Here is a 172,708-nt window from a genome sequence, read left to right on the forward strand (position 1 = left end):
ATGAAGACCACGCGCACGCCCTTCATGGTGTCGGGTTCGACGCCCTGGAACGAAGCGACCACCAGATCCGCCATGCGGGTGGAAGCGGAGGAACCGAACGCCAGCAGGTTGCCGCCGACGATGCCGCGCGCGATCGCGTTCTTGGCCTGTTCCAGCGAACGGTCGTACTTGGCCTGGAATTCCGGATCCGATTCCGGCGGCAGGTAGTACAGGAAGGGGGTGTTGGTGATGGTGCCCATGTTGCGGGTCACCACCTCGGACAGATAGGTGCGCCAGCCGGCGTCATCGTCCTTGGCGGGAACGACCAGCGGTGCCTCGGCGGCCTCGACCGGCTTGGCCTCTTCCTTCTTGCACGCGGCGAACGGCACGACCAGGCAGGCGATCAGCAGCAGTCGTGTGGCGATGTTGGTCATGGTTCTGTCCCCTCAATGAGTCGATGTAGGAAGGATCGTGCCACAAAAGCACGCGGTTCAGGTGCGCCGCCACTGGGCCTTCATGGCGGCGGCCACGTCGGCGGTGACGAAGCCGGACACATCCCCGCCCAGACGCGAGATTTCGCGCACCAGCGAGGACGAGATGAAGCCGTACTGCTCTGCGGGGGTGAGGAACAGGGTTTCCACTTCGGGAATCAGGTGGCGGTTCATGCTGGCCAGCTGGAATTCGTACTCGAAGTCCGAGACCGCGCGCAGGCCGCGCAGGAGCACGCCGCCGCCAATTTCCTTGACGAAATGGGCAAGCAATCCATCGAATCCGCGCACTTCCACATGCCGGTGGTGGGCCACCGCCTTGCGGGCCAGTTCCACCCTCAGATCCAGCGGCAGCGCCGGTCCCTTGCCCGGACTTTCGGCCACGCCGATGATCAGGCGCTCGAACAGCGGCGCGGCGCGATCGATCAGATCGATGTGCCCGTTGGTGATCGGGTCGAACGTGCCGGGATAAACCGCGGTACGGGTACGGGACACGCTCATTCGGAATCGGGTCGATGGGAGTCGCCGCGCAGTGTAGCAGCGCCCTGCCCGCCGGGAACCCGGTAGAGCGCGCAGCGGACGTCGCGGGTCTGGTCTTCGCGATGCGACCGCCAGTCGGGCGGTACCGCGAGTGCCTGCTCCCGCGGGGATTCCACGTATACCCAGGCGTCGTCGGAAAGATGCCGTGGCAGCGCCCGCAACGCAGCGTCCCAAAGGCCGTCGGCGAAGGGCGGATCCAGGAACACGATATCGAACGTCTCCCCGGGCGCATTCGCCAGCCACGCGAGGGCATCGGCGCCCTCCACCCGCACCTGCGACGCCGCCCCCAGCCGCTCCACCGCCTGCCGCAACGCGTCGGCCAGGCCGGCGTCACGCTCGATCAGCACCGCCTGCGCCGCGCCGCGCGAAATCGCTTCCAGCCCAAGCGCGCCACTGCCGGCGAAGGCATCCAGCACGCGCGCGCCGGCCAGTTTCGGCATCAGCCAGTTGAACAGGGTCTCGCGGACGCGATCCGAGGACGGACGCAGCCCGGGCCGATCCGGCACCGCCAATCGGGTATTGCGCCAGCGTCCGCCGATGATGCGGACGCTGCCGGCCGGGGGCGCTGCGCGTGGACCGCGCGCGGGTGGCGTGCGGCCGGGTTTCATCGGGGGGCAAAGGGGGCGGGTGATACCATGGCGCCCATTCTCCGCGATTGTCCGTGTCATGGTCAGCTGGTTCCGACGCAAGAAGCCTGACGCGCCCGCGAGCCTGCCCGAGACGCAGCGCCCGGCGCCCCCAAATCCCGTTTCCGACGCTTCTCCCCCCGTTTCGCCGGACGATACCGCCGCAGCGCCCGCACCGGCCGTGTTCGAGCCGGCCGCGCCGGCTTCCGCCCCGACGGTCGTCGCCCCCGCCGCTACCGTCGCATCCGGAACCGAGCCGCCCGCCGCCCCCGCCGGCAAGCCGGGCTGGCGCGAGCGCCTGCGCAACACCAGCTTCGCCCGTGGCCTGGGCGGCCTGTTCTCGCGCAACCCGCGCCTGGATGACGACCTGCTGGATGAAATCGAGACCGCGCTGCTGACCGCCGACGTCGGCGTGCCCGCCACCACCGCGCTGGTCGAGGGCCTGCGCAAGCGCATGAAGGCGCGCGAGTTCGCCGACGCCCGCGCACTGCTGGCCGCGCTGCGGACGGACCTGATCGCGATGCTGGCGCCGGTGGCCAAACCGCTGGAGATCCCGCGGAACATTCGCCCCTTCGTGCTGCTCACGGTCGGCGTCAACGGCGTCGGCAAGACCACCACCATCGGCAAGCTGGCGCGCCGCTTCAAGGACGAAGGCCGCAACCTGATGCTGGCCGCCGGCGATACCTTCCGCGCCGCGGCGGTGGCGCAGTTGCAGACCTGGGGCGAACGCAACGGCGTGCCGGTGGTGGCGCAGGGACAGAACGCGGACGCGGCCTCGGTCGCGTTCGACGCCCTGCAGGCCGCGCAAGCGCGCGGTACCGAAGTGCTGATCGCCGATACCGCCGGACGCCTGCACACCCAGCAGGGCCTGATGGCGGAACTGGGCAAGATCAAGCGCGTGCTGCAGAAACTGGATCCGGCCGCGCCGCACGAAGTGCTGCTGGTCATCGACGGTACCACCGGCCAGAACGCGCTGTCGCAGCTGCGCCAGTTCCACGCCGCGGTGAACATCACCGGGCTGGTGGTGACCAAGCTGGACGGCACCGCCAAGGGAGGCGTGGTGTTCGCGCTCGCACGCGAGTTCGGCATCCCGATCCGGTTCGCCGGCATCGGCGAGCGTTCCGAGGATCTGCGGGTGTTCGACGCCGAAGCCTTCGTCGACGCACTGCTGCCGGAAACGCTGGGCGCGTGAGCCGGCGCCGCAGGCTGGCGCTGCTGTCGCTGGTGGTCCTGCTGCTCGCGGGCATCGGCCTGCTGCACTGGCTGTTGCAACCGCAGCGGCTGGCGCCGGCGCTGCTGGGCATGGCCGGCAACGCGCTGGGCCTGGAAATCACCGCGACCGGCGTTGGCGAATACCGGCTGCGTGGCACGCCACAGTTGATCGTCCGTGGCGTGACCGCGCGGGAACCGGGCGCCGCCACGCCCCTGCTGACCGCGGACCGCGTCTTCATCTCGGTGCCCTGGTCAACGCTGCGCGCGCGTGGCCGCGAGCTGACCGCGGTGCGGCTGGAGCTGGACGCGCCGGTCCTCGATCTGGCCGCGCTGCAGTCATGGCTGTCGCGACGCCCTGCGGGCGAGACGCGCATCCCCACCCTCACCGATGGCGTGCGCGTCGACGGCGGCCGGATCCGCGGCCAGGACTGGTCGCTCGAACGCATCAACCTGCGCATTCCCCGCCTGGAAGCCGGACAGCCCCTGCGTGGCCAGGTACAGGCGCATTATCGGGGCGGCGAACTGCAGGCGCCGCTGGATCTGGCTTTCCACCTGCGCCGGCTGGGCCAGGACGGCGGGCTGGGCGTCGCCGGCCAGGCCACCGCGGTGGGCAAGGATTGGCGACTGCCTGCAAGGCTGCGGCTGTCCGCGTACCTGCGCCAGGCCGAGTCGCGGCTGGAACGGGCCGTGCTCGGCGCCAGCGCGCACTACCTCGCGGGTGCGACCCGGCAGTCGTTCGCGCTTGGCGTGGCCGGACCCGTGGAGTTCACCGATGGCCTGCGCCTGCGCTCGGCCGCATTCGCCCTGCGGGGGCAGGAGGCCATGCCCTCGCTGGACGCCACCGGTGAACTCGGGCTGGAAGACGGCCTTCTGCTCGACTGGCGCGGACGATTGGCCGGCTGGCCGGACGCCTGGCCGGCGTTGCCACCGCCGCTGGGGCGTTCGACCTCCACGCTTCCGTTCGCGCTGGCCTATCGCGGCACCATCGACCTGGCGGACATCGCGCATCTGCGCCTGCAACGCGACGATGCCCGCTTCGATGCACGCTTCCGGCTGTTCGAAGTCATGGATTGGCTGCATGCGCTGCAAGCCGGCGGTGGCTCGCCGCTGCCGCCACTGAGCGGCCGCTTCACCGCACCTCGCCTGGACGTATCCGGTGCCACCCTGGAGGGCGTGGATCTGCAGCTAGACGATCCGGCCCTGCCCGCCCCCGAATCCGCGCCATGACCAGCACCACCGAAGACCGTTTCGCCGACCACCTGCTGGCCTGGTTCGACCAGTCCGGTCGCCACGACCTGCCCTGGTTGCATCCACGCACGCCCTACCGCGTGTGGCTGTCGGAGATCATGCTCCAGCAGACCCAAGTGAAGACGGTGATTCCCTACTTTGCCCGCTTCCTGGAGGCCTTTCCGACCTTGAAGGATCTGGGCACGGCCACGCTCGACGAAGTGCTGGCGCAGTGGTCCGGCCTGGGTTACTACGCCCGCGCCCGCAACCTGCACGCGGCCGCGCGCATCTGCGTGGAGCAGCACGACGGCGACCTGCCGCGCGATTTCGACGCGCTGCTCGCGCTGCCCGGCATCGGCCGCAGCACCGCGGGCGCGATCCTTTCGCAGGCCTGGGGCGATCGCTTCCCGATCCTGGATGGCAACGTCAAGCGCGTGTTGTCGCGCTACCACGGCGTCACCGGCTGGCCGGGTACTCCGGCCGTGGAAAAGCAGTTGTGGCAATTCGCCGCCGCCCATCTGCCGCCCGACCGCATGGCCGACTACACCCAGGCGCAGATGGATCTGGGCGCCACCCTGTGCACGCGCCACGATCCCGCCTGCATGCTCTGCCCGGTGCAGGGGGGCTGCGTGGCGCTGCGCGATGGACAGGTCGACGAACTGCCGACCTCCAAGCCCGGCAAGCCGCTGCCCGAGCGCATCGCGATCATGCTGCTGGCCGAAAACGACGACGGCCAGGTATTGCTGCAACGGCGCCCGCCGACGGGGATCTGGGCTTCGCTGTGGTCGCTGCCTGAGGCCGACGATCACGACGCGGCGCGGCACTGGTTCGATGCCCATCTGCAGGGCGACTACGACCGCGCCGAGGCGCTGCCGGAACTGCCGCATGTGTTCAGCCACTATCGCCTGCGCATGCATCCGCTGCGCTGGCGCGGACTCGCGCCGCGCGCAGCGCTGCGCGACGACGCCGACCTGCGCTGGGTGGCACGCGACGAACTGGCCCGGATCGGCCTGCCGGCACCAATCCGCAAGCTACTGATCACGACCTGATTCCCGGCTTGTCCCGCCCTTCGCCTGGAACCGGCTATCCTGTCGCCCACGACGACGAAGACACATCCACACACCTGCATGGCACGCACCGTTTACTGCGAATACGAAAAGCGCGAAACCGAGGGCCTGGATTTCGTGCCCTACCCCGGCGAACTCGGCAAGCGCGTGTTCGCCCACATCGGCAAGGCGGCGTGGGCGGCCTGGCTGGCGCACCAGACCATGCTGATCAACGAGAACCGGCTGTCCCCGCGCGACCCGAAGCACCGCGCCTTCCTGGAAACGGAACTGGAGAAGTTCCTGTTCGGCGGCGGCGCCGACAAACCGGCCGGCTACGTGCCGGAGGCATGAAAAAAGGCGGGGATGTCCCCGCCTTTTTCTTGAACCTGGCAATGGCCAACTAGTTGGCCGGCTCGCCTTCCTGGCGCGCCTCGATCTTGGCCTCGCGCATTTCCTTCTCGGCCGCCTTCAGTGACTTCAGGTCCAACGGGCTGATGGTCTTGATCCGGCAGGACATCCGCATCACCCCGCTGCCGCCACCCAGCGGACGCACGCGATCGAAGTTGGTCACCCGCCCCATCATGCTGCTGATGCTGATGGCCGGCGCGAACTCCAGATCCGGGCAGGGACCGGCCAGATCCAGCAGGTAGGCTTCGTTGGGCTTGGTCCAGACGGCCAGCGCGGAATCACCCAGCGGCTGCCAGCCGTTGAGGCTGCCGAAATAGCTGAAATCCTTGACCGGCGCGGCGGCGTGCTCGCGATACAGGGCAAGGCGTTCGGTGGAACTCATCTTGGTGGTGGCGCACGCACTCAGCGCGGCCAGCAGGGCGCATAGCAGGAACAGACGTTTCATGGCGTAACTCCCGGTCGGGTCGACGTTTTTTCTCTTCCCGGCAGCATCATGCACCAGCCGCCGACCGCCGGCGCGGGTGCGTCCCCGGCACGTTCAGCCCTCGTCCGGCTTGCCAGCCCGCCCGCCCTTCCCGTATCATGCGCGGCTCGCACCGGCCACGTAGCCGCAAAGCGATAAAACCTGGCCGGGTAGCTCAGTTGGTAGAGCAAGGGATTGAAAATCCCTGTGTCGGGGGTTCGATTCCCTCCCCGGCCACCATTTCAGGGGCCTGCAGAAATGCAGGCCCTTTTTCTTTGGGCGCGGCATGGCTTTGGTTGCCGTTTGGTTGCCACAGGAAAATCCCTTGCCTTTGCCCAAACAGACAGCCTGTTTCGGTGCCCCACCTTGGACATTCGGTCATCGCGGCGCGTTTGACCGCGCTTGAGCCGCGGCGCGTGGCCATATGATGTTGCCGAAGTGGCCTCTGGCGCCAAGCCTATGCTTCGCCCCACCTATCTAGTTTATGTGGTACTGGACCCATTCCCATTAAAGGAAGTCCACGATGAGAGGCGGATGGATTCGATTGCAGACCTTGCCCCACTCCTCGTGTGGCGAGAGCCCCAGTCCCACACTATCCGTGGGACTTGGGGGCCACCAGGGGGTCGTCGGATTTCGGCCCGGAGAGGGGCCTGGAGAGGGCAGCGCCCGCGGTCTCTTCTTCGGGCTGATCCCACCTCCGGTCCAGCTTCACCGCGTACCGCGCCGTCTTGTCCACGTACTTCACGAATCGGAACTACATCTTGGCGATAAGGTGCTTCCGGCGCTCCAGATTGGAGAAGTCGAACGGCTCCTCCATGCCATCGCCGATTTCGATTGCCCCCCCATGCCTCTTGGATGAGCTCATCCACCTCCATTTCGCTCTGGGTTGCATAATCAATCCTACGAAGGTCGCCGCGCCTTAACTTCTACGAAAGCACCGAACTGATGCATCCACCGCTTGCTCTTCGACAGGAAGGAGTGCGGAGCATATTCGCCATCTCGTTAGGAGTGATCTAGCAAGCTGCTAGATTGATCAGAAAATCATGCTGGAAACGGATCTGCATCACTTTGCTACCAGCGAGCAGCACTCTAGAGAACGGCTGGATTCCACGCGCAACACGACTGCTGACTAGAACCGTCGCTGGCCTTTCCCGAAGTTCCCGATATCGCACTGACCGGAGAACTTCGTCCCGCCTTCGATGGTGATTTGCCCCGAATTCCGGTTTACGGCAACCCGCGGCTTGTTCATGCCGTTCAAACGGTAGCCCGCCGTAATCCGATCTTCACCAACTTGCAGGTTATCCAGTTCCCACCAGCCATGGTCGCCACCTGAATTGATCGGAGGCACAAGTCCTTGTCCCAGGTGGATTCGACCATGGTCACCATACAACTCGATTTGAACGTCGCTATTGAAGCCTTGCGCGCTGCTGACCACCGAATTCCCTTCCTTCCACTTGTTGTCCTTGTGGTCCCAGCTATAGGTCTGCTCTGTCTTGGCGACGGGCCGGGTTCCCGCCCCGTAGCAGACCAGAACCAGGGATTTGGGGTCCTGTTGGGCGGATACATCTGCCGGCTCTGCCGACCCTGTACCTCCGCAGTTCGCACCCGGAACCGCTTGAATGGAGGCATAGCGTCCTTCGGAGGTGGATACGGAGATGCACTGGTTGCGCTTCGCGCTCCACCAGAAGGTAAACCGCTGGTCACGTACTGTGCTCGAATCACGCAGCTCATAGCCGCGGGACAGCAGTTGGGTCTCACCGCCGGCAGCACGAGCTCCGACCAGGTCTGCCACGTCCGGGGGAGCGGTCTGCGCGAGTGCCGAGAAAGGCATGGTGGCAACAAGACAAACTGCAAGCAGGCTGGCGCGCATGATTAATCCCTCCGGTTGGATAGTGGGCCTTACAGCGTAAGGCAGGATGATATCGAGTTCGCCCAGACACAACACTTCGCGAGGTGGTGCTGATGTCACAGATTGGTGCTGGAGGCAGTCGTGCCTTTCTGGCGGCCATCGGCCGACGAGTGCATTGGCCAAACGTGGCACTGATCCTAGGGACTAGTGGGGCGTCCTGCTCGCCTTCCGTGACCTCCAGCTATGGCCAGTCAGGTCTGATGGGACACAGGGTGCCTGGGAGCACCGGATCGCTCTACTTCAGAAGCCGTCGGAAGGCCTGATTTCCTTTGATTGTTATCAGCCATCCGGGCACTCCCCCGCGCGTCCACGCGGGGTGAAGGACTCAATTCAGGACCAGCACCGCGCCGATAGCCAGGTTGATGATACCGCCCAGCACCAACACACCAAGCGCCGACAGCCCACTGCTCCACCAGTTCGCCCGCAGAGTGTCGCGCAGCCAGCGCGCCTGCACGCACAGGTACCAGACCGCGGCGATGGCGGCGATCGTCCAGCCGATCCGGGTGGACGTCACGCCCGGCTTGATTACCAATTGCATCGCCATCGACACGGTTATGGCGAAGGGCGCCGCCAGGTAGCACTGCGCGTAGAACGGACGCCGCAGGCTTTCGCGGTCCAGTCGCTGCCCACGCCGCCGCTGGCAGTGGATGGCCATCAGCAAGGGCCACAGTGCGAAAGTCAGTGTGCGGAACAGCAACAGGCCCTGTTCATTGCCCACTACCTGGCGGGACAGTTCGCTGGTCGCCCGCACTTGCTGATGCAGAATGAGCTCGAGCACATGCGCGGCCAGGATGGCCAGCATCAGGAACAGCGGCGGGCTCAGTGCGTCGTCGAACTGCTTCTCCAGCTTGTCCCTCAGCTCGGTCTCCGCGTAGCGCGCCATCCGTTGCGGGTGGCGCGCCACCCTCCACAGCGTGAGCGGGAAGAACACCAGCCAGGTGATTACCTCGTAGAGGAACTCTTCCAGCGATTTGAGCAGCTTGAGGAAATCCATCCGCGTCTCTTCCTTGCAGCGAACGCCTGCCGGTCGTCCGCCTCGCCGTGGTGCGTGCCGGGATGGTCCGCGGGTACCGCCGACGATGCGGGGAGCGTAGCCGGTCGCCACGCGGATGCCCAGCGGATTCCCGGACCTGGCCCGTGTCCTTCATCCCGGTTCGCCACACGCGAGTACCGGTCGGGTATCGGCTGTGCGACCTTCGCCCTGGCGGGTCAGTTCGCCTCGTCGTAGGAGATGTCAGCTCCCATGATGTCAACCATGAGCCGCGACGTGCATTCGGTCTCCTGCATGAAACTGCGGCCCAAACCCCGGCGACGGAGGGGCGGCACGCGCCCTCCGTACTGACCCGCTCCAGCAATGCAACTCACGCCAGTTGGAGAAGTTGTAGCCACAATCGCCGGAGTACCCGGTATTTGACTTTCCCATCGGGTAGCCGAAGCCGCCGTCGCCGCTCTACCATCGCCGACTACGGAACCGACAGCTCACAGCCGATGCAGAACGACCCGACACGACGCCGCTTGTGTAGCGCGCTGCTCGCCGCAGGCGCCGGACTTATCGTGCCTGGTGCCCGTGGAGGCGGCCGACAACCGGAGAACTGCAAATCCCTGCCTGTCCTTCTTGAGGCCGAGCACCAGCCGGGAATGGCCGCGGTCGTGGTGGACCGGGGGCGGATAACCGAAATGGCCACGGCAGGACGGCGCAACGATGCCAGCGGTGCGCGGGTCGAGCGCAACACGGCGTTCGAAATAGGTTCCATCACCAAGGTATTTACTGCCCTGCTGGTATTCCGGCTTCGGCGGCGTGGGCTGCTTGATATAGATGCTCCCATCGGCCGCTACGTGGATGCCCTGCCGACGGCATGGGAGCCGATTTCCCTGTCACGGCTGCTCAGCCATACGTCCGGTGTCCCGAACTACCTCAATGAGGGAAACTTTCTCGAATTGATGCCGACGGATCCCACGCCCTGGGAACTATTGGCGATGGTCGCGCAGGCGCCTCTGGACTTTGCACCGGGAACCCGACACGCCTATTCCAACACCAACTACATCCTGCTCGGACTCGCCATTGAGCAGGTGACCGGCGCGGACTACTGGCAGTTCCTGCGGGACGAAATCCTGGACCCGTTGGATATGCGCGATGCCGGACCGCGTCGCGCCGACGACCGCCGCATCATTGCCAAAGGACACCTCTACCAGGATGGCCGCTGGCTCGACCCACCCATCACCGCCCCCGGCTCTGCCTGGGCCGCCGGAGGGCTGCTCGCCAGCATCGACGACATGACTCGATTCGCCGTCGCACTGGACCAAGGCGAACTGTTGCCCGATGACCTTCTCCGCGAGATGTGGCGCAACACGCCGCTTGCCGACGGTACTACGGCCGGCTGGGGCGCTGGCTGGGAATTGGCTGACGGCGGCCAGGTGGTGGGGCATGGCGGGGGAACGGCTGGCTTCACGGGATACCTGCGTCACGTCCCCGCCCTGCGGCGAACTGTCGTGGTCCTCATCAATCGTGCCGGAGATATCGGCCCGCAGGGCATCGCCGAGCGGCTGGATCTGGGTTCGCGCCCATGCAAAGGCAGGATCGACGGGCCGACTACAGGCAACATGTGATTTCGGTGTGCATAGAACTGGCGTAGCACCTGTCGTACCTTTGCTCCGGCGACAGGTATTTCTTCCATCAATCCTTGGTCTTCCGGCAATGCCTGCGGGGTGCTTTCCGACGAGACGAGGCTCGCATTGTCCATCAGCAACTTCCACCATCCGCGGGTCAACCACGGAAAAGCGCGCACTCCGCTTCCCTTGGAAGCCCCGCCCCTCGGCGCGTACTATCCGCATCTACTCGGCATGGAGTGACGGGATGATTCGGCGTGGTCTTTTGGCGGTGGTGTTCCTGGCGACGGCGTTGCTGGCCGCGTGCAGCGGCGGTCCGGTTCGGCGCGTGTCGGAACCGGCGGCCAGCATCCAGCAGTTGACGGTCAAGGCCAACGGCAGTTGGTCGGTGGACCTGCGCCTGCAGAACTACAGCAGCATCCCGATGCGTTTTGATCGGGTCAGCCTGGCGGTGGAAGTGGACGGTCATACCGCCGGCACCCTGGAAGCCAGCCCCGCGTTGTCGGTCGGGCCGGAGTCCGCGGACGTGGTCACGGTGCCGTTCACGCCCAGCGCGGAAGCCAAGATGGTGCTGGCCGACGCGCTGGCTGGCCGGCGTTCGCTGCCCTACAGCCTGAAGGGAACGGCCAATGCCACGCCGGAGGAGGCCAAGCCGCGCGATTTCCAGATCACCGGCCGCAGCACCCTCAATCCGGTACCCGGGCTGGACGGCGTGATGCGTTGACCCCAGCCTTCCGGCCTGCAACGACGGCCCCGCAAGGGGCCGTTGTCGTTTCAGGGCCAGTGCCCCTGCCACGGCATGCTGCGGCGCGCCATCCGCGACCGCCATACGCCGTAGTATGCTGGATACTTCCGGCCTCGGCCGCCGCCTGAAATTCCCCCATGAGTGCCTATCGCGCCCCCCTGAACGACATCCGCTTCGCCCTTTACGACGTGCTGGGCGCCGAAGCCCTGTTCGCCCGGCTCGGCTACGCCGACGCCACCCGCGACATCCTGGACGCGGTGCTGGAGGAAGCCGCCCGCTTTTCGGAAACCGTGCTGGCGCCGCTGAACAGCGTCGGCGACGAGATCGGTTCGACCTACGACCAGGCCACCCAGGCGGTGACCACGCCGCCCGGCTTCAAGGCCGCGTACGAGCAGTTCATCGAGGGCGGCTGGACCGGCCTGACCGCGTCGCCGGACTTCGGCGGCCAGGGCCTTCCGCACGTGATGGGCGTGCCGCTCAACGAAATGGTCAACGCCGCCAACCTGGCCTGGGGCAATTTCCCGCTGTTGTCGCACGGCGCGGTCGAGGCGCTCAAACAGCACGGCGAACCCTGGCAGCAGGAGGTCTTCCTCAAGCCGCTGGTGGAAGGCCGCTGGACCGGCACCATGTGCCTGACCGAACCCCATTGCGGCACGGATCTGGGTCTGCTGAAGACCCGCGCCGAACCCAACGCCGACGGAAGTTACGCGATCACCGGCACCAAGATCTTCATCACCGCCGGCGAACACGATCTGACCGACAACATCGTCCACCTCGTGCTGGCCAAACTGCCCGACGCACCGGCGGGCGCGAAGGGCATCTCGCTGTTCGTGACGCCGAAGTTCAAGGTCGATCGCGACGGCAAGGTGGGCGAGCGCAATGCGCTGCATTGCGGCTCCATCGAACACAAGATGGGCATCAAGGGTTCGGTCACCTGCGTGATGAACTTCGATGGTGCGCAGGGTTACCTGGTCGGCCAGCCACACAAGGGCCTGCAGGCGATGTTCACCATGATGAACACCGCGCGCCTGGGCGTCGGCCTGCAGGGCATCGCGCTGAGCGAGCGCGCCTACCAGAACGCGCTGCGGTACGCGCGCGAGCGGTTGCAGACGCGCGCACTGAGCGGCCCGAAGTTTCCCGACAAGCCGGCCGATCCAATCATCGTCCATCCCGACGTGCGCCGCATGCTGCTGACGGTGAAGTCGCTGGTGGAGGGCAGCCGGCTGCTCGCGCTGCACGCCGGCACGCTGATCGACGTGGCCAGCCATTCGCCGGATCCGGCCGAGCGCGAACGCGCCGACACGCTGGTGAGTTTCCTGACCCCGATTTCCAAGGCATGCCAGACCGAATGGGGCATCGAGAACACCTACCACGCGCTGCAATGCTTCGGCGGCCATGGCTACATCCACGAACACGGCATGGAACAACTGGCGCGCGATGCGCGCATCACCACGCTGTATGAAGGCACCACCGGCATCCAGGCGCTGGATCTGATGGGACGCAAGACCGCCTCCACCCAGGCGGCCGGACTGAAGATTTTCCTGGCCGAGATCGAGGCTTTCCTGCGTGCGCACGAAGGCAACGCGGCCATCGCCGAATTCATCGCGCCGCTTCGCGAAAAAACCAGCGAATGGGCCACGCTGACCCGAGACATCCTGCAGCGCGCCAGCCAGGATCCGGAAGAGATCGGCGCCGCCAGCCATGACTACCTGTTCTATTCCGGCTACGTCACCCTGGCTTACTGGTGGGCGCGCAGCGTGGCGACCGCGGAATCCTCATCCCACTCCGAGGCGTTCAAGCAATCCAAGCGGGAAACGGCGCGGTTCTACTTCGCCCGCATCCTGCCGCGTACCCTCGCCCATGCCGCCGTGATCGGATCCGGCGCTTCGCCGCTGATGGCGATGGCCGCGGAACGGTTCGGCGAATGAGACTCGACAACGGCATTCCCACCCGGACCAAGGGTGGGAATGCCGTGCGTTCGCAGTGCCGGCGGCGGTTGCCGGTCGATAGCCACCGGCATTGCCAAAGCGGCGCTATCCAAATTGTCATCAATCAGGTATAACCTGATTCCCCATGGAAGCAGACACAGCTCAGCTTCACCTGGTCGACACCGGCAGCGCATCCGGCCCGGCGGTCATTGCTCCGCAATCCCCCTCCCGCTTCACTCCGCGCCTGCTGTCGCTCGACGCGCATGGCCGCGTGCTGGACTGGATCAACTGGCAGGACGCGACCTGCCTGTACGCGCGCGGCGCGGTGGCCTGGACGCTCGGCGAGCCCTGCCTGCGGGTGCATGGCGGCACCAGCCGCATGACCGGCGAACAGAGCGTCATCGAGCTGCACCCCATCGTCGCTTCCCGCGGGCATGCCCGTGCACACGCGCTCTCGCCCACGCCGACGCTGACCAATACCGCGTTGTTCGCGCGCGATGCCTATCTGTGCCTGTACTGCGGCCAGGATTTCAGCCGCCAGCATTTGACCCGCGATCACGTGCTGCCGCTGTCCAAGGGCGGGCGCGACACCTGGGAGAACGTGGTCACCGCGTGCTTCCACTGCAACTCGCGCAAGAGCAACCGCACCCCGCAGCAGGCGCACATGCCGTTGCTGGCGGTGCCCTACCGGCCCAGCTGGATCGAGCATCTGATCCTGTCCAACCGCAATATCCTGGCCGACCAGATGGCCTTCCTGAAGGCCCACCTGCCCAAGAAGTCCAAGCTGTCGGCCTGAGCCCGGCCGTTCCGGCCTGCCCGGCCCCCTATGTCCGAAAGCACCCGAACGCCGCGGCCGGCAAATGAACAGGTCGTGAGTTTCGCCCGCCCGGGCCGCGTCGCTTCGCCCCGGCTTCACCCGTTCGCTTGCCCCGCCTCACACAAGGGGGGGAAAATAGCGGGCCAGATGAAATCAAGCCCATGATCGATCCCGCCCGCTACCCCCGCCTTTCCCGCATCGAGACCCCCGCCGACCTGCGTCGGTTCGAGGAGTCCGAACTGCCGGCCATCGCCGAGGAGCTGCGCGGCTACCTGATTGAATCGGTCGGCAAGAGCGGCGGCCATTTCGGCGCCGGTCTGGGCGTGATCGAACTCACCGTCGCCCTGCACTATCTGTACGAGACGCCGGTCGACCGCCTGGTCTGGGACGTCGGCCACCAGTGCTATCCGCACAAGATCCTCACCGGCCGTCGCGACCAGATCCACACGGTCAAGCAGAAGGACGGCGTCGCGCCGTTCCCCAAGCGTGAGGAAAGCGAATACGACACGTTCGGGGTCGGCCATTCTTCCACTTCGATCTCCGCCGCCCTGGGCATGGCCGTCGCACTCGCGCAGAAGGGCGACGACCGCAAGGTGGTCGCCGTGATCGGCGACGGCGCGATGACCGCGGGCATGGCCTTCGAAGCGCTCAACCATGCCGGCGGCATGGAACCCGAACCGAACCTGCTGGTGATCCTCAACGACAACCAGATGTCGATTTCGGAGAACGTCGGCGGGCTGACCAAGATGCTGGGACGGCTGAGCAGCAGCCGCACCCTCAACGCGCTGCGCGAGGGTGGCAAGAAACTGCTGGGCGACAAGAAGAAGCCGCCGGCGCGCTTCATGCGCCGCTGGGAGGAGCACTGGAAGGGCATGTTCGTGCCCTCCACGCTGTTCGAGCAGATGGGTTTCCACTACACCGGCCCGATCGATGGCCACGATGTGGAAGCGCTGGTCGGCGCGCTGAAGACGCTCAAGACACTGAAGGGTCCGCAGCTGCTGCACATCCTGACCACCAAGGGCAAGGGTTACGAACTCGCCGAGGGCGATCAGATCGGCTACCACGCGGTGGGTCCGTTCGATCCGGAAAAGGGCCTGGTCAGCAAGGCCGGCGCAAAGAAGCCGACCTATACCGACATCTTCGGTGAGTGGCTATGCGACATGGCGGCCGTCGAACCCAAACTGCTCGGCATCACGCCGGCCATGCGCGAAGGATCCGGCCTGGTGCGCTTCAGCAAGGAGTATCCGGATCGCTACTTCGACGTCGCCATTGCCGAACAGCACGCGGTGACCCTGGCCGCCGGCATGGCCTGCGAGGGCGGCAAGCCGGTGGTGGCGATCTACTCCACCTTCCTGCAGCGCGGCTACGACCAGCTCGTGCACGACGTGGCGATCCAGGATCTCGACGTCCTCTTCGCGATCGATCGCGGCGGCGTCGTGGGGCCGGATGGCGCCACCCATGCGGGCAATCTTGACCTGAGCTACCTGCGCTGCGTACCCAACATGGTGGTGATGGCGCCAGCCGACGAGAACGAATGCCGGCGCATGCTCAGCACCGGCTACCACCACACCGGTCCGGCCGCGGTGCGCTATCCGCGCGGTACCGGTCCCGGGGTGGCCGTGCAGGCCGATCTGGACACCCTGCCCATCGGCAAGGCCGAACTGCGCACGCGCGGAAACCACGTGGCCCTGCTCGCGTTCGGGTCCACCGCCGCCGCGGCCGAACAGGTCGGCCGCGAACTGGGCCTGACCGTGGTCAACATGCGCTTCGTCAAGCCGCTGGATCGTGCACTGGTGCTGGAACTGGCCTCCAGCCACCAGGGCTTCGTCACCATCGAGGACAACGTGGTGATGGGCGGTGCCGGTTCCGGCGTGGCCGAACTGCTCAATGCCGAAGGCATCGCGGTGCCGGTGCTGCACCTCGGCCTGCCCGACGAATTCCAGCACCACGCCAGCCGCGAGGATCTGCTGGCCGAAGCCGGCATCGATGCGGCGGGCATACGCGCCTCGGTGCTGCGCCGTTGGCCCCAGCTGGCGGCCAGTGCGCCGCTCAGCGCGGCAGGCTGATTCCGGGCAGGAATCGAGGCACCCGCGCGTCGGGACGCGGTTCATGGAACCCGGCCATCAACCCGGGTTCGTGATGTCCCGATAAGGCACGCTTGCCGGGTTCCCCGGACTAGTGATCGTCCCATCCCCAGTAAAGCGGGTAGTGCTCGATACGGCCCAGTCGGGCAACCGCGGCCTGTACATCGGCTCGCGCAACCAGCGCTTCCCACTGCGCATGTGACTCGACGTCACCGGGCATGGAGGCGTGCTCTTTCAGTTCCTGTATCGACAGCAGGGTTTCGGCGCGAGTATCGAGCGCCTCCAGCTGCGCGATGAGTTCGACAGCCGCCTCATCCAGCCGCCCCGTGCTCACGAGGCCATCCAGCAGGACGTCTTCTCCGTCCGCGCGATGCTTGCGCAGGTAGCCGAGTGTCCGCTCGATTCCACGCGTATCCTGCTTGAGCGTCGCGGCACACAGTTGCACGGACGCCTGCACCATCTTTCCGTAGCCACTCATCTCCCCCACCAGGGCAATCGCGGCAAGCGCGTCATCCGGCCTGCCCAGCGAGCAGTACAGTCCCCCCAGGTTGAGGACCTGGTTGACGTTGGTCTGCCCACGGTCCGGCGTACGCGCGGCCTCGGCCAGTTCGGCGACGGCCTCGTCCCAGCGTCCGAGCGCGCGCAACGCGGTACTGCGTCGGTTCTGCACCCACAGGTACTGGTCAACATCGTCGAATGGCGGCGCATCGGCGGGTGCCTCCTTCAGGCGTGCCTTGACCTCGCTGCTGAGCCGGACCACTTCGTCCCATTGGCCGACGACCAGCAACGCCCCCATCAACTCGCTGAGCGGCTCCAGCCGGCGAGGCTGTTCGGTTACCAGGCGCCGGAGCCGTTCAACGCGCCGTTGCGCAGCCTGCTCCGGAGACGGCAGACCTTCCAGTTTCGACATCACGCCATCGAAGCGGCGATCAATGCGCAGCTTGATCAGCGCCATCGCGCCATCGATGCGTTCAATCGGCCCGCGCGCCTGGATCGGCTCGCCGCGTCGCAGGTATTCCTCCGCCAGCTTGAACCAGGTGTCACTGGCCCCCAGTCCGCGCTGATTCCAGCCCGCCTCGTAAAGCGCCTTCAACAGTCCGAACTTCGCATCGGAGCCCGCCGTCGAGGCACGGAGGACTTCTGGCACCAGTTCCTCGGGATAATCGACCAGTTCATCGGGACTCTCCGCCAATGCCCGGCCCAGATAGAGTGCGGCCTGATCATTCTGTCCATTCTCCATTTCCAGCATCGACAGCATGTACCACGCGTAGCCGGAGGGCTTGATCTGGATGCTGCGCAGGAACAATGAGCGCGAGCGTTCGCCTTCGTTCTCGAATGCGGCGGCGGCCGCGGCCATGATCAGCAGGCCGTGCCGCTGCACATCAGGCAACGCTTCGAAACGCCTGTCAGCGAGAATGGTCTTAAGTTCCCGGTTCAGGCGGCGGGATTCTGAAAGCTGGAACCGCCCTGCGATGTCCTGGATGCGTTGTTGATAGGGATCCTGCAGATTGCCCGGCGCTTGGGCCGGCGAAGTCTTTCGCGTGCTTTCCCAAGCACAGGCGGTGCCTGCCATCGACAGACACAGGATCGCGGTGAGTGCCATTCCGGCAAGGCGCATGCGGTCATCCCCAGGACCGTGGACGGACGTCCATTAAACGGGAACCCGATGCAGGGAGCCAGTGCCAAAGCACTGGCGGTTATTCCGGTGCCTCGACCTGGTATCCCTTCGCCTGCAGCTTCGCCAGTGGACCATCGCTCCTGAGCAACTCGGCGATCGGCAAGGTCGCGAAAGTGGAGGCGTTGGTCCGCAGCGCATTTTCCGCGGCCTCCAGCCATTGGTCCTGCAGTGCCGCGGCGACATTGGCGATGCCGCGCTTGCGGGCGAATTCGGTTTCGGTCAGCACCTGCGCGCAGGTGCGGTTCTGATCCCCGTACGGCAAGGCGCGAAGCGCGGGAATGTCGCCGACCGCCCAAGCGTTGGCGCGGGCAGTCATCAGGGGCAGATCGTTTTCCACGCGATCCAGGGTCGCCCTGAAACATGCGCTGTCGTCCAGTTGGGTACCCGCGAATTCCCTCAGTGCCTGCCTGGGCTGTTCGACCTTGAAACTCAGCAATGGCGTGGTGACTTTCAGGCCATGCCGCTTGATGGCCTTGTCCACCACCGGACTGACAATGCCGGACTCGGCCAGTCCCGCCCGCTTGAGCGCGGCTTCGTAGAGCTCCCGCGCCGCGAAGATCGGGCGCCATTTCTCCACGCCCTTGTCCCGCCCCAGGTAGCGCGCCTTCTGGATCAACCAGCGCGCGTAGAGATCCGGGGGCAAGACTTCCCGCAGCGTCCGGTCGTCAGGATTGCGCCGGGCCTTGAGCATGGAGGGGATGAGCAGCGCGCCGCGGATGATGCCGATGTCGGCATCCACCTTGACCCGCGGCGGCTTGATGGCTTCCTGCGACGAGGCGATGACCTGTTCCACGTCACGCGACAGCCAGATCATCTGCTTGGGCAACGGCGACTGCGTACCCAGGATGTACAGCACGCGTCCGTCACGGCTGACCCGCCAGAGGCCCGGGCCCGGCTGCGCGCCGCTGACCACGACGGTGTCCATGTCGATGACCGCCCCCGAGGCCGGGGTTTCGGTGTCCTTGATGACCGGCCGTTGCGGTTGCTGGGCCAAGGCATCCCACGACCAGCAGGAAACCAGGATCAGGCCTGTGCAAATCAACAATCGCATTCCCTGCACTCACGGAAAGGCGCCAGATGCGCCGGGCGGCGATTCAGACCACGCGACCAACCGCCGGTTCCCGTGACTCAGGCGACTTTGCCGCCCGCTTCGCGCAGGTGCCGGGCGGTCTCGCTGTCGTGTTCGAGCAACTGGAAGCCCTTCCAGACGAAGCCTGGCGACACCGAGCAATCCATCAGGCTGTAGTCACCCAGGCTGCGCGCGCTCTGCCAGATGCCGGCCTTCACCACCTGGACCTGCTGTCCGCCGCGCGCGGACGTGTCGAGCTGGGCACGGCTGAGGGTGCGGTTTTCCGGATCGAACATCGACAGTTCCAGCGGACTGCCTTCGGACCAGTCCCAGATCTCGGTGGCGTCCACCCGGTGCCAGCGGCTGGTGACGCCGGCGACCAGCAGGTACTTGATGGCGGTGAGCGTCGGCCGCTCGATGCCATTGACCTCGGTGCGCTTGGTCGATTCGAAGATGCGACGGTAATACCCGCCCTCCGGGTGGGGAGCCAGGTCCAGCGACTGGATCAACTCTTCGGCGCGCGGGTGCATGAAGGAATACTAAACATGAGCATGGGGGGCACCGCAAGGTGGCCCGCAACAGGCCGGCACGAAAAAGCCCGCGCGCGGCGGGCTTTTTCGTCTCTTGCGAGTTGGTCGGGGTAGCCGGATTCGAACCGACGACCACCAGTCCCCCAGACTGGTGCGCTACCAGGCTGCGCTATACCCCGAATCCTGGAAAACGTCCGCCTTGCGGGCGGTCGCTGATTATAGCGGCAACGCGCCCGGCTTTCCTAGGCGCGTCCGCGGAAGGGCTCAGCGGCGAAGCAGCTGCAGGATTTCTTCCAGCTCCATCCGCACCTGGCGGACGATCTGGTTGCTCAGCGCCGATTCCTGCTTGGCACCCTCGCCTTCCAGCCGCAGACGCGCGCCGCCGATGGTGTAGCCCTGTTCGTACAGCAGGCTGCGGATCTGCCGCACCATCAGCACGTCGTGGCGCTGGTAGTAGCGACGGTTGCCTCGGCGCTTGGCCGGTTCGAGACTGGGGAATTCCGTTTCCCAGTAGCGCAGCACGTGCGGTTTGACGTCGCACAGCTCACTGACCTCACCGATGGTGAAGTAGCGCTTCGCCGGAATCGGCGGTAGCTCGCGATTACTGCCCGGATCCAGCATAGGCTTCCACACGCTCCTTGAGTTTCTGCCCCGGCCGGAACGTCACCACGGTCCGCGCCGAAATGGGGATCTCCTCCCCGGTCTTGGGATTGCGGCCCGGCCGCTGGTTCTTGCGGCGCAGATCGAAGTTGCCGAAGCCGGACAGCTTGACCTGCCGCCCCTGCTCCAGGGCATCGCGCAGCACGTCGAAATACGCGTCCACGAACTCCTTGGCCTCGCGCTTGTTGAGGCCCACTTCGTCGAACAGCCGTTCGGCCATCTCGGCCTTGGTCAGCGCCATTTCTGCCTGTCCCCTATTTCCGTTCCAGTCCTGCGATTGCCTTCGCGCCGTTCATCCGCGGATCTTCGCCCCGTGGGCCGCCTCGATGGCGGCCACGACGCCTGCGACCACGGTTTCCACGTCGCGGTCGGTCAGAGTGCGTGAGTTGTCCTGCAAAATCAAGCCCATAGCGAGACTCTTTTGACCGGATTCGACGCCCTGGCCGACGTAGCGATCGAACAGCTGGACATCCCGCAACAGCGGGCCCGCGGCCTGCCGCGCGGTCTGGCGCAGGGCATCCCACGGGACCTGGTCCGCGACGACGAACGCGAGATCCCGGCGGACGGACGGAAACCGGGACAGCTCCGATGCGCGCGCGACCGCGCGTTCAGCAAGCGGCGCGAGATCCACTTCGAAGGCCACCACGTCCACGTCAAGGTCCAGCAATCGCTGGAGGCGCGGATGCAACTGGCCGATCCAGCCGATGCGCCGACCCTCCCGATGGATATCCGCCGAGCGCCCCGGATGGCCGTACGGCGCGGTGGACGGCCGATACTCGAGCACCGCCCCGGCCGCAGCCGCGAGGCTCTCCAGATCACCCTTCAGGTCATGGAAATCGACCTTGCGCGCGGGCTTTTCACCCCACTGCTCGGCATGGGCGTCACCACAGGCCGCGGCGGCGATGCGCAGGGTTTCCAGAGGAGGCTCGCCCGCCCTGGCGGCATGGAACACGTTGCCCAGCTCGAACAGGCGCACGCGCCCGGCCTGGCGTGCGACGTTGCGGCCCAGCGTGGACACCAGACCGGGCAGCAACTGCGTGCGCATCACGCCCAACTCCGCGCTCAGCGGATTGGCCAGCGGCACGGCACCCTCGGCCACCTGCCAATGCGCCAGCCACGATGCGTCGACGAAGGCATAGTTGACCGTTTCCAGATACTCGCGCGCGGCCAGCTGGCGGCGCACGGTCGATGGTTCGACGCGCGTCTCGGTCTGCACCGCGACGCGGGTGGCGCCGCCGGGCAACGTGGTCGGAATGCGCTCGTAGCCATGGATGCGCGCCAACTCCTCGATCAGATCCTCTTCGATCGCGATGTCGAAGCGACGGCTCGGCGGAACCACCCGCCAGCCTTCGCCATCACGCGACACCTGCATGCCCAGCGCCTGCAGGATGCGTTCGATTTCGGTATCGGCGATATCGATGCCCAGCACGCGCGCGACGCGGGCGCGGCGCAGGCCGATGGCTTTCGGCGCCGACAGGTGTTGCGGCAGCACGGCCTCGGTCACGGGGCCTGGCACGCCGCCACCGACGGCCAGGATCAGCCGGGTCGCATACTCCACGGCGATGCGCGGCAATTCGGGATCGACGCCCCGCTCGAAACGGTGACCGGCATCGGTGTGCATGCCCAGTCGGCGGCTGCGGCCGATGATGGCCGACGGAATCCAGTGCGCCGCTTCCAGGAACACGTTGCGGGTAGTGTCGGTGACGCGGGTGTCGTATCCGCCCATGATGCCGCCAAGCGCCACGGCACGCGCGGCCTTGCCGCCCTGGCTGTCGGAAACAACCAGGAATTCCTCATCGACGGTCACGGTGCGGCCATCGAGCAACTTGATCTGCTCTCCCGCACGTGCCGGCCGCACGACAACCGTGCCGTCCAGCAGATCCTGATCGAAGGCGTGCATGGGCTGGCCCAGCTCCAGCATCACGTACTGGGTGACATCCACCAGCAGGCTGATCGGGCGCACACCGGCGCGGCGCAGGCGTTCGGCCATCCAGACCGGCGTGGGCGCGGTGGCGTCGACACCAGATATCACCCGGCCAGCGAAACGCGGCACCCGCTCGCCGGCTTCCAGTTCGACCACCCGCGCCGCATCGTCCCGGGCGGGAACGGGATCGGTATCCAGCGGCTTGACCTGGCTGCCGACCGCGGCGGCCACGTCATAGGCGATGCCGCGAACGCTGAAGCAATCCGCGCGATTGGGCGTCAACTTGATTTCGATACTGGCGTCCGGCAGGCCCAGGTAATCGCCAATGGCCGCACCGACGGGCGCGTCATCCGGCAGTTCCAGGAGACCGGAAGCATCGGCGTCGATGCCCAGTTCCTTGGCCGAGCAGAGCATGCCGTTGGATTCAACGCCACGCAGCTTGGCGGCCTTGATGGCGATGCCGCCGACGTTGGCGCCGATCATGGCCAGCGGAGCGACCAGTCCCGGGCGCGCATTCGGCGCACCGCACACGATCTGCAGGAGCGCGCCCTGCCCGGCGTCTACCTGGCAGATCTGCAGGCGATCCGCTTCCGGATGCCGTGCGCATTCGACGATGCGTGCCACCACGACGCCGGCCAGACCGTCGCCCAGCGCGGTCACTTCCTCGACTTCCAGGCCGATCGCGGTCAGTACCGCCGACAGTTCGTCGCGGGTGGCCTGGGTGGGAACGTGGCTGCGCAGCCAGTTTTCGCTGAATTTCATCGTGTCACCGTAGGGTGGGCCTCGGCCCACCATTGCCATCTGTCCATTGTCGGCGGCGGGCCGGAGCATCGCCGCATCATTGCTTCCACAGCGGCGGGCCGAGGCCCGCCTTACGCAAACTGTCGCAGGAACCTGACGTCATTGTCGAAGAACGCGCGCAGGTCGTTGACGCCGTAGCGCAGCATCGCGAAACGCTCCACGCCCATGCCGAACGCAAAGCCGGTGTAGCGCTCGGGATCGATGCCGCAGTTGCGCAGCACGTTCGGATGGACCATGCCGCAGCCGAGTACCTCCAGCCAGCGCGTGCTGCCATCGGGCTGCTGCCAGGCGATGTCGACTTCCGCGCCCGGCTCCACGAACGGGAAGTAGCTCGGCCGGAAACGCATCTCGAAATCGCGCTCGAAGAACGCGCGCACGAATTCGGCCAGGGTGCCCTTCAGGTCGGCGAAGGTGGAATGCTCGTCGACCAGCAGGCCTTCCACCTGGTGGAACATCGGCGAATGGGTCTGGTCGCTGTCGCTGCGATAGACCTTGCCTGCGGCAATCATGCGCAGCGGCGGCTGGTGGCCGGCCTTCAGCAGGTTGTCCATGTAGCGGACCTGCACGCCCGAGGTATGGGTGCGCAACAGGCGACCGTCACCGAAATAGAAGGTGTCGTGCATGGCGCGCGCCGGATGGTGCAGCGGGAAGTTCAGCGCCTCGAAGTTGTGCCAGTCGTCCTCGATCTCCGGACCGTCCGCCAGTTCATAGCCCAAGCGCCCGAAGATGTCGGCGATGCGTTCCAGCGTGCGGCTGATCGGATGCAGGCCGCCACGGAAACCGTTGCGCCCCGGCAAGGTGACGTCGATGGTTTCGCTGGACAGGCGCGCATCCAATACCGCGTCTTCCAGCAGCGTCCTGCGCGCCGCGAGGGCCTCGCCGATGGCGTCGCGGACGCGGTTGATGGCTTCGCCGGCGCTCTTGCGCTGGTCGGGCGGCAGGGTACCCAGCTGCTTCAGTTGCGCGGTGACGCTGCCGCTCTTGCCCAGCAGCGTGACGCGCAGGTGCTCCAGCGTGTCCGGCGTCTGCGCCGCGGCGATATCGGCCAGGGCCTGAGTGGACAGGGATTCGATGTCGCTCATGGATCGTCCAGATGAGGTTCGGCTTGTCCGGGTCCCGGAATCGAATCCGGGGCCACAAAAAACAATGGGGAAGGACTCGCGCCCTTCCCCACGTGTTCGGCGATGCACTGCCGGTACTGCGTTTACGGTGGAGATCGCAGCTTAGGCTGCGAGTGCGCCCTTTGCCTTTTCAGCCAGGGCCGCAAAACCCGTCGCATCGTGCACGGCGATGTCCGCCAGCACCTTGCGGTCCAGGGTGATGCCGGCCTTCTGCAGGCCGTTCATGAAGCGGCTGTAGCTCAGGCCGTTGATGCGGGCCGCCGCGTTGATGCGGGTGATCCACAGCGAACGGAAGTTGCGCTTCTTCTGCTTGCGGCCGATGTAGGCGTACTGCTGCGCCTTGATGACCGCCTGCTTGGCGACGCGGAACACCTTGCGACGGGCGTTGTAGTAGCCCTTGGCCAGGTGGAGGACTTTCTTGTGACGGCGACGCGCCATCACGCCACGCTTAACTCGTGCCATGGTTCAGTCCTCAGAGGTAGGGAAGCATGCGGTCCAGACGGCTGCTGTCCTCGGCGCGAACGATGTTCGTCGCACGCAGGCCACGCTTACGCTTGGTCGCTTTCTTGGTGAGGATGTGGCTACGGTTGGCGTGGCCAGCCTTGTACTTGCCGGAGGCGGTCTTGCGGAAACGCTTGGCCGCCGCCCGGTGGGTCTTGATCTTGGGCATTGCGATGTCCTTGATGGGTTTATGTCACTGACCTGGGCGGCGGCACCTCGTGCCACGCTTTCCATCCATGCCCCAGTCGGCTTGTAAGCCATTGATTCCAAATGGAATAAACGGCGGGTCCTGGGCTGCGAGCAGCCAATCCCGGAGAACCGGGCCGCACATTATGCCGGGACTTGGTTTCCCTTGCAAATCAGCGGGTTCGGCCGCGCCTTCGGCCCGCGCCACCTGCCGGTTCCGCACCCGCGCGTGCAGGAACTCGCCGCCCGGCGGCCGGTCCAAGCCGGCCTCATCCCTGGAGCGGCCATCTTGCAGACCGTCCCCCGAACGCCGGGCCCTCGCGCCCTGGCCTGGCTGAAGAAGGAAGCCCTGCCTGTGCTGGCCATGCTCGGCCTGCTCCTTGCCGCCCGCGACACCCTGGCCAACCACTACAGCGTACCCAGCGGGTCGATGCAGCCGACCCTGCAACCGGGCGACCGGGTGGTGGTGGACATGCGCGCCTATGGCCTGCGCCTGCCGTTCACCTCGCACACGCTGCTGGCCGCGGCGGGTACTCCGCAGCGCGGCGACGTGGCCGTGTTCGACTCCCCGGCGGACGGCACGCGCCTGATCAAGCGCGTGGCGGCGGTGGCCGGTGACCGCGTGGACCTGCGGGACGGCCATCTGAGCATCAACGGCCGCCCGCTGCGGCTCGACGGCGCCATGCCCCGTGAGGATTTCGGCACCCGCGCCGCCCGCCTCGATCTCGATCTTGGCGGCGGCCCCGACATCCACGGCATGGTGGTGCCGGCTGGCAAGCTGCTGGTACTTGGCGATCACCGCGGCAACAGTCTCGATGGCCGCTTCTTCGGCTTCGTCGACGCCGACAAGGTCTATGGCCGCGCGGTGGCGGTGTATTACCGCCGTGGCGACGGATTCGGCTGGCGGCAGCTGTAGCAACGCGCCTCCGCCGCACTTCCGCCACGGAAACGAGAAGAGCGCCTTGCGGCGCTCTTTTCTCCTTCTCCACGTATGGGAGAAGGAAACGACGGCATGTCCTTCGCGCCCACGGCGCGGAAGGTCACTTCTTCTTGGGAGCGATCATCATCACCATCTGCCGGCCTTCCAGGCGCGGACGCGATTCGATGACGATCTCGTCGCCCAGTTCGGCCTCGATGCGCGCGGCCATTTCACGTCCCAGTTCCTGGTGGCTCATCTCGCGGCCACGGAAGCGGATGTTGACCTTGACCTTGTCGCCCTCTTCCAGGAAGCGGCGGATGTTGCGCATCTTGATCTGGTAGTCGCCTTCGTCGGTGACCGGCCGGAACTTGAGTTCCTTGATCTCGACCTGCTTCTGCTTCTTCTTGGCCTCGTTCGCCTTCTTCTGCTGCTCGAACTTGAACTTGCCGAAGTCCATGATCTTGCAGACGGGCGGTTCGGCATTGGGCTGGATCTCGACCAGATCCAGGCCTTCTTCCTCGGCCATCGACAATGCCTCGTCGCGCGTGAGCACGCCGATCATTTCGCCATCGGAACCGATCACGCGTACGCGCGGCACGCGGATTTCGTGGTTCTTGCGGTTTTGCTTGTTGTCAGGGGTGCTGATGTTGCGGTCTCCAGAGAGAATCATGCCGGCCCCAACCGGGGCCGGACCCTTTACGCGCCCTCGCTGCGCAGGCGCTCGGCGAAGTCGGCCACGGACATTGTGCCCAAATCCTCACCTGAACGCGTGCGCACGGCAACGGCGCCATTTTCCTTCTCGCGGTCTCCGACCACGAGCAGGTACGGGACCCGCTGCAGGGTGTGCTCGCGGATCTTAAAGCCGATTTTTTCGTTCCGCAAATCGGCCGTCACCCGGAAGCCTTGATTTGCAAGGGTTTTCCGGACCTCGTCCACATAATCGGCCTGGGCGTCGGTAATGTTCATCACGACGGCCTGCTGGGGGGACAGCCAGGCTGGGAAGGCCCCGGCGTGGTGCTCGATCAGGATGCCGATGAAGCGCTCCATGGACCCCACGATGGCGCGGTGCAGCATGACCGGATGGCGGCGCTGGCTGTTCTCGTCCACGTACTCGGCGCCCAGCCGTCCCGGCATCATGAAATCCACCTGCATCGTGCCCAGCTGCCAGGTCCGGCCGATCGCGTCCTTGAGGTGGTACTCGATCTTGGGGCCATAGAAGGCGCCCTCGCCCGGCAGTTCCTTCCACTCCACCCCGCAGTTGCGCAGGGCCGCCCGCAGGGCGTCCTCGGCCTTGTCCCAGGTGGCGTCGTCGCCCAGACGCTTCTCCGGCCGCAGGGCGATCTTGATCTGGATCTCGTCGAAGCCGAAATGCCGGTAGACCGCCAGCGCCTGCTGGTGGAAGGCGGTCACTTCGGACTCGATCTGCTCTTCCGTGCAGAAGACGTGGCCGTCGTCCTGGGTGAAGCCGCGCACGCGCAGGATGCCGTGCAGGGCGCCGGACGGCTCGTTGCGGTGGCAGGAGCCGAACTCGCCATAGCGGATTGGCAGGTCGCGGTAGCTGTGCAGGCCCTGGTTGAACACCTGGACATGGCCCGGGCAATTCATCGGCTTGACCGCGTACGTGCGCTTCTCCGACTCGGTGAAGAACATGTTCTCCTGGTAGTTGTCCCAGTGACCCGACTTCTGCCACAGCGACACGTCCAGGATCTGCGGGCAGCGCACTTCGCCGTAGCCGCTGTCGCGATAGACCTTGCGCATGTACTGCTCGACCACCTGCCAGATGGCCCAACCCTTCGGGTGCCAGAACACCAGGCCAGGCGCCTCTTCCTGCAGGTGGAACAGGTTCTGCTGCTTGCCGATGCGGCGGTGGTCGCGCTTCTCGGCTTCCTCCATCCGGGTGATGTAGGCGTCGAGCTGCTTCTTGTCGGCCCAGGCCGTGCCATAGATACGCTGCAGCTGCTCGTTCTTGGCGTCGCCGCGCCAGTAGGCGCCGGAGATGCGGGTGAGCTTGAACGCCTTCAGGAAGCGCGTGTTGGGCACGTGCGGGCCGCGGCACATGTCCACGTACTCCTGGTGGTAGTACAGGCCCATCGCCTTTTCTTCCGGCATGTCGTCGATCAGGCGCAGCTTGTAGTCCTCGCCGCGCGACTTGAAGACCTGGATGACCTCCTCGCGCGGCGTCATTTTCTTGATGACGTCGTAGTCCTGCGCGATCAGGTCCTGCATGCGCTGCTCGATCGCGGCCATGTCTTCCGGCGTGAACGGGCGTTCGCTGTAGATGTCGTAGTAGAAGCCTTCGGCGATGACCGGGCCGATGACCATCTTCACTTCCGGATACAGCTGCTTGACTGCGTGGCCGACCAGGTGCGCGCAGGAGTGACGGATGATCTCCAGGCCTTCCTCGTCCTTGGGGGTGATGATGCGCAGGCTGGCGTCGTGATCGATGACGTCGCCGGCGTCGACCAGACGGCCGTCGACCGCGCCGGCCAGGGTCGCCTTGGCCAGGCCGGCGCCGATGGACTGGGCCACCTGCATGACGGAAACAGGTTGTTCGAACTGGCGGCTGCTGCCGTCGGGAAGCGTGATCGTGATCATGGGTTGAAAGCCGGGATTCGGGATTCTGGGATTCGGGATTTGGCGGAAGCGGGAGGATTCGGCTATCGAATCCCCAATCCCGACTCCCCAATCCCGTTGCGCAAGCAACAAAAAAGCGCCACGAGGGCGCCTACAGGATGCAGTGCCTCGGGCAGTACCGGATTCAGGCGGTGGTAGTGCTCATGTCGCACGCTCGGCCAGCGTTTCCGCGGGCCACCTCGTGATGTCGGAGTGGCGCGCAAAGGGAAACTTGAATTCCACGCTCTGGAAGCGTGGTGGGCGGTACAGGGTTCGAACCTGTGACCCCTACCATGTCAAGGTAGTGCTCTACCGCTGAGCTAACCGCCCGGTCTGCCCTTTGCAGGGGCGCGAATTCTAGCCCGGAAACCGGTGCGCCGACAACCATGTCTTCACCGGATCGCGCGAAACGCCCGCGCCGCTTCGGCGCGGCCCGGCAGTGCCGGGGGCCGGGGTCGGCCGCAATGCGCGGCTGGCGGGTACAAAACCCCGCTCACCCGGCCAGGCTGGCCTCCTTGAGCTTGCGGATCTCGTCGCGCAGGCGGGCGGCGTCCTCGAACTCCAGATCACGGGCGTGCTGGTACATCTGCTGCTCCAGCGCCTTGATCCGGGCCGCTGCCTGGGCCGGATCCAGGACGGCGTACTCGCTCCTTTCCTCGGCCACCCTGCGCTTGCCGCGCCCCGATTTGGCCTCGGACACCTCGGTACGGGCGCCCTCGAGGATGTCGACGATGGGCTTGGCCACCGATTTTGGGGTGATGCCGTGCTCGACGTTGTACTCCAGCTGCTTTTCCCGGCGGCGACTGGTCTCGTCGATCGCCGCCTGCATGGAGCGGGTCATCTTGTCGGCATACAGGATGGCCTTGCCGCGCAGGTTGCGGGCTGCGCGGCCGATGGTCTGGATCAGCGAGCCGGTCGAGCGCAGGAAGCCCTCCTTGTCGGCATCCAGGATCGCCACCAGCGACACCTCGGGCATGTCCAGGCCCTCGCGCAGCAGGTTGATGCCGACCAGCACGTCGAACTTGCCCAGGCGCAGGTCGCGGATGATTTCCACCCGCTCCACCGTGTCCACGTCCGAGTGCAGGTAGCGCACCTTCACGCCATGCTCGCCGAGATATTCGGTGAGGTTCTCGGCCATGCGCTTGGTCAGGGTGGTGACCAGCACCCGGTCACCCCAGGAGACGCGCAGGTTGATCTCCGACAGCAGGTCGTCGACCTGGGTGCCGACCGGGCGGATTTCCACCTCCGGGTCGACCAGGCCGGTCGGGCGCACGACCAGTTCGACGATTTCGCCATTGGATTCGCGCAGTTCGTAGGGGCCCGGGGTGGCCGACACGTAGATGCTGCGCGGCGAGCGCTCTTCCCACTCCTCGAACCGCAGCGGTCGGTTGTCCAGTGCCGACGGCAGGCGGAAACCGAACTCGACCAGGGTTTCCTTGCGCGAGCGATCGCCCTTGTACATCGCGCCGATCTGCGGAATGGTCACATGCGACTCGTCGATGACCAGCAGTGCATCCGCCGGCAGGTAGTCGAACAGGGTCGGCGGCGGCTCACCGGGCGCCTTTCCGGTCAGGTGGCGGGAATAGTTCTCGATGCCCGAGCAATAGCCGACCTCGGCCATCATCTCCAGGTCGAACTGGGTGCGCTGGGCCAGACGCTGGGCCTCGACCAGCTTGTTCTGCGCGTACAGCAGCTCCAACCGCTCCTTCAGCTCGATCTTGATGGTGTCGATGGCGGTCAGGACGCGGTCGCGGGTGGTCGCGTAGTGGGTCTTCGGATAAACCGTATAGCGCTGCAGCTTGCGCAGGGTCTCGCCGGTCAGCGGGTCGAACAGGGTCAGGTTCTCCACGTCGCCGTCGAACAGTTCGATGCGCAGCGCCTCGCTGTCGCTTTCGGCCGGATGCACGTCGATGACCTCGCCCCGCACCCGGAAGGTGCCGCGCTGCAGTTCGTACTCGTTGCGGGTGTATTGCAGCTCGGTCAGGTGCTTGATCAGCTGACGCTGGTCCATGTGCTCGCCCAGCGACAGGATCAGGCGCAGCGACAGGTAGTCCTCGGGCGCGCCCAGGCCGTAGATCGCCGAGACCGTGGCCACCACCAGCGCGTCCGGACGCGACAGCAGCGCCTTGGTCGCCGACAACCGCATCTGCTCGATGTGCTCGTTGATCGAGCTGTCCTTCTCGATGAAGGTATCCGACGACGGTACGTAGGCCTCGGGCTGGTAATAGTCGTAGTAGCTGACGAAATATTCCACCGCGTTGTGCGGGAAGAACGACTTGAACTCGCCATACAGCTGCGCCGCCAGGGTCTTGTTCGGCGCCATCACTAAGGTCGGTTTCTGCACTTCCTGGACCACGTTGGCGACGGTGTAGGTCTTGCCGGAACCGGTCACGCCCAGCAGGGTCTGCTTGGCGAGGCCGGATTCGAAGTTCTCCACGAGCTTGCGGATGGCCAGGGGCTGATCGCCGGCCGGGGAATAAGGCGAAACGAGTTGGAAGCGGTCGGTCATGGGGGTGTCCCGAAAGCGATCGCTGAGTATAGCCATCCGGCGATGACCGACGCCGGGGAGATTTCCTACTCGCCCTCACGGCACCGTCCGATGGCACGCGATCCGCGCCTGGACAAACCTGAACAACCCTTGCACGGATGTCAGGAGACCCCATGCGCCGGACGCGCACCGATATCGCCTTCCCGCCCGATACGGGCCGTTCGCAGCGAGGGGTGACCTTGCTGGAGCTCGCAACCACCATGGCCATCGCCTGTCTGCTCCTTGGCGTGGGCCTGCCCTCGTACCTGCAGATGACCCAGCAATGGCGCGCCGACGCGGCGCGCAACCTGCTGCTGTCGCACTTCGCCAGCGCCCGCCTGACCGCCATCAGTCACCGCAGGATCACCGCCGTCTGTCCTTCGAATGGTCCCGACAGTGGCTGCCGCCAGGACGGCGACTGGAGCCACGGCTGGCTGATGTTTTTCGACCCGGATGGCGACCGCCAGCCCAACCTGCCGGAAGACCTGCTGCGTCACGAGGCGGTGTCGCTTCCGGATGCTTTCAGGATCCGCTCCTCTTCCGGACGGCCACAGCTGCGCTACCTGGCGAACGGCATGAGCACGGGCAGCAACCTGACCGTCCGGATCTGCCTGCAGGAACGCCTGATGACGGAAGTCATCGTCAACAACGCGGGCCGCGCGCGCAGCCGCCGCAGCGGCAGTGGCGAGAATTGCCGGCCCTGAGCCCGCCAGGCCGGGAGACTTGCCCCGCTCCCGGGTGCCTGATTACAATAGCGGACCCCGCCCGAATAGCTCAGCCGGTTAGAGCACTTGACTGTTAATCAGGGGGTCGTTGGTTCGAGTCCAACTTCGGGCGCCAGATTCCAAAAAGCCCATGCAGCGATGCATGGGCTTTTTGCATTCTGGCCGCAAACAGGTGTTTCTCTTTATTACCTACCAACATTCAGACGCAGGGGTATCCTCATTGCTGGTACCGCGGCTACCCTGCTGATCCAGCGTGAGAGTACCGCATTGTGTATCGCGCTCAGCTTGTGCACCTTGTGGCACAGCTTGCAACGTGAATGCCGTAGCAGTCGGGTCCGCAACGAAACTGACTTGGTAGAACGGAGATACCTCCGCGTCGCACGCAGGTGGATTGGGGGCACCCGCATAGCTCAGGTTCGTCGTGTAATACCGCTCCATGAACTGTGCACGCTCCTGGAGACAGGCCGCACCTGCCGCGCGCCGTGAACGCACCACCTGATCGGTGTAACTGGAATAGGCAATCGCCGACAGGATGGCGATGACTGCGACCACCACCATGAGTTCCAGTAGCGAGAAACCCTGTTGGGAAGAAACATCCAAGCGACGATTCATTCTGGCTAGTTCCTTATCACTTCGCGCCACGAGACGCGACCCACGTTTCTGAATTCATCCTTGTCCACGCACCCCATCGAGCCGGATGAGCCTGCCGCGCACACCTTGCCTGGCGTGCCGCTGAACATGGTTGCCTGGGTCACCATGCCCACGCCCAGGTCCACCGAACCAATGGAACGTGCGGGGGGTTCACCATCGCCGCCACCGCCGCCCAGCGTGTCATCGCTGAACTGGCCGTCGCCGTCCGCATCGAAGTATGGTGTCCGGGTGCTGGTGCCGGTGAACGCATCCAGCGCATTCACATAGCCACGACCATCAGGTTGGCAAGCATCGGCGGTGGGAATGATGCTGCTGAACTCGAGCACGCTGCCATCCATCTGCGGACTGGTGACGATACGCTCGCCGATGGCGCCGGTTGGTGCCGGCTCGGTCAGATTGACGTACCAGCCGCTCGACGTGTTTGGCAGGTTGCCATGCTGCTCGAACGCCCGGAACCGCTGTCCATCCTGCTCGACCAGTTCGATGGCCCGCGCGGTCAGCGCACTCTTGGCAACGGTGGTACCGCTGTCGATGACGCCGTATATGGCTTGCACCGCCTCGCTGCTGACGTCGCCCGAGGTAAGGAAACGGCCGGTACCGAAGAACACCCAGGTCTTGTACGTGGTGGGGTGCATCGCCACGGTCATGCCACCGGTGATCGGCTGCCGTACCGTTCCGTTGGTTGCCGTGAACAGCGGGCTGCCGCTGTTGGCGACCCCCCAGCTCGAAGGGCTGTCGGACGTCAAATCGAACTTCCAGACATTACCCAGCATGTCGCCGGCATACACATAGTCATAAGTGTCGTTGCCGTCGCGATTCCAACCCACCGGCGCGGACAGACCATTGGAATCCGCGTGGTCGGTGACCGCGGAACCGACACCGGTGTCCAATTCGCGGATCAGCTCGCCCGTGTCCAGGTTGTAGATCTGCAGGACCGCGCGTCCGTTGGTGCTGTTGATGCCGTTGCCGACGATGACCGCGGTGACGTCGTTGTTGAGCTTGGCGATGAACGGCTTGCCCTGTACCAGGCCCACATTGTTGTCCGTCGTGGTGGCCGCGTCATCATCACCGGTCACCTCCCATTTGAAGTGATCGGAATCGAAGCTCTCCGGGTTGGACACATCAAGCGCGAACAGGCCCTTTCCACCCTTGCCCAAGGCACCTACCAGGATGTTCGCATCCGGGGTCTGCTGGCGGTTGGATACGACGATGGGGCCGTCCACGAAGTACCGATGACCGTAGTCCGGCCGGCTGAGGCTGCCCAGATTTGTCCAGTTGATGCCATTGGGAATGAAACCAAACAGTTCAGCGCCATTGCTGGCATCGATCGCGTGCAGCATGCCGTCGTTGGCGCCGACATACAGCGTGTTGGTGTCTTTCACGTAGGCGGGAGAAGACGTGACGATGTCGCCGAGCAGATGATTGCGGATGCGCAGCGTGCCACCGGTATGATTCATCTCCAGGTTTCGGGTGCCCGCGAGGTAGGCCGCATTGTCCGCGCCCGATACGGGGAAGTTGTTGGTGCCCGTACGCGTCAGCGCCGCCAGTTGCGTGGAGGTGGCTTCGGAAGGGAACACCAGTCCTTCGGTTCCGTTTGAACTGAACACCCTGCGATTGGACGCGGGAATGCCCTGCGACGCATTCCAGGTGGCTTCAGCGGCGAACTCGCCTCCGTCCTGGCGGGCATAGGCGGACAATTCGCCGGTCCAAACGCCCGATACGTAGCTTGCCTTGAACAGCAGGGTATCGGTTTCCAGCGAGGACGAGTTCGCTGCCACGTTGGAGAACGAGCCGGTGCGTTCGGTAACCGTGGCCAGCGCGGCCCGCAGGCCGGTCGCGAACTCGCTCGGGTTGCTGGCGGCGAGGAACCGCCCATGCCCGTTGACCGACGCATGGTAAAGATCGTCGATGGTACGCAGGTTGTTGGACGAGGGCGTCGGCCAACTGACGGTGCCCGCCGTGATGCCCGGCAGCGACGTATTGGGATCGAGCGTACCCTTCAGGCCGATCGAAATGCCGAAGGTCACCATGTGCTGCCAGAACGCCGGGTTGGCATTGGTGCTGGGGACGATGTTGTCCAGGCCGCCGTCGCCACCGCGCAGATCGGTCTTCCAATACTTCATCGCGACGTCGGCCAGCGTGTTGCTCGCGCTGTCCGTATACGGGCGGCCATGCTCGTACGTGTAGCTCCTGCCGCCCGGGCCCTGGATCTCCTCGCCATCGGCACCGTCCTGGTTACCGACCGAGTTGAAGCTGTCATTCCAGTAGCCGTCGGTCGTGAGGATGGTGAAGTTCTGACGGCATGCAAGCTGGTCGCTCCCGGCTTCCGGACCATAGGGTCCCGCCGAATCCGCGTTGGAGAAATACAGGCCGGCCGCGTTGAGCGCGGTGCGTAGCGGCGTACCCGAATTGGCCGTCGCCGAAAACAGGCGGTTGTACCAGCGCGCGCGGTTGTTGTTGGTACCACCGATGCCGTTCGGGTTGTCAAACAGGCCCTGGTTGAAATAAACGGGAATCGGAACCGTCTGGGTCGGGCTGTTGTCGGTAGTGTCACTGCCATTGCGCCCATGGATCGTACGGAAACCGACACGCACGTCATTGCCCAGATCGTTGAAAGCCGTCGCGGCTCCCCCTTTCGCGGCCTTGGTCCGAGTGCGGTAGTAGGAGTACCAGGTGGCGAAGTTGATCTTCTCGTTGTCCTCTGTGCGACGTGCGCCTGCGCCATTCAGCGGCGTGAGGTACACGCAGTTGCGCCAGCCCCAGCCGCTGGTGCTGGTATCGCAACCGACGTCTTCCGTGCCGTTGTTGTTGGTGGTCAGCTGGTAGCTGTACCGGATTCTAACGCCGCTGAAAGCAGTCCGAGCGTAGAGGCGGACGTAGTAGGTGCTCCCGGCGGATGTGCTGCTTGGCGAGCAGCTCTCCACGTTGCCATTGCTGGCGGAACTGCAGCCGTTATTGGTGTTGCTGGTCGTGGGGTGGTTTTCACGACGGACGTACAGGTTTGCGCATTGGCCACTGTTGCAGGTCCCGCCATCCGTGAAGATGGTGAGGTTGGAGGCATTGGCTGGCAGGGTGAAGGTATAGCTCGTGGTGCCGCTCGGCGCGTAATTGTTCGTCGAGGCACCTACATTGTTGGCTAGAGTCTCCGTCACCGTCGTCGTTTCCGACGAGTACTGCAGCCGTTCGCTCTGGACGATACGGCCGGTGGTCCCGCTTCGGATCTGGTAGCGATAGTACTGGGTGGCGTCACTCAGGCTGGTGGCGTTGGCCTTGGGCACATAGAACGTCTGCGTATTGTTGCTCAGGTTCGTCACCCCGCTGATCGTGCCCGCCGCCGTGTTGGTCACGTAGACGTCGTCGCTTTCCGCCCGGTCGTACGAAGTGCCGACTGTCAGCGGCGTTCCAGTGGAATCGAGCCAGGGCTGGTAATCGATCTTGGGGTTGTAGTACAGCGTGTTGGTGACGTAGTTCTGGTCGTAGATGGCGCTGTTGCTGGTCGAGGTCGTTCCGTAGGAACTGTTACTGCTGGTGTTGTCGCCGGTGGCCTGGCTGGAGATACCGCCGCCACTGATCGAGGTGATGTCCGGGTTGTACATGTAACGCCATTCCATCGATCCCGAGTCATCGAGGATGAACAGGATGTTCGGCGGTACCCGGCTGGCGGTGGTCAGCGGGTCGGTGGGCAGGGTGATGCCCGCGTTGACCGGCAATGCCAGCAAGGTCGCCAGGAAAGCGCAGGTCGCCGGCGCCAGCTGGTTCGCCACGCGCTTGTGAAGGAGTCTGATCGGGGAAGTCTTCATGATGTCCGCCCCACTCACTGGGCAATGAAATTGGTCTGCAACAGCACGGTGGCGCGATCGGCCGCCTCGCTGCGTGCGGTGATTCGATAGCGTGGACGCAGGCACAACGGCGACCGGTTGCTCTCGTCCACCAGGTCGCAACCTGGCCAGGTTGGTGCATCACCCATGTATTCGATGAAGAATTCCGGCGTGACCCCCAGCTCGCCCACGTCGGTGGCGCCATCGCGCCAGCCATTGAATCCTTCGGTCAGCCAGCGATCCGTCTGGCTCGCATCCGGCAGCGAACAGATGCCGTTGCTGCAGCCGGCCGACGGCACCGCCGCGCGGGTAGCTGCGGCCCCCGCGATGGTCTCACCCTCGCGCAAGGCCGCTTCGGCTGCCTGGAATGCCAAGCTGCGATCCAGCATGTTGGCGGTCATGCGTTCTTCCAGCAGGGTGCCGCGCATCGCCGCCAGGCCGAGCAGGGTCATGATCAGCAGCAGGATCAATACGATGAGCAGCGACACGCCACGCTGCCCATGGGCGGAACGGCAGGGATGGAGAGGTTTCATGGATTGCGATTCCTCAAGCTGGCAACCTGCACCAACGTGCGCTCCAGCGGCTGATTGTCGGTGCCGGCATTGTCTTCGCCGGTCAGCGTCAGTTCGATGCGCGCGGCGATCACGTTGGCCCAGGCGCCGCCGACATCGTTGGCGGTCTGGTACTCACTGGTGTCACGGACCAGATAACGGATTTCCATGTTGCTGACGCCGCTGGCGACTTCCGAGGTCGCCACGCCGGTGGGTGTCAATCTGCTCTGGTACAACGACGGCTCACCGCTGGCATTGTTGGCGATGAACCAACGCGTGGCATGCAGTTTCACCATGACAGAGTTCGGTGCGGCGTACTGGAACGGCTGGCGCGAACTGCACGCGTCGCCTACGGCGATCAGGCCCAGATTGGCGCTGCAGTTGCCCGGCGCGCCACCAGCGGCATGGCCAATGGTCGCACCGGAAGCCGAACTGGCCTGGAAAATCGAGGCCTGACGCGAATTGCAGGCAACCAGCAGATCGCCCGCGGCAAAACCGCTGGCGGCGGTATTGAGGGTGAATTGCGACGCGGAGGTACTGTGCGCGCTGATGGTGGCGACGGTGTCATCACCCGAAAACAATTGCAGCGCGGCGGTGCCATTCAGCCGTTGGCCCGTACCGGTGCCGAAGCCCGCGTCCGGAAATGCTTCGTCGGACGCGAATCCGCGGATGGCGTCGCCCCATGCGTTCAGATTGGTCCACCAGCGGGTCGCGGCATTGGTGATGACGTTGGCAACCGGCGCGTTGTTGACGCAGGGATTGCCCGCGGCCTCGCGAACATCGCGGGACATCAGCTCGAAAGCCGTGCGCGCGTTCTCCTGCATCGCGCCCAGATTCTGGGTCGCCTGGTAGGTCTGCTTGTTGGAGAAGAAGATGGTGCCCGCGACAGCGATGATCATCAGGCCCAGGACCATGGCAATCAGCAATTCGACCAGGGTCAGGCCGAGCTGGCGCGTATGCTGAAGGAATGCGGGATTTGGCTTCATAGCAGGGTCGTCGTGGTTACGCTGCGGGTAGTCGCACCGCTAATGGCGGTGCCGCGACTGTCGTCCCAGTCGACCGTGATCGTGCAGGTGCCACCCGCAGGGCAATTGATCGTTCCGCAGGCTGCATCGCCCATGGCAGCTTCCATGGAGTTGATCCATTCGCGGCGGTCGTAGTCGACCAGGCTGGCTCCCGTGGGGGCGTCGCAGGTCCGTTCCATGTCGTAGGCACCAGCAATGGCGGCGGCGCGATTGGCGCGCATCGCATCGAGAATGGCGTAGGTCTGGATGACCGCCTGGCTGCGCTCCAGCGAACTCTGGCTATTGCGCAATGCGGTGGACTGCATGGCGGCAATGCCGAGCAGGCCGACACCCATGATCAGGACGGCCACCAGTACCTCAATCAGGCTGGCGCCGTATTGCAGGCGTGGGGAAAGTGGCTGGGAGGTCTTTTTCATACGGGACTCGTCATCAGGGACATTCGCCGCCGCCGTTCACGCGGGCGGTCGAGACGCGGCTACCGCCCGCCAGTTGCACCTGGCGCTGGTTGTCCTCAGGATGCTCGCTGGCGATGCAGACGGTGAAAGTATTGTTGGCCAGGCTACCGTCCGCGGCGTGGGCCAGGCCGTCGGCGCGGAAGGTCACGCCGGTGGCGTCACCGGTAATCTCCAGTGGTCCCTTGACTGCACCGGTACGCAACACGGCGCCATCGCTGTCGACGACGGTCAGCCAACTGCTCCATTGCGCGGCCGCTGCCAGGCAGGTCTGGCCATCGGCACTGCCGCAGACCGTCACCCGCGCGTTTCGGCGAATCGCCTCGGCCCGCGCCAATTGCAGGGCGGTGACCAGTTCGTTCGCCTGGGTCGTCAGGCGATTGCCATTGACCACCCCGATCAGGCTGGGATAGGCCATGGCCGCCAGGATGGCCAGTACCGCCATGGTGACCAGGAGCTCGATCAGACTAAATCCCCGCGCGGCACGGAACCCGCGCAGCGCTAGGATGACTGGACGACGGCTGCTGCTTGCACGCATTACGCTTGCTTCCCCAAGTGAGCGCAGGCGCCATATAGGCACCCGCCGCGTGGACCGTCCAGTCGGGAACTGATGGGCGGGCCCGCAGGGGGAGTGAGCGGCAGGACTGCCATCGGTTCCGGGCACGAGGCATCATGGCCAGGTCGTCATGCGGAACCCGCCTGTGAAACCTTCCCCCCTGGACTCCCTCTGGCAGGCCCCCGTGATCATCTGGGTGGTCCTTGCGGGTGAAGGCCTCGCCGCCGTGCTGGCACTGGCCCCGAACGTGATAGACGGGGGACGCTGGGTGTTCTTCGGCCTGGCGTCGTTGATCGTGCAATGGGTCCTGCTGACCACGCTCGGCTGCCTGTATCTGCTGCGCCATCGACTGGCGGGCGTTCGTCCTCCCTATATCGCCTGGTGCTCGCTGCTGCTGCTGGTGCTCGCGACCTGGTTGATTGGCGGATTGCTCTGGCTGCTCCAGCGCAGCCTTGTGCCGACCGCACCCGATCACTGGATGATGATGTTCCTGCGGCTGACCGGCATCGCAGTGGTGGTCGGATTGCTGGGTCTGGCGGCGTTCCAGAACCACTGGCGCACCCGGCAGCTGGCGGTCAAGGCCAAGCAATCCGAACTGGAAGCGCTGCAGGCACGCATCCGGCCGCACTTCCTGTTCAACACGCTCAATACAGGCGCTGCGTTGATCCACCAGCGTCCGGAGGATGCCGAACGCGTCCTGCTCGATCTGGCCGATCTGTTCCGCGCGGCACTAGCGGGCCCGCGTGAAATTCCGCTTGCCGAAGAGTTCGCGCTAACAAGACGCTATCTGGAGATTGAAAGCCTGCGCTTTCGCGAACGCCTGACCATCCATTGGCGATTGCCAGACACCATTCCCGACGTATTGATTCCCACACTTTCCGTCCAGCCGCTGGCGGAAAACGCCATCCGCCACGGCATCGAGCCTGACCCCGCCGGCGGCACGATCTGGGTGGGCCTGGACGTCTCCGAGCGGTGGATAGACATCGAGGTCCGCAATACCCTGCCCCCCCGCCCAGCCGCAAGCATCGGTCATCAGGTCGGACAGACTTCGGTCCATGCGCGCCTGCAGGCCCTGACCGAGGGCCAGGGACAGTTGCAGACTCACCAGGAAAACGGGACCTACATCGCCGTCATCCGCCTGCCGGCTCCCAGACGAGCCGACGACGATCCATTATCCAGGCATGCCGAACGGGCAGAATCTCAGGTCAGCACCCGGTAGCAGGGCTTGTACTCGCCGGCGATCTTCATCCGGCGCTGCTCGACGAAGGCCCGCAGCAAACCATCCAGCGCCTGCATCATGTCGGCGTCGCCATGGATTTCGAACGGACCGAACTCCTCGATCCGGCGCATGCCGTCTTCCTTGACGTTGCCGGCGACGATGCCGGAGAACGCGCGGCGCAGGTCCGCCGCCAGCGCGTGCGCCGGACGGCCGTGGTGCAGGTCCAGCGCGGCCATGGCTTCATGGCTGGGCACGAACGGCTGCTGGAAATCGCCCGGGATGTCCACCGCCCAGTTGAAGAAGAACGAGTCCTTCTGCTGGATGCGGTACTCGCGCACCTTGCGGATGCCGGCGCCCATCTTCTTCGCCACCGCAACCGGATCGCCGATGATGATCTCATAGCGCTTGGTCGCTTCCTCGCCCAGGGTCAGGCGGATGAATTGGTCGATCTGCTCGAAGTACGGCGCGGCGATGGTGGGACCGGTCAGGATCAGCGGGAACGGCAGTTCGGCGTTCTCTTCCCGCAGCAGGATACCCAGCAGATAGAGGATTTCCTCGGCGGTGCCGACGCCGCCGGGGAACACGATGATGCCGTGGCCGATGCGGACGAACGCCTCCAGGCGCTTCTCGATGTCCGGCATGATCACCAGGTGGTTGACGATTGGATTCGGCGATTCCGCGGCGATGATGCCCGGCTCGGTGATGCCGATGTAGCGCGTGGTGCGGCGGCGCTGCTTGGCATGGGCGATGGTGGCGCCCTTCATCGGTCCCTTCATCGCGCCCGGGCCGCAGCCGGTGCAGATGTCCAGCCCGCGCAGGCCCAACTCGTAGCCGACCTGCTTGGTGTACAGGTACTCGTCACGCGAGATCGAGTGGCCGCCCCAGCACACCACCAGGTTCGGGTCGGCCGGGCGCAGGATGCGCGCGTTGCGCAGCAGCCCGAACACCGCGTTGGTGATGCCCGAGGAGGTGTCCAGGTCGTCCTTGCAATCCGGCCCCAACTCGATGGCGGTGTAGGCCAGGTCGCGAACCACCGCGAACAGCAGTTCGGCCACGCCCCGGATGATTTCGCCGTCGACGAAAGCCATCGCCGGCGCATTGAACAGATCGATGCGGACGCCACGGTCCTGCTGCAGCACCTGGATGTCGAAATCCGGGTACAGGTCGCGGGCGGCGCGCGGGTCGTCCGACGCGCTGCCGCTGGTCAGGACGGCCAGCGCGCAGCGGCGCAGCAGGTCGTGCATGCCGCCCGCCGAAGCGTCGCGCAGGCGGGCCACTTCGGCCCGGGACAGCACATCCAGCGCCCCGCGGGGGTGGATCTGCGCGTTCTGTACCGGCAACGCCCGTGATGGCGCTTCACTCATATGCTTGTTTCCCGTCGTTTTTTCGTGTCATGACCCGATGACTTTAGCGCAGTCCCGCGCTCAAGGCATTCCCATAAAAAACGGCCGGGTTGCCCCGGCCGTTTCTGGTGTTCCCTGGCCTTGCGGCTTAGAACTTGTACTTCAGGCCCAACATGACCGACCAGCGCGACACACCGGTGTTGCCCTTGTCGTTGTTGTTTTCCTGGATCTGCGAGCTGTCGGTGCTGCCGCTGAAGTGGTAGACGTACTTGCCGGTGGCCGGGTCGATACCGGCATAGCTGGCCACGCGACGGGTCGAGTTGAAGCCGTAGTCGTCGATCAGGCCCCACTTCTTGTTCAGCAGGTTGCCGATGTTCATGATGTCCAGCGACAGCTCGGTCTTGTGGCCCTTCATGAAGCCCGGCAGTTCCTGGCTGAAGCGCACGTCGAAGCTGTTGACCCACTTGGCGCGGAACGCATTGGCCGGCGCGATCTGGCCGCGGTACTTCTGCAGTTCCGGGTTCTGGCTCAACCAGTCGAAGAACGCCTGCTCCATCTGGGCGCCACCGGTGAACAGCACGTCGCCCGGGGCCGCCGGCACGTAGAACAGGTCGTTGAACAGACCGGCGTTGCTGGTGCTGGTGGTCGGATTGCTGTCGCCGTTCAGATCGTTGTAGTAGATGTAGCTGTACGGACGACCGGTGCGGCCTTCGTAGAACAGGCCGATGCGGGTGTCATAGTCACCGAAGAACTGGTGCTTCCACTCCACGGTACCGGTGATGCGATCGCGGATGGCATAGCGCGAGTCCCACGCGGTATCGCCGTTGACCGCACCGATCAGGGTGCTGCCCCAGTTCGAGGTGTTTTGCGAGCTGGTCAACGGGCTGACTTCGGTCGCCTTGGTGTAGGTGTACGCCAGCGACCAGGACCAGTCGTTGAGCATCGGCTTGTTCAGGCCGAAGGTGTACTGGCGGCTCTTGCCCTCGTCGGTGTTGCGCAGGAGCATCACATCGCCGATGCCGGCCGGGCGGTTGGCCTTGGGATTGACGTTGTTGGTGCCGTACACGATGCCACGGGTGGCATGGGCATTGGCAGGGTTCAGACCGTTGGCGTCCCAGAAGATCGGACGACCATCCTGACCGTAGGCGGTCGGGCCTTGGCCGGCGGCGTTGTACATGTCCAGGCGGTCCACCACGATGCCGTCGTTGACCTTGGTGAACAGCAACTCGGCCGACGCGACAATGCCGTACCACGGCAGTTCGTGATCCAGGGCGATGTTCGCCTTCCACACCGACGGCAGCTTCAGGCCGGGCTCGACGATGTCGACGTTGGCGCGCGCGTTGCCGGCCAGGCAGTTATCCGGGATGTTCGGCGCCGGGCTCGGCGAGAACACCGGAGCCTGATCACCGGAGCAGCTGTACTCGACGTAGTTCAGGCCGGTGTTCTGGTAGGTGCCGGCCAGCCACACGTTCGGGGCGGCGCCACCGAACAGGCCCACGCCACCGCGCAGCTGGGTCGGACGGTCGCTGTCGAAGGTGTAGTTGAAGCCGAAGCGCGGCTGCACCAGCTTGTCGTCGACCGTCTGGGTGTTGTCGTAGCCGTAGGTCTGCTCGATCAGCGGGTTGTACAGGCGCTGGTCGCTGAAGTCCGGGATATCGACGCGCAGGCCGAAGGTCAGGGTCAGGTTGTAGTTGACCGCCCAGGTGTCCTGCGCGAACAGGCCGACGTTCTTCAGGGTGTACTCGGCCGGGATGTCGTTGATGCTGCCACCCGGACGCGGAGCGCGGATCTGGTAGTTGTTCGGCGTGCCGGCGCGGAAGGCGTCGATATCGGCAAAGGTGTAGACGCCGTTCACTGCGCGGCCGTAGAAGTTCAGGATGTCGTTCTTCGAGTAGTCGAAGCCGAACTTCACGGTGTGGTCACCGATGTACCAGTTGGCCGCACCGAAAGCGGTTGTTTCCTTGGTCTCGATGATGTTGACGTGGCTGTTGATCTCGGTGCCCAGGAACACCGACGACTGGCCGTTGGATCCAAAACCGCGGACTTCGATCTGCGGCAGGTTCGAGAAGGTGCTGCGCACCGCCGAGTAGTCCTTGTAGCCGACCTTGAACTCGGTGGAGAAATTCTCGTTCCAGTCGCTGAACAATTCACCGACGTAGCTTTCGAAGGTCTTCGGCAGCGCGTACCAGAAGCTGCTCAGCGAGACGCTGTTGTTGTCGATTTCCGGGAAGCGCAGGACGCTCTGCTCCAGCTTGCTGTAACGCAGGGCGGCGCGATGGTTTTCGTTGATGTTCCAGTCCAGCTTCAGCGCGTACTCTTCGATCTCGGTCTTGTTGGTGCCCGGCAGCGAGAAGCCGCCCGCGCTGATGCCATGGCCATTGGCCGCCGAGACGAGGTCGGCGATGTCGGCATCGGTGATGTTGCCGGTGCCGTACGGGGTGTTGGTCAGGCTGGTGCCCGGCGCGCTGCGCTCGTACTTCTCGTAGTTGGCGAAGAAGAACAGCTTGTCCTTGACGATCGGGCCGCCGAAGGTGGCGCCGTAGGTCATTTCGTCGTCGAAGCCGTTGAACTTGACGCCTTCCAGTTCCTCGCGCACCCAGCTCTTGTCGCGGTAGGTGCCGTAGACGGTGCCGTGGAATTCATTGGTACCCGACTTGGTGACCGCGTTGATCACCGCGCCGGTGCCGCCGACGATGGTCACGTCGTAGTTGGCCAGATCGATGTTGATTTCCTCGATGGCGTCCATCGAGACCGGCTGGCGCTCGGTCGGCAGGTTGTTGGATTCCAGGCCGAACGGGTCGGCGACGCTGACGCCGTCGATGCGGATGGCGTTGTAGCGGGTGTTCTGGCCGCCGGCGGAGATCGCGCCGTCCGCCTTGCTGACCTGCGAAATGCGCGGATCCAGGCGGATGTAGTCCTGGATGTTGCGGTTGGCCGACGGCAGCGCTTCGATGCTGTCGCGGTTGATGTTGGAACCGGTGCCCATCTTGGTGGCGCTGAACACTTCCGAGCCGCCGGCCACGCCGACCGCGGTGACGGTCTCGAGGGTGGTGGTGGCATCGCCGGTCAGCGCGGCGTTGACCGTGTTGACCTGGTTGAGGTTCAGGTAGACGTTGTCTTCGGTCTTGGTACCGGAACCGGACTTGGTCACGGTGATCTGGTACGGGCCGCCCACGCGCAGGCCGCGGGCGCTGTAGCGGCCGCTGGCGTCGGTGGTGACGCGGCTGGTCGTGCCGGATTCGACGTGGGTGATGACCACTTCGGCACCGGTGACGGGCTGGCCATCGGCGCCGGTAACCACACCGCCGACACCGGCGGAGGTGCTCTGGGCGAAGACCGGCGCGGCCGCGAGCGCGGCGACGAGGCCAAGGGTGAGCTTGGACATCCGGAAACAACGGGATTGATTCATGAGTGTGAGCCTCGGTACGGGAATTGGCGTTGCGAAACTGGCTGGCTAAATGCGGACGCGCAGGCGGCCCGCCTCTCGGCGGGTCGTGGGGGGCATTTCTGGGGTTCCCTGAGCCTACGCGGAATGGCCGCGTTGGTTAATAACAGGTTAACACGATAGGACCATTTTGTGACCGCCGCGTGACAAAAATTCCGCGCTGCAGCACTTTTTACCCGACCCGTCTCAGATATTGACCGGCAGCTTCAGGTAGGTGCCGATCCCGTCCAGGAACATCTGCACGGAAATGGCCACCAGCAGCATGCCCATCAGGCGTTCGACGGCGGTCAGGACGCTTCGGCCCAGCCATTTGTAGAGCAGCGTTGCCGAGAACAGGATGGCGGCGGTAGCGCCCCACGCCAGGATCAGGGCCAGGCTCCAGTCGGCCAGGCGGGCGGGCTCGTTGCTGCCCATCAGCATGACCGCGGCCATGCCCGAGGGGCCGGCTACCAACGGAATGGCCAGGGGCACGATGAAGGGCTCGCCGCCGGGAATTTCCCCCATCAGGCCTTCCGGGCGGGGAAAGATCATGCGGATGCCGATCAGGAACAGGACGATGCCGCCGGCGATGGCCACGGATTCCTGCCGCAGATGCATCAGCTCCAGGGCGTACTTGCCGCCCCAGAGGAACAGCATCAGCACGACCAGCGCGATCAGCAGCTCGCGCGCCAGCACGATCCGCTGGCGCTTCGGCGTCAGCGGCTTGAGCACGCTCAGGAACACCGGGATGTTGCCCAGCGGATCCAGAATCAGGAACAGCAGCAGCGCGGCCGAAAGAATGGTCATGCCCGGACGGTCCAGACGCGGCCCCGGTGTTCGGCGCCCGCGGATGACAGCAATGTGACACATGCGGCCCCGTAGCGGGCCGGGTCACAGGCCTGGCCGTCGCTGTCGTCGGCATAGGCGCGCGAGCGCAGGCCGGTGCTCATCGGCCCGGGCTGCAGGCCGGAGACCCTGACCGGTCCGCCCGCCAGTTCGGCCGACAGCATGCCCACCAGACCGGCCAGGCCGTGCTGGGCCACGCCGTAGCCGCCCCAGTAGGGTTGCCCCACCCGCGACAGGTCATCCATGGCGAACACCAGCGCAGCGTCATCGGACCGCTTGAGCAGCGGCAGGCAGGCCTGCGACAGCCACCACGGGGCGGTCAGGTTGACATGGAGGGCGCGCGCGAACGCCGCCGGATCCGTGTGTTCCAGCGGGGTCAGGCCGCGGAACTCGGCAGCGCAGTGCAGGACGCCATCCAGCCGCCCCAGTTCCGCGTACAGGCGGTCGACCAGTTCGGCGTAATCGTCGGGCGAGGCGCCTTCCAGATCCAGCGGATACAACAGGGGCTCCTGCCCCGCCTGCGCCACCACGTCATAGACGCGGTTCAACTTGGGCACCTTGCGTCCCAGCAGCACCAGGGTCGCGCCCGCTTCGGCGCAGGCCAGCGCCGCGGCGGCGCCCAGGCCACCGTGTGCGCCGCTGATCAGCACCACGCGGTTGTCCAGCGCGCGCACGGCGCGGGTCGGCAGATCGATGAGGCTCACGGACCTGGCCTCACTGCGACAGGGCTTCGGCGACGATGCGCCGCAACTCGCCGGACTCGTGCAGTTCCAGCGTGATGTCGCAGCCACCGATCAGTTCGCCCTGGATGAACAGCTGCGGGAACGTCGGCCAGTTGGAGAAGCGCGGGAGGTTGGCGCGGATTTCCGGCTCCTCCAGCACGTTGATGGTGTAAAGCTGCTCGGCGCCGGCATCGCGCAACGCCTGCACGGCGCGGCTGGAAAAGCCGCACATGGGAAATTCCGGCGTGCCCTTCATGAAGAGGACGATCGGATGGCTTTCGACTTCGGCCTGGATGCGTTCCATCACCGGCATGCTGTTTTCTCCTGCTTTTACGGTAACCCAACCGGTGTCGGGTACACTTCCGCCCGTCCCGACGGACGCGTCCATCGGGAACGCCATTGTAAGCCCCCGTGCGCCGCCCTGCCGACGCCCCCCTTCCACCGCCTAGCGCAAGGATCCCAGCCATGGCCATCGAACTGCCCCCCCTGCCCTACGACCGTACGGCGCTCGAGCCGCACATTTCCGGCGAAACCATCGACTACCACTACGGCAAGCATCACAAGACCTATGTGGACAACCTCAACAAGCTGATCGAAGGCACCGAGTTCGCCGATCTTTCGCTGGAAGAGATCGTGCGCAAGTCCCAGGGCGGCATGTTCAACAACGCGGCCCAGATCTGGAACCACACCTTCTACTGGAACTGCCTGAAGCCCAATGGCGGCGGCGAGCCGACCGGCAAGCTGGCCGAGCTGATCAACAAGGCCTTCGGCGATTTCGCCAAGTTCAAGGAAGAGTTCACCAAGACCGCCATCGGCACCTTCGGCTCCGGCTGGGGTTGGCTGGTGCAGCGTCCGGACGGCTCGCTGGCCCTGGCCAGCACCTCCAACGCCGCCACCCCGCTGACCGGCGAGGACAAGCCGCTGCTGACCATCGACGTGTGGGAACACGCCTACTACATCGACTACCGCAACGCGCGTCCGAAGTACGTGGAATCGTTCTGGGCGCTGGTGAACTGGGACTTCGTGGCCGGCAACCTGCGCTGAGTCCGGGTTTCGCCCGTTGCGTACACGGAAGGCCGGGGCATGCCCCGGCCTTCTGCGTTTAGGGCACCGAGCCCGCGCTCAGCCGCGCAGGCGTTCGATGACCGGCGCCACCTGCGCCTCGCGGCCCAGCGCGCGGCCTGCGCGTTCCAGCGCCTGCGCCAGTTCCACCACGTCATCGGCGCGCACGGTGGCGTGCCCGACCTTGCGGCCGGCACGCGGCAGCTTGCCGTAGTCGTGCCAATGACCGCCCGGTTCGCCCAGCAGCGCCAGCGCATCCGGCATCTGCCCGATCCAGTTGAGCATGCACGCATGCCCGAGCATGCGCGTCTCGCCCAGCGGCAGCCCGAGCACCGCGCGCAGGTGGTTCTGGAACTGCGAGGTTTCCGCGCCCTCGATGGTCCAGTGGCCGGAATTGTGCACGCGCGGCGCCATCTCGTTGGCGAGCAACTGGCCGTCGCGATAGAACAGTTCCAGTGCGAACACACCCACGTAGTCGGTGCGTTCGGCCAGGCGGCGCGCGTAATCGACCGCGGTCCTGGCGATCGCGTCATCGGCCCGCGCCGGCGCCAGGCTCGCCGACAGCACGCCGTCGACGTGCCAGTTCTCGGTCAGCGGCCAAGTGCGGAATTCACCGTCGCGGCCGCGCACCGCGACCACCGACAGTTCACGTTCGAACGGCACGAACGCTTCCACGATCAGGCCAACCTTGGCCGCCTGTGCACCCAATGCTTCCCATGCCGCGTCGGCATCGGCCAGCGCACGGATGCGGAACTGGCCCTTGCCGTCATAACCCAGCCTGCGGGTCTTGAGGATGCATGGCACGCCGACGCTGGCAAGCGCGGCGTCCAGTTCCGCGCGATTGGAGACCGGCGCGAAATCAGGTACCGGGATATCCAGTTCGCGGAACAGCGTCTTCTCCGCCAGGCGATCCTGCGCGGTCGCCAGCGCGCGCGGGTTGGGGAACACCGGCACCCGCGCGGACAGCCATTCGGCGCTTTCGGCCGGCACGTTCTCGAAATCGAAGGTGGCGACATCGACCTTGCCGGCGAACTCCGCCAGTGCGGCCTCGTCGCGGTAGTCGCCCACCAGCAGCGGCGCGAACTGGCCGGCGCAGGCGTCGGCCTCGGTGTCCATCACCAGGAAACGCAGGCCCAGGGGAGCGCCGGAAAGGGCGAGCATGCGGGCCAGTTGCCCGCCGCCGAGGATACCGACCGTGGTCATGCCGGCAGGCGCGGATCGTCGTGCGCCATCACGTCGTCGGTCTGGCGTGCGCGGAACGTCGCCAGCGCGGCGCTGATCGCGGGGTATTCGGGAGACAGCAAGGCCGCGGCGAACAACGCCGCGTTGGACGCGCCGGCACTGCCGATCGCGAACGTGGCGACCGGGATGCCCGCCGGCATCTGCACGATCGACAGCAATGAGTCCATGCCGTTCAGCGCCTTGGACTGCACCGGCACGCCCAGCACCGGCACGGCCGTCTTGGAGGCCAGCATGCCCGGCAGATGGGCGGCGCCGCCGGCGCCGGCGATGATCGCGCGCAGGCCGCGCGGCCCGGCGGTTTCGGCGTAGGAGAACAGCACGTCCGGGGTCCGGTGCGCGGACACCACCTTCACCTCGTAGGGCACGCCCAGCGCGTCGAGCTTCTGGGCGGCATTCTGCATGGTTTCCCAATCCGAACGGGAACCCATCACGATGCCCACGACGGGGCTGTCAACGGTGGCGGTCATGGCCGTCCTCTGTCGCAAAGACGTATTCTACCCTCCTTGCCGAACGACGTTGGACCCATGGACCGCAAACTGCTGGACATCCTCTGCTGCCCCACCACCCGCCAGTCCCTGTCGCTGCTCGACGGCCGTGGGCTGGACGCGGCCAACCGCGCGATCGCCGCGGGCGGGGTGACCCGCGTGGACGGTTCGCCCCAGGCCGAGGCGCTGCGCGAAGCGCTGGTCACCCAGGATCGACGGACGCTCTACCGGGTCGACGACGGCATTCCGGTATTGCTGGCCGAGGAGGCCATCGCCACCTCGCAGTTGGCGGATTTCCCCGCACGATGAGCGACCTGCAGCCGCCTCCCGCCGAGGTCGTCGAAGGCGACGTGCGCCGCGCGCTGGCCGAGGATGTCGGCGACGGCGACGTCACCGCCGCGCTGCTGCCGGACCGTCCCGACGGCGCCTACCTGCTGTGCAAGGAGGATGGCGTCATCGCCGGACGCCCGTGGTTCGACGCCACCCACCGCATGCTCGACCCGCTGGTGCGGATCGACTGGCGCGTGGCCGAGGGCGATCGCATCACCGCCGGCACCGTGCTCGCCACCCTGCAAGGCCATTCGCGCGCGCTCGTCACCGCGGAGCGGACCTCGCTGAATTTCCTGCAGACCCTGTCCGGCACCGCCACCGCGACCGCGCGCCATGTCGAGGCGGTGGCGGGGACCCGCGCCAGGATCCTCGATACCCGCAAGACCCTGCCCGGCCTGCGGCTGGCGCAGAAGTACGCGGTGCGCTGTGGCGGCGGGCACAATCACCGGATCGGCCTGTACGACGCGGTGATGCTGAAGGAGAACCACATCCGTGCCTACGGCTCGCTCGGCGGCGCCATCCGCGCGGCGCGGGAAGCGCGGCCCGGCCTGCCTTTGATCGTGGAAGTGGAAACGCTGGTGCAACTGCAAGAAGCACTGCGCGAAGGTTGCGACCGCATCCTCATCGACGATTTCGACGCGCCAACACGACGGGAAGCGGTACGCATCGCCGCCGGCCGCATTCCGCTGGAGGTTTCCGGCGGCGTGGACATGGGCACGCTGCGCGCCATCGCCGAGGACGGCGTCGACTGCATCTCCATCGGCGGGCTGACCAAGCACGTCCGCGCCATCGACCTGTCGCTCAAGCTCGGTCCGCCGCCGGGCGACCGCGACTAGTTCCCGCCGGTTCCGTCTCCCCATGCCCAGCCTGATCCTGTTGATGATCGCCGGCGCCGCCGCCTTCGCGTACTGGAACGCGGCGCGCGCCGCCGCCGAACGGGCCGAAGCGCTTGGCCGCAACGCGTGTTCCGCCGCGGGTGTCATCTGGCTGGACCAGACCGTGCACGCCGCGGGCCTGCGCCTGCGGCGCAATGAGGACGGTCGGCTGGGCTGGGAGCGCACGTTCCGCTTCGAGTATTCCTACGATGGCTTGGACCGGCATACGGGCCGGCTGGTGTTGCGCGGCGCAACGCTGGTCTCGTTCGTGGGCCCGGTGCGCCCGAGCGTGGTGCCGTTCGAGCACTGATTCCGGCCGGGCTCCCTTCCTGTAGGAGCGACGTGAGTCGCGACGCTTGATGTTGCCGACATCCAGTCGCGACTGACGTCGCTCCCACAGTCCCACTGTGAGGTGGCCTTGGCCTACTTCACCACCCGCAGGTGCGGCCGCTTCGGTGGCGCGGGGGTGTCGTCGTCGCCCGGGCTGTCGGGGCCGGCGCCGTCATCGCCGCCGTCGTCGTCCGGTCCGGGCGAATGGCCATCATCGGGCAGGGCCATGCCCTGCCCGGTCTCGCGCGCGTAGATCGCCAGCACGGCGGAAATCGGCACCATCACCGGGAAGCTCACGCCGCCGAAGCGCGCGGTGAAGCTGACCGAATGATTGTCGATGTTCAACTGCACGACCGCGCGCTCGGCGATGTTGAGCACCACCTTGCCTTCCTTCACCGCGCTGGCCGGCACCTGCACGCCCGCCTGGGTCGCGTCGACCAGCAGGTGCGGGGTCATGCCGTTGTCGGCGATCCATTCCACAAGTGCCCGCAACAGGTACGGACGGTGGCTGGTCATGCGGGGAGTTTCATCGTTCATCGGTACTGCCTGGTGAAGTCGTCCGCGGAACGGACGTCGGAGCCGGCGGCATGCGCCGCCGACCTAGGATAAGTCACGACCGTCCCGCGGTTCCATGCCAGCGCCGCGGCAGCGACTTCACTCGCGTCGTCCCGGATTCAGTTCGGGATGTCGCGCAGCTTCTTCTCCGCATCGGTGAGACTGCGGATGAAGCCGGGGTTGCGGAAGATGCGGTTGCCGTAATCCTCGATGGCCTTGCCATCCTTGGGCAACGGGATGTCCAGCGACGGCAGCCGCCAGATGATCGGCGCCATGGCGCAATCGGCCAGGCTCATTTCGGGGTTGAGGAAGAACTTGCTCGCCTTGAACAGCGGCACCGACGCGGTCAGCAACTCCTTCAGGCGCTTGCGGCCGGCCTCGGCCTGCTGCTTGTTGCCCAGCTGGATGGCCTGCACCTGCGGCACCCAGTCGTGCTCGATGCGCAGCATCGCCAGGCGCAGGCGCGCGCGCGACAGCGGATCCACCGGCATCAGCGGCGGATGCGGATAGCGTTCGTCCAGGTATTCGCTGACCACCGAGGCGGCGTACAGCACCAGGTCCCGTTCCACCAGCGTGGGCACGGAATGGTAGGGATTCAGATCGATGAGATCTTCAGGTGGGTTCTGCGGATCCACCGGCACGAAGTCGTAGCTGACGCCCTTGGCGGCCAGCACCAGCCGTACCCGATGGCACAGCACGTCATCGATGGAGGAAAACAAAGTCAGTGTATTGCGCATACGTGGACTCGCAGCCATCAGGCTCTCCGACGATCGGAATCCGCCGATCGCACCGACGCCGCCAGCCCCTTGCCGGCGGTCGCCACGGTCCCCGAGTGTGCAATCCCTTCAGGAAAATGCCAAGCGGCCGCCATGCCACCGGGCATCGCCCCGCCGCCCGGCGTATGCGGCCGGACGGCACCAGGGAGCGCCGGACGTGTCAGTGCACGTCCTTCCAGTACTCCTGCTTGAGCAGATAGGCCAGGAACGACAGCGCCGCCAGGAACAGCACGACCCAGACGCCCAGGCTCTGGCGCTTGAGGGCCGCCGGCTCGCCGGCGTACTCGAGGAAGTTGGTCACGTCGCGCGCGACCTGATCGAACTCCTGCGTGCTCAGGCGACCCGGCTGGGTCAGCTTCAGCGATTCGACATGGCGGTCACCGGTTGCCGCGTCGGGCTTGCCGTACTCGGCATGCTGCAGGCCCTGCAGTTCCCAGAACGGATTCGGCATCGAGGCATTCGGGAACAGCTTGTTGTTCCAGCCCAGCGGACGCGATTCATCCAGGTAGAACGACTTGAGGTAGGTGTAGATCCAGTCGCTGCCGCGGACGCGCGAGATGGTGCTCAGATCCGGCGGCATCTTGCCGAACCACTTGCCGGCCGGGTCGTGCGGCATCGACACCTGGATCTGCTCGCCGAACTTGGCGCCGGTGAAGTTGAGGTTGTTCATCACCTCGTCTTCGGTCAGGCCCAGGTCCTCGGCCATGCGCGAGTAGCGCAGGTACTTGAGCGAATGGCAGCCCGAGCAGTAGTTCATGTACAGCTGGGCGCCGCGCTGCAGCGAGGCGCGGTCGCTCAGGTCGTTGCCGGCCTGCAGCTTGTCGCCGCCCTCGGCGGCCAGCGCGGAGAACGCGATCAGCAACCCGCTGGCGAAGACAGCTAGGCGGGAAGTCAAGGTCTTAGTCATGCGTCGTCACCCGTTCCGGCACCGGCTTGGTCTTGTCCCACTTGGTCCACAGCGGCATGGTCAGGAAGAAAAGGAAGTAGTAAACGGTCAGCACGCGGCCGATGTAGGTCTCGACGATGTCGGTACCCGGACCGGCGCCGATCTTGCCCAGCCACAGGAAGCTCACCGCGAAGGTCAGCAGCAGCGCCCACGACAGCTTGCCGCGGTAGCGGTAGGACTTGACCTTGGCGCGATCCAGCCACGGCACCAGGAACAGGATCGCGATGGCGCCGAACATCACCAGCACGCCGCTCAGCTTGTGCGGCACCACGCGCAGCATCGCGTAGTACGGGGTGTAGTACCACACTGGCTTGATGTGTTCCGGCGTCACCAGGCGGTTGGCCTCGGTGAAGTTGTCATGCTCCAGGAACCAGCCACCGAAGGCCGGCGCGAAGAAGATGATGAACGCGGCGACCATCACCAGCATGCACACGTAGAACAGGTCCTTGCCGACCGTGTAGTAGGGGTGGAACGGGATGCCGTCGGCCGGCGCGGTCGGCGACCAGCGGTTGCCCTTCGGGCCCTTCTTGATTTCCACGCCGTCGGGGTTGTTGGAGCCGACTTCGTGCAGGGCGAAGATGTGCAGCACCACCAGCAGCAGCAGCACCAGCGGCAGCGCGATCACGTGCAGGGCGAAGAAGCGGTTGAGGGTGGCGTCACCGGGCAGGTAGTCGCCCATGATCCACTCGGTCAGGCCGTTACCGATCACCGGGATGGCACCGAACAGCGAGATGATCACCTTGGCGCCCCAGAACGACATCTGGCCCCACGGCAGCACGTAGCCCATGAAGGCTTCGGCCATCAGCACCAGGTAGATCAGCATGCCCAGGATCCACACCAGCTCGCGCGGCTTCTGGTAGCTGCCGTACATCAACCCGCGGAACATGTGCAGGTAGACGACGATGAAGAACAGCGAGGCGCCGGTGCTGTGCATGTACCGGATCAGCCAGCCCCACTCGACGTCGCGCATGATGTACTCGACCGAGGCGAATGCTTCCGCGGCGCTCGGCTTGAAGTGCATCGTCAGGAAGATGCCGGTCAGGATCTGGTTGACCAGCACGATCGAGGACAGGACGCCGAAGATGTACCAGATGTTGAAGTTCTTCGGAGCGTAGTACTCCGACATGTGCTTCCGGTAGAACGGCATGAAGCTCGGCGCACGCGCAGTGAACCAATCCATCACGCCATCGGCGGTACGGGTAATGATGTTCGACATGGCTTACGCGGCTCCCTTCGGATCGACGCCGATCACGATCGTCGTGTCGTTCTCGTAGTAGTGCGGCGGCACCACCAGGTTGGTCGGGGCGGGCACGCCCTGGAACACGCGGCCGGCCATGTCGAAGCGCGACTTGTGGCAGGGGCAGAAGTAGCCGCCCTTCCAGTCCGGGTCGTACGGCTCGGGACGGATTTCCGCGACCATTTCCGGCGAGCAGCCCAGGTGGGTGCACAGGCCGACCAGCACGGAGATTTCCGGCTTCAGGGAGCGCGTCTCGCCCTTGATGTAGGCCGGCTGCTGGTCCGTGTTCTTGGACTCCGGATCCCGCAGGCGGCTGTCCAGGGTCGGCAGCGCGTCCAGGATCGCCTTGGAACGCTTGACGATCCAGATTGGCTGGCCGCGCCATTCCAGGATCAGGCGTTGCCCTTCCTGCAGGCCGGTGAGGTCGGCGGTCACCGGGGCGCCGGCCAGCTTGGCCCTCGCACTCGGATTCCACGACTTGATAAACGGTACTGCTGCGAAACCGGCTCCAACCGCACCAACCACAGCCGTGGTCGCAGTCAGAAACCGGCGTCGGCCTGTATTCACAGGCCCATTGACCCCATCGTTGGCCATTCCGGCACTCCGCAAAACAATCAGGTAGCTAAAAGGCTGCCAGCACCCGCGCCCGAAGCTCGGGGCGGGCCGCAAAGACAGCAAAGTGTAGCGGAAGCCTTAACCGACCGACAACGTTTTGCCGTGGATCAAGGGTTTGCGGCGGTCCGAACCCGCCGCGCGGCGGGATTTCGCGTCAACGCGCGGCGGCGATGTTGCCGCGGTAGCGATCCGCCAGGACCGCCACCCGCTCGACGTAGCGCTGGGTTTCCCGGTACGGCGGTACCCCGCCGTGGCGGTCCACCGCGCCTTCGCCGGCGTTGTACCCGGCCGCGGCCAGGCGCAGATCGCCGTTGAAACGCTTCAGCAGCCAGGACAGGTACTGCACGCCGCCGCGGATGTTCTGGCCGGCGTTGAAGGCGTCGCTGACGCCGAACCGGCGCGCGGTGGCCGGCATCAGCTGCATCAGGCCCTGGGCGCCGGCGTGGGAAAGGGCCATCGGGTTGTATGAGGATTCGGCGTGCATGATCGCGCGGATCACCGCCTCGTCGACCCCGAACTCTCGGGACGCCGCGGCGATCTCCGCTTGGTAAGCCGCGGTGTTCAGGCGCAGAGTCCCGAAGTTGAGTCCCGGATTGCCGCAGGCGAAGCAGGTCTCGATGAAGCTGTACTTGATGGTGCGCAGGCTGGCGACCGCACCGGCGCCGCCGCGCGGGCGGGCGCTGGTGTAGTGGCGCACGCCGTCCTTGATGTAGGAGTAGACCTGCCCGCTGACCACTCGGCGGGTTCCGCCCGTGGGCTGGGCCGCAGGCAACGGCGCCGGGGCGATGGTGGTAGGCGCCACCGAAGCTGCGGTCGTGACTGGCGCGGCCACGCTCGTCGCGCCGCCCATCGCGGCCCCGGGCCGGGTCGGCGGGGCCGCCGGCGCGGACAGGGCGGAAGCATCGGCCGGGCGGGACACGGCGGAGACCCGCCGGCTGCCGCGCTCCGGCGTGTACTGGCTGATCACCTCGCAGCGGGCACCGCTGACGCGCTTGCTGACATAGGCGGGAACGCCATCGGCACCCGTGCACTTGTACAGCGTGCCGGCACTCGCGGCCGGCATCACGCAGGCAAGCGCGGCCAGCATCCCCAATGGCAGTAGCGTCCCCCTCATGCGGGGCAGTGTCCCGGATCCGGGAGTGATTGCCAAGTCCTTGTCCAAGAAAGGAATCCTCGAATCTGTGCGGTGGGTCCGGGATCCGGATATCCGCCCCAAGTCCCGCCCGCGCGTCCGCCCCGACGAGGCGTGTTCCTCACCTTCAACGCCGAATCGGCGCGGAACCGGACCGCCCCGCGTAAACTATGCGGTTTCCGCCCGCCCACCCGACTGGAATAAGCGCCATGACCGGGACGCAAGCCCCCGATACCGCCCTGACGGGCGATCTGCCCGTCGCCTCCCCCGCACGCCCGGCCGCCACGCCGGCCCGCGGCAAGCTGTTCATCAAGACCCACGGCTGCCAGATGAACGAGTACGACTCGGCCAAGATGGCCGACGTGCTGGCCGCCACCGAAGGCCTGGAACTGACCGACAACCCCGAAGAAGCCGACGTGGTGCTGGTCAACACCTGCTCGATCCGCGAGAAGGCGCAGGAGAAGGTGTTCAGCCAGCTCGGCCGCTGGAAGTCACTGAAGAAGGATGGCAAGCCGGTCCTGATCGGGGTCGGCGGCTGCGTGGCCTCGCAGGAGGGCGAAGCCATCGTCAAGCGCGCGCCCTATGTCGACCTGGTGTTCGGTCCGCAGACCCTGCACCGGCTGCCGGAACTGATCCGCGAGCGCCGCCAGTCCGGCCAGCCGCAGGTGGACATCAGCTTCCCGGAAATCGAGAAATTCGATCGCCTTCCCGAGCCGCGCGCCGAAGGCCCGAGCGCGTTCGTCTCGATCATGGAAGGCTGCTCCAAGTACTGCTCGTTCTGCGTGGTGCCCTACACCCGCGGCGAGGAGGTCAGCCGGCCGTTCGAGGACGTGCTGGTGGAGGTGGCGCAGTTGGCCGCCCAGGGCGTGCGCGAGATCAACCTGCTGGGCCAGAACGTCAACGCCTACCGCGGTCCCTATGGCGACGGCGAACTGGCCGACCTGGGCCTGCTGATCCGCGCCATCGCCGAGATCGAGGGCGTCGGCCGCATCCGCTTCACCACGTCCCACCCGCTGGAGTTCAGCGATTCACTGGTGGAGGCTTACCGCGACGTGCCGCAGTTGGCCAACTACCTGCACCTGCCGGTGCAGGCCGGCAGCGATCGCATCCTGGCAGCGATGAAGCGCGGTTACACCACGCTGGAGTTCAAGCAGAAGATCCGCAAGCTGCGCGCGGTGCGGCCGGACATCTCGATTTCCTCGGACTTCATCGTCGGCTTCCCCGGCGAAACCGACGCGGACTTCGAAAAGACCATGAAGCTGATCGAGGACGTCGGCTTCGACCAGTCGTTCTCCTTCATCTATTCGCGCCGACCCGGTACACCCGCGGCGGACCTGGAAGACGACACCGCCGAATCGACCAAGCACGCCCGTCTGGAGCGGCTGCAGGCGCATATCAATGCGCATGCCGCCGGCATCTCGCAACGGATGGTCGGCAGCGTGCAGTCGGTGCTGGTGGAAGGCCCCTCGCGCAAGAACCCGAACGAACTGACCGGCAAGACCGAGAACATGCGCTCGGTGAACTTCCCCGGCCACGCGCGGATGATCGGCCAGTTCGTCGACGTGGTGATCACCGAGGCGCTGACCAACTCGCTGCGCGGGCGGGTGGCCACGGTCGACGAGAACGCGGCTTGAAAACTCCCCTTGTGGGAGCGACGTAAGTCGCGAATCCTCGCTCGCGGGCGAAGAGCATCGCGACTTACGTCGCTCCCACAAGAGTCGCTCCTGCGATGGGCCGCCGCCTCAATCCAGCCGCTTGCGGAAGCGCAGGATGGCGGCGGACATCATCACCGTGATGAAGGCCAGTAGCGCCAGCACGTCCGGCCACAGTTCCCACAGGCTGGCGCCGCGCAGCATGATGCCGCGGATCAGGCGCAGGAAATGGGTCAGCGGCAGCACCTCCGCCAGCCACTGAACCGGCCGCGGCATGCCCGAGAACGGGAACATGAAACCCGACAGCAGGATCGAGGGCAGGAATACGAAGAAGGTCATCTGCATCGCCTGGAACTGCGATTGCGCGCGCGTGGAAATCAGCAGGCCCAGGGTCAGGTTGGCGGCGATCAGCAGGATCGCCGCCACGTAGACGTGCCAGACACTGCCGTTGAGCGGAACGTCGAACAGCCACATGCCCAGCGCCAGCACCACCGTGGTCTGGACCAGGCCGATCGCGATGTAGGGCAGCACCTTGCCGATCATCAGCTCGGCGCTGCTCACTGGCGTGGCGATCAGCAGTTCCATGTTGCCGCGCTCGCGCTCGCGCACGATGGCCACGCCGGTGAACAGCACCATCGTCATGGTCAGGATCACGCCGATCAGGCCCGGCACGATGTTCACCGCGGAGCGTCGTTCCGGGTTGTAGAACGCCACCACGCTGATCGGCCGCTCGACCGGAACCACCGCACGGACCGCCGTATCGGCGGGCATCTGGGCCAATTGGGCGGCCGCGCTCTGCACCGCGTTGTCGCTGCCGTCGACCAGGATCTGCACCTGTTCGCGGCCCTCGGCGCGACGGCGCTCGAAATCCGGCGGCACCACGATGCCCAGGCTGATCTCGCCGCGCCGGATGGCTTCCATCAGTTCCTGCGGCGTGCGTGCGGCCAGGGTCGGCTTGATCACCGTGGTCGCGACGATGTCCATGACCATCGCGCGCGAGGCCGTGGTGTTCGCCTGGTCGGCCACGCCCGCCTTCAGATCCCGCAGGTTGGTGTTGATGGCGTAGCCGAACAGCAGCAACTGCATCACCGGGATGGCGACGATCATCGCCAGGGTGATGCGATCGCGGCGCATCTGGCGTACTTCCTTCAGCATCACCGCCGACAGCCTGCGCCAGATCATGCCGCCCGCTCCTGCCCGTCCGGATCGGGGCGGCCACGGGTGGCGGCGACGAACACGTCCTCTAGGTTGGCCTGCGAAGGCGTGACCTCCGCCTGCATGCCCGCTTGGCGCAGTCCCGCGGCGACCCGGCCTGCGGCATCGCCATTGCCCGCCATCAGCACGCGCAGGGTATTGCCGATCTGGGCCACGCTGATCACGCCGGGCAGGTCCAGCAGGACCTTCTGCGCCTGGCGCGGCTGTTCCGCGTCCACCGCCAGGGTACGTCCGGCCAGTTCGCCGGTCAGATCCGCCGGCGTGCCATCGGCCACCAGCACGCCGCGGTCAAGGATGGCGATGCGATGGCAACGCTCGGCCTCGTCCATGTAGTGGGTGGAAACGAGGATCGTGGTGCCGGCATCGGCCAGTTCGAACAGCTTCTCCCAGAAGTCGCGGCGCGATTCCGGATCCACCGCGCTGGTGGGCTCGTCCAGGAACAGCAGTTCCGGCTCGTGGATCACCGCGCCGGCCAGCGCCAGCCGCTGCTTCTGGCCGCCACTCATGGTGCCGGCCAGTTGCTTCTGCCGATCCTGGAAGTGGTACTGCTCGACCAGCTCGTCGATGCGCTTGCGGGCCCCGGCTTTGGAGAGGTTCTGCACCGCCGCGAGGAATTCCAGGTTCTCGCGCACGCTCAGGTCCTCGAACAGCGAGAACTTCTGGGTCATGTAGCCGATGCGCGTGCGCAACTGCTCGGCCTGTTCCGGAATCCGCAGGCCGAGAACCTCGATGTCACCTGCGCTGGGCGTCAGCAACCCGCACAGCATCCGGATCGTGGTGGATTTTCCGGAGCCGTTCGGCCCGAGGAATCCATACACGTTGCGCCGTGGCACCCGCAGGTCCACCGCGTTGACCGCAACCAGTCCGCCAAAGCGCTTGGTCAGTCCACGCGCCTGGATGGCAAGGCCGTCGTGGCCGGAATCAGTCGCCGCGGCCATCGCCGAACTCCACCCGCACCGGGAAACCCGCCGGCAGTTCCGCCGCGTCCTTGCCCAGGCTGACTTCCGCCAGGTAGCTCAGGCGCGCGGCGTCCTTGCCGGTCAACGCGTAGTACGGAGTGAACACCGGTTCGCTGCGGATCATGCGGACCTTGCCGGCATAGGTCTGCTCGCGGCCGTCCACGTGCACGCGCACCGCGTCGCCGACCTTGACCCGCGTGCGCAACGGTTCCGGCACGTAGATGCGCGCATACGGCGCGTCGCCGACCAGGAGCACCGCCAGCGGCCCGCCGATCGGCGCCTGGTCGCCCAGGCGATACGGCAGGCTGTCGACGCGCCCGGCGCGTGGGGCCACCACGTTGAGCTTGTCGAGGGTGACCGCCTGCACGGAGGCCTGCGCCTCGGCGGCGGCGACCGCGGCTTCTCCCTGCGCGATCTGCTCGCTGCGGGTGCCGCGCTCCAGTTCCAGCAGCGCCGCCTGCGCCGAACGCACCTGCGCGGCGGCATTATCGGCGGCGGCCCGCGCGCGGTCGACTTCCGAAGCCGCGACGAGTTGCTGCCTGCCCAGCGGTTGCAGCCGGTTGAAATAGGCGCGGGTGTCGCTCGCCTGCGCCTGCGCGGCGGCCAGCGCGGCGCGCGCCTGCGCGATGGCTTCCACCCGCGGTCCGGCCAGCAGTTCCGAGAGTACGTCGCGGCTCTGCCGGGCCTGCGCGCGCGCCGCTTCCAGTTGCGACTGCGTGCGGGTCAATTCGAGTTGCAGCAGCGGCGTGCCGGCCGCGACGCGCTGGCCCTCGCGCACGTCGATGCGCACGATTTTCTCGGCCACGGGCGCGGGCAGGGTCACCCGATCCCATTCCAGCGTTCCCAGCGCCTGCGGCGTGGCCGGCTTGCAGGCCGCCAGCGCCAGCAGCGCGCAGGCGGCGATCAGGTTGCGCTCACTTCGCATCATCCAGCTCCAGTCCGCGATCCAGCAGCACCAGCGTGTGCCGACGCAGATCATCGAAATCAACATCGCCGGCACCGAACAGCGCGCGCCAGATCGGCGCGCTGGCCAGCGGGAAGAAGGTCAGCCCGACCAGCGAGACCATCAGCAGGCGGGGGTCGAGATCAGCGTTCAACCGCCCCTGCCGCTGCGCTTCGGCGAAGCGCCCGGACATCATCCGCGGCAGCATCGGCCCCACCTGTTCGATCAGCAGGTCGCGCAGCGCGCCGCCCTCGCACAGCACTTCGCGCACCCACAGGGTGGGCAGCCAGGGATGGCGCGCGACCAGCCCGCCGACGCCCTGCACGAACGCGGCGATCAGGGCGGCCACGTCGTCACCCGCCTGGCTGACCGGTTCACGCAGTTGCGCCACCACCGGCAACAAGCGCTCGGCCACCACCGCCTGCTGCAACTGCGGCTTGTCGCCGAAGTAGTAATGCACCAGCGCCGGGGTCACCCCCGCCTCGCCGGCAATGTCGCGCAGCGAGGTCGCCGCGATGCCCTGGCGGACGAAGCAGGCCAGCGCGGCGTCGAGCAGGCGTTCGCGTTGATCGGCCTGATCGGCGCCGGGTCGGCCGGGAGCGCGCTTGCGGCGTCCGGATGCGCCGCGCGCGCTTTCGGCGGCGGGCGTGCGGGAACGGGAGGGAGTGGGTGATTTCGGCATGCGCGCATTATTTAATTCATCATTTAATTAATGCAAGCATGAGCCGACGGACGGTCATCGCCGGGCCGCGCGTCTGGCGCCGGCAGGGTCAGCGGTTTAACCTTCCGCTCCAGACACCTCGGTCGAGGAATGCCGCCGTGATCCCCCACTTCCGCTGATCCGTCGCTTGCAAATCCGCCGTGCCCGCTCCACCTCGAAGCGGCCGTTCCCGATTTCCATCTCCGCCCTGCCCGTCCGGCACCGCCGGCCGCCTTCGGCCCGTCCGCCGCGGCAAGGCCATTTCTTCCGCTACCCATGACTGCACCCAGCAAACGCGAATTCACCCTGGAACCCGAGACCGCCGAACGCCTGGCCAACCTGACTGGCCCGTTCGACGCCCATCTTCGCCAGATCGAGCTCAGACTCGGCGTGGAGATCGCCAACCGCGGCGCGATCTTCCGGGTCACCGGCCCGGAAAAAGCGGTTGCCGCCGCCGAGAAACTGCTGCGCGCCCTCTACGAGGAAACCGCCAGCGAAACCTTCGACAGCGAGGCCATCCACCTGCGCCTCAATGACGCCAACGTCGATCACGTCGCCGCCGGTGGCTTCGAGCCGCAGGAAGTGGCGATCAAGGTCAAGCGCGGCACCGTGCGCGGCCGCGGCGCCAACCAGGCCAACTACCTGCACGCCATCGCCACCCACGACATCAACTTCGGCATCGGTCCGGCCGGCACCGGCAAGACCTTCCTGGCCGTGGCCAGCGCGGTGGAGGCGCTGAACGAGTCGCGGGTGCAGCGTCTGATCCTGGTGCGTCCGGCGGTGGAAGCCGGCGAGAAGCTGGGTTTCCTGCCCGGCGATCTCACCCAGAAGGTCGACCCCTACCTGCGCCCGCTGTACGACGCCCTGTACGAGATGCTGGGCGTGGAGAAGGTGGTCAAGCTGCTGGAAAAGAACGTGATCGAGATCGCACCGCTGGCCTACATGCGCGGACGGACGCTTAACGACGCGTTTGTCATCCTCGACGAGGCGCAGAACACCAGCATCGAGCAGATGAAAATGTTCCTGACCCGCATCGGCTATGGCAGCACCGCCGTGGTCACCGGCGACCTGACCCAGATCGACCTGCCCCGCCACCAGAAGTCCGGCCTGAAGGATGCGCTGGACGTGCTGCGCAACGTGGACGGCATCTCCTTCACCTTCTTCAGCAGCCGCGACGTGGTCCGGCATCCGCTGGTGGCGCGCATCGTCCAGGCTTACGATGCGCGCGAGGGCAAGGATTCGGAGACAGGTCCGGCATGACGCAGGGTCCGACACGGCTGGAGGTTTCGGTCAGCTACGCGCTGCCGCGCGCGGGCCTGCCCGCGGCGGTCAGTTTCCGCAAGTGGGTGGCGGCGGCGCTGCGCGGACGCATCCGCGAGGCCGACCTGGCCATCCGCATCGTCGACAGCAAGGAAGGCCGCGCGCTCAACCGGCACTATCGTGGTCGCGACTACGCGACCAACGTGCTGAGTTTCCCGGCCGACGTCGCCGAGGGCGTCAAGCTGCCCAAGGGCGTGAAGATGCCCTTGCTGGGCGACCTGGTGATCTGCGCGCCGGTGGTGGCGCGCGAGGCGCGCGAGCAGAAGAAGCCGCTTGCCGCCCACTACGCCCATCTCACCGTGCACGGCACCCTGCACCTGCTGGGCTGGGATCACGAGGACGACAAGGAAGCCGAGTGCATGGAACAGTTGGAGCGCGAGATCCTGGCCGAACTCGGCATCGACGATCCCTACGCCGAGCAGTAGTCCCGGCCGCGCGCAGCCGCTACGCTTCGCGCTTTCCCGATGCTCCGGATCCGTCACATGCGTCCTGCCCGTTCCGCCCTCGCCCTCCTGCTGCTGGCCGCGGCCGGCGGCGCTCATGCACAGGCATCGGAGCAGGCGGCGGAGCCGGATCCCGCCAAGGTCGACCTTGCCCGGCTGATCGCCTGCCAGGGCCAGCCGGAGGAATTCATGGCGCTGGCGGTCGCGCAGCAGGATCCGCTGAAGGCGGTCGCGCTGGGCTGGCGGCCACTACCCCAGGCCAACATGTTCCTCAGCGAATACGAACTGGCCGCACCGCTGACGGTGTTCGGCCATCCCACCCGTCGCATCGCCTTCGCCGGTTCCAGCGTGATGGCGGTGCTGGACCTGCCGGACCCGCGCCCGTTGGCCCGGCAACTGGAGCTGGAAACGGCGGTCGATACGCCAGACAAGGCCATGTTCGGCAAGGAACTGGTCAGCGAGGAGGTCCACGATCCGGCCACCGGCGCGACCCTGGTCCGCTCGGCGGTACTCAACGTCTCCAACGTCACCTCCCACCCCGGCAAGACCCTGGTCGGCTGTACCTACAGCATTGATCCGCTTGAGGAAGCGCCGGCCGAGGCGCCCGCCGGCGGCTGAGCGTCCGCCGCGCCTGCTAGACTCTGCCCCGTCGCCCGCGTCGCGGGCGCCCCTTTCCGAGAGATGTCAGAAGACGACAGTACCCCCGCGCCGGAGCACCACGAAAAACGGCGCAGCTGGCTGGAACGCCTGAGTTCGGCGTTTTCCGGCGAACCCACCTCCCGCGAAGACCTGGTCGCGATCCTGCGCGATGCGCAGAGCGACGGCCTGATCGGCGGCGACACCCTGCGGATGATGGAAGGCGCGCTGACGGTCGCCGAGCTGACCGTGGGCGACGTCATGGTCCCCCGCGCGCAGATGATCTCGCTGCCGGTGGACGGCCGCTTCCTGGACCTGATGAAGCAGGTCGTGGAATCGGGCCATTCGCGCTTCCCCGTGCACGGCGACAACAAGGACGAGATCCTCGGCATCCTGCTGGCCAAGGATCTGCTGCGCGGCGTGGTCGCCGACAATGGCCCCGGCAGCATCCGCGAACTGCTGCGCCCGGCGGTCCTGATTCCCGAGTCCAAGAAGCTCAACCTGCTGCTCAAGGAATTCCGGCTGTCGCGCAACCACATGGCGATCGTGGTGGACGAATACGGCGGCGTCGCCGGCGTGGTCACCATCGAGGACGTGCTGGAGCAGATCGTCGGCGAGATCGACGACGAGCACGACGAAGCCGAGGACGACGCCTCGCTGATCGCGGTGCAGGCCGACGGGCAGTACGTGGTGGATGCGCTGACGCCCATCGCCGATTTCAACGAACGCTTCGGCGCGGATTTCCTGGATGACGAATACGACACCATCGGCGGCCTGGTCACCGCCGCCATCGGTCACCTGCCGGAAACCGGCGAGGAACTCACCCTGGGGCGTTTCGCCTTCCGCGTCGCCAAGGCCGACGCGCGCCGCGTGCATGCGTTCCATGTCGGCATCCTGGCCGACGCCTGACATGCTGCGCCGCCTGCTCCTCGTCGCCGCGCTCTGGCTGCTGGCGACATCGGCCTTCGCCGCGCCGCGCATCGGCGTGGCGACCATGCAGCCAGGCGAGGTGTTCTTCGAACGCTTCGGCCACAACGCCATCGTGGTGGTGGATCCCGCCACCGGCGCGGCCACTTCCTACAACTTCGGCTATTTCGATCCGGGCGAATCCGACTTCGTCGGCAACTTCGCGCGCGGAGTGATGCAGTACTACCTGGTCGATCTGCCGCTGGGCGAGGATCTGGCCCAGTACCGCGACGGCGGCCGCGGGGTGCGCCTGCAATGGCTGGACCTGCCGCCGGAACAGGCGCAGGCACTGGCCGCGGCGCTGGCCGCGCGGGCGCGGCCGGAGAACGCGCGCTACCGCTATGACTACTTCACCGCCAACTGCTCCACCCAGGTGCGCGATGCGCTGGACAACGCAATGGGCGGTGCGCTGAAGCCGCAACTGGCCGGCCGTTCGCGCGGCAATACCTATCGCAGCGAAAGCGTGCGGCTGGCCTCGCCCGCGACCTGGATGTGGCTGGGTTTCGACCTGGGCCTGGGGCCTTCGGCGGACCAGCCGATGTCGCGCTGGGAGGAAGCCTTCATCCCGATGCGTCTGGCCGATAGCCTGCGCGAGGCGAAGAACGCCGCCGGCCGTCCGCTGGTACAGGCCGAGGAAGAACTGCTGCCGCACCGGATCGCGGCGGAACCGGCCGAGGCTCCGCGGCGCTGGTGGCCGTGGCTGATCGCTGGGCTGGTCGGCGCGGTCGTGCTGCTGCTGACCGGTCACCGGCATCCGCGTGCGGTGGCCGCAATCGCGTTGCCGTTCTGGACGCTGTGCGCGATCGCCGGTGGCCTGCTGGTGTATCTGTGGGGCTTCAGCGAACACTGGGCCGCCTGGCGCAACCACAACCTGCTGCTGCTCAATCCGCTCTGTGTCCTGCTGCTGCCCGGCGCAATCGCCGTGCTGCGTCGCCGCAATCCGGGCCGGCTGTTCTCCATCGCCCTGCACCTGGTCGCGCTGTGCGCGCTGTTCGCATGGTTCGTGCAATGGCTGCCTTTCGCGTTCGGCTACCAGTTCAACCAGCCGTGGATTGCGTTGCTGCTGCCCGTCCACCTCGCTCTCGCATACGTATTCAGACGGTCACGTCACGCGGGCTGACGCAGGATGCGGCCTTCCCGCCGCATCCCGCAGGATCCGCATGCTGATTCGACTGTTCGCCCTGACCGTCCTGTCGCTTCCGCTCGTGGCGCTGGCGGCGCCGCCGGTGCGCGTCAACTCGCCCGACGGGCGCATCGTGGTGGAACTGGATTCCGATCCCGACGGCCGCCCGACCTATGCGGTGCGGCGCGACGGCAAGCCGCTGCTGGCGCCGTCGCGGCTGGGCTTCCTGCTGGTCGACACGCCGAAGCTGGACCGCGCCATCGCGGTGACCGCCGCGCGCACGCGCAGCTTCGACGAAACCTGGGAACAGCCCTGGGGCGAACGCCGCCGCATCCGCAATCGCTACAACGAACTGCGGGTGACCCTGGTCGAGAACGCCAAGCCGCGTCGGCACCTGGATCTGGTGTTCCGCGTGTACGACGACGGCCTCGGTTTCCGTTACGAGTTCCCGCGCCAGGAGAGCTTGTCGACGGTGAGGATCCGCGAGGAGCTGACCGAGTTCACCCTCGCCGGCGACGCCACCGCGTGGTGGATTCCGGCCGGCGAATGGAACCGCGAGGAATACCTGTACCACCGCACGCCGGTGGAGGCGGTCGGCGACGCGCAGACGCCGATCACCTTCCGGCTGGCCGACGGCACCCATCTGTCGATCCATGAAGCCGCGCTGGTCGACTATTCGGGCATGAACCTCACCCGCGTCGAAGGCCGGCGGTTGAAGGCATCGCTGACACCCGGCATCGATGGCGCCAAGGTGATCCGTGAAGCACCGTTCAACACGCCTTGGCGCACCCTGCAGATCGCCGATGACGCGGGCGGACTGGTGACCTCCAGTTTGATCCTCAATCTCAACGAACCGAACGTGCTGGGCGACGTGTCGTGGGTCAGGCCGATGAAGTACGTCGGCGTGTGGTGGGAAATGCACCTGGACACCAAGACCTGGGCCTCCGGCCCGCGCCACGGCGCGACCAACGAGAACGTGATGAAGCACATCGACTTCGCCGCGAAGCACGGCTTCGGCGGCGTGCTGGTCGAGGGGTGGAACGTCGGCTGGGACGGCGACTGGTTCGGCAACGGCGAGGATTTCAGCTTCACCCGCTCGTATCCCGACTTCGATCTGGAGAAGCTGGGCGCCTACGCGAAATCAAAGGGTGTCGTACTGATCGGCCATCACGAGACCTCCGCCAACGCTGCCCACTACGAATCGCAGATGGGTGCCGCGTTCGACCTGTACGAGCGGGTCGGCGTGCCGGCGGTCAAGACCGGCTACGTGTCCGACGCCGGCCAGGCCAAGGTGATCGGTGCCGACGGCAAGATCCACTACGCCTGGCACGAAGGCCAGGATATGGCCCGCCATCACCTGAAGGTGGTGACCGAAGCGGCCAGGCGCCACATCGCCATCAACGCCCACGAGCCCATCAAGGACACCGGCCTGCGCCGTACCTATCCCAACTGGATCTCGCGCGAGGGTGCGCGCGGCATGGAGTACAACGCCTGGGGCAACCCGGGCAATCCGCCCGAGCACGAGGCGATGCTGGTGTTCACCCGCCTGCTGGCCGGGCCGATGGATTTCACTCCCGGCATCTTCGGCATGAAGACGCGTTCGCCGGACGGCGTGGCGACCACCTGGGCCAAGCAGCTCGCCCTCTACGTGGTGATCTACAGCCCGATCCAGATGGCCGCGGATCTGCTGGAGAACTACGAGGCCAACCCGGGCCCGTTCCAGTTCATCAAGGACGTGCCGGTCGATTGGGAAGAGACCCGCGTGCTCAATGGCGAAGTCGGCGACTACGTGACCCTCGTGCGCAAGGAGCGCGGGGGCGACAACTGGTACCTGGGCGCCATCACCGACGAGGAGCCGCGCACGCTGAAGGCGCCGCTGTCGTTCCTGGATCCCGGCCGCCGCTACACCGCGCAGATTTACCGCGATGGTCCAAGGGCCGACTGGAAGGGCCAGCGCGAGGACATCGTCATCGAGGAGCGCGAGGTGGGATCGACCGATACGCTGGACCTCAAGCTCGCACCCGGCGGCGGCCAGGCGATCCGCTTCGTGGCCCGGTAGAGCCGCCCGCCTTGTAGGAGCGACGTGAGTCGCGACCGCCATCCCACCGTACAGGAACTCCCGGCCGCGCTGGCAACGTCTGGCCATGGGGGCCGCGGGCCGCGACTCACGTCGCTCCTGCACGCGGCATGCCGGCGACCGCTTGCCGCTCAAGGTCAACTGGCGCACGATCCGGCACATGAACCAATCGCCCTCGCTGAACCCGGTCCAGAACGCCCTGCCCTCCTGCGTCATCAACTGCGTGGTCTATGACCAGCACGGCAAGCGCCGGGACATCGGCCTGGATGAAATCAGTGACGTGCTGGCGGTGGACGATGGCACGTTCATCTGGGTCGGCCTGTACGAGCCGGCCGATTCGGTGCTGGAGAAGCTGCAGGAGGAATTCTGCCTGCATGACCTGGCGGTCGAGGATGCGCAGAACGCGCACCAGCGACCGAAGCTGGAAGCCTATGGCAATTCCCTGTTCATCGTCATGCAGACCGCGCAGGTGGTGGACGATCGGATCCGCTACGGCGAGACCCACGCCTTCCTCGGCCCGCGCTACCTGGTCACCGTGCGCCATGGCGCCTCGCTGTCCTACGCGCCCGTGCGCGAGCGCGTGCAGCGCGAACCGGACCTGCTGGGACTGGGACCGTCGTACGGTCTGTACGCGGTGCTCGACTTCATCGTCGACAACTACCGCCCGATCGTCGACGAGTTCCGCCAGACCTTGGACACGCTGGAGAAGGACATCTTTGCCGACACCTACCGTCGGGTGACCGTGGTCAAGCTGTACGAACTCAAGCGCGAGCTGACCAAGATGCGGCTGGCGGTGGCGCCGCTGCAGGACGTGGTGGCGCAACTGTCGCGTACGCAGAGCGCGCTGATCCCGGAAGAGGTGCGGTTGTACTTCCGCGATGTCCACGACCACGTGCTGCGGGTCAACGAATCCACCGACACCCTGCGCGAGATGCTGACCACCGCGCTGAGCGTCAACCTGTCGCTGGTGACCCTGGCCCAGGGCGAGACGGTCAAGCGCCTCGGTGCCTGGGCGGCGCTGCTGGCCGCGCCTACCCTGATCACCAGTTGGTATGGCATGAACTTCGAGCACATGCCGGAACTGGCGGGCCGGTTCTCCTATCCGCTGCTGATGATCGGCGTGGCGGCGGTCTGCATCGGCCTGTATCGCCTGTTCAAGCGCGTGCGCTGGCTGTGACGATCCGGTGACCGCCGGCCGGTTTCGACCAAAGTCGAAGGCGGGAATCCGGCTTACGGATTGACCCTCCCCCGGCATCGGAGGACTCTAGCGGCAGTCTCCGTGGAGGGTGGATTCATGAAAGGTCTGTCGAAACTCGGCTGGGCGGCGCTGGCCGTACTCGGCGCGTTCGCGCTGGGCACGGTCGCGCTGCGCCGGGGCGAACACATCAACGCGATCTGGATCGTCACCGCAGCGGTTTCGATCTACCTGATCGCGTACCGCTTCTACGCGCAGTTCATCGCCAGCCGGGTCATGCAACTGGATCCCACCCGGGCCACGCCGGCGGTGCTGCGCAACGACGGCCTGGACTACGTGCCCACCAACAAGCACGTGCTGTTCGGCCATCATTTCGCCGCCATCGCCGGTGCCGGCCCGCTGGTCGGCCCGGTGCTGGCCGCGCAGATGGGCTACCTGCCCGGCCTGCTGTGGCTGGTGGTCGGCGTGGTGCTGGCCGGCGCGGTGCAGGACTTCATGGTGCTGTTCATTTCCAGCCGCCGCGACGCGCGCTCGCTGGGTGATCTGGTGCGCGAGGAAATGGGGCAGATTCCCGGCACCATCGCGCTGTTCGGCGCCTTCCTGATCATGATCATCATCCTGGCGGTGCTGGCGATGGTGGTGGTCAATGCACTGGCTGAAAGTCCGTGGGGCATGTTCACCGTGGCCGCGACCATGCCGATCGCGATCCTGATGGGCATCTACATGCGCTATATCCGGCCTGGCCGGATCGGCGAGATTTCGGTGGTCGGCCTGCTCCTGCTGCTGGGCGCGATCTGGCTGGGCGGCAAGGTCGCCGCGGATCCCGTCTGGGGCCCGGCGTTCACCTTCTCCAAGGAATCCATCACCTGGATGATGGTCGCCTACGGCTTCATCGCTTCGGTGCTGCCGGTTTGGCTGCTGCTGGCGCCGCGCGACTACCTGTCCACCTTCCTCAAGATCGGCACCATCGTCGCGCTGGCGATCGGCATCCTGATCGTGATGCCGGATCTGAAGATGCCGGCGGTGACCGAGTACGCCCGCACCGGCATGGGTCCGGTCTGGACCGGCGGCCTGTTCCCGTTCCTGTTCATCACCATCGCCTGCGGCGCGGTGTCCGGCTTCCACGCGCTGATTTCCTCCGGGACCACGCCCAAGCTGCTGGCCAGCGAGCGTCACATGCCCTACATCGGCTACGGCGGCATGCTGATGGAATCCTTCGTCGCGGTGATGGCGCTGGTCGCGGCCTCGATCATCGAACCGGGCGTGTATTTCGCGATGAATTCGCCGCCGGCCGCGGTCGGCAGCGACGTGGTCGCGGTCGCCGCCAAGGTCAGCGAATGGGGCTTCGCCATCAGTCCCGACGTGCTCACCGCCACCGCCAAGGACATCGGTGAAAGCACCATCCTCAACCGGGCCGGCGGCGCCCCCACGCTGGCGGTGGGCATCGCCCAGATCCTGCACAGCGTGCTGCCGGGCGAGGACACGATGGCGTTCTGGTACCACTTCGCGATCCTGTTCGAAGCCTTGTTCATCCTGACCGCGGTCGATGCAGGCACCCGCGCGGGTCGTTTCATGCTGCAGGACCTGCTCGGCAACTTCGTTCCCGCCATGCGCCGTACCGAGTCCTGGACCGCCAATATCATCGGCACCGCCGGCTGCGTGGCGTTGTGGGGTTACCTGCTGTATACGGGCGTGACCGATCCGTTCGGCGGCATCAAGACCCTGTGGCCGTTGTTCGGCATTTCCAACCAGATGCTGGCGGGTATCGCGCTGATGCTGGGCACCGTGGTGCTGTTCAAGATGAAGCGCGATCGCTATGCCTGGGTCACCGCGGTTCCGGCGGTATGGCTGCTGCTGTGCACGACCACCGCGGGCCTGCTGAAGATCTTCGACAGCAACCCGGCGCAGGGTTTCCTGGCGCAAGCCCACAAGTACCAGGCCGCCATCGCCTCGGGCAGCATCACCGCCCCGGCCAAGACCATGGGCGAGATGCACAAGATCGTGGTCAACGCCTACGTCAACACCGGGCTGACCGCACTGTTCCTGTTCGTGGTCGCGGCGATCCTGTTCTACTCGATCAAGACCATCCTCGCCGCCCGCCGCAGCACGGTGCGCACCGACCGCGAGACGCCATACGTGCAGGTCGATCCGCAGCAACTGGCGAACCTGTGATGGGTACCGCGCTCGTTCCCGTCAGCCACTACCAGATGCACCGCCGGGTGTGGCGCCGGCTGGTGCAGACGGCACGGCTGTGCTGCGGCGTGCCGGACTACGACAACTATGTCCGGCACATGCTGGAGAAGCATCCGGACCGCGAGATCATGGATTACCGTACCTTCTTCCGCGAGCGTCAGGAGGCGCGCTATGGCGGCAGGAGCGGCTTCCGCTGCTGCTGAAATTGCCGGTCTTCCGAAAAGAAAGGGCGAAGCCAAGCTTCGCCCTTTTTTGGTTTTCTCCGTAGGAGCGACGTAAGTCGCGACCGGATACGATTCCTTGTCGCGACTCGCGTCGTTCCTACATTGCTGACCGCCGTCAGCCCTGGCCCGCCATCGCGCGCAGGATGATGCCGACCAGGTAGGCCGCGCCGGTACCGGTGGCGTAGCCCAGGGTGCCGAGTAGCACGCCCACCGGCGCCAATGCCGGATGGAACGCGGTCGCCAGTACCGGTGCCGAAGCCGGACCGCCGATGTTGCTCTGCGAGGCAATCGCGAAATAGAAGAACGGCGTTCGCAGCAGCTTGCCCACGCCCCACAGCAGCACGATATGCACCGCGATCCACATCACGCCGAGCAGGAACAGCCACGGACGTTCCAGCAGCGCCAGCAGATCCATCTGCATGCCGATGCAGGCGATCAGGAAATACAGGAACAGCGAGCCCCATTTGGACGCGCCCACGCCTTCCAGCGTGCGCATGCGGGTGAAGCTCAGCAGCAGCCCGGCGAAGGTCGCCAGCAGCACCACCCATACGAACGGCTTGTCCAGGCTCACCATCGGTGACCATGCGACATTGGCCGCGAACCAGTCCGCCAGCGGTGCGGCGACCGCATGCGCCAGGCCCACGGTACCGAACGCCACGCCGCCCAGCACCATCAGGTCGGTGAGCGTGGGGATGCGCGCGTGCTGGGCCTGGTAGCTGGCAATCCGCTCGCGCAGTTCGTCGATGGCCGAGGTATCGGCGCCACTATGGCGATCCAGCGCCGGCGCACGCGCGGCGAAGAAGATCAACACCGCCATCCACACATAGCCCACGCCGACGTCGACCACCGCGAACTGGCCGAAGGTGGTCGCGTTGACCTCGAAGATCTCCTTCATCGCCAGCATGTTGGCGCCACCACCAATCCAGCTGCCGGCCAGCGCGGCCATGCCCGCCCAGGTATCACCGGCAACGGTTTCGGGGTGGAACCAGCCCATCAGCTTGAAGGCCACCACCGCGCCCAGCATGATGCTCAGCACCGCGGCGACGTACATCACCAGCATCTTCCAGCCCAGGCCGAGGATGCCCTTCAGGTCGATGCTCAGGGTCAGCAGCACCAGCGCGGCAGGCAGGAACACGTCGCGCGCCACCGGGTTGTAGAGCTTGGTGTTCTCGCCGTCGATCAGGCCGATGGTGTTGTAGACGCCGGGGATGAAGTAGCACAGCAGCAGCGCCGGCACGAAGCCGTAGAACTTGCGCAGGAAGCGGTTCTCGCTGCCGGAGGTCCAGAAGATCGCGCCCAGGGTGGCCGCGATCAGGCCGAACACGATGATGTCGTTGGTGATGAGTGCGCCGCCGGTGCCTGCTGCCGCCATCCGGTATGTCTCCCCTGGTGATGAAAGCGTGCCCCGGCCCAGCCGTTTCCCTGGCACAAAAAAAGGGCACGCCGCGAAGGCGGCGTGCCCCGTGTGCGTTACTGCCCGATGTGCTGCTTCAGCCAGGCATTGACGGTGTCATGCCACTGCACGCTGTTCTGCGGCTTCAGCACCCAGTGGTTCTCGTCCGGGAAATACAGGAACTGCGACGGGATGCCCTGGCGCTGCAGCGCAGTGAACGCCGCCAGGCCCTGCTCGACCGGAATGCGATAGTCCAGCTGGCCGTGCACGACCAGCATCGGCACCTTCCAGTCCTTGACATGGTTGACCGGATTGAACTTCTCGTAGTTGGCCGGCACCGTGTACGGCGTGCCGCCCTGTTCCCACTCGGTGAACCACAGCTCTTCGGTGGAATAGCCCATCATGCGCTGGTCGAACACGCCGTCGTGGTTGACCAGGCACTTCCACGGCTGGTTCCAGTTGCCGGCGATCCAGTTGACCATGAAGCCGCCATAGCTGGCGCCCAGCGCACAGGCCTTGTTGCCGTCCAGGAAACCGTACTTCTGCTGCGCCGCGGCCCAGCCCTTCTGCAGATCTTCCAGCGGACGATCGCCCCAGTGCTGGCTGATGGCGTCGGTGAAGGCCTGGCCGTAGCCGGTGGAGCCGTGGAAGTCGATCATCACCACCGCGTAGCCCTGGCCGGCGTAGGTCTGCGGGTTCCAGCGATAACTCCAGCCGTTGCCGAAGCTGCCCTGCGGGCCGCCGTGGATCAGGAACGCAACCGGATACTTCCTGCCTTCCTGGTAGTTGTACGGCTTGACCACGTAACCGTGCACGGTCTCGTCGTTCCAGCCCTTGAAACTGAACTGCTCGAAGTCGCCGAACGACACATCCTTCAGCATGTCCTGCGCGCTGGGCGTGATCGCGCGTTCCGGCGCGCCGGCCAGCGAAGTGGTGAACAGCTGGTCGCCGCTCTTGAGCGAATTGCGGGTGAAAGCCAGGGTGTCGCCGGCGATCTCGAACGCGGAGATGCTGCCGTTGCCGATCACCTTCTCCGCCTTGCCGCTGGCGATGTCGACGACGAACAGCGGATGCTCGCCCATGTCCTGGGCGGTGGTGTAGATGCGCTTGCCATCGGCCGACAGGGTGATGCCGTCGGCGGAGCGATCCCAGTCCGCGGCGATTTCGCGCGGCGCGCCGCCGGCGGCATCCATCGCCATCAGCGCGAAGCGATCCGCTTCGAAGCCGGGACGCTTCATCGCGCGGTAGTACAGCGTCTTGCCATCGGCGCTGAATGCCGGGCCGGTATCCCAGGCCGGGTTGGCGGCGGTCAGGTTGGCCGGCGTGCCCTGGCCGTCGGCGGACAGGCGATACAGATCGAAATTGGTCGACCACGGCTCGCCCCTGGACTGCACGCGCAGGCTGGCGACCAGCGACTTGCCATCCGGCGCCCAGGTGTATTCATCGGCGCCGCCGAAGGGTTTGGACGGCACGTCGCCATCCAGGCTGTCGGTCAGCGAGGTCGCACTGGCGACCGGCTGGGCGCCGGCGGCCGGCAAGGCGGCCACGAACAGGCGGCTGCGGCGGCCGTCGGCCCAGGTATCCCAATGGCGCACGAACATGTTGTCGAACAGCACGCCGGTGTTCTTCTTCGCGGCGGTGGCATCGAGCTTCTTCCGGGTGCAGGCGAAGTCGGCCTTGCAGTCGGCGAAGGTGTCGGTGCTGAAGGCGATGCGGCTGCCGTCCGGCGAGATCTTGTAGCTGCCCACATCCAGCGCGAACCCGGTCAGCTGGCGCGGCTCGCCGCCGCCGGTCGGGATGGCGTACAGCTGCTGGCTGCCGGACTTGCCGCTGAGGAAGTAGACCGTCTGGCCATCGGCCGAAAAGGATGGGGAATTGACGTTCCAGCCTTCCGGGGTCAGCCGCTTCGGCGGCGCCAGGTCGCGGGTGAGCAGGTTGCGCACGTACAGCGCGCTGCCGGCCTTGGTCAGTTCCTTGTCGATCTGGCGCTTGGCGAATACCACCGCGCGGCCATCCGGCGACAGCGTCGGCGAGGAGACGCGATCCAGCGCGGCCAGATCGCGGATGTCCAGGCCCCGCTGGGCGGCGAGCGCCGGCAGGGTCGCCAGCAGGCAGAGGGGCAGTACGGCGAGACGCAATTTCATCCGGGGCTCCGGGCAAACAGGAAAACCCCGATGTTAGGCCGATACGGCGGCCCGGCGCAAAGGCATGAGGTCATGCCCCTGCGCCGCTATGGCGCGGCCAGGCGCCGGTTTCAGGCCTTTTCGCCGCGCTGGCCGGTCCGGTACAGCAGCCAGCCGACCACCGCCAGCACGGCCAGGCCGATCCACTGGCTGAAGTGCCAGCCTTCCGGCAGCGCCAGCACGTCGGCGCGGGCCGAGGCGACAATCGGAATCGCGATGGCGATGCCCATCAGCGCTTCGCCGGTGATCAGGCCGGCCGAGAACAGCACGCCCGGGCGATGCACGCGATCGCGCCCTTCCTCGTCGTCGGCGCGGACCTTGTGGAAACGCTCCACCAGGTGCGCCAGCAGGCCACCGAGGAAGATCGGCACCATCAATTCCAGCGGCAGGTAGATGCCGATCGCCGCGGCCAGCACCGGCACGCGGAAGCGGGCCTTGCGCGACTTCAGCCATTCGTCGAACGCAATCACCAGCGCACCGACCACCGCACCGATGCCGATCATCGCCCACGGCAGTTCGCCGCCGAACAGGCCGCGCGCCACCGACGCCATCAGGTTGGCCTGCGGCGCGGCCAGCGAATTGGGATGCTCCGGGGTCGGCGCACCGATGCCGTAGGCCTGCGCCAGCAGATTCAGCACCGGCGCCATGATCAGCGCGCAGGAGAACGCGCCGATGCCCAGCATCAGCTGCTGCTTCCACGGAGTCGCGCCGACCAGATAGCCGGCCTTGAGATCCTGCAGGTTGTCGCCGCCCACTGCCGCAGCGCAGCACACCACCGCGCCAATCATGATCGCCGCGACCGCGCCCAACGGGGCGCCGCCGGCGCCGACCGGCGACATGCCGCTCTTGCCCAGCAGCAGCACCAGCACCGCCGAAGCGAACAGGATGGTGGAGATGGTGATGCCCGAAACCGGGTTGTTGGAGGAACCGATCAAGCCGGCCAGGTAGGCCGACACCGACACGAACAGGAAGCCGGCCGCGATCATGATCAGGGTCATCGGCACGCTGACATGCCACTGCCCGACGATCGCCTGGTACAGGCCCAGCAGCGGCAGGGTGAACACCACCAGCGCCACCAGCATCCACTTCATCGGCAGATCGCGCTCGGTCTCCAGCAGCGCCTGGCCACCGGCACTGCTGCTGCGCGCGGCCGCGAAACCGCTCTTGATGCCCTTGAGCAGCGACTTGCGCAGCGAGAACAGCGTCCACACGCCACCGACCAGCATCGCGCCCACGCCCAGGTAGCGGACCTTGGCGCCCCAGATGGCGAAGGCGGCATCGGCCGACGAGGCATTGGCGATGGACGCGGCCAGCGCCGGATCCGAACCGGTGAAGAAGGCCTGGTACAGCGGGATGGCGATATGCCAGGACAGCACCGCGCCGGACAGCACGACGATGCCGACGTTCAGGCCGACGATGTAGCCCACGCCCAGCAGCGCCGGCGACAGGTTGGTGCCAAGGAAGGCGGTGACCTTGGAACTGCCGACGTAGGCCGACTGGGTCCACGTATCCGGAATCATCCGCAGGCCGCTGGCCGCGGCCAGCTTGACCACCGCGCCGATCACCCCGGACAGGGCCAGGATCTTCAGGCCCGGGCCTGGGTTGTCACCGGCCTTGAGCACTTCCGCCGCGGCCTTGCCTTCCGGGAACGGCAGCGGATCCTCGACGATCATCGAACGCCGCAGCGGCACCGAGAACAGCACGCCCAGCAGGCCGCCCAGGCCGGCGATACCCAGCACCCACCAGTACTTGAAGTCGGGCCAGTAGCCCATGATCACCAACGCGGGGATGGTGAAGATGACGCCGGCGGCGATCGACGAGCCCGCCGAGGCACCGGTCTGGACGATGTTGTTCTCCAGGATGGAGCCGCCGCCCAGCACCCGCAGCACGCCCATGGACACCACCGCGGCCGGGATGGCGGTGGCGATGGTCAGGCCGGCGAACAGGCCCAGGTAGGCATTGGCGGCGGACAGGACCACCGCCAGCACGACGGCCAGCAGTACGGCACGGAAGGTAAGTTGAGGCGTCGCAGCCTGGTTCATGACGCGGTTCCGGGGATACAGAAGCCCGACAAACTATCGGCTACGCCCCGGCAAGTCCAGCCGGAAAGACCGGCGTGGCTATACTCGGCCGGTTCCGCATCGCCCGTCCGCCCATGGCCCAAGCCCCCGTTTCCGTCACGCCCCTGCCCGCCCGCGAGGACTTCCTCGGCCATCCCAAGGGCGTCTACATCTGTTTCTTCACCGAGATGTGGGAGCGCTTTTCCTTCTACGGGATGAAGGCGCTGCTGCTGCTCTACCTGACCAAGTACCACCTGTTCGGCGACAAGGCCGGCCTGGATCTCCTGGGTGCCTACGGCGGGCTGGTGTACTGCATCCCGGTCATCGGCGGCGTGCTGGCCGATCGCTGGCTGGGCATGCGCAAGGCGGTGGTGTTCGGCGGCCTGCTGCTGGTTGCCGGCCATGTCGGCATGGCGTTCGAGGGCCAGGCCGCCACCTACGTGGACGGCGGCGTCGTTCGCGACGAGGGCTCGCTGCGCATCACCTACCTGTCGCTGGCGCTGATCATCATGGGCGTGGGCTTCCTCAAGCCCAACATCTCCACCATCGTCGGCCGGCTCTACACGCAGAACGATCCGCGCCGCGACGCCGGCTTCAGCCTGTTCTATGCCGGCATCAACCTGGGCGCGCTGTTCGCCTCGCTGGTCTGTGGCTATCTGGGCGAAACCCTGGGCTGGCGCTACGGTTTCGGCGCCGCGGGCATCGGCATGCTGCTGGGCCTGTGCATGTTCCTGTGGGGCCAGAAATACCTGCACGGCCACGCCGAACCGGCCGCGCCCGAGCGGTTGCGCGAACGTGTCGCCGGCATCCCGCGCGAGTGGCTGATCTATCTCGGCGCGCTGCTTGGCGTGCTGCCGGTGGCCTGGCTGATGTGGGCCGCCGCCAACGGCGCGTTCTCGCTGGGCGGCGAAATCTCGCTGGCGCTGCTGCTGATGCTGGTGGTGCTGGGATGCGTGCTGGCGTGGTTCGGCTGGTTCCTGTCGACCCAGTGCACGCCGATCCAGCGGCAACAGATGCTGGCGCTGATGGCGCTGATCTTCATGGCGCTGATCTTCTTCACCCTGTACGAGCAGACCTACGGTTCATGGGTGACCTTCACCGATCGCCTGTTGACCAAGGACGTGGTGCCGGCGCTGGTGCAGGTGCCGGCGGCGGTGAACTGGAGCGGAGAGTGGGGCACCGACGCGCTCACCCTGCTGGCCCGCGCGCCGTGGTCCACCTGGTCGCTGCTGCTGGCGCCACTGGGTTTCGTGGTGGCCGCGCGGCTGTCCGATCGCGATCCCGATTCTGCCGCGCCGCGGGCCGTGTTCATCGCGGTGGTGGTGCTGATGCTGGTCTTCCTGCTCCGCGATTGCGTGGTGCTGCCGCAGACCGCGGGCTCGCTGACCTATCTGGGCGCGCTGTTCCTGGTGCTGCTGGCGCCGGTGTTCGCTGCGCTGTGGGCCTGGCTGGGCCGGCGTGGCCGGGATCCGTCCAAACCGTTCAAGTCGTCGCTGGGCCTGGTCATCGCCGGCCTGTCCTTCATCCCGCTGGCCTGGGCCGCGCATCTGGTCGGCGAGAGCGGGCAGATGGCCAGCGTGTGGTGGCTGGTGCTGGCCTACCTGGTGCTGGAGATCGGCGAGATGTGCCTGTCGCCGGTAGGCCTGTCGGCGGTGACCCAACTGTCGGTCCCGCGCGTGGTCAGCCTGATGATGGGCACCTGGTTCCTCGCCACGGCATTCTCCGAGGCGCTGGCGGCATTGTTCGGCAAGCTGGCCGCCATCGACATTCCCGAGGGTGGCAGCCTGGTCGTGGCCGAGGCGGCCGGGCGCTATGCCGATCTGTTCTGGCTGATGACCGCCATCGGCGTGGGCTGCGGCCTGGTGGCCTTCCTGTTCTCGCCGCTGCTGCGGCGGATGATGCACGGGGTGCACTGAAAAAAGAACGGCGCCAACAGGCGCCGTTCTGGTATTGCTAGCGAGTCGGACGACCTTACTGGGTCGCGCCCTTGCCACCGATGTGCTGGGCGAAGAAGTCCAGCATCTTGCTGTACAGGTTGAGGTTGTTCTCTTCCTTGTAGAAGCCGTGTCCCTCGCCCGACTGGATGATCACGCCCTGTGGCGCATTGCCGGCCGCGGTCAGCGCCTTGGCCATCGCCTCGGTGTGTTCCGGCGGGCAGCGCGCGTCACGCGCGCCGGCGGCCAGGTAGATCGGCAGCTTGAGCTTGTCGACGTGGTTGATCGGCGACATTGCGTCCTGCTCGGCCTTGGTGCTGCCGTAGGCGCGGATCAGGTACTTCATGCCGTCTTCGCGCTTGCTGGTGTCGCTGAGCTTCATCTGGATCGCGGCGCTGTAGTTGCCCACGTAGCCGAACGCGCACTTGTACAGTCCCGGCTCGCGGGCCGGCGCCATCATCGAGGCGTAACCGCCGAAGCTGCCGCCGTAGATGCAGATGCGATCCTTGTTGGCGTAGCCCTGCTGGATGGCCCAGTGGGTACCGTCGAGGATGTCGTTCATGATGCCCTCGGCCCACTGCCCGTAGGCCATTTCCTCGAACGCCTTGCCGAAGCCGCCGGAGCCGCGATAGTTCACCTGCAGCACCGCATAGCCGCGGTTGGCGAACATCTGGTTCTCGAACTGGAAGCCCCAGTCGTCGCGCGGACCCATCGGACCGCCGTGGACGTTGACGATCATCGGCAGGTTCTTGCCGTCGGACCCATTGGGGATGGTCAGGTACCCATGGATGGTCAGGCCGTCGCGCGACTTGAAGCTGACCGGCTTGACCGAGGCCATCTTGCTGGCATCGAGCCACTGGCGACTCTTCATCAGGAACCGGGCCTTGCCGGTGTCGCGGTCATACAGGTAGAGCTCGCCCGGGTTGGCATCGCTGCGCACCGAGACAACGATCTTCTTGCCGTCCTGGGTGGCGCTGGCGAAGTCGACGAACTGGCCCGGGAACGCCGCCGCGAGGGAAGCGTACAGCTCCGCGTCCGGGTGTTCCTCGTTGATCAGCTTGACCTGCGGCGCGCCGGCCTCGGTGACCGTCGCGATCACGGTGTCGCCGTCGGCGGCCTGGATCAGCGTGGAGATTTCCGACACCGGATCCTGGTGCAGCACCGTGAAGCTGCCATCATTGGTGTTGAGGGTGCCGAATGCCGAGGGCTTCTTGCCGTCACCCTGGGTGGCGTAGACGGTGCCGTCCGCGGCGGTGCCGAGGATTTCGATGCGCTTGCCGCTGGCCTTGGAGCTGTTGATCAGCGTCCACTTGCCGCTGTCGTCGCGCCGGTACAGCTCGTTGTGCGCGTCGGAGAAGTTGCCTTCCTCGTCATAGCGGTCGTAGCAGACCGCGAAGCGCGGTTCCTTCTTCTCGTCCAGCGCGATACCGCAGTCGTCGCGCGGTGCGCGCGCCAGCGACTTGCGACGTCCGCTCAGTGTATCCATCAGCACGATCTCGGTTCCGGCGCCGGTGGACGATCGCGCATAGGTCGCGGTCATCATGACGTTGTCCGGGTCGTCCTTCAGCGTGTCCAGCAGGCCGAAGCTTTCGTTGCCGACCTGCTTGCCGCGCTGGGTGGCATCGCGGGTGCCATAAAAAATCAGCGGCCGCGGCTGCGAACCGTCGGCATTGACCGCATACCATTCGCCGGTACCGAACGGCCGGGCATAGCTGCCAATCTTCTTGATCGAGTTGAACAGCAAGCGATCCGGCGAGGTCCAGTAGAAACTGCCGACGCTCTTCTCTTCGGGCAGCTGGTTGATCTTGACGATGCTCAGATCCTTGGTCCGCAGCACGGTCAGGACGTCCTGATCGCCGCGATCGACGGTCATCGCCAGATACTCGCCATTGGGCGAAATCTTCACGCTGCTGTAGGTCGGATGCTTGACGAAATCCTGCACCGGGATCAGCTCGACGGCGTGCGCGGCGCACGACATCCCCATCGCGGCCGCGACGCCGGCCCACTTCCATTTCCCCATTTTCATTGTTCCCCCATGGTTGAATCCGGCAGAAGCCGGATTACATGGAGTCTAACGGCAAATCGGGGGGAATGTGATCCAGTACCGCTTCCAATCCGGTTTCCCAGGCGGGCATCGGCCGGCCCAGCAGCGCTTCCAGCTTTCCGGTATCCAACCGCGAATAGGCCGGACGCGACGCGCGCGCGGGATAGTCGGAAGAGGTAACCGGCAATACCCGCGGCAGGCGTGGAATCAACCCGCGGCGATGCGCGCCAGCCAGAATGGCCTCGGCGAACCCATGCCAGCTGGTCTCGCCGCCAGCGGCCAGATGCAGTATCCCCTGGGTATCCGGATGCGCGGCCACTATCTCGGCGGTCACGTCGGCTATCAGTTGGGCGGGTGTCGGCGTTCCCCGTTGATCCGAAACCACGCGCAACTCCGCGCTCGCGCGGGCCTGGCGCAACATCGTCAGCAGGAAGTTGCTGCCGTAAGCGCCGTAGACCCACGACGTGCGGAGAATCACGCCCGGGGCACCGGATTCAAGGATCGCCACTTCCCCCGCACGCTTGGAAGCGCCATACACGCCCAGCGGCGAGGCCGGATCCTCTTCGCGGTACGGGCGATCACCAGTCCCGTCGAACACATAGTCGCTGGAGTAGTGAATCAGCGGGATACCGTGCTCGGAGCAATAGCCGGCGAGCAGGGCCGGTGCTTCCGCATTGGCGCGGCAGGCGGCGTCGACATATTCCTCGGCGCGATCCACCGCCGTAAAGGCAGCCGCGTTCACGACGATTCCCGGTCGATGCCGCTCAAGCAGCGCAGGCAGGTATTCGGGATGATCGAAATCGGCGACCTCGCAGGGCGTGCCTTCTGGCAGCAGGCCGGTGCGGTTCGCTGGAATGATCGTTCCTTGCGCGGACAGGCTGCGCCTCAGTTCATGGCCGATCTGGCCGTTGGCGCCCAGCAGCAGGATCTTTTTCATATGATGAACGAGGGCAACCGTTCCGGGGCCAGGTCATCCAGGAACGGGGCGCGGGCATCCTTGTCCGAGAGCACGGGTTCACGAATGGGCCAGTCGATCCCGATGCGCGCATCGTCCCAGCGGATGGCCGCATCGCTCGCCCCGTCATAGCCGGCGGTGCAGAGATAGCTGAAGATGGCCCGCTCGGAGAGGACCGCGAAGCCGTGGGCAAAACCTTCCGGAATCCAGAATTGCCTCTTGTTGCCCGCGCTCAACACCGCCGCCGTCCAGCGGCCGAAATGTGGTGAGCCACGGCGGATGTCCACCGCCACGTCGTATACCTCGCCTTCGAGCACGCTGACCAGCTTGCCCTGTGGATTCGGCCACTGATAGTGCAGGCCCCGCAAGACGCCATGGGCAGACGAGGAAATGTTGCTCTGCACGAAGCGGGCGGGCAGGCCATGTTCGTCGAACCGCTCGGCGTTCCATGCTTCGTAGAAAAACCCGCGATCGTCGCTCCAGACCGCAGGCTCGATCACCAGGCAACCCGGCAACGAGGTCTCGACGATCTTCAAGGGACGCTCCCGCGGTCCAGCAGCGCCAGCAGGTATTCGCCGTAACCATTCCTGGCCAATGGCGCCGCGAGCCGCCGCAACTGCTCGCCGTCGATCCAGCCGTTCCTGTAGGCGATTTCCTCCGGACAGCAGACACGCAGCCCCTGCCGGGCTTCGATGGTTTCGATGAAGGCCGAGGCGTCCAGCAGCGACTGGTGGGTGCCTGTATCCAGCCAGGCGTATCCACGGCCCAGCGGCTCCAGGTGCAGGCTGCCATCTTCAAGGTAACGGCGGTTGAGATCCGTGATCTCCAGTTCCCCGCGCGGGGACGGCCGCAGCGAAGCGGCGTAGTCGCTGGCGCGACCGTCATAGAAGTACAGACCGGTGATCGCGTAATTCGACTGGGGTTTGGCGGGCTTCTCCTCGATGTCGACAACGGTTCCATCGGCCCCGAACCGGGCCACGCCATAGCGCTCCGGATCCCGAACCCAGTAACCGAACACGGTCGCACCTTCCGTGCGCGCGTCGGCGCGTTTCAGAATCTGGCTGAAACCGTGGCCGTGGAAAATGTTGTCGCCCAATACCAGGCAACTGGGCCCGCCGGCGAGAAACTCCTTGCCAATCAGGAAGGCCTGGGCGAGTCCGTCCGGACTGGGCTGCACGGCATACTCGATCTGCATGCCCCACTGCGAGCCATCCCCGAGCAGGTTGCGGAACAGGACCTGCTCGTGCGGCGTGTTGATGATCAGCACTTCGCGGATTCCCGCCAGCATCAGCACGCTGAGCGGGTAGTAGATCATGGGTTTGTCGTAGACGGGCAACAGCTGTTTGCTGATGGCCTGGGTGATGGGATACAGGCGTGTGCCGGTTCCACCGGCCAGGATGATGCCCTTGCGTGTGCTCATGCGGGTTTCCTGCTCAAGCCATGGTGCCGATGCGTTCCAGACGATAACTGCCATCCAGCACGCGATTCACCCAATCCTGGTTCGCCAGGTACCAGTCCACGGTTTCGGCGATGCCCTCTTCGAAGGTGTGTTGCGGTTCCCATCCCAACTCGTCGCGGAGTTTGGATGCGTCGATGGCGTAGCGGCGGTCGTGTCCGGGGCGATCCGCCACAAAGGTGATCTGGCTGCTATGGGGCTGGCCATCGGGACGCGGCCTGCGTTCGTCGAGTAGACGGCAGATGGTTTTCACCACGTCGATGTTCTGCCGCTCCGCATTGCCGCCGACGTTGTAGGTCTCACCCACGCCTGCCTTCTGAAGAACGCAACGGATAGCCGAACAGTGATCGCCGACGAACAGCCAGTCCCGGACATTCCTGCCATCGCCATAGACCGGCAACGGCTCACCCGCCAACGCCCGCTGGATGATCAGGGGGATCAGTTTCTCGGGGAAATGATAGGGACCGTAGTTGTTGGAGCAGTGCGTGGTGAGGGTAGGCAGCCCATAGGTGTGATGGAACGCGCGCACGAGGTGATCCGAAGCGGCCTTGGAAGCCGAGTAGGGGGAATTCGGGGCGTACGGCGTGGTTTCGGTGAACTTTCCCGTATCCACCAGCGAGCCATACACCTCGTCGGTGGATACATGCAGGAAGCGGAAACGCTCCCGCTCCCCATCGGGAAGTGAACGCCAATGATCACGGACGGCTTCCAGCAGGCTCAGGGTGCCGACCACGTTGGTCTCGATGAAGGCACCGGGTCCATCGATCGAGCGATCCACGTGGCTCTCGGCGGCAAAATTCAAAACCGCTTCCGGCCGATGTTCCGCCAACAGGGAGGCAACGAGTCTTGAATCACCGATGTTGCCTTCGACGAAGACATGATTGGCATTGCCGGTCAGCGGGGAAAGCGTGTCCAGGTTGCCTGCGTAGGTCAGTGCATCGAGATTGACCACCCTGACGCCATCGGCAACCGCGCGCAGCACGAAGTTGCCTCCGATGAAGCCGGCCCCACCGGTTACCAGCCATGTCGTCATCTCTCACCTCGTCCAATTCTGTTGTCCCGCGGGACATCGGTCGGGACACATCTTTTTCGCATGCCTGCCCGACCTTGCCGCGGCAAGGGCGCCCTGCCAACGCCATCCTGGCGTATGCACGAAGATTGTAGTGACAGGGCCGCCAAAAGGGCATCGCGAGGAAACGTCGTCCGGGAACGCCGAAAAAGAAAACCCGCCAGCCGGCGGGTTTTCCGAAACATCGCCCTGAACGCCGGGACCGCCTCAGAACGGAATATCGTCGTCGGCGAAGTCGTCCATCGGCGCGGGCTGCTGGGCCGGAGCCTGCCGGCGCGGGGCCTGCTGGGAATACTCCTGCCGCTGCGGACGCTGCGGACGGTCCATGCCGCCACCGCCACCGCCGCCGCCTTCGCCGCGTCCACCCAGCATCTGCATTTCGTCGGCGACGATGTCGGTGGAGTACTTCTCCACGCCGTCCTGGCCGGTGTACTTGTCATAGCGGAGCGAGCCTTCCACATACACCTGGCTGCCCTTGCGCAGGTACTCGCCGGCGATTTCACCCAGCTTGCCGAAGAACACCACGCGGTGCCATTCGGTGCGTTCCTGCTGGTTGCCGTCGCGGTCCTTGCGGACGCTGGTGGTGGCCAGGCTGATCCGGGTGATGGCCATGCCTCCCTGGGTGTACTTGGTTTCGGGGTCGTTGCCGAGATTGCCGACCAGGATGACTTTGTTGATGCCGCGGGCCATAGCGCTGATTTCCGTTAGTGATCGCCCGCCGGACGCGGGCATGGACCAGTGAAGTATACCCGTGCCGGCCTGACCATCAGGTGGCTCCATGACGTCCTGTAGGAATTCCCCGTCCCGTCCGCCTTATAATTCAGGCACTTCCCTGCCCGATTTCCCATGTCCGTCGTCGAATCCCCGCGTTCCGCCCTGGCCCTGCCCCAGATCCAGTCCCTCGCCGCGGCGGACATGGCCGCCATCGACGCCCTGATCCGGCGCCGGCTGGCCTCGGACGTGGTGCTGATCAACCAGATCGCGGACCACATCGTCTCGGCCGGCGGCAAGCGCCTGCGCCCAATGCTGGTGGCGCTCGCGGGACGGGCCACCGGTCCGGTCGGTCCCGACCATCACCAGCTCGCGGCCATCGTCGAGTTCATCCATACCTCCACCCTGCTCCACGACGACGTGGTGGACGAGTCGGACCTGCGTCGCGGCCGCAGCACCGCCAACGCGCTGTGGGGCAATGCGCCCAGCGTGCTGGTCGGCGACTTCCTGTATTCGCGCAGCTTCCAGCTGATGGTGGAACTGGACCGCATGGACGTGATGCGGATCCTGGCCGACACCACCAACCGCATCGCCGAGGGCGAAGTGCTGCAGTTGCTGCACGTGCACAACCCCGATACCGACGAAGCCGCCTACCTGCGCGTGATCGAGCGCAAGACGGCGGTGCTGTTCGCCGCCGGCACCCAGTTGGGCGCGCTGGCATCGCGGGTCGACGCCGCGACCCAACAGCGTCTCTACGACTACGGCATGAACCTTGGCTATGCCTTCCAGATTGCCGATGACGTGCTCGACTACACCGCCGACGCCGCCGATCTGGGCAAGAACCTGGGCGACGATCTGGCCGAAGGCAAGGCGACCCTGCCGCTGATCCACGCCATCCGCCATTCCGATGCCGCGACCGCCGCCCGCCTGCGCGTCATCGTGCAGGAAGGCGACGCGACCGCGATGCCGGAGGTGCTGGCGGCCATCCGCGCCACCGGCGGACTGGAATACAGCCAGCAGCGTGCCCGCGAATACGCCGATGCCGCCGAACGCTGCCTGGACGGCCTGGCCGAAAACGAAGCCGTCGCCGCGTTGCGCGGACTGGCCCGCTACGCGATCGAACGCAGCCACTGATGCCGTTCGACGCGCATGAACGCGAGCGGTTGCTGGCCGCGAAGGGCGTAGGTCCGACCGTGATCGCGCGGCTGGAACAGATCGGCTACCACGCCCTCGCCGATCTGGCCCAGGCCACGCCCACGGACATCAACGCGCAGATTGCGGCCATGCTGGGCACCACCTGTTGGCGCAACAGCCCGCAGGCGCGCACCGCGATCGCCAACGCGATCGCGGTGGCACAGGCTCAGTCGCCGAACACTTCCTCGAAGAAGTCGTCCATCATCCGGTAGGCGCGCTTGGCCGCGCGCGCGTTGTAGACGCAGCCCGGCGGCCGGTTGGCATTCTCCAGCGCGAAGCAGTGCACCGCGCCGCTGAAATTGACGAACTGCCAGTCGGCGCCGGCCTCGTTCATTTCCTTCTCGAACGCCGCGACATGCGGCGCGGTGCCCCGATCCTCGGCACCATTGAGAACCAGGATCGGGGTCTTCACCGCACCCGCCTTCGCCGGCGATTGCGTGTCCAGGCCGCCATGGAAAGTCACCACGCCCGACACTTCGGCGCCACCACGGGCAAGCTCCAGCACCGACGAGCCACCGAAACAGAAACCGAATGCCCCGATTTTCGCGGCATCCACGGGGGCGTTGCCGGCCTGTGCCTTCAGCGCGGCCAGTGCCGCGTCCATGCGGGCGCGCATCACCGCCGGGTCCGCATACAAGGGCTTGACCTGGGCCAGCGCCTGATCCGGATTCTGCGGACGCACGCCCTTGCCGTACATGTCGACCACCAGCACCACGTAGTCGTCGCCGGCGACCTGTTTGGCCTTGGCCAACGCATCGTCGGTCACGCCCAGCCAGTCCGGCACCATGAGCAAACCCGGACGCTGTTCCTTGCTGGCGTCGTCGTAAACCAGGAAACCTGAAAAGGTCTGTTTGCCGACCTTCCATTCCAGCGGTCTGGCCTGCGGCGCGGCAAGCAGCGGAAACACCCACAACGCGGCCAGCAGGGCCGCCAATACGGACAATGGGCGCATGACAGTTCCTCGCAGGGAAAGACCGGCGGAGTGTACGCCGGTCCGGGCGCTGCGAGTGTGCAGCGGCAGACCTGTTGTATTAGGCGATGCCGATGCCGGGAATCGCCGAAATCAGCGCCGGGTCGAACCCGGCCAGCTCGGCGAAATGACGCCCGCGCGCCACGTAGTCGCGATACGGACCGTAGCTGGGAGCGCCCGGCGACAGCAGGATGACGCCGGGCGCGGGCAGGTGCGCGCGTGCCTGCGCCATCGCATCCTGCAGGCTTTCCGCCGCCAGCAGGACGAAACGGCCCGCAGCCGCGCGCGGCGCCAGCAAGGCATGGATACGCGGCCCGTTGGCGCCCATGGTGACGATCACCCGTGGAGCGTCGTGCTCCATGCGGGCGGCGAATCCTTCCCACGCCAGGCCGCGATCATGGCCACCGACCAACAGCGCGATCGGCTGGCCGGCGAAGCATTCCAGCGCCGCCAGGCTGGCATGCGGCGTGGTGCTGATCGAGTCGTTGACGTAGGTGTAGCCGTCGCGTTCGCCCAAAGTCTGCAGGCGATTGGGCAACGGCCGGAAATCCCGCGCCGCGTGGGCGATGGCGACGCCGTCAATGCCCACCGCTTCCAGCGCAGTCAGCACCGCGCACAGGTTGCTGCGGTTGTGCCGGCCGGGCACCGGCACCGAGGTGGTATCCATCACCCGTTGCTCGCCGCGGTACAGATGGTCGCCGCGCAGGTGCCAGCCCCGTGGGGTGTTGAACCAATGGATCTCGCTGTGCGGCAGCGACAGCGCGGCCAGTTGCGGATCGGCGGCGTTGAGCACGGCCACGCGCGGATGCGCGCGGGTGACCAGGGCCAGTTTGTCCTCGACATAGCGCGCCTGGCTGCCATGCCAGTCCAGGTGCTCGGGAAACAGGTTCAGCACCACCGCCACTTCCGGGCGCGCGCCGCTGGCGGCCACATCGCCGGTCTGGTAGCTGGACAGTTCGATGGCCCAGTACTCCGGCGCCGGCTGCGGTTCCAGCACTTCCAGCAGCGGCAGGCCGATGTTGCCGGCCAGCGCGGTGCGATGGCCGGCCGCGCGCAACAGGTGGGCCAGCAATGACGTGGTAGTGCTCTTGCCCTTGGTGCCGGTCACGCAGAGGGTGCGGGCGGCGATGCCGTCGGCGCCGGCATGTTCGGCGAACCACAGCGTGGTGCCGCCGATGAAACGCGTCCCGCGCGCGGCGGCGGCGAGTGCCTCGGGCTTGTTGGGGCTGATGCCCGGCGACTTCACCACGATTTCGAAGGTGGACAGCGCGTCCGCATCGACCGTAGTGACGATGCGCAGTTCCCTGTCGCCGAGCGCGGCGGCGTCATCCGCCTCGCTCGTGCCGCAAAACAGCGTCAGCGGCAGCCCCGGCAACCGCGCGCGAATCGCGTCATGGGCGGCGCGGCCCTCGCGGCCCCAGCCCCACAGCGCGACCCGGCGTCCCTCAAGCTGCGAAATTCGCACGCAGTCGCTCCCACAGCGCGGCGGGGATGAGGTGTTCCTCGCCCACTTCCAGCAGCGGCGCGATCGCCAGTTCGGCCGGATCCAGCTGCGGCCGGATCTCGCGGTTGAAACGCGCCACCAGCGCATCCTCGCGCCATTCCGGGCGTTCGCCCAGCGCGGCCATCGCGGCGCGCGATTCCTGGCCTTCGCCGACGCATTCGAATGGCTTGTGATCCTGGTACTCCAGCAGCGCGTCGAAGCCGCCGATCTGGCCCGGATCATCCAGCAGGTTGCGGCCGAAGATGCCCACCAGGCGCGGCTTGGGCATGAACGGCGCCAGCGCCAGGAACACGAAGTGGCATTTCGGGCAGACGCCGCACCAGCGGTTCACCGGGCGCTCGCCGAGGATATGGAAGTTGCGGTTGCAGCTGGAGAAATGCGCGTCGTAGTGATCGGTACGTGCGAACTGGCGCGCCACCGCCAGTTCGGACAGCGGCCGCAACAGCGAGTAGTAGTGCAGGTCCGCGGCCACATGCCGCTGCACGTAGTCGCCCAGCAGTTGCTCGCAGCGCCAGCCCTTGGACCATTGATGGTTCACTTCGCCGGTGCCGGGAATGACGCTGCCGTAGCTGGCGGAACGCTCGTTGGAGAACACCACCTGGTCGGCGTCCAGCAGCAGCGCCGCCAGCACCATGATCGCCGAGTTGATCGCGGTGACCGGGATATGGCCGTTCCAGGCGCCCTGCCGGTTGTACTCGAACAGCTCCGGCGCCAGCGCCCGGCCCAGGTTGAAGGTCGGCAGGCCGGTCCGCGCCGCGCAGGCGGCGATCAGCTGCGAACCGCCCACCCAGGTGACGGTCTGCTCGACGCCCGCGCTCCGCAGCGCCTCGATGCTGACCAGCGAATCCTTGCCGCCGCCGATGGCGACCAGCGCATGCCGGCGCAACCCCAGCGACGCCGCCGCCGCGTCGGGCTTGGCCTTGCCCACCGGGAAACGCACCCGGCCATGCAGATCCAGGCCATTGCGATAAGCAAACTCGCCCAGTCCGTTGACATAGATCTCTTCCATCATCGCCGCGGTATCGGCGTCGATGGCGTACTCGTCGATGCGGATTTCCGGCGGAACCGCGGCCTTGTAGTAGCTCACGCCGGTCAGCAGGTGCAGCAGCCGCAACGCCTGTTGCGCGGCCTGCGCGCGCGGCGCGTCCAGGGCGAAGGGCGCGCCGGGGAAGGTGACGGTCTCGGTCAGTTCCGGACCGTCGTCGAAGGCGTAGACCAGGCGCGCGATGCCGGTGTCCGGATCGAGGGAACAACGGACGAACCGGAAACAGCGGATGGAGGAACGATCGAAATTGCTCATGCGGAACCTGTGGTGACGGCGGCCTGCCGGCGCAGGTAGCGGCGGCTGACGAAGTATTCGAGGATGAAAGCGGGTACCGCGCCCAGCACGATGGCGAACGCGGTGAACAGCAGCATGGTCAGCGGCAGCCAGGACAGGCTGTCCTCCACCGGCGCCGGGCTGGCGGCCCAGATCCGGTCGCCCGCGGAGACCGCGGCAACCCATGCGCCCAACAGGAACGGGAACGCCAGGTAGGACAACAGCAGCGTGCGCAGGGTCATGCCGCCGGCCGACCAGCGCCGCTGGCGCGCCAATGCGCGGCGATGCCAGGCGGTCGTACCCAGCGCTCCGAGCAATGCGGCGAAGAACGCCGCCGGCGCCCATTTCAACGCCTCCAGCGCTCCGGCCGGCCACTGCGAGACGTTCCACTGGTGGAGCATCGCCACGAAGGCGATGATCGCCAGCGCCAGCGCGATGGCCGCCGTGGTCAGCACGAACTCAGCGCGCGGTTTCATCGCCAGCGGCCTCGTCAAGCACTTCCTCCGCCGGCAGATCGCGGAGGTTGTAGGTATTGGCCATCGAGTAGCCATAGGCGCCCGCGTCGGCGAACACCAGCACGTCGCCCTCGGTGGTTGCCGCCGGCAGGCGCCGGCGCTTGCCGAACACGTCGCTGGATTCGCAGATTGGGCCGACCACGTCGAAGTTGTCCTCCCGCGTGTCGCCCAGCCGGCTCAGGTTGGCCACGTCGTGCCAGGCGTCGTACAGCGCCGGGCGGATCAGCGCGTTCATGCCGGCGTCCGCGCCGACCCGGCGAATGCCCTGCTTCTCCACCACCTGGGTGACATGGGTCAACAGCGCACCGGACTCGGCCACCAGGTAGCGGCCCGGCTCGATGATCAACTGGTAGGCCGGATACGCGGCCTTGATCTCGGCCAGGCCGATGGCCCAGGACTCCAGATCGAAGGGCTCGTCCTCGGCCGCATAGGGAATCGGCAGGCCGCCGCCGATGTCGATGCTCTCGATGGTGCCGATCTGGTCGGCCAGCCCGCCCAGTTCGTCGCTGACCTGCTTCCAGTGCAGCGGCGTCTCCACGCCGCTGCCCAGGTGCGCATGCAGGCCGACGATGCGGATGTCGAGCGCGCGCGCGGTGGCCAGGAACTCGTCCAGGCGCGCCAGCGGCAGGCCGAACTTGGAGGTCTTGCCGCCGGTCTTGACCTTGTCATGGTGACCGTCGCCGCGTCCCAGGTCGATGCGTACCCACAGCGTGCGGCCCCGGAACACCTCGGGCCAGTTCCGCAGCGCCTCGACGTTGTCCAGGGTGACGATGACCCCGTGCGACAGCGCGAATTCGTACTCGCCGCGCGGCGCGAAGCTGGGGGTGAACAGCACGTTCTGCGGCGCCAGCGAAGGCACTTCCGCGAACACACGCTCCAGCTCGCCTTGCGACACGCACTCCAGGCCGAAGCCCTCGCCGGCGATCGCGCGCAGCACGGCCGGATGCGAGTTGGCCTTGATCGCGTAGAAGCGGCGATCGATCGCGGCGATGCCGGCCAGCGCGCGGGCGCGCGCCCGCACGGTCGGCAGGTGGTAGACGTAACGCGGCGTGCCGACGCCGGCCAGCGACAGCAGGCGTTCGCGTTCCTTCGGCGCCTGCCACCACGGCGTGCCGCGGCGGCGGATCGCGCCATTGATCTCGCGCCAGCTCGGGCCGAACACGCTGGTCTCGTCGGTGGGCATCGCGCCGCTGTCGATCAGCGCGGCATGCAGCACCGGCAGCATGCCGTCGGCGGTGGCCTCGTCGATGACGAAGGTCAGGTTGAGGTCGTTGGACGACTGCGAAATCAGGTGCACGCGTTCGCGGCCGAACATCGCCCACACGTCCGACAGCTTGTGCAGCAGCGAGCGCATGCCGCGGCCGACCAGGGTGATCGCGGTGCACGGCGCGATGACCTTGACCCGGCAGACCTCGGCCAGATCCGCCGACAGTGCCGCCAGCACGTCGGTGCTGACCAGGTTCTCGCTGGGGTCCAGCGACACGGTGACGTTGGTCTCCGACGAACCGATCAGGTCCACCGACAGGCCGTGCTTCTTGAAACGGGCGAACACGTCGGCCAGGAAGCCGACCTGCTGCCACATGCCGATGCCTTCCATTGACACCAGCACGATGCCGTTGCGGCGGCTCACCGCCTTCACGCCGGGCACGGTGGCGGCCTTGTCGTCGATGCTGGTGCCCGGCAGGTCCGGGCGCTCGGTATCCAGGATCGCCATCGGCACGCCGGCGTTGCGGCACGGCTTGATCGAGCGCGGGTGCAACACCTTGGCGCCGGTGGTGGCGATTTCCTGCGCTTCGTAATAATCCAGCCGGGTCAGCAGGCGCGCATCCGGCACTTCGCGCGGATTGGCGCTGAACATGCCGGGCACGTCGGTCCAGATTTCCACCCGGCGCGCGCCCAGCAGCGCACCGAAGTACGCCGCGGAGGTGTCCGAACCACCGCGTCCCAGGATCGCCGTGCCGCCGTCGCCGTGGCGGGCGATGAAGCCCTGGGTCAGCAGCATCGCGCAGTCCTGCGCGGCGAACGCGCGGCGCCAGTCCTGATCCGGCGCGGTCGCGCAGGAGACCGACAGGCGCTGCGCCCACGCGCTCTGGTTGGGCAGGATGCTGGCCTGCAGCCAGTGGCGTGCATCCATCCAGCCGAAGTCCAGTCCCTGCGACTTCAGGTAGGCCGCGCCCAGTGTGGAAGACAGGAGTTCGCCCTGCGCCAGCACCTCGGCCTGCCAGTCCAGGCTGCGGGCCGCGGCGCGCGGGTCGGTCAGCAGATCACGCAGCGCCGCCAAACGGACGCCCAGCACCGCGTCGACATCCAGTTCCAGCTCGGCGGCGAATTCGCGATGGCGCTGGTCCAGTTTCGCGACGCGTTCGGCGCTGTCGGCCGCACCGTCGGCGATCGCGGTTAACTCGTTGGTGACACCGGACAACGCCGACACCACCACCAGCACGCGCGCGCCCTGCTCGTCCGCCCGTTTTTTCGCCAATCGACCAATCGTGTCCCAACGATGACGACGGGACACCGAAGTGCCACCGAACTTGAGGACGATCCAGGGATCAGGCGCGATAGGGGCGGAGGGCATGGATAGAATGGTGGGGAAATGCCCGAAACATTCGGGCGTGAACCCTCGATTCTAGCCGAACGCCCCGCCGAATTTGGCCCGGACCGGCACCGACGGACAGCGACCCATGCGCCCTCGCCGCTACCTGCAGCTCGACGTCTTCGCCGACCGCCCCGGCGCCGGCAATCCGCTGGGCGTCGTGCTGGACGCCGCCGACCTGGATACCGCTGCCATGCAGGCGTTCGCGGCCTGGACCCGGCTGTCCGAAACCATCTTCTTCCTGCCGCCGACGTCGGCCGAGGCGGATTACCGCATCCGCATCTTCACCCCGCGCCGGGAGCTGCCGTTCGCCGGCCATCCCAGCATCGGCGCGGCTTGGGCGGCGCTGGAAACCGGGCTGGCGCCGGAAACCGGCGCGCTGGTGCAGGAATGCGAAGCCGGCCTGCTGCCGGTGCGGGTGGAAGGCCGTGGCGCCGAGCGTCTGGTGCGGCTACGCGCGCCGGCGGCGCGTCCGCAGCCGGTATCCGCACCGGTGCACGACCTGCTCGCCGCAGTGCTCGCGCGGCTCCCGCTCGGCCCGTTGCCCGCCGCGCTCTGGAACAACGGCCCCGCGTGGTGGCTGGTCGAACTGGCGGACGCCGACGCGGTGCGCGCGCTGGCGCCCGACCTTCCCGCCATCGACGCGCTGAGCCGGGCCAGCGGCGCGATCGGCCTGGCGGTGTTCGGCCAGACCGCGGCGAACCAAAAATGCGCGCTCGCCGTCCGCGCGTTCTGCCCGGCCGACGACATACCGGAGGATCCAGTGACCGGCAGCGCGAACGCCGCCATCGGCGCAATGCTGCACGCCGCGGGCCGCTTTCCGGACCCGCATGGCCGCTACATCGCCAGCCAGGGCCGTGAACTGGGGCGCGACGGGCAGGTCACGGTGGAGCTCGATGCCGCCGGCGACATCTGGATCGGCGGGCAGGTGCAGGCCGTCATCGCCGGCAGCGCGACTTGGTAAGCTGCGCGCCCCCACCGAGATTCCCCCGATGACCCTTCGCCGCTACGTCCAACTGGACGTTTTCGCCGACCGCCCCGGCGCCGGCAATCCGCTTGCCGTGGTCCTGGACGCCGAGGGCCTGGACGACGACGCCATGCAGGCGATCGCCCGCTGGACCCGCCTGCCGGAAACCACCTTCGTGTTTCCCGCCCCGTCGACGGAAGCAAGTTACGGCCTGCGCATCTTCAGTCCGCGCCGCGAAGTGCCATTTGCCGGCCACCCCAGCGTGGGTACCGCCCATGTGGTGCTGGAAGCAGGCCTGGCGGCGCCGCGCGACGGCCTGCTGGTGCAGGAAGGCATCGCCGGTCGCCTGCCGCTGCGGGTGGATGGCGACGGCGGCACGCGCAGCATCGCCGTGCGCACCCCGCGCGCCAGCGTGCTGAAAACCGGCGAACCGGCCAACGATCCGCTGTTGCGGGCGGCGCTCGCCGCGCTGCCCGCCGGCCCGTTGCCGCCCGCGCTGGTGGATGGTGGCCGTCGCTGGTGGCTGGCCCAAGTCCGCGACGAACACGCGCTGCGCACGGCCGTGCCCGACTGGAATGCAATCGCCGCGCTCGCCAAGGCCACCGACAGCATGGGCGTGTGCGCCTACGCCCTCGCCGACGCCGGCCAGGACTACGACCTGGTGGTTCGCGCCTTCGTCGGCGCACCGGCGGTGTTCGAGGACGCCGCGTCCGGCGCCGCCAACGCGACGCTGGCCGCCTGGCTGGCCGAGCGCGGCGCGCTGCCCGCCGGCCGCACCCGCTACACCGTCAGCCAGGGCCGCGAGGTCGGCCATGATGCCCGTCTGCAACTGCACGTGGACGAGCGTGGCGACGTCTGGTCCGGCGGCCACGTCCGCACGGTGGTCAGCGGCACGCTGGACTGGTGATCGGAGCCCCCCGCACCGCATCGTCCCGGCAAACGGGATGAGTCCGGCAAAGTAAAGACGGCGGCACGCGCCACTCGCGTGCTGCCGCCGGTTTCAGCGCGCCTCGTAGACCGGCTGGCCGTCCACCCAGGTGGAACGGATATGCAACTCATCCAACTGCGCAGCCGGCACCGCCAGCGGATCCTCGTCGAGGATCACGAAATCCGCGCGCAGCCCCGGCGCCAATTGGCCCACTTCCTTCTCGTCGCGTCCCGCCCAGGCGGCATCGGCGGTGAACCCGCGCACCGCCTCGGCGGCGCTGAGCCGCTGATCCGGCTGCCATCCACCGGGCGGCTGGCCGTCGTGGTCCTGGCGGGTCACCGCCGCATACAGGCCCAGCCGCGGGTCCACCGATTCCACCGGGAAATCAGAGCCCAGCGCGAGTCGCGCGCCGCTGTGCAGGAATCGCTGCCAGGCGTAGGCGCCGAGGATGCGCTGCGGACCAACCCGATCCTCCGCCCACGGCATGTCCGAGGTCGCATGGGTCGGTTGCATCGAGGCGATCACGCCCAGCCTGGCAAACCGCGGGATGTCCTCCTGCGCGACGATCTGCGAATGCTCGATGCGCCAGCGGTGATCCGAGCCCGCGCCATCGCCCAGCACCTTCTCGTAGGTGTCCAGCACGATCCGGTTGCCGCGATCGCCGATCGCGTGGGTCGCCACCTGCACGCCGCATCCGCGCGCCTTGCGCACCGAGGCCTCGTAGCTCGCCGGATCGGTGACCAGCAGGCCGCGGTTGCCGTGATCATCGCTGTATTCGTCCAGCATGGCCGCGCCACGGCTGCCCAGCGCGCCGTCGATGTAAAGCTTCACGCCGCGCATCTCCAGGCGTCCGCCCGCATGCCGGTAGAGCCCATTGGCGCACAGATCCGCCAGCGCGTTTCCGTCGCCGTCGGCATAGGCATCCACCCGCAGCGGGAGACGGCCCTGATCGGCGAAGCGCTTGAACAGCACCAGATCCTCGCGTGACACACCCATGTCGTGCACGCCGGTCAGGCCATGCCGCACCGCCGCATCGAACGCCTTGGCGGCGGCCTGCTCGCGGGTCGCATCATCGGCGGGCGGAATCACCGCGTATACCAGTCCCATCGCGCCGTCGACGAATACGCCGGTCGGCTTGCCGCCGGCGCGCTCGATGCGGCCGCCATCCGGTTGCCAATCCCCTTCCAGCGATCTGGCCGACTTCGCTGCCACCGCGCGCAACGCCGCCGAATTCGCCCAGCCGGCATGCCCGTCCACGCGCTCCAGCCACACCGGGCGATCCGGGAACGCGGCATCCAGATCCGCGACCGTCGGGAACTGCTTCTCGGGCCAGTCGTTCTGATCCCAGCCACCGCCCAGCACCCAGGCATCCTTCGGCAAATCCCGCGCATAGGCGCGCAGGCGTTCCACGATCTCCTGCTTGCTGCGTGTGCCGGTCAGATCCGCGCGCATGAGTGCGAAGCCCAGCCCCATCAGGTGGCCATGCGCATCGATGAGTCCCGGAATCACCGTCTTGCCGGTCGCCTCGACGTGACCGGCCTGTGGATACTTCGCGCGCAGTTCCGCCGCATCGCCCAACGCCAGCAACCGCCCCGTCGAATCCCAGGCCATGGCCTGGACCTGCGGTCGCTGCGGATCCGAGGTATGGATGCGATCGGCGGTCAACACGGTGACCTCCGCCGCCAGGCCCGCTCCCGACATCGCGCCCAGTACCATCGCCAGCAAGCATCTGCGCATTCCCCGCTCCCGTGTGTTTGAACCCGGGCGACTATGCGTTCGATGGCCGCTCCGTTCAAGCGCCGGAAAACGGAAGGGGCCCCGCAGGGCCCCTTCGCGTGATGCGCCGGATTACTCCGGCCGCACGTCCACCCTGACCCGGATCCGATCGCCGGGGTGGTAGCTGGTGCGGGTGTGATAGGTGCGGTTGGCGTATTCGTAGGTCACGTCGTAACCGGTGACCCGGCCGTCGCCGCCATAGCCGTTGTAGCCGCCGTTGACCGGCTCGGGATCGCAGACCCGGACCGTGCCGCGCCGGGCCTGGCGATTGCGCTGGGTGTTGTCGTAGATCGAACGCCCGGCCATGCCACCCACCATCGAACCCACCGCGGTGCCCACATAGCGGCCGCTGCCATCGCCGATCTTGCTGCCGAGCACGGCACCGGCGATGCCGCCGATCACCGTGGCCACAGTGCGGCCGGTGTCGGTGCCGCGGTAGCGATCGTCGCCATGGCGGTCATCGCGATAGCGATCATCGTCGCCGTAGTAACCATCATTCCGGTAGCCGCCGTCGTCATAGACATACTGATCGTCGGCGTCGCGGTAGTAGCAACGCTGCGAGGTACTGACGGTGCGACCGCCGTAGCGATCGCCCTCGATGATCGGATCCACCCGGACCACCCTGGCGTAGTCGTACTCGCCGCTGGAGTAGCGATCCCCGTAGCCGCCGGAATAGGACTGCGCCGAAGCGGCGCCGGAAGCCAACAGGCCGAACGCTAGCAGGGATGTCGAAAGGCGGTTCATGCGGAACTCCCCACGCCGGGATGGCGTGCGCGCATCGTCGAGTCGGACGGGTGAAAACAGACTGAACTCAAGCGGCCGCGCCGGTGGCATTTAGCCATTCGACAGCTTGCCGCGCGGCTTGCGGCGCATCCCGGCCCATGAGCGGCGCCAGGTGGCCGCCGGCCAGCTCGACGAATGCACCGCCGGCCTGCCCGGCCAGCTGCCGTACCGCCTGCGCGGGAACGTCCTCGTCCCGCCGCGAGGCCATGAACAACGCGGGGCAAGCCGGCATTGCCGCCATGATGCCGGACTGGGCCGCGCGCAGCGCCGCGCCGGATTCGTCGCGCCAGCGACGCAGCGCGTACAGGACCGAAGCGGGATCGGATTCGGGCATCGCCCGGCGCGTGGAAGCCAGCCGCGCGTGCCGCCGCCAGGGCACCCGCGCGGGCCACTCGCGCGCCGGCAGCAGGGTGTGCAAGGGTGCCGGCGGCAACGGATTGATCACGACCAGCGCGTCGGCGTCCGCCGCCGCCTGCAATGCGAGCAGGCCGCCCATGCTCGCCCCGACCACCACGCGCGGACGCGGCAATGCCGCCAGCCACGCCGCGGCCTGCCGTCGATAGTGATCCCATTCCGTCGCCTCGAGTCCGGCATCCGCCGGCTGCAGATCCGGTGCGCTGACGGCGATGCCCTGCGCGCGCCATATGCCGCCCCAGAGGTTCCATTCCCAGCCACCGCCGCCCGCGCCATGCAGGAACAATGCGCTCCAGGCCGACGCGCCACGCTCAGGCAAGCAGGGTCGCTTCCATCGACACCGGCACCGCCAGCGCGCGCGAGATCAGGCAACCCGCCTTGGCCTGGTTCGCGATGTCGTCGAACTGCGCGCCGCTGATGCCGGGCACGCGGGCCGACACGATCAGCTTGATGCCGGTGATGGTCGGTCCCGGATCCATGCCCGGCTCCATCGTCGCCTCGGCGCGGGTCTGGATGATCTCCGGGGTGAATCCGGCCTTCCCCAGCACCGCCGACAGCGCCATGCTGAAACAGCCCGCATGCGCCGCCGCCAGCAGTTCTTCCGGATTGGTGCCCTTCTCGTCGCCGAAGCGGGTCTTGAACGAATAATTCTGGGCGTCGAAAAGCCCGCTCTGTGGCGTGCTGATGTTGCCCTTGCCGGCCTGCAGGTCGCCCTTCCACACCGCGTCCGCGTAACGTTTCAAAGCCATGGCTGTCGCTCCTCGTCCAGGGGGAGCCCGGAGCTTACACCCGCGCGCGTGTAGCGCCGGTTGCGCGTTGCGACTTGACCCCGCCGCCGGTGCGTCCGATGCTGGCTCCCCGCCATGACCGCCCGCCGAGCGCACGCTCACGGGTCGCGCCGGCCCGGACAGCCATGACGGCCCTTCGACCCAACTCCCGGGAGGAACGGCCTCATGTCGTACAGCACACCCCAAATCCGCAACGTGGCCCTGGCAGGCCACCCTGGCGCCGGCAAAACAACGCTTTTCGAAGCCCTGCTGCATGCCGGCGGCACCCTCCAGACGGCAGGCACCATCGAACGCGGCACCACCGTGTCCGATCACGATCCCATTGAAAAGGCGCGCGGCCACTCGATCGACACTGCCATCGCCAGCACCGACCACCTGGCGGCATCCGGCGAACGCATCCACCTCAACCTGATCGACACGCCCGGCTATCCGGAATTCCGCGGCCCGGCGCTGTCGGCGCTGTCGGCGGTGGAAACCGCGCTGATCGTCGTCGATGCCGACACCGGCGTGGCCCACGGCACCCGCCGCCTGATGGAACGCGCCCGCCAGCGCAACCTGTGCCGGGCCATCGTGGTGAACAAGATCGACCACGAGAGCGCCGACTGCGCGCGCGTGCTGGCCGATCTGCGCGAATCCTTCGGTCCGGAAGTGCTGCCGCTCAATCTGCCGGCCGACGCCGGCCGGAAGGTGGTGGACTGCTTCGGCAATGCGCAGGGCGATTCCGATCTGGGTCCGGTGGCCGACTGGCACCAGAAGATCATCGACCAGGTGGTGGAGATCAACGAAACGGTGATGGAACACTTCCTGGATGCCGGCGAAGGCGGCCTGTCCGGCGCGGAACTGCACGACGCGTTCGAGCAGTGCCTGCGCGAAGGGCATCTGGTGCCGGTCTGCTTCGTGTCCGCGCGCACCGGGGCTGGCGTGCCCGAACTGCTGGATGTGGCCGAGCGCCTGTTCCCGCATCCGGGCGAGGGCAATCCACCGCCGTTCCAGCGCACCAACGGCGCCGGCACCGAAGCGGTGCGGGCGCAACCGGACCCGCAGGCGCACGTCATCGCCGACGTATTCAAGATCGTCAACGATCCCTTCGTCGGCAAGCTGGGCATCTTCCGGGTCTACCAGGGCACGGTGAAGAAGGAGGGTTCGCTGTTCGTCGACGACGGCAAGAAGGCGTTCAAGGTCGCGCACCTGTTCAAGCTCAAGGGCAAGGACCACGCCGAGATCGACCAGGCCGTTCCCGGCGACATCGCCGCCATCCCCAAGATCGAGGACCTTCATTTCGACGCCGTGCTGCACGACAGCCACGACGAGGACCACATCCATCTGGAGCCGGTGGATTTCCCCCGTCCGATGTTCGGCCTGGCGATCGAGGCGGCCAGCAAGGGCCAGGAGCAGAAGCTGTCCACCGCCCTGCAGAAGCTGGCCGAGGAAGACCCCGCCTTCGTGGTCGAGCACACGGCCGAACTCAACGAGACCGTCATCCGTGGCCTCTCCGATCTGCACCTGCGGGTGATGCTGGAGCGGCTCAAGGACCGCCATGGCGTCGAAGTGAAGACCCGCCCGCCGCGCATCGCCTACCGCGAGACCATCTCCGCGAAGGCGGACGGTCATCACCGGCACAAGAAGCAGACCGGCGGCGCCGGCCAGTTCGGCGAGGTGTCGTTGCGGGTCGAACCGCTGGCGCGCGGCCAGGGCTTCGAGTTCGTGGACGAGGTCAAGGGCGGCACCATCCCCGGCCAGTTCATGCCCGCGGTGGAAAAAGGCGTGCGCCAGGTGCTCGCCAGCGGCGCGGTGGCCGGCTACCCCCTGCAGGACCTGCGCGTGGTGATCCTGGATGGCAAGCACCATCCGGTGGACAGCAAGGAGGTCGCGTTCGTGGCCGCCGGCAAGAAAGCCTTCCTGGATGCCATCGGCAAGGCACGTCCACAGGTGCTGGAGCCGGTGGTGGATCTGGAGGTCGCCGCGCCGGAGGCCCAGGTCGGCGACATCACCGGCGGGCTGTCCAGCAAGCGCGCGCGGATCAACGGCACCGATGCGGTGCGCGGGGAAATCATCGTCCGGGCACAGGTGCCGCTGTCCGAACTGGACGGCTACGCCGCGGAACTGAAGTCGGTGACCGCCGGCAGGGGCCGCTACAACCTGGATTTCAGCCACTACGAACCGGTGCCGGGCAACGTCCAGCAGAAGCTGGCCGAGGCGTACAAGCCCAAACCCGAGGACGACTGAGCGTCGCGGCCGGGCGGATCGCCGACGACGATCCGCCCGCCCCTCCACCCGCAACCATGCCTTCCGTGCCGCGCTCGTTGCCTGTTTTCAGGGCCGATTCCGCGCTTCCGATCGCGCCATCCGCCGGAAACCGCAAAAAAAAGCGGTGAATTGGCGCTTTGCTACTTGTGCGACGCGTTTTCTTTGTCCTACATTGCGCCTGCCGACGCGGTCGGCCCGATTACCCACCTACAGACTGTAAAAACAGGACACTTATGGCAAAGAGCACCAAGAAGGCAGCGCCGAAAAAGGCCGCCAAGAAAGCCGCACCGAAGGCCGCTGCCAAGCCGGCAGCCCCGAAGCCGATCAAGGAAGCGCTGAGCAAGTCCGGCCTGGTCGCCCACATCGCTGAAGCCACCGCCGTGGCCGCGAAGGACGTGCGCGCCGTGCTGGCTTCGCTGGAAAGCGCCGTGCACGCCTCCATCAGCAAGAAGGGCGCTGGCTCCTTCACCCTGCCGGGCCTGCTGAAGATCAGCGCCATCAACGTGCCGGCCAAGCCGAAGCGCAAGGGCATCAATCCGTTCACCAAGGAAGAGCAGTGGTTCGCCGCCAAGCCCGCCTCGGTGAAGGTGAAGGTCCGTCCGCTCAAGAAGCTGAAGGACGCCGCGGCCTGATCCCAGGCGCGACACCCGCATCGAAAAACGGGACGGCCCAGCCGTCCCGTTTTTTTTTGCCTCGCCTGCCCCCGAATGGAACCGGGCACACCGGCCCGCCCTGCCATGGGTCATGCTTGCAACACCCGCCGCTCATCCCCATTGCAGGGAAGTATTCCCCTTTCCGCACGACCGAGGATCGACCCGCATGAAGATTCAAGGCTTCCTGGAACAACTGCTCAAGTCCCAGACCGGCGGTAGCCTGCTCAACGCCGATTTCGGCAAGGGCGCGGTGGCCGGCGGCGCGCTGGGCCTGCTGCTCGGCAAGAATCGCAAGACCCGCAAGCTCGCCACTTATGGCGGCCTGGCGGCGATCGGCGTGATGGCCTACCAGGCCTATCGCGATCACCAGCAGCAGACCGCCGCCACCACCAGCGAACCGCGCACCGTCGATCGCCTGCCGCCACCGCAGGCCGAGCAGCACAGCCAGGCCATCCTGCGGGCGCTGATCGCCGCCGCCAAGGCCGACGGCCACGTCGATGATCGCGAACGCGCCGTGATCGAGGGCGAATTCCGCCGCCTCGGCGACGATGCCGAACTGCAGCGCTGGCTGCAGGCGGAGCTGCAGAAGCCGCTGGATCCGGCCGAGGTCGCGCAGGCCGGCGACACCCCGGAAGTGGCATCGGAGATGTACCTCGCCAGCCTGATGGTGGTCGACGAGCAGAACTTCATGGAGCGTGCCTACCTGGATGAACTGGCGCGGCAACTGAAACTGGATGCCGACCTGAAGAACCGCCTGGAGCGCCAACTGGCGGAACAGGCCGCACGCGCCTGACATGCATGTGCCGCCCTCGCCCCGCCGCCATCGTGGGCGTCGCGTCCTGGTCGTGCTGGCGGTGGCGGCACTGCTGGCCTGGCTGGCAGCGTGGTCATGGCGGCAACCCTTCCTGTTGCCGCTGCGCACCCTGTGGGAACTGTCGCGCCTGCCCGCGTCCACCGCGTTGCCGGTGCCGGTGCATGGCGTTGCCGCGCGCGACATCGCGGCCACGTTTGGCGCTCCGCGCGGCAACGATCGCCAGCACGCGGGCGTGGACATCTTCGCGCGCCGGGGAACGCCGGTACTGAGCAGCACCCGTGGCGTGATCACTGCCATCCGCGACAGCGGCCTGGGCGGTCGCCAGGTCTGGGTGCTGGGGCCGGGAATGGAACGCTACTACTACGCCCACCTGGACGACTGGGCCCCCGGCCTGGCCAGCGGCGACGTGGTGGCGGCCGGGACGCCGCTGGGCACGGTGGGCACCACCGGCAATGCGAAGGGCACGCCACCCCACCTGCATTTCGGCATCTATGCCCGCGACGGCGCACGCGACCCCCTGCCCAGGCTGCGCGCCGGCGCGGCATCGGGACGACGCTGAATCCGCGGCCGGCGGAACACTCCATCGCGGCGGCGGGCCTCGTGCCGGCACCAGGGCGCGCCTATCTTGCCCTTGTCTCCCCGCGGTGCCCATCCATGGCCAATCGTCCCCAACGCTATCGCATCACCGTCACGCCCGTGGAGGCGGATGGCCTGCCCTGCACCAGCCGGTGCACCATCGAATTCGAGCATCACTGCCACGACGACTGGATGCGGGTACTGGAGAACGTGCAGCGGCTCCGCGGCTTCACCGGCGACGAGCGCGCCGCGCTGGTGATCGGCGCCAAGCTGCTCGACGGCCTCATGGCCGACCATCGCCATGATCAGGACGATCTGTTCGCCCCCCTGCGCCCCCATGTCGAGGCGTTCCTGCAGGACCTCAAGCAACGCGCGCCCGGCTGAGCGGAGGATCGCCGCCACCGGTTAGCCGGCGGACAGAATCCCCGCGTTATCGTGCGGTGACTCCCTTTTTCACGGATCTCGACACCGCATGACTCCACGCTTTCGCCCGCTGGCGTCGACCGCCCTGCTCGGACTGCTGTTGCTGCTGGCCGGCTGCGGCACCATGAACGCGGTCACCGGTTTCTTCGGCGATCAGATCAGCTTCACCGAACCCCAGTTGCAAAAACGGCTCGACCGCAGCTTCCCGCGCGAGTTCGACAAGCTCGGCGGACTGGTGTCGGCCACGCTCAGCCATCCCCGCCTGTCGCTGGCCGGGGGCGATGATCGCCTGCGACTGGATTTCGACATCGGCGTCAGCGCGATTGGCGCGGGCGACGTCGCCCGCGGACGCTTCGCCGTCGCCAGCCGCCTGCGTTACGACCCCGCCACCCAAGGCCTGCATCTGGACAACCCGGAACTGCTGAGCGTGGACCTGCCCGGTTCCGGCAGCGTCATGAAGGGCGGCACCCGCGAACTCATCAATGCGGTGCTGGTCGAATACGCGCGCCAGGAACCGCTCTACCGCATCGACAACGACGTGCTGGACCGCCTGCCGCGCGGCAAGCACATCGGCGCGACCCTCATCGAAAACGGAAAAATCGTGGTGAAACTGGATGGACGCTGATACCCGCACCCTGCGCCGACTGCGGCGCTCCCGTCGCCTGCTGGCGGCCGCGCTCGCCGCCAGCACGGCCGCCCTTCCCTTCCCCGCATGGCTCGCGCATGCCGAACCGGCCGCCGCCATCGCGGCGGACAGCCTGACCCTCACGCCCGCGCAGTTGCAGAGCGCGGCCGAACCGGCATTTCCACGCAAGGAGACCTGGCTGGGCGGACTGGCGCGCCTGACCCTCAGCCGACCGGTGATTGCCATTCCTGCCGGTGGCGACCGCATCCAGATGGATCTCGACTACGACGCTTCGCTGGCCGGCAGCGGCAATCGTCAGGGACGCTTCCGGGTCGCCAGCGGACTGCGCTATGACCCGGCCACCCAGGGCCTGCACCTGGAGCACCCGGAATTGCTGGATTTGCAGGCGGAGGGCCAAGGCAAGCCGATGGACGCGCAGACCCGCGAAATGATCAACGGCCTGCTCGAACAGTACGCGCAGGACGAACCGATCTATCGGCTCGACGCCGAGGCGCTGGCGCAAATCCCGGGCACCCTTTCGTCCGACGCCATCCGCATTCGGGATGGACAGGTCCACCTGCGCCTGGGCCAGTGAACAAGTAGCGGCGTCCGCTTCCGCCGCTTCCGATTCCCGATCGCCGCACGGCTAGCGGCCTGATCAAAGATCGAAGCGGTAGCTCAGCTTGACCAGCAGTTGTTCGTCGTCGCGCAACCCGAACGCATCGCCCAGCAACGCACCCGCGCTGTCCCCGAAGCGGTTGTTCTCGCGTCCGCCGCGGCCATACACGACGTACAGATAGGACAGCGGCGCCAGTTCGTAGCGATAACGGATCTGGAAACCCAGGTTGCTCAGGCTGAAATCGTTGATCTCGTCGCCGCTGCGCAGTGCATCACCGCCGGCCATCACCCTGTACGCCTGGCGGGCACGGGCGTCGAGCGCGATCGACTGCAGCTTGACCCGCAGTTCCTGCCGATCGCTGATGGTCCAGTTGAGGCCGGCATTCACGTGCCACTCGCGACCTTCGAAACTGCCGATCAGATTGTCGTACTGCCAGACCAGCCAGTCCGGGGTGCGGTCGGCATAGAAGCCGCCATACAGGCTGAAGGCGTCGTTGATGAAGTAGGTGGCCTGGTATTCGAAGGAATAGCCGATCTCGTCATTGCCGGCCAGGCCGCCGCTCGCCAGATCCGCATAGACGTCGTGCGCCCAGTGGCCCTTGCGCGGCCGTTCGTACTCATAATGCGCATTGAAGCGGGCCGGCACGTTCACCGAGCCATGGCCACGGGTCAGCAGGTCCTCGACCCCCGAGGTGTTGATATTGATCTGGGCATACTCGCTGGCGCCGTTGCGCAGTTGTCCCTGCCGGCTCATCCGGAACTGGTTGTTCAGGCGCTCGCCGTGGTTGTTGTAAACCGAACTGACCCGCCAGCGCCATTCCTTCGACGAGTAGCGCGAGCTTTCCGGCTGGTCGGCGAAGCGCCGCTTCACCTCCCAGTGCAGGTAGTTCATGCTGTTGCGCGACAGGTAGCCGGCGTCGTTGATCTGCAGGTCGTTGCCGAAGTGCATGGCGATCCACTGCTGGCGCCAACCATGGTCCATCTCGTAGTCGGCCCAGACCGTCGCGCCCAGATCGCGGGTGGTGTCGCCGCGCTCGTCGATCTGGCTGCCGAACACGCGGGTACGCACGTTCCAGCGCGGGGTCGGGCGCCAGTTGTGGTCGATGCCGAACACGGTCGCTTCACGATCGAGGTACGGGCGGTCGACGCGGGTCATCATCATGCCCAGGTTCTGGTCCTTGAAATCACGCACCAGCCGCAGCGCGTAGAACGAGCGCCCCACCTCGTCCGCCTCGTCGGCGGCGAACACGCCGTACTTGGTTTGCCCGAACGAACCGTTGAGCTTGACCGCGGCGGTGATGTCGCCGGCGCCGCGCCCGTCATCGGCGGGCCCGCCGACCCGGCGTGTGTACAGCAACTGGCTGAAATCCGAGGGCGTGGTGTATTCGAACAGGCCCTGGTTCTCGGTGAAGAACGGCCGCTTGTCGCTGATGAAGGTTTCGGTGGCGCTGAAGTTGACCACCAGGTCGTCGCTCTCCACCTGGCCGAAATCGGGATTGAGCGTGGCAGTCATCTGGAACTGGCCGTTGGGCTTCCAGAACAGATCCACGCCACCGTCGAAATCGCTGTCGCCACGGATATTGTCGTACAGGCCCGAGACGTACGGCGTGATCGCCAGCAGCGACTGGCTGTATTGCGGAACTTCGATCGGGGTGAATTCGGACAGGAAGCGCGGGCGCTCGAAACTGGCCACCGGCCAGGCCACGCGCTCGCCGGTGGAACCGACCACGCGATCCAGGTAGATCTTCATCCGGCGAACATCGCCCTCGCCCTTGCGCATCGGCGCGATGTACCAGGGAATCAGCATCTCCGCCGACCAGCCCTCCGCATCCTCGCCGACTGCGTGCTTCCAGTTGCCGTCCCAGTCGTCGTTGAATTCGAATTCGTTGGTGATCACCGCGTCGGCGACGCCATCGGTCGAGGAAATGGTGAAGTTGTAGCCGGTGCGGCCGTCGCCGTCGAAGTCGATCATCAGGTTGACCCGGTCCACCTGATCCTCGAAGTCGCGCTGCACGCGCTGGCGGGTGCGGCTGGCGGCGGGCTGGATGTTGCGGAACGCGATCGCCAGTCCATCGGGAGTGGCCAGTACCCACGCCTCGGTCGGATGGGTGGCCGGCGCGCCGGTCAGCGGCTGGACCTTGCGGAAATCGGTGATGTGCCGCGCGCCCTGCCATTCGGCCGGGTCGATGCGGCCGTCCACGTCGATGGCCATGGCCGGCGCGGACAGCGCCATCAGGATGGAGAGACTCAGGATTGCCGCGCGCATGTCGGGAGTTCCGGTGGGCTCGTGCCCGTTGGACGCCACCCTAGCGCTCCGGCGGCGGGTCACCGACTGGCGTAGGTCATGTCAACCATTTGGCCGCCGCCTGCATCCCGTCATGGCGGCGGCCGGTGTAGCGACGATTACGACTTCGGCTGCAGCATCGTGCCGGTGCACTTCTTGCTGCCGCAGCGGCAGGCCCAGACCTTCTTCAGGCGGGCGGTGTGCGGCTCGGCCAAGACGATGCCGTAGTTATAGGTCAGTTCCTCGCCAGGCCTGATGTCGCGGATGGCCTCGATGAACACCTTGTCCTTCTTGCGGTTCTTGCCGTCGTGCTCCTCGATGACCGCCTCGCAGTTGGGGTCGCAGCTGTGGTTGATCCAGCGCGCCTTGTTGCCCTTGTGATTGGCATCGATGACGTATTCGTCGTTGAGGGTGAACAGGAAGGTGTGGCCGGATTCCACGTCGCCGCTGTCGTCCTCGTCCACTTCGTCGTGGCTGCGCCGCTTGCCCTTGTATTCGACGACACGCTCGCCCTTCTCGAGGGGCGCGATGGCGAATACGCCATTGCCATGGATGTCGGACTTGCGGGCTTCAATCTTGCGGGGCATGCGGGTTCCGGTGGACGGGCGGGAACCCGGATTCTCGCTCAGACCGCGCGGGATCCCAAGCATTCCGCTTTCCGGCCGGCACGGGCCGGACGGCGCGAACGCCCCCGTGGCGCTTCCTCGGCAACGCGACCGGCGCATGAATCCCGGTTGCGCCGGCGTGTCCGGTCGCGTGGAAACCGCGCGTTAAACCGCCTGCTTCCCGCAAACCACCCCTGAAAAACCACCACGAGCCGCCGCCATGCCCAACCCCGCTTCCTCGACACCCCTGCTGTCGTGCCTGCTGTCCTCACTGTTGATCCTGGCAGGCTGCCAGGCCCGGGCCGACAAGCCTGCAACCGCCGCCGTTCCATCGCCGGCCCCGACGGCCACCGCCAGGGACGCGGTCGCGCGGGGCGAGTATCTGGTCCGGGTCGCCGGCTGCAACGACTGCCATACCGCCGGCTACGCCGAACGCCAGGGCGAGGTGCCGACCGCGCAGTGGCTGGCCGGTTCCCCGCTGGGCTATCACGGTCCCTGGGGTACCACCTACGCCAGCAACCTGCGACTGCGGATGCAGGAGATGACCGAAGCCCAATGGCTGGCGTACAGCGGCAGCCTGCGCACCCGCCCGATCATGCCGGACTTCACCCTCAGGGCCATGAGCGAAGCCGATCGCCTGGCCATCTACCAGTTCGTGCGCTCGCTGGGCCCGGCAGGAGAAGCCGCCCCGGCCTATCTGCCGCCCGGCCAGACCCCGCCCCCGCCTTACTTCTCCCTGGTCCTGCCGGAGGCCCCGAAGCAGGGCGCACCGGTCGGCGCCAAAGCATCCGCACGAAACTGAACAAGTTCACGCTTGGCGTGGCACGGGGGTAAAGCGTACAATTTCGGTACGCTTTCATTCCCCGCCCCGCCATGCTTCGCGTCACCAAGCTCACCGACTACGCCACCGTGGTGCTGACCGTGCTCGCCGCACGGCCGGGCGAGATCCTCAGCGCCACCGATCTGGCCGACCATTCCGGCCTGGAATCCCCCACCGTCAGCAAGGTGCTCAAGCCGCTGGCCCAGGCCGGCCTGGTCGAGGGCCTGCGCGGCGCGCACGGCGGCTACCGGCTGAGCCGCGCCGCCGCCGACATCAGCCTGATCGAGATCGTCGAGGCCATGGAAGGGCCGCTGGCGATGACCGAATGCAGCCAGGTCGACGGCCATTGCGGCATTGCCCACCAGTGCGGCGCCCGCGCCAACTGGCGCCTGATCAACGATGTGGTCGCCGACGCCCTGCGCGGCGTCACCCTCGCGCAGATGCTCCACCCTCCCGCTTCCCCCGACGACGTCCGCCGGCGCCCCATCGCCGTGCGCGTCGCCAGCAGTTGAGTACACAGGCAGCCCAATGGCCACCGAGAACGCAGAAATCCTGGAACAGCTGGGACGTCGCTATGACGCCGGCTTCATCACCGACATCGAATCCGATTCGCTGCCGCCCGGCCTCAGCGAGGACGTGGTGCGGGCGCTGTCCGCCAAGAAGGACGAGCCGGAGTGGATGACCGAATGGCGGCTGGCCGCCTACCGTCACTGGCTGACCATGCCGGTGCCGCACTGGGCCAAGCTGAAGATCGCCCCGATCGATTTCCAGGCCATCAGCTACTACAGCGCGCCCAAGGCCAAGTACAAGTCGCTGGATGACGTGCCGCAGGAACTGCTCGACACCTATGACAAGCTGGGCGTGCCGCTGCACGAGCGCGCCAAGCTGGCCGGCGTCGCCGTCGACGCGGTGTTCGACTCGGTCTCGGTCGGCACCACCTTCCGCAAGGAACTGGCCGAGAAGGGCATCATCTTCTGCTCGATGAGCGAGGCCATCCGCGAGCATCCCGAACTGGTCCGCCAGTACCTGGGCAGCGTGGTGCCGACCGGCGACAACTACTTCGCCGCGCTGAACTCGGCGGTGTTCTCCGACGGCAGCTTCGTGTTCATCCCCAGGGGCGTGCGCTGCCCGATGGAACTGAGCACCTATTTCCGCATCAACGCCGGCCACACCGGCCAGTTCGAACGCACCCTGATCATCGCCGAGGACAAGAGCTACGTGTCCTACCTGGAAGGCTGCACGGCGCCGATGCGCGACGAGAACCAGTTGCATGCGGCGGTGGTCGAACTGGTCGCGCTGGAAGACGCCGAGATCAAGTACAGCACCGTCCAGAACTGGTATCCGGGCGACGAGGAAGGCCGCGGCGGCATCTACAACTTCGTGACCAAGCGCGGCGAATGCCGCGGTGCGCGCAGCAAGATTTCCTGGACCCAGGTGGAAACCGGCTCGGCCATCACCTGGAAGTACCCGTCCTGCGTGCTGCTGGGCGACGATTCGGTCGGCGAGTTCCACTCGGTGGCGCTGACCCATCACCGCCAGCAGGCCGACACCGGCACCAAGATGATCCATATCGGCAGGAACACCAAGTCGAAGATCATCAGCAAGGGCATCAGCGCCGGACGCGGCCAGAACACCTACCGCGGCCTGGTGAAGGTGGATCGCAACGCCGCCAACGCGCGCAACTACACCCAGTGCGACAGCCTGCTGATCGGCAAGCAGTGCGGCGCCCACACCTTCCCCTACATCGAGGTGAAGAACCCCACCGCGACGCTGGAACACGAGGCCACCACCTCCAAGATCTCCGACGACCAGATGTTCTATTGCCGCGCCCGTGGCATCAGCGAAGAGGACGCGGTGTCGATGATCGTCGACGGCTTCTGCAAGCAGGTCTTCCGCGAGCTGCCGATGGAGTTCGCGGTGGAAGCCAAGAAGCTGCTGGAAGTGTCGCTGGAAGGCAGCGTCGGCTGACGCTTTCTTCCCGGGATTCGGGATTGGAGATTGGGGATTCGCAAGAGCGAAGCCCGCTCCCCCGCCTCCCTCCTGCATTCAACGAATCCCTTATTTCGAATCCCCAATCCCATGCTCAAGATCGAAAACCTCCACGCCAGCGTCGCCGGCAAGGAAATCCTCAAGGGCCTGTCGCTGGAAGTGAAGCCCGGCCAGGTGCACGCCATTATGGGCCCCAATGGCGCCGGCAAGTCCACGCTGGGCAACATCCTGGCCGGCCGCGAAGGCTATGAGGTCACCGCCGGTTCGGTGGAGTTCGACGGCAAGGCGCTGTTGGAACTGGAACCGGAAGAGCGCGCCGCCGCCGGCGTGTTCCTGGCCTTCCAGTACCCGGTCGAAATCCCGGGCGTGAACAACACCTACTTCCTGCGCGCGGCGCTCAATGCCCAGCGCAAGGCCCGCGGCGAGGACGAACTGGATTCCATGCAGTTCCTCAAGCTGGTGCGCGAGAAGCTGGCCGTGCTGCACCTGCGCGACGATCTGCTGCACCGGGGCGTCAACGAGGGTTTCTCCGGCGGCGAGAAGAAGCGCAACGAGATCTTCCAGCTGGCCGTGCTGGAACCCCGCCTGGCCATCCTCGACGAGACCGACAGCGGCCTGGACATCGACGCGCTGAAGAACGTCGCCGACGGCGTCAACGCGCTGCGTTCTCCGGATCGCGCCTTCCTGGTCATCACCCACTACCAGCGCCTGCTCGATTACATCAAGCCGGACGTGGTGCACGTGCTGGCCGATGGCCGCATCGTCGAAACCGGCGGTCCGGAACTGGCGCTGGAACTGGAGCAGCACGGCTACGCCTGGATCAAGGATCGGGTGGCTCCCGAAAAGGTCGCCGGATGAGCGCGCTGCTGGATTCCCTCGCCACCGGCTTCAGCGGCGACGCCGCGCGCCGCGCGGTGCTGGACGAGGCGCTGCGCGACGGCCTGCCCGGTCCGCGCGCGGAAGCATGGAAATACACCTCGCTGCGCCAGCTCGAACGCCGCGGCTTCACCCCGGTGGAAACCCTGCCCGCGCTGGATCCGATGCTGCTAGCCGGCATCCCGGGCCCGCGCGCGGTGTTCGTCAATGGACGCTATTCGGTCGCGCTTTCGCTGACCAGCGACTTGCCGGAAGGCGTCAGCCTGCAACTGTTGTCCGAAGCGCTGGCCGAGGGCGGTGAATCCGCCCGCTTCCTGCAACGCCGTTTCGAGCGGGGCGACGAAGTGTTCGCCCGGCTCAACGCCGCGCTCGCCAACGAAGGCGTGCTGCTGCGGGTGGCCGAGTCCGTCGAGGTCGAGGCGCCGCTGCATCTGGTGTTCATCGGCGCGCCCGACGCCGCCGATCATGCCTGGCACCTGCGCAATCTCGTCGAGCTGCGCGCGGGCGCGTCGCTCAAGGTGTTCGAACACCATTTCGGCACCGGCGCGCATGCCCACCTGGCCAATACGCTGGTCCATGTCCATGTGGGACGTGGTGCGCGCCTGGCCCATGCGCGCGTGCAGGAAGACGGCGATCGCGCCACCCACCTGCTGCGTACCGACGCCGTGCTGGCCAGCGATGCCGAATACCGCCGCATCGATCTGGAGCTGGGTGCGGCGCTGTCGCGGCACGAATTGAACGTGCGGCTGGAAGGCGATCGTGCCCGCCTGATCGCCAACGGCGTGCTGCTCGCCGACGGCCGCCGCCATCTGGATACCCGGCTGGGCATCGACCACATCGCCCGCGACACCGCCTGTGAGCTGACCTGGCGGGGCCTGGGCGCCGGACGCGGACGCGCGGTGTTCCATGGCGGCATCCTGATCCGCGAGGGTGCCGACGGCACCGACGCGGCGCTGTCGAACAAGAACCTGCTGCTGTCCGACAACGCCGAGATCGACACCCAGCCGGTGCTGGAAATCCATGCCGACGAAGTGAAGGCCGCGCACGGCGCGACCGTCGGCCGGCTGGATGCCAACGCGCTGTTCTACCTGCGCTCGCGTGGCCTTCCGGAAACGGAAGCGCAGCAGCTGCTGACCGCCGCGTTCTGCCGCGAACCGCTGTCCGTCATCACCAACCCGGTGGTGCGCGAACAGTTGTCCCAGCGCATCGACCAGGCCCTGGCCGGGCTGGGCAGCCCATGAACGCTGGTCCCGCGCCGCATCGCGATCCGGCCGGCGCGCCCGACTGGGCGCGCGTGCGCGCCGATTTCCCGTTGCTGGAGCGCCAGGTCCATGGCAAGCCGCTGATCTATTTCGACAGCGCCAATACCGGCCAGAAGCCGGCATCGGTGATCGCGGCCACGGATGCGTTCTACCGCCGCCACAACGCCAACGTCAGCCGCGCCGTGCACACGCTCGGCACCGAGGCCACCGACGCCTACGAAGGCGCGCGCCGCAAACTGGCCCGCTTCCTCAACGTGCGCGCCGAGGAACTGGTGCTGTGCAGCGGCACTACTTTCGCGATCAACCTGGTCGCCTATTCGTGGGCGCTGCCGCGCCTGGGCAAGGGCGACGTCATCCTGGTCTCGCGGATGGAGCATCACGCCAACATCGTGCCGTGGCAGCTGGTCGCCCAGCGCACCGGCGCCACCCTTCGCGTGGCCGGGATTCTTCCGGACGGATCGCTGGACCTGCCGGGCCTGTACGCGGCGATGACGCCGGAGGTGAAGCTGCTGGCGGTCACCCACGTCTCCAACGTGCTGGGCACGGTCAATCCGGTCCGCGAGATCTGCCGGGAAGCGCGCAAGCGCGGCATCGTCACGGTGGTGGACGGTTCGCAGGCCACGCCGCACCGCCCGGTGGACGTGGCCGCGATCGGCTGTGATTTCTACGCCCTGACCGGCCACAAGATGTGCGGGCCGACCGGCACGGGCGCGCTGTGGGCCAGGCGCGAGCACCTGCAGGCCATGCCGCCGTTCATCGGTGGCGGCGAAATGATCAAGGAGGTCAGTTTCGACGGCACGGTGTTCAACGACCCGCCGCACAAGTTCGAGGCCGGCACGCCCAACATCGCGGGTTTCATCGGCCTCGGCGCGGCGGTGGACTACCTCGAGTCGGTCGGCATGGCCAACATCGAGGCACGCGAGACCGAACTGCTGGCCCATGCGACCGAGGAGCTGCGCAAGATCGACGGCCTGCGCATCTTCGGCACCGCGCCGGAGAAAGCCGCGGTCATCTCCTTCCTGGTCGAAGGCGCGCATGCGCACGATCTGGCGACCCTGCTGGACCTGGAAGGCGTGGCGATCCGCTCCGGCCAGCACTGCGCGCACCCGCTGCTGCAGTTCTTCGGCGTCGCCGCGACCTGCCGGGCCTCGCTGGCCTTCTACAACACCCATGCCGAAATCGAGGCGTTCGCCGCCGCACTGAAGAAGGCCCGCAGCCTGCTGGCCTGATTGCGGCGCGCATCCCCCTGTAGGAGCGACGTCAGTCGCGACCGGGATCCCGGTTGGCCCAAGCATCCGGTCGCGGCTGACGTCGCTCCTACAGTTGGGGGGCGGTTTTCCGTAAGATCGGCGCATGAGCACGCTGACCTTCCGTACCGCGACCGCCGCGGACATCCCCGCCCTCGTCTCGCTGGTGACCTCCGCCTACCGCGGCGAGGTCAGCAAGCAGGGCTGGACCACCGAAGCCGATCTGCTGGACGGCCAGCGCATCGATCCCGACGGGCTGCTGCGCGACATCGAACGCGCCCGGAGCCGGATCCTGATCGCCGAGCGCGATGGACAGATGCTGGCCTGCGCGCATGTCGCGGTGGAAGATGGCGCCGGCTATTTCGGCATGTTCTCGGTCCGGCCGGATCTGCAGGGCGGCGGCGTGGGCAAGGCGGTGATCGCCGAGGCCGAACGCGTGGTTCGCGAAGACTGGCGACAACCGGCCATCCGGATGAGTGTCATCGACGTGCGCGAGGAACTCATCGCCTTCTACGAGCGTCGCGGCTACGCGCGCACCGGCATCAAGAAGCCCTTTCCCTATGGCGACGAGCGCTTCGGCATTCCCAAGCGCGACGACCTGCGCTTCGAGGTGCTGGAGAAGGCGCTGTGAGCGAGAACTGGACTTTCGTCTGCGCGCTGGGCGAGATGCTGCCCGGCGAGATGCGCACGGTGTTCGATGAAGTCACCGGCGCCCCGATCCTGGTGATGAACTACGACGGCGACTTCTACGCGCTGGAGGATCGCTGCAGCCACGAGGATTTCGAACTGTCCTCCGGCAACTACGACGGCGACGAGGCCACCATCGAATGCATCCTGCACGGGGCCAAGTTCGACATCCGCGACGGTCGGGCGCTGTGCGCCCCGGCCTATTCGCCGGTGCCCAAATTCCCGGTCAAGCAGGAACACGGCGGGCTGTGGACCCGCGACGACCGCGACTGACCGGCGCCCGGCAGCGGGTCCCGAAGGGCGGATTCCCCGGAATCCGCCCTTTTTGTTTGTTGTGCACCGCCTTTCGGCGGCCCGCCTTTGCGAAAGAGAACAATTATCATTAAGATTATGAATTCGTTATCCGGCTGACCCCGCCCGGCTCCCTTGTCCCTTCCGATCGCCCGCACCCGTGACGAACGTCGCAGCGTCCTCCTCTGGGCGCTGCTGGGACTGTTGTGGTCGCTGGTGTGGCTGCTTCCGGTCGCGTCGGCATCCTTCGCGGCCGCCGCCGCTCCCACCGTGGTGGCCACGGTGTCCGAGGCGACTCCGGGAACCCGGGCCGCGGACGACGGAAGTCCCGCCGCGGGCTGGCAACTCCCGTCCGCGGACCCGCTCGCCGCCATCGAGCCTTCGCCCGAAGGCGAGTCCGACCCTGCGGGCAGCCCCGCCCCCGCTGACCGACCCGGCTTCCAGCCCGCACGCTGCGCGTTCCTCCGTTCCGGCGATGTCCGGTTTCGGCCCGACGCCTGCCGTCTGCCGCACGGCCACGCGCCCCCGCGCGCCTGAATCCGCACTGGCGATCCGGATGCCCGGGCCGTCAGCGCACCGCTTCCCCATCGCCCGTTGCCACGGGGATTCCCTTCCGAAACTGCCAAGACACCCATGAATCCGATCAAGTCGCGCAAGCACGCCACTCCCGCGTCCCGTTCCCCGAACGGACTGACCACCGCAACTCTACTGACCAGCCTGGCGCTGGCCGTCCCCGCCGCCGCCCAGGTCGCCTCCGACAACGCGCCCAAACCGGATCCGACCACCCTGCCGGAGGTGCACGTCGAAGGCACCTCGGTCGGTGAATACAAGGCGGACAAGCTGGCCTCGCCCAAGTTCACCCAATCGCTGCAGGACACTCCGCAGACCATCCAGATCATCACCGACGATCTGTTCAACCAGCAGGGCGCGACCACCCTGACCGAGGCGCTGCGCAACAGCCCGGGCGTGGGGACCTTCTTCGTCGGTGAAAACGGCAACACCACCACCGGCGACACCCTGTTCATGCGCGGCTTCGACAGTTCCAGCAGCATCTTCGTCGACGGCGTGCGCGACCTGGGTTCGATCTCGCGCGACGTGTTCAATGTCGAACAGGTCGAAGTCGAGAAGGGGCCGGCCGGCACCGACAACGGCCGCAGCGCACCGACCGGCGCGATCAACATGGTCAGCAAGCAGGCCACGCGGAAGGACGCGATCAGCGCGACCGTCTCGGTTGGCAGCGACGACCAGAAGCGCATCACCGCCGACTGGAACCAATCGCTCGGCATCCCGGGCGCGGCATTCCGCCTCAACGTGATGGCCCAGGACAGCGACGTTCCCGGCCGGGACGTGATCAACAACAAGCGCTGGGGCGTGGCCCCGTCGCTGGCGTTCGGGCTGGGCTCGGATACCCGTTACTTCCTCAACCTGCTGTACGTGAAGCAGGACAACGTGCCGGATGGCGGCGTGCCGACCATCGGCCTGCCGGGCTACAGTTCGCCGGACCCTGCCCGTCCGCAGATCGCGCTGGCGCCACGCGTGGACAGCGAGAACTTCTACGGCACGCGCTTCGATCACGACGACGTGACCGCGCAAATGGCCACGTTCCGCTTCGAGCACGACTTCTCCGACACGCTGAAGCTGACCAATACCGCACGCTGGGGCAAGAACGAACAGGACTACATGCTGACGGCATTCATGCTGTCCGCCACCGGCGCCACGCCCACGCTGACCATCCCCGACATCAACAATCCTTACGGCTGGACGGTCAACCGCAGCCTGCCGACCTTCAAGGATCAGGAATACACCATCGCCACCAACCAGCTGAACCTGCGCGCCGACTTCTCGACCGGCCGCGTGCAGCACAACCTGAGCACCGGACTGGAGTTCGCGCGCGAGGAACTGGAAAGCTGGGGCATCGCCACGATCGCGGGGACCGCCTGGCCGGCGGCCAATCTGTACAACCCGGACCCCGACGTCAGTGGCCTGCGTTGGGGCCGCAATGGCGCGCACAGCAAGGGCGAGATCACCACGTCGTCGCTGTACGCCTTCGATACCCTGAAGTTCAACGAAGCCTTCCTGCTGACCGCCGGCATCCGCCTGGATCACTACAAGACCGACTTCAGCAGCCTGGTCGCCTGCGGCGGTCGCGGCGGTCCCGTCTGCGGCAGCCTGCCCACCGGCACCATCGTGCCGGGCGTGGATCGGGATGCCTCCGATACCCTGCTCAACTGGAAACTCGGTGCGGTCTACAAGGTGGGCAATGTCGCCAGCGTGTATGCCAACTACGCGCTTTCGCAGCAGCCTCCGGGCGGTACCGCGCTGGAACTGAGCAACGCGGACAACAGCGCCAACAATCCCAAGTACGATCCGCAGAAGGCCAAGACCTTCGAAGTCGGCAGCAAGTGGAACCTGCTGGGTGACGATCTGCTGCTGACCCTGGCGGTGTTCCAGACCGACGTGAGCAACGAAGTGATCACCGAGAACGGGGTAACCTTCCAGGGCGGTGAGAAGCGCGTGCGCGGCGTGGAAGTTTCGGCGGTTGGCAAGCTTACGGACGACTGGTCCGTGTCCGCCGGCTACACCGCGATGGACGCCACCGTGAAGGATGGCCCGGCCGTGGCAAACGACAAGACCCGCGACCTGGGCTACACCCCGGACAGCGCCTTCACCGCCTGGACCACCTACGAACTCCCGTTCGGCCTGACCGTCGGCGGTGGCGTGCGTTACTCCGGCGAAATGAAGCGCGGCACCGACGGCGCCGTGGGCACGCCAAACTTCGTCAAGTCGTACACGGTGTGGGACGCGATGGTCAGTTATGCCTTCAGCCCGAACCTGGACCTGCGCTTGAACGCCTACAACCTGTTCGACAAGGACTACGTGGCGGCGATCAACAAGAGCGGCTACCGTTACACGCCGGGCGCGCCGCGTTCGGTGCTGCTGAGCCTGAACCTGCGGTTCTGACGTGGTCGCGGCGGGGAGGCGCGCGCCTCCCCGCTTTCCTCCAAGGAGCAAGACATGCTGCTGCATATTCCCCAGGTGCTCGCTCCGCAGGAGGTCGTGGCGATGCGGCAGGCGCTGGATCAGGCCGACTGGACCGACGGTCGCGAAACCGTTGGCGTCCAGGGCGCGCAGGTCAAGCGCAACGAACAGTTGCCGGATGCCTCGCCGCTGCGCGTGCAGTTGGGGCAGCGCATCCTCGCCGCACTCGAACGCAATCCCCTGTATTTCGCCGCGGCCCTGCCACTGCGTGTCGTGCCGCCACGTTTCAACCGTTACCAGGGCGGCGGCGAATACGGCTTCCACATCGACGGTTCGGTAATGCTCACCCGTACGCCGGATGGCGGCAGCCAGTCGATCCGCTCCGATATCTCCTGCACCCTGTTCCTGTGCGAGCCGGACGAGTACGGCGGTGGCGAACTGATCATCAGCGATACCTATGGCGAGCATGAAGTGAAACTGCCTGCCGGCGACATGGTGCTGTATCCGTCCAGCAGCCTGCACAGGGTCCAGCCGGTGACGCGTGGCGCGCGCCTGGCCTCGTTCTTCTGGGTGCAGAGCATGGTGCGCGACGACGCCTGCCGGCGCCTGCTGTTCGAGATGGATACTTCGCTGGAGACGTTGCGGCAGGCCGGCGCGGACAATGCCGCGGTGGTCCGGCTGACCGGCGTGTACCACAACCTGCTGCGGCGCTGGGCCGAAACGTGAGCGGCAAGATGCCTCTCATTTGCATTTGATAATGGTTCTCATTAAAATCCCTGCGTTTGCCGTCCCCAAGGGGCGGCCGTCTCCGCAGGAGTAGGTTCTGTTCCAGGCGATCCGCCACGCTGTCCATTCCCGTCGGTCGCGCCGCGAAGTGCGTCCACGTGCGGCGTGGCTGGCCGTGCTGGCCTCCCTTTGCCTGTTGCTGTCCACCCTGCACTTCGGCGCCATGGCCGGGCAGCGTCCGCATGGTTTCGGCCACTGGGACAACCGCGCCAGTCCCGTCGGAATGCTCCAGCAGGCGCCGGAAGATGGAGCGCCCGATGCGGGGCGCCATGACGATCAGCCGGCCAAGAAGCGGCGCGTCACCCTGCAGCCGGTTGCCCAGCACGCCGAACCGGAACCGGTGGCGACGCCGAGGGAGCTCCTCCCCGTCCTGGCATTCTCCTTGTCCAGGCAACCGCCTTCCAGCGGCGCATGCCTGCGCACTTCCAGCCGCGTGCCGACCAAACCTGCGCCGCCATGCCAACGCCATCGCGGCCAGGCGCCTCCCGCACCGGCTTCGCTGCTCCAGGCCGCCTGACCGGCTGACGCGCAACACGCGTCATATCCCACGCCTGCGGTCCACACCGCGCCTTTCCCATTCTTTTCCCTTCCCTCCCCCGCGCGGGAGAGGGAACCACACGCCTGTCCGACGACCATGACCCAGTACCGCTTCCCGCTTTTCCCCCGCCGCAACCGGCTCGCCGCCTGCCTGCTGCTTTCCCTCTCCGCACCCGTTGTCGCCCAGCAGATGCCCGATGGCGCCGACCGGCCCAACACGCTCGACACCGTCGTCGTCACGGCGGCCGGCTTCGAGCAGAAGATCGTCGACGCGCCGGCCAGCATCAGCGTGGTCACCCGCGAAGATCTCAGCCAGCGTCCCTACACCAGCCTGATCGACGCGCTGCGCGACGTGGAGGGCATCGACGTCGGCATGGAGACCACCGACAAGAATGGCGCGGCCACCGTCAGCATGCGCGGCATGCCTTCGGAATACACGCTGGTCCTGATCGATGGCCGCCGCCAGAGCAACGTGGGCCAGCTCTACCCCAACAATTTCGGCGGCGGCCAGTTCGCCTACGTGCCGCCGCTGGACGCCATCGAACGCATCGAGGTGGTGCGCGGCCCGATGTCCACACTGTACGGCTCCGACGCGATGGGCGGCGTGATCAACATCATCACCCGCCGCAACAAGGAAGAATGGGGCGGCTCGATCACCCAGGGCTTCACGATCCAGCAGGAAGATCAGTTCGGCGATGCACGCACGACCGATCTCTACCTGAGCGGCCCGCTGGTCAAGGATCGGCTGGGCATGGCGGTGCGCGGTAGCTGGTACGACACCGACGAGTCGAACCCGGAATGGCCGGCGTTGCCGCTGCCGGACGGCTCGATGTGGGAACGCACGCTGGGCTTCGGCGGCGGCGGCAAGGCGGTCGCCAACACCCGCTGGAATGCCGGCGTTCGGCTCGACTTCCGTCTCGACGAGCACAACGATTTCTGGCTGGACTACGACATCTCGCGTCAGAAGTACGACAACCGCAAGGGCCAGACCGGCACCCTGGACAGCCTGGAAAGCCTGTGGCGCAGCGGCAACGCCACCCTTCCCAATCCCGATGGTCCGGGCACGGTCACCCGTCGCGTCGTGCAGCCGCGCGTCGGCTACACCGCATGGCAGCGCTACGAGCGCGATCAACTGTCGCTGACCCACCAGGGCCGTTACGGCTTCGGCACCTGGCAGACCAGCCTGACCCATGCCACCAGCAACAATCTCGGCCGCTCACTGCCGCTGACACTGGAAGAACGCGCCGATTTGCAGGCCCTGTGGAACGACGTCTGCATCCGCCGCGGGCAGGCGGCCCGCTGCAACATGGCCAGCGGCAACCTGGGCGTGCTCAATGATGCCGAGCGCGCGCGCCTGTCCGCGTTCCTGCCACGCCCGCTGCGCACGATGGAACTGAAGGGCTACGTGCTGGACACGATGCTGGACATGACCTTCGGCGCCCACAAACTGACCGTCGGTGGCCAATACAACGACACCGACATGACCGATGGCGTGTTCGGCATGGATGGCGGCGGCTACAAGGACAACGTGAAGCAGAAACACCGGATGTGGTCGGTGTTCGCCGAGGACAACTGGTCGTTCACCGACACCCTGACCGCCACGCTGGGCGTGCGCTACGACGATCACAACGTGTTCGGCAGCCATGTCAGCCCGCGCGCCTACCTGGTCTGGAATGCCAGCGACGCCTGGACCGTCAAGGGTGGCGTCAGCACCGGCTACAAGACGCCGCGCCCGGATCAGCTGTTCCCCGGCATCGTCGGCTTCGGCGGCCAGGGCGTGCTGCCGCTGGTCGGTTCGCCCAACCTGAAGCCGGAAACCAGCACCAACTACGAGCTGGCCGCCTACTACGAGGGCGATCGGTTCGGCTTCAACATCACCGGCTTCTTCAACAAGTTCGAGGACAAGATCGCCAGCGGCGGCAGTTTCCCGAACTGCGAAGTCGCGCCTGCCGGCAGCGGTTATTGCGTGGATGTCGGTCCCGGCTGGGCCGAACTGGGCTACAGCACCTTCAGCCAGAGCGTGAACATCGACGAGGCCGAGACCCGCGGCGTCGAACTGGCCGCGCACGTGGACCTGCGGGACAACCTGGAACTGCGCGGCAACTACACCTACACCAAGTCCGAACAGACCAGCGGCGCGGCCAAGGGCACGCCCATCGCCGGCAACCCGGCCAGGCACATGGCCAATGCCAGCCTGAACTGGCGGATCAGCGACGCCCTGAGCCTGTCGCTGATCGGCGAGGGCCGCTACGACCGCTATCGCGACACCGTGGTCACCTCGGTCAACGGCGCGGCCGTCTCCAACGTTCGCTATTACGAGGACTACACCGTGTTCCACCTGGGCGGCAGCTGGAAGGCCACCGACGCGCTGACCATCAATGCCCGGGTCAACAATGTGTTCGACAAGGATTTCGTGTCCCAGTCCTGCCTGCTGATCAGCGACAGCGCGTACAGCTGCGTGGACGATTACGCAGTGAAGGAACAGCGCCGCAGTTTCTGGGTATCGCTGAACCTGCGCTTCTGATGTCGTATCCGGCCGGTCCGCTCCAGCGGCCGGCCACCTCAATTGAGAGGCATTCTCATTTGTGGTCTAATTCACCCTTCCTTCGACCCGTCCCGCCCGCTTGAGCCCAGCGCCCGCACAATCCGTCACCAGCCAGCAGCAGCGCCGGGGTTACTGGCTGCGCACGCTGCACCAATGGCATTGGATCAGCTCGGCGATCTGCCTCATCGGCATGCTGCTGTTCGCGGCCACCGGCATCACCCTCAATCACGCCTCGAAAATCGAGGCCAAGCCCGAAGTGGTCAACCGGCAGGCGCAGTTGCCGCCCGCGCTGCTGGCCAAGCTGGGAAGCCGCCAGGAAGGCAATGCGCCGCTGCCCGCGCCGATCGCCACCTGGCTGGGCGACGAGTTCTCCGTCGGCATCGGCCGCCGTCAGGCCGAGTGGTCGGACGTGGAAATCTATCTTTCGATGCCGCGCCCCGGCGCGGACGCCTGGCTGAGCATCGATCGCGAAACGGGCGCGGTGGAGTACGAAAGCACCGACCGCGGCTGGGTCTCCTACTTCAACGACCTGCACAAGGGCCGCAATGCCGGCGCGGCGTGGGGATGGTTCCTGGACATCTTCGCGATCGCCTGCCTGGTGTTCTGCGTCACCGGCCTGTTCCTGCTGCAACTGCATGCGCGCCAGCGCCGCCTGACCTGGCCGATGGTCGGGCTGGGTCTGGTGGTGCCGCTGCTGCTGGCCCTGATCTTCATCCACTGATCCTTCGACGAGCCTGCCCATGACCAAGACCACCGTGTCCCTGACCCTGACGTTCGCATTGAGCGGGTTGCTGACCGTTCCGGCGTATGCCGGCGAACTGAACATCAACGTCGAGGTGCCCCAGCTCAACGTCGCCGAGTACCACCGGCCCTACGTCGCGATCTGGCTGGAAGGCGCCGACCAGAAAGTCGCCGCCAACCTGTCGGTCTGGTACCAGCAGCGCGACACCGCCGAAGGCCATGGCACCAAGTGGTTGCCGGACATGCGGCAATGGTGGCGCAAGTCCGGCCGCACCCTGAAGGTGCCGGTGGACGGCGTCACCGGACCGACCCGTCCGGTCGGCAAGCACGCATTGAAGTTCACCGACAAGCAGCCGCAACTCGCGCAGCTGGCGCCGGGCCAGTACACGCTGGTGGTGGAAGCCGCGCGCGAAGTGGGCGGCCGCGAACTGCTGAAGATTCCCTTCACCTGGCCGGCCAAGGGCCCCGCCCAGAACGGCAAGGCCCAGGGCAGCAGCGAACTGGGCGCCGTCACCCTGACCGTCAAGCCGTAATCAATCCAACCGCGGATGCCGATGCATCCGCCTGTTCCCATTCCCGACGAAAAGCTGGAGAAACCGATGAAGCGTTCCCTGACCCTCGCCATGGCGCTGGCGTCCGCACTGCCGCTGAGCGCGTTCGCGCACAAGGCCTGGCTGCAGCCGTCGCAGACGGTGATCGCCGGCCAGAACCCGTGGATCACCGTGGACGCCGCGGTGTCCAACGACCTGTTCTACTTCAACCACGTGCCGCTGCGCACCGAGGGCCTGGCGATCACCGCGCCGGACGGCAGCAAGGTCGATGCGCAGAACCTGGCCACCGGCAAGTACCGCACCGTGTTCGACGTCGAGCTCAAGCAGCAGGGCACCTACCGCATCGCGGTGGTCAACAGCGGCCTGTTCGGCACCTGGGAAGAAAACGGCAAGCCCAAGCGCTGGCGCGGCACCTCCGCCACCTTCGCCACCGAAGTGCCGAAGGACGCCAAGAACCTGCAGGTTTCGCAGTCGGTTGGCCGCATCGAGACCTTCGTGACCAACGGCTCGCCCAACGACACCGCGCTCAAGACCAGCGGCGAAGGCCTGGAACTGGTGCCGGTCACCCATCCGAACGATCTGTTCGCCGGCGAAGCGGCGAAGTTCCGCATGCTCAAGGACGGCAAGCCGGCCTCGGGCCTCGAGTTCGAGATCACCCGCGGCGGCACCCGCTATCGCAACGCGCAGGACGAGATCAAGGTCACCACGGACGCCAACGGCGAGTTCAGCGTGACCTGGCCGGAAGCCGGCATGTACTGGCTGGAAACCACCGCGCAGGATGACAAGACCTCCCTGCCCCAGGCCAAGCAGCGCCGCCTAAGCTACGTGGCCACGCTCGAAGTCCTGCCGCAGTAATCACCAAGACCGGCGCGTCCCCCGGGACGCGCCGCGGGTCATGAGTTCCCCTTTTCCCTCCGTGTCTCCCCCGTCCTTCCCCGCTCCGGACATGGCGCTGCACGCCCTGCATGGCGAAACCATGGGCACGAACTGGTCGGTCCGGCTGATCGCTTCGCCGCGCGAGGATCTGCATGCGCTGCACGCGCTGATCCAGGCCGAACTGGATCGCGTGGTGGCGCAGATGAGCACCTGGGAAACGGAATCGGACATCAGCCGTTTCAACCGTGCCCAGGCCGGGCATTGGCAGGTGCTGCCGGACGCGTTCTTCACCGTCCTGCGCTGCGCGCTGGATATCGCCGAGGCCAGTGAAGGCGCGTTCGATCCCACGGTCGGGCCGCTGGTCGGACTGTGGGGTTTTGGCGCCCATGCGCAATCCCGCGCGGTTCCCGACGATGACCGCCGCGATTCGACCCGGCAACAGGTCGGCTGGCGGCGGCTGGTGCTCGACGCCGACCACCGACGCCTGCTGCAGCCCGGTGGCGTGCAACTGGATCTGTCGGCCATCGCCAAGGGCCATGCGGTCGATGCGGTGGCCGAAGCCCTGCGTGCGCACGGCCTTGCCGCCGCCCTGGTCGAAGTCGGCGGCGAACTCTTCGGTTATGGCCGCAAGCCGGATGGCGAGCGCTGGCGGGTGCTGATCGAATCCTCGCCGGACGAGGAGGAAGCCGCCGGCCTGGAGCCGCGCATCGCGGTCATCGACGACCTGGCGGTCGCCACCTCGGGCGATCGCTGGCATTGGTTCGAACAGGCCGGCGAACGGTATACCCACACCCTCGACCCGCGTACCGGCAAGCCCGTGTCCAGCGCGCGCGCGGCGGTCACCGTGCTGGCGCCCACCGCCATGGAAGCCGATGGCTGGGCTACCGCATTGACCGTGCTTGGCGCCGACGCGGGACTGGCACTGGCCGAACGGCGCGGGATCGCGGCGCGCTTCGTCGTCCGCGAGGGCGACACGCTGGCGGAACGGGCCAGCAGCCGGTTCGCCTCGCATCTCGCCGCATGAGCGCACAGTCCTCTCCGTCGCCGGTTTCCTTCGCCTGGCTGGGCAACGTCCTGGTCCTGATCATCCTGCTCGCCGTCGTGGCGGCGATGGCCCTGCTGCAGGGCGAAACCTGGTGGCCGGCGTCGCCGCGCAGCGACCGCTGGTTCGGCGCGGGCGCGGCGCTGCTGGCCTACGTCGGCGCGTGGGCATGGCTGGCCGCGCGGCACCGCCGCCAGGATCGCGGCGCAGCCGTCGATACCTCGCAGGACGCGTTGCGGGTGGTGTACGCCAGCCAGACCGGTTTCGCACACGTGCTGGCCACACGCACGGCCGACAGCCTGATCGCCGCCGGCGTCGCCGCGCGCGCGCAGGCGATCGATACGCTGCAGGTCGGCGATCTCGCGCAGGGGCGGATTCTGTTCGTGGTCAGCACCACCGGCGAAGGCGATCCGCCCGATCACGCGCTGGGTTTCGTCCGCCGGATCATGTCGCAGGCGCTTTCCCTGCACGGCCTGCGCTATGCCGTGCTGGCGCTGGGCGATCGCGAATACGCGCAGTTCTGCGCCTTCGGTCATCAACTCGATGACTGGTTGCGCCAGCACGGCGCGCAACCGCTGTTTGACCGCGTGGACGTCGACAATGCCGACGAAAGCGCGCTGCGCCATTGGCAGCATCACCTGGGCCAATTGGGTGGCGTGGCCGAACTGCCGGATTGGGATCGACCGCGCTACGAGGACTGGATTCTCGCCGAGCGGCGCGTGCTGAATCCCGGCAGCCAGGGCGAAGCGGCGTTCCACATTGCCCTGCGTCCGGCCGCCGGCGCGTTGCCGGCGTGGCAGGCCGGCGACATCGCTGAAATCGGTCCGCGCAATCCGCTGCCGGCCGTGGGTACCTTCGTCCAGGCCGTGGGCTGGGACCCGCAACGCCCGGTTGAATGGCAGGGGACACACCAACCGCTTGCCGAAGTCCTGGCCCAGGTCCACCTGCCGGATCCGGAAACACTGCGCGGTCGTGCGCCCGAAACCGCGATTGCGGAACTCACCGCGCTGCCGCATCGCGAATACTCCATCGCCTCGATTCCCGGCGATGGCAGCCTGCAATTGCTGGTCAGGCGCATGCTTCGTCCGGACGGGCGACCCGGGCTGGGCAGCGGCTGGCTGTGCGATCACGCGGCCCTCGGCGGAACGATTGCCCTGCGCGTCCGCGCGAACGCCAATTTCCATCCACCGGGCAGCGATCGCCCGATGATCCTGATTGGCAACGGCACCGGTATCGCCGGCCTGCGCGCGCATCTGAAGAGCCGGGTGGCCGCCGGAGCGCGCCGCAACTGGCTGGTATTCGGCGAACGCCAGGCGGCGCACGATTTCTTCCATCGCGACGAGATCCTGGACTGGCAGGCGCGAGGCGCGCTGGAACGCCTGGATCTGGCGTTCTCACGGGATCAGCCCGAGCGGCGCTACGTCCAGCATGCGCTGCGCGAGGCCGCCGATGAACTGCGACGCTGGGTGGACGATGGCGCGGTGATCTATGTCTGCGGCAGCCTGGAAGGCATGGCCCCCGGCGTGGACGCCGCGCTGAACGACGCGCTCGGCGCGGAGCGGTTGGAGGAACTCCGCCTGGCCGGCCGCTATCGCCGCGACGTCTACTGATCCGTCAAGGCACTCCGCTTCACTGGCGACACGCGCGCGGCCAGCAGCTCTCCCCCGCCTTGCAAGGCGAAACGCCGGCGCTCCGGACCGGCGGGCAGCAACGCGGTGTCTCCGGCGAACAGGGGCGGCAAGCCACTCGCCGCCTCGAACTCCGCCTGCCCGGCCAACAGGTGGATGGCCCAGGTGGTGTCGGCGTCCACGAAGAACAGCATCGATCCGACCAACGGACGGTGCAGCAGTTCGGCGTCCACGACGTCCCGCTTCCACATCAGGTTGAAATCGTGGGTCGGCCCATCCCGTAGATAGCCGGTCACCTCGCGTTCCCCGGCGAAGCGAATCCGGCCGTGCGGCGGTTCCAGCTCGACCTGCTCGCCCTCCGCGAACACCAGCCGCAGCCCGTTTCCCTGCAGCAGGATCAGCTCGCGATCGATGCCGGGAAACGAAGAGAACGCGGCGTCCTGTTCGATTTCCGCAATCGACAGCCGCCACGTCCAATCGTCGCTGTCGGGCATGCGCAGGATTTCCCGGGTCCAGCCCTGGCCGTTCTTCCAGCGGGTCCTCCGGTACTCGTTGGCGGGGATGACGCGCGCTTCGGACACGATGGATGCTTCGCTGTGGACCGGAACCGGATTCTAACGCCCCAAAAAGCATCGCCCGGACATGCTCCCTGCATGCCCGGGCGATGGATACATCCCTGTCGGCTCCTGCCGATCACAGGCGTCCTGCCTGCTCCTGTTTCCGTGCGTCCTGCACGCCAATACGAAATGGGTACATCCCTGTCGGCGTCCATGCCTGTCCCCTGGCATCCTGCCCCGTCAGCCGGGTCGATCTGCATCCTGCAGAAACCACGGCATGGGTTTTTCGTGCTTCCGTCAGCGCCGGGTGACCGGTGCCGGGCGGGCAGCCGTCGCCGGCTTGTTCGCCGGCTCGGCGGAGGAACGCAATTCGATCCGCTCGCGATTCCGTTCCACCGTCTTCAAACCGATGCCCTTGACCATCGCAAGCTCCTCGGGACTCTTGAACGGGCCGTTGGTCTTGCGGTACTCGATGATGGCTTCCGCCTTCGCCTGGCCGATCCCGATCAGGACCGTCTGCAGCGTGGCCGCATCCGCGGTGTTGATGTTCACCTTGTCGGCGGCGTGGGCGCTCAGGGCCAGGACCAGCGACAGGGCAACCGACTTCAACACGGTGCTCAGCGATTTCATGGGCAACTCTCCTTGTGGCAAATGGGTGATTCCTTTCGTACAGAGGTTTTGTCCCCTGTGGCTCCTGCCGGCATCGAATCGCTTCGTTGGCCGGCGGAAACAGTCTCATCCGCCACTGCTGCAAAACATATCGCCCGCCACCGTCAAAAGCTGCCGGGAAACCCCGCAGCGTCATGTAGGAAAATTCCTACCCCCATGGGGAGGCGTAGAATGGGCGTTCTGATTCCGTACCGATTGGAGACACCATGGATACCGCCAAAGTCGACCGCTACGTCGCCGAGAAATGGGACGACGACATCGTTCCGCAGCTGGTCGAATACATCCGCATCCCGAACAAGTCGCCGATGTTCGACAAGGACTGGGTGGCCAACGGATACATGGATGCGGCGGTGCGCCTGATGGAAGACTGGGCGCGTGCCCAGGCCATTCCCGGGATGCAGGTGGAAGTGGTCCGGCTGGAAGGCCGTACCCCACTGATTTTCATCGAGATTCCCGCCAGCGGCCCGGAAACCGGCGCCGATACCGTACTGCTGTACGGACACCTGGACAAGCAGCCGGAAATGACCGGCTGGGATGCCGACCTGGGTCCGTGGACACCGGTGCTCAAGGGGGATCGCCTGTACGGCCGCGGCGGCGCCGACGACGGCTACGCCATCTTCGGTTCGCTGGCGGCCCTCCAGGCCCTGCAGGCCCAGGGCGTGCCGCATGCGCGCTGCGTGGTGCTGATCGAAGCCTGCGAGGAATCCGGCAGCTACGACCTGCCGGCCTACGTCGATCACCTGGCCGATCGCATCGGCAAGCCATCGCTGGTGGTGTGCCTGGATTCGGGTTGTGGCAACTACGAGCAGTTGTGGTGCACGACCTCGCTGCGCGGCCTGGCCGGCGGCAACTTCACGGTCAAGGTGCTGGAGGAAGGCGTGCATTCCGGCGACGCCTCCGGCGTGGTGCCGTCCAGCTTCCGCCTGCTGCGCCAGTTGCTGTCGCGGCTGGAGGACGAGAACACCGGACGGATCCTGCCGGAGGGCCTGCAGGTCGAGATTCCCGGCGACCGCCTGGCCCAGGCGAAGGAAGCCGCGCGGGTACTGGACACGGCGGTGTTCGACAAATTCCCGTTCCTGCCCGGGATGACCCCGATGGCGGAGGACCTGACCGAACTGGTGCTCAACCGCACCTGGCGCCCGGCGCTGTCGGTGACCGGCGTGGACGGCATGCCGCCGCTGTCGTCGGCCGGCAACGTGCTGCGTCCGCACACCTCGGTCAAGCTGTCGCTGCGCCTGCCCCCCACCCTGGACGGCAAGCGTGCCGGTGAACTGCTCAAGGAATTGCTGCTCAAGGATCCGCCCAACGGCGCCCAGGTGAGCCTGGACCTGGAAAAGGCCAGCACCGGCTGGAATGCCCCGGCGATGTCGCCCTGGCTGGAGAAGGCGATCGACGCGTCCAGCCGCGAGTTCTTCGGCGCGCCGGCCATGTACATGGGCGAAGGCGGCACCATCCCGTTCATGGGCATGCTGGGCGAGAAATTCCCGGGTGCGCAGTTCATGATCACCGGCGTGCTGGGCCCGCATTCCAACGCCCACGGCCCCAACGAGTTCCTGCACATCCCGATGGGCAAGAAGGTCACCGCCTGCGTGGCGCGGGTCATCGCCGAACACCACGCGGCCAGCGTGCGTGGTGAAACCACCGGCGTGGCGGCGGTCGCCGGCGGCGACCAGCACGGCGATCACGGCTGCTGCTGACCGTCGGCCCACGCGGGTACGGGAAAAGAGCCGGGTCATCCCGGCTCTTTTCGTTTTCGCCCGTATCGACCGCGGCCGGGCGGGACGGATGTGCGCCGGGCATGGCTTGGGTTACCCTGCGGACACCCCCCACTTTTTCCGACCGGAGTGTTCAGATGGAACAGATCTTTGGTGGCGGCATCCTGTGGACCCTGCTCATCGGCTTCCTGGCCGGCCTGTTGGCCCGGGCCATCAAGCCCGGCGACGACAAGCTCAACCTCATCTGGACGATCGTGCTGGGCGTGGCCGGGGCACTGCTCGCCCGTTTCGTCGGCGGCGCACTGGGATGGTACGGACCGGAGGAACCGGCCGGTTTCATCGCCTCCGTGGTCGGTGCGATCATCCTGCTCTTCATCTACGGCCTGGCGAAGAAGAAGAGGGCCTGAGTCCCGCCGGACGACATTCCCAAGCCCCGCTCCGGCGGGGCTTCTTCTTGGGAAATGGCGTGGAAACCGCCGGCTTCACAATTCTTCATTCGGGTTTCAGGCGCTTCATCCGCGGACACCGTGCAATCCGGCTCCCAACCCAAGGAGCCGCACCATGTCACCGTCCCTGCCCCGCCTGATCCTGCTGTCCTGCCTGACCTTCGCCACGCCGGCGCCCATCTGGGCCGCTCCGGCCACTCCCACTTACCATGTCCCCGCGTCGGCAGGCGACGGCTGGGCGGTGGCCGACGCCGCCCGACAGGGCTGGAAGCCGGAGCGCTTCGCCGCGCTCGAAGCCGCCATCGCCCGCGGCGATTTTCCGGGCGTCACCAGCGTGCTCGTCGCGCAGGACGGGCACCTGCTCTATGAGCGCTACTTCAACGGCGGCGATCCCGACGTGCTCAACGACACCCGCTCGGCGACCAAGAGCGTGACCGCGTTGCTGGTCGGCGCGGCCATCGATCGCGGCCTGATTCCGGATGCGCGGGCGCGCGTGCATGACTACTTCCGCGACCAGGCGCCCTGGCAGCACGATGGCCCGCGCAAACAGGCGATCACCGTGGAAGACCTGCTGACGATGAGTTCGGCCTGGGACTGCGACGACGAAAACCCGTTCTCCTCCGGCAACGAGGAACGCATGTACGTCAGCGAGAACTGGACCCGGTTCGCCCTGGACCTGCCGCTGCGCGGCTACGCGCCGTGGGTGAAACGGCCTGAGGACAGTCCGCACGGGCGCACGTTCTCCTACTGCACCGCCGGCAGTTTCCTGCTCGGCGCGGTGGTGGAACGGGCCGCCGGAAAACCGCTGGCCGCCTTTGCCGCGGAAGCGCTCGAGCGTCCGCTCGGAATCCAGCAGGTGCAATGGAACCATTCCAGCGAGGGCGTGGGCATGGGTGGCGGCGGCACCCGCTACCGCAGCCGCGATCTGGCCAAGTTGGGCCAACTGGTGGCCGCCGGTGGCGTCTGGAACGGAAAACGGGTGATCTCCGCCGACTGGATCCGGCAGGCCCTGACCGTGCATGCGCAGGCCCGCGAGGACGCCGACTACGGCTACCAGTTCTGGCGCTTCCGCTTCACCCGCGACGGACGGGAACAGCCGGCCTGGGCGATGTCGGGCAACGGCGGCAACTACGTGTTCATCGTTCCCGAGAAGAAACTGGTGGCGGTGATCACCCGCACCTCGTTCAACCAGCGCGACGTGCACCCGCAGTCGCAGCGGATGTTCGGCGACTACGTGCTTACGGCGATGCCGTGAGCCGGGCCAGCAACGCCGGCGGCACCTTGGCGCGTTCGGCGGCGTTGTGCCGGTGGATGGCATCGATGCCACGGGCGAAGGCGGGTTCGTCCGCCATCGGCTTGAACAGGGGCGATACCTGCAGGTAGTCGGCGTCGCTGTAACCCGCGTCTATCGCGCGTTGCAGCGCACGCAGCGCGGCGGCGCGGTCGCCACCGGCATCGCGCAGCAGCGCCACCTCCAGCCAGTCGGAGGGGTAGCCGGCGCCGGCGTCCAGTTCCGCGGCCAGGGTTTCCGCCCGCGCACGCGCCCAGGCGGCATCGGCATGTCCGGTATTGATGCGTGCCAGCGTCGTCGGCAGGCTGGACTGCGGCCGCAACGCCACTGCTTCCCGGTAGGCATGGGTGGCGGTGGCGCCATCGCCTTGCAGGCGCGCGAGTTCGGCGGCCAGCAGATGCAGGTCGGCGTGCGCGGTGCCCCGCTTCTGCGCCACATCCAATGCCGCCTGCGCCTCGCTCAGGCGGCCATGCCGGAACAGGTAGCGCGGCCAAGCCAGGTTGGAGAACACGTTGTCCGGATACAGCTCGAAGCTTTGCCGGTACCGCGTCTCGGCCGCCTGCGGATAGCCCAGCAGGTCCAGGTTGTTGGCGATCTGCAGTTGCAGGAAACGCACCCGTGCCGGATCCCCACGCAACGAGGTGTTGGCGATCAGCGCATCGGCCAGGCGTCCCTTGCGATCGTAAAGATACGCAGCCGAGGCGCGGCTGCCATCGGCGGCCGGATCCAGCGCGACAGCGCGCTCGTAACCGGCCAGCGCATCGTCGATGCGACCGCGGCAGTCATGCGAATAGCCGAGTGCGGCGTGCGCCGCCGCCCTGTCCGGGTGCGCACGGATGACCTGCTCGGCCAGCCGCTGCGCGCGCGCGGCCCATTCGGGCGGAAAATTGAACAGGCACACCCGCGCGCCGTAGCTCCGGCTGAGGCCGACCAGCGCGCGGGCATTGTCCGGCTGTTCCTTCAAGGCGCGCTCGTACAGTTCGATGGCGCGCTCGTTGTTGTCGCGCTGGCCGATGCCGGCGTAGTAGTCGGCGCGCTCGATCAAGCTGGCGGTACCCGACGCGCCGGAGGGGACGGAGGACGCCGCCGCATTGGTTTTTTTCTTCTCCGCGTCACCGGACGTCCAGGCGATCGCCAGGCCCACGGCAACCGCCGTCACGATCACTACCGCCACCGCCGCCCGCGACCACCGCCGGGACGCGGCGAACGATGCCTTCGGGACAGGCTCGACGTCATCGTCCAGCGGCTGCGGCCGCGCGGACAGTTGATAACCCTGTCCGCGCACCGAGCGCAGGTAGCGCGGTTGTCGTCCATCGTCGCCCAGTGCCTGCCGCAGCAGCTTCACCCGCTGGGTCACGGTTTCCTCGTTGACGACGGCCGGCGCCCAGACCCGCTCGATCAGCTCGTCGAAACCCACCACCCGATCGCCCTGCAACACCAGGTAGCGCAGCAACTGGAAGCTGAGGCCGGCGACATTGAGCGGTTCACCCGCGCGTTCGACGCGCTGGCGCTCAAGGTCGATCGCCAGATCCTCCAGGCGGAAGCGCGTGGCGTCGCCCACGGGATTACTCGCTGCGCCCGTAGATGTCCGAATAGCGGACGATGTCGTCCTCACCCAGGTAGTCGCCGGACTGTACTTCGATCAGTTCCAGCGGTTCCTTGCCTGGATTCTCCAGGCGGTGCTTGGCGCCGATCGGAATGTAGGTGGACTGGTTCTCGTACAACTCGAACACGTCATTGTCGCGCGTCACCCGCGCCACGCCCTTGACCACGATCCAGTGCTCGGCGCGATGCGCATGCGATTGCAGGGACAACTTGGCGCCAGGCTTGACCTTGATCCGCTTGACCTGGTGGCGCTGGCCCATGTCCACCGAATCGTAGCTGCCCCACGGGCGATGCACTTCACGATGCAGGACCGCCTGGCTGCGCTGGCTGTCCTTCAGTTGCGCGACCACCTGCTTCACTTCCTGCACGCGGTCCTTGCGCGCGACCAGCACCGCGTCGTCGGTCTCCACCACCACGATGTCGTCCACACCCACCAGCGCGACCAGCCGCTGCGCGTAGGCGTAGCTGTTGCGGGTATCGACGGCGATGACGTCGCCGTGGTGCGCGTTGCCGGCGGCGTCGCGCTCGGCGACCTCCCACAGCGCGGACCAGCTGCCGACATCGTTCCAGCCGATGTCCACCGGCAGCACCATCGCATGCGCGGTCTTTTCCATGACCGCGTAGTCGATGGAGTCGGACGGGCTGGCGGCGAACGCGTCCTTGTCCAGGCGCACGAAATCGCCGTCCTGGCGGGCTTCGGCGAAGGCAGTACGCACCGTGGCGACGATGTCTGGGCGGAAGCGCTCCAGTTCCTCCAGGTAGCGGCTGGCGCGGAACAGGAACATGCCGCTGTTCCAGTAATAGCCACCGGCGTCCAGATACGACTGCGCGGTCGCGGCATCGGGTTTCTCGACGAAGCGCGACACCTTGCGCAGGCCTTCGCCGGCCTCGGCCTGGATGTAGCCGAAGCCGGTCTCGGGCGCGTCGGGCACGATGCCGAACGTCACCAGCGCGCCCGCCTCGGCGGCCGGCAACGCCGCCTGCACCGCGCGCCGGAAACCGTCGGCATCGCGGACCACGTGATCGGAAGGCAGCACCAGCAGTACCGGATCGTCACCGCCAGTCATCGCCTGCAGGGCGGCCGCGGCGATCGCCGGCGCGGTATTTCGCCCCGCCGGCTCCAGCAGGATATGCGGCGCGGGCGCGCCAATCTGGCGCAATTGTTCGGCCACCAGGAAGCGGTGTTCCTCGTTGGCCACGACGATCGGCCGTGCACCCGCCAGCGGCGCAATCCTCAGCCAGGTGTCCTGGACCATCGTCCGCTCGCTGGCCAACGGCAGGAACTGCTTGGGATAGGCCTCGCGCGACAGCGGCCACAGGCGCGTGCCGGAACCGCCGGACAGCAGGACGGGTTGGAGTGCGGCCATGGGTCTCTCGCACGAAATGAGGACGGCAGTTTACCCTTTAGTCCGCAACCACCCCTGTCTGGACACCGCATGCCCCCCGAGACGCACGACGACGCCCGTGCCACGCAACGCCTCGCCTGGACGAGGGCCGCCATGGACGCGCCCGGACTGGCGCTGGAACGGGCTTCGGTGGATGCCGGATTCCGCAGCTACTGGCGCACGCGGGGCGTGGAACCCAGTCGGATCGTGATGGATTCGCCGCCGGGACTGGAGGATGTCCGTCCCTGGCTGCGGATCCGCGATCTGCTGGAGGCCGGCGGCGTGCGGGTGCCGCGGGTACTCGCGCGCGATGTCGAGTCGGGGTTCCTGCTGCTGGAGGATCTGGGCGGGCCGACGCTGGTCAAGACCATCGACGCCGACAACGCCGACGAGTGGTTCGGCCTGGCCATCACCGAGCTGCTCAAGCTGCAGGCGATCACGCCGCCAGCCGATGCCGGCGAGTTCGGCGAGGCATTGCTGCAGCGGGACGCGGGCCTGTTCGAGGAATGGTTCCTCGGCCGCCACCTGGGCATCGTGCTCGACTGCGATGACAGCGAGCGGCTGCAACTGGCGCAGCGCCGCCTGATGGACAACGCGCTCGGCCAGCCCCGGGTGCTCACCCACCGCGACTTCATGCCGCGCAACCTGATGCCCACCCGGCCACTGCCGGCGGTGCTGGATTTCCAGGACTGCATCCGCGGGCCGGTGGCCTACGATCCGGTCAGCCTGTTCAAGGACGCCTTCCTCAGCTGGCCGCTGGAGCGCGTCGATGGCTGGCTGGCCCAGTACCACGCGCGTGCGCTGGAAGCGGGCATTCCGGTGCCGCGCGACTTCGCGGTGTTCCTGCGCGACGCCGACTGGATGGGCATCCAGCGACACCTGAAAATCCTCGGCATCTTCGCCCGCCTGCACTACCGCGACGGCAAGACCGGCTACCTGCACGACGCGCCGCGCTTCATCGCCTTCCTGGACGAGGTGCTGCCCCGCCATCCGCAACTGGCGGAACTGGGCGATCTGCTGGAACGGCGCATCAAGCCCGCGATGCGCGCCAGGGACGCGGCATGAAGGCGCTCATCTTCGCCGCCGGGCTGGGCGAACGCATGCGTCCGCTGACCGATCACACGCCCAAGCCGCTGCTCGAAGCCGGCGGCAAGCCGCTGATCGTCTGGCACCTGGAAAAGCTCGCGGCGATGGGCATCCGCGACGTGGTGATCAACATCAGCTGGCTGGCGGAACAGTTCCCGCGGACGCTGGGCGATGGCGCGCACTGGGGACTGCGCCTGCACTGGTCGCACGAAGGGCCCACGCCGCTGGAAACCGGCGGCGGCATGCTGCACGCGCGGCCGCTGCTGGGCGAAGAGCCCTTCCTGCTGGTCAACGGCGACGTCTGGACCGACTACGACTTCACCCGCCTGCCGGCCGAACCGACCGGACTGGCCCACCTCGTCATGGTTGATCCGCCCGCGCACAAGACCCACGGCGACTTCGCGCTGGAGGACGACGGCACGATCCGCGACGATGGCGCACGGCGCCTCACCTACGCCGGCCTGGGTGTCTATCGCCCCGCCCTGCTCGACGGCTGGAACGCGATCGTTGGCGATCAGGTCGGCACGCCACCACGCTTCATGCTCGTGCACCTGTTGCGTGCGCACATGCCCGGAGGCGCCATCCACGGCGAGTACTGGGGCGGCGGCTGGACCGACGTCGGCACGCCGGAGCGGCTCGCGCAGCTGGATGCGGCCCTGCGCGGCTGAACCGGTATCGAAGGGTTGTCCACAATCGGTGTGGATGAAAAACCGGCAAAGATGTGGATAAGTGACGGACCGCCCCACGGGGCGGGCGTGTCAAGCCGGTTGGCTGTTTTTTCGCCAGCGGAGGAAACAGCGGCGCACCCTCGCGCCTGTCGCCACGCGCGATGATTCAGCGCGGCTCCAGCACGCTGCGCAGGAACGGCACGGTGATTCGCCGTTGCGCCGCCAGTGACGCCCGGTCCAGTTGCTCGAACACCGCCACCAGCCGACCCAGATCGCGATCGGTGCGGCTCAGCAGCCAGTCGATGGCCGCATCCTCCAGCACCAGGCCGCGTCGCTGCGCGCGTTCGCGCAACACCTCGCGGCGTCCGTCGTCATCCAGCGGCACCAGCATCACCCGCGTGCACTGCGACAGCCGCGAACGCAGATCCGGCAATACCAGCCCGAGTTCGGCGGGCACGTCGCGCGCGGTGTACAGCACGCGGATGCCGGCGGGACGCGCGCGGTTGTGGAAATCGAACAGCGCGACCTCATCCTCGCGGTTGCCCGCAATCAAGTCCAACCCGTCCAGCGCCACCACGTCGTGTCCTTCCAGCGACTCCAGCGCTTCGCGCAGGCGGCCCGCGGCGGCGGCCATCGGCAGGAATGCCGCACGCGCGCCACCCTGTTCCGCATGCGCGCACAGCGCCAGCGACAGATGGGTCTTTCCGGTCCGCGGCGCGCCGCCCAGGTACAGCCAGTCGGTCGAGGTGCCCTCGGCCAGCGCGCGCAACTGCGCCAGTGCGCCTTCCGGCGCGCCGACGAAACTCTCGAAACGCTGATCCGGCGGATAGCGCAAGGCCAGCGGCAGCTGTGGCGTCAGCCCGCCGGGAGACGAGGAACGGCTCACGTCACTTGTCTTCCGTCTTCGGCCTGTCGCCGGCGTCCTCGTCCAGCGCGTTCTTGTCGACGTAGGAGTCGAGCAGGATGGTCGGATGGTCGCCCGCGTACAGCTTGCTCTGCGTGTAGCGCTCGTGCGCGTAGCGCAGCAGCACGTTGGCGACCGCCGCCACCGGCAGCGCCAGCAGCATGCCGAGGAAACCGAACAGCTGGCCGCCGGCCATGATCGCGAAGATCACCGCCACCGGATGCAGGCCGATGCGATCACCGACAATGCGCGGCGTCAGCACGTAGCCTTCCAGCATCTGCCCGATCACGAACACCACCAGCACCAGCGCCACCAGGCTCCAGTCGCCGCCGGTCTGGACCAGCGCGGCGATCACGCCCAGCACGATGCCGGTGGCGGTGCCCAGGTACGGGACGAAACTGATCAGGCCGGCGATGATGCCGATCAGCAGGCCCAGCTTCAGCCCCACCACCGACAGGCCCACCGCGTAGATCGCGCCCAGCGCCAGCATCACCAGGAACTGGCCGCGCAGGAACGCGCCCAGCACGTCGTTGGATTCCAGCGCCAGCCGATCCACGGTGGCGACGTGGTCGCGCGGTATCAGCGCAGCCACGCGCTCGACCAGCTTGTCCCAGTCGCGCAGGAAGTAGAAAGTGAGGATCGGCAGCAGCACGATGTTGGCCACCCAGGCCATCATCGCGAAGCCCGAGCGCGACAGGTAGCCGAAGAACGTCGCCGCCACGCCACCGGCCTGCTGCCAGTGGCCGCGCAGCCATTCCATGATCCGGTCCGGATCCAGCCAGGCCACCAGTTCCAGCCCTGTGTGCTGTTCGATCCACGGCAGCGCGCGCTGCACGAACCAGTCCCGGTACTCCGGCAACGATTCCACCAGCGTCACGATCTGTCGTTCCAGCATCGGCACCAGGATCAGCAGCGCCAGCACCAGCAACAGCAGCATCAGGGTGAACACCAGCACCACCGAGGTCGTGCGCGAGCGGCCGGTGCGTTCCAGCCGATCCACCCAGGGATCGCCCAGCCACCCCAGCAACGCCGCGCACACGAACGGCGTCAGCACCGGGGCCAGCAGGTAGATCACCCAGCCGACGATGGCGGCGATCAGCAGCCATTGCCAGCGCCTCGCCAGCGTGCCGACCGGAGTGGAAGAAAGATCCATGTGAATGAACGTCCTGTGGATGCGGGTGGAGTTACTTCAGGCGGAACACCGGCGGTTCGCCCTCGCCGCCGATCAACGGGCTGTCGTCGCCCAGCATGCGGCGGAAACCGGACAGGCCGGAGATCAGCTCCAGATCCAGTTCCAGGGTGTCGCCGCTGGCGCGTACCGGGGTGATCCGGCGCACCACCGCCATCTTCTGCAGTTGCCCCATCAGGCGCAGGTAATCGTCGGTGTTGCGGATGCCGGCGAACATCACCCGGTAGGTACCGGCCGGACCGGCGGTGCCGCGCTTGGCGTAGCGCTTGACCAGTGCATCGGCGGTGCCGTCCGCGCCCCCGGCCATGGCCCGGCGCGCGTCGGTGTCGCTGGTCGACCAGGTGGACAGGACCTTGCCGCCGTCGACGAACACCCAGTCGGCGGTCCAGCCGCCCTTGGCGCGGTAGAGCTTGCCGATCAACTGCATCGGCGGGCTGTAGCGGGACGAGGCGCGGGCCACGGCGGCGGTGTCCTGGCGCCAGATCGCGCCCACCAGCGCCTGCTCGGCGGCGTTGCCGGCGGGCAGGCCCAGGCCGTAGCCGCGATCCTGCGCGCGACTGAGCAGGGGGCGCACCGCGTTGGCCTGCTGCAAACCGACCAGACGCGGGCCGCTGCCGTCGTTGATGGCCAGCCATACCACCGGCTTGGGCCGCGGCTGCGGCCAGACCGGCAGGCCGAGCACGGCGGCCATGCCGTCCACGCCTTCGGGATCGAAGCGGACGATCAGGGTGGTGCGGAAGGTCGGCGCGCCGCTAGGCGAGGTGCCCTGGTCCTGCCGGTAGTCGTAACTCTCGACCAGGTTGCGTGCGTTGCGCAATTCCTGGCCCACGCCAGGCCGCCCGGTCACCGAGCGGTCACCGGACATCTTGGCCAGCACCTGGCCCAGCGCGCGCGCGAACGCGCCGTTGCGTTCGGCCTCACCCTGCCCGTTCACCGGCACCTCGGCCTCGTAGGTGCCGCGCGCGGCGGCGACGTCCCCCTCGGTCCGCAGCCCGCTCTGGGCCTGGGCCGGGATGGCCGTCCACGAGGCGGCCACCAGCGTGGCCGCGGCGAATACGAAAGCTCTCATCCAGCGCATCGAGCGTCCCTGTGCTCCGCAAATCGAGGGAATTGTTGCCCGAATGGATGCCCAGCGCCAACGCCAGCCGTTCAGGGAACGTCCGAACCGGGCGCGGATTCCTTTAAAATCACGCGCCTTGCCCTTGCGACCCACCACCGTGACCCAGCCGACGCCTCCCGCCTCCACCCCGATGACCTACCGCGACGCGGGGGTCGACATCGACGCCGGCAACGAGGTGGTCGAACGCATCAAGCCGCTGGTCCGGCGCAGCTTCCGCCCCGAAGTGATGGGCGGCCTGGGCGGTTTCGGCGCGCTGTTCGACCTGTCGGGCAAGTACAAGGAGCCTGTGCTGGTGTCGGGCACCGACGGCGTGGGCACCAAGCTCAAGCTGGCCCAGCAGCTGAACCGCCACGACACCATCGGCATCGACCTGGTCGGCATGTGCGTCAACGACGTGCTGGTCCAGGGCGCCGAACCGCTGTTCTTCCTCGACTATTTCGCCACCGGCAAGCTGGACGTGGAGACCACGGTCGCGGTGGTCGGCGGTATCGCCAAGGGCTGCGAGCTGTCCGGCTGCGCGCTGATCGGCGGCGAGACCGCCGAGATGCCCGACATGTATCCGCCGGGCGAGTACGACCTGGCCGGCTTCACAGTCGGCGCGGTGGAAAAATCGAAACTGCTCGATGGTGCCAAGGTCCGCACCGGCGATCTGCTGATCGGCATCGCCTCCAGCGGCCCGCATTCCAACGGTTATTCACTGATCCGGCGCATCTACGATCGCGCCGGTCGTCCGGGCGATCTGGATCTGGGCGGCGTGAAGCTGGTCGACGCGCTGATGGCCCCGACCCGCCTGTACGTCAAGCCGGTACTGGAACTGCTGAAGACGCACGACATGCATGCGATGGCGCACATCACCGGTGGCGGCCTGACCGAGAACATCATCCGTGTCATTCCCGACGGCCTGGGCCTGCGCATCGACGCCACTGCCTGGACCCTGCCGCCGGTGTTCGACTGGCTGCAGCGCGAAGGCGCGGTGGAAAACAGCGAAATGTGGCGCACCTTCAACTGCGGCATCGGCTTCGTGCTGGTGGTCGCGCCCGGTGAGGCCGCCGCGGTGGAAGCCGACCTGGCCCGCCTGCAGCTGCCGAACTGGCGCATCGGTGAAGTGACCACCGCCGGCGGCGCCGAGCGCGTGTCCATCGGCTGATCCCGATGCAGCCCGGCAAGCGGATCGCCTTCGCTATGGCGCTGGCGATCTTCGCCCTCAGCTGGATCGCGCCGCGCTGGCCGTTCGAGCAGGCGCTGCACAGCAGCCTGACCGTGGTCGGGCTGGTCTGGCTGTGGCGCCATGACCGCCGCTGGCCGATGCGCACCTCGCACTTCGCCCTGATCTGCTTCTTCATCGCCCTGCACTGCATCGGCGCGCGCTGGCTGTATTCCAACGTGCCCTACGATGCGTGGGCGCACGCGCTGACCGGGCATACGCTGAGCGAACTGTTCGGCTGGCGACGCAATCATTTCGATCGCCTCATCCACCTGCTCTACGGCATCTGCTTCACCCCGGCGGTGTGGCACTGGCTGCGCCAGCGCTGGCCGCTGGCGGCCGGCCAGGGCTTCGTCATCGCGGTGATGCTGATCATGTGCAGCAGCCTGCTGTACGAATGGCTGGAATGGGCGATCGCGCTGGGACTCTCGCCGGAAGCCGCCGAGTCGTACAACGGCCAGCAGGGCGATGTCTGGGACGCCCACGCCGACATGCTGCTCGCCACCCTGGGCGCATTGGCGATGTGGCCGCTGATGCGGCGCGAACGCCGGGAACCGATCCATCCATGAGCCAGAACCGCATCGCCATCCTGGTCTCCGGCCGCGGCAGCAACCTGCAGGCGTTGCTGGACGCCATCGACGCCGGCCGGCTGAATGCCGAAATCGTCGGCGTATTCTCCGACAAACCCAAGGCCGCCGCGCTGGAACGCGTGCCGGAACCGCTACGCTGGAGCACGGACGCGCGACGGTTTCCGGATCGCGCCGGCTTCGACGCGACGCTGGCCGACGCGGTGGAGGCGGTGGCGCCCGACTGGGTGATCTGCGCCGGCTACATGCGCATCCTCGGCGACGCGTTCATCGCCCGCTTCCGCGGCCGCCTGCTCAACATCCATCCGTCGTTGCTGCCGAAGTACCGCGGCCTGCACACCCACGCACGTGCCCTGGAAGCCGGCGATCGCGAGCATGGCGCGAGCGTGCACTGGGTGGTGCCGGAACTGGATGCCGGGGCGGTGATCGCCCAGGCGGTGATTCCCGTGCTGCCGGACGACAGGCCCGAGGATCTGGCCGCCCGCCTGCTGCCGCGGGAACACGCGCTGCTGGCGGCGGTGGCGACGCTGGTGGTTTCCGGCCGTCTCACTGAACAGGGAGACGAGGCGTGGCTGGATGGTCAGCCCTTATTAAAACCCCTGTCCCTAGATTCTGCCGGTCAATTGACCCTCCCCTTCGCGACATGACGCCGCTTCCGAACCGCGCACTGCTGCTGGCCACCCTGCTGCTGATCAGCGCCCCCGCGTGGGCGCTGGAGCCGTTCGTGGCCACCTATGACGCCTATCGCGCCGGCAAGCTGGCCGGCAGCGCGACCATGAAGGTGGCGCAGGTGGCCGGCGGCGACCGCTGGCAGGTCGATCTGGGCGTGCGCGGTACCCGCGGACTGGCCCGGCTGTCGGGACTGGATATCCAGCAGAGCACGCTGTTCGACACGGTCGGCGCGGATTTCCGCCCGCTCAGCCAAGCCACGACCCAGAGCGCGCTTTTCACCGGCAAGAAAGTGGTCGGTGTCTATGATTGGACCGCGAAGTCGGCCCAATGGCAGGGTGACCTGAAGAAGAACCGGCGCGCGCCCGTGCCGCTGCAGCCCGGCGACATGAGCGCATTGCTGGTCAACCTGGCGGTCATCCGCGATGCCGAACCCGGTCGCCAGTTGCACTACCGGGTGGTCGATTTCGGCAAGACCCGCGACTATCAGTATGCGGTCGCGCCGCAGACCGAAATCGTCGCGGTGGACGATCTCAGCTACGACGCCATGCGGGTGGATCGCACCAATGGCGGCAACGACGAAACCATTTTCTGGGTGGCCCAGGGCGTGCCGACGCCGATTCGCATCCTCCAGCGCGAGGACGGCGAGGACAAACTGGATCTGCGCCTGGTCGAGTACCAAGGAGTACCGTAAGCCATGAAAAAAATGCCTTTCCTCCACTTCCGAATTCCGGCGCTGGCCCTGCTGCTGGCGGCCGCCATCGCGCCTGCCTGGGCCGTCGATGCCTTCACCGCCCAGTACCAGGCCAGCGCCCTGGGCATGCTCGGCGAAGGCCAGATGAGCGTTGCCCCGCAGGGCAACAATCGCTGGCAGTACAGCCTGAGCATCCGCAACCAGTTGGTCGATCTGAGCCAGAAGACCGTATTCGACGAACAGAACGGCCGTCTGCGCCCGCTGTCCAGCAGCGACAGTTCGCGCATCCTGGTCAAGAAGAAATCGGTCGACACGGTCTACGACTGGAGCAAGTCGCAGGCCACCTGGACCGGCGACATCAAGCCGGACCGCGCCGGGCCGCTCAAGCTGCAGCCGGGCGACATGGATGCGCTGCTGGTCAACCTGGCGATCGTGCGCGACGTTGCCGCCGGCAAGCCGCTGCGCTACCGGATGGTCGAAAACGGCCGGGCCAAGCCGATGACCTACCAGATCGCCGGCAAGGAGCAGATCACGGTGGCTGGCAAATCCCAGCAGGCCACCAAGGTGATCCGCACCGACGGAAACAAGCAGATGATCGTCTGGGTCGTGCCCGACATGCCCGTGCCGGCACGCATCCTGCAGCGCGAGAACGGCCAGGACTCCATCGACCTGACCATCAAGTCCTGGCGCTGAGCCTGGACTGGGAAGCAAAAAAAGCCCGGCGATGCCGGGCTTTTTTCTCGCAGTTGCTCCGCCGTTACTTCTTGGCGCCGGCTTCGGCTTCGTCGGCCACCGTGGTCCGGCAGTCCACCCGGATCGACTGGCCGTTGCCGCGCCAGGCGTAGGAACGGCATTCACGCCGGCCTTCGGTCTGCTTCTCCACCACCACCGCGTAGAAGGCCTGCATGATTTCCTGCTCGGTGACGGTGCCGTCGCCGTTCCAGTCCATGTCCTTGTTGGAAATGCCGCTGGTGCCTGCGGCGCCGGTGAAGTGCAGGTAAGCCAGAATCGCCAGCAGCAAGGCGAAAAACACCAGCAGGGCCTTGCGCCGGGGCGAGAGACGGGTGCGCTTGGTTGTCGACATCGTGGCGTGCTCAGGAAATCCGGCGGATCTTGGCGCCCAGCGCGCCCAGCTTTTCTTCGATGTTCTCGTAGCCGCGATCCAGGTGGTAGATGCGGTCGATCACGGTGTCGCCCCCGGCGACCAGGCCGGCGAGGATCAGCGACGCAGAGGCACGCAGGTCGGTCGCCATCACCGGCGCGCCACTCAGCTTCTCCACCCCGCGCACGATCGCCGTGTGTCCTTCCACGCGGATGTCCGCGCCCAGGCGCAGCAACTCGTTCACGTGCATGAAGCGGTTCTCGAAGATGGTCTCGTTGATCACGCCCACGCCCTCGGCCACGCAGTTCAGCGCCATCAGCTGCGCCTGCATGTCGGTCGGGAACGCCGGATACGGCGCCGTGGTCAGGCTGACCGCGCGCGGCCGCCTGCCCTGCATGTCCAGGCTGATGCTGTCTTCGGTCGTCTCGATGGACGCGCCGGCCTCGCTCAGCTTGTCCAGCACCGCGTCGAGCGTATCGCCGCGGGCGCGGCGGGCGACGATGCGGCCACCGGTCATCGCCGCGGCCACCAGGAACGTGCCGGTCTCGATGCGATCCGGCAGCACCGCATGGCGGCCGCCGTTGAGGCGCTCGACGCCGCGGATGACGATACGCGGCGTGCCTGCGCCCTCGATGTCCGCGCCCAGCGCGATCAGGCAGTTGGCCAGGTCGGTGATTTCGGGTTCCATCGCGGCGTTCTCGAGCACCGTGGTGCCCTCGGCCAGGGTGGCGGCCATCAGCACGTTCTCGGTGCCGGTCACGGTGACCATGTCGAACACGTAGCGACCGCCCTTCAGGCGCTTGGCCTTGGCCTTCACGTAGCCATTCTCGACCACGATGTCGGCACCCAGCGCCTGCAGTCCCTTGATGTGCTGGTCGACCGGACGCGAACCGATCGCGCAGCCACCCGGCAGCGAGACTTCCGCCGCGCCGTACTTGGCCAGCAGCGGGCCCAGCACCAGGATCGAAGCGCGCATGGTCTTGACCAGTTCGTAAGGCGCCACGTGCTGGTTGACGCTGCGCGGATCGACGGTGATGCCGCTGCCGCGCGACAGGGTGCCCTCGTCGATGCTGATGCCCGCGCCCAGCTCGCCGAGCAGCTTGATGGTGGTGACCACGTCGTGCAGGTGCGGCACGTTGGTGATCTCCACCGGCGCGTCGGCGAGCAAGGTGGCGCAAAGAATCGGCAATACCGCGTTCTTGGCGCCGGAGATGGTGACTTCACCCTGGAGCGGGATACCGCCGGTCACTACGATTTTCTGCATGGATCACTCGAATGGGATGAGGGTGACGGGAAGATCTGATTGAAGAGAGGAGCACCCGGCTCATTCGCCGGGACGGGTCCGGTGCTGCTCGGCGTCGTCGTGGATGTCGTACCACTCCGCCCTGGAACCGACAAAGATGTGCATCGATGGCCCGGCCGACAAGGGGGTATCCAGCGTTCCCACCCGCAGCCGCAGCATGTCCGGCATGGCGTCGCGGCGACTGTACAACGGCGATGCGCAGCGCCGGCAGAACATCCGGTGGACGCCGGGCGAGGATTCGTAGCCGGCCAGCCATTCCGCGCCTTCCAGCAACTCGAAATCACCGGTGGCGATCGGCACCACCGCCTGGAACGCCGAACCGTTGGCCTTGCGGCAGCGCGAGCAGTGGCAGACCACCATCGCCCCCGGTTCGCCGCGCACCTGGTAGCGGATGCCTCCGCACAGGCAACTGCCGGAGAGCGCGGGAGCCGATGGCGCGGTCATCCGGCTTATTTGCCGTCCGGGGTGACCGTCTTCAGGGCCAGCGCATGGATGGCGCCTCCCATCAGATCGCCCAGGGTGGCATAGACCATCCGGTGCCGGGCCAGCGGCAACTTGCCGCGGAAGGCTTCCGCCACCACCGTCGCCTCGAAGTGCACGCCGTCCTCGCCCTCGACCTGCGCCTGCGCGCCGGGGAGGCCGGATTCGATGAGTTTACGGATGGTTTCGGCGTCCAACGGGCATTTCCTAATAAAATGGCCGCCTATTCTACTCCCGGCACGGCGCGCGCATGCCCCACACGCTTCCCCACAACCCGGCCGTGCAGGACGCCCAACTGGCCGCCAGCGGGCGACGCGTGATCGACATCGAGGCACAGGCGCTGACCGCGCTGGCCAGCCGGCTCGATGGCAGCTTCTCCACGGCCTGCCAGGCGATCCTGGCCAGCCGCGGCCGGGTCGTGGCGACCGGCATGGGCAAGTCCGGGCATATCGCCCGCAAGATCGCCGCCACCCTCGCCTCCACCGGCACCCCGGCCTTCTATGTGCATCCCGGCGAAGCCGGGCACGGCGATCTGGGCATGATCACCGACGCCGACGTGGTGCTGGCGATCTCCTATTCCGGCGAATCGGACGAGTTGCTGATGCTGCTGCCGGTGCTCAAGCGCCAGGGCAACACCGTCATCGCCATGACCGGCAGGCCCGGTTCCACGCTGGCGCGCGAATCCAGCCTGCACCTGGACGTGAGCGTGCCGGCCGAAGCCTGCCCGCTCGACCTGGCTCCGACCAGCAGCACCACCGCGACCCTGGCGATGGGCGACGCGCTGGCGGTGGCCCTGCTGGAAGCCCGAGGCTTCACCGCCGACGACTTCGCCCGCTCCCATCCGGCCGGCAGCCTCGGCCGCCGCCTGCTGCTGCACATCACCGACGTCATGCACGCCGGCGCCGACGTGCCGAGGGTCGGCGAGGACGCCACCCTCAGCGAAGCGCTGGTGGAAATGAGCCGCAAGCGCCTGGGCATGACCGCGGTGGTCGACGCCGAGGGGCGCCTGGCCGGACTGTTCACCGATGGCGACCTGCGCCGGACCCTGGACAATCCCGGGCTGGACATCCGCCATGCGCGCATCGCCGAGCTGATGACCCGCCGGCCCAAGACCATCGGCGCGGACCAGTTGGCCGTGGAAGCGGCCCGGATGATGGAAACCCATAAAATCAGCGGCTTGATCGTGGTCGACGCTGAACAACGGCCGGTCGGAGCCCTTAACATTCATGACCTGTTGCGCGCGCGCGTGGTCTAAGGGGCGCTGATATCCGGAAGGGGTTGCCGGGAATCGCCATTCCCGTCCTTCCGGTCCCTTCCACCGCACCGCGCCGCGTGCCCCGTTCACGGCTCCCCGACTCCCTCCTTCCAGCAGACACCATGCCCCTGTCCCACCTCGCCGACATCGACGATGCCCTGATTGCCCGCGCCCGCCAGGTGCGGCTGGCCTGCTTCGACGTCGACGGCACGCTGACCGACGGGCGCCTGTTCTACGACGACGAGGGCCGGGAATCCAAGGCGTTCCACATCCACGACGGCCAAGGGCTGGTGCTGCTGCGCCGGGCCGGCATCGAAGTGGCCCTGATCACCGCCCGCCACAGTCCCGCCGCCGAACGCCGCGCGCGCGAACTGGGCGTGCGCATCCACGCCGGAGTCAAGGACAAGCTGGCCCAGGTCGACGCCCTGTGCGCCGAACTGGGGCTGGAACGCACCCAGGTGGCCTTCATGGGCGACGATCTGCCGGACCTGCCGCCACTGCGCGCGGTCGGGCTGGCGATCGCCCCGGCCGACGCCCACGTCTGGACCGCCCGCCACGCCCATTGGCGCACCCGCGCCCGCGCCGGCCGTGGCGCCGCCCGCGAGGCCTGCGACCTGCTGCTGGGTGCGCAGGGTCAGGCCGCCGGCCTGTGGGAAGGCATCGCATGAACTGGCGCCTGAGCCTTGGCCTGGTCCTGCTGGTGGCCGCCATCTTCAGCGGCTGGTCGGCCTGGAAGCAGCGCGCGCGCCCGGAAGCCGCCGCCGGCGGGCCGGACCGATCCGACTACGTGATGCACGATTTCGAGATCGTCGCCCTCGACAAGCAGGGCAAGGAAGCGGTCACCCTGCGGGCGCCGGAAATGCACCGCAATCCCGCCGACCAGAGCCTGTCGATCACCACGCCGCTGTTCCTGCTGCCGGACAGTGCCGGCAAGTACTGGCAGATGCGCTCCAAGACCGGCTGGATGAGCCCGGATCACTCCCAGTTGCGCCTGCTCACCGACGTCCAGGGCACCAGCCCGTCCGATGCCCCGCCGCCGACCGCCTTCCGCACCGAGCGGCTGGACATCTTCCCGGACAAGAACCTGGCGACCACCGAGCTTCCGGTCACCATCACCCGGCCCGGTTCTATACTCAGCGGGGTAGGCTTCGAAACCCACCTCAAGAACAAAACCTACGAATTCAAATCCCAGGTCAAAAGTGTCTATGCACCCAAGTCTGCGCGCTAGCGCCCTGCTGCTTCCGCTCCTGCTGGCCTGCGCCGCGGCCTGGGCCAAGTCGTCCGATCGCAACCAGGAAATGGTCATCGATGCCGGCCACCAGAACGGCTCCTACGAAGGCAACAGCAAGATCATGCTGAGCAAGGGCGTGACCGTTACCCAGGGTTCGCTGGACATCCGCTCCAGCACCGGCGAGATCTACATGAACGACGGCGAGATCTCGCGCGCCGTGTTCACCGGCAAGCAGGTCAAGCTGAAGCAGCAGATGGACGATGGCTCCTGGATGGATGCCACCGCCGATCGCGTCGAGTACGACATGACCTCCGAGACCATCACCTTCATCGGCAACTACACGGTGAAGTCGCCGCGCGGCTCCAACAGCGGCCAGAAGATGGTCTACAACACCAAGACCGGCAACATGGAAAGCGGCGGCGACGGTACCCGCGTGCGCACCGTGATCAAGCCGAAGTCGGCGCAGCCGCAGGGCACCAAGTGATGCTGACCGCACAGGGACTGCGCAAGACCTATCGTCAGCGCAAGGTCGTCAGCGACTTCGGGCTGAGCCTGGAAGCCGGGGAAGTGGTCGGCCTGCTGGGACCCAACGGCGCCGGCAAGACCACCTGCTTCTACATGATCGTCGGCCTGGTCGCCGCCGATGCGGGCAAGATCGAACTGGATGGACAGGACATCACCGCCGAGCCGATGTACCGGCGCGCCAAGCTGGGCGTGGGCTACCTGCCGCAGGAGCCGTCGGTGTTCCGCAAGCTGACCGTGGCCGACAACATCCGCCTGGTGCTGGAACTGCGCGAGGATCTGGACGAGGCCGGCATCGAGCAGGAACTGGCCTCGCTGCTGGACGAACTGCAGATCAGCCACGTCTCCGAGCAACTGGGCGCCAGCCTCTCCGGCGGCGAGCGGCGGCGCTGCGAAATCGCCCGGGCGCTGGCCGCCCGGCCCCGCCTGATGCTGCTGGACGAGCCGTTCGCCGGCGTGGATCCCATCTCGGTCGGCGAGATCCAGCGCATCGTCAAGCACCTCAAGAACCGCGGCATCGGCGTGCTGATCACCGACCACAACGTACGCGAGACCTTGGGAATCTGCGACCGGGCGTATATCCTCAACGAAGGCAGCGTGCTGGCGCAGGGGGCACCGGACGCGTTGCTGGCCAATCCGGACGTGCGGCGCGTGTACCTGGGGGAAACTTTCCGTCTCTGAGGGCGATGCCGCACCATCCGGACCGCAGGCCATGCCGTCGCCTTCGGACATCGGATGAAACCACGCCTCCAGACATCGCTGGGACAGCAACTGGTCATGACGCCGCAGCTGCGTCAGGCCATCCGCTTGCTGCAGATGTCGACCGCGGAGCTTGAGGTGGAAATCACCCAGGCCGTGGAATCCAATCCCCTGCTGGACTGGGCCGACGACGCCCCCGCCGCCGGCGAAGACGGCCCGCCGACCGAGGCCGAGCGCGGCAGCCAGGAGGAATCCCGCCACGACGAGGACGGCGCACCCGGCGACGACGACTGGGCGCCGGACGAAGGGCCATGGTCCTCCTCGGGCGGCGGCTCCTTCGACGATGACGATCCCGGCAGCGCGGCCGAGCGGATCGCCGAAGCCGACACCCTGCGTGACCACCTGCTCTGGCAACTCCACCTGTCGCACCTGTCGCCACGGGATCGCCGCATCGGCAGCGCGCTGATCGATGCCCTGGAGGAAGACGGCTACCTGCGCGAAGCCCTCTCCGGCATCGCCGAAACCCTGAAGCCGGATCTGGAAGCCAGCGAGGACGAGATCAGCGTGGTGCTGCACCAGTTGCAGCGCTTCGATCCGGTCGGCGTGGGCGCGCGCAACCTGGGCGAATGCCTGCGCCTGCAGTTGCTGGTGCTCAGCGACGACACACCCGGCAAGGCGCTGGCGATGCGCATCGCCGACGGCCCGCTGGATCGGCTGCCGCGCAGCGGCGTGGCCGGCATCGCCGCCGAACTCAGGCAACCCCTGGCCGAGGTGGAAACCGCGGTCGCCCTGCTGCGCACCCTGGATCCCAAGCCCGGTGCGCAGATCGGCGAGCTGGGCAGCGATACCTACGTGGTGCCCGACTGCGTGGTCTGGCGCCAGCGCGGCGTCTGGCGGGCGGCCCTGGCCGGCAACAACCTGCCCCGGATCGGCATCCATCGCGGCTACGAACAGATGATCCGGCGCTGCGGCGAGAGCGACGCCGGTTACCTCAAGGGGCAATTGCAGGAAGCCCGCTGGCTGCTCAAGAGCCTGGAGGCACGCGGCGAGACCCTGCTCAAGGTCACCCGCTGCCTGATCCGCGAGCAGGCCGGCTTCCTGGAGTTCGGCGAACAGGCGTTGCGCCCGCTGACCCTGCGCGAGGTGGCCAGCGAGGTCGGCCTCCACGAATCCACGGTTTCACGGGCGATTGCGCGCAAGTACGTGCGCACGCCGCGTGGAACCTTGCCGCTGCGGGCGTTCTTCGCCTCCGGCATCGACACCGAGGGCGGCGGCGAGGCATCCAGCACCGCCATCCAGGCCATGATCCGCCGCCTGATCGAGCAGGAAAACCCGCGCAAACCCTTGTCCGACGCCAAGCTCGCGGACCTGCTGAAGGCCTCCGGCATCCCGGTGGCGCGGCGTACGGTCGCCAAATACCGTGAAGCCCTGCACATCCTTTCGTCGCACGAACGCGTGCGCCTGGACTGAATCCGCGTTTTTCCTCCGCACCGCTTGATCACGGTCGGGATCAGGCCCATCTTGTCATTGCGGCGGTTGGCCGCGTTGACGGAGATGTCCTGGAACCCAAGCCTGATTCCGTTGTCACAGATGCACGACAACGCGTTCTCAGCAGTGCCGACAGCACTGCATCACCGACAGAAGGAGGCAAGCGATGCGTATCGAGACCTACGGGCATGAAATCGAAGTCACCCCCGCCCTGCGCGAATACGTGGAAACCAAGCTGAAGCGCCTGGAGCGCCATTTCGACCAACCCTTCGAAGTCCGTACCCAACTCTGTACGCGCAAACCCGACTACGTCGCCGAAGCGACCGTCTCCCTCGCGGGCCGTACCCTCCATGCCGACGCCGGTGCGCAGACCATGTATGCCGCCATCGACATCCTGGCTGACAAGCTCGATCGCCTGCTGGTCAAGCACAAGGAAAAGAAGACCGACGTGCAGCGCGGCCTGCGCGTGGAAGCCGTCGGCTGAGGTAGTTCCCGCCCCCAACCGCCCTTGCCTGCGACCCTCGCGGTCCGGGCAGGGGCGTCGCAGCGTTCTTCACGCTGCATTAGCAGTTCCCCTCCCTCCGGATTACACTCCCCTCTGCCTGCGCCGTCCGCGCCTGGCGGGTCGCATCGACGCGCCCGTCCCGTGCGCACGCCAATGACGACGCGCCGCACCTTCCCCACTTCCCGTCCGTCCTCGCATGATGAACACCAGTATCACCGCACGCGAACTGTTCGAGCAGCAGAAGGAGAAGCTGGCCCTGCGCTGGGTGGCCGGGCAGAAAGGCGAGAACCGGATCCTCGAAGCCGGCGACACGATCGCGCGGCGTCCGTCGCTGGCCGGTTATCTCAACGCGGTCTATCCCAACAAGGTGCAGATCCTGGGTACCGAGGAACTGAGCTGGCTGGATTCGCTGGATTCGCGCCAGCGCTGGGAAACGATCGAGAAGATCGTCCACTTCCGTCCGCTGGCGCTGGTCATCAGCAAGAACCAGCAATGCCCGGAGGATCTGCGCGAGGCGGCGAATGAAACCGATACGCCGCTGTGGATCTCGCCCAAGCGCGGCCATGAGCTGCTCAACCACCTCTCCTACCATCTTGCGCGCACACTGGCGCCGCGGGTGACGCTGCATGGCGTGTTCATGGAGATCTATTCGATCGGCGTGCTGATCACCGGCGAGGCCGGTTCCGGCAAGAGCGAACTGGCGCTGGAACTGTTGAGCCGTGGCCACCGCCTGGTCGCCGACGACGCGCCCGAGTTCACCCAGATCGCGCCGGACGTGCTCGACGGCACCTGCCCCGAGCTGCTGCAGGATCTGCTCGAGGTACGCGGGCTGGGCGTGCTCAACGTGCGCGAGATGTTCGGCGACACCGCGGTGAAGAAGAACAAGTACCTGCGCCTGATCGTGCACCTGACCCGGCCGATGACCGAACCCAACCCGCATGGTTACGAGCGCCTGACCGGCGACTCCGGCACCCGCCACGTGCTGGATCTCGACGTGCCGCTGATTACCCTGCCGGTGATGCCGGGCCGCAACCTCGCCGTGCTCACCGAGGCGGCCACCCGCCTGCACATCCTGCGCACCAAGGGCATCGACCCCGCGGCGATGTTCATCGCCCGCCACAGCAACCTGCTGGAGCGGAGCACGCCATGAGTTCGCCGGGAGAGGACATCCCTGCGGCGGTGCGCGCGGCCCCCCCGACCGTGGTCATCGTCAGCGGCCTGTCCGGCTCGGGCAAGTCGGTGGCGTTGAAGACCTTCGAGGATCTGGACTACTACTGCGTCGACAACCTGCCGGTCGAACTGCTGCCGCCGTTCGTGCGCAGCCTGATGAAGGGCGACACCCTGCCGCAGAAGATCGCGGTCGGCATCGACGCCCGCAGCGGCCATGCCGAACTGGGCAAGCTGGCACAGTGGCGCGCGGCGCTGGCGCAACTGGGCCTGGAAGGGACGCTGATTTTCTTCGACGCCGCCGACGAGATCCTGCTGCGGCGTTATTCCGACACCCGCCGCCGGCATCCGCTCAGCCACAGCCACACCGGGCTGTCGCTGCAGGAAGCCATCCGCCGCGAGCGCGAGGTCACCGCGCCGCTGCGCGAGGCCGCCGACGTCGTCATCGACACCAGTCAGCTCAACGTGCACCAGTTGCGCCGGCGCATCATCGCCGAGTTCGCGCTCAACCGCGGCGCGGCACTGTCGCTGCTGTTCGAGTCCTTCGCCTACAAGCGTGGCGTGCCGGCCGACGCCGACTTCGTGTTCGACGCCCGGGTGCTGCCCAACCCGCACTGGAATCCGGAACTGCGACCCTATTCCGGGCGGGACGCGAAGGTGCGCGAGTACCTGCGCTCCCAGTCCGAAGTTTCCGAGTACGTCGGCCAAGTCAGCCAGTTCCTCGATACCTGGCTGCCGCGCCTGCGCGGGGAAACCCGCAGCTACGTGACCATCGCCTTCGGCTGCACCGGCGGCAAGCACCGCTCGGTGTACCTGGCCGAGACGCTCGCCCAGCACGCCCGCAACCAGGGCTGGGAGGAAGTCGCCACTTTCCACCGGGAACTGGACTAGGCGCATCCGGTGGTGCGCGGCGGCGCTTCCGCCGCGCCTTGACCCGGCCTTCACGCGCAACGCCGCGTCCCGCCAAAACCGCTTCCGGCATGTCATCCCCGTCTGTTAACGTTCCGGAATGGCTTGTGGCATCCTCCTCGTTACCCATCCCGGCATCGGCGCGTCCATCCTGGCCGTCGCGGCGACCCTGCTGCGTCAGCTGCCATTGAAGGCGGAAGCCTTCGAGGTGCCGTTCGACGCCGACCTGGACGCGTTGCTGCCGCAGGCGTCGGCCGCGCTGCGGCGGGTCGACGGGGGCGATGGCGTGCTGGTGCTGACCGATCTGTACGGCGCCAGCCCCAGCAATCTAGCCGGCAGGCTGGCGCGCCTGGGCACGCCGATCCGGCGGGTGTCCGCACTGAGCCTGCCGATGCTGTTGCGGGTAATGAACTATTCGGAACAGGGACTGGACGAACTGCCGGCGACCGCGGCCGCCGGCGCACGCAACGGAGTCATCCACGACGATGCTTGAACGCGAACTCACCGTTTCCAACCGCCTGGGCCTGCACGCCCGCGCCACCGCCAAGCTGGTCCAGGCCTTGGCCGGCTTCCGCTGCAACGTGACGCTGGCCGCCAAGGGACGCGAGGTCAACGCCAAGAGCATCATGGGCGTGATGCTGTTGGCCGCCGGCCAGGGCACGCCGGTGATCGTGCGCGTGGACGGCGAGGACGAGAGCGCCGCGATGGACGCGGTCGCCGCCCTGTTCGAACGACGGTTCGACGAGGACGCCTGATGCGGACGCTGCTGTCGGGCCATGGCGCATCGCGCGGAAGCGCGCTGGGACGCGCCCGGGTCCGGCTGCCGCACGCGCTGGAAGTCGCCGAGCAGCGCATCCACGCCAACCAGGTGGAAGCCGAGCTGCGACGCCTGCACGTGGCGGTCGATGCCACCCGCGAGGAGATGCACCGGCTGCGCGATCGCCTGCACGGCGCGCTGGCCAGGGAAGTCGGCGAGTTCCTCGACCTGCACGCCCTGCTGCTGGACGACCCCGAACTGCTGTACGGCCTGGACGAACTGATCCGCACCGGCCGCTACAGCGCGGACTATGCGCTGCGCTTGCAGCGGGATCGGCTGGCGGCGGTTTTCGAGGGCATGGACGATGCCTACCTGAAGAGCCGGATGGACGATCTCGACCACGTGATCGGCCGCATCCACGCCCATCTCCAGCAGCGCGCGGTCGATGCCGAGGGCGTGGCCGGCGACATCCTGGTCTGCGACAACATCGCCCCGTCCGAACTGGCGCAGCTGCAATCGCAGGGCGTGGTCGCGATCGTCACCGCCGCCGGCAGCGCGCTCTCGCACAGCGCGATCCTGGCGCGCAGCCTGCACATGCCGCTGGTCGTCGGCGCGGCGCAGGCGCTGCAGCGGGTCAACGATGGCGACGCCCTGATCGTCGACGGCGCCACCGGCCGGGTGGTGGTCGAACCGAACGCGGCGGATCTGCGGGCCTATCGCGAACGCCTGCGCAAGGCCGCCCGCGAGGAACGCGAGCTGGGGCGCCTGCGCTCCAAGCCCAGCCGCACCCGCGACGGCGTGGACATCGCGTTGTACGCCAATGCCGAATCACTCGACGACGTGGCGCGCGCGCACGCGCTGGGCGCGGCCGGCGTGGGGCTGTACCGCACCGAATTCCTGTTCCTGCAGCGCAACGAGTTGCCGGACGAGGACGAGCAGTTCCGCGCCTACCGCGACGTGGTGCTGGGCATGAGCGGCCGGCCGGTCACCATCCGCACCCTGGATCTGGGCGCCGACAAGGCCGACCGCACCGGGTTGGTGCTGGACGACGAGGACAACCCCGCGCTCGGCCTGCGTGGGGTGCGCCTGTCGCTGGCGCGCGATGGCGTGTTCGATACCCAGTTGCGCGCCATCCTGCGCGCGTCGGCCTACGGCCCGGTGCGCATCCTGATCCCGATGGTCAGCAGCCGCGAGGAGATCCTGGCCATCCGGCGCCTGCTCAAGCGCGTCTCCACCCAGTTGCGCAAGCGCGGGCTGGAGATCGCCGGCCAGGTGCAACTGGGCGCGATGATCGAGGTGCCGGCGGCGGCGATCGCCATGCACGGCTTCGTCGACGTGGTCGATTTCGTTTCCATCGGCACCAACGACCTGGTGCAGTACCTGCTGGCCGCCGATCGCAACAACGAGGCCCTGGGCGAACTGTATTCACCGCTGCACCCGGGCGTGATCCGGCTGCTGCGGCACGTGATCACCATCGGCCAGGCCCACGAGGTGCCGGTGGCGGTGTGCGGCGAAATGGCCGGCGACCCGCGGCTGGCGCCGTTGCTGCTGGCGCTGGGGCTGCGGGAATTCAGCCTGCACCCGAACACCCTGCTGGAACTGCGCCGGGTCATCCGTGCCAGCGACTGGGAAGCCCTGCAGGCCTCCACCGACAAGCTGCTCAAGACCCGCGATCGCGCCGGCATCGAGCGCTGGCTGAAGTCCGCCTCCGCCTGATCGCGGCGACCGCGCGGAAAATGCCCCGCATGGGGTGTCCATAATCTCAGCGGCAAGCGATAATGGCGCGATGAACATCTGATGCCACGGTCGCATCCGTCCCGCGGATCGGCCCCGTTTCGGAGCACTGCATGGCCGAAGCCGTCCGCCACGACAAGACCGCGCGTCAACTGCGCCTGCTCTCCGACGCCCTCGACAGCGGCCGGCTGGGGCCGGTGCGCCGACTCGTCAACACCCTCGCCCCCGCCGAAATCGGCAACCTGCTCGAATCGCTGCCGCCCGGCAAGCGCGAGGTGGTGTGGGGTCTGGTGGACGCCGAGGACGACGGCGAGGTGCTGGTCCACGTCGGCGACGAGGTCCGCGAGAGCCTGCTGGCGGAGATGGACCCGGACGAAATCGTCGCCGCGGTCGAAGACCTGGACATCGACGATCTGGCCGATCTGGTCGAGGACCTGCCGGACACCGTCATCGACGAAGTCCTCAAGTCGATGGACCGGGAGAACCGCGAGCGGCTGGAGCAGGTGCTGTCCTACCCGGAGGACTCCGCCGGCCGCCTGATGAACCCGGACGTGGTGACCGTGCGCGCCGACGTCAACGTCGACGTGGTGCTGCGCTACCTGCGCCTGCGCGGCGAACTGCCGGACCACACCGATCACCTGTTCGTGGTCAGCCGCCGCCACCAGTACCTGGGCCGGGTCTCGCTGGCCTCGCTGGTCACCCACGAGGACAGCACGCCGATCAACCGCCTGATCGACGACGAGCAACCGGCCATCGACGTCGGCGAGAGCGCCGAGGAAGTCGCCCGCCAGTTCTCCGACCACGACTGGATTTCCGCGCCGGTGGTGGATGACAACAACATCCTGCTCGGCCGCATCACCATCGACGACGTGGTCGACATCATCCGCGAAACGGCCGAGCACCAGGCGCTGGGCGCCGCCGGCCTGGACGAGGACGAGGATCTGTTCTCGCCGGTGCGGCGCGCGTTCCGGCGCCGCCTGATCTGGCTCGGCATCAACCTGTGCACGGCGTTCCTCGCCGCCAGCGTGGTCGGCCAGTTCGAGGGCAGCATCGCCAAGCTGGTCGCACTGGCCGCGCTGATGCCGATCGTCGCCGGCATGGGCGGCAACGCCGGCACGCAGGTGCTGGCGCTGATGGTGCGCGGCCTGGCGCTGGGCCAGATCGGCGCGTCCAACGTGATGACGCTGCTGAAGAAGGAACTGGCGGTCGCGCTGATCAACGGCCTGTGCCTGGGCGTGGGCCTGGGCATCATCGTGTTCCTGTGGTTCCGCCAGCCCGGCCTGTCGCTGGTCATCGGCAGCGCCCTGACCATCAACCTGCTGACCGCGGCGACCGCCGGTGTGCTGGTGCCGCTGACGCTCAAGCGGCTCGGCTTCGATCCGGCGTTGGCCGGCGGCGTCATCCTCACCACCGTCACCGACGTGATGGGTTTCCTCAGCTTCCTCGGCCTGGCCACGGTCATCCTGTTGCAGTGACGCGGGCTGCGCCACCCCGCGCCCGGCGGCGCACAAGGGAGGCGCCCGGAACCGTGGCCGCTGCTGTCGGTGCTGCTGTCGGTGCGGTTCTCGGCCCGCTGTTCCCGGGCTGGCCGCGAATCCGTTCCGGATCCATCATGGGGCCCTGGCGGTTCCATGCCGCCATCCACGTCGCCACCTGCCTCTACCTCGCCCTGGGAAGCTCCGCATGACCACCCCCGCCTTGCCCGGCTCCATCCGCCCATCCTCCTTCCGGATTCCATCCCTCCGTCTTGCCCTGCGAATGCTCGCCCTGCTTTCCACCGCCGTGTTGCTGGCCGGCTGCGCCACCCGGCCGGCGTCCCCGCATGGCGGGTTCGTCGAGCGCCAGGTCGAGGTCGCCGGCAAGACGCATCGCTACCAAGTGTTCGTGCCGGCCGGCCATGGCCGCGGCAGGATGCCGGTGATCCTGTTCCTGCACGGATCCGGCGAACGTGGCGAGGACAACCAGTTGCAGATGAAGGTCGGCCTGCCGCCGCACCTGCGCCAGCACCTGGACGACTTCCCGGCGGTGGTGGTGATTCCGCAGGCGCCGGCCGACACCGAGTGGACCCAGGAGGCCGGCACGATCGCGCTGGCCGCGCTGGATGCCTCGATGAAGGAATTCGATGGCGATCCCGATCGGGTCTACCTGACCGGCCTGTCGATGGGCGGCTACGGCACCTGGGAACTGGCCCTGCAACAGCCGCAGCGCTTCGCCGCGCTGGTGCCCATCTGCGGCGGCCTGACCGTGGACTGGACCGACCAGCGCCCGAGCATGGTCGCGCACAGCGTGGCCGAGGCGTCCGATCCGTTCGCCGAAGCCGCGCGCCGGCTCAAGCACGTGCCAGTCTGGATCTTCCATGGCGGCAAGGACGATCTGGTGCCGCCGGTGCAATCGCGCCGGATGGACGCGGCGCTCAGGCAGGCCGGCGGCGACGTGCGCTACACCGAATTCCCCGACGCCAACCACAACTCCTGGGATCCGGCCTATGCCACCCCGGAACTGTGGACCTGGCTGTTCCAACAACACCGCTGAGATTCCATGGCCGAACTGCTCCACGACTATTTCACTCCCGGCTGGCGCGAGCGCACGCATGCCTGCGCCTGCGGCTGGCAGGGTGATTCGCGCGCCATGCAGATGGACCTGCAGGACGAAGTCACCGACTACGCCTGTCCCGAATGCGGCAACCTGCTGCTGATCGTCAGCCATCCGGACCGGGAACAGGTCCGGCGGGCCGCCGCCGCCGGCCATCCCGAAGCGATCCAGCAACTGGCCCTGCTGGAAGAGGCGGAGCGTTACCTGGGCGAACGCTGACGCCGTCCGTCGCCCGGCCCTCAACCGGCGCGCGCCGCCGCCGATAACCCGGCGCCCCTTCACGAAAAGATCCGCGCCGAGCACCGTCCATGGCCGAACCTTCCGACGCTCCTCCCGGCCTGACCGGCGGATTCCGCCGCCTGTGGGCGCGTGGCCACAAGCGCGCGCAGCCGCCAGCCGGCAAGGGACTGGCGCCGCACGATTCCGCGCACCCGCTCATCAGCGCGGCGCAGTTGCAGGTGCTGTTCGCGCACGCCGATACACCGCCGGCGCTGCTCGCGGCGTTCGCCGATGGACTGGCCGGCCTGGGCGGCGAACTGCGCGGCATGGGCCAGCGCCTGCAGGCCGCCTGCGCCGATGGCGACTGGAATGCCTACGGGCGCGCCATGCGCCAGTTGATCGACAAGTACATCCGCACCATTCCGGACGAACCGGTGCCCGGCAGTGGCGTCCCCAGCGAATCGGAACAGTTGCGCGGGCTGCTCCATCACACCCTGGTGATGGCGGTGGAGACCCTGCTGCGCGAGGATGCGCGCCTGCACCCGCAGACCCAGTCGGTGGCCGATCAGCTCAAGGACTGGCAACCGGGCCAGCCGCTGGCCGCGCTGGACGGCCAGCTCAGGGAACTGTGCCACGCCATCGGCCAGGCCAGCCACGAAACCCGCGACGCGCAGGAGCTGCTGCGCAGCCTGTTCGACCTGTTGCTGGAGAATGTCGGCGAACTGTTGGAGGACGGCAGTTGGCTGCAGGATCAGATCGCGGCCGCGCGCAGCCTGCTGTCCGGTCCGCTGGACCGCGAACGGCTGGAGGAAACCCGCAGCGGCCTGCGCGAGGTGATCTACAAGCAGGGCCTGCTCAAACAGGGACTCGACGAATCGAAGGCGGCGATGAAGGACATGATGGTCACCTTCGTCGAACGCCTCGACGGCATGGCCAGCAGCACCGGTGAATTCCACGACCGCATCAGCTTCCACGCGCAGGCGGTCCGCGACAGCCGCAGCATCGCCGAACTCGGCAAGCGGATGGAGGACATCCTGGAGGACACCGCCCAGTTGCAACGTCAGGCGCTACGCGCCCGCGACGATCTGTGCGCGGTGCGCGAGGAGGCCGAGGCAGCCGAACGCCGCGTCGCCAGCCTGGAACAGGAGCTGCAGTCGGTATCCAACCTGGTGCGGATCGACCAGCTCACCGAGGCCCTGAACCGGCGCGGCTTCGAGGAACTGTTCCGGCGCGAATCCAGCCGCGCCCTGCGCAGCGGCCAGCCGCTGTGCCTGGCCCTGCTGGATCTCGACGACTTCCGCCTGGTCAACGCCACCCACGGCCATCTCGGCGGCGACGCCGCGCTGCGCCATGTGGTCGCGGTGGTGCGCGGCGCGCTGCGCGGCAGCGATGCGATTGGCCGATTCGGTGGCGAGGAATTCGTGCTGCTGCTGCCGGACACCTCGTTGCGCGAGGCGGAGACGATCGTCGCGCGCGCCCTGCAGCGGCTGGCGCAGCGTCCGCTCCTGCACGAGGGCGAACGATTGGCGGTGACCTTCAGCGCCGGCGTGGCGCCGTGGCGCGCCGGCGAAACGCAGGACGCGCTGGTCGAGCGCGCCGATCGCGCGATGTACGAGGCCAAGGCCGCCGGCAAGAACCGGGTGATGGCGGCGCGCGACTGAAACGCGCCGCCTTCGGACTCAACCGAGCAGGGTTTCCAGCACCGCCATGCGGATGGCCACGCCGTTGCTGACCTGGCGCAGCACCAGCGACTGCGGGCCGTCGGCGACCTCGTCGGTGATTTCCACGCCGCGGTTGATCGGGCCCGGATGCAGCACCACCGCGTCCTTCGCTGCGCGGGCCAGCCGCGCCTGGGTCAGGCCGTAGTCGCGGTGGTAGTCATCGAGCGAGGCGACCAGGCCCTCCTCCATCCGCTCGCGCTGCAGGCGCAGCATCATCACCGCGTCCACGCCTTCGAGCATGGCATCGAAATCGCCGCCCACGGTGCAACCGGCCAGGGTGTCGTCGTCGGGCAGCAGCGACTGCGGGCCGCATACCCGGATCTCGCCGGTGCCCAGCGTGCGCAGCGCATGCAGGTCCGAACGCGCCACGCGCGAATGCTTGACGTCGCCGACGATCAGCACCTTCAACCGCGAGAAATCCGCGCCCTTGGCCTGGCGCAGGGTCAGCGCGTCCAGCAGGCCCTGGGTGGGATGGGCGCTGCGGCCATCGCCGGCGTTGACCAGCGTCGTGCCCTCGCCCGCCACTTCGGCCAGCGCGTCCACCGCGCCGTCCTCCGAATGCCGCACCACGAAACCGCGCACGCCCATGGCCTCCAGGTTGCGCAGGGTGTCGCGGGCGGTCTCGCCCTTGCGCGTGGAGGAGGCGGAGGCGTCGAAGTTCAGCACGTCCGCGCCCAGCCGCTGCGCCGCGATCTGGAACGAACTGCGCGTGCGGGTGGAAGGTTCGAAAAAGAGCGTGCACACCGTGGTGCCGTCCAGCAGGTTGCGGCGCTGGGTGCGGCCGAGCGCGGTGTCGCGGATCTGGCCGGCGCGATCCAGCAGGCGGCAAAGGGTTTCGCGGGGAAGACCGTCGAGGGTCAGCAGGTGCCGCAGGCGTCCATCCGAATCGATTTGCTGGGTCATTGGCTCAGTTCTGGAATGCAAGGGTCGGGACCGGCATGCCGCGGCGACGCCGGGTTCCGGAGGGTGGGTGGATGGCGGGTTTGCCGGTCGCGGCGACGGAAGCCGGTACCGGAACAAATGAAAACGGAACGGGAGCGTGCCCGGTGATGGCCGGAAGGATCGCCGCCTCGCTCAAAGGGTCACCTGCGTGGCGTCCTGCGGCGCCGCCAGCCAGCGCTCGATGATCACCGCAGCGGCCACCGCGTCCAGCGCCGCCGCGTCGCGCTTGCGCTTGCGGCCTTCGGCGCGATCCAGCGCGAACCGCTGCGCGGCTTCGACCGAACTGGCGCGTTCGTCCACCAGCACCACCGGCAACTTGTAGCGCGCATGCAATTCGCGCGCGAACGCCTGCGCGCGCTTGCGGTTGGGCTGGTCGCCGCCTTCCAGGGTCATCGGATCGCCGACCACCAGGCCGTCCGGCCGCCATTCCGCATGCAGGCGATCCAGCGCCGGCCAGTCCGGCCCGTGCGCGTGCACGTCCACCACCGCCAAAGCGCGTGCGCCGCTGCCGAAGGCGCTGCCCACGGCCACGCCGATGCGTCGCGCACCGACGTCGAACCCCAACACCGTGCCATCCAACTTCATGGCCGACTCCGGGAACGCCGACCGGACTCCGGCGACAGGCAGGCTTGCCTTCCGGGAGCGGCGCGGCGGTTCCGGCGACAGGGTTTCATGCGTGCCCGCTGTAGTCTGTGAGCCTGGTCATGTCTACACCGATCAGGCCGCCAGCGGCCTGCCAGCGCCGTTCCAGCGGCACCCCGAACAGCACGCCGGCATCGGCCGGCGCGGTCAACCAGGCGTTCTCGCCCAGTTCGAATTCCAGTTGCCCTGCGCCCCAGCCTGCGCAGCCGAGGGTGACGATGGCGTGTTCCGGCCCGTGGCCGGCGGCCATCGCCTCCAGGATGTCGCGCGAGGTGGTCAGGTACAGGCCGTCGGCGACGGTCAGGGTGGAATCCCATGCCCGCGCGTCATCGTGCAGCACGAACCCGCGCTCGGGATGGACCGGCCCGCCGTTGAGCACGATCTGCTCGCGCAGGCCCTCGTCCGGCGTGTCCAGCTGCATCTGCTGCAACACTTCGCCCAGGGTGTACTCGGAAGGACGGTTGACCATCACCCCCATCGCCCCCTCCCCGTCGTGCTGGCAGATCAGGGTCACGCTGCGGGCGAAATTGGGGTCATCCAAGGCCGGCGAGGCGATCAGCAGCTGGTTGGCGAGGAAGGTTTCGGCGGACATGGGCGCCATTTTAGCCCGACCGCGCTACCCTGACCGCATGAGCGGATACTGCGACATCGCCCCGGGCCATCCGGTCCACGGCTCCTACCACGACCACGAATACGGCTTTCCCCAGCGGGAAGAGGCGGTCCTGTTCGAGCGCCTGCTGCTGGAAATCAACCAGGCCGGGCTCAGCTGGGAGACCATCCTGCGCAAGCGCGAGGGGTTCCGGCGCGCCTACCACGGCTTCGACGTGGACACCGTGGCCGCCTACGGAGATGCGGACCGCGCCCGGTTGCTGGCCGACCCGGGCATCATCCGCAACCGCCTGAAGGTGGACGCGGCGATCCACAACGCCGGGGTCATCCAGGCGCTGCGCGGATCCCATGGCGGCTTCGCCGCCTGGCTGGATGCCCACCACCCGCTCGACAAGCCCGAATGGATCAAGCTGTTCAAGCGGACCTTCCGCTTCACCGGCGGCGAGATCACCGGCGAGTTCCTGATGAGCCTGGGTTACCTGCGTGGCGCGCATCGCGAGAGCTGCCCCGCGCATGCGCGCATCACCGCCCTGTCGCCTCCCTGGCAGGCGGCGGGCTGATCCGGACGCCACTGGCGCGCGCTGGCTTGCGCCGAAAGTGGTAAGCGTTGCTTACCACCGCGGGCTCCATCTTCCGGGCTCCAGTCTTGCGCGTTCAATCTTCCGCGCCGACGTCCGATATCGGAAGAGCGCATCGCGCATTGGTTGATGCCTGCGGTTGCGGGCATACTCCGGCCATCATGGCCACTCGGGGGAGACAGGCATGAAGGGAGTCGTGTTCACCGAGTTCATGGAGATGATGGACAGCCGCTTCGGTCCCGAACTGACCGAACGCGTGCTGGAAGCCGCGCATCTGCCCAGCGGTGGCATCTACACCGCCGTCGGCACCTACGATCACACCGAACTGCTGGCCCTGGTCGAGCAACTCGGCCTCGCGGTCGGATTGCCCGCAACCACGCTCGTGCGCGAATTCGGCCACTACCTGTTCGGACGCTTCGTGAAAAGCTATCCGCGCTTCTTCCAGGACGTGCACTCCGCGTTCGATTTCATCGAACAGGTCGACAACCACGTGCACGTCGAAGTGCTGAAACTCTATCCCGGCGCCGAGTTGCCAAGCTTCCGCAGCGAACGCCCCGATGATCGCCGGATGCTGTTCGACTACCGCTCCAGCCGCCCGCTGGCGGATCTGGCCGAAGGCTTGATCGCCGGATGCGTGGACCACTACGGCGAACGCGTGAGCATCGAACGCACGCCGCTGGCCGCCGACGGCGGCGGCACCGCGGTCCGCTTCCGGCTGACCCGGGTGGACTGATCCCGGACGCCCCGCATGGACGAACTGCAACTGCTCAGACGGAGACTGGAGCGCGAAAAACAGGCACGTCGCGCGGCGGAGCTGTTCATCGAGGAAAAGAGCCTGGAGCTGTACATCGAGCAGCAGAAGCGCGAACAGGCGTTCCTGGCCCTGCAGGCGCAGACCGTCGCCACCAACACGCTCAACCGGCAATTGCAGGAAGAAATCAGCCGCCGCATCCAGGCCGAGACGCTGGAGAGTTTCCTGGAGCGGATCGTGCAGGATCATCCTTTGCACAACATCCTGGTCGAACTCACCCGCATGGTCGAGGCGCAGACGCCCGGCGGCCGCTGCTTCATCGCCGTGCACGCCGACGGCGAACTTTTCCACGCCGAGCGCGAATCCTCGGAAGGACGCGATCCGGTCATCCAGGCACCGCTGCACTGGTTGCCCGGCGGCGCCCACGAACAGCGCCACATCCAGTGGGTCGAGGACGTCCGCCGGCATCCGGTCTGGCGCCGCCATTGCGACAGCGGCCTGCTCGACGGACTGGGCAGCGCCTGGACGGTGCCGCTGACCACCGCCCATGGCGAGCACATCGGCGAGTTCGCCCTGCATCCGCCGGACGGACGCGCGCCCAGCGAATCGGAGCTGGAATGGATGATGATGATCAGCGGCCTGGCCGCGCTGGCGATCGGCCATCGCCAACTGGCCGACAACCTCAACCACCAGGCCCACCACGACGCCCTGACCGATCTGCCCAACCGCTTCCTGTTCCGCGACCGGCTGAACCAGGCCATCGCGCACGCGCGTCGCGAGGATCACCGGGTCGGCGTGCTGTTCCTGGATCTGGACGGCTTCAAGCACATCAACGACACCCTCGGCCACCAGCAGGGCGACAACGTGCTGATGGCGACCACCCGTCGCATCCGCCGCCTGCTGCGCGAAACCGACACCTTGGCGCGCATGGGCGGCGATGAGTTCACCCTCATCCTGCCGGCCATGAAGAGCGTCGCCGACGCCACCCGCATGGCGGAGCGCTGCCTGGAATCGCTGCGCCGCCCCATCCCGATGGACGGGCACGAGCTGTACGTCACCGGCAGTATCGGTATTGCCCTGTTTCCCGACGACGCCCGCGATGCCGAACAATTGCAGCGCAACGCGGACGCGGCGATGTACCGCGCCAAGGCGCGCGGCAAGAACTGCTTCGAGTTCTTCACTCCGGCCCTGACCGCCGGCAGCCGCGAACTGCTCGACCTGCGCGCGGATCTTCATCACGCGCTGGAGGAAGGCCAGTTGTCACTGCACTACCAGCCCCAGTTCCGCGCCGACGGCGTGCTGCTCGGCTTCGAAGCGCTGATGCGCTGGAACCATCCACGCCATGGCGCCATTCCGCCCAGCCGCTTCATCCCCATCGCCGAGGAGTCCGGGCTGATCCTGGCCATCGGCCAATGGGCGCTGGAACACGCCTGCCGACAGATGGCGCGCTGGCAGGCCAGCGGCGTCGCCCACCTGCTGATGGCGGTCAACCTGTCGGCGGTGCAGTTGCAGCAGGAGGACTGGACCCGCACCGTCGCCCGCGTGCTCGAAGCCACCGGCCTGCCGGCGTCCTCGCTCGAACTGGAGCTGACCGAAAGCCTGGTGATGCAGGACGTCCAGTCCACCGCCCGTCACCTGCGCGAACTGCGCGAACTGGGCGTGCGCGTGGCCATCGACGATTTCGGTACCGGGTACTCGTCGCTGAACTACCTGCGCCAGCTGCTGGTGGACACGCTGAAGATCGATCGATCCTTCATCAGCGAAATCGAAGCCTCCGCCGATACCGGACTGCACTACCCGATCATCCGCAGCATCATCGAACTCGGCCACAGCCTGGGCCTGTCGCTGATCGCCGAAGGCGTGGAAACCGAACACCAGGCCAGCATCCTGCGCGATCTCGGCTGCGACGGCCTGCAAGGCCACCTGTTCGCCCCGCCCATGACCGCCAGCGACTGCGAAACCCTGCTCCGCCAGCTCCGCGCCCTTCCGTAGAGCGGTCCAACCGCGCACAGGCCCCCAACATCCCATCGCGCGTGATTTACTTCCCCCGCTTGCGGGGGAAGGTGCCGAAGGCGGATGGGGGCAAATCCGTCCGCACCTAGCGACCCCACATCAGGCGCCGCACACCGACGTTCCCCCCTGCGGGCAGATGACGCCTGAAGCGCCCTCTTCCGGCGCTTCGCGCCACCTTCTCCCGCAGGCGGGAGAAGAGCCACCCTGCACGGCCAGCAGCCCCGCCACGCAGTCCACATCGAACACCCACAGCCCCCTTCCCCCGCAACGCGGGGGAAGGTGCCGAAGGCGGATGGGGGCAACGCCGATAACGCACGAAGCACCCTCTTCCCCCCTGCGCGCCACCTTCTCCCGCACGCCGTAGAAGGGTTTCACCATCCCGCCCTACACGGCAGGCAACACCGCCACGCAATCAGCATCCAGCTTCAAATCCGCCAGCGCATCCGCACGGGTCTGTCCACGATTGAGCAAGGCAATCGGCTTGCCCGCCTCATGCGCGATGCGGGCGAAACGGAATCCCGAATAGACCATCAACGAAGACCCCACCACCAGCAACGCCTGCGACGCATCCAGCGCCGCCAACGCCCGCTCATAACGCTCACGCGGCACGTTCTCGCCGAAGAACACCACGTCCGGCTTCAGCATCCCGCCGCAGACATCGCAGTCCGGCACCCGGAACCGGCTGAAATCCAGCCCCTCCAGATCCGCATCGCCATCCGGCGCGGTCGCCGCCTCAAGTCCATGCCAACCAGGATTCGCAGCGTGCAGGCGTTCCTGCAACATCGCCCGCGCGGACAGCGCCCGGCATTGCAGGCACACCACCTGATCGATGCGCCCGTGCAGATCGATCACATCGCGGCTGCCCGCACGCTCGTGCAGGCCATCGACATTCTGGGTCAACAACTGCGACAACCGCCCGCCCTGCCACGCCGCCAGCGTCCGGTGCGCCGCATTCGGCCGCGACTGCGCCATCCGCGGCCAGCCCACGAAACTGCGCGCCCAGTAGCGCGCATTGATCAGCGGGTCTGCGGTGAAGGCCTGATACGTCACCGGCGGCGTGCGCTTCCACTGGCCGTCGGCATCGCGATAGTCGGGAATCCCGGAGGCCGTGCTGCAACCGGCACCGGTCAGCACGAACACACGATCGAACGGAAGCAACCACTCGCGCAGGCGATCAGCGGCGTCGGTGTGCGGGGCGGTCAGGGCGATCGACATGCCGCCATCATACGGTGGGCCCGGCACGCACTTCATCCGCCTTCACCCGCTCTTGCCTTTGGGCCACCCACAGTCATCGCATGGCCACCCGCATCGGCATCTCCGGCTGGCGCTATGCCCCCTGGCGCGGCGTGTTCTACCCGGAAGGACTTCCCCAGCGCCGCGAACTCGAATATGCCTCGCGCGCATTGCCGACGATCGAAATCAACGGCTCGTTCTACTCCCTGCAGTCTCCCCGCAGTTGGGCCCACTGGCACGAGGAAACGCCGCCGCGTTTCGTCTTCGCCGTCAAGGGACCGCGCTATATCACCCATGTCCTGCGCCTGCGCGACACCGGGCCTGCCCTGGCCAACTTCTTCGCCTCCGGCGTACTCCTGCTCGGCCGCAAGCTGGGACCGCTGCTGTGGCAGCTTCCGCCCACGCTCAAGTACGACCGCGCATTGCTGGAAGACTTCCTCGGCTCGCTGCCCCGCGACAGCCATCAGGCCCTCACGCTGGCCCGGCGACGCGAGACCCGACGCATGAAGGGCCGCACCGCGCTTCCCGACCTGCCACGCTTCCGCCTGCGCCACGCGCTGGAAATCCGGCACGACAGCTTCATCGACCCCGACTTCATCGCCCTGCTGCGCAGGCAGCGCGTAGCCCTGGTGATCGCCGACAGCGCGGGCCGCTATCCGATGCTGGAAGATCTCACCGCCAACTTCACCTACCTGCGCCTGCACGGCGATCAGGAACTGTACGTCAGCGGCTACTCGAAACAGGCGCTGGCCCGCTGGGCCAGGCGGATACACCAGTGGGCCCACGGCGAGGCACCGCCATCGTCACGCCTCGCCTCTAAGACGCCGCCCGGAAAACTCAAGCGCCGTGACGTCTACGTCTACTTCGACAACGACGCCAAGGTCCACGCGCCCTTTGACGCGCTGGCACTGGCGGAACGATTGGCATCCCGTCGCGGGTCCGCTTCCCCGACCTGAGTCCGGCTGCTTCTAGGCCGCTGGCACAAGAGTCGACAGGAAATAAATCAGGAGGCCCAGCATCAGGATCGCCCAGCAGGCGCCACCGACGACGATCCCCAGCCAGTTCCAGGCATTGAAGCCGTCTTCGTCCCGATACACCGTGGCGTCGACGAACTGGTTGTAGCGACGTGCCCTGGCATTCATCGGCAACAGCGGCAGCACCGATAGAGGAGAGAGCAACCACAGCGGGCCGGGCAACAGTACGGAAAGCGCCAGTACGACATAGGCGACGGCCAGCAGTCCCGCCGGAGCCCTTTTCTCCCGCGTGCCATCGGCGGCGATGCGGTTGATCGCCCGGAAACAGGCGTACGCATAGAAGAGGGCGAAGATCGAGCGCCAGGCGGGATTGAATTGCCTGCGGTCATGCTGCCTGACCGCGCGCCACGCGCGGTAGAACCACCAGACGGCGTACCAGCCCAGGGTAAACACCATCATCACCACCAGCTTCAAGGTGGGCGGTGCGAGGAAAAACGGCCTGGCGCGCGTGGCCGGCCGCTCCTCGATTGCCCCATCGGGTGCCCGATAGGGGCTGCTTTCCAGGCCGGTATCCATCCCGTCGGATCAGCGCCTCAGCGTACTTCCGCCACTTCCACCCCATCCAGTCCCTGCGCCAGGGTGCGGGCGTCGCCGCCCTGGGAGAGCTTGATGCGCAGGCGGACTTCGTTCTGGGAGTCGGCGTAGCGCAGGGCGTCCTCGTAGGAGATTTCGCCGGCCTGGTACAGCTCGAACAGGCTCTGGTCGAAGGTCTTCATGCCGAGGTTGGTGGATTCCTTCATCACTTCCTTCAGCTTGTGGACCTCGCCGTCGCGGATGTAGTCCTGGACCAGCGGGGTGCCGAGCAGGATTTCCATCGCCACCCGCCGGCCCTTGCCGTCGGGGGTGGGAATCAACTGCTGCGCGACCACGCCCTTGATGTTGAGCGAGAGATCCATCAGCAGCTGGGTCCGGCGGTCTTCCGGGAAGAAGTTGATGATGCGGTCCATCGCCTGGTTGGCGTTGTTGGCGTGCAGGGTGCACAGCACCAGGTGGCCGGTTTCGGCGAAGGCGATGGCGTGGTCCATGCCCTCGCGGGTACGCACCTCGCCGATCATGATCACGTCCGGCGCCTGGCGCAGGGTGTTCTTCAGCGCCGCGTCCCAGCTGTCGGTGTCGATGCCGACCTCGCGCTGGGTGATGATGCAGCCCTCGTGCTTGTGCACGAACTCGATCGGATCCTCGATGGTGATGATGTGGCCGGTCGAGTTCTGGTTGCGGTAGCCGATCATCGCCGCCAGCGAGGTGGATTTGCCGGTGCCGGTGGCGCCCACGAAGATGATGATGCCGCGCTTGGTCATCGCCAGCGTCTTGATCACCGGCGGCAGGTTCAGTTCCTCCACCGTCGGGATGCGGGTCTCGATGCGGCGCAGGACCATGCCGACCTGGTTGCGCTGGTAGAAACAGCTCACGCGGAAACGGCCCACACCGGCCACGCCGATGGCGAAGTTGCACTCGTGGGTCTTTTCGAATTCCTCGCGCTGCGCCGGCGTCATCACGTTCAGCACCAGGTCGCGCGACTGCTGCGGCGTCAGCGCGGTCTGGGTGATCGGCGAGATCTTGCCGTGGACCTTGATCGACGGCGGCATGCCGGCGGTGATGAACAGGTCCGACGCCTTCTGGTGCGCCATCAGCTTGAGGAAGGAGGTGAAGTCGATGCTGCTCATGGGATGCTCCTTCGGAGCCGGGAATGGGGAATCGTAAATCGGGAATCGTCAAAAGCCGGCGGTCTGGAAACGGGGTCGGGAACTGCTTTTGCTTTCACGATTCCCGATTCTCCATTCCCGATTCCCGGCTTACTCGAACAACCGCTTGTCCTTCGCGTATTCCTTGGCCTGCTGGCGGGTGACCAGGCTGCGCTTGACCAGGTCCTGCAGGTGCTGGTCGAGGGTCATCATGCCGTACTGCTGGCCGGTCTGGATGGACGAATACATCTGCGCCACCTTGTCCTCGCGGATCAGGTTGCGGATGGCGGGGGTGCCGACCATGATTTCCCAGGCCGCGGTGCGTCCGCCGCCGACCTTCTTCAGCAGCGCCTGCGAAATCACCGCGCGCAGGGATTCGGACAGCATCGAGCGGACCATCGGCTTCTCGCCGGCCGGGAACACGTCGATGATGCGATCGACGGTCTTGGCCGCCGAACTGGTGTGCAGGGTGGCGAACACCAGGTGGCCGGTCTCGGCGGCGGTCAGCGCCAGCCGGATGGTTTCCAGGTCGCGCAATTCGCCCACCAGGATGTAGTCCGGGTCCTCGCGCAGCGCCGAGCGCAGCGCTTCGTTGAAACCATGGGTGTCGCGGTGCACTTCGCGCTGGTTGATCAGGCACTTCTGCGAGGTGTGCACGAACTCGATGGGGTCTTCCACCGTCAGGATGTGCGCGTACTCGTTCTTGTTGATGTGATCGATCATCGCCGCCAGCGTGGTCGACTTGCCCGAACCGGTCGGGCCGGTCACCAGGATCAGGCCCTGCGGCTGGGCGATCAGATCGCGGAACAGCGGCGGGCAGCCCAGGTCTTCCAGGGTCAGCACGTCGGAGGGAATGGTGCGGAACACGGCGCCGGCGCCGCGGTTCTGGTTGAACGCGTTGACGCGGAAGCGGGCCAGGCTGGGAATCTCGAACGAGAAGTCCACTTCCAGGAATTCTTCGTAATCGCGCCGCTGCTTGTCCGACATGATGTCGTAGACCAGCGCATGGACCTGCTTGTGGTCCAGGGCCGGGATGTTGATGCGGCGGACGTCGCCGTCGACGCGGATCATCGGCGGCAGGCCTGCCGACAGATGCAGGTCCGATGCCTTGTTCTTGACCGAAAACGCCAACAGCTCGGCGATATCCATAAGTTTGCCTTCCCCCGAAATAGTGCTGCAAAACTGGAACGATGCTGCCCCTGAAGGCAGTATAGCGCTCCCCAATGACCTTCCAACCGCCCCCGGATGACGCTCGCCGACACCCTTCGCGACACCCTGCAACGTATTGAAAACGCTGCGGATGCCGCCCATCGGCCAGCCCCCCGCCTGCTGGCCGTGTCCAAGACCCAGCCGGGCACGGCGGTGGCCGCGCTGGCCGCCGCCGGACAGCGGGCGTTTGGTGAGAATTATGTGCAGGAAGCGGCCGCCAAGGTCCGTGATCTGGTCGAGCTTTCGCTGGATTGGCACCTGATCGGGCACCTGCAATCCAACAAGGCCGACCTGGCCGCGGTGCTGTTCGACTGGGTGGAAACGGTGGACCGCCCCAAGCTGGTGGCCGCGCTTGCCCGCCATCGCCCGGCCGACCGACCGCCCTTGAACGTGCTCATCCAGGTCAACATCGACGACGAAGCCAGCAAGCACGGCTGCGCGCCCGCCGAAGTGCCCACGCTCGCCGCCGCCATCGCCGCCGAACCCCGGCTGGCCCTGCGCGGACTGATGTGCATCCCCACCCCGCATGCGGATCCGGAGCTGCGTCGCCCGGCGTTCGTGCGCATGAAGGCGCTGTACGACGCACTGGCGATGACATATCCCCGTGTGGACACGCTGTCCATGGGCATGAGCGACGACTACCCGATCGCCATCACCGAAGGCGCCACCCAGATCCGCATCGGCACCGCACTGTTCGGGCGCCGGCCGGGCTGATGCCTTAAGCCGGATAAACAGTCTCAAAAACTCCCCAGGGTCATGCCCCTCCCCCGCCTGCGGGGGAGGCTGGGTGGGGGCCGCCTCCGAAGCACGTAACGCATCCGCGCACGGACAACCGCGAGCGCAGCTCACTCGTCCGTTCGCCCCCATCCGCCCTTCGGGCACCTTCCGCCGCATGCGGGGAAGGACGCATACGGGAAGAAACTCGTTCCCCGCCCCGCAAATGAAACGGCCCCTCCCCCGCCTGCGGGGGAGGCTGGGTGGGGGCCGCCTCCGAAGCACGTAACGCATCCACACACGAACAACAACGAGCGCAGCTCACTCGCCCGCTCGCCCCCATCCGCCCTTCGGGCACCTTCCCCCGCATGCGGGGGAAGGACGCAAGCGGGGAAGAAACTCATTCCCCGCCCCGCAACATGAAACCGCTCCTCCCCCGCCTGCGGGGGAGGCCGGGTGGGGGCCGCCTCCGAAGCACGTAACGCATCCACACACGAACAACAACGAGCGCAACTCACTCTTCCGTTCGCCCCCATCCGCCCTTCGGGCACCTTCCCCCGCACGCGGGGGAAGGACGCATGCGGGAAGAAACTCATTCCCCGCCCCGCAACATGAAACCGCCCCTCCCCCGCCTGCGGGGGAGGCTGGGTGGGGCCGCCTCGCATCCACACACGAACAACAACGAGCGCAGCTCACTCGCCCGCTCACCCCCATCCGCCCTTCGGGCACCTTCCCCCGCACGCGGGGGAAGGACGCATGCGGAGAAGAACTCATCCCCACCCCGCAGCACGAAACGGCCCCTCCCCCGCCTGCGGGGGAGGCTGGGTGGGGGCCGCCTCCGAAGCACGTAACGCATCCGCGCACGGACAACCGCGAGCGCAGCTCACTCGTCCGTTCGCCCCCATCCGCCCTTCGGGCACCTTCCGCCGCATGCGGGGAAGGACGCATACGGGAAGAAACTCGTTCCCCGCCCCGCAAATGAAACGGCCCCTCCCCCGCCTGCGGGGGAGGCTGGGTGGGGCCCGCCTCCGAAGCACGTAACGCATCCACACACGAACAACAACGAGCGCAGCTCACTCGCCCGCTCGCCCCCATCCGCCCTTCGGGCACCTTCCCCCGCATGCGGGGGAAGGACGCAAGCGGGGAAGAAACTCATTCCCCGCCCCGCAACATGAAACCGCTCCTCCCCCGCCTGCGGGGGAGGCCGGGTGGGGGCCGCCTCCGAAGCACGTAACGCATCCACACACGAACAACAACGAGCGCAACTCACTCGCCCGTTCGCCCCCATCCGCCCTTCGGGCACCTTCCCCCGCACGCGGGGGAAGGACGCACGCGGGAAGAAACTCATTCCCGCCCCGCAACATGAAACGGCCCCTCCCCCGCCTGCGGGGGAGGCTGGG

At 66.9% G+C, this 172,708-nt stretch carries 165 protein-coding genes and 4 tRNA genes (1 of these 169 only partly in view); 88 read left to right on the forward strand and 81 right to left on the reverse strand.

The window, feature by feature from the left end; translation table 11 throughout:
- The 3 genes in view from FG323_RS06120 to rsmD are tightly spaced (at most 57 nt apart) and all read right to left on the reverse strand, a layout consistent with a single transcriptional unit that may run on beyond the window.
- Window positions 1-413: the 5' portion of a hypothetical protein gene (locus tag FG323_RS06120; protein ID WP_141453637.1), read on the reverse strand. 82 nt of this gene lie to the left of the window's left edge; the window shows 413 of its 495 coding nt (coding positions 1-413); it begins with the start codon at window positions 411-413; its stop codon lies beyond the left edge, outside the window.
- A 57-nt stretch (window positions 414-470) separates the two neighbouring features.
- Window positions 471-968: a pantetheine-phosphate adenylyltransferase gene (gene coaD, locus FG323_RS06125; RefSeq protein WP_141453638.1), complete on the reverse strand. Its 498-nt coding sequence runs from the start codon at window positions 966-968 to the stop codon at window positions 471-473.
- Window positions 965-1,615 carry a 16S rRNA (guanine(966)-N(2))-methyltransferase RsmD gene (gene rsmD / locus FG323_RS06130; protein ID WP_141453639.1) on the reverse strand — a complete coding sequence of 217 codons (651 nt, stop codon included), beginning with the start codon at window positions 1,613-1,615 and terminating at the stop codon, window positions 965-967. The genes coaD and rsmD overlap by 4 nt, the downstream gene beginning before the upstream one ends.
- Here rsmD and ftsY point away from each other — a divergent pair.
- The 4 genes from ftsY to FG323_RS06150 all read left to right on the forward strand — a co-directional run bounded on the left by ftsY (window position 1,548) and on the right by FG323_RS06150 (window position 5,469).
- A complete protein-coding gene (gene ftsY, locus FG323_RS06135) occupies window positions 1,548-2,825 on the forward strand; it encodes a signal recognition particle-docking protein FtsY (protein ID WP_255470060.1) in 1,278 nt (425 codons plus the stop codon). The two genes, rsmD and ftsY, sit on opposite strands and share 68 nt — an antisense overlap.
- Window positions 2,822-4,072, forward strand: coding sequence for a hypothetical protein (locus FG323_RS06140; RefSeq protein ID WP_141453641.1), 1,251 nt, complete (start codon window positions 2,822-2,824; stop codon window positions 4,070-4,072). The genes ftsY and FG323_RS06140 overlap by 4 nt, the downstream gene beginning before the upstream one ends.
- Window positions 4,069-5,121, forward strand: a complete 1,053-nt coding sequence (gene mutY / locus FG323_RS06145) for an A/G-specific adenine glycosylase (RefSeq protein ID WP_141453642.1) — start codon at window positions 4,069-4,071, stop codon at window positions 5,119-5,121. The genes FG323_RS06140 and mutY overlap by 4 nt, the downstream gene beginning before the upstream one ends.
- 78 nt (window positions 5,122-5,199) lie before the next feature.
- Window positions 5,200-5,469 (forward strand): oxidative damage protection protein, encoded by a 270-nt coding sequence (locus tag FG323_RS06150; protein ID WP_141453643.1) that lies wholly within the window; start codon window positions 5,200-5,202, stop codon window positions 5,467-5,469.
- A 49-nt stretch (window positions 5,470-5,518) separates the two neighbouring features.
- Here the strand turns inward: FG323_RS06150 and FG323_RS06155 are convergent, their stop codons facing one another.
- Window positions 5,519-5,971, reverse strand: a complete 453-nt coding sequence (locus FG323_RS06155; RefSeq protein WP_141453644.1) for a DUF6491 family protein — start codon at window positions 5,969-5,971, stop codon at window positions 5,519-5,521.
- 182 nt (window positions 5,972-6,153) lie between these two features.
- Between FG323_RS06155 and FG323_RS06160 the strand changes: the two genes are divergently transcribed.
- Window positions 6,154-6,229, forward strand: a tRNA-Phe gene (locus FG323_RS06160).
- A gap of 889 nt (window positions 6,230-7,118) precedes the next feature.
- Here the strand turns inward: FG323_RS06160 and FG323_RS06165 are convergent.
- Window positions 7,119-7,859, reverse strand: a complete 741-nt coding sequence (locus tag FG323_RS06165; protein WP_141453645.1) for a hypothetical protein — start codon at window positions 7,857-7,859, stop codon at window positions 7,119-7,121.
- Between the two features lie 364 nt (window positions 7,860-8,223).
- Complete coding sequence (locus tag FG323_RS06170; RefSeq protein WP_141453646.1) at window positions 8,224-8,892, reverse strand: hypothetical protein; 669 nt, start codon at window positions 8,890-8,892, stop codon at window positions 8,224-8,226.
- Window positions 8,893-9,386: 494 nt separating this feature from the next.
- On the opposite strand from FG323_RS06170, the gene FG323_RS06175 reads away from it, so the two are divergent.
- The 5 genes from FG323_RS06175 (at window position 9,387) to dxs (ending at window position 16,061) form a co-directional block, all read left to right on the forward strand.
- A complete protein-coding gene (locus FG323_RS06175) occupies window positions 9,387-10,505 on the forward strand; it encodes a serine hydrolase domain-containing protein (protein WP_141453647.1) in 1,119 nt (372 codons plus the stop codon).
- 247 nt (window positions 10,506-10,752) lie between these two features.
- Complete coding sequence (locus FG323_RS06180; protein ID WP_141453648.1) at window positions 10,753-11,229, forward strand: LEA type 2 family protein; 477 nt, start codon at window positions 10,753-10,755, stop codon at window positions 11,227-11,229.
- A 158-nt stretch (window positions 11,230-11,387) separates the two neighbouring features.
- The gene (locus tag FG323_RS06185; RefSeq protein WP_141453649.1) at window positions 11,388-13,178 is read left to right on the forward strand and encodes an acyl-CoA dehydrogenase C-terminal domain-containing protein; all 1,791 of its coding nucleotides are present in this window, start codon (window positions 11,388-11,390) and stop codon (window positions 13,176-13,178) included.
- Between the two features lie 145 nt (window positions 13,179-13,323).
- Entirely contained in the window at window positions 13,324-13,974 is a 651-nt protein-coding gene (locus FG323_RS06190) for an HNH endonuclease (RefSeq protein WP_141453650.1), read from the forward strand.
- A 182-nt stretch (window positions 13,975-14,156) separates the two neighbouring features.
- Complete coding sequence (gene dxs / locus FG323_RS06195; RefSeq protein ID WP_141453651.1) at window positions 14,157-16,061, forward strand: 1-deoxy-D-xylulose-5-phosphate synthase; 1,905 nt, start codon at window positions 14,157-14,159, stop codon at window positions 16,059-16,061.
- Between the two features lie 109 nt (window positions 16,062-16,170).
- On the opposite strand, the gene FG323_RS06200 is transcribed toward dxs, so the two are convergent.
- The 10 genes from FG323_RS06200 to rpmI form a co-directional block, all read right to left on the reverse strand.
- Window positions 16,171-17,697: an SDR family oxidoreductase gene (locus tag FG323_RS06200; RefSeq protein WP_141453652.1), complete on the reverse strand. Its 1,527-nt coding sequence runs from the start codon at window positions 17,695-17,697 to the stop codon at window positions 16,171-16,173.
- Between the two features lie 79 nt (window positions 17,698-17,776).
- Window positions 17,777-18,802, reverse strand: coding sequence for a TraB/GumN family protein (locus FG323_RS06205; protein WP_255470061.1), 1,026 nt, complete (start codon window positions 18,800-18,802; stop codon window positions 17,777-17,779).
- An 83-nt stretch (window positions 18,803-18,885) separates the two neighbouring features.
- A complete protein-coding gene (locus FG323_RS06210) occupies window positions 18,886-19,356 on the reverse strand; it encodes a cupin domain-containing protein (protein ID WP_141453654.1) in 471 nt (156 codons plus the stop codon).
- Between the two features lie 102 nt (window positions 19,357-19,458).
- Window positions 19,459-19,535, reverse strand: a tRNA-Pro gene (locus FG323_RS06215).
- An 85-nt stretch (window positions 19,536-19,620) separates the two neighbouring features.
- Complete coding sequence (locus FG323_RS06220) at window positions 19,621-19,977, reverse strand: MerR family transcriptional regulator (RefSeq protein ID WP_079723142.1); 357 nt, start codon at window positions 19,975-19,977, stop codon at window positions 19,621-19,623.
- Window positions 19,958-20,257: an integration host factor subunit alpha gene (locus tag FG323_RS06225; RefSeq protein ID WP_097121753.1), complete on the reverse strand. Its 300-nt coding sequence runs from the start codon at window positions 20,255-20,257 to the stop codon at window positions 19,958-19,960. Before FG323_RS06225 ends, FG323_RS06220 begins: the two co-directional genes overlap by 20 nt.
- Before the next feature lie 51 nt (window positions 20,258-20,308).
- Window positions 20,309-22,702 (reverse strand): phenylalanine--tRNA ligase subunit beta, encoded by a 2,394-nt coding sequence (gene pheT, locus FG323_RS06230; RefSeq protein ID WP_141453655.1) that lies wholly within the window; start codon window positions 22,700-22,702, stop codon window positions 20,309-20,311.
- Window positions 22,703-22,812: 110 nt separating this feature from the next.
- Window positions 22,813-23,823 carry a phenylalanine--tRNA ligase subunit alpha gene (gene pheS / locus FG323_RS06235; RefSeq protein ID WP_141453656.1) on the reverse strand — a complete coding sequence of 337 codons (1,011 nt, stop codon included), beginning with the start codon at window positions 23,821-23,823 and terminating at the stop codon, window positions 22,813-22,815.
- 141 nt (window positions 23,824-23,964) lie between these two features.
- Window positions 23,965-24,324 (reverse strand): 50S ribosomal protein L20, encoded by a 360-nt coding sequence (gene rplT / locus FG323_RS06240; RefSeq protein WP_141453657.1) that lies wholly within the window; start codon window positions 24,322-24,324, stop codon window positions 23,965-23,967.
- 10 nt (window positions 24,325-24,334) lie between these two features.
- A complete protein-coding gene (rpmI, locus tag FG323_RS06245; RefSeq protein ID WP_141453658.1) occupies window positions 24,335-24,532 on the reverse strand; it encodes a 50S ribosomal protein L35 in 198 nt (65 codons plus the stop codon).
- A 306-nt stretch (window positions 24,533-24,838) separates the two neighbouring features.
- Here rpmI and lepB point away from each other — a divergent pair, with 306 nt between their 5' ends.
- Entirely contained in the window at window positions 24,839-25,465 is a 627-nt protein-coding gene (lepB, locus tag FG323_RS06250) for a signal peptidase I (protein ID WP_255470062.1), read from the forward strand.
- 124 nt (window positions 25,466-25,589) lie between these two features.
- Here the strand turns inward: lepB and infC are convergent, their stop codons facing one another.
- The 4 genes from infC to uvrB form a co-directional block, all read right to left on the reverse strand.
- On the reverse strand, window positions 25,590-26,138 hold the full coding sequence (infC, locus tag FG323_RS06255; protein ID WP_141453659.1) for a translation initiation factor IF-3: 549 nt from the start codon (window positions 26,136-26,138) through the stop codon (window positions 25,590-25,592).
- A 26-nt stretch (window positions 26,139-26,164) separates the two neighbouring features.
- Window positions 26,165-28,063 carry a threonine--tRNA ligase gene (gene thrS, locus FG323_RS06260; RefSeq protein WP_141453660.1) on the reverse strand — a complete coding sequence of 633 codons (1,899 nt, stop codon included), beginning with the start codon at window positions 28,061-28,063 and terminating at the stop codon, window positions 26,165-26,167.
- Window positions 28,064-28,336: 273 nt separating this feature from the next.
- Window positions 28,337-28,411 (reverse strand) — tRNA-Val (locus FG323_RS06265).
- A 163-nt stretch (window positions 28,412-28,574) separates the two neighbouring features.
- Window positions 28,575-30,590, reverse strand: coding sequence for an excinuclease ABC subunit UvrB (gene uvrB, locus FG323_RS06270; RefSeq protein WP_141453661.1), 2,016 nt, complete (start codon window positions 30,588-30,590; stop codon window positions 28,575-28,577).
- A 152-nt stretch (window positions 30,591-30,742) separates the two neighbouring features.
- Between uvrB and FG323_RS06275 the strand changes: the two genes are divergently transcribed.
- Both FG323_RS06275 and FG323_RS06280 read left to right on the forward strand, forming a co-directional pair.
- Entirely contained in the window at window positions 30,743-31,312 is a 570-nt protein-coding gene (locus tag FG323_RS06275) for a GspH/FimT family pseudopilin (RefSeq protein WP_181444100.1), read from the forward strand.
- 59 nt (window positions 31,313-31,371) lie between these two features.
- A tRNA-Asn gene (locus FG323_RS06280) sits at window positions 31,372-31,448 on the forward strand.
- 74 nt (window positions 31,449-31,522) lie between these two features.
- Here the strand turns inward: FG323_RS06280 and FG323_RS06285 are convergent.
- The 6 genes from FG323_RS06285 to FG323_RS06315 are packed head-to-tail and all read right to left on the reverse strand — an operon-like array spanning window position 31,523 to window position 38,368.
- Window positions 31,523-31,945 carry a type IV pilin protein gene (locus tag FG323_RS06285; protein ID WP_141453663.1) on the reverse strand — a complete coding sequence of 141 codons (423 nt, stop codon included), beginning with the start codon at window positions 31,943-31,945 and terminating at the stop codon, window positions 31,523-31,525.
- Between the two features lie 5 nt (window positions 31,946-31,950).
- Entirely contained in the window at window positions 31,951-35,784 is a 3,834-nt protein-coding gene (locus FG323_RS06290; protein WP_249889921.1) for a PilC/PilY family type IV pilus protein, read from the reverse strand.
- Between the two features lie 14 nt (window positions 35,785-35,798).
- Window positions 35,799-36,335: a PilX N-terminal domain-containing pilus assembly protein gene (locus tag FG323_RS06300; RefSeq protein WP_141453664.1), complete on the reverse strand. Its 537-nt coding sequence runs from the start codon at window positions 36,333-36,335 to the stop codon at window positions 35,799-35,801.
- Window positions 36,332-37,339 (reverse strand): PilW family protein, encoded by a 1,008-nt coding sequence (locus FG323_RS06305; protein WP_141453665.1) that lies wholly within the window; start codon window positions 37,337-37,339, stop codon window positions 36,332-36,334. The genes FG323_RS06300 and FG323_RS06305 overlap by 4 nt, the downstream gene beginning before the upstream one ends.
- On the reverse strand, window positions 37,336-37,794 hold the full coding sequence (pilV, locus tag FG323_RS06310) for a type IV pilus modification protein PilV (RefSeq protein WP_141453666.1): 459 nt from the start codon (window positions 37,792-37,794) through the stop codon (window positions 37,336-37,338). Before pilV ends, FG323_RS06305 begins: the two co-directional genes overlap by 4 nt.
- Before the next feature lie 13 nt (window positions 37,795-37,807).
- Window positions 37,808-38,368 carry a GspH/FimT family pseudopilin gene (locus tag FG323_RS06315; protein ID WP_141453667.1) on the reverse strand — a complete coding sequence of 187 codons (561 nt, stop codon included), beginning with the start codon at window positions 38,366-38,368 and terminating at the stop codon, window positions 37,808-37,810.
- 202 nt (window positions 38,369-38,570) lie between these two features.
- Between FG323_RS06315 and FG323_RS06320 the strand changes: the two genes are divergently transcribed.
- Entirely contained in the window at window positions 38,571-39,605 is a 1,035-nt protein-coding gene (locus FG323_RS06320) for a histidine kinase (protein ID WP_255470066.1), read from the forward strand.
- Here the strand turns inward: FG323_RS06320 and ppnN are convergent.
- The 5 genes from ppnN to grxD all read right to left on the reverse strand — a co-directional run bounded on the left by ppnN (window position 39,587) and on the right by grxD (window position 46,253).
- Window positions 39,587-40,969, reverse strand: a complete 1,383-nt coding sequence (gene ppnN / locus FG323_RS06325; RefSeq protein WP_141453669.1) for a nucleotide 5'-monophosphate nucleosidase PpnN — start codon at window positions 40,967-40,969, stop codon at window positions 39,587-39,589. The two genes, FG323_RS06320 and ppnN, sit on opposite strands and share 19 nt — an antisense overlap.
- 127 nt (window positions 40,970-41,096) lie before the next feature.
- Window positions 41,097-44,333: a carboxypeptidase regulatory-like domain-containing protein gene (locus tag FG323_RS06330; RefSeq protein ID WP_141453795.1), complete on the reverse strand. Its 3,237-nt coding sequence runs from the start codon at window positions 44,331-44,333 to the stop codon at window positions 41,097-41,099.
- Between the two features lie 246 nt (window positions 44,334-44,579).
- The gene (locus FG323_RS06335) at window positions 44,580-45,179 is read right to left on the reverse strand and encodes a YhgN family NAAT transporter (protein ID WP_141453670.1); all 600 of its coding nucleotides are present in this window, start codon (window positions 45,177-45,179) and stop codon (window positions 44,580-44,582) included.
- Complete coding sequence (locus tag FG323_RS06340) at window positions 45,176-45,922, reverse strand: SDR family NAD(P)-dependent oxidoreductase (protein ID WP_141453671.1); 747 nt, start codon at window positions 45,920-45,922, stop codon at window positions 45,176-45,178. Before FG323_RS06340 ends, FG323_RS06335 begins: the two co-directional genes overlap by 4 nt.
- Window positions 45,923-45,932: 10 nt before the next feature.
- The gene (gene grxD / locus FG323_RS06345) at window positions 45,933-46,253 is read right to left on the reverse strand and encodes a Grx4 family monothiol glutaredoxin (protein WP_141453796.1); all 321 of its coding nucleotides are present in this window, start codon (window positions 46,251-46,253) and stop codon (window positions 45,933-45,935) included.
- Between the two features lie 152 nt (window positions 46,254-46,405).
- On the opposite strand from grxD, the gene sodB reads away from it, so the two are divergent.
- On the forward strand, window positions 46,406-46,984 hold the full coding sequence (gene sodB / locus FG323_RS06350; protein ID WP_141453672.1) for a superoxide dismutase [Fe]: 579 nt from the start codon (window positions 46,406-46,408) through the stop codon (window positions 46,982-46,984).
- Window positions 46,985-47,062: 78 nt separating this feature from the next.
- Here the strand turns inward: sodB and FG323_RS06355 are convergent, their stop codons facing one another.
- Both FG323_RS06355 and purE read right to left on the reverse strand, forming a co-directional pair.
- Complete coding sequence (locus tag FG323_RS06355; protein ID WP_141453673.1) at window positions 47,063-48,205, reverse strand: 5-(carboxyamino)imidazole ribonucleotide synthase; 1,143 nt, start codon at window positions 48,203-48,205, stop codon at window positions 47,063-47,065.
- Window positions 48,202-48,711 carry a 5-(carboxyamino)imidazole ribonucleotide mutase gene (purE, locus tag FG323_RS06360; RefSeq protein ID WP_141453674.1) on the reverse strand — a complete coding sequence of 170 codons (510 nt, stop codon included), beginning with the start codon at window positions 48,709-48,711 and terminating at the stop codon, window positions 48,202-48,204. The genes FG323_RS06355 and purE overlap by 4 nt, the downstream gene beginning before the upstream one ends.
- 57 nt (window positions 48,712-48,768) lie before the next feature.
- Between purE and FG323_RS06365 the strand changes: the two genes are divergently transcribed.
- The 3 genes from FG323_RS06365 to FG323_RS06375 are packed head-to-tail and all read left to right on the forward strand — an operon-like array spanning window position 48,769 to window position 50,244.
- The gene (locus FG323_RS06365) at window positions 48,769-49,038 is read left to right on the forward strand and encodes a Trm112 family protein (protein ID WP_141453675.1); all 270 of its coding nucleotides are present in this window, start codon (window positions 48,769-48,771) and stop codon (window positions 49,036-49,038) included.
- Window positions 49,035-49,895 (forward strand): carboxylating nicotinate-nucleotide diphosphorylase, encoded by an 861-nt coding sequence (gene nadC / locus FG323_RS06370; RefSeq protein WP_141453676.1) that lies wholly within the window; start codon window positions 49,035-49,037, stop codon window positions 49,893-49,895. Before FG323_RS06365 ends, nadC begins: the two co-directional genes overlap by 4 nt.
- Before the next feature lie 22 nt (window positions 49,896-49,917).
- On the forward strand, window positions 49,918-50,244 hold the full coding sequence (locus FG323_RS06375; protein WP_141453677.1) for a DUF3301 domain-containing protein: 327 nt from the start codon (window positions 49,918-49,920) through the stop codon (window positions 50,242-50,244).
- 113 nt (window positions 50,245-50,357) lie between these two features.
- On the opposite strand, the gene FG323_RS06380 is transcribed toward FG323_RS06375, so the two are convergent.
- From FG323_RS06380 to FG323_RS06405, 6 genes are all read right to left on the reverse strand, one after another.
- Complete coding sequence (locus tag FG323_RS06380) at window positions 50,358-50,801, reverse strand: ClpXP protease specificity-enhancing factor (protein ID WP_141453678.1); 444 nt, start codon at window positions 50,799-50,801, stop codon at window positions 50,358-50,360.
- 137 nt (window positions 50,802-50,938) lie between these two features.
- The gene (locus FG323_RS06385) at window positions 50,939-51,574 is read right to left on the reverse strand and encodes a glutathione S-transferase N-terminal domain-containing protein (RefSeq protein ID WP_141453679.1); all 636 of its coding nucleotides are present in this window, start codon (window positions 51,572-51,574) and stop codon (window positions 50,939-50,941) included.
- Window positions 51,575-51,755: 181 nt separating this feature from the next.
- Window positions 51,756-52,502 carry a cytochrome c1 gene (locus FG323_RS06390; RefSeq protein WP_141453680.1) on the reverse strand — a complete coding sequence of 249 codons (747 nt, stop codon included), beginning with the start codon at window positions 52,500-52,502 and terminating at the stop codon, window positions 51,756-51,758.
- The gene (locus tag FG323_RS06395) at window positions 52,495-53,757 is read right to left on the reverse strand and encodes a cytochrome bc complex cytochrome b subunit (protein ID WP_141453681.1); all 1,263 of its coding nucleotides are present in this window, start codon (window positions 53,755-53,757) and stop codon (window positions 52,495-52,497) included. Before FG323_RS06395 ends, FG323_RS06390 begins: the two co-directional genes overlap by 8 nt.
- A 3-nt stretch (window positions 53,758-53,760) precedes the next feature.
- On the reverse strand, window positions 53,761-54,372 hold the full coding sequence (gene petA, locus FG323_RS06400) for a ubiquinol-cytochrome c reductase iron-sulfur subunit (protein ID WP_141453682.1): 612 nt from the start codon (window positions 54,370-54,372) through the stop codon (window positions 53,761-53,763).
- A 175-nt stretch (window positions 54,373-54,547) separates the two neighbouring features.
- Window positions 54,548-55,507 carry a lytic transglycosylase domain-containing protein gene (locus FG323_RS06405; protein WP_141453683.1) on the reverse strand — a complete coding sequence of 320 codons (960 nt, stop codon included), beginning with the start codon at window positions 55,505-55,507 and terminating at the stop codon, window positions 54,548-54,550.
- A 227-nt stretch (window positions 55,508-55,734) separates the two neighbouring features.
- Between FG323_RS06405 and miaB the strand changes: the two genes are divergently transcribed.
- The gene (gene miaB, locus FG323_RS06410; RefSeq protein WP_141453684.1) at window positions 55,735-57,159 is read left to right on the forward strand and encodes a tRNA (N6-isopentenyl adenosine(37)-C2)-methylthiotransferase MiaB; all 1,425 of its coding nucleotides are present in this window, start codon (window positions 55,735-55,737) and stop codon (window positions 57,157-57,159) included.
- A gap of 108 nt (window positions 57,160-57,267) precedes the next feature.
- On the opposite strand, the gene FG323_RS06415 is transcribed toward miaB, so the two are convergent.
- From FG323_RS06415 to FG323_RS06430, 4 genes are read right to left on the reverse strand one after another with little or no spacing between them, the layout of a single operon-like run.
- Window positions 57,268-58,359: an ABC transporter permease gene (locus FG323_RS06415; RefSeq protein WP_141453685.1), complete on the reverse strand. Its 1,092-nt coding sequence runs from the start codon at window positions 58,357-58,359 to the stop codon at window positions 57,268-57,270.
- On the reverse strand, window positions 58,356-59,291 hold the full coding sequence (locus FG323_RS06420) for an ABC transporter ATP-binding protein (protein WP_141453797.1): 936 nt from the start codon (window positions 59,289-59,291) through the stop codon (window positions 58,356-58,358). The genes FG323_RS06415 and FG323_RS06420 overlap by 4 nt, the downstream gene beginning before the upstream one ends.
- A 22-nt stretch (window positions 59,292-59,313) precedes the next feature.
- Window positions 59,314-60,276, reverse strand: a complete 963-nt coding sequence (locus FG323_RS06425) for an HlyD family efflux transporter periplasmic adaptor subunit (protein WP_255470070.1) — start codon at window positions 60,274-60,276, stop codon at window positions 59,314-59,316.
- A complete protein-coding gene (locus FG323_RS06430) occupies window positions 60,266-60,976 on the reverse strand; it encodes a TetR/AcrR family transcriptional regulator (RefSeq protein ID WP_141453687.1) in 711 nt (236 codons plus the stop codon). The genes FG323_RS06425 and FG323_RS06430 overlap by 11 nt, the downstream gene beginning before the upstream one ends.
- A gap of 294 nt (window positions 60,977-61,270) precedes the next feature.
- Here FG323_RS06430 and FG323_RS06435 point away from each other — a divergent pair, with 294 nt between their 5' ends.
- From FG323_RS06435 to FG323_RS06475, 9 genes are all read left to right on the forward strand, one after another.
- On the forward strand, window positions 61,271-62,254 hold the full coding sequence (locus FG323_RS06435) for a PhoH family protein (protein ID WP_141453688.1): 984 nt from the start codon (window positions 61,271-61,273) through the stop codon (window positions 62,252-62,254).
- Window positions 62,251-62,739 (forward strand): rRNA maturation RNase YbeY, encoded by a 489-nt coding sequence (gene ybeY, locus FG323_RS06440; RefSeq protein WP_141453689.1) that lies wholly within the window; start codon window positions 62,251-62,253, stop codon window positions 62,737-62,739. Before FG323_RS06435 ends, ybeY begins: the two co-directional genes overlap by 4 nt.
- 57 nt (window positions 62,740-62,796) lie before the next feature.
- Window positions 62,797-63,375: a hypothetical protein gene (locus tag FG323_RS06445; RefSeq protein ID WP_141453690.1), complete on the forward strand. Its 579-nt coding sequence runs from the start codon at window positions 62,797-62,799 to the stop codon at window positions 63,373-63,375.
- 63 nt (window positions 63,376-63,438) lie between these two features.
- Window positions 63,439-64,302 (forward strand): transporter associated domain-containing protein, encoded by an 864-nt coding sequence (locus FG323_RS06450; RefSeq protein WP_141453691.1) that lies wholly within the window; start codon window positions 63,439-63,441, stop codon window positions 64,300-64,302.
- A gap of 1 nt (window position 64,303) precedes the next feature.
- Window positions 64,304-65,479, forward strand: a complete 1,176-nt coding sequence (locus FG323_RS06455; RefSeq protein ID WP_255470071.1) for a DUF4105 domain-containing protein — start codon at window positions 64,304-64,306, stop codon at window positions 65,477-65,479.
- 40 nt (window positions 65,480-65,519) lie between these two features.
- On the forward strand, window positions 65,520-67,541 hold the full coding sequence (locus tag FG323_RS06460) for a glycoside hydrolase family 97 protein (RefSeq protein WP_141453693.1): 2,022 nt from the start codon (window positions 65,520-65,522) through the stop codon (window positions 67,539-67,541).
- 178 nt (window positions 67,542-67,719) lie between these two features.
- Complete coding sequence (locus tag FG323_RS06465) at window positions 67,720-68,736, forward strand: magnesium and cobalt transport protein CorA (RefSeq protein WP_141453694.1); 1,017 nt, start codon at window positions 67,720-67,722, stop codon at window positions 68,734-68,736.
- Between the two features lie 117 nt (window positions 68,737-68,853).
- Complete coding sequence (locus FG323_RS06470; protein ID WP_141453695.1) at window positions 68,854-70,926, forward strand: carbon starvation CstA family protein; 2,073 nt, start codon at window positions 68,854-68,856, stop codon at window positions 70,924-70,926.
- Entirely contained in the window at window positions 70,926-71,150 is a 225-nt protein-coding gene (locus FG323_RS06475; protein WP_141453696.1) for a CstA-like transporter-associated (seleno)protein, read from the forward strand. Before FG323_RS06470 ends, FG323_RS06475 begins: the two co-directional genes overlap by 1 nt.
- A gap of 136 nt (window positions 71,151-71,286) precedes the next feature.
- On the opposite strand, the gene FG323_RS06480 is transcribed toward FG323_RS06475, so the two are convergent.
- From FG323_RS06480 to FG323_RS06490, 3 genes are all read right to left on the reverse strand, one after another.
- Complete coding sequence (locus tag FG323_RS06480) at window positions 71,287-72,543, reverse strand: DUF819 family protein (protein WP_141453697.1); 1,257 nt, start codon at window positions 72,541-72,543, stop codon at window positions 71,287-71,289.
- 98 nt (window positions 72,544-72,641) lie between these two features.
- The gene (locus tag FG323_RS06485; RefSeq protein WP_141453698.1) at window positions 72,642-74,708 is read right to left on the reverse strand and encodes a S9 family peptidase; all 2,067 of its coding nucleotides are present in this window, start codon (window positions 74,706-74,708) and stop codon (window positions 72,642-72,644) included.
- Window positions 74,709-74,818: 110 nt separating this feature from the next.
- Window positions 74,819-76,789 (reverse strand): oligopeptide transporter, OPT family, encoded by a 1,971-nt coding sequence (locus FG323_RS06490; protein ID WP_141453699.1) that lies wholly within the window; start codon window positions 76,787-76,789, stop codon window positions 74,819-74,821.
- A 113-nt stretch (window positions 76,790-76,902) separates the two neighbouring features.
- Here FG323_RS06490 and FG323_RS06495 point away from each other — a divergent pair, with 113 nt between their 5' ends.
- A complete protein-coding gene (locus tag FG323_RS06495) occupies window positions 76,903-78,723 on the forward strand; it encodes an oligopeptide:H+ symporter (protein ID WP_141453700.1) in 1,821 nt (606 codons plus the stop codon).
- 55 nt (window positions 78,724-78,778) lie between these two features.
- On the opposite strand, the gene FG323_RS06500 is transcribed toward FG323_RS06495, so the two are convergent.
- The 6 genes from FG323_RS06500 to FG323_RS06525 form a co-directional block, all read right to left on the reverse strand.
- Window positions 78,779-80,761: a S9 family peptidase gene (locus tag FG323_RS06500; RefSeq protein ID WP_255470072.1), complete on the reverse strand. Its 1,983-nt coding sequence runs from the start codon at window positions 80,759-80,761 to the stop codon at window positions 78,779-78,781.
- 40 nt (window positions 80,762-80,801) lie between these two features.
- Window positions 80,802-81,722, reverse strand: a complete 921-nt coding sequence (gene rfbD, locus FG323_RS06505) for a dTDP-4-dehydrorhamnose reductase (RefSeq protein WP_141453701.1) — start codon at window positions 81,720-81,722, stop codon at window positions 80,802-80,804.
- Complete coding sequence (gene rfbC / locus FG323_RS06510; RefSeq protein ID WP_141453702.1) at window positions 81,719-82,276, reverse strand: dTDP-4-dehydrorhamnose 3,5-epimerase; 558 nt, start codon at window positions 82,274-82,276, stop codon at window positions 81,719-81,721. Before rfbC ends, rfbD begins: the two co-directional genes overlap by 4 nt.
- The gene (rfbA, locus tag FG323_RS06515) at window positions 82,273-83,160 is read right to left on the reverse strand and encodes a glucose-1-phosphate thymidylyltransferase RfbA (RefSeq protein ID WP_141453703.1); all 888 of its coding nucleotides are present in this window, start codon (window positions 83,158-83,160) and stop codon (window positions 82,273-82,275) included. Before rfbA ends, rfbC begins: the two co-directional genes overlap by 4 nt.
- Before the next feature lie 13 nt (window positions 83,161-83,173).
- Entirely contained in the window at window positions 83,174-84,229 is a 1,056-nt protein-coding gene (rfbB, locus tag FG323_RS06520; RefSeq protein WP_141453704.1) for a dTDP-glucose 4,6-dehydratase, read from the reverse strand.
- A 243-nt stretch (window positions 84,230-84,472) separates the two neighbouring features.
- A complete protein-coding gene (locus FG323_RS06525) occupies window positions 84,473-84,955 on the reverse strand; it encodes a single-stranded DNA-binding protein (RefSeq protein WP_141453705.1) in 483 nt (160 codons plus the stop codon).
- A gap of 156 nt (window positions 84,956-85,111) precedes the next feature.
- On the opposite strand from FG323_RS06525, the gene FG323_RS06530 reads away from it, so the two are divergent.
- On the forward strand, window positions 85,112-86,110 hold the full coding sequence (locus tag FG323_RS06530; RefSeq protein ID WP_141453706.1) for a polyprenyl synthetase family protein: 999 nt from the start codon (window positions 85,112-85,114) through the stop codon (window positions 86,108-86,110).
- The gene (locus FG323_RS06535; protein WP_141453707.1) at window positions 86,110-86,382 is read left to right on the forward strand and encodes a helix-hairpin-helix domain-containing protein; all 273 of its coding nucleotides are present in this window, start codon (window positions 86,110-86,112) and stop codon (window positions 86,380-86,382) included. Before FG323_RS06530 ends, FG323_RS06535 begins: the two co-directional genes overlap by 1 nt.
- On the opposite strand, the gene FG323_RS06540 is transcribed toward FG323_RS06535, so the two are convergent.
- From FG323_RS06540 to FG323_RS06560, 5 genes are all read right to left on the reverse strand, one after another.
- On the reverse strand, window positions 86,337-87,122 hold the full coding sequence (locus FG323_RS06540) for a dienelactone hydrolase family protein (RefSeq protein WP_141453708.1): 786 nt from the start codon (window positions 87,120-87,122) through the stop codon (window positions 86,337-86,339). The genes FG323_RS06535 and FG323_RS06540 overlap by 46 nt on opposite strands.
- 79 nt (window positions 87,123-87,201) lie before the next feature.
- On the reverse strand, window positions 87,202-88,605 hold the full coding sequence (gene murD, locus FG323_RS06545; RefSeq protein WP_141453709.1) for a UDP-N-acetylmuramoyl-L-alanine--D-glutamate ligase: 1,404 nt from the start codon (window positions 88,603-88,605) through the stop codon (window positions 87,202-87,204).
- Window positions 88,586-89,944, reverse strand: a complete 1,359-nt coding sequence (gene murL, locus FG323_RS06550; RefSeq protein WP_141453710.1) for a UDP-N-acetyl-alpha-D-muramoyl-L-alanyl-L-glutamate epimerase — start codon at window positions 89,942-89,944, stop codon at window positions 88,586-88,588. The genes murD and murL overlap by 20 nt, the downstream gene beginning before the upstream one ends.
- Entirely contained in the window at window positions 89,941-90,438 is a 498-nt protein-coding gene (locus FG323_RS06555) for a hypothetical protein (protein WP_141453711.1), read from the reverse strand. The genes murL and FG323_RS06555 overlap by 4 nt, the downstream gene beginning before the upstream one ends.
- Window positions 90,422-93,052: a bifunctional aspartate kinase/diaminopimelate decarboxylase gene (locus FG323_RS06560; protein ID WP_141453712.1), complete on the reverse strand. Its 2,631-nt coding sequence runs from the start codon at window positions 93,050-93,052 to the stop codon at window positions 90,422-90,424. Before FG323_RS06560 ends, FG323_RS06555 begins: the two co-directional genes overlap by 17 nt.
- A 106-nt stretch (window positions 93,053-93,158) precedes the next feature.
- Here FG323_RS06560 and FG323_RS06565 point away from each other — a divergent pair, with 106 nt between their 5' ends.
- Both FG323_RS06565 and FG323_RS06570 read left to right on the forward strand, forming a co-directional pair.
- Complete coding sequence (locus FG323_RS06565) at window positions 93,159-94,034, forward strand: PhzF family phenazine biosynthesis protein (RefSeq protein WP_141453713.1); 876 nt, start codon at window positions 93,159-93,161, stop codon at window positions 94,032-94,034.
- Window positions 94,035-94,062: 28 nt separating this feature from the next.
- Window positions 94,063-94,944, forward strand: coding sequence for a PhzF family phenazine biosynthesis protein (locus tag FG323_RS06570; RefSeq protein ID WP_141453714.1), 882 nt, complete (start codon window positions 94,063-94,065; stop codon window positions 94,942-94,944).
- Between the two features lie 93 nt (window positions 94,945-95,037).
- Here FG323_RS06570 and FG323_RS06575 read toward each other — a convergent pair whose 3' ends face one another.
- The 4 genes from FG323_RS06575 to FG323_RS06590 form a co-directional block, all read right to left on the reverse strand.
- Window positions 95,038-96,702 (reverse strand): amidohydrolase, encoded by a 1,665-nt coding sequence (locus tag FG323_RS06575; RefSeq protein ID WP_141453715.1) that lies wholly within the window; start codon window positions 96,700-96,702, stop codon window positions 95,038-95,040.
- A gap of 111 nt (window positions 96,703-96,813) precedes the next feature.
- Entirely contained in the window at window positions 96,814-97,485 is a 672-nt protein-coding gene (locus tag FG323_RS06580) for a glycine zipper 2TM domain-containing protein (protein WP_141453716.1), read from the reverse strand.
- 67 nt (window positions 97,486-97,552) lie between these two features.
- Window positions 97,553-98,257, reverse strand: a complete 705-nt coding sequence (locus FG323_RS06585; protein ID WP_141453717.1) for an alpha/beta fold hydrolase — start codon at window positions 98,255-98,257, stop codon at window positions 97,553-97,555.
- Complete coding sequence (locus tag FG323_RS06590) at window positions 98,250-98,687, reverse strand: OsmC family protein (protein WP_181444101.1); 438 nt, start codon at window positions 98,685-98,687, stop codon at window positions 98,250-98,252. The genes FG323_RS06585 and FG323_RS06590 overlap by 8 nt, the downstream gene beginning before the upstream one ends.
- A 204-nt stretch (window positions 98,688-98,891) precedes the next feature.
- On the opposite strand from FG323_RS06590, the gene fusA reads away from it, so the two are divergent.
- The 7 genes from fusA to FG323_RS06625 all read left to right on the forward strand — a co-directional run bounded on the left by fusA (window position 98,892) and on the right by FG323_RS06625 (window position 104,659).
- Complete coding sequence (gene fusA / locus FG323_RS06595) at window positions 98,892-100,952, forward strand: elongation factor G (protein ID WP_141453718.1); 2,061 nt, start codon at window positions 98,892-98,894, stop codon at window positions 100,950-100,952.
- Window positions 100,953-101,206: 254 nt separating this feature from the next.
- Window positions 101,207-101,605 (forward strand): HU family DNA-binding protein, encoded by a 399-nt coding sequence (locus tag FG323_RS06600; RefSeq protein ID WP_141453719.1) that lies wholly within the window; start codon window positions 101,207-101,209, stop codon window positions 101,603-101,605.
- A gap of 187 nt (window positions 101,606-101,792) precedes the next feature.
- Complete coding sequence (locus FG323_RS06605) at window positions 101,793-102,419, forward strand: tellurite resistance TerB family protein (protein WP_141453720.1); 627 nt, start codon at window positions 101,793-101,795, stop codon at window positions 102,417-102,419.
- Window position 102,420: 1 nt separating this feature from the next.
- Window positions 102,421-102,999 carry a M23 family metallopeptidase gene (locus tag FG323_RS06610; protein WP_141453721.1) on the forward strand — a complete coding sequence of 193 codons (579 nt, stop codon included), beginning with the start codon at window positions 102,421-102,423 and terminating at the stop codon, window positions 102,997-102,999.
- A 95-nt stretch (window positions 103,000-103,094) separates the two neighbouring features.
- Window positions 103,095-103,400 (forward strand): DUF3861 domain-containing protein, encoded by a 306-nt coding sequence (locus tag FG323_RS06615; RefSeq protein ID WP_141453722.1) that lies wholly within the window; start codon window positions 103,095-103,097, stop codon window positions 103,398-103,400.
- A gap of 88 nt (window positions 103,401-103,488) precedes the next feature.
- Window positions 103,489-104,064, forward strand: coding sequence for a DUF1439 domain-containing protein (locus FG323_RS06620; protein WP_141453723.1), 576 nt, complete (start codon window positions 103,489-103,491; stop codon window positions 104,062-104,064).
- Window positions 104,054-104,659, forward strand: coding sequence for a DUF1439 domain-containing protein (locus tag FG323_RS06625; protein WP_141453724.1), 606 nt, complete (start codon window positions 104,054-104,056; stop codon window positions 104,657-104,659). Before FG323_RS06620 ends, FG323_RS06625 begins: the two co-directional genes overlap by 11 nt.
- A gap of 63 nt (window positions 104,660-104,722) precedes the next feature.
- On the opposite strand, the gene FG323_RS06630 is transcribed toward FG323_RS06625, so the two are convergent.
- Window positions 104,723-106,948 carry a DUF5916 domain-containing protein gene (locus FG323_RS06630; protein WP_141453725.1) on the reverse strand — a complete coding sequence of 742 codons (2,226 nt, stop codon included), beginning with the start codon at window positions 106,946-106,948 and terminating at the stop codon, window positions 104,723-104,725.
- A gap of 137 nt (window positions 106,949-107,085) precedes the next feature.
- Window positions 107,086-107,553: an SET domain-containing protein-lysine N-methyltransferase gene (locus FG323_RS06635; protein ID WP_141453726.1), complete on the reverse strand. Its 468-nt coding sequence runs from the start codon at window positions 107,551-107,553 to the stop codon at window positions 107,086-107,088.
- A gap of 238 nt (window positions 107,554-107,791) precedes the next feature.
- On the opposite strand from FG323_RS06635, the gene FG323_RS06640 reads away from it, so the two are divergent.
- From FG323_RS06640 to FG323_RS06720, 17 genes are all read left to right on the forward strand, one after another.
- Window positions 107,792-108,373, forward strand: coding sequence for a hypothetical protein (locus FG323_RS06640; protein WP_181444102.1), 582 nt, complete (start codon window positions 107,792-107,794; stop codon window positions 108,371-108,373).
- Window positions 108,374-108,444: 71 nt separating this feature from the next.
- Entirely contained in the window at window positions 108,445-108,903 is a 459-nt protein-coding gene (locus tag FG323_RS06645) for an SUF system Fe-S cluster assembly regulator (protein ID WP_141453727.1), read from the forward strand.
- 16 nt (window positions 108,904-108,919) lie between these two features.
- Window positions 108,920-110,359: a Fe-S cluster assembly protein SufB gene (gene sufB / locus FG323_RS06650; RefSeq protein WP_141453728.1), complete on the forward strand. Its 1,440-nt coding sequence runs from the start codon at window positions 108,920-108,922 to the stop codon at window positions 110,357-110,359.
- Window positions 110,360-110,470: 111 nt separating this feature from the next.
- Window positions 110,471-111,238 carry a Fe-S cluster assembly ATPase SufC gene (gene sufC, locus FG323_RS06655; RefSeq protein ID WP_141453729.1) on the forward strand — a complete coding sequence of 256 codons (768 nt, stop codon included), beginning with the start codon at window positions 110,471-110,473 and terminating at the stop codon, window positions 111,236-111,238.
- Entirely contained in the window at window positions 111,235-112,497 is a 1,263-nt protein-coding gene (gene sufD, locus FG323_RS06660) for a Fe-S cluster assembly protein SufD (RefSeq protein WP_141453730.1), read from the forward strand. Before sufC ends, sufD begins: the two co-directional genes overlap by 4 nt.
- Window positions 112,494-113,747: a cysteine desulfurase gene (locus FG323_RS06665; protein ID WP_141453731.1), complete on the forward strand. Its 1,254-nt coding sequence runs from the start codon at window positions 112,494-112,496 to the stop codon at window positions 113,745-113,747. Before sufD ends, FG323_RS06665 begins: the two co-directional genes overlap by 4 nt.
- Window positions 113,748-113,871: 124 nt before the next feature.
- Window positions 113,872-114,396 (forward strand): GNAT family N-acetyltransferase, encoded by a 525-nt coding sequence (locus FG323_RS06670; RefSeq protein WP_141453732.1) that lies wholly within the window; start codon window positions 113,872-113,874, stop codon window positions 114,394-114,396.
- On the forward strand, window positions 114,393-114,725 hold the full coding sequence (locus FG323_RS06675) for a non-heme iron oxygenase ferredoxin subunit (RefSeq protein WP_141453733.1): 333 nt from the start codon (window positions 114,393-114,395) through the stop codon (window positions 114,723-114,725). Before FG323_RS06670 ends, FG323_RS06675 begins: the two co-directional genes overlap by 4 nt.
- Window positions 114,726-115,376: 651 nt before the next feature.
- A complete protein-coding gene (locus FG323_RS06680) occupies window positions 115,377-117,704 on the forward strand; it encodes a catecholate siderophore receptor Fiu (protein ID WP_141453734.1) in 2,328 nt (775 codons plus the stop codon).
- A 54-nt stretch (window positions 117,705-117,758) separates the two neighbouring features.
- The gene (locus tag FG323_RS06685) at window positions 117,759-118,448 is read left to right on the forward strand and encodes a Fe2+-dependent dioxygenase (protein ID WP_141453735.1); all 690 of its coding nucleotides are present in this window, start codon (window positions 117,759-117,761) and stop codon (window positions 118,446-118,448) included.
- A 148-nt stretch (window positions 118,449-118,596) separates the two neighbouring features.
- Window positions 118,597-119,025 (forward strand): hypothetical protein, encoded by a 429-nt coding sequence (locus FG323_RS06690; protein WP_141453736.1) that lies wholly within the window; start codon window positions 118,597-118,599, stop codon window positions 119,023-119,025.
- A 210-nt stretch (window positions 119,026-119,235) separates the two neighbouring features.
- Window positions 119,236-121,569 (forward strand): TonB-dependent receptor, encoded by a 2,334-nt coding sequence (locus tag FG323_RS06695; protein WP_141453800.1) that lies wholly within the window; start codon window positions 119,236-119,238, stop codon window positions 121,567-121,569.
- A 100-nt stretch (window positions 121,570-121,669) separates the two neighbouring features.
- Window positions 121,670-122,311, forward strand: coding sequence for a PepSY-associated TM helix domain-containing protein (locus FG323_RS06700; protein WP_141453737.1), 642 nt, complete (start codon window positions 121,670-121,672; stop codon window positions 122,309-122,311).
- Window positions 122,312-122,345: 34 nt separating this feature from the next.
- Complete coding sequence (locus FG323_RS06705; RefSeq protein WP_141453801.1) at window positions 122,346-122,864, forward strand: DUF2271 domain-containing protein; 519 nt, start codon at window positions 122,346-122,348, stop codon at window positions 122,862-122,864.
- A gap of 66 nt (window positions 122,865-122,930) precedes the next feature.
- On the forward strand, window positions 122,931-123,737 hold the full coding sequence (locus tag FG323_RS06710; protein WP_141453738.1) for a DUF4198 domain-containing protein: 807 nt from the start codon (window positions 122,931-122,933) through the stop codon (window positions 123,735-123,737).
- Between the two features lie 91 nt (window positions 123,738-123,828).
- On the forward strand, window positions 123,829-124,782 hold the full coding sequence (locus FG323_RS06715) for an FAD:protein FMN transferase (RefSeq protein ID WP_255470074.1): 954 nt from the start codon (window positions 123,829-123,831) through the stop codon (window positions 124,780-124,782).
- The gene (locus tag FG323_RS06720) at window positions 124,779-126,410 is read left to right on the forward strand and encodes a sulfite reductase flavoprotein subunit alpha (RefSeq protein ID WP_141453739.1); all 1,632 of its coding nucleotides are present in this window, start codon (window positions 124,779-124,781) and stop codon (window positions 126,408-126,410) included. The genes FG323_RS06715 and FG323_RS06720 overlap by 4 nt, the downstream gene beginning before the upstream one ends.
- Here FG323_RS06720 and FG323_RS06725 read toward each other — a convergent pair.
- Window positions 126,404-127,009: a HutD family protein gene (locus FG323_RS06725; RefSeq protein ID WP_255470075.1), complete on the reverse strand. Its 606-nt coding sequence runs from the start codon at window positions 127,007-127,009 to the stop codon at window positions 126,404-126,406. The two genes, FG323_RS06720 and FG323_RS06725, sit on opposite strands and share 7 nt — an antisense overlap.
- A 273-nt stretch (window positions 127,010-127,282) precedes the next feature.
- Window positions 127,283-127,615 (reverse strand): ComEA family DNA-binding protein, encoded by a 333-nt coding sequence (locus tag FG323_RS06730; protein ID WP_141453741.1) that lies wholly within the window; start codon window positions 127,613-127,615, stop codon window positions 127,283-127,285.
- Between the two features lie 245 nt (window positions 127,616-127,860).
- Between FG323_RS06730 and FG323_RS06735 the strand changes: the two genes are divergently transcribed.
- The 3 genes from FG323_RS06735 to FG323_RS06745 all read left to right on the forward strand — a co-directional run bounded on the left by FG323_RS06735 (window position 127,861) and on the right by FG323_RS06745 (window position 131,070).
- On the forward strand, window positions 127,861-129,351 hold the full coding sequence (locus FG323_RS06735; protein WP_141453742.1) for a M20 family metallopeptidase: 1,491 nt from the start codon (window positions 127,861-127,863) through the stop codon (window positions 129,349-129,351).
- Window positions 129,352-129,506: 155 nt separating this feature from the next.
- A complete protein-coding gene (locus tag FG323_RS06740) occupies window positions 129,507-129,776 on the forward strand; it encodes a GlsB/YeaQ/YmgE family stress response membrane protein (protein WP_141453743.1) in 270 nt (89 codons plus the stop codon).
- Between the two features lie 154 nt (window positions 129,777-129,930).
- On the forward strand, window positions 129,931-131,070 hold the full coding sequence (locus FG323_RS06745; RefSeq protein WP_181444104.1) for a serine hydrolase: 1,140 nt from the start codon (window positions 129,931-129,933) through the stop codon (window positions 131,068-131,070).
- Here the strand turns inward: FG323_RS06745 and FG323_RS06750 are convergent.
- Complete coding sequence (locus FG323_RS06750) at window positions 131,054-132,667, reverse strand: winged helix-turn-helix transcriptional regulator (RefSeq protein ID WP_141453744.1); 1,614 nt, start codon at window positions 132,665-132,667, stop codon at window positions 131,054-131,056. The two genes, FG323_RS06745 and FG323_RS06750, sit on opposite strands and share 17 nt — an antisense overlap.
- A gap of 4 nt (window positions 132,668-132,671) precedes the next feature.
- Window positions 132,672-134,078: a mannose-1-phosphate guanylyltransferase/mannose-6-phosphate isomerase gene (locus FG323_RS06755; protein ID WP_141453745.1), complete on the reverse strand. Its 1,407-nt coding sequence runs from the start codon at window positions 134,076-134,078 to the stop codon at window positions 132,672-132,674.
- Between the two features lie 69 nt (window positions 134,079-134,147).
- On the opposite strand from FG323_RS06755, the gene FG323_RS06760 reads away from it, so the two are divergent.
- Entirely contained in the window at window positions 134,148-135,161 is a 1,014-nt protein-coding gene (locus tag FG323_RS06760) for a phosphotransferase (RefSeq protein WP_141453746.1), read from the forward strand.
- A complete protein-coding gene (murU, locus tag FG323_RS06765; RefSeq protein ID WP_141453747.1) occupies window positions 135,158-135,850 on the forward strand; it encodes an N-acetylmuramate alpha-1-phosphate uridylyltransferase MurU in 693 nt (230 codons plus the stop codon). Before FG323_RS06760 ends, murU begins: the two co-directional genes overlap by 4 nt.
- A 166-nt stretch (window positions 135,851-136,016) precedes the next feature.
- On the opposite strand, the gene hda is transcribed toward murU, so the two are convergent.
- The 3 genes from hda to FG323_RS06780 are packed head-to-tail and all read right to left on the reverse strand — an operon-like array spanning window position 136,017 to window position 139,012.
- Entirely contained in the window at window positions 136,017-136,736 is a 720-nt protein-coding gene (gene hda / locus FG323_RS06770; RefSeq protein ID WP_249889865.1) for a DnaA regulatory inactivator Hda, read from the reverse strand.
- 1 nt (window position 136,737) lies between these two features.
- Window positions 136,738-137,907, reverse strand: a complete 1,170-nt coding sequence (locus FG323_RS06775) for an AI-2E family transporter (RefSeq protein WP_141453748.1) — start codon at window positions 137,905-137,907, stop codon at window positions 136,738-136,740.
- 31 nt (window positions 137,908-137,938) lie between these two features.
- A complete protein-coding gene (locus FG323_RS06780; protein ID WP_249889863.1) occupies window positions 137,939-139,012 on the reverse strand; it encodes a DUF2066 domain-containing protein in 1,074 nt (357 codons plus the stop codon).
- A gap of 181 nt (window positions 139,013-139,193) precedes the next feature.
- Between FG323_RS06780 and purM the strand changes: the two genes are divergently transcribed.
- From purM to FG323_RS06805, 5 genes are read left to right on the forward strand one after another with little or no spacing between them, the layout of a single operon-like run.
- Window positions 139,194-140,210, forward strand: coding sequence for a phosphoribosylformylglycinamidine cyclo-ligase (gene purM, locus FG323_RS06785; RefSeq protein ID WP_181444109.1), 1,017 nt, complete (start codon window positions 139,194-139,196; stop codon window positions 140,208-140,210).
- 5 nt (window positions 140,211-140,215) lie between these two features.
- On the forward strand, window positions 140,216-140,836 hold the full coding sequence (locus tag FG323_RS06790; RefSeq protein ID WP_255470077.1) for a DUF2238 domain-containing protein: 621 nt from the start codon (window positions 140,216-140,218) through the stop codon (window positions 140,834-140,836).
- The gene (gene purN, locus FG323_RS06795) at window positions 140,833-141,501 is read left to right on the forward strand and encodes a phosphoribosylglycinamide formyltransferase (protein ID WP_255470078.1); all 669 of its coding nucleotides are present in this window, start codon (window positions 140,833-140,835) and stop codon (window positions 141,499-141,501) included. Before FG323_RS06790 ends, purN begins: the two co-directional genes overlap by 4 nt.
- Entirely contained in the window at window positions 141,498-142,217 is a 720-nt protein-coding gene (locus FG323_RS06800; RefSeq protein ID WP_141453751.1) for a DUF3108 domain-containing protein, read from the forward strand. Before purN ends, FG323_RS06800 begins: the two co-directional genes overlap by 4 nt.
- 12 nt (window positions 142,218-142,229) lie before the next feature.
- Window positions 142,230-142,910 carry a DUF3108 domain-containing protein gene (locus FG323_RS06805; protein ID WP_141453806.1) on the forward strand — a complete coding sequence of 227 codons (681 nt, stop codon included), beginning with the start codon at window positions 142,230-142,232 and terminating at the stop codon, window positions 142,908-142,910.
- 64 nt (window positions 142,911-142,974) lie between these two features.
- On the opposite strand, the gene FG323_RS06810 is transcribed toward FG323_RS06805, so the two are convergent.
- From FG323_RS06810 to FG323_RS06825, 4 genes are read right to left on the reverse strand one after another with little or no spacing between them, the layout of a single operon-like run.
- Window positions 142,975-143,301 carry an EF-hand domain-containing protein gene (locus FG323_RS06810; protein ID WP_141453752.1) on the reverse strand — a complete coding sequence of 109 codons (327 nt, stop codon included), beginning with the start codon at window positions 143,299-143,301 and terminating at the stop codon, window positions 142,975-142,977.
- 10 nt (window positions 143,302-143,311) lie between these two features.
- Window positions 143,312-144,583, reverse strand: coding sequence for a UDP-N-acetylglucosamine 1-carboxyvinyltransferase (gene murA / locus FG323_RS06815; protein ID WP_141453753.1), 1,272 nt, complete (start codon window positions 144,581-144,583; stop codon window positions 143,312-143,314).
- 60 nt (window positions 144,584-144,643) lie between these two features.
- Window positions 144,644-145,066 carry a GFA family protein gene (locus FG323_RS06820; protein ID WP_141453754.1) on the reverse strand — a complete coding sequence of 141 codons (423 nt, stop codon included), beginning with the start codon at window positions 145,064-145,066 and terminating at the stop codon, window positions 144,644-144,646.
- A 5-nt stretch (window positions 145,067-145,071) separates the two neighbouring features.
- Window positions 145,072-145,299 carry a BolA/IbaG family iron-sulfur metabolism protein gene (locus tag FG323_RS06825; RefSeq protein ID WP_141453755.1) on the reverse strand — a complete coding sequence of 76 codons (228 nt, stop codon included), beginning with the start codon at window positions 145,297-145,299 and terminating at the stop codon, window positions 145,072-145,074.
- 53 nt (window positions 145,300-145,352) lie between these two features.
- Here FG323_RS06825 and FG323_RS06830 point away from each other — a divergent pair, with 53 nt between their 5' ends.
- The 16 genes from FG323_RS06830 to FG323_RS06905 all read left to right on the forward strand — a co-directional run bounded on the left by FG323_RS06830 (window position 145,353) and on the right by FG323_RS06905 (window position 159,841).
- Complete coding sequence (locus FG323_RS06830; protein WP_141453756.1) at window positions 145,353-146,357, forward strand: KpsF/GutQ family sugar-phosphate isomerase; 1,005 nt, start codon at window positions 145,353-145,355, stop codon at window positions 146,355-146,357.
- A 122-nt stretch (window positions 146,358-146,479) separates the two neighbouring features.
- Window positions 146,480-147,025 carry an HAD family hydrolase gene (locus FG323_RS06835; protein ID WP_141453757.1) on the forward strand — a complete coding sequence of 182 codons (546 nt, stop codon included), beginning with the start codon at window positions 146,480-146,482 and terminating at the stop codon, window positions 147,023-147,025.
- Window positions 147,022-147,585: an LPS export ABC transporter periplasmic protein LptC gene (gene lptC, locus FG323_RS06840; RefSeq protein ID WP_141453758.1), complete on the forward strand. Its 564-nt coding sequence runs from the start codon at window positions 147,022-147,024 to the stop codon at window positions 147,583-147,585. Before FG323_RS06835 ends, lptC begins: the two co-directional genes overlap by 4 nt.
- Window positions 147,563-148,072 (forward strand): lipopolysaccharide transport periplasmic protein LptA, encoded by a 510-nt coding sequence (lptA, locus tag FG323_RS06845; protein WP_141453759.1) that lies wholly within the window; start codon window positions 147,563-147,565, stop codon window positions 148,070-148,072. The genes lptC and lptA overlap by 23 nt, the downstream gene beginning before the upstream one ends.
- Window positions 148,072-148,791: an LPS export ABC transporter ATP-binding protein gene (gene lptB, locus FG323_RS06850; protein WP_141453760.1), complete on the forward strand. Its 720-nt coding sequence runs from the start codon at window positions 148,072-148,074 to the stop codon at window positions 148,789-148,791. The genes lptA and lptB overlap by 1 nt, the downstream gene beginning before the upstream one ends.
- A 54-nt stretch (window positions 148,792-148,845) precedes the next feature.
- On the forward strand, window positions 148,846-150,279 hold the full coding sequence (locus tag FG323_RS06855; RefSeq protein WP_141453761.1) for an RNA polymerase factor sigma-54: 1,434 nt from the start codon (window positions 148,846-148,848) through the stop codon (window positions 150,277-150,279).
- A 184-nt stretch (window positions 150,280-150,463) separates the two neighbouring features.
- Window positions 150,464-150,781: a ribosome-associated translation inhibitor RaiA gene (raiA, locus tag FG323_RS06860; protein WP_141453762.1), complete on the forward strand. Its 318-nt coding sequence runs from the start codon at window positions 150,464-150,466 to the stop codon at window positions 150,779-150,781.
- Window positions 150,782-151,001: 220 nt separating this feature from the next.
- Window positions 151,002-151,952: an HPr(Ser) kinase/phosphatase gene (hprK, locus tag FG323_RS06865; RefSeq protein ID WP_141453763.1), complete on the forward strand. Its 951-nt coding sequence runs from the start codon at window positions 151,002-151,004 to the stop codon at window positions 151,950-151,952.
- A gap of 29 nt (window positions 151,953-151,981) precedes the next feature.
- A complete protein-coding gene (gene rapZ, locus FG323_RS06870) occupies window positions 151,982-152,860 on the forward strand; it encodes an RNase adapter RapZ (protein ID WP_141453807.1) in 879 nt (292 codons plus the stop codon).
- 118 nt (window positions 152,861-152,978) lie between these two features.
- Window positions 152,979-153,371, forward strand: a complete 393-nt coding sequence (locus tag FG323_RS06875) for a PTS fructose IIA subunit family protein (RefSeq protein ID WP_141453764.1) — start codon at window positions 152,979-152,981, stop codon at window positions 153,369-153,371.
- Window positions 153,364-153,633 (forward strand): HPr family phosphocarrier protein, encoded by a 270-nt coding sequence (locus FG323_RS06880; RefSeq protein ID WP_141453765.1) that lies wholly within the window; start codon window positions 153,364-153,366, stop codon window positions 153,631-153,633. The genes FG323_RS06875 and FG323_RS06880 overlap by 8 nt, the downstream gene beginning before the upstream one ends.
- Window positions 153,633-155,351, forward strand: coding sequence for a phosphoenolpyruvate--protein phosphotransferase (gene ptsP, locus FG323_RS06885; RefSeq protein WP_141453766.1), 1,719 nt, complete (start codon window positions 153,633-153,635; stop codon window positions 155,349-155,351). Before FG323_RS06880 ends, ptsP begins: the two co-directional genes overlap by 1 nt.
- Before the next feature lie 131 nt (window positions 155,352-155,482).
- On the forward strand, window positions 155,483-156,844 hold the full coding sequence (gene mgtE / locus FG323_RS06890; RefSeq protein ID WP_141453767.1) for a magnesium transporter: 1,362 nt from the start codon (window positions 155,483-155,485) through the stop codon (window positions 156,842-156,844).
- A gap of 283 nt (window positions 156,845-157,127) precedes the next feature.
- Window positions 157,128-157,901, forward strand: coding sequence for a prolyl oligopeptidase family serine peptidase (locus FG323_RS06895; protein WP_255470086.1), 774 nt, complete (start codon window positions 157,128-157,130; stop codon window positions 157,899-157,901).
- A gap of 6 nt (window positions 157,902-157,907) precedes the next feature.
- Window positions 157,908-158,180, forward strand: coding sequence for a hypothetical protein (locus FG323_RS06900; RefSeq protein WP_141453769.1), 273 nt, complete (start codon window positions 157,908-157,910; stop codon window positions 158,178-158,180).
- Between the two features lie 89 nt (window positions 158,181-158,269).
- Entirely contained in the window at window positions 158,270-159,841 is a 1,572-nt protein-coding gene (locus FG323_RS06905) for a GGDEF domain-containing protein (protein WP_141453770.1), read from the forward strand.
- Between the two features lie 18 nt (window positions 159,842-159,859).
- Here the strand turns inward: FG323_RS06905 and FG323_RS06910 are convergent, their stop codons facing one another.
- The 3 genes from FG323_RS06910 to FG323_RS06920 all read right to left on the reverse strand — a co-directional run bounded on the left by FG323_RS06910 (window position 159,860) and on the right by FG323_RS06920 (window position 162,077).
- Window positions 159,860-160,804, reverse strand: coding sequence for an aspartate carbamoyltransferase catalytic subunit (locus tag FG323_RS06910; RefSeq protein WP_141453771.1), 945 nt, complete (start codon window positions 160,802-160,804; stop codon window positions 159,860-159,862).
- A gap of 171 nt (window positions 160,805-160,975) precedes the next feature.
- On the reverse strand, window positions 160,976-161,428 hold the full coding sequence (gene ruvX, locus FG323_RS06915; protein WP_141453772.1) for a Holliday junction resolvase RuvX: 453 nt from the start codon (window positions 161,426-161,428) through the stop codon (window positions 160,976-160,978).
- An 85-nt stretch (window positions 161,429-161,513) separates the two neighbouring features.
- Window positions 161,514-162,077, reverse strand: coding sequence for a YqgE/AlgH family protein (locus FG323_RS06920; protein WP_141453773.1), 564 nt, complete (start codon window positions 162,075-162,077; stop codon window positions 161,514-161,516).
- A 37-nt stretch (window positions 162,078-162,114) separates the two neighbouring features.
- On the opposite strand from FG323_RS06920, the gene FG323_RS06925 reads away from it, so the two are divergent.
- The 3 genes from FG323_RS06925 (at window position 162,115) to FG323_RS06935 (ending at window position 165,415) form a co-directional block, all read left to right on the forward strand.
- Window positions 162,115-162,654: a DNA-3-methyladenine glycosylase I gene (locus FG323_RS06925; RefSeq protein WP_141453774.1), complete on the forward strand. Its 540-nt coding sequence runs from the start codon at window positions 162,115-162,117 to the stop codon at window positions 162,652-162,654.
- A 202-nt stretch (window positions 162,655-162,856) separates the two neighbouring features.
- On the forward strand, window positions 162,857-163,405 hold the full coding sequence (locus FG323_RS06930) for a heme NO-binding domain-containing protein (RefSeq protein ID WP_141453775.1): 549 nt from the start codon (window positions 162,857-162,859) through the stop codon (window positions 163,403-163,405).
- A gap of 15 nt (window positions 163,406-163,420) precedes the next feature.
- On the forward strand, window positions 163,421-165,415 hold the full coding sequence (locus tag FG323_RS06935) for an EAL domain-containing protein (protein WP_141453776.1): 1,995 nt from the start codon (window positions 163,421-163,423) through the stop codon (window positions 165,413-165,415).
- A gap of 405 nt (window positions 165,416-165,820) precedes the next feature.
- Here FG323_RS06935 and FG323_RS06940 read toward each other — a convergent pair whose 3' ends face one another.
- A complete protein-coding gene (locus tag FG323_RS06940) occupies window positions 165,821-166,651 on the reverse strand; it encodes an NAD-dependent protein deacetylase (RefSeq protein WP_141453777.1) in 831 nt (276 codons plus the stop codon).
- A gap of 80 nt (window positions 166,652-166,731) precedes the next feature.
- Between FG323_RS06940 and FG323_RS06945 the strand changes: the two genes are divergently transcribed.
- Window positions 166,732-167,625, forward strand: coding sequence for a DUF72 domain-containing protein (locus FG323_RS06945; protein WP_141453778.1), 894 nt, complete (start codon window positions 166,732-166,734; stop codon window positions 167,623-167,625).
- A 12-nt stretch (window positions 167,626-167,637) separates the two neighbouring features.
- Here FG323_RS06945 and FG323_RS06950 read toward each other — a convergent pair whose 3' ends face one another.
- The 3 genes from FG323_RS06950 to FG323_RS06960 form a co-directional block, all read right to left on the reverse strand.
- Complete coding sequence (locus FG323_RS06950; protein WP_141453779.1) at window positions 167,638-168,219, reverse strand: hypothetical protein; 582 nt, start codon at window positions 168,217-168,219, stop codon at window positions 167,638-167,640.
- 17 nt (window positions 168,220-168,236) lie between these two features.
- Window positions 168,237-169,367 (reverse strand): PilT/PilU family type 4a pilus ATPase, encoded by a 1,131-nt coding sequence (locus FG323_RS06955; RefSeq protein WP_141453780.1) that lies wholly within the window; start codon window positions 169,365-169,367, stop codon window positions 168,237-168,239.
- 129 nt (window positions 169,368-169,496) lie between these two features.
- On the reverse strand, window positions 169,497-170,534 hold the full coding sequence (locus tag FG323_RS06960) for a type IV pilus twitching motility protein PilT (RefSeq protein WP_141453781.1): 1,038 nt from the start codon (window positions 170,532-170,534) through the stop codon (window positions 169,497-169,499).
- A gap of 96 nt (window positions 170,535-170,630) precedes the next feature.
- On the opposite strand from FG323_RS06960, the gene FG323_RS06965 reads away from it, so the two are divergent.
- The gene (locus FG323_RS06965) at window positions 170,631-171,308 is read left to right on the forward strand and encodes a YggS family pyridoxal phosphate-dependent enzyme (protein ID WP_141453782.1); all 678 of its coding nucleotides are present in this window, start codon (window positions 170,631-170,633) and stop codon (window positions 171,306-171,308) included.
- Window positions 171,309-172,708: the final 1,400 nt, after the last annotated feature.

The sequence above is a fragment of the Pseudoxanthomonas sp. z9 genome (assembly GCF_006542425.1).
In the GTDB taxonomy this organism is placed as follows: Bacteria; Pseudomonadota; Gammaproteobacteria; order Xanthomonadales; family Xanthomonadaceae; genus Pseudoxanthomonas_A.

What these genes read in the sequence shown, in the direction of transcription:
- coaD (WP_141453638.1), bottom strand. Translation starts at nt 968, where the DNA reads ATGAGCGTGTCCCGTACCCGTACCGCGGTTTATCCCGGCACGTTCGAC.
- ftsY (WP_255470060.1), top strand. Translation starts at nt 1,548, where the DNA reads ATGCGGACGCTGCCGGCCGGGGGCGCTGCGCGTGGACCGCGCGCGGGT.
- rsmD (WP_141453639.1), bottom strand. Translation starts at nt 1,615, where the DNA reads ATGAAACCCGGCCGCACGCCACCCGCGCGCGGTCCACGCGCAGCGCCC.
- mutY (WP_141453642.1), top strand. Translation starts at nt 4,069, where the DNA reads ATGACCAGCACCACCGAAGACCGTTTCGCCGACCACCTGCTGGCCTGG.
- FG323_RS06150 (WP_141453643.1), top strand. Translation starts at nt 5,200, where the DNA reads ATGGCACGCACCGTTTACTGCGAATACGAAAAGCGCGAAACCGAGGGC.
- FG323_RS06155 (WP_141453644.1), bottom strand. Translation starts at nt 5,971, where the DNA reads ATGAAACGTCTGTTCCTGCTATGCGCCCTGCTGGCCGCGCTGAGTGCG.
- FG323_RS06165 (WP_141453645.1), bottom strand. Translation starts at nt 7,859, where the DNA reads ATGCGCGCCAGCCTGCTTGCAGTTTGTCTTGTTGCCACCATGCCTTTC.
- FG323_RS06170 (WP_141453646.1), bottom strand. Translation starts at nt 8,892, where the DNA reads ATGGATTTCCTCAAGCTGCTCAAATCGCTGGAAGAGTTCCTCTACGAG.
- FG323_RS06175 (WP_141453647.1), top strand. Translation starts at nt 9,387, where the DNA reads ATGCAGAACGACCCGACACGACGCCGCTTGTGTAGCGCGCTGCTCGCC.
- FG323_RS06180 (WP_141453648.1), top strand. Translation starts at nt 10,753, where the DNA reads ATGATTCGGCGTGGTCTTTTGGCGGTGGTGTTCCTGGCGACGGCGTTG.
- FG323_RS06185 (WP_141453649.1), top strand. Translation starts at nt 11,388, where the DNA reads ATGAGTGCCTATCGCGCCCCCCTGAACGACATCCGCTTCGCCCTTTAC.
- FG323_RS06190 (WP_141453650.1), top strand. Translation starts at nt 13,324, where the DNA reads ATGGAAGCAGACACAGCTCAGCTTCACCTGGTCGACACCGGCAGCGCA.
- dxs (WP_141453651.1), top strand. Translation starts at nt 14,157, where the DNA reads ATGATCGATCCCGCCCGCTACCCCCGCCTTTCCCGCATCGAGACCCCC.
- FG323_RS06200 (WP_141453652.1), bottom strand. Translation starts at nt 17,697, where the DNA reads ATGCGCCTTGCCGGAATGGCACTCACCGCGATCCTGTGTCTGTCGATG.
- FG323_RS06210 (WP_141453654.1), bottom strand. Translation starts at nt 19,356, where the DNA reads ATGCACCCGCGCGCCGAAGAGTTGATCCAGTCGCTGGACCTGGCTCCC.
- FG323_RS06220 (WP_079723142.1), bottom strand. Translation starts at nt 19,977, where the DNA reads ATGCTGGATCCGGGCAGTAATCGCGAGCTACCGCCGATTCCGGCGAAG.
- FG323_RS06225 (WP_097121753.1), bottom strand. Translation starts at nt 20,257, where the DNA reads ATGGCGCTGACCAAGGCCGAGATGGCCGAACGGCTGTTCGACGAAGTG.
- pheT (WP_141453655.1), bottom strand. Translation starts at nt 22,702, where the DNA reads ATGAAATTCAGCGAAAACTGGCTGCGCAGCCACGTTCCCACCCAGGCC.
- pheS (WP_141453656.1), bottom strand. Translation starts at nt 23,823, where the DNA reads ATGAGCGACATCGAATCCCTGTCCACTCAGGCCCTGGCCGATATCGCC.
- rplT (WP_141453657.1), bottom strand. Translation starts at nt 24,324, where the DNA reads ATGGCACGAGTTAAGCGTGGCGTGATGGCGCGTCGCCGTCACAAGAAA.
- rpmI (WP_141453658.1), bottom strand. Translation starts at nt 24,532, where the DNA reads ATGCCCAAGATCAAGACCCACCGGGCGGCGGCCAAGCGTTTCCGCAAG.
- infC (WP_141453659.1), bottom strand. Translation starts at nt 26,138, where the DNA reads ATGATTCTCTCTGGAGACCGCAACATCAGCACCCCTGACAACAAGCAA.
- thrS (WP_141453660.1), bottom strand. Translation starts at nt 28,063, where the DNA reads ATGATCACGATCACGCTTCCCGACGGCAGCAGCCGCCAGTTCGAACAA.
- uvrB (WP_141453661.1), bottom strand. Translation starts at nt 30,590, where the DNA reads ATGACCGACCGCTTCCAACTCGTTTCGCCTTATTCCCCGGCCGGCGAT.
- FG323_RS06275 (WP_181444100.1), top strand. Translation starts at nt 30,743, where the DNA reads ATGCGCCGGACGCGCACCGATATCGCCTTCCCGCCCGATACGGGCCGT.
- FG323_RS06285 (WP_141453663.1), bottom strand. Translation starts at nt 31,945, where the DNA reads ATGAATCGTCGCTTGGATGTTTCTTCCCAACAGGGTTTCTCGCTACTG.
- FG323_RS06290 (WP_249889921.1), bottom strand. Translation starts at nt 35,784, where the DNA reads ATGAAGACTTCCCCGATCAGACTCCTTCACAAGCGCGTGGCGAACCAG.
- FG323_RS06300 (WP_141453664.1), bottom strand. Translation starts at nt 36,335, where the DNA reads ATGAAACCTCTCCATCCCTGCCGTTCCGCCCATGGGCAGCGTGGCGTG.
- FG323_RS06305 (WP_141453665.1), bottom strand. Translation starts at nt 37,339, where the DNA reads ATGAAGCCAAATCCCGCATTCCTTCAGCATACGCGCCAGCTCGGCCTG.
- pilV (WP_141453666.1), bottom strand. Translation starts at nt 37,794, where the DNA reads ATGAAAAAGACCTCCCAGCCACTTTCCCCACGCCTGCAATACGGCGCC.
- FG323_RS06315 (WP_141453667.1), bottom strand. Translation starts at nt 38,368, where the DNA reads ATGCGTGCAAGCAGCAGCCGTCGTCCAGTCATCCTAGCGCTGCGCGGG.
- ppnN (WP_141453669.1), bottom strand. Translation starts at nt 40,969, where the DNA reads ATGAGTGAAGCGCCATCACGGGCGTTGCCGGTACAGAACGCGCAGATC.
- FG323_RS06330 (WP_141453795.1), bottom strand. Translation starts at nt 44,333, where the DNA reads ATGTCCAAGCTCACCCTTGGCCTCGTCGCCGCGCTCGCGGCCGCGCCG.
- FG323_RS06335 (WP_141453670.1), bottom strand. Translation starts at nt 45,179, where the DNA reads ATGACCATTCTTTCGGCCGCGCTGCTGCTGTTCCTGATTCTGGATCCG.
- grxD (WP_141453796.1), bottom strand. Translation starts at nt 46,253, where the DNA reads ATGCCGGTGATGGAACGCATCCAGGCCGAAGTCGAAAGCCATCCGATC.
- sodB (WP_141453672.1), top strand. Translation starts at nt 46,406, where the DNA reads ATGGCCATCGAACTGCCCCCCCTGCCCTACGACCGTACGGCGCTCGAG.
- FG323_RS06355 (WP_141453673.1), bottom strand. Translation starts at nt 48,205, where the DNA reads ATGACCACGGTCGGTATCCTCGGCGGCGGGCAACTGGCCCGCATGCTC.
- purE (WP_141453674.1), bottom strand. Translation starts at nt 48,711, where the DNA reads ATGACCGCCACCGTTGACAGCCCCGTCGTGGGCATCGTGATGGGTTCC.
- FG323_RS06365 (WP_141453675.1), top strand. Translation starts at nt 48,769, where the DNA reads ATGGACCGCAAACTGCTGGACATCCTCTGCTGCCCCACCACCCGCCAG.
- nadC (WP_141453676.1), top strand. Translation starts at nt 49,035, where the DNA reads ATGAGCGACCTGCAGCCGCCTCCCGCCGAGGTCGTCGAAGGCGACGTG.
- FG323_RS06375 (WP_141453677.1), top strand. Translation starts at nt 49,918, where the DNA reads ATGCCCAGCCTGATCCTGTTGATGATCGCCGGCGCCGCCGCCTTCGCG.
- FG323_RS06380 (WP_141453678.1), bottom strand. Translation starts at nt 50,801, where the DNA reads ATGAACGATGAAACTCCCCGCATGACCAGCCACCGTCCGTACCTGTTG.
- FG323_RS06385 (WP_141453679.1), bottom strand. Translation starts at nt 51,574, where the DNA reads ATGGCTGCGAGTCCACGTATGCGCAATACACTGACTTTGTTTTCCTCC.
- FG323_RS06390 (WP_141453680.1), bottom strand. Translation starts at nt 52,502, where the DNA reads ATGACTAAGACCTTGACTTCCCGCCTAGCTGTCTTCGCCAGCGGGTTG.
- FG323_RS06395 (WP_141453681.1), bottom strand. Translation starts at nt 53,757, where the DNA reads ATGTCGAACATCATTACCCGTACCGCCGATGGCGTGATGGATTGGTTC.
- petA (WP_141453682.1), bottom strand. Translation starts at nt 54,372, where the DNA reads ATGGCCAACGATGGGGTCAATGGGCCTGTGAATACAGGCCGACGCCGG.
- FG323_RS06405 (WP_141453683.1), bottom strand. Translation starts at nt 55,507, where the DNA reads ATGAGGGGGACGCTACTGCCATTGGGGATGCTGGCCGCGCTTGCCTGC.
- miaB (WP_141453684.1), top strand. Translation starts at nt 55,735, where the DNA reads ATGACCGGGACGCAAGCCCCCGATACCGCCCTGACGGGCGATCTGCCC.
- FG323_RS06415 (WP_141453685.1), bottom strand. Translation starts at nt 58,359, where the DNA reads ATGATCTGGCGCAGGCTGTCGGCGGTGATGCTGAAGGAAGTACGCCAG.
- FG323_RS06425 (WP_255470070.1), bottom strand. Translation starts at nt 60,276, where the DNA reads ATGCGAAGTGAGCGCAACCTGATCGCCGCCTGCGCGCTGCTGGCGCTG.
- FG323_RS06430 (WP_141453687.1), bottom strand. Translation starts at nt 60,976, where the DNA reads ATGCCGAAATCACCCACTCCCTCCCGTTCCCGCACGCCCGCCGCCGAA.
- FG323_RS06435 (WP_141453688.1), top strand. Translation starts at nt 61,271, where the DNA reads ATGACTGCACCCAGCAAACGCGAATTCACCCTGGAACCCGAGACCGCC.
- ybeY (WP_141453689.1), top strand. Translation starts at nt 62,251, where the DNA reads ATGACGCAGGGTCCGACACGGCTGGAGGTTTCGGTCAGCTACGCGCTG.
- FG323_RS06445 (WP_141453690.1), top strand. Translation starts at nt 62,797, where the DNA reads ATGCGTCCTGCCCGTTCCGCCCTCGCCCTCCTGCTGCTGGCCGCGGCC.
- FG323_RS06450 (WP_141453691.1), top strand. Translation starts at nt 63,439, where the DNA reads ATGTCAGAAGACGACAGTACCCCCGCGCCGGAGCACCACGAAAAACGG.
- FG323_RS06455 (WP_255470071.1), top strand. Translation starts at nt 64,304, where the DNA reads ATGCTGCGCCGCCTGCTCCTCGTCGCCGCGCTCTGGCTGCTGGCGACA.
- FG323_RS06460 (WP_141453693.1), top strand. Translation starts at nt 65,520, where the DNA reads ATGCTGATTCGACTGTTCGCCCTGACCGTCCTGTCGCTTCCGCTCGTG.
- FG323_RS06465 (WP_141453694.1), top strand. Translation starts at nt 67,720, where the DNA reads ATGAACCAATCGCCCTCGCTGAACCCGGTCCAGAACGCCCTGCCCTCC.
- FG323_RS06470 (WP_141453695.1), top strand. Translation starts at nt 68,854, where the DNA reads ATGAAAGGTCTGTCGAAACTCGGCTGGGCGGCGCTGGCCGTACTCGGC.
- FG323_RS06475 (WP_141453696.1), top strand. Translation starts at nt 70,926, where the DNA reads ATGGGTACCGCGCTCGTTCCCGTCAGCCACTACCAGATGCACCGCCGG.
- FG323_RS06480 (WP_141453697.1), bottom strand. Translation starts at nt 72,543, where the DNA reads ATGGCGGCAGCAGGCACCGGCGGCGCACTCATCACCAACGACATCATC.
- FG323_RS06485 (WP_141453698.1), bottom strand. Translation starts at nt 74,708, where the DNA reads ATGAAATTGCGTCTCGCCGTACTGCCCCTCTGCCTGCTGGCGACCCTG.
- FG323_RS06490 (WP_141453699.1), bottom strand. Translation starts at nt 76,789, where the DNA reads ATGAACCAGGCTGCGACGCCTCAACTTACCTTCCGTGCCGTACTGCTG.
- FG323_RS06495 (WP_141453700.1), top strand. Translation starts at nt 76,903, where the DNA reads ATGGCCCAAGCCCCCGTTTCCGTCACGCCCCTGCCCGCCCGCGAGGAC.
- FG323_RS06500 (WP_255470072.1), bottom strand. Translation starts at nt 80,761, where the DNA reads ATGGGGAAATGGAAGTGGGCCGGCGTCGCGGCCGCGATGGGGATGTCG.
- rfbD (WP_141453701.1), bottom strand. Translation starts at nt 81,722, where the DNA reads ATGAAAAAGATCCTGCTGCTGGGCGCCAACGGCCAGATCGGCCATGAA.
- rfbA (WP_141453703.1), bottom strand. Translation starts at nt 83,160, where the DNA reads ATGAGCACACGCAAGGGCATCATCCTGGCCGGTGGAACCGGCACACGC.
- rfbB (WP_141453704.1), bottom strand. Translation starts at nt 84,229, where the DNA reads ATGACGACATGGCTGGTAACCGGTGGGGCCGGCTTCATCGGAGGCAAC.
- FG323_RS06525 (WP_141453705.1), bottom strand. Translation starts at nt 84,955, where the DNA reads ATGGCCCGCGGCATCAACAAAGTCATCCTGGTCGGCAATCTCGGCAAC.
- FG323_RS06530 (WP_141453706.1), top strand. Translation starts at nt 85,112, where the DNA reads ATGTCCGTCGTCGAATCCCCGCGTTCCGCCCTGGCCCTGCCCCAGATC.
- FG323_RS06535 (WP_141453707.1), top strand. Translation starts at nt 86,110, where the DNA reads ATGCCGTTCGACGCGCATGAACGCGAGCGGTTGCTGGCCGCGAAGGGC.
- FG323_RS06540 (WP_141453708.1), bottom strand. Translation starts at nt 87,122, where the DNA reads ATGCGCCCATTGTCCGTATTGGCGGCCCTGCTGGCCGCGTTGTGGGTG.
- murL (WP_141453710.1), bottom strand. Translation starts at nt 89,944, where the DNA reads ATGAGCAATTTCGATCGTTCCTCCATCCGCTGTTTCCGGTTCGTCCGT.
- FG323_RS06555 (WP_141453711.1), bottom strand. Translation starts at nt 90,438, where the DNA reads ATGAAACCGCGCGCTGAGTTCGTGCTGACCACGGCGGCCATCGCGCTG.
- FG323_RS06560 (WP_141453712.1), bottom strand. Translation starts at nt 93,052, where the DNA reads ATGCCCTCCGCCCCTATCGCGCCTGATCCCTGGATCGTCCTCAAGTTC.
- FG323_RS06565 (WP_141453713.1), top strand. Translation starts at nt 93,159, where the DNA reads ATGCGCCCTCGCCGCTACCTGCAGCTCGACGTCTTCGCCGACCGCCCC.
- FG323_RS06570 (WP_141453714.1), top strand. Translation starts at nt 94,063, where the DNA reads ATGACCCTTCGCCGCTACGTCCAACTGGACGTTTTCGCCGACCGCCCC.
- FG323_RS06575 (WP_141453715.1), bottom strand. Translation starts at nt 96,702, where the DNA reads ATGCGCAGATGCTTGCTGGCGATGGTACTGGGCGCGATGTCGGGAGCG.
- FG323_RS06580 (WP_141453716.1), bottom strand. Translation starts at nt 97,485, where the DNA reads ATGAACCGCCTTTCGACATCCCTGCTAGCGTTCGGCCTGTTGGCTTCC.
- FG323_RS06590 (WP_181444101.1), bottom strand. Translation starts at nt 98,687, where the DNA reads ATGGCTTTGAAACGTTACGCGGACGCGGTGTGGAAGGGCGACCTGCAG.
- fusA (WP_141453718.1), top strand. Translation starts at nt 98,892, where the DNA reads ATGTCGTACAGCACACCCCAAATCCGCAACGTGGCCCTGGCAGGCCAC.
- FG323_RS06600 (WP_141453719.1), top strand. Translation starts at nt 101,207, where the DNA reads ATGGCAAAGAGCACCAAGAAGGCAGCGCCGAAAAAGGCCGCCAAGAAA.
- FG323_RS06605 (WP_141453720.1), top strand. Translation starts at nt 101,793, where the DNA reads ATGAAGATTCAAGGCTTCCTGGAACAACTGCTCAAGTCCCAGACCGGC.
- FG323_RS06610 (WP_141453721.1), top strand. Translation starts at nt 102,421, where the DNA reads ATGCATGTGCCGCCCTCGCCCCGCCGCCATCGTGGGCGTCGCGTCCTG.
- FG323_RS06615 (WP_141453722.1), top strand. Translation starts at nt 103,095, where the DNA reads ATGGCCAATCGTCCCCAACGCTATCGCATCACCGTCACGCCCGTGGAG.
- FG323_RS06620 (WP_141453723.1), top strand. Translation starts at nt 103,489, where the DNA reads ATGACTCCACGCTTTCGCCCGCTGGCGTCGACCGCCCTGCTCGGACTG.
- FG323_RS06625 (WP_141453724.1), top strand. Translation starts at nt 104,054, where the DNA reads ATGGACGCTGATACCCGCACCCTGCGCCGACTGCGGCGCTCCCGTCGC.
- FG323_RS06630 (WP_141453725.1), bottom strand. Translation starts at nt 106,948, where the DNA reads ATGCGCGCGGCAATCCTGAGTCTCTCCATCCTGATGGCGCTGTCCGCG.
- FG323_RS06635 (WP_141453726.1), bottom strand. Translation starts at nt 107,553, where the DNA reads ATGCCCCGCAAGATTGAAGCCCGCAAGTCCGACATCCATGGCAATGGC.
- FG323_RS06640 (WP_181444102.1), top strand. Translation starts at nt 107,792, where the DNA reads ATGCCCAACCCCGCTTCCTCGACACCCCTGCTGTCGTGCCTGCTGTCC.
- FG323_RS06645 (WP_141453727.1), top strand. Translation starts at nt 108,445, where the DNA reads ATGCTTCGCGTCACCAAGCTCACCGACTACGCCACCGTGGTGCTGACC.
- sufB (WP_141453728.1), top strand. Translation starts at nt 108,920, where the DNA reads ATGGCCACCGAGAACGCAGAAATCCTGGAACAGCTGGGACGTCGCTAT.
- sufC (WP_141453729.1), top strand. Translation starts at nt 110,471, where the DNA reads ATGCTCAAGATCGAAAACCTCCACGCCAGCGTCGCCGGCAAGGAAATC.
- sufD (WP_141453730.1), top strand. Translation starts at nt 111,235, where the DNA reads ATGAGCGCGCTGCTGGATTCCCTCGCCACCGGCTTCAGCGGCGACGCC.
- FG323_RS06665 (WP_141453731.1), top strand. Translation starts at nt 112,494, where the DNA reads ATGAACGCTGGTCCCGCGCCGCATCGCGATCCGGCCGGCGCGCCCGAC.
- FG323_RS06670 (WP_141453732.1), top strand. Translation starts at nt 113,872, where the DNA reads ATGAGCACGCTGACCTTCCGTACCGCGACCGCCGCGGACATCCCCGCC.
- FG323_RS06680 (WP_141453734.1), top strand. Translation starts at nt 115,377, where the DNA reads ATGAATCCGATCAAGTCGCGCAAGCACGCCACTCCCGCGTCCCGTTCC.
- FG323_RS06685 (WP_141453735.1), top strand. Translation starts at nt 117,759, where the DNA reads ATGCTGCTGCATATTCCCCAGGTGCTCGCTCCGCAGGAGGTCGTGGCG.
- FG323_RS06695 (WP_141453800.1), top strand. Translation starts at nt 119,236, where the DNA reads ATGCCCGATGGCGCCGACCGGCCCAACACGCTCGACACCGTCGTCGTC.
- FG323_RS06710 (WP_141453738.1), top strand. Translation starts at nt 122,931, where the DNA reads ATGAAGCGTTCCCTGACCCTCGCCATGGCGCTGGCGTCCGCACTGCCG.
- FG323_RS06715 (WP_255470074.1), top strand. Translation starts at nt 123,829, where the DNA reads ATGGCGCTGCACGCCCTGCATGGCGAAACCATGGGCACGAACTGGTCG.
- FG323_RS06720 (WP_141453739.1), top strand. Translation starts at nt 124,779, where the DNA reads ATGAGCGCACAGTCCTCTCCGTCGCCGGTTTCCTTCGCCTGGCTGGGC.
- FG323_RS06730 (WP_141453741.1), bottom strand. Translation starts at nt 127,615, where the DNA reads ATGAAATCGCTGAGCACCGTGTTGAAGTCGGTTGCCCTGTCGCTGGTC.
- FG323_RS06735 (WP_141453742.1), top strand. Translation starts at nt 127,861, where the DNA reads ATGGATACCGCCAAAGTCGACCGCTACGTCGCCGAGAAATGGGACGAC.
- FG323_RS06740 (WP_141453743.1), top strand. Translation starts at nt 129,507, where the DNA reads ATGGAACAGATCTTTGGTGGCGGCATCCTGTGGACCCTGCTCATCGGC.
- FG323_RS06745 (WP_181444104.1), top strand. Translation starts at nt 129,931, where the DNA reads ATGTCACCGTCCCTGCCCCGCCTGATCCTGCTGTCCTGCCTGACCTTC.
- FG323_RS06755 (WP_141453745.1), bottom strand. Translation starts at nt 134,078, where the DNA reads ATGGCCGCACTCCAACCCGTCCTGCTGTCCGGCGGTTCCGGCACGCGC.
- FG323_RS06760 (WP_141453746.1), top strand. Translation starts at nt 134,148, where the DNA reads ATGCCCCCCGAGACGCACGACGACGCCCGTGCCACGCAACGCCTCGCC.
- murU (WP_141453747.1), top strand. Translation starts at nt 135,158, where the DNA reads ATGAAGGCGCTCATCTTCGCCGCCGGGCTGGGCGAACGCATGCGTCCG.
- FG323_RS06775 (WP_141453748.1), bottom strand. Translation starts at nt 137,907, where the DNA reads ATGGATCTTTCTTCCACTCCGGTCGGCACGCTGGCGAGGCGCTGGCAA.
- FG323_RS06780 (WP_249889863.1), bottom strand. Translation starts at nt 139,012, where the DNA reads ATGAGAGCTTTCGTATTCGCCGCGGCCACGCTGGTGGCCGCCTCGTGG.
- purM (WP_181444109.1), top strand. Translation starts at nt 139,194, where the DNA reads ATGACCTACCGCGACGCGGGGGTCGACATCGACGCCGGCAACGAGGTG.
- FG323_RS06790 (WP_255470077.1), top strand. Translation starts at nt 140,216, where the DNA reads ATGCAGCCCGGCAAGCGGATCGCCTTCGCTATGGCGCTGGCGATCTTC.
- purN (WP_255470078.1), top strand. Translation starts at nt 140,833, where the DNA reads ATGAGCCAGAACCGCATCGCCATCCTGGTCTCCGGCCGCGGCAGCAAC.
- FG323_RS06800 (WP_141453751.1), top strand. Translation starts at nt 141,498, where the DNA reads ATGACGCCGCTTCCGAACCGCGCACTGCTGCTGGCCACCCTGCTGCTG.
- FG323_RS06805 (WP_141453806.1), top strand. Translation starts at nt 142,230, where the DNA reads ATGCCTTTCCTCCACTTCCGAATTCCGGCGCTGGCCCTGCTGCTGGCG.
- FG323_RS06810 (WP_141453752.1), bottom strand. Translation starts at nt 143,301, where the DNA reads ATGTCGACAACCAAGCGCACCCGTCTCTCGCCCCGGCGCAAGGCCCTG.
- murA (WP_141453753.1), bottom strand. Translation starts at nt 144,583, where the DNA reads ATGCAGAAAATCGTAGTGACCGGCGGTATCCCGCTCCAGGGTGAAGTC.
- FG323_RS06820 (WP_141453754.1), bottom strand. Translation starts at nt 145,066, where the DNA reads ATGACCGCGCCATCGGCTCCCGCGCTCTCCGGCAGTTGCCTGTGCGGA.
- FG323_RS06830 (WP_141453756.1), top strand. Translation starts at nt 145,353, where the DNA reads ATGCCCCACACGCTTCCCCACAACCCGGCCGTGCAGGACGCCCAACTG.
- FG323_RS06835 (WP_141453757.1), top strand. Translation starts at nt 146,480, where the DNA reads ATGCCCCTGTCCCACCTCGCCGACATCGACGATGCCCTGATTGCCCGC.
- lptC (WP_141453758.1), top strand. Translation starts at nt 147,022, where the DNA reads ATGAACTGGCGCCTGAGCCTTGGCCTGGTCCTGCTGGTGGCCGCCATC.
- lptA (WP_141453759.1), top strand. Translation starts at nt 147,563, where the DNA reads ATGCACCCAAGTCTGCGCGCTAGCGCCCTGCTGCTTCCGCTCCTGCTG.
- lptB (WP_141453760.1), top strand. Translation starts at nt 148,072, where the DNA reads ATGCTGACCGCACAGGGACTGCGCAAGACCTATCGTCAGCGCAAGGTC.
- FG323_RS06855 (WP_141453761.1), top strand. Translation starts at nt 148,846, where the DNA reads ATGAAACCACGCCTCCAGACATCGCTGGGACAGCAACTGGTCATGACG.
- raiA (WP_141453762.1), top strand. Translation starts at nt 150,464, where the DNA reads ATGCGTATCGAGACCTACGGGCATGAAATCGAAGTCACCCCCGCCCTG.
- hprK (WP_141453763.1), top strand. Translation starts at nt 151,002, where the DNA reads ATGAACACCAGTATCACCGCACGCGAACTGTTCGAGCAGCAGAAGGAG.
- FG323_RS06875 (WP_141453764.1), top strand. Translation starts at nt 152,979, where the DNA reads ATGGCTTGTGGCATCCTCCTCGTTACCCATCCCGGCATCGGCGCGTCC.
- FG323_RS06880 (WP_141453765.1), top strand. Translation starts at nt 153,364, where the DNA reads ATGCTTGAACGCGAACTCACCGTTTCCAACCGCCTGGGCCTGCACGCC.
- ptsP (WP_141453766.1), top strand. Translation starts at nt 153,633, where the DNA reads ATGCGGACGCTGCTGTCGGGCCATGGCGCATCGCGCGGAAGCGCGCTG.
- mgtE (WP_141453767.1), top strand. Translation starts at nt 155,483, where the DNA reads ATGGCCGAAGCCGTCCGCCACGACAAGACCGCGCGTCAACTGCGCCTG.
- FG323_RS06895 (WP_255470086.1), top strand. Translation starts at nt 157,128, where the DNA reads ATGCTCGCCCTGCTTTCCACCGCCGTGTTGCTGGCCGGCTGCGCCACC.
- FG323_RS06900 (WP_141453769.1), top strand. Translation starts at nt 157,908, where the DNA reads ATGGCCGAACTGCTCCACGACTATTTCACTCCCGGCTGGCGCGAGCGC.
- FG323_RS06905 (WP_141453770.1), top strand. Translation starts at nt 158,270, where the DNA reads ATGGCCGAACCTTCCGACGCTCCTCCCGGCCTGACCGGCGGATTCCGC.
- FG323_RS06910 (WP_141453771.1), bottom strand. Translation starts at nt 160,804, where the DNA reads ATGACCCAGCAAATCGATTCGGATGGACGCCTGCGGCACCTGCTGACC.
- ruvX (WP_141453772.1), bottom strand. Translation starts at nt 161,428, where the DNA reads ATGAAGTTGGATGGCACGGTGTTGGGGTTCGACGTCGGTGCGCGACGC.
- FG323_RS06920 (WP_141453773.1), bottom strand. Translation starts at nt 162,077, where the DNA reads ATGTCCGCCGAAACCTTCCTCGCCAACCAGCTGCTGATCGCCTCGCCG.
- FG323_RS06925 (WP_141453774.1), top strand. Translation starts at nt 162,115, where the DNA reads ATGAGCGGATACTGCGACATCGCCCCGGGCCATCCGGTCCACGGCTCC.
- FG323_RS06930 (WP_141453775.1), top strand. Translation starts at nt 162,857, where the DNA reads ATGAAGGGAGTCGTGTTCACCGAGTTCATGGAGATGATGGACAGCCGC.
- FG323_RS06935 (WP_141453776.1), top strand. Translation starts at nt 163,421, where the DNA reads ATGGACGAACTGCAACTGCTCAGACGGAGACTGGAGCGCGAAAAACAG.
- FG323_RS06940 (WP_141453777.1), bottom strand. Translation starts at nt 166,651, where the DNA reads ATGTCGATCGCCCTGACCGCCCCGCACACCGACGCCGCTGATCGCCTG.
- FG323_RS06945 (WP_141453778.1), top strand. Translation starts at nt 166,732, where the DNA reads ATGGCCACCCGCATCGGCATCTCCGGCTGGCGCTATGCCCCCTGGCGC.
- FG323_RS06950 (WP_141453779.1), bottom strand. Translation starts at nt 168,219, where the DNA reads ATGGATACCGGCCTGGAAAGCAGCCCCTATCGGGCACCCGATGGGGCA.
- FG323_RS06955 (WP_141453780.1), bottom strand. Translation starts at nt 169,367, where the DNA reads ATGAGCAGCATCGACTTCACCTCCTTCCTCAAGCTGATGGCGCACCAG.
- FG323_RS06960 (WP_141453781.1), bottom strand. Translation starts at nt 170,534, where the DNA reads ATGGATATCGCCGAGCTGTTGGCGTTTTCGGTCAAGAACAAGGCATCG.
- FG323_RS06965 (WP_141453782.1), top strand. Translation starts at nt 170,631, where the DNA reads ATGACGCTCGCCGACACCCTTCGCGACACCCTGCAACGTATTGAAAAC.